The sequence below is a fragment of the Petrotoga mobilis SJ95 genome, from assembly GCF_000018605.1.
Taxonomy (GTDB): domain Bacteria; phylum Thermotogota; class Thermotogae; order Petrotogales; family Petrotogaceae; genus Petrotoga; species Petrotoga mobilis.
The window spans coordinates 587,843-818,528 of record NC_010003.1 but is presented as its reverse complement, the minus strand read 5'-3'; the positions used below and the strand labels follow the sequence as shown (position 1 = coordinate 818,528).

At 33.6% G+C, this 230,686-nt stretch carries 237 protein-coding genes, 9 tRNA genes, 1 other RNA gene and 2 pseudogenes (2 of these 249 cut by a window edge); 131 read left to right on the top strand and 118 right to left on the bottom strand.

Translation table 11 applies throughout. The features are described 5' to 3' along the window. The 8 genes from map to rplQ form a co-directional block, all read left to right on the top strand. Positions 1 to 432 carry the 3' portion of a type I methionyl aminopeptidase gene (map, locus tag PMOB_RS03965; protein ID WP_012208595.1) on the top strand. Its footprint begins 321 nt before the window's first position, so only the last 432 of its 753 coding nucleotides appear in the window; the start codon falls outside the window, past its left edge; the stop codon is at positions 430 to 432. Between the two features lie 463 nt (positions 433 to 895). Next, positions 896 to 1,126, top strand: a complete 231-nt coding sequence (infA, locus tag PMOB_RS03960; protein WP_041534284.1) for a translation initiation factor IF-1 — start codon at positions 896 to 898, stop codon at positions 1,124 to 1,126. 49 nt (positions 1,127 to 1,175) lie between these two features. Beyond that, on the top strand, positions 1,176 to 1,292 hold the full coding sequence (rpmJ, locus tag PMOB_RS03955) for a 50S ribosomal protein L36 (protein ID WP_012208593.1): 117 nt from the start codon (positions 1,176 to 1,178) through the stop codon (positions 1,290 to 1,292). 30 nt (positions 1,293 to 1,322) lie between these two features. Beyond that, a complete protein-coding gene (gene rpsM, locus PMOB_RS03950; RefSeq protein WP_012208592.1) occupies positions 1,323 to 1,688 on the top strand; it encodes a 30S ribosomal protein S13 in 366 nt (121 codons plus the stop codon). Between the two features lie 228 nt (positions 1,689 to 1,916). After that, the gene (gene rpsK, locus PMOB_RS03945) at positions 1,917 to 2,306 is read left to right on the top strand and encodes a 30S ribosomal protein S11 (RefSeq protein WP_012208591.1); all 390 of its coding nucleotides are present in this window, start codon (positions 1,917 to 1,919) and stop codon (positions 2,304 to 2,306) included. A gap of 19 nt (positions 2,307 to 2,325) precedes the next feature. Further along, on the top strand, positions 2,326 to 2,961 hold the full coding sequence (gene rpsD / locus PMOB_RS03940) for a 30S ribosomal protein S4 (RefSeq protein ID WP_012208590.1): 636 nt from the start codon (positions 2,326 to 2,328) through the stop codon (positions 2,959 to 2,961). Between the two features lie 95 nt (positions 2,962 to 3,056). Then, entirely contained in the window at positions 3,057 to 4,118 is a 1,062-nt protein-coding gene (locus PMOB_RS03935) for a DNA-directed RNA polymerase subunit alpha (protein WP_012208589.1), read from the top strand. Next, positions 4,108 to 4,494 carry a 50S ribosomal protein L17 gene (rplQ, locus tag PMOB_RS03930; RefSeq protein WP_012208588.1) on the top strand — a complete coding sequence of 129 codons (387 nt, stop codon included), beginning with the start codon at positions 4,108 to 4,110 and terminating at the stop codon, positions 4,492 to 4,494. The genes PMOB_RS03935 and rplQ overlap by 11 nt, the downstream gene beginning before the upstream one ends. Before the next feature lie 38 nt (positions 4,495 to 4,532). Here rplQ and rnpB read toward each other — a convergent pair. The 5 genes from rnpB to PMOB_RS03910 form a co-directional block, all read right to left on the bottom strand. Beyond that, positions 4,533 to 4,863, bottom strand: an RNA gene (gene rnpB / locus PMOB_RS10365) — RNase P RNA component class A. Continuing rightward, complete coding sequence (locus PMOB_RS03925) at positions 4,862 to 5,788, bottom strand: TIGR01212 family radical SAM protein (protein ID WP_041534049.1); 927 nt, start codon at positions 5,786 to 5,788, stop codon at positions 4,862 to 4,864. Before PMOB_RS03925 ends, rnpB begins: the two co-directional genes overlap by 2 nt. Further along, the gene (locus tag PMOB_RS03920; RefSeq protein ID WP_041534048.1) at positions 5,782 to 6,273 is read right to left on the bottom strand and encodes a hypothetical protein; all 492 of its coding nucleotides are present in this window, start codon (positions 6,271 to 6,273) and stop codon (positions 5,782 to 5,784) included. The genes PMOB_RS03925 and PMOB_RS03920 overlap by 7 nt, the downstream gene beginning before the upstream one ends. Then, a complete protein-coding gene (locus PMOB_RS03915; protein ID WP_012208585.1) occupies positions 6,182 to 7,510 on the bottom strand; it encodes an amidohydrolase in 1,329 nt (442 codons plus the stop codon). Before PMOB_RS03915 ends, PMOB_RS03920 begins: the two co-directional genes overlap by 92 nt. Positions 7,511 to 7,716: 206 nt before the next feature. Next, positions 7,717 to 8,865 carry an RNA-guided endonuclease TnpB family protein gene (locus tag PMOB_RS03910; RefSeq protein ID WP_012208584.1) on the bottom strand — a complete coding sequence of 383 codons (1,149 nt, stop codon included), beginning with the start codon at positions 8,863 to 8,865 and terminating at the stop codon, positions 7,717 to 7,719. 454 nt (positions 8,866 to 9,319) lie between these two features. Between PMOB_RS03910 and PMOB_RS03905 the strand changes: the two genes are divergently transcribed. From PMOB_RS03905 to atpC, 13 genes are all read left to right on the top strand, one after another. Further along, positions 9,320 to 10,375, top strand: coding sequence for a hypothetical protein (locus PMOB_RS03905; protein WP_012208583.1), 1,056 nt, complete (start codon positions 9,320 to 9,322; stop codon positions 10,373 to 10,375). Positions 10,376 to 10,394: 19 nt separating this feature from the next. Then, positions 10,395 to 12,434 (top strand): S8 family serine peptidase, encoded by a 2,040-nt coding sequence (locus PMOB_RS03900; RefSeq protein ID WP_012208582.1) that lies wholly within the window; start codon positions 10,395 to 10,397, stop codon positions 12,432 to 12,434. Between the two features lie 75 nt (positions 12,435 to 12,509). Continuing rightward, positions 12,510 to 13,079, top strand: a complete 570-nt coding sequence (locus tag PMOB_RS03895; protein ID WP_012208581.1) for a protease complex subunit PrcB family protein — start codon at positions 12,510 to 12,512, stop codon at positions 13,077 to 13,079. A gap of 359 nt (positions 13,080 to 13,438) precedes the next feature. After that, on the top strand, positions 13,439 to 13,717 hold the full coding sequence (locus tag PMOB_RS03890) for an AtpZ/AtpI family protein (RefSeq protein ID WP_012208580.1): 279 nt from the start codon (positions 13,439 to 13,441) through the stop codon (positions 13,715 to 13,717). Then, on the top strand, positions 13,653 to 13,991 hold the full coding sequence (locus PMOB_RS03885; RefSeq protein WP_196793049.1) for a hypothetical protein: 339 nt from the start codon (positions 13,653 to 13,655) through the stop codon (positions 13,989 to 13,991). The genes PMOB_RS03890 and PMOB_RS03885 overlap by 65 nt, the downstream gene beginning before the upstream one ends. A gap of 30 nt (positions 13,992 to 14,021) precedes the next feature. After that, positions 14,022 to 14,840 (top strand): F0F1 ATP synthase subunit A, encoded by an 819-nt coding sequence (atpB, locus tag PMOB_RS03880; protein ID WP_012208578.1) that lies wholly within the window; start codon positions 14,022 to 14,024, stop codon positions 14,838 to 14,840. 45 nt (positions 14,841 to 14,885) lie between these two features. Beyond that, on the top strand, positions 14,886 to 15,176 hold the full coding sequence (locus PMOB_RS03875; protein ID WP_012208577.1) for a F0F1 ATP synthase subunit C: 291 nt from the start codon (positions 14,886 to 14,888) through the stop codon (positions 15,174 to 15,176). 49 nt (positions 15,177 to 15,225) lie between these two features. Beyond that, a complete protein-coding gene (atpF, locus tag PMOB_RS03870) occupies positions 15,226 to 15,717 on the top strand; it encodes a F0F1 ATP synthase subunit B (RefSeq protein ID WP_012208576.1) in 492 nt (163 codons plus the stop codon). Next, complete coding sequence (gene atpH / locus PMOB_RS03865; RefSeq protein ID WP_012208575.1) at positions 15,717 to 16,289, top strand: ATP synthase F1 subunit delta; 573 nt, start codon at positions 15,717 to 15,719, stop codon at positions 16,287 to 16,289. Before atpF ends, atpH begins: the two co-directional genes overlap by 1 nt. Next, positions 16,279 to 17,793, top strand: coding sequence for a F0F1 ATP synthase subunit alpha (gene atpA, locus PMOB_RS03860; protein WP_012208574.1), 1,515 nt, complete (start codon positions 16,279 to 16,281; stop codon positions 17,791 to 17,793). Before atpH ends, atpA begins: the two co-directional genes overlap by 11 nt. Positions 17,794 to 17,808: 15 nt before the next feature. Further along, positions 17,809 to 18,636: an ATP synthase F1 subunit gamma gene (gene atpG, locus PMOB_RS03855; RefSeq protein ID WP_012208573.1), complete on the top strand. Its 828-nt coding sequence runs from the start codon at positions 17,809 to 17,811 to the stop codon at positions 18,634 to 18,636. 11 nt (positions 18,637 to 18,647) lie between these two features. Beyond that, positions 18,648 to 20,051, top strand: coding sequence for a F0F1 ATP synthase subunit beta (gene atpD / locus PMOB_RS03850; protein WP_012208572.1), 1,404 nt, complete (start codon positions 18,648 to 18,650; stop codon positions 20,049 to 20,051). Between the two features lie 25 nt (positions 20,052 to 20,076). Continuing rightward, the gene (gene atpC / locus PMOB_RS03845) at positions 20,077 to 20,475 is read left to right on the top strand and encodes an ATP synthase F1 subunit epsilon (RefSeq protein ID WP_012208571.1); all 399 of its coding nucleotides are present in this window, start codon (positions 20,077 to 20,079) and stop codon (positions 20,473 to 20,475) included. A gap of 12 nt (positions 20,476 to 20,487) precedes the next feature. On the opposite strand, the gene PMOB_RS03840 is transcribed toward atpC, so the two are convergent. From PMOB_RS03840 to PMOB_RS03830, 3 genes are read right to left on the bottom strand one after another with little or no spacing between them, the layout of a single operon-like run. Further along, positions 20,488 to 21,192 (bottom strand): hypothetical protein, encoded by a 705-nt coding sequence (locus PMOB_RS03840; protein WP_012208570.1) that lies wholly within the window; start codon positions 21,190 to 21,192, stop codon positions 20,488 to 20,490. A 3-nt stretch (positions 21,193 to 21,195) separates the two neighbouring features. Further along, the gene (locus PMOB_RS03835) at positions 21,196 to 21,759 is read right to left on the bottom strand and encodes a hypothetical protein (RefSeq protein ID WP_012208569.1); all 564 of its coding nucleotides are present in this window, start codon (positions 21,757 to 21,759) and stop codon (positions 21,196 to 21,198) included. After that, complete coding sequence (locus tag PMOB_RS03830; RefSeq protein WP_012208568.1) at positions 21,756 to 23,174, bottom strand: aminopeptidase; 1,419 nt, start codon at positions 23,172 to 23,174, stop codon at positions 21,756 to 21,758. Before PMOB_RS03830 ends, PMOB_RS03835 begins: the two co-directional genes overlap by 4 nt. A gap of 274 nt (positions 23,175 to 23,448) precedes the next feature. On the opposite strand from PMOB_RS03830, the gene glpX reads away from it, so the two are divergent. Further along, complete coding sequence (glpX, locus tag PMOB_RS03825; protein WP_012208567.1) at positions 23,449 to 24,477, top strand: class II fructose-bisphosphatase; 1,029 nt, start codon at positions 23,449 to 23,451, stop codon at positions 24,475 to 24,477. Here glpX and PMOB_RS03820 read toward each other — a convergent pair whose 3' ends face one another. From PMOB_RS03820 to lspA, 5 genes are read right to left on the bottom strand one after another with little or no spacing between them, the layout of a single operon-like run. Next, positions 24,478 to 25,533, bottom strand: a complete 1,056-nt coding sequence (locus tag PMOB_RS03820; protein ID WP_012208566.1) for a lysylphosphatidylglycerol synthase transmembrane domain-containing protein — start codon at positions 25,531 to 25,533, stop codon at positions 24,478 to 24,480. It lies immediately after the preceding gene. Next, entirely contained in the window at positions 25,505 to 26,581 is a 1,077-nt protein-coding gene (locus PMOB_RS03815) for a glycosyltransferase family 4 protein (protein WP_012208565.1), read from the bottom strand. Before PMOB_RS03815 ends, PMOB_RS03820 begins: the two co-directional genes overlap by 29 nt. A gap of 24 nt (positions 26,582 to 26,605) precedes the next feature. Further along, a complete protein-coding gene (gene dnaE, locus PMOB_RS03810) occupies positions 26,606 to 29,014 on the bottom strand; it encodes a DNA polymerase III subunit alpha (RefSeq protein WP_012208564.1) in 2,409 nt (802 codons plus the stop codon). Positions 29,015 to 29,027: 13 nt separating this feature from the next. Next, positions 29,028 to 29,975: an RluA family pseudouridine synthase gene (locus tag PMOB_RS03805; RefSeq protein ID WP_155811046.1), complete on the bottom strand. Its 948-nt coding sequence runs from the start codon at positions 29,973 to 29,975 to the stop codon at positions 29,028 to 29,030. Continuing rightward, positions 29,968 to 30,417, bottom strand: coding sequence for a signal peptidase II (gene lspA, locus PMOB_RS03800; protein ID WP_012208562.1), 450 nt, complete (start codon positions 30,415 to 30,417; stop codon positions 29,968 to 29,970). The genes PMOB_RS03805 and lspA overlap by 8 nt, the downstream gene beginning before the upstream one ends. Positions 30,418 to 30,769: 352 nt before the next feature. Between lspA and PMOB_RS03795 the strand changes: the two genes are divergently transcribed. Together PMOB_RS03795 and metA are read left to right on the top strand one after the other, a co-directional pair. Further along, entirely contained in the window at positions 30,770 to 32,059 is a 1,290-nt protein-coding gene (locus PMOB_RS03795; protein ID WP_012208561.1) for an O-acetylhomoserine aminocarboxypropyltransferase/cysteine synthase family protein, read from the top strand. 48 nt (positions 32,060 to 32,107) lie between these two features. Then, positions 32,108 to 33,037, top strand: a complete 930-nt coding sequence (metA, locus tag PMOB_RS03790) for a homoserine O-acetyltransferase MetA (protein WP_012208560.1) — start codon at positions 32,108 to 32,110, stop codon at positions 33,035 to 33,037. A gap of 84 nt (positions 33,038 to 33,121) precedes the next feature. On the opposite strand, the gene ackA is transcribed toward metA, so the two are convergent. Next, complete coding sequence (ackA, locus tag PMOB_RS03785; RefSeq protein ID WP_012208559.1) at positions 33,122 to 34,327, bottom strand: acetate kinase; 1,206 nt, start codon at positions 34,325 to 34,327, stop codon at positions 33,122 to 33,124. A gap of 296 nt (positions 34,328 to 34,623) precedes the next feature. On the opposite strand from ackA, the gene PMOB_RS03780 reads away from it, so the two are divergent. Both PMOB_RS03780 and PMOB_RS03775 read left to right on the top strand, forming a co-directional pair. After that, the gene (locus PMOB_RS03780) at positions 34,624 to 35,637 is read left to right on the top strand and encodes a permease (protein WP_012208558.1); all 1,014 of its coding nucleotides are present in this window, start codon (positions 34,624 to 34,626) and stop codon (positions 35,635 to 35,637) included. 198 nt (positions 35,638 to 35,835) lie between these two features. Continuing rightward, positions 35,836 to 36,180 carry a thioredoxin family protein gene (locus PMOB_RS03775; protein ID WP_012208557.1) on the top strand — a complete coding sequence of 115 codons (345 nt, stop codon included), beginning with the start codon at positions 35,836 to 35,838 and terminating at the stop codon, positions 36,178 to 36,180. A gap of 266 nt (positions 36,181 to 36,446) precedes the next feature. Here PMOB_RS03775 and PMOB_RS03770 read toward each other — a convergent pair whose 3' ends face one another. Further along, positions 36,447 to 37,202, bottom strand: a complete 756-nt coding sequence (locus PMOB_RS03770) for an SDR family NAD(P)-dependent oxidoreductase (protein WP_012208556.1) — start codon at positions 37,200 to 37,202, stop codon at positions 36,447 to 36,449. Between the two features lie 153 nt (positions 37,203 to 37,355). Here PMOB_RS03770 and PMOB_RS03765 point away from each other — a divergent pair, with 153 nt between their 5' ends. The 5 genes and pseudogenes from PMOB_RS03765 to PMOB_RS03740 all read left to right on the top strand — a co-directional run bounded on the left by PMOB_RS03765 (position 37,356) and on the right by PMOB_RS03740 (position 43,999). Further along, a complete protein-coding gene (locus tag PMOB_RS03765; protein WP_012208555.1) occupies positions 37,356 to 38,450 on the top strand; it encodes a Gfo/Idh/MocA family protein in 1,095 nt (364 codons plus the stop codon). Positions 38,451 to 38,481: 31 nt separating this feature from the next. Then, complete coding sequence (locus PMOB_RS03760; protein WP_012208554.1) at positions 38,482 to 39,627, top strand: Gfo/Idh/MocA family protein; 1,146 nt, start codon at positions 38,482 to 38,484, stop codon at positions 39,625 to 39,627. Positions 39,628 to 39,784: 157 nt separating this feature from the next. Next, the gene (locus tag PMOB_RS03755; protein ID WP_012208553.1) at positions 39,785 to 40,294 is read left to right on the top strand and encodes an NADH-quinone oxidoreductase subunit NuoE family protein; all 510 of its coding nucleotides are present in this window, start codon (positions 39,785 to 39,787) and stop codon (positions 40,292 to 40,294) included. Positions 40,295 to 40,308: 14 nt separating this feature from the next. Further along, positions 40,309 to 42,154, top strand: a pseudogene (locus PMOB_RS03745) (NADH-ubiquinone oxidoreductase-F iron-sulfur binding region domain-containing protein). Between the two features lie 108 nt (positions 42,155 to 42,262). Beyond that, entirely contained in the window at positions 42,263 to 43,999 is a 1,737-nt protein-coding gene (locus tag PMOB_RS03740) for an NADH-dependent [FeFe] hydrogenase, group A6 (protein WP_012208550.1), read from the top strand. 37 nt (positions 44,000 to 44,036) lie between these two features. On the opposite strand, the gene PMOB_RS03735 is transcribed toward PMOB_RS03740, so the two are convergent. Further along, positions 44,037 to 47,105 carry an alpha-mannosidase gene (locus tag PMOB_RS03735; protein ID WP_012208549.1) on the bottom strand — a complete coding sequence of 1,023 codons (3,069 nt, stop codon included), beginning with the start codon at positions 47,103 to 47,105 and terminating at the stop codon, positions 44,037 to 44,039. A gap of 218 nt (positions 47,106 to 47,323) precedes the next feature. Between PMOB_RS03735 and PMOB_RS03730 the strand changes: the two genes are divergently transcribed. The 6 genes from PMOB_RS03730 (at position 47,324) to PMOB_RS03705 (ending at position 52,361) form a co-directional block, all read left to right on the top strand. Next, entirely contained in the window at positions 47,324 to 48,637 is a 1,314-nt protein-coding gene (locus tag PMOB_RS03730; RefSeq protein WP_012208548.1) for an ABC transporter substrate-binding protein, read from the top strand. 95 nt (positions 48,638 to 48,732) lie between these two features. Then, complete coding sequence (locus tag PMOB_RS03725) at positions 48,733 to 49,605, top strand: carbohydrate ABC transporter permease (RefSeq protein ID WP_012208547.1); 873 nt, start codon at positions 48,733 to 48,735, stop codon at positions 49,603 to 49,605. Positions 49,606 to 49,621: 16 nt separating this feature from the next. Continuing rightward, positions 49,622 to 50,461 (top strand): carbohydrate ABC transporter permease, encoded by an 840-nt coding sequence (locus tag PMOB_RS03720; RefSeq protein WP_012208546.1) that lies wholly within the window; start codon positions 49,622 to 49,624, stop codon positions 50,459 to 50,461. Positions 50,462 to 50,610: 149 nt separating this feature from the next. Continuing rightward, positions 50,611 to 50,814: a hypothetical protein gene (locus tag PMOB_RS10800; RefSeq protein WP_041534047.1), complete on the top strand. Its 204-nt coding sequence runs from the start codon at positions 50,611 to 50,613 to the stop codon at positions 50,812 to 50,814. Between the two features lie 224 nt (positions 50,815 to 51,038). Further along, on the top strand, positions 51,039 to 51,374 hold the full coding sequence (locus PMOB_RS10795) for a hypothetical protein (RefSeq protein ID WP_041534046.1): 336 nt from the start codon (positions 51,039 to 51,041) through the stop codon (positions 51,372 to 51,374). Between the two features lie 42 nt (positions 51,375 to 51,416). Continuing rightward, positions 51,417 to 52,361, top strand: a complete 945-nt coding sequence (locus PMOB_RS03705; RefSeq protein ID WP_012208545.1) for a diacylglycerol/lipid kinase family protein — start codon at positions 51,417 to 51,419, stop codon at positions 52,359 to 52,361. A gap of 99 nt (positions 52,362 to 52,460) precedes the next feature. Here PMOB_RS03705 and PMOB_RS03700 read toward each other — a convergent pair whose 3' ends face one another. From PMOB_RS03700 to PMOB_RS03645, 12 genes are all read right to left on the bottom strand, one after another. Beyond that, positions 52,461 to 52,670, bottom strand: a complete 210-nt coding sequence (locus PMOB_RS03700; protein ID WP_012208544.1) for a heavy-metal-associated domain-containing protein — start codon at positions 52,668 to 52,670, stop codon at positions 52,461 to 52,463. A gap of 11 nt (positions 52,671 to 52,681) precedes the next feature. Then, entirely contained in the window at positions 52,682 to 54,901 is a 2,220-nt protein-coding gene (locus PMOB_RS03695; RefSeq protein ID WP_012208543.1) for a heavy metal translocating P-type ATPase, read from the bottom strand. A 17-nt stretch (positions 54,902 to 54,918) separates the two neighbouring features. Further along, positions 54,919 to 55,188 carry a metal-sensing transcriptional repressor gene (locus tag PMOB_RS03690; protein WP_012208542.1) on the bottom strand — a complete coding sequence of 90 codons (270 nt, stop codon included), beginning with the start codon at positions 55,186 to 55,188 and terminating at the stop codon, positions 54,919 to 54,921. 283 nt (positions 55,189 to 55,471) lie between these two features. Continuing rightward, a complete protein-coding gene (sat, locus tag PMOB_RS03685) occupies positions 55,472 to 56,626 on the bottom strand; it encodes a sulfate adenylyltransferase (RefSeq protein ID WP_012208541.1) in 1,155 nt (384 codons plus the stop codon). 107 nt (positions 56,627 to 56,733) lie between these two features. Next, positions 56,734 to 57,339 carry an adenylyl-sulfate kinase gene (gene cysC / locus PMOB_RS03680; protein WP_012208540.1) on the bottom strand — a complete coding sequence of 202 codons (606 nt, stop codon included), beginning with the start codon at positions 57,337 to 57,339 and terminating at the stop codon, positions 56,734 to 56,736. 190 nt (positions 57,340 to 57,529) lie between these two features. Then, positions 57,530 to 57,895 (bottom strand): 50S ribosomal protein L20, encoded by a 366-nt coding sequence (rplT, locus tag PMOB_RS03675; protein ID WP_012208539.1) that lies wholly within the window; start codon positions 57,893 to 57,895, stop codon positions 57,530 to 57,532. Positions 57,896 to 57,940: 45 nt separating this feature from the next. After that, positions 57,941 to 58,138 (bottom strand): 50S ribosomal protein L35, encoded by a 198-nt coding sequence (gene rpmI, locus PMOB_RS03670; RefSeq protein ID WP_041534045.1) that lies wholly within the window; start codon positions 58,136 to 58,138, stop codon positions 57,941 to 57,943. Between the two features lie 38 nt (positions 58,139 to 58,176). Further along, positions 58,177 to 58,704, bottom strand: a complete 528-nt coding sequence (gene infC, locus PMOB_RS03665; RefSeq protein ID WP_012208537.1) for a translation initiation factor IF-3 — start codon at positions 58,702 to 58,704, stop codon at positions 58,177 to 58,179. A gap of 196 nt (positions 58,705 to 58,900) precedes the next feature. Then, positions 58,901 to 58,976: transfer RNA gene (locus PMOB_RS03660), tRNA-Lys, on the bottom strand. 39 nt (positions 58,977 to 59,015) lie between these two features. Further along, positions 59,016 to 59,252, bottom strand: a complete 237-nt coding sequence (locus tag PMOB_RS03655; RefSeq protein ID WP_041534044.1) for an FmdB family zinc ribbon protein — start codon at positions 59,250 to 59,252, stop codon at positions 59,016 to 59,018. Between the two features lie 108 nt (positions 59,253 to 59,360). Next, positions 59,361 to 60,017 carry an N-glycosylase/DNA lyase gene (locus tag PMOB_RS03650; protein ID WP_012208535.1) on the bottom strand — a complete coding sequence of 219 codons (657 nt, stop codon included), beginning with the start codon at positions 60,015 to 60,017 and terminating at the stop codon, positions 59,361 to 59,363. Between the two features lie 20 nt (positions 60,018 to 60,037). Next, a complete protein-coding gene (locus PMOB_RS03645) occupies positions 60,038 to 60,745 on the bottom strand; it encodes a hypothetical protein (RefSeq protein ID WP_012208534.1) in 708 nt (235 codons plus the stop codon). 194 nt (positions 60,746 to 60,939) lie between these two features. Here PMOB_RS03645 and PMOB_RS03640 point away from each other — a divergent pair, with 194 nt between their 5' ends. From PMOB_RS03640 to PMOB_RS03625, 4 genes are read left to right on the top strand one after another with little or no spacing between them, the layout of a single operon-like run. Then, complete coding sequence (locus PMOB_RS03640) at positions 60,940 to 61,392, top strand: hypothetical protein (RefSeq protein WP_012208533.1); 453 nt, start codon at positions 60,940 to 60,942, stop codon at positions 61,390 to 61,392. 10 nt (positions 61,393 to 61,402) lie between these two features. Then, on the top strand, positions 61,403 to 61,792 hold the full coding sequence (locus tag PMOB_RS03635) for a hypothetical protein (RefSeq protein ID WP_012208532.1): 390 nt from the start codon (positions 61,403 to 61,405) through the stop codon (positions 61,790 to 61,792). 17 nt (positions 61,793 to 61,809) lie between these two features. Further along, entirely contained in the window at positions 61,810 to 62,112 is a 303-nt protein-coding gene (gene gatC / locus PMOB_RS03630; protein ID WP_012208531.1) for an Asp-tRNA(Asn)/Glu-tRNA(Gln) amidotransferase subunit GatC, read from the top strand. 1 nt (position 62,113) lies between these two features. Further along, positions 62,114 to 62,452 (top strand): YraN family protein, encoded by a 339-nt coding sequence (locus PMOB_RS03625; protein ID WP_012208530.1) that lies wholly within the window; start codon positions 62,114 to 62,116, stop codon positions 62,450 to 62,452. Between the two features lie 5 nt (positions 62,453 to 62,457). Here PMOB_RS03625 and PMOB_RS03620 read toward each other — a convergent pair. After that, positions 62,458 to 62,529, bottom strand: a tRNA-Arg gene (locus tag PMOB_RS03620). A gap of 145 nt (positions 62,530 to 62,674) precedes the next feature. On the opposite strand from PMOB_RS03620, the gene PMOB_RS03615 reads away from it, so the two are divergent. From PMOB_RS03615 to PMOB_RS03570, 10 genes are all read left to right on the top strand, one after another. Next, entirely contained in the window at positions 62,675 to 63,769 is a 1,095-nt protein-coding gene (locus PMOB_RS03615) for a BMP family lipoprotein (protein ID WP_012208529.1), read from the top strand. A gap of 103 nt (positions 63,770 to 63,872) precedes the next feature. After that, complete coding sequence (locus PMOB_RS03610) at positions 63,873 to 64,646, top strand: oxygen-binding di-iron domain-containing protein (protein WP_012208528.1); 774 nt, start codon at positions 63,873 to 63,875, stop codon at positions 64,644 to 64,646. Next, a complete protein-coding gene (locus PMOB_RS03605) occupies positions 64,643 to 65,491 on the top strand; it encodes a methyl-accepting chemotaxis protein (protein WP_012208527.1) in 849 nt (282 codons plus the stop codon). The genes PMOB_RS03610 and PMOB_RS03605 overlap by 4 nt, the downstream gene beginning before the upstream one ends. 36 nt (positions 65,492 to 65,527) lie before the next feature. Next, positions 65,528 to 66,757 carry a BaiN/RdsA family NAD(P)/FAD-dependent oxidoreductase gene (locus tag PMOB_RS03600; protein ID WP_012208526.1) on the top strand — a complete coding sequence of 410 codons (1,230 nt, stop codon included), beginning with the start codon at positions 65,528 to 65,530 and terminating at the stop codon, positions 66,755 to 66,757. Between the two features lie 28 nt (positions 66,758 to 66,785). Next, positions 66,786 to 68,078, top strand: a complete 1,293-nt coding sequence (locus tag PMOB_RS03595) for a glycosyltransferase family 4 protein (protein ID WP_012208525.1) — start codon at positions 66,786 to 66,788, stop codon at positions 68,076 to 68,078. Between the two features lie 95 nt (positions 68,079 to 68,173). Next, positions 68,174 to 70,153, top strand: a complete 1,980-nt coding sequence (locus PMOB_RS03590; protein ID WP_012208524.1) for a methyl-accepting chemotaxis protein — start codon at positions 68,174 to 68,176, stop codon at positions 70,151 to 70,153. 11 nt (positions 70,154 to 70,164) lie between these two features. Continuing rightward, entirely contained in the window at positions 70,165 to 70,749 is a 585-nt protein-coding gene (locus tag PMOB_RS03585; protein ID WP_012208523.1) for a hypothetical protein, read from the top strand. 191 nt (positions 70,750 to 70,940) lie between these two features. Further along, positions 70,941 to 72,659 carry an ABC transporter ATP-binding protein gene (locus PMOB_RS03580; protein ID WP_012208522.1) on the top strand — a complete coding sequence of 573 codons (1,719 nt, stop codon included), beginning with the start codon at positions 70,941 to 70,943 and terminating at the stop codon, positions 72,657 to 72,659. Positions 72,660 to 72,724: 65 nt separating this feature from the next. Then, positions 72,725 to 73,954 (top strand): MFS transporter, encoded by a 1,230-nt coding sequence (locus PMOB_RS03575; RefSeq protein ID WP_012208521.1) that lies wholly within the window; start codon positions 72,725 to 72,727, stop codon positions 73,952 to 73,954. 48 nt (positions 73,955 to 74,002) lie between these two features. Next, a complete protein-coding gene (locus PMOB_RS03570; RefSeq protein WP_012208520.1) occupies positions 74,003 to 75,322 on the top strand; it encodes an MFS transporter in 1,320 nt (439 codons plus the stop codon). Between the two features lie 162 nt (positions 75,323 to 75,484). Here PMOB_RS03570 and PMOB_RS03565 read toward each other — a convergent pair whose 3' ends face one another. Further along, positions 75,485 to 77,203 (bottom strand): hypothetical protein, encoded by a 1,719-nt coding sequence (locus PMOB_RS03565; RefSeq protein ID WP_012208519.1) that lies wholly within the window; start codon positions 77,201 to 77,203, stop codon positions 75,485 to 75,487. A 347-nt stretch (positions 77,204 to 77,550) separates the two neighbouring features. Here PMOB_RS03565 and PMOB_RS10550 point away from each other — a divergent pair, with 347 nt between their 5' ends. Both PMOB_RS10550 and PMOB_RS10790 read left to right on the top strand, forming a co-directional pair. Continuing rightward, positions 77,551 to 77,694, top strand: a complete 144-nt coding sequence (locus tag PMOB_RS10550) for a hypothetical protein (RefSeq protein ID WP_155811045.1) — start codon at positions 77,551 to 77,553, stop codon at positions 77,692 to 77,694. 356 nt (positions 77,695 to 78,050) lie between these two features. Next, positions 78,051 to 78,215, top strand: coding sequence for a huazacin family RiPP peptide (locus PMOB_RS10790; protein WP_158245403.1), 165 nt, complete (start codon positions 78,051 to 78,053; stop codon positions 78,213 to 78,215). A gap of 8 nt (positions 78,216 to 78,223) precedes the next feature. Here PMOB_RS10790 and PMOB_RS10410 read toward each other — a convergent pair whose 3' ends face one another. Continuing rightward, a complete protein-coding gene (locus PMOB_RS10410; RefSeq protein WP_121959183.1) occupies positions 78,224 to 78,583 on the bottom strand; it encodes a transposase in 360 nt (119 codons plus the stop codon). After that, positions 78,561 to 78,731 (bottom strand): IS110 family transposase, encoded by a 171-nt coding sequence (locus tag PMOB_RS10905; protein ID WP_231282479.1) that lies wholly within the window; start codon positions 78,729 to 78,731, stop codon positions 78,561 to 78,563. Before PMOB_RS10905 ends, PMOB_RS10410 begins: the two co-directional genes overlap by 23 nt. Before the next feature lie 423 nt (positions 78,732 to 79,154). On the opposite strand from PMOB_RS10905, the gene PMOB_RS10785 reads away from it, so the two are divergent. From PMOB_RS10785 to istB, 8 genes and pseudogenes are all read left to right on the top strand, one after another. Then, the gene (locus PMOB_RS10785; protein WP_158245402.1) at positions 79,155 to 79,319 is read left to right on the top strand and encodes a huazacin family RiPP peptide; all 165 of its coding nucleotides are present in this window, start codon (positions 79,155 to 79,157) and stop codon (positions 79,317 to 79,319) included. A 135-nt stretch (positions 79,320 to 79,454) separates the two neighbouring features. Further along, positions 79,455 to 81,134: an ABC transporter ATP-binding protein gene (locus tag PMOB_RS03555; protein WP_012208517.1), complete on the top strand. Its 1,680-nt coding sequence runs from the start codon at positions 79,455 to 79,457 to the stop codon at positions 81,132 to 81,134. Then, positions 81,127 to 82,572 carry a radical SAM/SPASM domain-containing protein gene (locus PMOB_RS03550; RefSeq protein ID WP_012208516.1) on the top strand — a complete coding sequence of 482 codons (1,446 nt, stop codon included), beginning with the start codon at positions 81,127 to 81,129 and terminating at the stop codon, positions 82,570 to 82,572. The genes PMOB_RS03555 and PMOB_RS03550 overlap by 8 nt, the downstream gene beginning before the upstream one ends. Positions 82,573 to 82,688: 116 nt before the next feature. Then, the gene (locus tag PMOB_RS11010) at positions 82,689 to 82,823 is read left to right on the top strand and encodes a hypothetical protein (protein ID WP_269207890.1); all 135 of its coding nucleotides are present in this window, start codon (positions 82,689 to 82,691) and stop codon (positions 82,821 to 82,823) included. 20 nt (positions 82,824 to 82,843) lie between these two features. Then, on the top strand, positions 82,844 to 83,854 hold the full coding sequence (locus PMOB_RS03545; RefSeq protein ID WP_155811044.1) for a radical SAM/SPASM domain-containing protein: 1,011 nt from the start codon (positions 82,844 to 82,846) through the stop codon (positions 83,852 to 83,854). Positions 83,855 to 84,181: 327 nt separating this feature from the next. Further along, positions 84,182 to 84,292 (top strand): annotated as a pseudogene (locus tag PMOB_RS11150) (ABC transporter ATP-binding protein); the annotation flags it as partial. Positions 84,293 to 84,417: 125 nt separating this feature from the next. Next, positions 84,418 to 85,932, top strand: a complete 1,515-nt coding sequence (istA, locus tag PMOB_RS03535) for an IS21 family transposase (RefSeq protein ID WP_012208514.1) — start codon at positions 84,418 to 84,420, stop codon at positions 85,930 to 85,932. Beyond that, a complete protein-coding gene (gene istB / locus PMOB_RS03530) occupies positions 85,922 to 86,668 on the top strand; it encodes an IS21-like element helper ATPase IstB (protein WP_012208513.1) in 747 nt (248 codons plus the stop codon). The genes istA and istB overlap by 11 nt, the downstream gene beginning before the upstream one ends. Before the next feature lie 370 nt (positions 86,669 to 87,038). On the opposite strand, the gene PMOB_RS03525 is transcribed toward istB, so the two are convergent. Both PMOB_RS03525 and PMOB_RS03520 read right to left on the bottom strand, forming a co-directional pair. Next, positions 87,039 to 87,476, bottom strand: coding sequence for a nucleotidyltransferase domain-containing protein (locus tag PMOB_RS03525; RefSeq protein ID WP_012208512.1), 438 nt, complete (start codon positions 87,474 to 87,476; stop codon positions 87,039 to 87,041). A gap of 105 nt (positions 87,477 to 87,581) precedes the next feature. Continuing rightward, positions 87,582 to 89,285 carry a hypothetical protein gene (locus PMOB_RS03520; RefSeq protein ID WP_012208511.1) on the bottom strand — a complete coding sequence of 568 codons (1,704 nt, stop codon included), beginning with the start codon at positions 89,283 to 89,285 and terminating at the stop codon, positions 87,582 to 87,584. A 379-nt stretch (positions 89,286 to 89,664) separates the two neighbouring features. On the opposite strand from PMOB_RS03520, the gene PMOB_RS10540 reads away from it, so the two are divergent. The 7 genes from PMOB_RS10540 to PMOB_RS03490 all read left to right on the top strand — a co-directional run bounded on the left by PMOB_RS10540 (position 89,665) and on the right by PMOB_RS03490 (position 94,983). Beyond that, the gene (locus PMOB_RS10540; RefSeq protein WP_155811043.1) at positions 89,665 to 89,808 is read left to right on the top strand and encodes a hypothetical protein; all 144 of its coding nucleotides are present in this window, start codon (positions 89,665 to 89,667) and stop codon (positions 89,806 to 89,808) included. A 104-nt stretch (positions 89,809 to 89,912) separates the two neighbouring features. Next, on the top strand, positions 89,913 to 91,307 hold the full coding sequence (locus PMOB_RS03515) for a radical SAM protein (protein ID WP_012208510.1): 1,395 nt from the start codon (positions 89,913 to 89,915) through the stop codon (positions 91,305 to 91,307). 161 nt (positions 91,308 to 91,468) lie between these two features. Then, a complete protein-coding gene (locus tag PMOB_RS03510) occupies positions 91,469 to 92,599 on the top strand; it encodes an SPASM domain-containing protein (protein ID WP_169926304.1) in 1,131 nt (376 codons plus the stop codon). Beyond that, positions 92,577 to 93,473 carry an ABC transporter ATP-binding protein gene (locus tag PMOB_RS03505; RefSeq protein WP_012208508.1) on the top strand — a complete coding sequence of 299 codons (897 nt, stop codon included), beginning with the start codon at positions 92,577 to 92,579 and terminating at the stop codon, positions 93,471 to 93,473. Before PMOB_RS03510 ends, PMOB_RS03505 begins: the two co-directional genes overlap by 23 nt. Next, entirely contained in the window at positions 93,466 to 94,143 is a 678-nt protein-coding gene (locus PMOB_RS03500) for a hypothetical protein (RefSeq protein WP_012208507.1), read from the top strand. The genes PMOB_RS03505 and PMOB_RS03500 overlap by 8 nt, the downstream gene beginning before the upstream one ends. Then, the gene (locus PMOB_RS03495; RefSeq protein WP_012208506.1) at positions 94,140 to 94,733 is read left to right on the top strand and encodes a hypothetical protein; all 594 of its coding nucleotides are present in this window, start codon (positions 94,140 to 94,142) and stop codon (positions 94,731 to 94,733) included. Before PMOB_RS03500 ends, PMOB_RS03495 begins: the two co-directional genes overlap by 4 nt. A gap of 64 nt (positions 94,734 to 94,797) precedes the next feature. Further along, entirely contained in the window at positions 94,798 to 94,983 is a 186-nt protein-coding gene (locus PMOB_RS03490) for a hypothetical protein (RefSeq protein WP_041534040.1), read from the top strand. Between the two features lie 300 nt (positions 94,984 to 95,283). On the opposite strand, the gene PMOB_RS11145 is transcribed toward PMOB_RS03490, so the two are convergent. Then, positions 95,284 to 95,430, bottom strand: coding sequence for a group II intron maturase-specific domain-containing protein (locus PMOB_RS11145; RefSeq protein WP_342749739.1), 147 nt, complete (start codon positions 95,428 to 95,430; stop codon positions 95,284 to 95,286). 1,426 nt (positions 95,431 to 96,856) lie between these two features. On the opposite strand from PMOB_RS11145, the gene PMOB_RS03485 reads away from it, so the two are divergent. Together PMOB_RS03485 and PMOB_RS03480 are read left to right on the top strand one after the other, a co-directional pair. Then, positions 96,857 to 97,522 (top strand): hypothetical protein, encoded by a 666-nt coding sequence (locus tag PMOB_RS03485; protein ID WP_012208505.1) that lies wholly within the window; start codon positions 96,857 to 96,859, stop codon positions 97,520 to 97,522. 15 nt (positions 97,523 to 97,537) lie between these two features. Further along, positions 97,538 to 98,470, top strand: coding sequence for an ABC transporter ATP-binding protein (locus PMOB_RS03480; RefSeq protein ID WP_012208504.1), 933 nt, complete (start codon positions 97,538 to 97,540; stop codon positions 98,468 to 98,470). Between the two features lie 321 nt (positions 98,471 to 98,791). Here the strand turns inward: PMOB_RS03480 and PMOB_RS10535 are convergent, their stop codons facing one another. Continuing rightward, positions 98,792 to 98,998 (bottom strand): hypothetical protein, encoded by a 207-nt coding sequence (locus PMOB_RS10535; protein ID WP_231282478.1) that lies wholly within the window; start codon positions 98,996 to 98,998, stop codon positions 98,792 to 98,794. 300 nt (positions 98,999 to 99,298) lie between these two features. Between PMOB_RS10535 and PMOB_RS03475 the strand changes: the two genes are divergently transcribed. From PMOB_RS03475 to PMOB_RS03375, 20 genes are all read left to right on the top strand, one after another. Beyond that, complete coding sequence (locus tag PMOB_RS03475) at positions 99,299 to 100,651, top strand: radical SAM/SPASM domain-containing protein (RefSeq protein WP_012208503.1); 1,353 nt, start codon at positions 99,299 to 99,301, stop codon at positions 100,649 to 100,651. Next, the gene (locus tag PMOB_RS03470; protein ID WP_012208502.1) at positions 100,632 to 101,981 is read left to right on the top strand and encodes a radical SAM/SPASM domain-containing protein; all 1,350 of its coding nucleotides are present in this window, start codon (positions 100,632 to 100,634) and stop codon (positions 101,979 to 101,981) included. Before PMOB_RS03475 ends, PMOB_RS03470 begins: the two co-directional genes overlap by 20 nt. A gap of 16 nt (positions 101,982 to 101,997) precedes the next feature. Continuing rightward, positions 101,998 to 102,180, top strand: coding sequence for a hypothetical protein (locus PMOB_RS03465; protein WP_041534039.1), 183 nt, complete (start codon positions 101,998 to 102,000; stop codon positions 102,178 to 102,180). 221 nt (positions 102,181 to 102,401) lie between these two features. After that, the gene (locus PMOB_RS03460) at positions 102,402 to 103,355 is read left to right on the top strand and encodes an ABC transporter ATP-binding protein (RefSeq protein WP_012208501.1); all 954 of its coding nucleotides are present in this window, start codon (positions 102,402 to 102,404) and stop codon (positions 103,353 to 103,355) included. Next, complete coding sequence (locus tag PMOB_RS03455; RefSeq protein WP_012208500.1) at positions 103,352 to 104,164, top strand: ABC transporter permease; 813 nt, start codon at positions 103,352 to 103,354, stop codon at positions 104,162 to 104,164. The genes PMOB_RS03460 and PMOB_RS03455 overlap by 4 nt, the downstream gene beginning before the upstream one ends. Before the next feature lie 85 nt (positions 104,165 to 104,249). Further along, a complete protein-coding gene (locus PMOB_RS03450; RefSeq protein ID WP_012208499.1) occupies positions 104,250 to 105,221 on the top strand; it encodes a hypothetical protein in 972 nt (323 codons plus the stop codon). 13 nt (positions 105,222 to 105,234) lie between these two features. Further along, entirely contained in the window at positions 105,235 to 105,603 is a 369-nt protein-coding gene (locus PMOB_RS03445) for a GntR family transcriptional regulator (RefSeq protein WP_012208498.1), read from the top strand. Further along, on the top strand, positions 105,584 to 106,183 hold the full coding sequence (locus PMOB_RS03440) for an ABC-2 transporter permease (RefSeq protein ID WP_041534038.1): 600 nt from the start codon (positions 105,584 to 105,586) through the stop codon (positions 106,181 to 106,183). Before PMOB_RS03445 ends, PMOB_RS03440 begins: the two co-directional genes overlap by 20 nt. Beyond that, the gene (locus PMOB_RS03435) at positions 106,180 to 107,004 is read left to right on the top strand and encodes an ABC transporter ATP-binding protein (RefSeq protein WP_012208496.1); all 825 of its coding nucleotides are present in this window, start codon (positions 106,180 to 106,182) and stop codon (positions 107,002 to 107,004) included. The genes PMOB_RS03440 and PMOB_RS03435 overlap by 4 nt, the downstream gene beginning before the upstream one ends. A 118-nt stretch (positions 107,005 to 107,122) precedes the next feature. Further along, the gene (locus PMOB_RS03430; RefSeq protein ID WP_012208495.1) at positions 107,123 to 107,356 is read left to right on the top strand and encodes a 2-oxoisovalerate dehydrogenase E1 subunit beta; all 234 of its coding nucleotides are present in this window, start codon (positions 107,123 to 107,125) and stop codon (positions 107,354 to 107,356) included. A 398-nt stretch (positions 107,357 to 107,754) separates the two neighbouring features. Beyond that, positions 107,755 to 108,960: a dihydroorotase gene (locus PMOB_RS03420; protein WP_041534037.1), complete on the top strand. Its 1,206-nt coding sequence runs from the start codon at positions 107,755 to 107,757 to the stop codon at positions 108,958 to 108,960. Then, a complete protein-coding gene (pyrF, locus tag PMOB_RS03415) occupies positions 108,947 to 109,816 on the top strand; it encodes an orotidine-5'-phosphate decarboxylase (protein ID WP_012208493.1) in 870 nt (289 codons plus the stop codon). Before PMOB_RS03420 ends, pyrF begins: the two co-directional genes overlap by 14 nt. Beyond that, positions 109,800 to 110,540: a dihydroorotate dehydrogenase electron transfer subunit gene (locus PMOB_RS03410; protein WP_012208492.1), complete on the top strand. Its 741-nt coding sequence runs from the start codon at positions 109,800 to 109,802 to the stop codon at positions 110,538 to 110,540. Before pyrF ends, PMOB_RS03410 begins: the two co-directional genes overlap by 17 nt. Further along, positions 110,533 to 111,435 (top strand): dihydroorotate dehydrogenase, encoded by a 903-nt coding sequence (locus tag PMOB_RS03405; RefSeq protein ID WP_012208491.1) that lies wholly within the window; start codon positions 110,533 to 110,535, stop codon positions 111,433 to 111,435. The genes PMOB_RS03410 and PMOB_RS03405 overlap by 8 nt, the downstream gene beginning before the upstream one ends. 174 nt (positions 111,436 to 111,609) lie before the next feature. Then, positions 111,610 to 112,383: a Fe-S cluster assembly ATPase SufC gene (gene sufC, locus PMOB_RS03400; RefSeq protein WP_012208490.1), complete on the top strand. Its 774-nt coding sequence runs from the start codon at positions 111,610 to 111,612 to the stop codon at positions 112,381 to 112,383. A gap of 4 nt (positions 112,384 to 112,387) precedes the next feature. Beyond that, positions 112,388 to 113,803, top strand: coding sequence for a Fe-S cluster assembly protein SufB (gene sufB / locus PMOB_RS03395; protein ID WP_012208489.1), 1,416 nt, complete (start codon positions 112,388 to 112,390; stop codon positions 113,801 to 113,803). A gap of 40 nt (positions 113,804 to 113,843) precedes the next feature. Beyond that, complete coding sequence (locus PMOB_RS03390) at positions 113,844 to 115,061, top strand: SufD family Fe-S cluster assembly protein (protein ID WP_012208488.1); 1,218 nt, start codon at positions 113,844 to 113,846, stop codon at positions 115,059 to 115,061. Next, positions 115,039 to 116,265, top strand: a complete 1,227-nt coding sequence (locus PMOB_RS03385) for a cysteine desulfurase (RefSeq protein ID WP_012208487.1) — start codon at positions 115,039 to 115,041, stop codon at positions 116,263 to 116,265. Before PMOB_RS03390 ends, PMOB_RS03385 begins: the two co-directional genes overlap by 23 nt. After that, a complete protein-coding gene (sufU, locus tag PMOB_RS03380; protein ID WP_231282477.1) occupies positions 116,253 to 116,684 on the top strand; it encodes a Fe-S cluster assembly sulfur transfer protein SufU in 432 nt (143 codons plus the stop codon). Before PMOB_RS03385 ends, sufU begins: the two co-directional genes overlap by 13 nt. A gap of 28 nt (positions 116,685 to 116,712) precedes the next feature. Further along, a complete protein-coding gene (locus PMOB_RS03375; RefSeq protein WP_041534273.1) occupies positions 116,713 to 117,093 on the top strand; it encodes a CoA-binding protein in 381 nt (126 codons plus the stop codon). Positions 117,094 to 117,122: 29 nt separating this feature from the next. On the opposite strand, the gene rpoD is transcribed toward PMOB_RS03375, so the two are convergent. After that, positions 117,123 to 118,379, bottom strand: a complete 1,257-nt coding sequence (gene rpoD / locus PMOB_RS03370; protein WP_012208484.1) for an RNA polymerase sigma factor RpoD — start codon at positions 118,377 to 118,379, stop codon at positions 117,123 to 117,125. A gap of 221 nt (positions 118,380 to 118,600) precedes the next feature. Next, positions 118,601 to 119,254: a histidinol phosphate phosphatase domain-containing protein gene (locus tag PMOB_RS03365; RefSeq protein ID WP_012208483.1), complete on the bottom strand. Its 654-nt coding sequence runs from the start codon at positions 119,252 to 119,254 to the stop codon at positions 118,601 to 118,603. A 255-nt stretch (positions 119,255 to 119,509) separates the two neighbouring features. On the opposite strand from PMOB_RS03365, the gene PMOB_RS03360 reads away from it, so the two are divergent. After that, on the top strand, positions 119,510 to 120,016 hold the full coding sequence (locus tag PMOB_RS03360; RefSeq protein WP_012208482.1) for a gamma carbonic anhydrase family protein: 507 nt from the start codon (positions 119,510 to 119,512) through the stop codon (positions 120,014 to 120,016). A 23-nt stretch (positions 120,017 to 120,039) separates the two neighbouring features. On the opposite strand, the gene PMOB_RS03355 is transcribed toward PMOB_RS03360, so the two are convergent. The 3 genes from PMOB_RS03355 to PMOB_RS03345 all read right to left on the bottom strand — a co-directional run bounded on the left by PMOB_RS03355 (position 120,040) and on the right by PMOB_RS03345 (position 122,556). Continuing rightward, positions 120,040 to 121,245, bottom strand: a complete 1,206-nt coding sequence (locus tag PMOB_RS03355; protein ID WP_012208481.1) for an acetate kinase — start codon at positions 121,243 to 121,245, stop codon at positions 120,040 to 120,042. 73 nt (positions 121,246 to 121,318) lie between these two features. Beyond that, positions 121,319 to 122,257 carry a class II fructose-1,6-bisphosphate aldolase gene (gene fba, locus PMOB_RS03350; RefSeq protein WP_012208480.1) on the bottom strand — a complete coding sequence of 313 codons (939 nt, stop codon included), beginning with the start codon at positions 122,255 to 122,257 and terminating at the stop codon, positions 121,319 to 121,321. A gap of 71 nt (positions 122,258 to 122,328) precedes the next feature. Next, positions 122,329 to 122,556 (bottom strand): hypothetical protein, encoded by a 228-nt coding sequence (locus tag PMOB_RS03345; RefSeq protein ID WP_012208479.1) that lies wholly within the window; start codon positions 122,554 to 122,556, stop codon positions 122,329 to 122,331. A 93-nt stretch (positions 122,557 to 122,649) separates the two neighbouring features. Here PMOB_RS03345 and PMOB_RS03340 point away from each other — a divergent pair, with 93 nt between their 5' ends. Continuing rightward, the gene (locus tag PMOB_RS03340; protein ID WP_012208365.1) at positions 122,650 to 123,912 is read left to right on the top strand and encodes an IS110 family RNA-guided transposase; all 1,263 of its coding nucleotides are present in this window, start codon (positions 122,650 to 122,652) and stop codon (positions 123,910 to 123,912) included. Between the two features lie 78 nt (positions 123,913 to 123,990). Here the strand turns inward: PMOB_RS03340 and PMOB_RS03335 are convergent, their stop codons facing one another. From PMOB_RS03335 to PMOB_RS03295, 9 genes are all read right to left on the bottom strand, one after another. Continuing rightward, positions 123,991 to 124,734, bottom strand: coding sequence for an Rpn family recombination-promoting nuclease/putative transposase (locus PMOB_RS03335; protein ID WP_012208478.1), 744 nt, complete (start codon positions 124,732 to 124,734; stop codon positions 123,991 to 123,993). Between the two features lie 286 nt (positions 124,735 to 125,020). Beyond that, a complete protein-coding gene (locus tag PMOB_RS03330) occupies positions 125,021 to 125,668 on the bottom strand; it encodes an L-fuculose-phosphate aldolase (protein ID WP_012208477.1) in 648 nt (215 codons plus the stop codon). Between the two features lie 17 nt (positions 125,669 to 125,685). Continuing rightward, complete coding sequence (gene mtnK, locus PMOB_RS03325) at positions 125,686 to 126,903, bottom strand: S-methyl-5-thioribose kinase (RefSeq protein WP_012208476.1); 1,218 nt, start codon at positions 126,901 to 126,903, stop codon at positions 125,686 to 125,688. Continuing rightward, on the bottom strand, positions 126,904 to 128,031 hold the full coding sequence (locus PMOB_RS03320) for an extracellular solute-binding protein (protein WP_012208475.1): 1,128 nt from the start codon (positions 128,029 to 128,031) through the stop codon (positions 126,904 to 126,906). It lies immediately after the preceding gene. Positions 128,032 to 128,072: 41 nt separating this feature from the next. Further along, positions 128,073 to 129,116 carry an S-methyl-5-thioribose-1-phosphate isomerase gene (mtnA, locus tag PMOB_RS03315; RefSeq protein WP_041534034.1) on the bottom strand — a complete coding sequence of 348 codons (1,044 nt, stop codon included), beginning with the start codon at positions 129,114 to 129,116 and terminating at the stop codon, positions 128,073 to 128,075. 198 nt (positions 129,117 to 129,314) lie between these two features. Next, positions 129,315 to 130,313: an ABC transporter permease gene (locus PMOB_RS03310; RefSeq protein ID WP_012208473.1), complete on the bottom strand. Its 999-nt coding sequence runs from the start codon at positions 130,311 to 130,313 to the stop codon at positions 129,315 to 129,317. Further along, complete coding sequence (locus tag PMOB_RS03305; RefSeq protein WP_012208472.1) at positions 130,306 to 131,802, bottom strand: sugar ABC transporter ATP-binding protein; 1,497 nt, start codon at positions 131,800 to 131,802, stop codon at positions 130,306 to 130,308. The genes PMOB_RS03310 and PMOB_RS03305 overlap by 8 nt, the downstream gene beginning before the upstream one ends. Before the next feature lie 100 nt (positions 131,803 to 131,902). Continuing rightward, positions 131,903 to 132,967: a sugar ABC transporter substrate-binding protein gene (locus tag PMOB_RS03300; protein ID WP_012208471.1), complete on the bottom strand. Its 1,065-nt coding sequence runs from the start codon at positions 132,965 to 132,967 to the stop codon at positions 131,903 to 131,905. Between the two features lie 339 nt (positions 132,968 to 133,306). Beyond that, positions 133,307 to 134,050, bottom strand: a complete 744-nt coding sequence (locus PMOB_RS03295; protein ID WP_012208470.1) for a DeoR/GlpR family DNA-binding transcription regulator — start codon at positions 134,048 to 134,050, stop codon at positions 133,307 to 133,309. Between the two features lie 749 nt (positions 134,051 to 134,799). On the opposite strand from PMOB_RS03295, the gene PMOB_RS10530 reads away from it, so the two are divergent. From PMOB_RS10530 to PMOB_RS03285, 3 genes are all read left to right on the top strand, one after another. After that, the gene (locus PMOB_RS10530) at positions 134,800 to 134,985 is read left to right on the top strand and encodes an IS110 family transposase (protein ID WP_146050343.1); all 186 of its coding nucleotides are present in this window, start codon (positions 134,800 to 134,802) and stop codon (positions 134,983 to 134,985) included. A 376-nt stretch (positions 134,986 to 135,361) separates the two neighbouring features. Next, positions 135,362 to 135,835, top strand: coding sequence for an ISL3 family transposase (locus tag PMOB_RS03290; protein WP_012208469.1), 474 nt, complete (start codon positions 135,362 to 135,364; stop codon positions 135,833 to 135,835). After that, positions 135,795 to 136,931 (top strand): ISL3 family transposase, encoded by a 1,137-nt coding sequence (locus tag PMOB_RS03285; RefSeq protein WP_012208468.1) that lies wholly within the window; start codon positions 135,795 to 135,797, stop codon positions 136,929 to 136,931. Before PMOB_RS03290 ends, PMOB_RS03285 begins: the two co-directional genes overlap by 41 nt. A gap of 125 nt (positions 136,932 to 137,056) precedes the next feature. Here PMOB_RS03285 and PMOB_RS03280 read toward each other — a convergent pair whose 3' ends face one another. Then, positions 137,057 to 137,374: an ATP-binding protein gene (locus PMOB_RS03280; protein WP_231282476.1), complete on the bottom strand. Its 318-nt coding sequence runs from the start codon at positions 137,372 to 137,374 to the stop codon at positions 137,057 to 137,059. 391 nt (positions 137,375 to 137,765) lie between these two features. Here PMOB_RS03280 and PMOB_RS03275 point away from each other — a divergent pair, with 391 nt between their 5' ends. Next, positions 137,766 to 138,548, top strand: a complete 783-nt coding sequence (locus tag PMOB_RS03275; RefSeq protein ID WP_146050342.1) for a hypothetical protein — start codon at positions 137,766 to 137,768, stop codon at positions 138,546 to 138,548. Between the two features lie 182 nt (positions 138,549 to 138,730). On the opposite strand, the gene PMOB_RS03270 is transcribed toward PMOB_RS03275, so the two are convergent. The 13 genes from PMOB_RS03270 to frr form a co-directional block, all read right to left on the bottom strand. Further along, the gene (locus PMOB_RS03270; protein WP_012208466.1) at positions 138,731 to 139,714 is read right to left on the bottom strand and encodes an Rpn family recombination-promoting nuclease/putative transposase; all 984 of its coding nucleotides are present in this window, start codon (positions 139,712 to 139,714) and stop codon (positions 138,731 to 138,733) included. A 230-nt stretch (positions 139,715 to 139,944) separates the two neighbouring features. Beyond that, a complete protein-coding gene (locus PMOB_RS03265; protein ID WP_012208465.1) occupies positions 139,945 to 140,529 on the bottom strand; it encodes a hypothetical protein in 585 nt (194 codons plus the stop codon). Further along, on the bottom strand, positions 140,526 to 140,936 hold the full coding sequence (locus tag PMOB_RS03260; protein WP_012208464.1) for a hypothetical protein: 411 nt from the start codon (positions 140,934 to 140,936) through the stop codon (positions 140,526 to 140,528). Before PMOB_RS03260 ends, PMOB_RS03265 begins: the two co-directional genes overlap by 4 nt. Next, entirely contained in the window at positions 140,917 to 141,366 is a 450-nt protein-coding gene (locus PMOB_RS03255; protein WP_012208463.1) for a hypothetical protein, read from the bottom strand. The genes PMOB_RS03260 and PMOB_RS03255 overlap by 20 nt, the downstream gene beginning before the upstream one ends. Positions 141,367 to 141,394: 28 nt before the next feature. Next, positions 141,395 to 141,820, bottom strand: coding sequence for a hypothetical protein (locus PMOB_RS03250; RefSeq protein ID WP_041534031.1), 426 nt, complete (start codon positions 141,818 to 141,820; stop codon positions 141,395 to 141,397). Beyond that, complete coding sequence (locus tag PMOB_RS03245; RefSeq protein ID WP_012208461.1) at positions 141,798 to 142,946, bottom strand: type II secretion system F family protein; 1,149 nt, start codon at positions 142,944 to 142,946, stop codon at positions 141,798 to 141,800. The genes PMOB_RS03250 and PMOB_RS03245 overlap by 23 nt, the downstream gene beginning before the upstream one ends. 13 nt (positions 142,947 to 142,959) lie before the next feature. Then, positions 142,960 to 143,598, bottom strand: coding sequence for a hypothetical protein (locus tag PMOB_RS03240; protein WP_012208460.1), 639 nt, complete (start codon positions 143,596 to 143,598; stop codon positions 142,960 to 142,962). Beyond that, positions 143,595 to 144,398, bottom strand: coding sequence for a patatin-like phospholipase family protein (locus PMOB_RS03235; protein ID WP_012208459.1), 804 nt, complete (start codon positions 144,396 to 144,398; stop codon positions 143,595 to 143,597). The genes PMOB_RS03240 and PMOB_RS03235 overlap by 4 nt, the downstream gene beginning before the upstream one ends. A gap of 2 nt (positions 144,399 to 144,400) precedes the next feature. After that, the gene (alaS, locus tag PMOB_RS03230; protein ID WP_012208458.1) at positions 144,401 to 147,031 is read right to left on the bottom strand and encodes an alanine--tRNA ligase; all 2,631 of its coding nucleotides are present in this window, start codon (positions 147,029 to 147,031) and stop codon (positions 144,401 to 144,403) included. A 115-nt stretch (positions 147,032 to 147,146) separates the two neighbouring features. Then, a complete protein-coding gene (locus tag PMOB_RS10205; RefSeq protein ID WP_012208457.1) occupies positions 147,147 to 147,542 on the bottom strand; it encodes a prepilin-type N-terminal cleavage/methylation domain-containing protein in 396 nt (131 codons plus the stop codon). Positions 147,543 to 147,551: 9 nt separating this feature from the next. Continuing rightward, positions 147,552 to 148,397, bottom strand: a complete 846-nt coding sequence (locus PMOB_RS03220; RefSeq protein ID WP_012208456.1) for a phosphatidate cytidylyltransferase — start codon at positions 148,395 to 148,397, stop codon at positions 147,552 to 147,554. After that, complete coding sequence (uppS, locus tag PMOB_RS03215) at positions 148,394 to 149,116, bottom strand: polyprenyl diphosphate synthase (protein ID WP_041534266.1); 723 nt, start codon at positions 149,114 to 149,116, stop codon at positions 148,394 to 148,396. The genes PMOB_RS03220 and uppS overlap by 4 nt, the downstream gene beginning before the upstream one ends. A gap of 17 nt (positions 149,117 to 149,133) precedes the next feature. Then, on the bottom strand, positions 149,134 to 149,697 hold the full coding sequence (gene frr, locus PMOB_RS03210; RefSeq protein WP_012208454.1) for a ribosome recycling factor: 564 nt from the start codon (positions 149,695 to 149,697) through the stop codon (positions 149,134 to 149,136). 112 nt (positions 149,698 to 149,809) lie between these two features. On the opposite strand from frr, the gene PMOB_RS03205 reads away from it, so the two are divergent. Then, on the top strand, positions 149,810 to 151,852 hold the full coding sequence (locus PMOB_RS03205) for a metallophosphoesterase family protein (protein ID WP_012208453.1): 2,043 nt from the start codon (positions 149,810 to 149,812) through the stop codon (positions 151,850 to 151,852). 21 nt (positions 151,853 to 151,873) lie between these two features. On the opposite strand, the gene rsxA is transcribed toward PMOB_RS03205, so the two are convergent. From rsxA to rsxC, 5 genes are read right to left on the bottom strand one after another with little or no spacing between them, the layout of a single operon-like run. After that, entirely contained in the window at positions 151,874 to 152,449 is a 576-nt protein-coding gene (rsxA, locus tag PMOB_RS03200) for an electron transport complex subunit RsxA (protein WP_012208452.1), read from the bottom strand. Continuing rightward, positions 152,446 to 153,066, bottom strand: a complete 621-nt coding sequence (gene rsxE / locus PMOB_RS03195) for an electron transport complex subunit RsxE (RefSeq protein ID WP_012208451.1) — start codon at positions 153,064 to 153,066, stop codon at positions 152,446 to 152,448. The genes rsxA and rsxE overlap by 4 nt, the downstream gene beginning before the upstream one ends. A 4-nt stretch (positions 153,067 to 153,070) precedes the next feature. After that, positions 153,071 to 153,769: an RnfABCDGE type electron transport complex subunit G gene (locus tag PMOB_RS03190; RefSeq protein WP_012208450.1), complete on the bottom strand. Its 699-nt coding sequence runs from the start codon at positions 153,767 to 153,769 to the stop codon at positions 153,071 to 153,073. Further along, positions 153,762 to 154,742, bottom strand: a complete 981-nt coding sequence (locus PMOB_RS03185; protein WP_012208449.1) for an RnfABCDGE type electron transport complex subunit D — start codon at positions 154,740 to 154,742, stop codon at positions 153,762 to 153,764. Before PMOB_RS03185 ends, PMOB_RS03190 begins: the two co-directional genes overlap by 8 nt. A 1-nt stretch (position 154,743) precedes the next feature. Next, a complete protein-coding gene (gene rsxC / locus PMOB_RS03180; RefSeq protein WP_012208448.1) occupies positions 154,744 to 156,066 on the bottom strand; it encodes an electron transport complex subunit RsxC in 1,323 nt (440 codons plus the stop codon). Positions 156,067 to 156,412: 346 nt separating this feature from the next. Here rsxC and PMOB_RS03175 point away from each other — a divergent pair, with 346 nt between their 5' ends. Both PMOB_RS03175 and PMOB_RS03170 read left to right on the top strand, forming a co-directional pair. After that, positions 156,413 to 157,687 (top strand): sigma-70 family RNA polymerase sigma factor, encoded by a 1,275-nt coding sequence (locus PMOB_RS03175; protein ID WP_012208447.1) that lies wholly within the window; start codon positions 156,413 to 156,415, stop codon positions 157,685 to 157,687. An 87-nt stretch (positions 157,688 to 157,774) separates the two neighbouring features. After that, a tRNA-Glu gene (locus tag PMOB_RS03170) sits at positions 157,775 to 157,849 on the top strand. A gap of 108 nt (positions 157,850 to 157,957) precedes the next feature. Here PMOB_RS03170 and PMOB_RS03165 read toward each other — a convergent pair. From PMOB_RS03165 to rpmH, 6 genes are read right to left on the bottom strand one after another with little or no spacing between them, the layout of a single operon-like run. Then, entirely contained in the window at positions 157,958 to 158,785 is an 828-nt protein-coding gene (locus PMOB_RS03165) for a hypothetical protein (RefSeq protein WP_012208446.1), read from the bottom strand. A 58-nt stretch (positions 158,786 to 158,843) separates the two neighbouring features. Beyond that, a complete protein-coding gene (gene jag / locus PMOB_RS03160) occupies positions 158,844 to 159,497 on the bottom strand; it encodes an RNA-binding cell elongation regulator Jag/EloR (protein ID WP_012208445.1) in 654 nt (217 codons plus the stop codon). A gap of 8 nt (positions 159,498 to 159,505) precedes the next feature. Further along, positions 159,506 to 160,894 (bottom strand): membrane protein insertase YidC, encoded by a 1,389-nt coding sequence (yidC, locus tag PMOB_RS03155; RefSeq protein ID WP_049755240.1) that lies wholly within the window; start codon positions 160,892 to 160,894, stop codon positions 159,506 to 159,508. A gap of 1 nt (position 160,895) precedes the next feature. Further along, positions 160,896 to 161,165, bottom strand: coding sequence for a membrane protein insertion efficiency factor YidD (gene yidD / locus PMOB_RS03150; protein WP_012208443.1), 270 nt, complete (start codon positions 161,163 to 161,165; stop codon positions 160,896 to 160,898). Next, complete coding sequence (gene rnpA / locus PMOB_RS03145; RefSeq protein WP_012208442.1) at positions 161,162 to 161,518, bottom strand: ribonuclease P protein component; 357 nt, start codon at positions 161,516 to 161,518, stop codon at positions 161,162 to 161,164. The genes yidD and rnpA overlap by 4 nt, the downstream gene beginning before the upstream one ends. Then, positions 161,518 to 161,652, bottom strand: a complete 135-nt coding sequence (gene rpmH, locus PMOB_RS03140) for a 50S ribosomal protein L34 (RefSeq protein ID WP_012208441.1) — start codon at positions 161,650 to 161,652, stop codon at positions 161,518 to 161,520. Before rpmH ends, rnpA begins: the two co-directional genes overlap by 1 nt. A 291-nt stretch (positions 161,653 to 161,943) precedes the next feature. Here rpmH and PMOB_RS03135 point away from each other — a divergent pair, with 291 nt between their 5' ends. The 3 genes from PMOB_RS03135 (at position 161,944) to PMOB_RS03125 (ending at position 166,420) form a co-directional block, all read left to right on the top strand. Then, positions 161,944 to 162,843 (top strand): damage-control phosphatase ARMT1 family protein, encoded by a 900-nt coding sequence (locus PMOB_RS03135; protein ID WP_012208440.1) that lies wholly within the window; start codon positions 161,944 to 161,946, stop codon positions 162,841 to 162,843. A 37-nt stretch (positions 162,844 to 162,880) separates the two neighbouring features. Then, positions 162,881 to 164,392 carry a bifunctional UDP-sugar hydrolase/5'-nucleotidase gene (locus PMOB_RS03130; protein ID WP_012208439.1) on the top strand — a complete coding sequence of 504 codons (1,512 nt, stop codon included), beginning with the start codon at positions 162,881 to 162,883 and terminating at the stop codon, positions 164,390 to 164,392. 135 nt (positions 164,393 to 164,527) lie between these two features. Continuing rightward, complete coding sequence (locus tag PMOB_RS03125) at positions 164,528 to 166,420, top strand: 5'-nucleotidase C-terminal domain-containing protein (protein WP_012208438.1); 1,893 nt, start codon at positions 164,528 to 164,530, stop codon at positions 166,418 to 166,420. A gap of 160 nt (positions 166,421 to 166,580) precedes the next feature. On the opposite strand, the gene mutL is transcribed toward PMOB_RS03125, so the two are convergent. After that, a complete protein-coding gene (mutL, locus tag PMOB_RS03120; RefSeq protein WP_012208437.1) occupies positions 166,581 to 168,446 on the bottom strand; it encodes a DNA mismatch repair endonuclease MutL in 1,866 nt (621 codons plus the stop codon). A 128-nt stretch (positions 168,447 to 168,574) separates the two neighbouring features. On the opposite strand from mutL, the gene PMOB_RS03115 reads away from it, so the two are divergent. The 9 genes from PMOB_RS03115 to PMOB_RS10200 are packed head-to-tail and all read left to right on the top strand — an operon-like array spanning position 168,575 to position 176,361. After that, the gene (locus PMOB_RS03115) at positions 168,575 to 169,732 is read left to right on the top strand and encodes a glycosyltransferase family 4 protein (protein WP_012208436.1); all 1,158 of its coding nucleotides are present in this window, start codon (positions 168,575 to 168,577) and stop codon (positions 169,730 to 169,732) included. Continuing rightward, positions 169,729 to 170,148, top strand: a complete 420-nt coding sequence (locus tag PMOB_RS03110; RefSeq protein ID WP_012208435.1) for a Mini-ribonuclease 3 — start codon at positions 169,729 to 169,731, stop codon at positions 170,146 to 170,148. The genes PMOB_RS03115 and PMOB_RS03110 overlap by 4 nt, the downstream gene beginning before the upstream one ends. Then, positions 170,121 to 170,843 (top strand): 23S rRNA (guanosine(2251)-2'-O)-methyltransferase RlmB, encoded by a 723-nt coding sequence (rlmB, locus tag PMOB_RS03105; RefSeq protein WP_012208434.1) that lies wholly within the window; start codon positions 170,121 to 170,123, stop codon positions 170,841 to 170,843. Before PMOB_RS03110 ends, rlmB begins: the two co-directional genes overlap by 28 nt. Before the next feature lie 32 nt (positions 170,844 to 170,875). Next, positions 170,876 to 171,358: an OmpH family outer membrane protein gene (locus tag PMOB_RS03100; protein ID WP_012208433.1), complete on the top strand. Its 483-nt coding sequence runs from the start codon at positions 170,876 to 170,878 to the stop codon at positions 171,356 to 171,358. Between the two features lie 11 nt (positions 171,359 to 171,369). Next, on the top strand, positions 171,370 to 172,080 hold the full coding sequence (gene lptB / locus PMOB_RS03095; protein ID WP_012208432.1) for an LPS export ABC transporter ATP-binding protein: 711 nt from the start codon (positions 171,370 to 171,372) through the stop codon (positions 172,078 to 172,080). Positions 172,081 to 172,085: 5 nt separating this feature from the next. Further along, entirely contained in the window at positions 172,086 to 172,610 is a 525-nt protein-coding gene (locus PMOB_RS03090; protein WP_012208431.1) for a TIGR00725 family protein, read from the top strand. Beyond that, entirely contained in the window at positions 172,610 to 174,013 is a 1,404-nt protein-coding gene (gltX, locus tag PMOB_RS03085) for a glutamate--tRNA ligase (protein ID WP_012208430.1), read from the top strand. Before PMOB_RS03090 ends, gltX begins: the two co-directional genes overlap by 1 nt. A gap of 7 nt (positions 174,014 to 174,020) precedes the next feature. Further along, complete coding sequence (gene coaBC, locus PMOB_RS03080; RefSeq protein WP_012208429.1) at positions 174,021 to 175,220, top strand: bifunctional phosphopantothenoylcysteine decarboxylase/phosphopantothenate--cysteine ligase CoaBC; 1,200 nt, start codon at positions 174,021 to 174,023, stop codon at positions 175,218 to 175,220. Continuing rightward, positions 175,153 to 176,361, top strand: a complete 1,209-nt coding sequence (locus PMOB_RS10200; RefSeq protein ID WP_049755234.1) for a L,D-transpeptidase family protein — start codon at positions 175,153 to 175,155, stop codon at positions 176,359 to 176,361. Before coaBC ends, PMOB_RS10200 begins: the two co-directional genes overlap by 68 nt. A 16-nt stretch (positions 176,362 to 176,377) precedes the next feature. On the opposite strand, the gene PMOB_RS03070 is transcribed toward PMOB_RS10200, so the two are convergent. From PMOB_RS03070 to PMOB_RS03055, 4 genes are all read right to left on the bottom strand, one after another. Next, a tRNA-His gene (locus PMOB_RS03070) sits at positions 176,378 to 176,452 on the bottom strand. A gap of 8 nt (positions 176,453 to 176,460) precedes the next feature. Further along, a tRNA-Arg gene (locus tag PMOB_RS03065) sits at positions 176,461 to 176,536 on the bottom strand. Continuing rightward, positions 176,537 to 176,612, bottom strand: a tRNA-Gly gene (locus PMOB_RS03060). 13 nt (positions 176,613 to 176,625) lie between these two features. Then, a tRNA-Pro gene (locus tag PMOB_RS03055) sits at positions 176,626 to 176,701 on the bottom strand. Positions 176,702 to 176,877: 176 nt separating this feature from the next. On the opposite strand from PMOB_RS03055, the gene PMOB_RS03050 reads away from it, so the two are divergent. The 7 genes from PMOB_RS03050 to PMOB_RS03020 all read left to right on the top strand — a co-directional run bounded on the left by PMOB_RS03050 (position 176,878) and on the right by PMOB_RS03020 (position 184,522). Continuing rightward, the gene (locus tag PMOB_RS03050; protein WP_012208427.1) at positions 176,878 to 177,648 is read left to right on the top strand and encodes a DUF4912 domain-containing protein; all 771 of its coding nucleotides are present in this window, start codon (positions 176,878 to 176,880) and stop codon (positions 177,646 to 177,648) included. 4 nt (positions 177,649 to 177,652) lie between these two features. Further along, positions 177,653 to 179,269 (top strand): glycoside hydrolase family 57 protein, encoded by a 1,617-nt coding sequence (locus tag PMOB_RS03045; protein WP_012208426.1) that lies wholly within the window; start codon positions 177,653 to 177,655, stop codon positions 179,267 to 179,269. A gap of 38 nt (positions 179,270 to 179,307) precedes the next feature. Then, positions 179,308 to 179,883 (top strand): 2-oxoacid:acceptor oxidoreductase family protein, encoded by a 576-nt coding sequence (locus PMOB_RS03040; protein ID WP_012208425.1) that lies wholly within the window; start codon positions 179,308 to 179,310, stop codon positions 179,881 to 179,883. Next, positions 179,876 to 180,178, top strand: coding sequence for a 4Fe-4S binding protein (locus tag PMOB_RS03035; protein WP_012208424.1), 303 nt, complete (start codon positions 179,876 to 179,878; stop codon positions 180,176 to 180,178). The genes PMOB_RS03040 and PMOB_RS03035 overlap by 8 nt, the downstream gene beginning before the upstream one ends. A gap of 26 nt (positions 180,179 to 180,204) precedes the next feature. Further along, positions 180,205 to 181,374 carry a 2-ketoisovalerate ferredoxin oxidoreductase subunit alpha gene (porA, locus tag PMOB_RS03030; RefSeq protein WP_012208423.1) on the top strand — a complete coding sequence of 390 codons (1,170 nt, stop codon included), beginning with the start codon at positions 180,205 to 180,207 and terminating at the stop codon, positions 181,372 to 181,374. Between the two features lie 13 nt (positions 181,375 to 181,387). Then, positions 181,388 to 182,368 carry a thiamine pyrophosphate-dependent enzyme gene (locus PMOB_RS03025; protein WP_049755229.1) on the top strand — a complete coding sequence of 327 codons (981 nt, stop codon included), beginning with the start codon at positions 181,388 to 181,390 and terminating at the stop codon, positions 182,366 to 182,368. A 150-nt stretch (positions 182,369 to 182,518) separates the two neighbouring features. After that, positions 182,519 to 184,522 (top strand): peptidylprolyl isomerase, encoded by a 2,004-nt coding sequence (locus PMOB_RS03020; RefSeq protein WP_012208421.1) that lies wholly within the window; start codon positions 182,519 to 182,521, stop codon positions 184,520 to 184,522. Positions 184,523 to 184,559: 37 nt separating this feature from the next. Here the strand turns inward: PMOB_RS03020 and PMOB_RS03015 are convergent. Next, a tRNA-Gln gene (locus PMOB_RS03015) sits at positions 184,560 to 184,634 on the bottom strand. A gap of 59 nt (positions 184,635 to 184,693) precedes the next feature. After that, positions 184,694 to 185,995 (bottom strand): NAD(P)/FAD-dependent oxidoreductase, encoded by a 1,302-nt coding sequence (locus tag PMOB_RS03010; RefSeq protein ID WP_012208420.1) that lies wholly within the window; start codon positions 185,993 to 185,995, stop codon positions 184,694 to 184,696. Between the two features lie 91 nt (positions 185,996 to 186,086). Between PMOB_RS03010 and PMOB_RS03005 the strand changes: the two genes are divergently transcribed. Continuing rightward, positions 186,087 to 186,176 (top strand) — tRNA-Leu (locus PMOB_RS03005). A gap of 69 nt (positions 186,177 to 186,245) precedes the next feature. Here PMOB_RS03005 and PMOB_RS03000 read toward each other — a convergent pair. The 34 genes from PMOB_RS03000 to PMOB_RS02835 form a co-directional block, all read right to left on the bottom strand. Next, the gene (locus PMOB_RS03000) at positions 186,246 to 187,547 is read right to left on the bottom strand and encodes a hypothetical protein (protein ID WP_012208419.1); all 1,302 of its coding nucleotides are present in this window, start codon (positions 187,545 to 187,547) and stop codon (positions 186,246 to 186,248) included. Between the two features lie 104 nt (positions 187,548 to 187,651). Continuing rightward, positions 187,652 to 189,082, bottom strand: coding sequence for a complex I subunit 5 family protein (locus PMOB_RS02995; protein ID WP_012208418.1), 1,431 nt, complete (start codon positions 189,080 to 189,082; stop codon positions 187,652 to 187,654). Positions 189,083 to 189,109: 27 nt separating this feature from the next. After that, a complete protein-coding gene (locus tag PMOB_RS02990) occupies positions 189,110 to 189,445 on the bottom strand; it encodes a cation:proton antiporter subunit C (RefSeq protein WP_012208417.1) in 336 nt (111 codons plus the stop codon). After that, positions 189,442 to 190,131, bottom strand: a complete 690-nt coding sequence (locus PMOB_RS02985) for an MnhB domain-containing protein (RefSeq protein ID WP_012208416.1) — start codon at positions 190,129 to 190,131, stop codon at positions 189,442 to 189,444. Before PMOB_RS02985 ends, PMOB_RS02990 begins: the two co-directional genes overlap by 4 nt. Next, positions 190,128 to 190,904 carry a Na(+)/H(+) antiporter subunit B gene (locus PMOB_RS10195; RefSeq protein ID WP_012208415.1) on the bottom strand — a complete coding sequence of 259 codons (777 nt, stop codon included), beginning with the start codon at positions 190,902 to 190,904 and terminating at the stop codon, positions 190,128 to 190,130. Before PMOB_RS10195 ends, PMOB_RS02985 begins: the two co-directional genes overlap by 4 nt. Next, the gene (locus tag PMOB_RS02975) at positions 190,901 to 191,185 is read right to left on the bottom strand and encodes a cation:proton antiporter (RefSeq protein ID WP_012208414.1); all 285 of its coding nucleotides are present in this window, start codon (positions 191,183 to 191,185) and stop codon (positions 190,901 to 190,903) included. The genes PMOB_RS10195 and PMOB_RS02975 overlap by 4 nt, the downstream gene beginning before the upstream one ends. Next, complete coding sequence (locus PMOB_RS11140; protein ID WP_121959715.1) at positions 191,182 to 191,397, bottom strand: monovalent cation/H+ antiporter complex subunit F; 216 nt, start codon at positions 191,395 to 191,397, stop codon at positions 191,182 to 191,184. Before PMOB_RS11140 ends, PMOB_RS02975 begins: the two co-directional genes overlap by 4 nt. A 38-nt stretch (positions 191,398 to 191,435) precedes the next feature. Then, entirely contained in the window at positions 191,436 to 191,858 is a 423-nt protein-coding gene (locus tag PMOB_RS02965; RefSeq protein WP_012208413.1) for a Na+/H+ antiporter subunit E, read from the bottom strand. A 15-nt stretch (positions 191,859 to 191,873) separates the two neighbouring features. Beyond that, positions 191,874 to 192,881, bottom strand: a complete 1,008-nt coding sequence (locus PMOB_RS02960; protein WP_012208412.1) for a DHH family phosphoesterase — start codon at positions 192,879 to 192,881, stop codon at positions 191,874 to 191,876. Positions 192,882 to 192,913: 32 nt separating this feature from the next. Then, on the bottom strand, positions 192,914 to 193,726 hold the full coding sequence (locus PMOB_RS02955) for a purine-nucleoside phosphorylase (RefSeq protein WP_012208411.1): 813 nt from the start codon (positions 193,724 to 193,726) through the stop codon (positions 192,914 to 192,916). Positions 193,727 to 193,777: 51 nt separating this feature from the next. Next, on the bottom strand, positions 193,778 to 194,449 hold the full coding sequence (locus tag PMOB_RS10190) for a metal-dependent transcriptional regulator (protein ID WP_012208410.1): 672 nt from the start codon (positions 194,447 to 194,449) through the stop codon (positions 193,778 to 193,780). 3 nt (positions 194,450 to 194,452) lie between these two features. Beyond that, positions 194,453 to 195,493: an HD-GYP domain-containing protein gene (locus tag PMOB_RS10185; RefSeq protein WP_012208409.1), complete on the bottom strand. Its 1,041-nt coding sequence runs from the start codon at positions 195,491 to 195,493 to the stop codon at positions 194,453 to 194,455. 23 nt (positions 195,494 to 195,516) lie between these two features. Beyond that, on the bottom strand, positions 195,517 to 196,746 hold the full coding sequence (locus tag PMOB_RS02940) for a M16 family metallopeptidase (RefSeq protein ID WP_012208408.1): 1,230 nt from the start codon (positions 196,744 to 196,746) through the stop codon (positions 195,517 to 195,519). A 402-nt stretch (positions 196,747 to 197,148) separates the two neighbouring features. Beyond that, positions 197,149 to 199,236, bottom strand: a complete 2,088-nt coding sequence (locus PMOB_RS02935; RefSeq protein ID WP_012208407.1) for a polyribonucleotide nucleotidyltransferase — start codon at positions 199,234 to 199,236, stop codon at positions 197,149 to 197,151. 60 nt (positions 199,237 to 199,296) lie between these two features. Beyond that, positions 199,297 to 199,572, bottom strand: coding sequence for a 30S ribosomal protein S15 (gene rpsO / locus PMOB_RS02930; RefSeq protein ID WP_012208406.1), 276 nt, complete (start codon positions 199,570 to 199,572; stop codon positions 199,297 to 199,299). Positions 199,573 to 199,670: 98 nt separating this feature from the next. Beyond that, positions 199,671 to 200,693, bottom strand: a complete 1,023-nt coding sequence (trxB, locus tag PMOB_RS02925) for a thioredoxin-disulfide reductase (RefSeq protein WP_012208405.1) — start codon at positions 200,691 to 200,693, stop codon at positions 199,671 to 199,673. Positions 200,694 to 200,715: 22 nt separating this feature from the next. Continuing rightward, positions 200,716 to 201,387, bottom strand: coding sequence for a protein disulfide oxidoreductase (gene pdo / locus PMOB_RS02920; RefSeq protein WP_012208404.1), 672 nt, complete (start codon positions 201,385 to 201,387; stop codon positions 200,716 to 200,718). Positions 201,388 to 201,458: 71 nt separating this feature from the next. Then, positions 201,459 to 201,980 (bottom strand): hypothetical protein, encoded by a 522-nt coding sequence (locus PMOB_RS02915; RefSeq protein WP_012208403.1) that lies wholly within the window; start codon positions 201,978 to 201,980, stop codon positions 201,459 to 201,461. An 18-nt stretch (positions 201,981 to 201,998) separates the two neighbouring features. After that, on the bottom strand, positions 201,999 to 202,928 hold the full coding sequence (locus tag PMOB_RS02910; protein ID WP_012208402.1) for an SPFH domain-containing protein: 930 nt from the start codon (positions 202,926 to 202,928) through the stop codon (positions 201,999 to 202,001). Between the two features lie 48 nt (positions 202,929 to 202,976). Beyond that, the gene (locus PMOB_RS02905; protein WP_012208401.1) at positions 202,977 to 203,447 is read right to left on the bottom strand and encodes an NfeD family protein; all 471 of its coding nucleotides are present in this window, start codon (positions 203,445 to 203,447) and stop codon (positions 202,977 to 202,979) included. Positions 203,448 to 203,542: 95 nt separating this feature from the next. Further along, positions 203,543 to 204,370: an MBL fold metallo-hydrolase gene (locus tag PMOB_RS02900; RefSeq protein ID WP_012208400.1), complete on the bottom strand. Its 828-nt coding sequence runs from the start codon at positions 204,368 to 204,370 to the stop codon at positions 203,543 to 203,545. Between the two features lie 25 nt (positions 204,371 to 204,395). Further along, positions 204,396 to 204,845, bottom strand: a complete 450-nt coding sequence (gene rplI / locus PMOB_RS02895) for a 50S ribosomal protein L9 (RefSeq protein ID WP_012208399.1) — start codon at positions 204,843 to 204,845, stop codon at positions 204,396 to 204,398. 114 nt (positions 204,846 to 204,959) lie between these two features. Next, the gene (rpsR, locus tag PMOB_RS02890) at positions 204,960 to 205,190 is read right to left on the bottom strand and encodes a 30S ribosomal protein S18 (protein ID WP_012208398.1); all 231 of its coding nucleotides are present in this window, start codon (positions 205,188 to 205,190) and stop codon (positions 204,960 to 204,962) included. Positions 205,191 to 205,277: 87 nt separating this feature from the next. Then, the gene (locus tag PMOB_RS02885; RefSeq protein WP_012208397.1) at positions 205,278 to 205,793 is read right to left on the bottom strand and encodes a single-stranded DNA-binding protein; all 516 of its coding nucleotides are present in this window, start codon (positions 205,791 to 205,793) and stop codon (positions 205,278 to 205,280) included. Between the two features lie 22 nt (positions 205,794 to 205,815). Next, the gene (gene rpsF, locus PMOB_RS02880; protein ID WP_012208396.1) at positions 205,816 to 206,193 is read right to left on the bottom strand and encodes a 30S ribosomal protein S6; all 378 of its coding nucleotides are present in this window, start codon (positions 206,191 to 206,193) and stop codon (positions 205,816 to 205,818) included. A gap of 114 nt (positions 206,194 to 206,307) precedes the next feature. Continuing rightward, a complete protein-coding gene (locus tag PMOB_RS02875; RefSeq protein ID WP_012208395.1) occupies positions 206,308 to 207,624 on the bottom strand; it encodes a hypothetical protein in 1,317 nt (438 codons plus the stop codon). Positions 207,625 to 207,635: 11 nt separating this feature from the next. After that, positions 207,636 to 208,676 carry a potassium channel family protein gene (locus tag PMOB_RS02870; RefSeq protein WP_012208394.1) on the bottom strand — a complete coding sequence of 347 codons (1,041 nt, stop codon included), beginning with the start codon at positions 208,674 to 208,676 and terminating at the stop codon, positions 207,636 to 207,638. A gap of 46 nt (positions 208,677 to 208,722) precedes the next feature. Then, positions 208,723 to 209,193: a biotin/lipoyl-containing protein gene (locus PMOB_RS02865; protein WP_012208393.1), complete on the bottom strand. Its 471-nt coding sequence runs from the start codon at positions 209,191 to 209,193 to the stop codon at positions 208,723 to 208,725. 6 nt (positions 209,194 to 209,199) lie between these two features. After that, positions 209,200 to 209,592, bottom strand: a complete 393-nt coding sequence (locus PMOB_RS02860) for an OadG family transporter subunit (RefSeq protein ID WP_012208392.1) — start codon at positions 209,590 to 209,592, stop codon at positions 209,200 to 209,202. Positions 209,593 to 209,605: 13 nt separating this feature from the next. Next, entirely contained in the window at positions 209,606 to 211,162 is a 1,557-nt protein-coding gene (locus PMOB_RS02855) for an acyl-CoA carboxylase subunit beta (RefSeq protein WP_012208391.1), read from the bottom strand. Positions 211,163 to 211,247: 85 nt separating this feature from the next. Further along, positions 211,248 to 211,652, bottom strand: coding sequence for a methylmalonyl-CoA epimerase (mce, locus tag PMOB_RS02850; RefSeq protein WP_012208390.1), 405 nt, complete (start codon positions 211,650 to 211,652; stop codon positions 211,248 to 211,250). Next, positions 211,636 to 212,568 (bottom strand): methylmalonyl Co-A mutase-associated GTPase MeaB, encoded by a 933-nt coding sequence (meaB, locus tag PMOB_RS02845; RefSeq protein WP_012208389.1) that lies wholly within the window; start codon positions 212,566 to 212,568, stop codon positions 211,636 to 211,638. The genes mce and meaB overlap by 17 nt, the downstream gene beginning before the upstream one ends. Continuing rightward, complete coding sequence (locus PMOB_RS02840; protein ID WP_012208388.1) at positions 212,546 to 212,947, bottom strand: cobalamin B12-binding domain-containing protein; 402 nt, start codon at positions 212,945 to 212,947, stop codon at positions 212,546 to 212,548. Before PMOB_RS02840 ends, meaB begins: the two co-directional genes overlap by 23 nt. A gap of 141 nt (positions 212,948 to 213,088) precedes the next feature. Further along, on the bottom strand, positions 213,089 to 214,768 hold the full coding sequence (locus tag PMOB_RS02835) for an acyl-CoA mutase large subunit family protein (RefSeq protein WP_012208387.1): 1,680 nt from the start codon (positions 214,766 to 214,768) through the stop codon (positions 213,089 to 213,091). 297 nt (positions 214,769 to 215,065) lie between these two features. Between PMOB_RS02835 and PMOB_RS02830 the strand changes: the two genes are divergently transcribed. From PMOB_RS02830 to PMOB_RS02795, 8 genes are read left to right on the top strand one after another with little or no spacing between them, the layout of a single operon-like run. Next, positions 215,066 to 215,545, top strand: a complete 480-nt coding sequence (locus PMOB_RS02830) for a hypothetical protein (RefSeq protein WP_012208386.1) — start codon at positions 215,066 to 215,068, stop codon at positions 215,543 to 215,545. Next, a complete protein-coding gene (locus tag PMOB_RS02825; protein ID WP_012208385.1) occupies positions 215,532 to 216,086 on the top strand; it encodes a DUF4416 family protein in 555 nt (184 codons plus the stop codon). Before PMOB_RS02830 ends, PMOB_RS02825 begins: the two co-directional genes overlap by 14 nt. Positions 216,087 to 216,123: 37 nt before the next feature. Beyond that, positions 216,124 to 217,101 carry an AI-2E family transporter gene (locus PMOB_RS02820; RefSeq protein ID WP_196793044.1) on the top strand — a complete coding sequence of 326 codons (978 nt, stop codon included), beginning with the start codon at positions 216,124 to 216,126 and terminating at the stop codon, positions 217,099 to 217,101. Positions 217,102 to 217,107: 6 nt separating this feature from the next. Next, complete coding sequence (locus PMOB_RS02815; protein ID WP_012208383.1) at positions 217,108 to 218,460, top strand: hypothetical protein; 1,353 nt, start codon at positions 217,108 to 217,110, stop codon at positions 218,458 to 218,460. Continuing rightward, a complete protein-coding gene (locus PMOB_RS02810; protein WP_012208382.1) occupies positions 218,457 to 219,695 on the top strand; it encodes a peptidase U32 family protein in 1,239 nt (412 codons plus the stop codon). The genes PMOB_RS02815 and PMOB_RS02810 overlap by 4 nt, the downstream gene beginning before the upstream one ends. Beyond that, positions 219,688 to 220,440, top strand: a complete 753-nt coding sequence (locus PMOB_RS02805) for an ABC transporter ATP-binding protein (protein WP_012208381.1) — start codon at positions 219,688 to 219,690, stop codon at positions 220,438 to 220,440. The genes PMOB_RS02810 and PMOB_RS02805 overlap by 8 nt, the downstream gene beginning before the upstream one ends. Further along, positions 220,403 to 222,082, top strand: coding sequence for a putative ABC transporter permease subunit (locus tag PMOB_RS02800; protein ID WP_041534028.1), 1,680 nt, complete (start codon positions 220,403 to 220,405; stop codon positions 222,080 to 222,082). The genes PMOB_RS02805 and PMOB_RS02800 overlap by 38 nt, the downstream gene beginning before the upstream one ends. Before the next feature lie 39 nt (positions 222,083 to 222,121). Next, entirely contained in the window at positions 222,122 to 223,678 is a 1,557-nt protein-coding gene (locus tag PMOB_RS02795; RefSeq protein ID WP_012208379.1) for an alpha/beta hydrolase family protein, read from the top strand. Here the strand turns inward: PMOB_RS02795 and PMOB_RS02790 are convergent, their stop codons facing one another. Both PMOB_RS02790 and PMOB_RS02785 read right to left on the bottom strand, forming a co-directional pair. After that, the gene (locus PMOB_RS02790) at positions 223,679 to 224,557 is read right to left on the bottom strand and encodes an AEC family transporter (protein WP_012208378.1); all 879 of its coding nucleotides are present in this window, start codon (positions 224,555 to 224,557) and stop codon (positions 223,679 to 223,681) included. A 31-nt stretch (positions 224,558 to 224,588) separates the two neighbouring features. Then, complete coding sequence (locus PMOB_RS02785) at positions 224,589 to 225,467, bottom strand: acetamidase/formamidase family protein (protein WP_041534027.1); 879 nt, start codon at positions 225,465 to 225,467, stop codon at positions 224,589 to 224,591. Between the two features lie 181 nt (positions 225,468 to 225,648). Between PMOB_RS02785 and PMOB_RS02780 the strand changes: the two genes are divergently transcribed. From PMOB_RS02780 to PMOB_RS02765, 4 genes are all read left to right on the top strand, one after another. Then, a complete protein-coding gene (locus PMOB_RS02780; RefSeq protein ID WP_012208376.1) occupies positions 225,649 to 227,703 on the top strand; it encodes a GGDEF domain-containing phosphodiesterase in 2,055 nt (684 codons plus the stop codon). 13 nt (positions 227,704 to 227,716) lie between these two features. Then, complete coding sequence (locus tag PMOB_RS02775; protein WP_012208375.1) at positions 227,717 to 228,685, top strand: phosphoadenosine phosphosulfate reductase domain-containing protein; 969 nt, start codon at positions 227,717 to 227,719, stop codon at positions 228,683 to 228,685. Between the two features lie 96 nt (positions 228,686 to 228,781). Then, positions 228,782 to 229,891, top strand: coding sequence for a sensor domain-containing diguanylate cyclase (locus PMOB_RS02770; protein ID WP_012208374.1), 1,110 nt, complete (start codon positions 228,782 to 228,784; stop codon positions 229,889 to 229,891). 23 nt (positions 229,892 to 229,914) lie between these two features. Beyond that, positions 229,915 to 230,686, top strand: the 5' portion of a protein-coding gene (locus PMOB_RS02765) for a GntP family permease (protein WP_012208373.1). It continues 572 nt past the right edge of the window; 772 of the gene's 1,344 nt are visible here — the first part of the coding sequence; it begins with the start codon at positions 229,915 to 229,917; its stop codon lies off the right edge, out of view.

Genomic DNA, 230,686 nt, shown 5'->3' with positions numbered 1-230,686 from the left:
TCCGCCAGAACTTACATAATAGGACAAGTTTCTGAAAGGGAAAAAGAACTGGTTGAATCGACCAAAGAATCTTTGTACATGGGTATAAAAAAAGCTGTTGTTGGTAATACCATTGGTGACATTGGTCACGAAATTCAAACTTACATTGAAAGTAAGGGTTTTTCCGTAATAAGGGAGTACGTAGGTCACGGGGTAGGAAGAAAATTGCACGAAGATCCCCAAATTCCAAATTATGGAAGGCAAGGTAGAGGTCCAAAAATAAGAAAAAACATGACATTAGCAATAGAACCAATGGTATCTATGGGAAGCTACGAAGTAGATATTTTAGAAGACGGCTGGACAGCGGTAACCAGAGATAGATCAAAAGCAGCACATTTTGAACACACAATTGCCGTGACTGAAAATGGCCCAGAAATACTAACGCAACTATGATTTAAGGGTTTATTTTTGTGGTCAACATGGAGAATCCTTACTTTATCCCTTTTATCCTTGTGAGTGGGCTGCGGTTTGCAAATGGATAAAAAGCCTTTTATCCTTATGGGTGGGGAGCGGGGGAAGGGCGCTAATAAAGGCTAAGCGCAGCTTACGAGAAAACGATGCTAACTATTAACTCACAAAAAACATTCTACTTTTAAAAGGGTCACAGGGTGAAGCCCTTTTGCGGTCTTGTGCAAAATGGTTCTTTATAATGCTTTAGAAGTAACATCCTAATTTTCATTTGCGAAGCAAATGATGATACACGAATTTGGGGTTTTTAAGGGGCTTGCCCCTTAACGAATGGGTCTAAGGGACCGCAGGTCTCCCTTCCACATGGGTGGGGAGCGGGGGTAGGGCGCTAAATCGTACTTTACAGTTTCTAATGACAGTAAAAATCCCTGAAGAAGGAGGGATTGTATTGGCTAAAAAAGACGTCGTTGTTATGCAAGGATACATCATTGAAGCTTTACCTAATGCAAATTTTAAAGTTAAATTAGATAATGGGCATGAAATATTAGCCCATATTTCTGGGCGAATGAGAAAGAATTTTATCAAAATACTTCCAGGAGACAGAGTCACTGTGGAAGTTTCCGTTTATGATTTAAACAAAGGAAGAATTGTTAAAAGGGAAAAAGTCAATAAAGATTGAAAAAATGTATTAATATAGATGATGAGAATCAAGAAGGAGGAAATAAATTATGAAGGTCAGGGCTTCTGTAAAAAAACGATGTGAGCACTGTAAAATAGTAAAAAGAGGCGGAAAGGTTTGGGTTGTATGTTCAAAAAATCCAAAGCACAAGCAAAGACAAGGATAATATGAATTTCTTTAAGAGGAGGACAAAAGGATGGCGCGTATTTTAGGTGTTGAAGTACCAGATAATAAAGCGTTATTTGTAGGATTAACATATATTTATGGAATAGGTAGAAAAACAGCACTTGATATATTAAATAACTTAGAAATAGACCCTAACAAAAGAGCAAAAGAATTAACCGATGATGAAATTTCAAGGCTAAGTCACCACATCAACGAAAATTATAAAGTTGAAGGTGAACTAAGGCAAGAGATTAACAAAAATATCAAGCGTTTGATAGATATCGGCAGTTACAGGGGGAAAAGGCATAAAGCGGGGTTACCCGTTAGAGGGCAGAAAACCCACTCCAACGCAAGAACCAGAAAGGGACCAAGACTAACCAAGATCAAAAAGAGATAACAAAAATGGAACCTCACATCATCCTTAAAGGTGAATAGTAGGGTTTAAAGGATCGCAGGTCCCTCTTCCACATGGGTGGGAAGCTATGTAAATGGATAAAAATTAATTTAACCTTATGAGGGAGTAGCAGGGTTTAAAGGACCGCAGGTCCCTCTTCCACATGGGTGGGGAGCGGGGCGAAGGGGCGCTAACACAATAAACAAAATTTTTAAGGAGGCTTTTAAATAAATGGCAAAAGGTGGAGCAAAGCAAAGAACCAAAAAAAAGAAAGCTGCTCCTGAAAAAGCAGCAATACACATTCATTCAACCTTCAACAACACAATTGTTACATTAACAGATACTGAAGGTAGGCCAATAATATGGTCCAGTGGCGGAAATGTTGGATTCAAAGGAGCCAAAAAGGGGACTCCATTCTCAGCTCAGATGGCCTCAGATAAGGTAGCAAAAGAAGCTCTAAATCTGGGAGTAAAAAGAGTTGATGTATATGTTAAAGGACCTGGTTCCGGAAGAGAATCCGCAATTAGAGCTTTACAAGCTGCCGGTCTAAATGTAGAAAGCATAAAAGATGTTACCCCTATACCTCACAACGGTTGTAGGCCAAAAAAGAAAAGATTCTAATTAAGGAGGGAAAAAATTAATGGCGAGGTACATAGGACCGCTAGAAAAATTATCTCGACGCGAAGGAATAAACCTTTATTTGAAAGGGAAAAGAAGCTACACTGAAAAATCTGCCCTTAGAAAAAGGAATTATGTTCCGGGGCAACATGGAAGACAAAAGCAAAAGTTGACTCAATATGCTATGCAATTAAGATCTAAACAAGCCTTAAAAAGAATGTACGGCTTAATGGAAAGACAATTCAGAAACACTTTTGAAGAAGCAGAAAGATCTAGAAGTGGAGAAACCGGCGAAGTTTTGATGCAGCTCTTAGAAAGAAGGCTAGATTCAGTAGTTTATCAAATGGGTTTCGCACCAAACAGAAGAACCGCAAGGCAGATAGTAACTCACGGACACATATTAGTTAACGGGAAGAAAGTGAACATTCCTTCTTACAGAGTTAAAGTAGGGGATGTAATAGAAGTCAAAGAAAAAAGCCGTAACATACAACAAGTACGCGAAGGATTAGAATTAGTGCAAGAAGGGTATAGAAATATTCCCAATTGGTTAAACGTTGAAATTGAAAATTTTAGAGGAACTTTCCAAAGACTACCAAAGATTGATGAAATGGATGTTCCTGTACCTTTGACTAACATCATAGAGCTTTACTCTAAGTAATAAAGTATTATTTATTTGGACCACAAAATATCACCTCGCTCATAAGGGCAGGAAAGGAGGTGTGCTCTGATTCCCTAATAAGGATCAGAGATAGTATGGAGATATTAATTAAACCAGAAAAATTTAGGATAGTACAAAAAGAAGAGCAAGATGAATATAACTACTCAAAATACGAATTATTTCCTCTGGAAAAGGGGTACGCTATAACTCTAGGTAATGCTTTAAGGAGGGTGCTTTTGTCGTCCATTCCATCTTTGGCTATAACCGGGCTACGTATCCCAGGAAAATTACATGAATACGACACAGTTGAGGGTATAAAAGAAGACATCATAGAAATAACTTTAAACTTGAAAAAGGTTCAATTAAAGGTCGACGACATTGAAAAAATTAATGAGATTGATTATCCAATTTTATTAAGTTTAAGAAAGAAGTACAAAGCAGGCCAAGTCATAAAAAGTGGAGACATAAAAACTCCGGCAGAATTAGAGGTTGCTAACCCAGATTTCGTCATAGCCCATGTGAACAAAGATATGGAAGTAGACTTTGAACTGTACGCTCAAGCAGGAAAAGGTTTCATCCCTGCCCAAGAATTGACATTTCAAAGTGACATCGAATACATATTCATAGATGGAGTGTTCAGCCCCGTTCTTAAAGTTAACTATTTAACCGAAAATATCCGTGTTGGAAGAAGAACCGACTACGATAAACTAATACTTGAAATTTGGACGAAAAAAAACATCACCCCCACTGAAGCATTGAAAGAAGCAACAAAAATTTTGATGGAACATTTTGACTTCATTTCCAGACTTTGGGAAAGAGAAGGACAAGTCGGCGCTATAGAACAAACGGAAGTTTCGGTTGAAAAAGAAGAGGAAGAGGAAGAAGAGGAAGAAAATATTTTTGGATTGCCAAAGGATTTAATGGAAACGCAGCTTGATTCTTTGGATTTAACGAAAAGAGCCAAAAACTGTTTAAAAAGAGAAAAAATAGACACCATTGGAGAGCTATTAAAAAGAAAACCCGCCGACCTTCTCAAAATCAAAAACTTTGGTAGAAAATCTTTAGATGAGATAAAAAATGAGCTAAAAGAGAAATTTGATATAGATTACGAAAAATTATACCAAGAAGAAAGGGGGAACACCTTCGATGAGGCATAGAGTCAAAACTAAAAAATTAAATAGATATGCTTCCCATAGAAAAGCTTTGTTGAACAATTTGGCAAGAAGTGTATTTGAATCTGAAAGTATAATTACTACTACCGCCAAAGCAAAAGCCGTAAGGCCCCTTGTTGAAAGAATAATCACCAAGGCAAAGGAAGCTAATTCAACAGATCTCCCAGAAAGAAGAGTAGCTTTAAACAGGGACATAAACAAACACTTCAACGACAGAAAACTAGTCTACAAAATAGTACATGAGATCGCACCCCGATACGAAAATAGAAACGGTGGTTACACAAGAATATTAAAAATCGGTTATAGAAAAGGTGACGCTTCGGAATTATCTATACTCCAATTACTCCCAAAAGAAGAATAACTTAAAAAATGACGCCCAGCAAGGGCGTCATTGTTAAATATATCAGTAGGACTATAAGCCGGATTCTGTAAAGTTAACCATTAATCTACGCGGTCTACCCAGAAGGCGGACACTAAAGTCTCTCGGCGGGCAACCTCTGGCCTTCTTGTTTGACCTTGCTCAAGATAGAGGTTACCAAGCTGCCAGATCGCTCTGACACTGGTGAGCTCTTACCTCACCGTTCCACCCTTGCCTTTCGGCGGTTTTCTTTTCTATGGCCCTATTCAGGGATCACTCCCTCTGGTTGTTAACCAGTATCTTGCCCTTAGAGTCCGGACTTTCCTCAAAATAGGCCCAAGTATGCCTACTCGCGATCAACCGTCCTACTTCAATTATTCAAATAGTTAAAATATTTACCCTGATAGGAACCTCTCTCTCTCATCGTATTTTCAATTAAGTTTAAAATTTTTATTTTAGAAATCCCCCAATTTCCATGTAACGTCCCAATTTTTGGAGGATCGGCAACGAGCCTATGAATTACAATCTTTGGATCCAAATATTCCAAGAAAGTAATTGCCCTTTCTACAAAATCATCCAACGTCAAGGGCACAAACTCCCCACTTTTATACAAATCCGCAAGCTTTGTATTTTCAACGATATACAAAGAATGCAATTTTACACCGTCAACCTTCAACGCTGAACTAACTTTAGCCATCTCTTTCACATCTTCTAATGTATCACAAGGAAAATCTATTATGTAATGCAGAATAACCTCTAGTTCAGCTTTTTTTAACCTGTTAACAGAATCTATAACCTCTGCCAAAGAATGCCCTCTGTTCATATACTTTAACGTGTTAGGGTTAGTGCTCTCAACACCAAGCTCAACGTAAACATCAACCCTATCTTTAAAAGTTTTTAAAAGTGTTATCACTTCATCTGGGACACAATCAGGTCGGGTCGATACATCCAAACCTACTATTCTATCGTCTATCAAAGCACTTTCATACTTCTCTTTCAATTCATCAACAGGGGCGTAAGTATTGGTGTTTGCCTGAAAATAGGCGAGGAACTTATTAGCTTTTTTCTCGTATCTATTAATCATTTCCTTAACCTGTTCTTCGATACTCACCTTAGGCTTAAAAGCTGCAAACCCACTCCCCGTTAAATCGCAGTAAATGCACCCGCCTTTTCCTCTCTCACCTGTTTTATTTGGGCAAGTAAATCCCGCGTTGATTGGTAACCTTTGCACCCTTTCACCGTATCTATTCTTAAAATACTCACTCAACCTATTATACAAATCCAACAAAATCACCATCTATTCAATTGAAGTTTCAAGTCGTTTATAACGCTTCTTTTTGGACCATAAATGACAAAAAATAAGTTGTTTACTCCCCTATACCATGCACTGATTTGCATCTTCATATACTCATCGTTGTACTCGCCATATATAAAAGGAATAGCCGAAAAAGCAGCGGCTAAGCCATCAGAATAATCACTAACAAAGGTATACCAAAAATTCAACAAAGCGAATGGATTCTCGAAATGAACAATGTGAACTTCGTACAAACCTCCATTCTTTTTGAAGTTCATCTCCAAATGTTCGCCAGTATCTGGGACCGTTGTGTTTATTATCGTCCCATTTCTGGTGACTATCCTACTTATCTCTTCATAGCCTGTAGGAGAAAACTCTATGTAATCATCGATAGGTTTAGATATCCCTATCGTCGTTATGGATATCAGAATAATCGCTATTATTATACTTATCTTCGATTCTTTGGTAAAATTTGTGGAATTTCTCATAAATTTGCTCCTTTTCCTCTTTTAAAGTTAGAAATTTTCCATCGTAGTACAAAAAGTTACCCGCTACCATCGTTGCGAAAACGTTCTTAGGATTTGCAGAATAAACGATATGAGACTTTAACCTTGATAAATCATTAGGTAAAAACTCAAAGGAATCCATATCTAAAATAACCAAATCCGCTTTAAACTCAGGTTCTAACCTTCCGATATTTGTTTCTAAGGCAAAACCTCCGTTCTCCCAGCTCATCCGCAAAATCTGTTCGACTGAAAATCTATCAGGTCCGTACTTGTATTTCTGCAATATGCCTCCAAACTTCATCTCGTTGAAAAAATTCAAAGAGTTGTTGCTAGCACAACCATCCGTACCAAAAGTTATGTTTATATTCTTATCGAGCATATCGACTATGGGGGCTATCCCATTGCCCAACTTCATATTACTAATTGGGTTATAAGCTACATTCACTTCGTTTCTCGAAAGAACCTCTATATCTTTTTCATCCACATGTACACAGTGCGCCGCAATCGTGGGAAGATCGAATAAACCTGTATTCTCAACATCTAAAAGATTGTACTGCTTTCTTTCATTTGCAGATTCTAACAAATGAATTTGAATGTGGGTGTTGTATTTTTTTGCAATTTTCGCTACTTCTTTCAATTTATCCATTGGAACGGTGTAAGGGGCATGAGGTCCAAAGCCTATGTAAATCCTATTGTCTAAGCCATTGTATTTTTCATACGTTTCGATATTTTCTTTTATCCTTCTATTCCAACCCTCATCTGTATCAAAAGAGAGCCCTCTTGATATGTATGCCCTAATTCCTAAATCGTATGAAGCTTTAGCTATCTCATCAGTAAACATATACATATCAACAAAAGTTGTTATTCCGTTGGAAATCATTTCTAACATAGAAACTAAGGCACCGTAGTAAGCCATTTCACTTTCCAAAAAATCCTCTCTTGGCAGCATCTCTTTGAACAACCAATCGTTAAGCGATAAATCATCGGCTATACCTCTAAAATAAGACATTACTGAATGGCTATGGGTGTTAATAAATCCAGGGACGATCAGCTTACCAGTTAGATCGTACTCGTCCACATCTCCCAAATCCATCTCGGTTGAATCACCTGGTGCAAGTAAATCTTCGATCTCATCACCGTCTATTAATATATCAAATTTTTCTACATCATCATCAGCACTTATCAAAACATACGCATTCTTCAAAAGCTTTTTAGACATATCTACAACTCCTTTGGTTGTTTTCAATGAATATTATACTGTGAACTACCATTGAGCTAAAGATTCAATAGCTTCCTAATTCATCAACCATTGCGGAAAAACACCCTAGAAGGGATCTAAGGATGCCCGTCTTACACAGTCTCCAAAGGCTTTACTTCCCCCAGTTCCTGGGGTAGAGTCAGTTTATACAGTGACTAACTGTTTCCTTATGTGCCATAAGGCTGTGTGGAAAATGCCTGTTTTAATCCAAACTGCCTAATATTAACGGCAGCATTTACATCTCTATCATGTTTAGTTCCACATTCAGGACATACCCATTCCCTATCAGAGAGTTTTAAACCTTCGTTCTTATACCCACATACACTACAAACCTTAGACGAAGGTTCGAACATTCCTATCTCGATTACCTTTTTACCTAATCTCTCTGCTTTGTATTTTAGAAATGTTTTGAATTGGTACCATCCTGAATCTGAAATACTTTTAGCTAAGTGATGATTCTTTAACATGCCTCTTATATTGAGAGTTTCCACAACGAAGACATCAGCTTGGTTCTCACTGATTTCTTTCGTTAGTTTATGTAGAAAATCCTCTCGGGTATTTTTTATTTTCTCATGTATTCTAGCAACTTCTAATTTTGCCTTGTCCCAATTCTTAGAACCTTGTTCTTTGCTTGAAAACTTTTTATATGCGTGTTTTAATTTCCTTTCGTACTTAGACAAAACTTTAGGAGCTGGATACTTTGTTCCATCGGATAATACAACAGAATCTTTCAATCCCATATCCATACCAATTGAGTTCTCGTAGTCTATATCTCTATCGGGGAAAGAACCTTCAACTTCGAATGTTATAGATACAAAGTACTTACCTGTTGTAGTTTTAATGAAAGTACAATTTTTTATCTTTGCATTTGGATCGATTTTTCTATGTACTCTTACTTTGATACCTTCTTTAAACTTTGGTACGAAAAGAGTACCATATTTATCATTACCCTCATTTTCATACAGTTGTATATGTTGTGGAACTCTAAACGATTGCCTACTTGATTTCTTTTTAAATTTAGGGTGCTTAGCTTGTTTCTTGAAGAAACGTTTATACCCAGTCTCTAAATCTTTTATGGACTGTTGCAAAGATTGAGAGTTGACATCGTTTAGCCATTGATACTTCTCAGTTTTTTTAAGAACCGTAAGTACTTTAGCCCACATATAATAGTTAGTTGATGTTTTGGTATTCTTGTATGCATTACTGGAGAATTCTAGAAAAAGATTGTATACAAATCGAGTATGTCCAAAATGCTGATTAAGTTTCTCTATTTGTTCGTTTGATGGATATATACGAAACTTGTATGTTTTTAACATATTCAATCACCTTAATTCGAAAACTCTATGATATAATACAATTGTACCATACATACATATAATTAACAACATTTTTTTGATTCAAGCTCGTAAGGATTAATATTTTGAAAAGGACAATGGTGGAATTCATCCATTAAGCTAAAGACTCAATGGTTTTCTTCCACGAATTTTATAAAATATCGTTTATGAGTTGATTTTTAAAAGAAAAAAGTATAAAACCAAGTAAAACGAATAATTCAAGCTTCATTAAAAATTACAATAAAAAAACAATGAAAATGTAAAACTTTCGTGTTGGATTGTAGGTGATATAATGATATTATTAAAGAAAAAAGCCTATTTTTCTCCTAAATTAGCTGTACTAGATTTTGTAAGTTTTAAGAAAATAAATATTAAAAGATTGAGGTCAGTTTTAAAGATAATATAGATAACGTCGAAATTGGGGAGAGGCAATATTATGAAAAAATTTTATTATGTAGGATTAATATCCATTTTGTTATTTGTTTTGACTGGGTGTTTACCTAAAACAAATGAGCGTGTTCTTTTTAAACCAATAAATCCCTCGCTTTTAGGGGAGAAGCCAATTATTTCTTACACTATAAAAGAAGAAATTACTACGACTCAATCTGAAACATTTACCCAAAGGTTGAATGATGATTTTATGAACAACAACATTTTGGTTAAATACTTTGAATTAAAAGATTTAGTAAGTGGATTAGAATCAATCCCAGAAAACTCAAATTTGTGGATTGTGGTAAATTGGTATGATTACTATGAAGCTCTGCAAGAAGGGCTTATCGATTATAATAAATTTATAAAGCCAGATGGTTACAATATTTACAGATCTTTTGATGGAATTCATTACACAAAAATCGGTGATGCAGGATATGGCTATTTCTTGGATTCTTCGACAGAAAATGCACCTAATAAAGAAGTATGGTACGCAGTAAGTTCTTATACAGAAAACGGAGAAAGTACACTCGTTGAATTAGGTTCTGTTGTTCCACTTGAGACCTTTAATATTGAGTTAATATCTCCAACTGACGAAGAAAAAAATGTTTCAAGGCAACCTACTTTTGCTTGGGAACCGACAAAAGAACTAACTTCGCCTGAATCTGAGGTGGAATACCACTATACGATGTGGATATACGATTTAGTACAAAGTGAAAATTACATACTTCCAGGTATTTTAGAAGGAGAGGATGTTATCCTATACGATTTTATGATGCAAGGAGCTGAAGAAGTTTCTGTTACATTCCTTGGAAGCAAAGGAAGTTCTGAATATGATGACTTGAGTTGGTTCTTATACTTGCCAGATGGAATTTATTATTATGAAGACGATAAGTTAGAACCCGCCAAAACATACGATTGGGGAATAGAATACACCTATGCTGTTGCTTATGACATAGATAGTGTATCAGTTTCAGTAGCCGTCGATAATGGGTATAATGTTAATCCTAAAGGTGATATTATGCCAGAAAAGCAAAATGAATTCACTACTGCGAGCAACTGAAAAAAGGAAGGAAAACGTTATGAAAATGCGTAATTTTGTGTTCTTTTCTTTATTAATATTATCAATCTTTATCTTCAATAGCTGTGTTAATTTAAATTATTTAGAAGATGAAGATGAGAGTAATACTTTTATGGAACCTTCAGACATTTCACCCATAAATTCATATATTCCTGATTTGATAAAGCTTGCTGAACGCGAATACGACGAAGATGTGCTCGTTGTTGGTTATGAAAATTTATCGGATTTAGAAAATTTTACAGATAAACTTGATCAAGAGATAGAAGTAAAAAGTCTAATCCCTGAAATCAGAGTTGCGCTTCTAAGCTTAGAAGGCCAAAATGTTGAAAATGTATTAAAGGATTTAGATAGTGAGAAAAAAATAGAAGGTATAAGATATATTGAGCCAAACTATACGGATAGGGAAATACAGGTTATTAAAAATGACCCAAATGTTATCATAGAAGAAACAGGAAGTAACGCGTTGAATCAAGTAGAGGAAGGTTATCCGGATTACAGAGAATTTCAATACGCCTTAGATAAAGATAAGATCGATGCTGAGGCCGCATGGGCAACAGCTACTGGCGCAGGTGTAATAGTGGGGTTATTAGATACAGGGACAGATGGAACACACCCTGATTTAGTGAATCAATTGAAGGAAGGTTATGATCCTTACTGGAATAAAAAGATTGATCCGAGTGAGAATTCCGATACAGACGGGCACGGTACCCATACAGCGGGTATAATAGCTGCAAAAGATGACGGTCAGGGCGTAGTAGGATTAGCTCCTGATGCAAAGATAATGCCTATAAGAATCTTTAACCCTAATTACGTTGGTGATTATGCAGTTGCTGCCGGAATAGTTTGGGCTGTAGAAAATGGGGCAGATATTTTGTCAAACAGTTGGGGAGGAGGAGGATATTCAAATATCCTAAAGGATGCCTTTGATTACGCTCTTACACACAACGTAGTGGTTGTTGCCTCTTCTGGTAATTTCACCACAGACCAACATTGGTTCTATCCTTCAGGCTTTCCAGGTGTAATAGCTGTGGCTGCTAGTGATGACAAAGATAACATTGCCTATTTTTCATCCAGAGGGGATTATGTCTCTGTTTCAGCTCCAGGAGTGGATATTATTTCAACAATTCCTGTGGAATCATTGGATGAATACGAAGGGATTGATGGTAATCCTTATATTCGCTGGTCTGGTACTTCAATGTCAGCTCCTTATGTTTCTGCCTTAGCCGCTTTAATTAAAGAAAAATGTCCAGATGCCAACGTGTACCAGATAAGAAAGATGATCGAAGTAGGAGCAGAGGATATTGAACAAGATGGTTACGATACCGCTGCCGGATATGGAAGGATTAGTTCAGATAGTTTGGATCTTGATCCAACTAATTACACAGCTGGAGCTTTACGTGTTGAGGCTATATCTGAAAGAAGCTGCGATTATTTGCCTGGAGTTAATATAACGCTGGAAAATCAAGAAACTGGGAAAAGATATTACGGGAAGACCAATGATGAAGGATATGAATTGTTTGCTTACATTGAACCAGGGAATTATGAAATAATTATTGGGGGACCTGAGTATTTGTATGGTAGTGCACCAAATTACAGGATGGAAGAAGAGTTAAGTTATTCAGGTATAGTAGAAGTTGAACAAGTTGAATACGAATCAATAGAACTTCTGCCTGAAGCAACAGTTACCACCTATATACAAAAATTTGAAACAACTCAATTCAGAGCAAATTTAAAGGCAGATCTTCCATTTGAAGGAACACTGACAATATCTTTGTTAGATTATTACGAAACTCCAATAAAGACATTTGAACTTCCTAGTAACGAAGAAATTAGTATTGACCTATTACAACATATCATTGAAAGCGGCCATTATTATTTAGCTTATGAGTACGTGGGAGCAATTGCTGAAGAAGAATTTGGTATAAGTGGAGAAATTCAGATAAACAGTGAATCTATTCCAGTTGCAATACCAATTAACCAAGAAGGTAGGGGATTTATTGATGAATATGGAGGGAGCGGAATACCTTGGACTATTTTCTAAAATTAATTTGGGGTCTTCGGATCCCAATTTTATTTGCTGAAAGGATCTGATTTTCAAATGAGGAGGTTTTTAAAAATGACCACAACTCAGATAATTTTAGTAATTTCGTTAATTGTTGTGGCGGTTGGTTCTGTGTTTTTCTTATTATCCCCACCATTACAAAGTGAAACAAAGGTTGAACAAGAAGTTATGCAAGAACCTACCCAGGGAGTAGAAATAGGGGAAAAACCTGTAGAAGCTTACAACTTCGACAAAGGGGAAAGTATGGAGAATTATAAGGTTGTAGATTGCTATTACAAGAGTCAGACACCCGATGTAATAATCAAAAAAGATGACGTTGAAGTTAACAATGTGAGTGGCGTTCCTTTTGTTGTTTGTATTAGTGCAGGTGAAAGAAAAACAGGAGGGTACGATCTTTCTTTGAATGACATCAGGATAAACAAAGATAACTTTCAAATTTTTATAGATTTGTTTTTAAAGGTGCCAGTTAAAGGGGAGATGGTCACACAAGCATTTACGTATCCTTCAATAGCGGTAGAAATTAACGAAGTTTTGGATGTAGGAGAGTGGGAAGTGATTGTAACCATTGAACAGAAGAATGGTGAACCATTGTTGTTGAGGAAGAATTTTACATTTTCTAATTAATATTTTTTGCTGTTTCTTGCAAAAAATCTTTTTTAAGTTTGCCGCAGTGTGCAAACTATGTTTTTAAATGATTTTGACCTTGATTTGGGGTTTTTAAGGGGAACTCCCTTAACGTTCGGGGATCTTAAGGGGCGAAGCCCTTTAAAGGAACATTGACAGTTTATATTTGCGAAAATTGAGAGACGACCAAATTGGTTGTCTCTTCTTTAGTTGTTATAGCGCCCCTTCGCCCCGCAGCCCACCCAAAAAGAAAAAGAAGTTGAGTTTGCCCAGCACCCCCCAAAGGTATTTTAAAAATAATTGAAATTTTGGCAAATAAATAGTATAATTGTTTATGGTTGTTTTTTGGAGGCTTAATTGTGAAAAAACACGATCTACGTTCACTCGGTTATTTGAACATGATCATTTATTTTGCTGTAATAGTTCTGTCAAATATATTTGTTGGTCTTTTGATAGGATATTTAATATACAGGTTTACCGACCAGCAGATATGGATGGTCTTGTTGATGTTTTTAGGGATAATTTCCGGATTATATTCAGGTATAAGGGAGCTTTTGAAAGAGGTAGAGAAACATGAAAGAGCTGAAAAAAAAGCTGAAAGAGATAGAAATGAAAACAATAGCGATAATTCTGGTTGAGACCGTTATTCTTTCTTTGTTCTTTTCTTTAGAAGCTCTTTGGGTGTTGTGGGGAGGAATTGGAGCGGTTATAGGTTTTTATTCACTTGCAGAAGAGATTAAAAAAATGACAGTTGGTTCAAAGCCTAAAAAGATTTTACCCGGTTTTTTTATGAGGTACCTTTTGTATGGTGTGATATTGGGAATCGCTGCCTTTAATTCAGCGTATGCCCTTTTGTTGGCTTTTGTCGGTTTAATAAATTTGAAGATAGTTCCATTTTTATCGTATAAATAATTTTGGTAGGTAGTTGGAGGAGGTGTTCTTTTGACGAATGATAGATTGAAGAAATTTACCATCTTTCTTTTTGCCGCTTATATAGTTTTGGGGGTAATTAACTTTTTTGTTTTCGATATGAGTTTAGAGGGTGTTGGGGATAGATGGATTGTTTATTTTGGTGATGGTGGGTTCTTTGGTCAGTTGAACCCAATGACGTTGATAATGTCTTTTGCTGTTATGTTATTGTTGATTTTAGTTGCCCGGAGTATACATTTTGAGAGGATTCCTGGAAGGTTACAAGCTGCTGTAGAAACCTTTTTTGATTATTTTTGGGAGATGGTGGAAGATTCTGTGCCCAACCCTAAGTATCGGAGACAAACTTTTGTAATAGCTATGAGTTTTTTTCTGTATATAAGTGTTTCAAATGTCCTTGGTGGGATGCCTGGAATAAACGTGGTACCAGTTGAAAATGGATTGAATGTGCAGTTGTTCACGGATACCTGGTACACACCTACCTCTGATTTAAATGTAAATCTTACGTATGCCTTGATGGTTCTAGTGGTTAGCCACTTTTTTGCTGCAAGGTCTAAAGGCGTACTTAAATGGCTTAAATCTTTCTTTGAACCCAATCCATTGTTGTTTCCTATCAATATAATCAGTGAAATAGCTAAACCAATTTCTCATTCTTTGAGGTTATTTGGCAACGTCATGGGTGGTGGGATATTGGTGTTGATTATTAGTTATATGTTGAAATATTTCGTTTTACCTGTGTTCTTGTGGGGTTTTTTTGGTTGGTTTATTGGTCTAATTCAGGCTTTTGTTTTTTCTTTGTTAACTATTGCGTATATTGGATCATTGCTGGAATAAAAAAACTTATCAAATCAAAAAAACTAGTTTAAGGAGGAGAAAAAGATGGATTTAGCTACAATGCTTCAAAATTTAGTTACTGAAGGTGGTTCCATTGGATGGGGTTTATATTATTTAGGAAAGTTATTGGGAGCAGGAGTTGCAATGGGAATAGGAGCTATAGGTCCTGGTGTTGGAGAAGGTAACATTGGAGCTCATGCAATGGACGCTATGGCAAGACAACCAGAGATGAGCGGGAATTTAACAACGAGGATGTTATTGGCAATGGCGGTTACAGAGTCAACGGGGCTTTATTCTTTGGTTGTTGCCTTGATTTTGTTGTTTGTTCTTCCATGAGTATCTATTTTGTTGAGAATTATTAGTTTTTCCCCCAAGAGGTGATTGTATGATATCTTTTAACTTAACTTCCATAGTTAATTTAGTAGGTTTTTTGGCTTTCATGTTTCTTATGTACAGGTTGTTGTACAAGCCATATTTTGATATGACAGATAAAAGAAAAAAAGAAGTAGAGAAGAATTTGAATGAGGCTGAAAAATTAAGATTAGAAGCCCAATTAAAGAAAGAAGAATTGGATAAACAACTATCTGAAGCAGATGAAAAAAGGCGTGAAATTTTATCTGAAGCCGATGAGCAAGCTAAATCTATAATCAAGGCTGCTCAAGGAGAGGCTCAAGAGCAAAGGAAGTTTATTTTAGACAAAGCAGAAAAAGAGGCTGAAGAGATTAAAGAAAGTGCAGCAAGAGAACTGCAATCGAGAATTGTTTCTCTGGCTGTTACGATTTCTTCTATGATATTGAAGGAGCAGATCGATAAAAAGAAGAATGAAGAGTTGATAAGAAGGGCTATAAACAGTTTGAAAGACAAAGGGGAATTGTGATGAAAGCTTCTTATTTTTTGGCTTCAAAGTATGCCCAAGCCCTTTTGGGTACTTTGGAAGAGAAAGGTGAAATTTCAAGATTAGATGAATATGTAGAAGCGTTTCAAAGGTTAAAAAAAGCTCTCGAAAGTAGCGAATCTCTTAGAGACATGGTATATAGCCCGTTGATTCCGCCAAAACATATAGTTTCAAGAATGAAAGATGTATCAGAATTTGATGATACTATTTTTGTTCAATTTTTGGAAGTTCTGGCTGATAAAAGGCGTCAAAATTTGATTCCTTTTATGTCTCATATTTTATATCAAGAGAGTTTAGAGAGAGAAAAAGTTGTAGAAGTGAGGCTTGTGCTTCCTAATGAAGTAAGTAATACGATTATAAATCAGGTTAAACAAGCTATTCAAAATAAAACAGGAAGAAAAATAAAGTTAAGAACACAATTTAATGAAGATCTTATAGGTGGATTACAGTTGTACATCGGAGATAAGTTCTTTGATTACTCTGTAAAAGGATTTTTACAGGACATTCAATCTGCCTATGCCCCAATCGGTGGAGGTGAAATATTTGAGAGTTAATCCAGATGAGTTGACAAAAGTAATAGAAGAGCGTATTAAAAGTTATGAAAGTGGAGAGATAAAAGAAATAGGATGGGTAATGCAGGTAAGCGATGGTATCGTTAGGGCTTACGGTTTGAAGGATGTTATGACCAACGAATTGGTTGAAATAGAAACATCTGAAGGTGAAAAGATCTACGGTATAGCTATGAATTTAGAAGAAGATAACGTTGGTATTATTACCTTGGGAGATTATAAAGGAATAAAAGAAGGAGACAAATTAGTTAGAACCAACAGAATAATAGAAGTACCCGTTGGTGAAAAGTTGCTAGGTAGAGTTGTTAATCCTTTAGGTATGCCATTGGATGGAAAGGGTGAAATAAACACCGATGATTTTTATCCAATTGAAAGAAAGGCAATGGGTGTTGTAACTAGAAAACCCGTTGATACACCTCTTCAAACTGGGTTGAAAGTGTTGGATGCCTTGATCCCTATAGGAAGAGGTCAAAGAGAGCTTATAATCGGAGATAGACAAACTGGTAAAACCGCTATAGCTACTGATACAATTATAAACCAGAAAGGGAAAAATGTTTTTTGTATTTATGTTTCGATTGGGCAAAAGTCATCAGGTTTAGCAAGAACTATCGATAATTTAGAGAAGTATGGTGCAATGGACTACACTGTAGTAGTGGCAGCAGATGCTTCAGATCCTGCCTCTTTACAGTATATAGCTCCTTACGCTGGTGCAGCAATTGGAGAATATTTTATGTTTAATGGTAAGGATGCGTTGGTAATTTATGATGATCTAACCAAACATGCCGCTGCTTACAGGGAGATATCACTTTTACTTAGAAGGCCGCCAGGAAGGGAAGCTTATCCCGGAGATATTTTTTATTTGCATTCCAGATTGTTGGAAAGGGCGTCTAGGTTGAACGAAAACTATGGAAATGGATCTTTGACAGCTTTACCAATAATCGAGACACAGGCGAACGATATTTCTGCATATATTCCTACCAACGTTATTTCAATAACGGATGGCCAGATCTATTTAGAAACAGGGTTGTTTAACGCAGGGATAAGACCTGCTGTTAACATAGGTTTATCTGTTTCAAGGGTCGGTGGAGATGCCCAGACGAAGGCGATGAAAAGGGTAGCTGGATCTTTAAAATTAGACTTAGCACAGTACAGAGAGTTAGAATCCTTCACTCAGTTTGCTGCTGATCTTGATGAGGCAACAAAGAAACAGCTAACAAAAGGAGAAAAGCTCACTGAATTGATGAAGCAACCACAGTATTCACCAATGGAGATGGAAGAACAAGTTGCCGTTATTTACGCTGCCAATGAAGGTTATTTGGATCAGATCCCTACAGATAGAATAAGTGATTTTGAAAGACAATTTTTAGCTTATCTTAAAGAAAATTATAGGGATACCTTAAATAAGATAAGAGAGAGCAAAGACATAGCAGATGAGATAAAGAAAGAGCTGAATGAAGCAATCTCAAAATTTTTGAATGTGTTTAGATGATTGGGGTGATTTTAAATGAGTCGTGGTAATTTAAGAGCCATTAAAAGAAGGATCGCCTCTACAGAATCTACTATGCAAATAACAAGAGCCATGCAGATGGTTGCTACAGCTAGGCTCAACAAAATACAGAAGCGATGGAAAGACGTAAAAGATTATTCTAATTACGCAGAAAGAATTCTAAAAAAAGTTCCCTTTGTTGAAGAAAGCTTATACACTCAAAATAGTGAAGGTTCTTTAATCTTTGTGATCACCCCAGACATGGGTTTAGCTGGCTCTTTTCCATCTGATCTAGTTAAAGAAGCTTTAAGGGTGAAATCTAAGCTGGAAGATTTTAAAGGATACTTTGCATTGGGTGCAAAGGGCTATTCAGGTTTAAAGAGTGAAACAGTCTTGGAAAAAGAGATAAATTTATTCGACATTCCAAAGGTTGATCATGCGGAGTATTTGCTGGACATTATTTTTCAAATTATGGAAAATAAAGGCATTAGCAAGGTGAAGGTTGTGCATGGAGAGTTAAAAAATGCCTTGATACAGTTACCGAAAACTTATGATCTACTTCCAATAACAAAAGATAAATTTGAAATAGATGCCAGATACGAATACGAACCCGAGGAAGAGAAAGTGTTTGAAGATGCTGCATATCAGTATCTTCTCTCTAAAATGTATCTATTTTTATTTGAAACCAAGTTGAGTGAACTTCATGCTCGCCAGAACGCAATGAAAAACGCCACAGATAACGCGCATGATTTAATAGAAGAGTTGAACCTTGAATACAACAAGCAAAGACAAGCCTCTATTACCCAAGAATTGATAGAGATTGTTAATGGGGCGAATATGCAATAGGAGGTAATTCGATGCAAGATCAAAAGGGTAAAATAATATCTGTCATTGGACCTGTCGTCGATGTGAAATTTCCCGAAGGCCAGCTACCTAACGTTTACGATGCTTTAAAAGTAAAAAACGAGTACTCAGGTGAAGAATTAATACTTGAAGTTGAGCAATTAATCGGAGACGATACAGCTAGATGTGTTGCAATGGATTCTACGGATGGTATAAGAAGAGGTCAAGAGGTTATCAACACGCTAGAGCCAATAAAAGTTCCCGTTGGAGATACCACATTGGGAAGAATGGTCAACCTTTTGGGGAAACCTATCGATGAAAAAGGAGACGTTGAAGGGGAAGAATACTGGCCAATCCACAGGGACCCTCCATCGTTAAATGAACAAGATACATCGATTGAGATTTTAGAGACGGGTATTAAATGTATAGATCTTTTGGCTCCATTCCCCAGAGGCGGGAAAATAGGATTCTTCGGTGGAGCTGGAGTAGGTAAGACCGTTCTTGTTATGGAACTTATAAGAAATATAGCTAAAGAACACCAAGGGATCTCTGTATTTGCAGGTGTAGGTGAAAGAACCAGGGAAGGTAACGACCTTTGGCTGGAAATGCAAGAGACAGGGGTTATTGATAGCACGGCGTTGGTGTTTGGTCAGATGAATGAACCCCCCGGGGCGAGGTTCAGAGTTCCTCTAACCGCGTTAACTATCTCAGAATACTTTAGAGATAGGCAAAAAAAAGACGTCTTACTTTTCATAGATAATATATTTAGGTTTGTACAAGCAGGATCAGAGGTGTCGGCTTTATTAGGAAGAATGCCCTCTGCTGTAGGATACCAGCCAACATTGGCATCGGATATGGGACAGTTGCAAGAGAGAATAACATCCACAAAAGATGGATCTATTACCTCTGTTCAGGCTATTTATGTTCCTGCGGACGATTTCACGGATCCCGCACCTGCCACTACTTTTGCCCATTTGGACGCAAATATAAACCTTTCAAGGAGACAGTCAGAATTGGGACTTTATCCCGCAGTTGATCCATTAGATTCCACATCAAAGATGTTGGATCCCAATGTAGTTGGCCAAGATCATTACTCGGTTGCAAGAGAAGTCAAAGAAGTTTTGCAAAGGTATGAAGATTTACAAGATATAATAGCGATTTTGGGTATAGAAGAATTATCAGAAGAAGATAGACAGATAGTGAATAGAGCCAGAAGAATTCAAAGATTCTTAACTCAGCCTTTCTTTGTTGCAGAAAGGTTTACAAATTATTCGGGTAAGTATGTTAATGTAGAAGATACTATCAAAGGCTTTAAAGAAATACTTGAAGGGAAGCATGATGATTTACCTGAAAGCGCCTTTTACATGGTGGGTACGATAGAAGAAGCCGTAGAGAAAGCGAAAAAAATGAATGAATGAAGTGTTTGTAAGGCAGGTGGTATAAATATTTAAATTCAAAGTTGTTACCCCAGAAGGGGTAAAGTATGAAGAAGACGTTCAGTATGTAGAATTTAAAACAAAAGAGGGGTCTATGGGAACCTTAACTCAAAGGTTGCCAATAGTGACTTCTTTGAGAATCGCCCCTGTATCAATAAAAAAAGCAGATAACTCAGTTGAGAGTTTCGCCATCCATGGTGGTATTTTGGAGATGACGGGGGAGGAAATGACCATTGTTACCACCGCTGCTGAAAGATCGGAAGATATAGATGTTGAAGCCGCAAGGAAAGCTATGGAAAGTGCCCAAGAACAGATTAAAGCAACGGAAGATCAATTTAAAAAAATAAAATTACAAACAAGAATTGAGAAGAATCTTTTGAGGGTCAATATGTCAAAGAGAAAGTAAATGGCTTTTTAATTATCTTTGAATTAGGTCTATTTTTGTTTTTATCCTTTGCAAATCGTTGTAATTTTTTTCTAAATAATTATCTTTGATAGCCTTTAAATAACTTAAATTGAGCCAAACTTTTTCCCTTTCTTTCAATGAGGTTCTATCTTCCTCTAGAATAGAAGGGGAAAATATTTTTTGATCTGTTAGAACATATGCAAGCAAATTATTAGCTAAGTCTTGATTGTTGCCAGCCACAGGACTTTTGCTGAATACTAAGTCAACTTCTTGAATCTTCAAAGTTGTTATAACAGCGGGATTTATCATTTCTTCTGGAAGGATAAAAGAGATTTTATAAGAGTTTATTGAGAATAATCTATGAGTTAAACTTCTTTCCTGGTTTATGAAGATAACTTGATTGTTGAAAAGTTTGAGAATATCGTTTTTTAGAAATAGAATCAAATGAATTCCATAAATATTGACAATTTCAGAAATCAAGTGTAATTTGCGGTAGTGGATGTTTTTGTTAGAAGAGAAAAAAAAGATATAAAAACCTTGGTTAATACCTTCAGCAAGCTGTTTTATTATGCTTTTTGGTTTCAATTTTTTTATTACGTATATACCTAAGCTGTTCTTATTATAACTTTTGGGTTCTTCAATCATTTTTAAAGACTCAAATAATTCTTTTTTAAGAAAATTATAATGTAGCTTTAAGAACAGATGTTGTGATCTCATTTTTTACCTCAACACCTTGACATCATAGGTGTGAATTGTTTCTTTCAAATCCGATAAATACTTTCCAAAAGAGTACATATAATTTTTACTCTTTTTAAAATCAAGTGTGAAATAAATAGCGTTTTTGATCACGAATTCGTTTTTGTAATTGGGAACGATGTAGGACACCGTAGATTCGTTTTTCGACGTGTTGATAATTATCGCCGGTATTTTTACAATTCTCAAATTAGACTGAATATGCAGGAGTACTTTTCTTTCTAAATTTTCAGAGAAGTTCAAAGATAGAACGATTAAATCCACTTGATACAAAAGATTCAAGAAATAAAATTCAAAATTTAGAGCATCGTTGGTAAACCCAAAAGATAATAAAACATCTTTTTCTGTGATGAACCGATTATCCTTGTTTAAGTACGTTTTGTTCCTGTTTATATAACATTCTACATACTCTTTGTTATTGATAGCAATAACCTCAGATTGGTCGTTTAAAGACCAACCTGAGGTTGATAATATTAAATCAAAATCAAAAAATTCCATTGCATTTGCAGAGTTTCCTACAAAAATTCTCATTTTCCAAACTTTTCGTAAAAAGTTTTATATGCCAAATAAGTTTCGTATATATCCGCTTTTGATGCCACTTCATACGGAGAGTGCATCCCCAAAAGCGGCACGCCAGCATCCAAAACGTCTAAACCTTTTTCAGAAAAGAAAAGGGCTATGGTTCCTCCTCCGCCTCTGTCTACCTTTCCCAGTTCTCCTATTTGCCAAGATATGCCTTCTTTGTTGAAAAGGTTTCTAACTTTTCCTACTAATTCAGCATTTGCATCGTTTGTTCTTCCTTTGCCTCCTGAACCTGTGTATTTCATAAGAGTTATACCGTAACCCAATTTTGGAGCGTTGGATAGATCGTGAGCTTCTTTGTAATTTGGATCTACAGCAGCTGATACATCGGCTGAAAGCAAAGTAGAATTGGTGAGAATTTCTTCTATGTTTTGAAGTAGTTCTTCTTCTTTTGCTAAAGCGGCAATTTTCTTCAAAACGTAGATCCAGAAATGATTTTTTGCTCCTGTATTTCCATCGCTACCTATTTCTTCTTTGTCGACTAGTAAAACTGCCGGGTTTTTTACAGATGTTTGAGCATCGATTAAAGCGGTCAATCCTGTGTAGGCACAGACCCTATCGTCGTGTCCGTAGGAAGCTAAAAGGCTTTTATCCAATCCTACATCTCTAGCAGGAAGTGCAGGAACGATTTCCAATTCAGCACTAACTAAGTCTTCTTCTACGATTCCATATTTATCGTTCAAAATCTTCAAGATATTTAACTTAACTGGATTTTTAATCTTATCGGTTTCATCGTAGGAAATAGCAGTAGTACCAACTAATACATTCATTTTCTCGGCTTCAAATGCTTCCGAAACCTTTTTATTAGCCAAATCTCTATCGAGATGTGGCAGTAAATCTGATATTACAAATACGGGATCGTTTTCGTCTTGTCCTATGGAAACCTCTATTTTACTTCCATCGCTTTTTATTACTACGCCATGTAATTCAAGAGGTATGTTGAACCAGTGATACTTCTTCACTCCACCATAATAATGAGTCTTTGCCATTGCAATATTCTCATCTTCCACTATTGGCTCGGGTTTCAAATCAAACCTTGGCGAATCTATGTGGGCACCTACTATGTTGATACCATCCTTCAAAGGATTGTTGTACTTGAGAGCGAATACCGCTTTATCTCTGTTTACAAAGTAAACTTTATCCCCTTTCTCTATCTTTCCTAAGTTCACGTAATGAGAAAGAGGTTTGAAACCGTTTTTTTCAAGGAGCTCCACTGAGTATGTAGCTGCCTTTCTTTCAGTTTTAGAAAAGTTGATAAAATCCTTGTACTGTGAAGTATACCTATCGATATCTTCTTTGTTTCTTTTGCTCCATACACTTTTCTTTTGAAAAGTTAAACTTTTTTCTAACTCTGTTAGGTCCATTAGATCACCTCCAATAAAATTTTACCATATTTTTTTGAAAATAAGCACAGTTAAATAATTTTTCATACAGTTCTGATTTATGAATACTCAAATAATCCGTTTATAAATGATTAGGAAGAAATATTTCGAAATAGAATTGATTACGATGTTTAAACTTAAATTTTCTTCAATTTTATTATTTGTTTAAAGGGTATAAAAATATTATAATAGAAACGCTAACACAGAGTTAGACATTTTAAAGACAATTAAAAAAATTTTATAAGGGGGCGTTTTTATGGAAAAGAAGATTTATCCAGAGTTGACTATGGATTTTGTAAGGGTTACAGAAGCATCGGCTTTGATGAGTAGTTTATACTTGGGCTGTGGTAACCTAGAAATGATCAAGCATAGTTCCATCGATGCTATGAGAGGTATGTTTGATTACATAGACTTTAAAGGGAATATAGTAATGAGTAAATACGATAAAGAAAATTCAAATATGCTGTATGTAGGTGAAAAAGTTGGTAGTTGGCAAGATGACACTTCCGAAATGGATTTAGCTGTTGATGCTATAGACGGAGTGAAATTGGCTGCTTTCGGCTTGCCAAATGCCATAAGTGCGGTTGCCGCCACGGTGTCGGGAAGCATTAAATTACTGCCGACTTTTTATTCTTATAAGCTTGCTGTAGGTCGTGAATTAAAAGGTAAATTGGATTTGAGAAAACCTATGAAAGAGAATATAAAAATTGCAAGTGAGGTTTTGGGAATTGCACCTACGGAACTAACTTTTGTTATTTTGAATAGGCAAAGGCATGAAGAGATTATAGAAGAGATTAAAGAAGCTGGTTCAAGAATAAAATTAATAAGTGATGGAGATATTACAGCTGCCATAGCCACCGCGGTTCCCGATAGCGGGGTGGATATCTATGTTGGTATTGGAGGAACTCTTGAAGGGATACTTTCGGCTGCTGCTTTAAAAACGCTTGGTGGAGAAATTCAAATGAAATTGTGGGCAAGGGATAGAATTGAAGAGCAATCGATCAAGGAAGAAGGTTGGGACCTTGAAAAGATCTTTTATACCGATGAAATAGTTGGCGGAGAAGATGTAATATTTTCTGCTACGGGTATAACCGATGGAGATCTTTTAAAAGGGGTTAAATTTGTAAAAGGTTTTGCTTACACTCATACACTTACGATGAGAAGTAAGAGTGCAACCGTAAGAAAAATAGAGTCTATGCATAATTTAAAAAATAAAACTATAAGGTTGAAATCTTTGGAAGAGGATAAAAGATTAATCGATTTGAGGAATGAGTATATTAATTAATTATGTTGAGACTCCTTTTTCTTTTGTCCTTGTCATAAGTAAGATTACCCCTTCAAAGGCTATTTGTAAATAATAAGTTGCAAATCTCCACAACAGTACAGTAGTAGAAACGAATCTTCCAGGCATGAAACTGGCAAGAACGATACCATACAATGCTTCTACCCCACCTGAGGACCCTGGGGTAGGTATGTAATAGACGACAAAGTTCATTATTATAAAAAGTATGAATACTTCAAGAATGCTGTAACTTCCTGACGTAATTGATGATAGTGTAATGTGCAAACCTAAAGAATGAAAAAAAACGATGAAACCTCCAAGTATAAAGTCTATTGTAACTATATGTGCCTTTTCGATCCATAGCGTTTTGATACTTAACTTTAGCTCTTCCAACCAATTTTCTAATTTTTGTAATCTTTGTTCGAATTTCGATTTGTTTTTTAATGGAAATATCTTTAGTAAAAAATTAAACAACTTATATATCAATTTTGGGTTTAAAAATAGTAAAATTAACAAAGCAGAGAACCCTAAAGCGGCTATAATACCAATAATAAGTATATATTTCCCAGTTCCTATTCTGCTTAAAATACTCATTACTCTTCTTATGAAAATTAAGATAACGGCAGAAGAGAACAGTAGATTTTCTACAAGCCTTGACAACACTATATTTGTAGCTAAAGTGGATTCTATTCCTAATTTTGTAAGATGGTATATTTGATATGGTTGCCCACCACTAGCCATCGGGGTAATATTAGACATAAAATAGAATGAAACTGTATTATAAATGGCATCTTTAAACTTTATTTTTTTGTGAAAACTTAAGGTGACTATGTACAATCTTATTAAATCGATCAAATAAGCCATAGAAAAAACTACAAAAACCTTCACAATAAAGATTAGATTGATTGTTTTAAGGGTGGCGAAGGTTTCTTGGAAATCAGCAAAAAAAGAGATCACAATGTTGATAACTAAACCAATAATTAAAACAACGATTAGATTAATGATTATTTTTTTTCTACTAAGTGCGCTTTCATTGTCTTTGTCTTTTTCCTCTGACATTTTTTCCTCCTGTATGGATTTTTTGCTTTATACCTTCTTCATAGATATTTTTTAATTTTATAAAGGCTTTTTCATCACTATAATTTTCAAATAAGATGTAAGACTTTTTCTCGTATTCAGCATATAACTCTTTGTTAATATTAAGCTTTTTGATTGTCTCAACAAAATCTTCTACTGAATTACCAGATAAATAGTTAGGAGAAAATATTTGTTTGTAAACTGGTAAATCTCTCAGTACTAAAGGTAAACCACTTCCAGTTGCTTCTATTACTACTAAACCAAAGGTTTCATGAAATGAAGGAAAGAAGAAAATATCTGATAAAGAATAATAATCGATCATTTTTTCTCGGTTTATAGTCCCAGTAAAATTGACATTATTAGGAGCCCTTTTTGTAAGCTTGTTCATTTCATCATAGTGCTCGGTTAAATGTTTAAAGGGCATTCCACCAGCCCAAATGAACTTCATGTTCTTTAATCTTTTAGCGGTTTCCACGAAATCTGTTATACCTTTTCTAGGTTGAATCTGTCCGGCACCCAAAATTATGAAATCATCGTCATTATACCCGTATTTTTTTCTTAAATAAGATTTTTGTGAGTGTTTTTCCTCAGGTTTGGTGAAAAACAATTCTTTTATAACAAAATTTCTAAAGATCACAATTTTATTAGGATTTATCTTGAGATCCTTAATCAATTCATTTTTGGTCTCTTCACTGACGGCTAAAATACAGTCAGAAGAATTGTAAAAATGTCTTGAATACCTAATAAAAAAAGGTAACCATAGTTTATTGAATTTTATACTCCCTTTCAACGAATTAGGAACTACATGAGCAGAAATCACACAAAAAGAATTTTTCTTATTCTTTAACAACGATAAGAAGCTTTTTATGTTGAGAGTATGAATATGTAAAACATCGTAATTTCCTAAAATTTTGTTCTCATATATAGTGTAATCACTGTATTTTTTTAAGATGTATTTGTGATCCGATGTGGCAGAATACACCCCCTGACCAGGGTATTTCTCAGCTATTGATAGAATATCGATTTTCATATTTTCCCTTCTCAAAATTGGAATTTAAATGTATTTAATAAGTCTTTTTAGGTTTTTGTTATAAACTTTTGAATTGATCATAGCAGAGTTATCTACTATAAAATCTCTGTAGACATAACCATCAAGGTAAACCTTTTGCCTATAGAGATATTTGTCTATCAACGTGTTAGATAACCCTTTTTGGGACATTAAACTCAATGGAAATCCTATACTTTCTATTTCGTACTGGGCTAAATCTTGTAAGGTTGTTTCAACCTTTTTAGTTGATTTTTGTTCTCTCTCTCCAAATAACGTACTTTTTATATCTTCTAACTGTTGAACTTTTCCCTTCACTCGCTGAGTGGTTTCTCTTAGTAGATTTTTACGGTTGTTGTTAAAATAATCTAATGCGCCTGATTTGATTATTAATTCCACAATATTTCTGTTGATATTTTTGTTTATTATGAAATTAAAAAAATTTTCTAAGCTTAAGAGTTTCGCTTCTTCAAATATCTGAGAAACATTTCTACCTATTCCTTTAATTATATACAAAGGTAGTATTAGCTCTGTTTCACTTGCCAAACCAAATGGATATCTAATGTCTGGCAACTTTATTTTCACACCTAAAACTGATGCTTCATTTATTACATCGACATCAACGCCTTTTATTTTAACATATTCTAAGAAGAAATTGGAAGGATCTTTAAATTTTTTTTCTGAAAGCCAGTATGTAATGTGAGCGTATGCAACCGCATGAGATTTATTAAAGGCATACTGAGCAAAGTTTTCTATCTGAGAAAACAATAAAGTTGCTTCTTTTTCGTCTATCTTTTTTGAGGCGTTGGTAACAAATTTGTTTTTGAAGGTTGTAATTTTGTCTTTTTCTTTTTTAGATACTGCCTTTCTCAACAAATCTGATTCTTGTGGAGAAAATTCCCCTAAGATTTGAGCGATTTTCATTATCTGTTCTTGGTAAACTAAAACTCCCTTTGTCTCGGAGAAGATTTTTTTCAAATATTCTGGTGAGTCATCATTAACGTATTGATCTATCATCCCAGATTCAAGGGGTCCGGGTCTGTTGATGGCTAATAGTAAGATAAGCTCTTCAAAATTTTTGGGTTTTATTCTTTGGGCTAATTTTTGCCCTAATTTTGAGTCCAATTGGAAGATGCCTTTTGTCAAACCTTTAGATAGGTAATGGAAAGTTTTTGAATCGTTAAGCTCTCGGTACTTTTCTTTTATCTGTAATCTTTTTAAGAAGGTCAACGTGTCCAAAGCTAAAATGTCGAACTTTTCCACTCCTAAATATTTTAAATCAGACATTTCCCATTCTATTATAGGTACTTCCTTTTTTTCCAGGGGAGAAAAGGTTCTAAGGTCATTTTGGGAAATTATTAAACCCGCTGCATGTACTGACTCTGCAACTTCTATTCCTTCAAGATAATAAGCGGCATAAAAAAAGGTTTTCTCTTTTTGTGATAAAGATTTGAATTTATCGATGTTCTCTTTGCTTCTTATTGGGGTGTTTATTTTGGCTTCTAAATTGTATCCAAGTAATTCTTCTGCCTTTTTTAAAGCAGATTTAATTTTCATGGTTGAGTAGGTCCTGATTTGAGAGATCTTGTTTTCTCCAAATTCTTTTTGCAATGCCTTTATTAGATCAACCCTTTTCTCCGCGTCGATATCAAGGTCTATATCGGGTAATTCATGCCTGTATTCGTTTAGAAATCTTTCGAAGAGGAGATCGTATTCAATAGGATTCACCTTAGTTATTCCTAATTTATAAACTAAAAAGGAACCTACTGCTGAGCCTCTTCCAGGTCCGACCGAGATGCCATTTTTTTTAGCGGTGTCAACGATTTTTTTAACCGTTAAAATATAATTTTCTACTTTTAACTTTTTTATTATGTTCAGCTCGTAAGATAGCCGTCTTTTTTCTTCGAAAGTTAGGTCTTTTTGTGAAATAGTATCTGTTAGATTATAGTCGGTAACTTTGTATTCATCAAATCTATAGTTTCCTATATTGTAATAAGTTTCTATATTAGAGAAAATAGATAGTTCATTTTGATATTTTAAACCATCTTTGATACAAAGAGATTCTTCATCTTTAAATATATCTTTTAAAAAGTCAGTTGGATACTTCACATAGGGAAGATCCATATCGATTTTTTTTAATCTTAAGTTGTTTCCTAATCCGTTGTAGTGCATTATAGCTGATCTAATATCGTTGTTTGTTTGCAATAAGTACTTACCATTTGCAGTTTCATATAATATTATTGGCTTAATTCTATACTTTTGGGCATAAACGATAAAACTCACCCATGATCTTGGGTGCGGCTCTGATAGAACTATGCAATTGTACCCATACCTTTTTGCTATGGGGAAAAGGTCCCTTAGCTGAAGATAGGATTTACCAATACTTTTTGAAGTTACCACAGGTCCTAAGATCTTCAATAACAGCCCTCCGTTAAGAATTTTGTCCATCTAGGTTTGTTAGAGTGATCAATAGATTCTTAAAGTCATCGGGTAAAGGGGCCAAAAATTCCATCCATTCTTTAGTTTTTGGATGATAAAAGCCTAATTTCAAAGCGTGAAGCATCTGTCTGCCTACTGGTATTTGAAGATTTTTTTCGATTTTATTTTTCCCATACAAAGAATCTCCAATTAATGGGTTACCGATGTATTTGAAATGCACTCTTATTTGATGGGTTCTTCCTGTTCTCAGCCTTATCCAAACCAACGTGGCAAGATCTCCAAATTCTTTTAACGTTTTATATTCAGTTATCGCTTCTTTTCCATTGTACACAACAGCCCTTTTGTGTCTTAAAATAGGATGCCTCCCCAAGGGCAGATTTATTTCTCCTTCCTTTTCTTTTAGCGTTCCTTCAACTATGGCTAAATAGTATTTCATTGTCTTTCTTTCCTTGAACTCTTTTGAAAGCAAGTGATGTGAAAAAGCATTTTTTGCTACGACCAACACACCGGAGGTTTCTTTGTCCAACCTATGAACAATTCCTAATCTGTTTGGATCCTGCATAGTTTTGTCAAGATCCTTTACATGGTGCATCAGGGCGTTAACCAAAGTACCGGTTTTGATACTCGGTGTTGGATGTACTATCAAACCAGCAGGTTTGTTAATAACGATTAATTCCTCATCTTCATACAGTATATTTAATGGTATATTTTCTGGTAGGATATTTTCTTCTTTAGTTTCTTCTACCAATTCATGAAAATCTATTTGAATTTCGTCACCCTGCTTAACTTTGTAATGAGGTTTCTTTTGAGATCCGTTGACGGTAATTTGTCCTTTAGTTATTGCATTTTGGATGAGATTTCTAGAAATTTCAATGGGCATTTTTTGGGCAATGTATATATCAAGCCTTTTTTGTTCATCTTCCCTTTCAACTTTATACATTCTTTTCTCCATATTTGCTCCTTTTGAAAAAATGGTATAATAAAATCACACCACCAAAAGTCACGAATATATCAGCTACGTTGAATATAGAAAAGTTTGGCCAATATATCATATCTACAACGTATCCTAACCTGATTCTATCAATGATATTACCTAAAGCCCCTCCTATAATAAAAGCTATACCTAAGTCAAAAGACGTAGTAAAAAACTTATATTTTTCTTTGTATTTTTCTTTTAAGATAAAAAGAAAAATTACTATTAGTGTAGAGAAGATACCATGAAACAAAGCCATATCTTTAAAAAGTCCAAAAGCGATGCCTGTGTTTTCAACATAAGTCAACTGGAAAAATCCGATTTTAATATTTTTTTCTAAAAGAAACGTTTCAGAAAGTTTTTTAGTTAGTTGGTCAAAAAAGATAATGATAGGTATAACCCAATTCATTTGTTCAATCCTTCCTTTTCACTTTATTATAGCTGATATTGATTATAACACTTTAGAGGTAAAAATTGTCACTTTACCGTTAAAAATCTTATCAACCGGACTGTTAGACGAAGGTACTCAATCACTTTCATTCTTATAGGTGGGCTACGGGGTAAAGAGCACAAAAGTCTTTTCCACATGCGCGGGCTGCGGGGCCAAAGTGCTGAAACTCCTTCATCCTTAGAGGGCGGGTAGCAGGGCAAAGGTGCTGAAAGTTTTTCATCCTTCTGGGTGGGGAGCGGGGCGAAGGGGCGCTAACACAGGTTTTAGAGTTCCTAAAGGCTGTAATTTTAAACAAATGAGGAGGAAAAATATGGAAGAAAGAAATCACAACTTCGATACTTTAATGGTTCATGCGGGTTATGAAAAAGATCCAACTACAGGGGCTAACGTAGTACCAATTTACCAGACTTCATCTTATACCTTTGAAGATTCAGCTCATGCCCTTAGGCTTTTTAACATGGAAGAAACCGGGAACATATATACACGTATAATGAACCCAACGACTGATGTATTGGAGAAAAGAGTTGCTGCATTGGAAGGTGGTGTGGGTTCTTTAGCTACTTCCTCGGGGCAGGCTGCAGAAGCGATAGCGGTCTTAAACATTATGGAAGAAGGGGATGAAATACTTACAGCAAGCTCTTTGTATGGTGGAACATTCACATTATTTAAGAATTCTTTGAGTAGATTTGGCATAAAAACCCACTTCTTTGACATTGACGATGTGGATAGCTTGAAAAATAAGATAAATAATCGGACAAAGGCGGTTTATGTGGAAACCATTGGTAATCCCGAACTTTCTGTACCTGATTTTGAGCAGATTTCTAAGATAGCTCATGAGAATGGTATACCTTTGATCGTAGATAACACCTTTGCGACACCGTACTTGTGCAGACCTTTTGAATTTGGCGCTGATATCGTTGTTCACTCTTTAACCAAATATTTGAACGGGCACGGTAATTCAATTGGTGGAATTATTGTTGATAGTGGAAATTTCGACTGGAACAACGGTAAATTTAATATGTTAACTGAAGAAGATCCTGCTTTTCATGGGATAAGCTTTTATAAAAAATTTGGAAATGCTGCCTATATCTCAAAAGCCCGCTCCCAATGGTTAAGAGATCTAGGGGCTTCAATAAGTCCTTTCAATTCTTTTTTGATATTGCAGGGCATTGAAACATTGAGTTTAAGAATGGAAAGGCATTCCTCAAACGCAATGAAAATTGCAGAATTCCTATCCGAAGATTCGAGAGTGAGCTGGGTAAATTATCCAGGACTGAAAAATCATAAGGCTCATAAAAATGCGGTTAAATATCTAAAACATGGTTATGGAGGGATGCTTTCCTTCGGAGTAAAAGGTGGAGTAGAAGCTGGGAAAAGATTTATCGAAAGTTTAAGAATATTTTCCCATGTTGCAAATGTTGGCGATGTTCGATCACTCGCCGTTCATCCTGCTAGTACCACTCACGGGCAATTGAGTGAAGAAGAACAGTTGGCTTCTGGGGTAAGTCCTGATATGATTAGACTATCCGTTGGAATAGAAGATATTAATGATTTGATTGAGGATATAGATTCAGCTCTAACTAAAGCAACTAAGAACTAATAACCATTTTTTAAGTTCATCCGGGACAGAACGAAAGGAGTGTTAAAAGTGCCTATAAAAATTCCTGAAAACTTACCAGCTGCAGAAGTATTGAGAGAAGAAAACATATTTATAATGACTGAAGAGAGGGCGGCACACCAAGATATTAGGCCTTTAGAGATTGTTATTTTGAATCTAATGCCAAACAAGATAGTCACCGAAACTCAATTATTACGCTTGTTAGGAAACACCCCTTTGCAAATAAATGTAGTGCTTTTAAGGATGGTATCACATAGCCACAAAAACGTATCGCAAGAGTACTTAGACACCTTTTATAAATCTTTTGATCAGATAAGTCACAGAAAGTTCGACGGATTAATTATCACTGGGGCCCCTGTTGAAACTCTTGATTTTGAACAAGTGGATTATTGGGAAGAGCTTAAAGAAGTGATGGACTGGTCAAAGAAAAATGTATTTTCTACTCTTCATATTTGTTGGGGTGCACAAGCAGGATTGTACTATCACTATGGTATAAACAAATATCATGTATCAAAGAAGATATTCGGCGTATTTGAGCATTCGGTAAGTTGTGAAGACTCGCCATTGGTTAGAGGGTTTGATGATACGTTTTGGGTCCCTCATTCGAGACATACCCAAATCAAAAGAGAAGATATTGAACCAATAAAAGAACTGATGATCCTATCCGAATCGAAAAAAGCAGGCGTTTATTTAGTTGAGAGAAAAGATGGTAGGCAAGTGTTTGTTACAGGACATCCGGAATACGATCCAGAGGTTTTAAAAAAAGAATACTATAGGGATTTAAAGAAAGGTATGGACATTGATATCCCAGTAAACTACTTCCCACATGATGATCCAGAAAAACGGCCCGTCGTGAGATGGCGAAGTCATGCTTATATTTTATTCAACAATTGGTTAAATTACTATGTTTACCAACAAACCCCATACAATCTTGACAATATTGACCAAGCAATCCTTTAACAATCAATTCAAAAAAAACAAAACTGTAGGGCTAACTTATTAGTTGCTCTACAGTTTTAGTATCTTTATACAAAATTTTAGAATTTAATTTTTGGTTGAAACCAATTCTTTTGTTTCTCTTGCTATCATAAGTTCTTCGTTTGTTGGAACTACCAACACGGTTACCTTAGAATCGGGAGTACTTATGACCCTTTCTAAGCCTTTAAAATTGTTTTTCTCTTTATCTATCTTTACACCAAGGTAAGTTAAATACTTTTCACATATTTCTTCCCTTGTTACCGGAGAATTCTCTCCTACACCGGCGGTAAACACTATAACATCTACACCGTTCATCGCTGCAGCGTAAGCTCCAATATATTTGGCTATCCTGTACTCATAAATGTCAAGTGCAAGACGACAAACTTTATCTCCTTCTAATGCTTTATCTTCAATATCCCTCATATCACTTGAGAAACCTTTCGTTATTCCATAGACTCCACTTTTATTATTCAATATTCCTATAACTTCTTTTGCTGTTAATCCCTCTTCTTGAGCCAGAAATGAAACAATGGCAGGATCTATATCCCCACTTCTTGTTCCCATAACTAAACCCTCTAAAGGAGTGAATCCCATTGAAGTGTCGAAAGATTGACCATTTTTTACAGCGGCAATGGATGCCCCATTTCCAATGTGTGAGGTTATGATTTTAAGTGTTTTTATATCTTTTCCCAATATTTCGGCTGCCCTTCTTGAAACATATTTATGACTCGTACCATGGAACCCATAACGTCGAATCTTGTATTTTTCGTAGTACTCATACGGGATTGCATACAAGAAAGAAGTATTTGGCATAGTTTGGTGGAAAGAAGTATCAAATACCCCAACTTGTGGCACATTGGGTAAAAGGTCCATCGCTGCTTTTATTCCCATGACGTTTGCAGGATTGTGCAACGGCGCCAAAAAAGACATCATTTCAATTGCATCCAAAGACTCTTTGTCAATAATAACAGAAGAAGAAAATCTTTCACCCCCGTGCACCACTCTATGTCCAACTGCATCTATTTCCTTTAGAGATGAAATAACCTTGTAATCTTCAGAAGTCAAGAGATCTAAAACTTCTTTTAAACCTTCTTCATGATTTTTTATAACCTTCTCTATAACATATTTTTCTTCGTTTTTTCTGTGGATAATTCTGGACCCTTCTATACCTATTCTTTCGACCAATCCTTTGGCTAAAACTTTTTCTGTATCCATTTCAAGAAGTTGATATTTAATCGAAGAACTCCCTGAGTTGATCACTAAAACTTTCATGTTTTTCCTCCTCACGCAAACGATTTTTTAACCGTTAAATTATACAACAATATAGAAGAAATTTCAAATAAAAAGTATTCAAGAATAATAAGTAGCAATAATCTCTTTTGAAAGCAGTGACTTATAATCCCAGATGTAAAAAAAGTCTCTTTCGGGACATTGGGTAACAGCTGAGTTATGAGTGCCTAGTTGAAGATTATAATCACAACATATTGACAAATTTTGATTTTATTCATATAATAATATCATATCAAATATTTTTGATATGTTATTATCATATGTGAGGTTTTCCTAGAATGCAAATATTAAAAGAGATTTGGGATTTTACTCAATATCAGCTTCTTGGCATGAAATGGCTTGATACCTTGATTGGAAAGATCCTTTCAAGTCTAGGAGTGGATACATCTACCCGCATAGGTGGTAGCATCGAGTTTTTCGTCTATGATGTCATTAAGATAATCATACTGCTGTGTTTACTGATTTTCTTTATCAGTTACATTCAGAGCTTTTTTCCACCAGAACGCAGCAAGAAAATATTAGGCCGATTTCAAGGTCTCGGTGCTAACTCTGTCGCGGCTTTACTAGGCACGGTAACGCCTTTTTGTTCTTGTTCATCCATTCCTTTGTTTATTGGTTTTACATCTGCAGGCCTTCCAGTTGGAGTAACTTTCTCGTTCCTTATCTCTTCCCCTATGGTCGACCTAGGGTCGCTGTTTCTACTTATGAGTATTTTTGGAGCAAAAGTTGCAGTCGTGTATGTAATACTCGGATTGATTATCGCAGTAATAGGTGGTACGGTTATAGAAAAATTACGAATGGGGAAGTACGTTGAAAGCTTTATTATGATGGCTGGAAATGTAGATATAGAAGCACCCGACCTGACAAGAAAGGATAGACTGGTCTACTCTAGGGGCCAAATGCTGTCCACCTTTAAAAAGGTGTTTCCATATATCTTGATTGGTGTAGGCATTGGCGCCATTATTCACAACTGGATTCCCGGAGAATGGATTAACTCCGTTCTCGGTAGTAAAAATCCGTTTGGAGTTGTTTTAGCCACACTTGTCGGCATACCAATGTATGCCGATATCTTTGGTGTAATCCCAATTGCAGAAGCTCTATTATCTAAAGGAGCTGACCTAGGCACCGTTCTTTCGTTTATGATGGCGGTCACAACGCTGTCTATACCATCTATGATTATGTTGCGCAAAGCTATCAAACCGGAGCTCTTGGCATTATTTATCGCAATCTGCACCATGGGTATTATTATTGTAGGTTATTTTTTTAACGCTATTCAAGGATTGATCGTATAGTAGGAAAAAATATAAGTAAAAAACTTGGTGCCCAGCTATTGATTATGCTATCTGTATAGACTGTGGGATTTACATCACAAGGTGTTGTACCACACAAAGACTTAATTGTGTCTATAATCTAGTTATATGTCACAATAGATTCCAAACAGTTGGTATCAATTAAACAACAAAAAATGAATAAAAAGGGGTGTAATAAAAATGTCACTATTTGAAAAGAAAAAGAAAGAAACAACATCCTGCAACGGAGAAAACCATAATATAGGAGGGATGCCAAAGCCAGATCATTCTAAAGCTGGGAGTGCTAGCGTTAAAATACTTGGAAGCGGATGTCCGAAATGCAATCAACTTGAAGCAGCAACAAAAGAGGCTCTCCAGCAGCTTGGTATGGATATGGCGATTGATCATGTAACAGATTTTTCAGAAATTGCGGCTTATGGTGTTATGGCAACCCCTGCTCTCGTTGTGGACGGGAAGGTGGTTTCTTATGGTAAAGTTTTAAAAACTAAAGAGGTGGTGGAGATTCTTCAAAAAGTTAGGTCATGAAAGAGATGAATGAAACTGGCAAGCCCTGTCACAGATTTCGTTAGCATGGTTGTTGCACAAAAACCCGTCGTAGCACATGTTATTTAGCAGTTTTTGAATATTGAAAAAATTTTTAAGCTTTTTAGAGACTAGTCCAAGGTTCAGTTCGGTTTTCCACCCGAAGATAGAAAAGGTCTGCTATGAGCAGACTTATCTATGAGCATCTATGCCAGGCGTACATAAAAAACATCCGCATGAAGCGGATGTTTTGATAAAATGGTTCATTATTATAATGCTGTATATCCTCCATCAATAACCAATTCAGAACCGGTCATGAACGAGGATTCATCGGAAGCTAAGAATAATGCTCCATAAGCAACTTCTTCAGGTTCAGCAGGTCTACCGAGTACAGTAGTTCCAAGGATACCCTTAGCTGATTGTTCATCTTTTAACAGTTCATCAGTCATCGGTGTTCTTATTACACCAGGATGTACAGAATTTACTCTAATATTGTATTTAGCGAGTTCGGCTGCAACCGTTTTTGTTAACAATCTTGAGGCGCCCTTTGAAGCATGGTACGCCACAGCAGCACCACTACCTATGAGTCCATAAATAGAAGAAATATTAATTATAGAGCCCTTTGTTGCCTTCTTCATTGCTGGTAACACGTACTTTATACCTAAAAATTGGCTCTTTGCGTTTACGTTCATTACACGATCCCATTCTTCTTCAGATGCATCCTCAACACCACTTCTAGGGAAAATTCCCGCGTTGTTTACTAAAACATCAACCTTACCCCATTTCTCTGTTACCTGATCGACAACTTTTTTCCATTCGTCAGCTTTTGTAACATCAAGTTTTACAGCCATTGCTTCATATCCATCTTTGTTGATTTTATCTGCTACCTCTTTTGCTTCCTTCTCTAAAATATCTGCAACAACGACCTTCGCTCCCTCTTTTGCGAAGAGTTCAGCTTCAGCTCTTCCCATTCCTCTTGCGGCTCCTGTAATAATAGCAACTTTTCCTTCTAATCTTCCTGCCATAATATGAATCCCTCCTTTTGATGTGAATATTTTCACAATTTACGATAAATAAAAACGACTAAATTAATCGTATCTAAATTATACCATATTTTTTTAAAAGAAAAAGCATTTATGTTAAAATAATAAAAAGAAATCTTTTTATGGAGGTGTATTATGTCAAAAAAAATAACCTACGGAATGGTTGGTGGATCCATAGATTCTATGATAGGTGAGGCACATAGAAATGCAATATTATCAGATGGAAGGGCAAGCATAGTTAGTGGATGTTTTTCACGAGATTATAAAAAAACATTAAAAACAGGCAAAAAGTGGGACATAAAGAAAGATAGATTGTACGAAAACTACTTAGAAATGGCTGAAGAGGAGAGTAAAAAGAAAAATAAAATTGATTTTGTAGTTATTGCTACTCCGAATGTTTCCCATTATGAAATAGCTAAAACTTTCTTAGAAAAAGGTATAAATGTTGTCTGCGATAAACCGCTAACAACAACAGTAAAAGAAGCGCAAGAGCTAAAACAGTTAGCAGATGATAATGATCTTTTGTTGTGTGTGACGTATTCGTACGTGGGATATCCGGTTATCTCGTTAGCAAGAAACAAAATAGAAAAAGGTGAGTTGGGCGAAATAAGATTCATTAATGTACAATATATTCAAGGATGGCTTGCAAAAAAGATCGAAGATGAAAACAAGCAAGCCCAATGGAGATTGGATCCAAACCAAAGTGGTTTGGCTAATACTACAGCCGACATAGGTAGTCATGTGGAGAACATGGTTTCATATCTTACTAGAAAAGAGATCGATAATTTGTGTGCACGCCTTGATACTTTTGGTGAATCAAGAAAATTGGAAGATAATTCCACCGTGATGGTAAATTTCAAAGATAAAAGTAAAGGATTACTTTTCATGTCTCAAATTGCTGTGGGAGAGAACAACAATTTTAGCGTTTGCGTGTATGGTTCGGAAGGTACGTTGAAATGGAATTTTAATCAAGCAAACAAATTAACAATTTTGTATGAAGACCACAAAGAAGAGATAGTTCAAAATGTGGATGAAATTCCTGGAACAAATATAGGGTTCAAAAATACTTATTCCACATTTATTACCGATTTAATAAATAAAAAAAACGGAGAAATTATAACCAACGATAATGCCCATTTTCAAAGTGTAAACGCGGGATTAAGAGGGATGAGGTTTATTGAAAAATGTGTAGAAAGTTCGAAAAATGGAAGCGTTTGGGTAAAGTTTTAAAACCAAACTCAAATAAGAGGAGGGGTAAAATATGTTCAAAAGATTGACTTATGGAATGGTAGGTGGAAGTAAAGACTCTCAAATAGGCATAGTCCACAGAAAAGCTATAAATCTACACGGGAAGGCAGAATTAGTCTGTGGAAGTTTTTCAAGAAACTTCAAAAACACTTTGGCAACAGGCAAAGAGTTAAAAATAGATGAGAAAAGATTGTATAAAAATTATGAAGAAATGGCTGAGGAGGAAGCTAAAAGGCCCGATAAAATAGATTTTGTATCCATTGTCACACCCAACAGTTCACATTATGAAGTGGCAAAAAAATTTTTAGAATCTGGAATAAATGTGATGTGTGAAAAGCCGTTAACCATCACTCTAAAAGAAGCTGAAGAGCTAAAACAGTTAGCAAGAAAAAACAACCTACTTTTTGCGGTTGCTTACACCTTTACAGGTTATTCAATGTTAAGATACGCAAGAGAGTTAATTAAAAGAGGGGAAATAGGTGAGGTTAGGTTTATCAATGGTCGATACCTAAGTGAGTGGATGGCAAAGGTGCCGTTTGCCGGCAAAAATTCTCGCCACGAGTGGAGATCGGATCCAAAAGTTTCGGGTGTATCTAATTGCGTGGCTGATATAGGGGTACACGTGGAAAGCGTAGTTTCTTTCCTAACAGGTTTGAAGATAAAGTCCTTAAATGCCAGAATGGACAAGTTTGTTGAGCCAGATAGGCTAGACGATAATGCATCTATACTAATAAATTATGATAATGGGGCAGAAGGCATATACTGGACATCTCAAATTGCTATGGGCCACGAAAATACTTTGGATATTGGTATATATGGAACAAAAGGATCTATAGAATGGTCACAAGAACACGCAAATTACTTGAAGATCTCAAAAGTTAACCATCCTTTTATAACTTTATCGAGGGGAAGCGAAAGCGTTGATGATTTTATTAAAACTGATTATGTGACTCCTGGTGGGCATCAGGAAGGTTACGTTGAAGCCTTTGCAAGGGTATACGATAAGTTTATTAGCGCAATTACAAAAAAGAAAAAAGGAGAACTTTTAGAACAAAGAGACTTAGATTTCCCCACTGTAGAAGACGGAGTAGAGGGAATGCGATTTATAGAAAAATGTGTAGAAAGTACAAAAAGAGGTGCTAGTTGGGTAGAATTTTAAGATTATTTTGTTTCGAATTTTTGAAAAAAGTAATAACTGGTTTATATTTTATTAAATTACTAATCTATAAAAAATGGTATAATCAATCAGGTATATTATTAGTGAATTTTTTAACTTTTATTCCTCATAAAACCTAATTATACGAGGAGGAAAATGAATGGAAGAACTTCTTGAAAGCAAATTAAAAGACATTGAAACTTATCTTAATTCACTCGATTTGACGGACAAAACCGAAGAAGAAAGAAGGAGCTTGCTTATTGAAGTTTTGCATAAAGTTCAAGAAAATCTAGGATATATCCCAAATGAAGTGCAAAAATTAGTGGCAAAAAAACTGAAAATTCCTTCTTCTCAAGTTTATGGTGTTGTGACTTTCTACAATTTTTTCTCCACAAAACCTAAAGGTAAGTATCCTATAAGTGTATGCTTAGGAACAGCTTGTTACGTGGGAGGAGCGAACGAAATCTTAGACGAATTCAAAAAGATTTTAAATGTTGAAGAAGAAGAAGTAACCGAGGACGGATTATTTTCTATTCATCCGGTTAGGTGTTTAGGTGCTTGTGGTTTGGCACCTGTCGTAAAAATAGGGGAAAAAGTATATGGGAGACTTAAAATAAACGATGTAAGAAGAATAATTAGAGATTATAGAGCCAAAGAGAAAAATAGTTGATAGGAGGTTTTTCTATGCCTAAATTAAATAGTTTAGAGCAATTAGAATCGCTGATAAATGAACTCAAAGAAAAAGAAAATAAGAATAAAATTGTATTAAAAGTTGCTTTAGGTACCTGTGGAATCTCAGCTGGAGCTGATGAGACGTACGATGAGCTTCTAAAAGAGATAGAGGAAGAAAAAATAGAAAATATTGAAGTTATTAAAACAGGATGTTTAGGATATTGCTATGCCGAGCCAACAGTAGAAGTTAACGAACCAGGTAAAGAGCCAGTATTGTATGGCAACGTTACGAAATCGAAAGTAAAAGATCTTGTAAAAACACATTTTGTAGAAGGAAAAATCGCAGAAGCATTGTTGATAGAAGAAACCCACAAAAAAGCAATTTGAGGGAGGTAAAACGATGCCGGAACAAGTAAGAATCGTTTTAAGAAACGCTGGAAATATCGACCCCGAAAACATAGAAGATTATTTAAAAAATAACGGTTATTTAGCCCTAGCAAAAGCGCTTAACTCAAAAAGAGAAGAGGTAATTCAAACGGTTTTAGATTCAAATTTGAGAGGTAGAGGCGGTGGTGGGTTTCCAACCGGTTTGAAATGGAAATTCGCCATGCAAGCTAAAGGAGATGAAAAATACGTAATATGTAATGCTGATGAAGGCGATCCAGGGGCATTTATGGATAGATCAGTGCTAGAGGGTGATCCTCATTCTGTGTTAGAAGGTATGGCTATCGCTGGATACGCAATTGGTGCCCAAAAAGGGATTATTTACATAAGAGCAGAATATCCTTTGGCTGTTGCTAGGTTAAAAGTTGCTATTTCACAAGCTAAAGATTATGGATTGCTGGGAGAAAATATTTTAGGCAGTAATTTTTCTTTTGATATAGAGATCAGACTGGGAGCCGGAGCTTTTGTCTGTGGTGAAGAGACCGCTTTGATCCATTCGATAGAAGGTCTTCGTGGTGAGCCAACCAACAAACCGCCTTTTCCTGCCAATAGTGGTTTATGGAAAAAGCCTACAGTGATAAACAACGTTGAAACCCTTGCAAATATAGCACCTATAATACTCAATGGAGCCGACTGGTTCAAACAATTCGGAACAGAAAATTCTCCAGGTACGAAAGTATTTGCGCTTGCAGGAGACGTTAAAAAGGTTGGTCTCGTTGAAGTTCCAATGGGAACCACATTGAGAGAGATAATCTTCGATATAGGTGGAGGGATCAAGGGGGATAAAAAGTTCAAAGCTGTTCAAACTGGAGGCCCTTCGGGAGGATGTATTCCCGCTGAATACTTAGATACCCCTATAGATTACGATAGTCTTCAAGCACTAGGCTCGATGATGGGTTCTGGTGGAATGATTGTCATGGATGAAGATACTTGTATGGTGGATGTTGCGAAATTCTATCTTCAATTTACCGTCGATGAATCCTGCGGTAAGTGCACTACATGCCGTGTGGGAAACGTTAGACTTTTAGAGATATTGGAAAAAATAACTTCTGGGAATGCTCAATTGGAAGATCTCGATCATATGTTAACTTTGGCTAATGTCGTAAAGAACGGTTCTTTATGTGGGTTAGGACAAACTGCCCCAAATCCGATACTCTCTACTTATAGGTATTTTGAGGATGAATATAAAGAACATATATTGGACAGAAACTGTCGCGCTGGTGTATGTAAGAATTTAATAAGGTACGAAATAATTCCAGAAAATTGTACAGGTTGTACGGCCTGTGCAAGGGTATGTCCTACTGAAGCGATACAAGGTGAATTGAGAAAACCTCATACAATAGATCAAGAAAAGTGTATAAAATGTGGGTCTTGTTACACAACATGCAGGTTTAACGCTATAAAAATAGTATAAATAAAATATAAAACTCCTTCATTTTAATGAATGCGGAGCGGGTTGAAGCGGCGCTAAATTAGGTTTTCAAGAGGGAAAAAATTTTTGGTTAGGAGGGAAAAATTCTAAATGCCAAAAGTATATATAAATGACGGTGAATTTTTAGCTTCTGAAAAAGATACCGTTTTAACGGCTGTTCAAAAATTTGGCGGTTACATACCAACACTTTGTTATATGAACTTAAAGGATATAAATATAGAAAATAAGCCTTCTTCATGTAGAGTATGTATGGTTGAAATAGAAGGTAGAAGAACTTTAGCCCCGGCTTGTACAACGCCGGTATTTGAAGGAATGAGAATAAAGACACATTCCAGGATGGCGGTAGAAGCTCGAAGAACCGCTGTTCAGTTATTGTTATCAGATCATCCACAAGATTGTCTAAAATGTCCGAAAAATGGTGAGTGTGAACTACAAAAAATCGCCTCTGAACTAAACATTGTGAACAATCCTTATTTTGGCAAAACATCTAATTACGATCTTGATATATCTGCTGCAATAATTAGGGATCCGAACAAATGTATTATGTGTAGAAGATGCGAAACCATGTGTAACGAATTTCAAACCGTTGGGGTTCTTTCGGCTATAGACAGAGGTTTTGGTGCTGTCGTTAAGCCTTCTTTTGATATGCCTTTAGAAGAAACTGCCTGTACCTTCTGCGGTCAATGCGTGGCAGTCTGTCCTACGGGGGCTCTAGTTGAAAGATCTTACATAGACGAAGTATGGAAAGAGTTGGAAAATGAAGAGAAGCACGTTGTAGTTCAAACCGCTCCTGCGGTGAGGGTCGCTTTAGCGGAAGAATTTGGTTACGAGCCTGGAACTATCTCTACCGGGAAGTTGGTTGGAGCTTTAAAACTAATGGGTTTTGATAAGGTTTTCGATACCAATTTTGGAGCAGATTTAACCATAATGGAGGAAGCTACAGAGTTCAAAGAAAGGTTAGAAAATGGTGGTTTTTTACCTATGTTGACTTCTTGTTGTCCAGGATGGGTTAAATTTATCGAACATCAATTCCCTGACTTGCTTGAGATGCCTTCTTCTGCGAAGTCTCCTCAACAGATGTTTGGAGCGATTGCAAAGAGTTATTATGCACAAAAAAATGATATTGATCCCAAAAAGATAACCGTTGTATCCATAATGCCCTGTCTAGCCAAAAAGTACGAAGCAGCTAGAGAAGAAATAAATGCATCACCTGAATACAGGGATGTTGATTATGTATTGACCACCAGAGAACTGGCGAAAATGATCAAAGAAGCAGGAATTAATTTCAAAGCTGTCCCAGAAAGGGAGTATGATAGTCCTTTAGGAGAATCCACCGGTGCTGCAGCCATTTTTGGAAGAACGGGAGGAGTTGCAGAGGCAGCTTTAAGAACCGCTTATGAATGGATAACCGGGAATGAACTTAAAGAAGTAGAATTTGAGCAACTTCATGGATATGAGTCTATAAGAGTTGCAGAAGTTGAAATTAATGGGAAAAAATTAAGAGTTGGAGTTGCTTATGGCTTAGGTAACGCACGAAAACTCTTGGAAGACGTTCAATCGGGAAAAATAGACTTACATTTAATCGAAATTATGGCTTGTCCAGGGGGTTGTGTTGGAGGCGGTGGTCAACCGTACCATCATGGTGATTTCAACGTGATTAAAAAGAGAATCGAGGCATTAAATGTCGTTGACAAATCAAAGATAATTCGAAAGTCCCATGAAAATCCATCAATTGTTAGACTATACAACGAGTATTTGGAAAAGCCAGGAAGTGAAAAATCACATCAATTGTTGCATACTCATTATGTGCAAAGAGAATGGCTTTAAAAAACTAAAGGCGGAGAAAATCCGCCTTTAGCTTGAATTAAAACCACACTTTAAAGGTTTTTATTTCGTATGGTGTTATACTGAATACGATTTTATTATCTTTAAATGCAATTTCTTTTTCCTCTTCTTCAATTAAATTACATTCAACCACTTTTTTTAAACTTCTAAAAAATTCTATTTCCACTTCCTTTTTTCGACTGCCTTTATCTTCGAAAAGTCTAATTAGTATAGAGTCATCATCTTCCGCTTTTTTTATGGTTTCAATTACCACATCAAAATCGTTGACCTTGATAAAAGAGAAATTGTCAGGGAGGTTTCCTTCTTCGTTTTTTCTTATCTTTTTAACTATTACAGAATAATTCAATTTGTAGGCTTCTTGTATTACTTGTGAATCTCTCCATGTTCCAGCGTGTGGTAGAAGAGAATAAATGAATGTGTGATCCGTTCTATCAGCCGTTTCATCGGGTTCGATTGGGGATCTTAGAAGAGTGAGTCTCATAACGTTTTCTTTTATATCGTACCCATGTTTACAATCATTTAGTATGGAAACTCCATAGTTTGCTTCTGAAAGATCTGCCCATTTTTGTGCTGGGACTTCAAATTTTGCTATATCCCAACTTGTGTTGTTGGTTGTACTTCTTTCTATGTTTCCAAATTGTATGTTGTAGGTGGCTTTCGTGCTTCTTATATTAACAGGAAAAGCTGTTTTTAATAAAACTTGTTTCTCTTTCCAGTCAACATGTGTATCAAAATCGATTCTTCTTATGTGGTTGTACACAATGACTCTTTGTTCGATAGTTGAGTCATAAAACCTCCATGAGAATTTTAAAACACCTTTTAAAGGAGTCTCTTCCTCTACTTTTACTTCGATTAAATCAGTAACCTCTTTCATCTTTTCGTTGAAATAAGGAGAAATATCCCATGCGTCAAAAAAGTAAGGTTTATCTTCGAAGGTTTGTAGCACGTTTCCCAATTTCCCCTCTTCCAGTACTTCCCTTTTATTTTCTTTATCGTATAATCTTTTAAGCTGCCCTTTTTCATTGAATTCGATTATATAGTATCTGTTTTCAATGTAATCTTCTTTTACGATCATTTTTTCATCAATTTGCTTCTGCTCCAAATTTGATACCTTAATACTTTTATAGCCAAAAGGGGGGATTCCTCTAACCAACGTTTTTTTACCGTTTTCTAACTCTACAATCTCGTCCCTTTCAAAGGAGGTGGTGTTGAATAATACCAAACTGTCTTCTTCGCTTTTTATTTCCTTTGAAATCATAGAAATAGCCCTTTCGATCTCTTTGTTAGCTATCCCCTTTATCTTTTCAAAATCTCTTCTTGCATCTTCATAAACCTCTCTTATTGAGGAACCTGGTAAAATATCGTGGAATTGATTTAATAATAATAGTTCCCATCCTTCATTTAGAGAATTTTTAGGATATTCGAAATCTTCTAATAATTTCAAAGCCATAGAATTTAATAACTCTGCGTTATGGTACAATACTTCTGATTTTCTGTTTTCCCTTTTCACAAAAGCTTGTGAAGTATACGTACCTCGATGTAATTCGAAGTACAGCTCATCATCCCAAACTGGGACATTTTTATCTCTTATTCTTTCTCCCAATTTCTCAAAATAATCCTCTACTCTTCCCATATCCACTTGGGGTAAACCTGGGATTTCTTTTATTGCTTCATAATTTTCTAACATTTCATATGTTGGGCCTCCTCCCCCATCTCCCCAACCGAAGACAAGAAGTAATTCATCGTTTATATCTTTTTGTTTGTAGTTATCCCATATCCCCCTTATCGTGAAAGGTTCCACCATACCGTTGTAGGTATAAAAATAATTGTTCTTATCTGGAGTCGTAATAAAATGGGAAAGGATTTTTGTCCCATCGATGCCTTTCCACCAAAAAGTATCGTAAGGGAATTTGTTGATCTCATTCCAGCTTATTTTGGTTGTAGCGAAGTACTTCATTCCACTTTTCTTTATTATCTGAGGAAGGGCGTATGTGTAACCAAATGCATCTGGCAACCATACAACTTTAGAATCTATTCCAAACTCTTCTTTTAAGAACCTTTTCCCAAATAGTATCTGTCTTATCAAAAACTCACCTGGAGAAATATTAGAATCCGATTCTATCCACATACCACCAGTTGCTTCCCATCTGCCTTCTTTAATTTTTTGCTTTACTTTTTCATACAACTCAGGGTAATCGTTTTTTAAGAACTTGTACAATGCCGGAGAAGAGTGCATAAATATATATTCTGGATACTCTTGCATCAGATTGAGAACCGTCGAAAAGGTTCTTTGTGCTTTTTCTCTTGTGTGTAAAACTGTCCAAAGCCATGCCATATCTATATGAGAATGTCCTGTCAAAACAACTTTCGGAGAATCCAGCTTAAAATTTCTCATTTTTTTCAATTCTTCTTGCAAAAAACTATAACTGTCTTTTATTGATTCATAGTATTCTTTGGATCGAGGTTTTATAAAATTGATTCTTTTGTAAGACTCGTTTAAAATATTGAATAATTTTACTCTTACAATATCGTTTTGACTTAGTTGATCGATTGTGTCAAGAACATTCTTTGCTAAGAAATAGTACTTTTGTGAATATTTTTCTATTTTGTAAAGCTCCAAACCTGAAAATGTGTAATTTAATTCCCCTCTCAAGCCAGTCCATGACCTTAAGTATATCCTCAATACATTTCCTTGTACAATCTTTGGCGATATTATAGCCTCTTTATGGTATTTGTCTATTCCTTGAACGAACTGACCATTTACAAAAAGTAAAGATTCAGGATAATCGGGAATAACGTCCAAATCGCCATCTTTTTCCAAAGAAACCCTCAAAAATAGACTTTCTTCACCAATACTTTCAGGCACTTCGATATTTTTTCTAAACCAAAATACCTTATCGTACCCTCCCCACTTTTCCTCTTTTTCTATCTTTTTCCAGTTTGTTGAATTGTTGAATTCAGGCTTGAATCTTCTTTCTTTGTCTTCAAAGTAATCCATTTGCAAAATTTGGAGAATACTAAGTGTTTGTGATTTTTTAACTTCTCTTAATCCGTTCTCTAACTTTTTCTTGGTTATGTCTTCTAACATGTTTTATTTCGACCTCCTAGATAGCAATCCAATTAATGATAACACAACTTAATAGATAAGATAGTAAAAAACAAGAAAAGAACTTTGGAAATATTTAGTTTTAATAAAACTTTATATTTCCTTATATTTCACAAATAAAAATAAAGTACTATTGAAATACAAGAAGATGCTGAGTAAAGTCTTTAAATAGTTTCAAAAATTTATTGGAGGTGAGTTTTGTGAAAAGGACGGTTATGTTTTTATTTATGGTTTCTTTGTTAAGCGTTTTGTCTTTCCCTGTAACCATAGAGTTTTGGCATGCAATGAGTGGAGACAGGATAGCTTTGATTGAAGATATTGTGAGTGATTTTGAAGAAGCTTATCCGGATATAAAAGTAAATGCGCAATATTCAGGAAGTTATCCTGAGACGTTGAATAAGCTTATTGCAGGGGTACAATCCGGGAATGCACCTCACATAGTACAGATTTACGAAATAGGTACAAGATTGATGATAGACAGCGGTGTCATAGTTCCTGTCCAAGATTTACTTGATCAAGATGATTCTTATGATGTAGGGGTTTTGTTGGAACCGATATTAAATTATTACAAAGTTGATGGGAAGTTGTACTCCATGCCTTTCAATTCATCTACCGCTTTGTTGTATTACAACAAAACGCTCTTTGAAGAAGCAGGCTTAGATCCAAATAGACCTCCTCAAACTTACGAAGAACTACTGGAATACTCCAGAATTTTAACAAAGAAAGACTCAAGAGGAAATACAGTGCAATACGGATTAACTTGGCCTACCCATTCATGGATAATTGAACAACTTATGGCTGCCGCTGATGCGCCACTTGTTAACAACGATAACGGAAGAACCGCTAGAGCGACAGAGGCTGTTTTTAATAGTGAAGCAGGTTTAAAAATATTTGAACTGTTTGACCAATTGAACAAAGAAGGTTTAATTCTTAATACAGCTAGGGAAGATTGGAATGCTGCCGGACAAAATTTCGTTTCAGGCAGAGCAGCTATGAATTTCTTTTCTACATCTGATGTAAAGGTTTTTCAAGAAGGGTTAGAAAGTAACGGCTACGAGTTAGGTACAGCCTTTTTACCTGTTCCAGATATAAGTGTCAGTGGAGGACCAGTTATTGGAGGAGCAAGTTTATGGTTGATAGATGGCCATACAGACGAAGAAACCAAAGCTGCCTGGGAATTTTTGAAGTTTGTCAATCGTGAAGATCAACAGATAAGATGGCACCAAGGTACCGGATATTTCCCAGTTAGAAAAGATGCCATTCAAAGGCTGCACTATGAAGAGTTCTATGCTGAGAACCCAAATTACTTCACTTCCTTATTGCAACTATTGCTAGCTAAAAGAGATTTCAACTCCGCTGGAGCAGTTATTGGAGTGTTCCCTGAAACACGAGAGACTATAGAAATAGCGTATGAAAGAATGGTTGATGGACAAATGACACCTGAAGAGGCACTGAGCTGGGCTGAAAGTAGAGTAACAGAATTAATCCAAGAATATAACGAATTCTATCAATAATCTATTAAATGAATCTCTAATATAAGTCTAGAATTTCAAATGTTGTTAATCCAAGGAAGAATTTTCTTCCTTGGTTTTTTGGGAGGAAATAAAATATGAAGTGGGGAAAATATACACCTTATCTTTTGCTTGCACCGACACTAATAATTATTGCCCTTTTTATATATTGGCCTGCAATTAACTCCTTTCTAATGAGTTTTTACAAAATATCACCATTTGGCGATAAGAGAATATTTGCAGGTTTAGATAACTACATTAAGCTTTTTGAGAATGAGGCATATTGGGATGCATTAAAGATCACAATCATATATATAGTTACAACGGTAATAATAGTCATTATTTTAGGCTACCTGATCGCACAATTATTAGATAATAAGGTCTTTGGGATGAAAATTTATAGAACTTTAATTTTTGTTCCTTATGTTATTTCCTTTACTATTGGAGGTGCGCTGTGGACCTTTATGTTGAATCCGGTTGCAGGGCATGTGAATTATATTCTGTCAAGAATCACAGGAGAAAGTATTAATTGGTTAAATCAAGTGCCATATGCGTTAATTTCAGTTATAGTTGCCAGTGTTTGGAAGATGCTGCCTTTTTCAATTATTTTCTACCTTGCAGGGTTACAGTCCATATCGGAATCAATAATAGAGAGTTCTCTTATTGATGGAGCGAACGTATGGCAAAGGATGTGGAAAATAAAATTTCCTATACTTTCTCCCATTACATTTTACTTAGTTATTATGAACATCACCAATGGAATGTTTGAGTCGTTTGGGATCATTGACATTATGACAAGAGGTGGACCCTTAGGAAGCACAACAACCTTAATTTACAAACTATATCAAGACGCATTCTTTTTCCAAAAAACAAGTTTAGCAGCTGCTGAGAGTGTTATCTTATTTATTATTATGTCAATTATCACCTTTCTTTATTTTAGATTTGGTGAGAAAAGGGTTCATTATCAATGAAGGGAGTCAAGCAATAATGAGGAAATCGACCAGAGAAAAAGTTAATTATGTTTTTGTAGAGCTAGGTTTAATAATTGTATCTTTTTTCATGTTTTTACCTTTCATACTTGCAATTTCCATGAGTTTTATGGAACCAACGGAGGTTTTCTCTTATCCACCTAAGTTTTTTCCTTCAAGTATCAATTTTAAAAATTACATTACAGCTATACAACTTGTTCCAATGGGCAGAATGTTGTTCAATTCTTTGCTTGTTGCTTCATTTACAACATTAGGAAAGTTAATAACAGGAACATTGGCTGCTTATGCTTTTTCTTCTTTTCAATTTAAAGGAAAGAACATATTGTTTTCCACACTATTTGTAACTTTATTTTTGCCAGCAGAAACGGTTATGATTTTACCTTTGTTTATGCTGATGTCAAATCTGGGTTGGGTTAACACCTACTGGGCGTTGATAATACCTTTTACCGCTTCAGCAACCAATACATTCCTATTTAGGCAACATTTTATGACGATTCCTCGCTCTTTAGAGGATGCAGCAAAAATAGATGGTGCTTCAGCTATGCAATATTTTTTCAAGGTGCTTGTACCTTTGTCTGGGCCAATAATCGCTGGGGCGGCTATTATTAATTTTGTTTATGCATGGAATATGTATCTTTGGCCTTTGATAGTTACCATGCAAGATGACATGAGGACGGTACAGGTTGGCGTAAAGATGATGATCTCAGGAGAGTCCAGTAACAATTGGGGAGTGATAATGGCAGGGACACTGTTAGTTGCTTTACCTACCCTTATAATATTTTTTCTACTTCAAGATTTGTTTGTAAAAAGTTTGGTAAATAGTGGGCTTAAAGAATGAAGTAGGTTTTAACAAAATTAAATAATTATTTAACCAACAAAACCCCAAATGGGGTTTTTTTGATTTGCTTTCTTGTTAAGATCATTTTATGGTAAAATTTTAAAAGAATTAAAGGAATTGAAGGATTTTATAAAAAGGTGATTTTGTCCATGAAAAAATCCATATTGTATTTACTTTTTATTGTTTTTATGTCTACTACACTGTTCCCTTGGAGTGGGCATGAGGCGATGACTTATTATATAATTCAAGATTTACCGAATATTGATAAAAAGGTTTTTATTACAGAATATTCATACGAGGAAGAAAGGCAATACAATTTAGAATATCTTAGTTTAACCGAATTGGATTTTTAAAGGTTTTCGAAGGCGACAAATCATTTCTCTACTTTGTAGAATTATCCAAACAAGCTTTTGAAAAAAATGACGAATATTGGGGTTATAGATTTTTAGCTCGTGCGCTTCATTATATCGAAGATCTTTCACAACCTTATCACAATGCCCCCGGTTCATTTTTTGAAATCATAGGAGCAGCTTTTAACAAGGACATATCAAGGAAACTTAACAATGCACACTATTTTATGGACGATTATTTAGTATATCTTTTGTATTATTCTGATAATTCCGCGAAAGAAGTTATTTTGGGGGCAAAACCTGCCTTTTTTGATAATTACGAAGACTACGTTCAAGAAATGACGGGCTATTCTCTTAGTAAGTTTTCTATGATTCATTCAGAGATCAAATCTCAGTTTGGGGAAAGTTTAAATGATTATGTAACTATTGAACAAATTAGAAAGATGGATGAAGAAGGAAAATTGTCAAAACTTAAGGAAGAAACGTTGAGTGTATTGTCTTATTCTTCTTCCATAATAAAAGGATTTTTTATCGATTTTCTTGAATCAGTTGGTCAAATATAGTAAATTAGTTAGATATTAAAATGAAAAAGGAGATCTACCCTTGTGGAACCAGATAAAATACTGTTCATAGTCAATCCTGTAGCAGGTGGAGGTAGAGCCCTAAAAGTATGGACAAAAAATATCTATCCTATTTTGGAAAAGAAAAAGATATCCTTTGATTATTTATTTACCCAAAAGCCTTACGATGGTTTTAATTTGGCAATGGAAGGAATTAAAAAAGGGTATAAAAAATTAATTTCTGTGGGTGGAGATGGAACGGTCAACGAAATAGTTAACGCAATAATGTTGCAGGATATTATAGATCCAATCGAAATATCAATTGGTTCTATAGGTTCTGGCTCTGGTAACGATTGGGGAAAAAGCGTCGGTATACCTGCTAATTATGAAGAGGCGGTAAGCAATTTACGTAAAGACAATTTTATATTACAAGATGTTGGTAAGGTTAGTTATATTCAAACAGGTGTTGAAAAAACAAGATATTTTGTGAATGTTGCTGGGATGGGTTTTGATGCAGAAGTCACCTATAAGGCGAATAAAAGTAAAAAAAGATTGTTTGGCAAACTTTCTTATTCTTTAAATTTATTAAGCACTTTAATTTCCTTCAAGGATCCTTATGTTGAAATCAAAATTGATGGAGAAAAGGTGTATGCAAATCAAGCTTTAACCTTGAATGTTGGGATTTGTAGATACAGTGGAGGAGGAATGATGTTTACACCAAAGGCAAAATACGATGATGGACTTTTCGATGTAACCGTTGTTGATAAGATATCTGTTGGTACAATTTTAGCAAATCTAAGGAAAATATATGATGGCTCATTTATAAATCATGAAGCTGTGAAAACCTTTAGAGGAAAATCGATAGAAATTACATCCAAAGAAAAGCTGTATTTAGAAACGGATGGTGAATCTTTGGGCCATTCTCCTTTGTATTTTGAAACTCTCCCTCAAAGACTTAAGGTTTTAAGTGGGCTATCAATAGAACATTAATGGATCTGCTTGCTGCTAATAAATATGAAAGTAAAAGAAAAAAATTTAATCAATTAATAATATAAACAGGAGCAACAAGTGCTCCTGCTTTTTGAAAAATTATTCCTGGCTTACCAATTTTGGGGGATAACCTATTTCATCCAGTAAGTTTTCTATTTTTTCTGGTTCTTGCAATGTTTCAACTTCTACTTTTTTGTTTTCTAAATCAACGTTGAAATTTTGCACAATACCTGAAGATTTTAATTGCCTTTCAATATTCATCTTGCAATGTTCGCAAGACATATCTGGAACATCAAATACATATTTCATTGTTTAACCTCCTATAGTTTTTTTGTGATTCTGCTTGAATTGTAAATCACGTTTATGGAACTAAATAACATAGCGACCTCTGCTATTGCTGGGTGAAGGATGCCGATCATTGCCAAAGGTATCGCGATAATGTTGTAGAAGAAAGCCCAGAATAAGTTTTGTTTGATTTTTTTAAAGGTTATTTCTGATATATTTATTGCATCTATAACTTTTGAAATTTCGCCCTGACTTATTATTACATCCGCAGATTCTATTGCCAAATCTGTTCCGTTACCTATTGCAATACCCATATCAGATGATTTTAATGCTGCGGCATCGTTTATTCCATCGCCTATCATGCCTACCTTTTTCCCTTCTATCTGATATTTTCTGACTATTTCTACTTTATTTTGGGGTGATATATTTGCAAATACCTTATCAATCCCAACTTTTTTAGCAACGGCTCTGGCGGTGTTTTCGTTGTCGCCTGTTACCATTATGGGTTCCATTCCCATTTCTTTTAATTGTTTTATAGCTTCTACTGCATCACTTTTAATCTCGTCTGCGATTCTTATGTAGCCAACAATTTTTTCATTTTTACTTACCTCTATTACCGTCTCTGCGTTTTCCATAAATGCTTGATATGGTTTTGGATCACGTGGTTTACCTATATAGTATTCATTGTTTTTGTATGTCCCAACGATTCCTTTGCCTGTTATTTCCTCTATTTCTTCAATTTCAACGTTCTGATTTTTAATATGCTCATGTGCGTATTCGACTATGGCTTTAGCCAATGGGTGAGTAGAATTTTTCTCTATTTCTGAAATGATCAAAAATGTTTCATCATCTAAATTGTGTTCAATAACTGAAGGTTGCCCTTTAGTTAAGGTTCCAGTTTTGTCCATGAGAATTGTGTCTATATCTTTAGCTGTTTGGATGGCTTCTCCATTTTTTATGATCAATCCTTTTTTGGCAGATACAGAACTGGCAGCCACAAGAGCCATAGGTGTTGCTAAGCCAAGAGCACATGGGCACGCTATAACGAGAGTGGCAACAAACGAGAAAATTGCCGTAGATAGCGGACCAGCATCTGTAAAAACCCAAGGAATGACATTTGAAACGTTAATCAAAAAAGGTTGGAATGTTTCATATTGGAAAAACCAAATCATACCACTTAAGACAGCTAACAAAAAAACCGTCGGGATAAAATACAAAGTTATTCTGTCAGCCAGAGCTTGAATAGGTACTTTAGAGGATGAAGCTTCTTCTACAAGTTTGATCATTTGATTTAGGAATGTGTCTTCTCCGACTTTTTCTACTTTTATTTTTAAGAGACCTGATTCAACTATCGTTCCACTTACTACGGGATCCTTCTCGCTTTTTAATAGGGGTAATGGTTCACCGCTTATCATAGACTCGTTTATGGAAGCTTGCCCTTCTACGATAGTACCATCTAAAGGTATTTTTTCACCTTGTCTCACCAGTATTAAATCACCTATTTTGACGGTCTCTATGGGTAATTCAACCACTCCGTCATCAGTAATAACATTAGCTTTGTCGACTTTCATGGATAGAAGGAGTTTTATTTCTCTTGAAGCACTATGTTTCATCCTTGCTTCGATGTATCTACCCACCAGATTCAGGGTAATAAGCATAGATGCAATAGTACCAAAAGAAAGAATATTCAATCCTACAATTGCTAAAATTGTTGTTGCCCAAGCGGAGATAGCTCCAAGAGAAACTAATGTATCCATATTTGTGTGAAGATGAGATAAAGCGATCCAGGCACTTTTTAAAGTTTTTCTACCTGGTATGAAGATTGTGGCTGCACCGCCAATTAACTCAATCAATAGCATAAAAGGAACATGTACCCCGCTCATACTTAAAATCATAACAACCATAAGAGGTATAGTAATGGCTAATGAAATATACATATCTTTGCGTGATTCTTTGAATCTTTTTTCTATCAGATCCTCGGTGGGCATTTCCTCAGAGACCTTGTATCCAACATCTGCTACAGCCTTTTTGATTTCGTTCATCGGTATTGCTTCTTGTGATATTACTATAGCTTTTTCTGTGGCTAAATTGACTGAGACATATTTTACCCCATCTAATTTTTTAAGCGCCCGTTCTACGTTTTTTACACATGTAGCACATGTCATCCCTTGAACGCTAAAAGATACTTTATTATTTGCGGCAAATTTTTCTTGAGAATTTGTTGATTCTATCGGTTTTTCTTTGACTTCACTCATATAGTACACCCCCTTTTCTAAGTTTTTTTGAGATAATCAAAAACCTCTTCAAGTTCTTCTAATTTTACATTGATTTCTTCGGGATCTTTAGAAGACGTTGCGTCTTTCACGCATGTTTCTATATGTTTTTTCAATATTTCAGAGTGTGCATTTTTTAAAAGAGAAATTGTGGCTAACAGTTGCTTAGATATATCAATACAGTATCTTTCTTCTTCAATCATTTTTATAGCTGCATCAATCTGTCCACGCGCTGTTTTAAGTTTTCTAAGAGCCTTTTCATGTTTCATAAAATCGCCTCCTTTTATCCATCCCACCAGGGGAGGATAAAAAAATTATAAACTATTTTTGTTACGATCAAATTAATATGGATTGTCAAAACAGTAAACCTAGTTACTTACTCACGAGTTAGTAACTTGCGAGTAAGTAACTCTGAAGTTAGTCATATAATCCCACAAAATTGATTTTTTGGTAAAAAGCCTAAGTATTGTTTTGTAAAATAAAAAAGGCGCCTTATGCAGACGCCTTGTATATTTTCCAACAATCCAATGTTTTATCTAAAAATTAACTAAATCATTTGTTCATATAGTATTCCATTAGTATTTCTGCAACTTCGGCTCTTGTGAACTCTTTTGGTGGTTTTTCTCCTTTTGAAAGCATTTCCCTTACCTTTGTCCCACTGAGGAATACATGGTCTTCTTTTCCGTGTGGACATGTTTTTGCTGTAGCCATGCTTTCACATTTGGTGCAATAAAATGCATGTTCAAATTTTAGTGGTACTATCCCTATCTCTTCGGGTTTAAACTGGTCAAATATCTCTTGAGCTTCGTAAGTTCCGTAGTAATCTCCAACACCTGCATGGTCTCTTCCTACAATAAAATGTGTGCATCCATAGTTCTTTCTACATATAGCATGAAAGATCGCTTCTTTTGGTCCAGCGTATCTCATGTTAACAGGAAATACCCCTAAAAATACCCTTTCTTTTGGGTAGTACTTGTCCAGTATAACTTCGTAGGATTTCATCCTCACATCAGAAGGAATGTCTTCATCTTTTGTTTTTCCCACCAACGGGTTTAAGAACAAACCATCGACGATTTCAAGCGCTGTCTTCTGCAAATACTCGTGTGCCCTGTGTATGGGATTTCTCGTTTGAAAGGCTACTATCGTTTTCCAACCTTTTTCAGAGAATATCTTTCTTGTATCTTTTGGGTCGAATCTGAACTCTTGAAAGTTTTCGTGCTCTATCCTGTTGAGTAAGGTAATCTCCCCACCTAATGCTATTTCTCCTTGCTCGTATAAAAACTTCACCCCAGGATGAGCTTTGTCTTGCGTTTTGTAAACCTTCAACGCCTCTTCTTCTTTTCTTCTTTCGAACTTTTCTTGAAGATGTAGTATAGCGTACTCTTTTGAATCTTCTTGGTTCTTTATCAATACATCTTCTCCCACTTTTAATTCGTCTGCAATCTCTTTTTTTACCGATAGAATTATTGGAATAGACCATACCGTTCCGTTAGATAATCTCATGCTGTTTAAAACAGAATCGTAATCTTCTTTTGTCATAAACCCTTCTAAAGGGCTGAATAAACCAGTTGCAATGTTTTCTAACTCAGATAGATCAAAATAAGTAACACTTATACTTTTCAACTCTTTCGATTTATTTAACCATTCATTCTTTTCTTCTTCAGTAGCTATTTTGTTGACCAATTTTCCACCGTGTGGCTCAATCATTTTTTTAGACCTCCATAGGTTTTATTCATAAAACTGTTTTAGCGCCCTTTCACCCCGCTCCCCACCCTTAAGGATAAAAGGACTTTAATTTTTGCACAAGGCTGCAATCAGATAATATTGTTGTTTTTTAAATATTCAATGACTTTTTCAACCGATTCTTCTATGCTTTCTACATCGGTGTTCAAAATTAACTCAGGATTCTCAGGCTCTTCGTAGGGAGCTGAAACCCCTGTGAAATTTTTTATTTCTCCCTTTAGTGCCTTTTCGTACATACCCTTTGGGTCTCTGTTTTTCAATTCGTCAAGCGGACATTTCACGTATATCTCTATGAATTCCCCGTCTTTTACTAGCTCTCTTACCCTCTGCCTGTCTTTTTTGTATGGGGAAATGAAGGCTGTCATTGTAATTATCCCAAGATCAGAGAATAACTTTGCAACTTCTCCTATCCTTCTAATATTTTCCTCCCTATCTTCTGGGGAGAATCCTAAATCACCATTTAAACCGTGTCTAATGTTGTCTCCATCCAAAACATACGACAACTTTCCCATTTTTAACAATCTTTCTTCCAAATCATGTGCTATAGTCGATTTTCCAGATCCAGATAAGCCCGTAAACCAAAGGATTACTCCCTTTTGTCCTAAAAGTTTTTCTCTGTCTTCTTTTTTTACCTTTCCAGCATGCCATACTACATTCTCGCTCTTTTTTCTCTCCACTTTTATACCTCCCAAAAGCCTTATCCATAATATAAATCTTAACAAAAGTACTTTGCCAAGAAGATTATACTCTAATCAGAGGGCTCAGTCAAGTTAAGGTATTAGAACATATGCGGGGATTAGGTTAAAAAGGAAAGCAAAAGTGACTGTAGATAAAAAAATAAGGGCGAGTATATTCGCCCTTTTGTAGTTATTGTACGCTTTCAGCTAGAGATTGCTTAGCAATATTCACGTATTCGTTGAATCCATCTGGATCGTTTACGGCAAGTTCAGAAAGCATTTTTCTGTTTATGTCAACATTAGCCAATTTTAAACCATGAATTAACTCATTATACTTCAATCCTTGTGCTCTTGCAGCGGCGTTGATTCTTGTTATCCAAAGATTTCTGTAGTCTCTTTTTTTGTTTTTTCTACCTGCATAAGAATATTTTCCGGATTTGTAGTATTGTTGTTTTGCCAATGAATAACGTCTACCTACTGCTCCCGAGTAGCCTTTTGCCGCTTTTATATATTTTTTCTTTTTTTTGTGAGAAGTAACAGATCTTTTAATTCTCATCTTCTATACACTCCTTTAACTTAAATTAAGTTTGATTTCAAATCATCATTTTAGACCAAGTGATTTTTCAACTTTATCTACTATTTCCTTCGGTACTTCTACCTCTTTTTTAAGCCTTCTCATATGACTGCTATTTTTGAAACCCGTATTATGTCCTACGTTACTTCTATGTCGAAGAATTTTTCCGTTTTTTGTGACCTTGAACCTTTTTTTCGCAGAACCTTTTGTCTTTAATTTAGGCATCTTGATTCCTCCCAATTTTTAGAGTATATGTAGATTACTTATTTTTTCTCCTCATTGATTGGCTCTAAAATAATATCCATATCTTTACCCAATAATTTTGCCCCTCTGGAAACTTTTGCTATATCCGACGTTTGAGATACCACTTTGTCAAGTATTTCCTTACCTTTTTCTTTAAAAAGTATATCTCTACCTAAGAACATAATTACTGCTCTTACTTTATAGCCATCTTCTAAAAATTCCCTTATCTTTTTCAATTTGGTGTTGAAATCATGATCATCGATTCTGAGTCTAAATTTCATCTCTTTAAGAACTTGTTTTTTTTGCTTTTTCTTAGCTAATTTTTCCTTTTTCTCTTTTTCGTAGATATATTTACCATAATCCATCATTCTGGCAACTGGAGGTTTAGCTTCAGGGGCTACTAAAACCAAATCCACTCCTGATTGTTCGGCTAATTTTAACGCTTCTTTTGTCGGCATCTCTCCGAGTTTGTTCCCCTCTTGATCTATTACCAGAACTTTTCTAGCTTTGATCTCATTATTTTTAGCGACTTTATCGCTTATACACAATCACCTTCCTTATTTAACATATAAAAAATGGGTGACGGATCGTCACCCATTTCTTCTTAAACACAAATAACTCTCTTTTCCTAACCAAAGAGTCATTTTTTTCAAAATTCGTACCCCTGACGGTTTTGATTGTTCCCCGGGGTGGGAAGTTAACTACGGGCGACTTCCTCTTTACCTTTTATATATTATTAAATTCTGGTGGGCCATGCGGGGTTCGAACCCACGACCTACTGATTAAGAGTCAGTCGCTCTACCAGCTGAGCTAATGGCCCTATACCACTTTTTAATTATACCTTAACTCAATTTGTTTGTCAAGAAGCGACTTGATCTGATTCCTTACTTGACGTAGATGAAGAAGATTTTGATTTGGATTTTCTTGAGTCGGTAATATAGAAACCTTCACCTTTGAAAGAAATACCAACATTACCAATTATCTTTTCAGCTTTTGAACCACATAGTTCACATTTAACTTCAGGTGTTTCATTCATAGAATGCAAAATAGTGAACTCATAACCACAATTTTTGCACTTGTATCTATATAGAGGCAATTTTATCTTTCCCCCTTTTGTATTTTTTGATAAAAAATCACAAATAACCATAATGTAGGCTATCAAATTTATGTGAAATTTAATATGTTATATATGTTAATAGTTTTTTTATTTGTCAATTTGGCCCGTTTCCATGTACCATAGATAAAGATCTAATTTCCCTAATGGTTCTTCAACCATCTTTGATAAAACTCTCAGTTGATTTTCCAGATCAGTATACTTTTTCTCCGTCCAAGAAGGTTTGGGGACTTCTTTCACGAGATTATAATTCTTCATGATTTTCAGTATGTGCTTATCTAATATAGCGACGTCTTCTATTCCAACGTTTCTTAAAAAATGGCTGGCTTCTTTCCAGCCTATACCTTTTATATTTTCGACTAAAAACCTTCTGCTTTCTGAAATATCTTTTTGAAGTAAGTTTTTCAAACTTCCAATTATCCATCTATTTTCGACTATATATCGTGATCTGGTATTTGGGAATCTATGTCCAACTTCTCTTAATTTTGATATTAATTGCTCTTCGTTATAGTGAGCGAATCCCTCTTTTGTGATAAATTTCTGAGCTTTTATGCCACCCTTTGCCCTCCAATTTGCCGTTAATACACAAAAAGATAGTTCACTGAATAAGTCCAATTCATCGCCATTTTTTCCAATATCCTTAAACTCTTCAAACCTTCTTTCAACTTCATCCTTAATTGTAAGTTTCACATCTTCTATTTTATTGACCAAAATATCTAAAGAATTTGTTATGTTAGAATGGATCATCTTATTCCTCCAAGATTGTGTCAATTATTACCTTTTTTTCTGTTGGATCTTACAATTAAGAAAAAACCTAAGATCATATAAATTATAAGAGAAATAAAGATTCCAAAAAACTCAGGCTGGCTTAGTTGTTCCCATCCACTTAGCAAAGAATTATTTCCGATGGTAATGGATGTGTGTTTTTCCAATAAATAGATGGTGTAAAAAGATAGTATAAAACTTCCAAATATCACTGAAATGATTGAGATGATTGACTGATAATTCTTTGAAAAGATTATCGCAACGATCACACCTAAGATAGCAAAAATTATCCAAGGAATGTAAGAAATGGAAAAAGGTAGATTATTCAACCACTCTCCATTGGAAGAAATTATAAAAGTTCCTATTGAGTAACCAACCAGTCCGCCTAAAAGGAAACCACCAACCACAAAGGCTACATTAACTAGATGATAAAATACAAATCCAAAGATCAAACTGAATATCAAATAAATAAAAAAGCTGTAATCACCAAACGTTAGAACAAAATTATTAATTAAGGGGACTTTGAGAAGATAAGGTATCACTATGGAATAGGATGCATATACACCCAAAAGAAAAATAGTAACTTTGAAAGAAATCTTTGAAAAAAGTAAAAGTATTAGGGATAGAGGGAACAAAATATAGACTGAATTAACTAACAATAAATAGAGATTTGTAAAAGCCTCGGTATTGATAAAATCTGGAGTTACCATATCAAATTCACCCCTTTTATAATTAAATTAGTATTTTTAAAATCTTAAACCAACTAATTGTATCACATATTTTTGATTGGCAAAATCAATTTTATGGTATAATTTTAAAAAGGTTTTAACTCTCTTGAACGAAGTGAAGAGTGATAAAGATTTCTAGGGTACAAAAAAATTAAAAGTTAGAAGGAGGAATTAAATTGGGAAGTTTAAGAATCGAGGTTGATGAAGAATTTATAAACGGTTTAATAGACAAAGTTATCGAAGAAAATACCCAAGTGCAAGGCCTAAAAAATTTGAATGTAAAGCTGAGGGAAGATGGAATAAGTTTTCAAATGGAGGTCAATTTTTTGGGGAAAGATTCAAAAGTGGAATCTTTGATTAAGATTTTAGAAAAACCAGAAGATTTAGAAAACGGAAAGTTGCGCTTGTCCTTGAGTGGTGATGAAGGTGTCAGAAAGATTTTAGAAGGTGTATTTTATATACTTTCAGAATTCAGCGAAGCGGTTTCTTCCAAAGATTATGAGATTTTGATAGATTTTAATAAAGTAAAAATAAATCCTTTTGTTGATACCATGTTAAAATCTTTAAAAATTTCTAGATTCATTCTGCAAGACGGAAAGTTTGAATTACTTCTTGAATTCAAAAAATAGGCGGTGAGTAATGAAAGAAATATTGATAGAAATAGATGAAGAGGCAGCCAAAGAATTTTTGATAAAAATTTTAGAAAACAGTAAATTTCACTTTCTGAAAAGAATATTTGATCACGTATCAAATATAGAGTTCAGTGATAACGAAATTAGATTCAAGGTGTTGATGTTTAAATACTATTTAAAATTAAAGACATATCCAAAAGCGTTAACAGGAAGATATGAGTTTTTTCATAATCTCCCCACAAAAATGATTAAGGAAGAAGAACTTCCAAAATTTGTTAAATTAAACGACAAGACCATTATTATCAACATCCCCGAGAACCCTATTAGCAAAAATGTAAGTATAGAGAAACTTGAGATAGAAAGTGGGAAAGTAAAGCTCATTTTAGGTTTGAATTAAGAAAGGAGCATTAACTCATGGAAATAAATACCGAATTAATAAAGAAGTTAAAAAAACTGTCTAATATAGAACTTAGTCCAAGTGAAGAAGAAAGGATAAAGAAAGATCTAAACGCTTTACTAGAGTATCAAAAAATATTAGACAAAATAGACGTTGAAGGAATTGAAGAGATGGTATCTCCCATTGAATTCTCGACTTCCATTTTAAGAAAAGACGAAGTAGAAAGCTTTGAAAGCAGAAAAAAAATAATAAACAACTTTCCAGAAAATAAAGATGGTTTTCTCGCAGTTCCTGGTATACATGTTAACGAGGAAGAATAATTTGAATACAAAAGGAAAAGTGTACGAAGACAAAGCGGTTTCTTTTTTTTTGAATAGAGATTATCGAATAATTGCAAGGAATTTTTCTTACAGACACGGCGAAATAGACATTATAGCTTTAAAGAATAAAATATTGCATCTTATAGAAGTAAAAGGTGGGAAAGAAACTTTTGGAGACCCCGCTTTCAGGGTGAATTCTAGAAAATTAAAAAAAATAATGAAAGTTGGTAATTATTTCATAGCTACCCATCCAAAACTAGAATTTGATGAAATTCAAATTGATGTAATTTCTGTCACCAACGATGGAGTAATAAATTATTACCCAGCTCAAAGGCTATAAAAAAGTGCCCCTGGAAGGAGTCGAACCTTCATTTGCGGATTAGGAATCCACCGTTCTATCCGTTGAACTACAGGGGCTTACTAAAGACAAAAACTATTATAGCAGAAAATTCGACAGCTGTCAATTGATGAAGGATACTAAGGGTTGTAATTACTTGAAAGGAACAATAGCAAGTTTTAAAGTTGGTAGAAACAGTAAAATACTATATTGGGGGTTAAAAGCATGAAAAAACTTTTGGTTCTTATGTTAGCAGTTATCATGGTAGTGAACATGTTTGGATTAAAGGTTATAATGGTGACGGATGCAGGGGGACTAGGGGATAAATCTTTCAACGATGGTACCTGGGCTGGTGTCCAAATGGCTGTCGAACAACTTCCAGGTATTGAAGCAGAAATCCTCATATCAAAAGAACAGACTGATTACGTTCCGAATCTTACAAATGCTGCCCAGAATGGAGATGTAGTAATAGGGGTAGGATTTATGATGGCAGATGTTTTATTCAATTTCGCCATGCAGTATCCTGATACATTTTTCATAGGAATAGATATAGAACCATCTCCTAATCAGGTAATTCCTTCTAATTTAGCTCTTTATACTTTTAAAGAAGAAGAAGGTGGATTTTTACTTGGATATTTGGCGGCTTCCATGACAAAAACCAATGAAGTGGGTTTTATTGGCGGGTTAGAAATTCCTCCTGTTAAAAGGTACGAAATTGGGTATCGTGCAGGCGTTGAAGCCTTTAATCAAATTAAAGGGGAAAACGTAACGGTAATTACAGGTTACGTTGGTAGTTTTACGGATTCCTCCAAAACTAAACAAATTGCTCTTTCTCATTACAATCATGGAGCGGATATTGTCTTCACAGGGGTAACTACCGCAGCTGTTATAGACGCTGCCAAAGAAGTGGGTTCATCATTTTATGGCCTACCTGATAATGCCCCTTTAAATCAAATTATCGACAAATACTTTGAAAAAGGACGAGGATATTTCGTAATCGGATACGATATGGACCAAGATTATATGGCTCCAGGATATGTTTTAACTAGTTCAAGAAAAAAGGTTGATGTTGCTGCATTCGAAGGGATCAGGTCTGCATTGTACGATAGAAATTTCAATTCCGGTCATCACGTTCTAGGAATAGAAGAAGAAGGTATGGGTATCTCCCTCATGAAATATACGAAAGGAATGGTCCCAAATGAAGTCGTTGCAGAATTAGTCTTTTTGGAAAAATTGGTGAAAGACGGAGAAGTTAATATTCCCAAAAATGAGGCAGAATTAGGCTCTTTTGATGTTAGTAATATAAATTTTCCATTTTAATAAACTCATATAGATGGGGCTGGGAGCGAAGCAAAGGGGCGCTATATATATTCTTTTGAAATTTCAAAAGTCATTAAAATTGCTCTAGAAGGAGGACAATAATATGGATAACGAAAATATCATAACCCTGTTTGACAATGGGAAACACAAATTCGTTTTTTTAGGATCGGAAAGAAAAAGCGTTGAAGGTATTCCGACTAATCAGTATCTAATTGTTCACAATGACGAAGGTGTATTACTCGATCCAGGAGGAGTACATGTATTTCCACGCGTTCTTGCAAGCGTCGTTGAATTTCTTGACCTGGGTAAGATCAAACATGTGTTCTATTCCCATCAAGATCCCGACGTATCATCGGGAATAACTTTGTGGGACAGTATATTGGAAACTAAGTTTTATATATCTAAATTATGGGAGCGATTTTTACCTCACTTTGGAGTTTTTGAAAAATCCAGGATGGTTTTGATAGAAGATTCTGGAGGAAAGATAAAATTTAAAGATGGGGCTGAATTACAAATAATTCCCGCACATTTCTTACATTCAACGGGAAATTTCAACCTCTACGATCCGATTTCTAAAATACTTTTTTCAGGGGATATAGGTGTATCTGTTTTCCCTGAAGGGAAAGATAAGGTTTTTGTGGAAAATTTCTCAGAACATATAAAATACATAGAAGGATTTCACAAGAGGTATATGGCGTCGAACAAAGTCTGCAAAAAATGGGTTGACACAGTTAAAAAGTTGGATGTTGAACAGATGGTGCCACAGCATGGGGCAATATATAAAAAGCCTGAATTTAAAGAATTTTTAAATTGGTTTGAATCTTTAGAATGTGGAATAGATTTAATAGATACCATCTATAGGGTCGGGGCAAAATGAGTGAAAAGGAGAATTATACTGATACCATAAAAGGATTAGCAAAAAGTGTGTACCATGAAAATCTTCTCGTTTCTTTCATCGAAAAACTCCAGGAAGTATTGGGAGAGAGGTTTGAGAGAGTTAATGATTCAACTAATATAGTTGGAGAAACCCTTGTTGAACTCATAGAAAGTATAGAGAGCACTTCAAATGTAATTGAAAAAACAGTAGAAAATGGAGAAGAAGAGAAAAAAAGGATTTCTGCTAATAATGAAGAAATCATCTCCAAATTAAAGAAATTTGGGAAGGATTTTGATGAAGTAGGAAAAGATGTAGAAAAATCACTAGAAAGTGTATCGCATTTGATGGATAATTTTCAAGAAATAGAAGAACTCACAAACGTTATAAAAAACGTTGCCAAACAAACTAACATACTTTCGATAAACGCTTCGATAGAAGCCGCAAGAGCAAAAGAAGCCGGCAGAGGATTTGCAGTAGTAGCCGAAGAAATTAAAAAATTATCGTCAGAAACTAACATCGCATCAAATAAAATTTCTGAAAGAATCGTTAACCTATCAAATCAGGTACTAGAAGTCAAAGGAATAATAAACAACTTAGAAGCAATATTTTCAACCATAACCGATTCTATTGAAGCAGCTCTTGTTACGTTAAATGGAAATTTAGCCTTCATGGATGAATTAACTCAAAATTTGGTTTCGGGAAAAGAAGAACTTAAAGAAAACACCAACAACTTGCTCGCATCAAAAGAAAATATAGAAGAACTTGTGAACAATATACATACATTAGGAAAAGTCTTAGAAACTGTATTGCGAATGCAAAATAAATTGAAAGAAATTGAAATTTAAAAAGCAAGCTAATCTTCTAAAAGAGGGAAATGTGCTATGTTGATTACCGTGATCGGTGGAGGAGCTGCTGGATTAATGGCTGCAACAGTTGCAGCATGGAACGGCGCAAAAGTAAGAATAATTGAAAGAAAAGGCAAATTAGCTAAGAAACTCTTGGCAAGCAGTAACGGGAGAGGGAACTTCTCAAATTTGGACATGAATGAAACCCATTACTACAGCAACAATTCGCCTTTTGTGAAAAAAGTACTTGATATTTTTGGCGTCGTGCAAACACTTAGTGTTTTTGAAGAATTAGGGATAATGATAAAAGAAAAGGGTTCCAAACTTTTCCCCTACACAGAAAAATCAAAAGATATTGTTACTAATTTCATATATGAATTAGAAAAGCACAATGTTGAAGTTGTACTTAACTTCCAAGTCAACCAAATAATTAAAGATGGAGAAAAATTTCTCATAAAAGGGCAGCACAGGGTATTCCAATCGGATAAAGTAATAGTGGCAACAGGTGGAAACTCCTCTCCTCAATATGGTTCCAACGGAAGTATATTTCCCACTCTCCAAGATTTGGGACATTCTATTGTTGAATTACGTCCAGGTTTAGTTCCTTTGAAAGTAAGGCCACATATCATTGAGGATGTTGCAGGTTCAAAGTTAGAAGGGGATGTATTTCTAATAGATCGAAACGGTGAAATTGTTTCCAAAAATTACACAGGTGAAATACTTTTCAAAAAAGATGATGTCCTTTCTGGTATACCGATATTAGAACTCAGTAATTATGTCCATGAGTATTTAGAACAAAACACTCCTCTTTTTCTAAAAATTGTACCCTTTCCTCAATATTCGCTCAGAAGTTTAGTAGATTTTTTAATCAAAAAGATTAGATCAAAGCCTGAAAGACCTATAAAACTCCTACTGGTAAGTATTATCGATGAACGATTGATTCGATATTTTTTATCAAAGATAGGATTTAAAGATTTGGAAGCACCTGTTAGCAGTTTTAACGATAAAGATATAGAAATGCTAGCCGATAAGTTAAAAGACTGGAACTTTGAAGTTGTGGGAACGACAAGTTGGAAAGATTCTCAAGTTTCTTTAGGGGGAATTAATACAACTGAAATAGACCCTTATACTTTAGAGTCTACAATTATACCTGGTTTATTTTTTGCAGGTGAGGTTATGGATGTAGCTGGAGAAAGTGGCGGATACAATTTGCAATGGTCTTGGTCTACTGGATACTTAGCAGGAAGTTCCGCTTCTTCTAAATAGAAAGAGAAGTATGGAGGGTGTGAATCCAATGGAGATTGGTTTAGTACACTACAGAGTAGGAGAAACAGACGGTGTTTCCTTAGAAATGGTTAAATGGAAGCAAGCCCTTAGAAACATGCATTTAAAAACGTATTTAATCGCCGGAGATATGGGAACATCACCCGGATTTAAAATCCCATACATCGCATATACGGACAAAAGGAGTAACATACTGAAACAAAAATCTTTTGTAAATTTAGACGAGTGGGACGAGAATTATTTTAAAAAAGAGATGAATAAATACATAGAAGATATTTACAATCAACTATACGAAATGATGGATTTGGATGTAATGATTGTGAATAACATCTTTTCATTAGCCCACAATCCTGCAGCAGCTGTGGCTATTTACAGGTTTTGTAAAGACAACGGGATTAAAATGATAGGTCACCACCATGATTTTTACTGGGAAAGAGATTTTTACAAAAATCCGACCAACGATTACATCAAAGAGATCTTGGAAGAATATTTTCCTCCAAAAGATATAACTCACGTTGTCATAAATTCGCTAGCGCAAGAAGAGTTAAAAAATAAAAAAGGGTTGGATAGTATCGTCATACCTAACGTATTTGATTTTAATCAAAAGCGGTGGGAAATAGACGATTACAACATAAAGATATACGACAAGTTGAACATATCTCAAAAAGATCTGATATTTTTACAAGCAACTAGAATCGTCAGGAGAAAAGCTATAGAATTGGCGATCGACACAGTAGCAGAAGTAAAAAAGGATTTAAAAAAATACATTGGGAAAACGACCTTCAACGGTAAAAAGATAACTCAAGACACGAACGTATTTTTAGTACTACCTGGTTTATCGGAAGAATCTGACTATGTAGAAGTGTTGAAAGAATACGCCTCACAAAAAGATGTAGAACTAAAATTAGCTTTTTCCATTTCCGATGACATCAGACACGAAGAGGAAGAGATTTTCTCTCTATGGGATTTTTATGCAATAGCTGATTTTATAACCTATCCAAGCATTTTAGAGGGTTTTGGTAATCAATTTTTGGAAGCGATATTCGCAAAAACACCTGTGTTGATGTTCGAATATCCTGTTTACAAAAAAGACATAGCTCCCTTAGGCTTTGAGGTTGTCAGTCTTGGTAGTAAAGCTGAATATGAAAGGGGTATGTACAGAGTCAACCAAAACGAAATTATTAAAGCAAAGGAAGAAATTTTTCAAATTCTATTCGATCCCCAAGGGCTTCACAGATTGTCCAGAAGAATTTTGAACTTGGGAAAAAACATTTTTCCTATGAAACTTTGGAGAAAAAGTTAAAAAACTTGTTGGTGGAAAAAGTTGGGGTGCGGGGTGAAAGGGCGCTATAAAATTCTAAAGGCAAAATAAAAAAATAAATTCAGGGGGAAATAAATATGACTCTCAAGTGGAAAATGGCAGTTTTAATCATCTTGGTATCCGTTGTACCTATGGCGTTTTTTATCACATATTCATCATTGAATTATAGCAACATATTAAAAGATGACACTTCCCAATTAATTGAAGTAAACAATTTCCAAACAGCAAATTTTTTGGGTCAGTACATGAATGATCTCAAAAAAGTTACTTCTTCAATAGCTGTTGATCCCGATGTCATCAATTTGCTTGAGCAATCACAAGAAGAAAGAGAAAGAATGTATCAAAAGCTCCAAAATTTCAGTGATGAATACCCTGAATTCGCGTCTATTAATGTAGGTTCAAAAAATGGTGATGCTTTTGCAAGACCTATAGAATACGAAAACCAACTAGCAAGTGATTATGATCCAAGAGTAAGGCCATGGTACAAAGATGCTATTCAAAAGCCAGAAGAAGTTGTAGTATCAGATCCTTTTGAGCAATCAGTAACAGGTGACACCATAGTTACTCTTTCAAAGGCTATAAAAAACGCTGAAAATGAAATAGCCGGAGTAGTGAGGATAGAACTAAATATGTCCAAGGTTTATGAAATTATTGGTAATGAGTTAGGAACTGGAGAAACGATTTATGTAATAAACCAAAAAGGTCAGGTTATCTTTCATCCTGAAAGTGATACAATTGGTCAAGACATTTCACAAGAAGAATACTTTAAAAATTTAACTCAAAACAGTGGTTCCATGTATGTTCAAAATGGGTCGACATTCTTAGCGTATAATAAAATTAGTGATCCGAATTGGACCGTTATTACCCAAGTAGATACTAACAATTTATTCGGTGAAGTAAGATCTACCACGATGTTCACTCTTATACTCTTCATAATAATAGCCGTAGTTGCAGTAATAGTAGGTATTTTATTCGTTATTTACTACATTATAAAACCGATAAACAAACTGAAGACGTATCTTTCAGAGGTAGGAGAAGGCAATTTATCAACTTCCGTTGAAATAAACTCCAAGGACGAAATTGGGCAAATGGCAGGTTCACTAAATCAAGCAATAAGTGCTTGGAAAAACTCTATAATCTCAATAAGAGAAGGCTCTTTAAAGATCGACAGTTCTGCTATGGAATTACTCAATATTTCTAAAAACAGTTCTCAATCGGCACAAACCCTTTCGGAAAAGGCTGCTGAAATAAGTGAAAACGCTGAAGATACTTCCGCCTCCGTTGAAGAGGTTACATCAGGGATTCAGGAAATATCGGCAGCCGCTCAAAATGTTTCTAAATCAGCTCAAGAACTTAACACCGCTGCTTCAGAAACAGAAAATGCCGCCAACGAAGGACTTGAGTCTATAAAATCTATAGATAAAACGATAAAAGAGGCTGTGGATAAATCTAAAAAAACCCAGAATGTGGTTAAAGCCCTAATAGAAAGATCTGAAAACATTGGTAAGATCGTTAACACGATAAATTCTATAACAGAGCAAACTAACCTTCTAGCCTTGAACGCTGCTATAGAGGCAGCAAGGGCAGGGGAAGCAGGGAAAGGATTCGCAGTTGTAGCAGATGAAATAAGAAGTTTGGCGGAAGATTCCAAAAATTCAACTTCACAAATCGAAAGAATGATTGAAGGTATTAAAAACAGTACCAACGTCGTAAATGACAGCACAAACGAAACCGTTGGAATAATCCAAAGTATCAACGATCAAATGTACGGTATAAACGATAAATTCCAACAAATTTTAAACATGGTAAAAGATTTAAACAGCGGAATAGACAACTTAACAGCAACTTCGCAAGAACAAAGCGCAAGCACAGAAGAAATGAGTTCAGCCATGGATAGAGTCGCACAAGCGATAACCTCTATTAGCGAAAGTTTGAGTGAGATAACCAATTCAATTAACACCCAAAAAGAAGACGCAAAGAAGATTGAAAAGAACTCTCAAGAACTCTCTACTTTATCGGAAGAGCTTTCGGAACAGTTGAAAATATTCAGACTGTAGGAGAATTTATCTTGATTAAACTGTACTTAGGTTACTATTTAGAAGCACTCACTGACAACCAACTTGAAGTTTTAGACAAACTCAAATTTGAAACTTATGAAAGAGAAAACATCCTTAGATTCAGAAAAGAAGTGAAAGGCAAAAAGGAAATAGTAGAAGTACTAAAAATCTTAAAAACCTTTGAAATAGTACCTGGTTATGCACTTCAAAAAGGCGATGATTTTTATGATTTTGATGAAGAAACGTCTCAAAAAAATGAAATAATCATTAGTGAACTGGGAGAAGGATTCTTGTTATTCCTTCTCTCAATTTTAGAAAAAGAAAAAGAAGCCATACAAAAAGACAGAGAAACCCTAAAAGGAATCATAGAATCTTTATCTTATGATTACATGGTCCAGATAAATATATGGAACAGATATGGTTATGCAAGGTTGTATATAAAGCAAGAGGATGAAGATATCGGTTTTTTAGACTTAATACACAAATGGTACAAAAGCGAACCAGAATACGAAAAATTCTTCAAAGACCTAATGAAGGATAAAAGAATACTAAATTTATCACAGTATTTCTTAAAAAAAGAAGGATACCTAAAATAACAAGATTGGCGGGTTACAGAGTATAGTGTAGATATTGACAGATAAATTGAGGGGCGAAGGGGAGCTAAATTCATAAGAAGAGCTAAAAAAGTTGTTGAAATAGTTTTCAAAAGACGCCCTAAATGGGCGTTTTTTAATTAAAGATTGTGGCAAATTTTTATAAGCTCTTCTCATCAAATGGAGGGACTTTAATGAAGTATAAAAACGCCTTGTATTTTCTTTGGGAAGAGGTCTCTCGATTTAAAAAAGAATTATTTATAAATTTCATACTAATTTTCTCATCAATACCACTAGTAGCCGTGACTCCATTTTTAATTGAAAACTTGATGCAAGAAATTACAACAATAAACGATGGCCAAGGGATAAAAAGTGCCCTAATTACAGCTTTATTGATACTTGTTATTTATTCTTTCACACGTTTTATTTGGTTTTTAAGTGATTATCATGGAGACATTTTGAAACTGTTAGTGAAAGGGAGCTTGCGTGAGAAATTATACCTAAAAGTTCTAAAATTACCAGCTTCGTACCATAAAAGGAAGCCATCGGGTGAATTGATGGCGCGATTCACCTCTGATATTGACATAGTTGGAGAAGAAGCACCTTTTTTTACATCTGTTTTTCAGGCGTTAGCTGAATTTTCGGTAGGATGTTATGTCGCTTTTAAATTAAATACTTATTTAGCCATAATATTTGTTTGTTCCCTGCCCATATACTTATTATGCCAAAAGCAGTTCAAACCAAAGATGGAAAGTATGTCTTTGTTAGAACGAGAGGCAAACGATAACGTTGTGAAATCAATAGAAGAAGGGATAAATTCCTCAATTATCATAAGATTATTGGAAAAAACTACCTATTTTTACCATCTTTTTCAAAACAAGATCCGCAATTGGAATAACTCTATGAAAAACAAAAGTTTTTATGAAAAACTATATAATAGTATAACTATGTATATTGAAGAAGGTTTACCTATTATTATTTTGTGTATAGGTGCAATTTTATCAATGAGGGGTTTGGTAGATATTCCAACGCTGATCGCCTTTTTCACATTCGTTGGAAGGCTATATGTTCCAGTATGGAACTTAGCTTTTCTCTTTACTACCACACCAGCGGCTTTTCCATCAATAGATAGAATTGAAACTTTACTAAACCAAGAAGAGGAAAAAGTACGTAAAGGAATGCGCTTTCCAAAAGAATTTACAATTGATTTTCATAATGTTTTTTTCTCATACGAAGGAAATACTTATATATTAAAGAATATAAATTTACAAATCAGCAAAGGTGAAAAGATAGCCATTGTTGGATCAACCGGAGCCGGGAAAAGCACTTTACTTTTACTGTTAACTGAGCTATATAAACCGCAACGAGGAGAAATATTGTTAAATAAATTAAAACTTTCACAATATGATCTTTCAGATTTAAGAAGAAATATAAAATATGTAGAAAGTTCTCCTTTCATATTCAATGCAAGCATAGAAGAGAATATCTTATTAGGTGAAAAAGTTGAAAAAAGTACAATAAATAAGATTTTAGAAATCACACAACTAACAGAATTTTCAGAGTCTCTTAATAAAAACTGTTTGCTTTTATCCAGTGGGCAAAAGCAAAGAGTCAATTTAGCTCGAACATTATTACATCCGCCTAAGGTGCTTTTGTTGGATGAAGCTACTTCTGCAATGGATTCACAGACTGAAGAATTAATATTTGAAAGTCTAAAGGAAAAGGAAAAAGATATGGCAATAATCTTGGTTTCTCATCGTCTTTCAACAATAACAAAAGCAGATAAGATATATTTTATGGCAAACGGTACTATAGTGGATTCGGGCTCACACATAGAGTTATACCAAAAGAATGAAAGTTATAGAGAATTATTTAAGAAACAGTATGTCAAAGATGCTCAGAATGACAGATAAAAGCTTAAAAGGAATTATAGTTCATTCATCAGGCAGTAATCTCATAAAAACCGGGGGTAGGACTTATGAGGCGTTTTGGTAAATCAATCAAACTTGACTCTACAATAGTCAAATATTATTTTATAATTATACTTTACGAAAGTATTGATAAATTATTCGGGACTGTCTATGTTGCTCATATGGGGATAAGGGGATTAACTTCATTTCAAATTGGCCAGGTATTAGCGATTGCTTCAATAGCATTAAGTATATTTGACTATCCAACTGGAAACATTGCTGATAGATACGGTCGGAAAAGATCTTTAGTGTTAGGATTTTTTATATGGTCCATAGGTTTACTGGTATTCTTCCAAGCAAATAATCTATTTACTTTTATCTTGAGTATTTTACTATGGGCGGTCGGCGTTTCATTGATTAGTGGTACTCCAGGAGCTTGGTTTGTAGATGAAATTACTAAAGAGGGTCGAGCGCATTTAAAAGCGAAAGTGTTTCCGAATGCAAATGCAATTTCACTAATATTCGGTGCTATTGTGGCTTTATTGTCCTCTGCTCTTGCAATTGGTCGTCCGGATTTTCCCTTATTGGTTGCTGGTATAATGGCACTTGGGACATCGATCATACTTATTTTCATTTTAAATGAAAATTACGGAGATAGGGCAATTTCATTTAGAAAAGCCCTTGCTCGAAACACAATTGATATTTTTAAAAGTACGACAATGAGATTAATTTTGATTTACTCTATGTCAGGAAGAATTGCATTTCAGACCTTTGTAATGATATGGCAATTATATATGGTCAAAGAGCTTAAATTGCCTACTGCATACTTAGGTTTCACAATGGCCATTTTTCTTGTAGTTTTAGCCATCGGAAATAGTTTAGCAGGCATACTTCTAAAGCGTTTTGAAGGTGTGAAAGTATCAATAATGGGGCAAGGTTTAATTGCAATAGGTTCTATTACAATTGCTTCTCACACTTCAATTGTTGCTTTCTACATAGGAGCCTGTTTAATCGAATTGGGATTGGGCATAGATATGAGTGCTAGTTCAGTATGGGTTCATGATTTTATTCCAAGTGAGAGAAGAGCATCTTATATTTCAGCTATTTCTGCTGCTGGATCCTTGTTTGGTTTCACTATCCCTTTGGTAAGTGGTTATATTGCGGATCAAATAGGTTTTCGCTACAATTGGTTGTTAGCCTTTATAGGAAGCATTATTACTATTACTCTATTAATCAAAATTGGTACAAAAATAAGAACTGTGAGAGAAGTGATTGAGAATGTTGAGGAATCAAATTAGTGAAATTAATGCTTGTTTTCATAAGGTATTATCAGGAGGTTAAAAGGGATGAATCAAAAAAAGTTAGACCAAGAAAAATCCATGAAAAAATTTATGATAATTTGGATAGGGCAATTCGTCTCTATTTTAGGTTCTGGTTTGACAACTTTTGGGTTATCTGTCTGGGTTTTAGAAGCAACTGGAAGTGCAATGACTTTTACTATGACTGTTTTAATGCGGATTTTACCAGGGATAATCTTTGCACCGATCGCAGGAACAGTCGCTGATAGGAAAAACAGGAAAAATATAATTATATTCACAGACGCATTTGACGCACTTTTAAAAATGTTTATGATCATATTGCTTATATCGGAGCAAATGAAACTATGGATGATTTTTCCTATTAACTTCATATCTGCAATATTTGGGACGTTTCAAAGTCCTGCATTCACTGCCTCTATTCCAGAAATTGTTCCTAAGAAAAACCTTGGTAGGGCAAATGGAATGATGCAATTAATCCCATCCATTCAAAATATAATAGCACCTGTAGTAGCAGGAGCTCTATACCCTTTAATTGATTTATCAGGTTTATTAACAATCGATTTTATAACCTTTTTCGTAGCAATAGGAACGGTTGTATCACAAAAAATCCCACAGCCTGTTATCAAAGATAAAAGGGTAAATATGGGTAATATAATCAATGATTTTAAATATGCCCTTACATATTTAAAAGGGAAACAAGGTTTTTTCTCACTCATAGCAGTATTTGCCCTGTTAAACTTTATAGCTAATTTAAGTTTTGTACTTGTTGGACCAATAATAATGGGCAATTATAATTCAGTAATTTATGGGATGGTAAACTCCTTATCAGGAGTAGCATTAGTTTTAGGAGGGTTAGTTGCAAGTACTATACCAACTAGTAAAAATAGGGTAAAGGCGATATTTATCAGCCTCATACTATCAGGTATAGGTTTGTGTGTGATGGGTGTATCGCCTCTTTGGTATATAATTGGTGTGGGATTTTTCATATTTATGTTGCCTGTTCCATTCACAAATGCGACATTGGGTACGATAATGCAGGTCAAAATTGAAGGTAAAGTTTTGGGGAGAGTGGGTGCTGTGATAGATGGACTTTTGAAAATTATAACTCCAGTTGCAATTGTATTATCAGGTGTTTTGGCAGAAAAAGTATTCAATCCACTTCTTATCGATGGAGGTACATTATCGAATACTTGGATTGGCTCTTTAATAGGTGTTGGGAAAAACAGGGGGATAGGACTTATGTTCATTCTATCTGGTTTGATTTTAATTGTCGTTTGTGTTTTAATGCTATTTAATAAAGTAGTAATGAACCTAGAAGAAAATAATCCAGATGCAGTTTTAGATTAACAAAAAGTGAGCCCAATTTTTTACCGAAAATAGGGGTTAATGAATCTGGAGTGAAAGTTATATCTTAATTAATTGTCATTCAAATAAGGAATTGGTTTGAAGGTATTTATGTCTATGAGATAACCAATCTTTTTTACGGACATCTAATGTGAGTCTTTTCAATTAAAAATTATTGCAAATTTCCACAAACTCTTCTCTCTCTTCCCCTTCAAAAACATAAAAAGAAATAGCAGAAGGTTTCCTTTTCAACGTATACTTTTTCACGAATGGATCAATCTCTTTTGGTACTTTCGGTGTGAATTCTTTGGGGATATCCTTCAAATCATAGTACCTACCGTAATTCATTATGAACTTTTCTACTGTCTTTTTTTGTTTTGTATCAAGTCCAATGTAATTTTCAATGAACTCTTTTAAATTCTTTTTATTTAAGTCTTTCATGAATCTTTTTACAAGGATTTTCCTTGCTGAATAGTAAGGATGTTCTTTAAAAGTTATATCTTTGTTTGTGAATGTTTTTAGTCTTTGGTTGTTTGTAAGTAATGAATCAACATCTATCTTTGGAGTTTCTTCAAATATTGAGTTTATTAACTCTCTTGTGTAATAATCACATCTTTCTTTGATTAAACTTCCACTTTCTATCTCTTTAATCACCTTTTCTAATTTAACCTCTTGCTTATAATAATGAACAAGATACGAAGTAAAAAATTCAGAAAGTTGGTTTTCTACCTTTAACTTTATAAATTTGTAAAAGTTTTCTTCAAACTTTTTGTCTATATCTTTCTTTTTTAACTCTTTTACTATTGGAATAGCAAGAGAGGTGTTTATTTCAAACTCAAGGTTGTTTATTATCTTTCTCAATGTATTTGGCTTTATTTGCTTTGTTTTTCCAAACAAGAAATCATTCAACGTTCTTTTTGAGATATTTAGTTCTTTAATAGGAACTTGCCCTTTTTCTATTTCTTGCTTTATAAAATTTCTTAACGTCTTTGTGTTTAAGTAATAACTGTTATCTAAGTTAAAAACACAGTATTTTAACTGATTGATACTTTCTCCACATTGTCTTTTTAAAATGTTGCATCTTTCTTTATCAACCTTTGATAAACACTTTGAGAAAATAAACGCTGTTTCATATATCATTGGATCGTTGTTTTCTTTTTGTACTTGAAAGATAGTATCAAGTGAATTGAAAATTTTGCAATTATCATCGTCAAAGTAATAACCAAGGTAAAATCCTAATGGAATGCTAAAGTTTAAAGCGATACTTTTATCTACATCTTTTAACCACCAACTTATATTGTTTAAAGCTTGTACTATCCCAGATGGATGAGGAACATCTTTCAATATCTTAAATGCTTCAATGTTTAACTGAGTCGCTTCTTCATATTTTCCTTCATTCTTTTTCTCTCTTGCATCAGCCATGAGGATAAACCCTTTATCAAAAGGATTGTTTTCGTATTCTTCACTCCAATATCTAACCTTTTCCATACTTTCATTGGATTCATAATACATTTCTCGTATGTTTCTTAAAGTTTCTATAACGAGTCCTCTAAGATACCTTGGAAGTTTAGAGAACCCGTTTCTTAACTCATCGAAAGTTTCTTTAATTTCTTTCTCCTTTGAAAGTTTAACCAATACATCCATCTTTTCCGCTAAAAGTAAATAATTAATGCTTCTTTTTTTAGATAACGTTATTGCATTTTCTACCTTTTCAAGTGCTTCTTCATATTTTGCAGCCCATTTTAATTTTAATACATCAATGTAATTAATAACATCTTCATGTTGTTTTATTGATTCATTTTTCAAATACTCACCCATATAATTTAAAAACGGTTTTGAAAACTGACCAAAGTTGAGTATTTCTACAATATCTTTTATATTCATCTCTAATTCCCCCCCAACCGATATATAATCTTTTAGTTACTGAATCGGCACCTAAAAGTTACTTAGGATTGCTTTTCCTATAATGTTAACGTCTTGTAGAAACAGCGTATTTTTTATTACAAAGATTATTATATCATAACCTTTATTATTCTTGACATAAAGCAAAAGTAGGAGAAGATGAAATGTAAAAAACGAGAAGTTGTAACATTTATTTTTAAAAATTCAAAAATAACAATCCTTTGTTTATGCGCATTTTAGAAGTTGACAAAACACTTGAAAACCATATGGAAAAGAGTATTATAAATAGTGAAGGGAGGTTTATCTTAAATTATGTGGGGGGCTCAAAAATGAAAAAGGTGCTTGTTATAGTAATCATGATGGTGATGTTTTCATTAGGAATAATTACTTTTGGAGGAGATGATAAGGACGCTGTTAAAACAAATATGTTGGAAACTGGAGCTATGATGAATATTATTAAAGAAAGTTGGTAAGTATGTATTTTAAACTTTATGATTACCTGTTTTAATCATTCTATTATTCTTGGAAGTATAGTTACCAGATCTTAGTTTCTGATTGAACCCTTTTGATTAGCATTTACCTTTGAAAAATAGTCTTGCTTTTGACCTAATCAAAGATATATACTAGTTGAACTAGATAATATGTTAAATCAGAAAGCACATTTTTAATGTAACAACCCAAAGTTTTGTAGAAGGTAGAGGATTTTCATTCTCAAGATGAGTCATATCTTAAAAAATTAAAAAGGAATAAAAACAAAAGAAAAAACCATTTTAAAACCAAGAAAGAATGCGTTTCGCAATTTAATTATTATACAAGGGGGTGAATTAATATGGCAGAAATTGATGTTGATCCTGAAGGAATAGGTTGTTTAGCATGTGCGGGTTGCTTATTTCCATGTCTTATATGCGTCGCTGATGGCCCTATTCCAGTTGCTGATTCTGTAGGACTTACGGCCGGAGCTAAAGCTATTTTTGCCGCTGGAGTTGCTGCTTAATTTAGATTTTAGAGCATATATATTATGTAAGAGCTAATTGGTAAAAAGTCAAGGGGTAAAAAGGAAAAAGATTGCCAAGTCAAACCAGCGAACTTAGCCAAAGAATTGTTAGAATTGAAAAAAGTAACAGAACCTATCTCAGCTAAGATACCCGCAGCGATAACAGGACCGATACCAGGAATAGAAATAAGACAGATATACTCATTAGGATTAAGTCCTTTGATAGTTTTCTCAATAGCCTTATCAACTAATTTAATCTCGTTCTCCAAAGCTTTAATAACGTTAAGAGAAGAGGAAATAGCGATATTCAAAGGTTCATACAACACCTCATCCAAACGATAGGAGTTATTCGCTATAAACTTTCTCACGACTCATCAATTGAACCAAATGGAACCTATGGCGAGTAAGTCTTTTCAAAGCTAAGAACTGAGAACCACGCCAAGGAGAAGAAGAAATCTTGCCACATCTAGCGAAATCGGCGATAACGTAAGCATCCAAAGGATCGGTTTTATCCATATCGACAAAAGACTTTCTATGATTAGAAATAGTCTTAGGATTAAGACAATAAACAAAAGGGTAAAAGAAACAGTGAAAGAGGTATCCTAATCTTGGCAGCTGACTGAAACCTCGTGATTGGCATCCATCTTTGAAAAATAGTCTTGCTGTTGACCTAATCAAAGAGATGCAGTAATTGAAGTAGGCAGCAATGACAGCCAAGTCAGGAAGCACGCTTTTTCAGGCAACAACCCAAAGGGTTTTGCAAGGAGAATCTAGAATCTTCCTTCACTAGATGAGTCGTATCTTAATTCTAGCATTTGGATACCTCTTTTCAAAGAAGAATAAAAAAATTAAAAGAATAAAAAACAAAAGAAAAAGGCTATCTTAGAACCAAGGAAAAATGTGTTTCTCAATTTACTATTATACGAGGGGGTGAATAGTATGAAAGAAATGAATCCGGACGGTGTTGGATGCTGGATTGTTTGTGGGTCAGGATGTTTAGCTGTATGTCTTATATGTATTGCAGATGGCCCAGTACCTATTGCTGATGTTGCAGGCTCAACCTCTGGTAGTAAAACTAGTTTAGCTTCAGCTTCTTTTATTTAATAAAATTCTACTCTTATGATTAGTTAAATGAACAGTCAATTGAGTAAGTAAATAAATAAGAGAAGGTGAGTATAATCAAAATACTTTCCTTCTCTCTCTCCAAAGTCAGTTTATCTAAAAGGAGGCCCAAGAAACATGAATGTGAAAAATACTCAATTTGTGAAATTTGTTTTTAATTACATAAAACCAAAAATAAAATTATTTATTATATCATTTCTTTTTTTAATTGGCTTATCGTTAATTTCTCTTTTGCCTCCCTATGTTACCAAGTTAGCTTTTGATGAAGGAATAATGATGAAAAACTTGAGTATTCTGACAAAATACGTTTTAATGCTTGTTGTAATTTATATTTTAAAAAGCACATTTAATTATTTAAGTTCGGCACTTTTCACCATAGTTAGTCAGAACACTTTATTAGAAATAAAAAAAGATTTGACAAATCACATTATAAAATTACCATTAGAATTTTTTTCGAACAGTGAAAGTGGTTACATTGTTTCAAGATTTGGAGAAGTTGATTCTTTAAGTCCATTATTTTCTATGCAAAGTTTCAAGTTGATTCTGAGCATTTTTGAATTCATAGGAGCAATGATAATCATGTTTTTAATGAACGTTAAGTTAACTCTAATTTTAGTCTTAATAATACCTGTATTCTATTTAATCACAAAAACCTTTGAAAATGCTTTTGGTAAACTCACAAGTCAAACAATGGAAAAAGCAGCTACATTTCATGGTAAATTTCAGCAGTCAGTAAGTGGAGTTGAAGAAATCAAGAGAATGAATTTAGAAGATAAAGAAACTGAAAAGATAAACAAAATCAATAAAGATTATGTAAAATCTTCGATAAAATACAGTATCCTATTATCGGTTGGCTCCGAAGTTATTATTCTTCTTTCTTCAATTGTAAGTGTTCTTCTTCTCTATATAGGTGGAAAAGGTGTCCTCCAAGAAAGTTTATCAATAGGAACTTATATGGCATTTGTCGGATATTTTGGAAAATTATATGCCCCAGTAATCAATTGGAATTTAAGTATGTTTACTTTCAAACCAGCTTTTGTAGCTCTTGATAGAATCAAGAATTTCTTCTTAAAGTATCCTCAAGAGAGTGAAACATCCGATAAAATAAAAATAAACGAAATAAATATGATTGAAATGAAAAATGTGACATTTAGCTATCCTGATGGGAAAGAAACTGTTTTAAATAATTTTAATTTAAAAGCAAAAAGAGGGGATAAATTACTTTTGAAAGGACCCAATGGTAGTGGAAAGTCTACAATCATAAGATTGATATTAGGTTTATATGACAATTATGACGGTGAAATTTTAATAAATTCTATAGACTTGAAAAAACTTTCAAAAAGATCTTTAAGAAGTAGAATATCAATAGTTTCACAGAAGATATTCTTATTCAACGATACCATAGAGAACAATATAAAAATAGCAGGGGACGTAAGTGAGGAAAAATACGAGACAGCACTAAAAAAATCTGGGTTAAAGCAGTTTGTAGATAACCTTCCTTTAAAGGATAAGACCTTAGTAGGGGAAAATGGGATAAAGCTTTCTGGAGGAGAAATACAAAAAGTAGCAATAGCGCGAGCACTTATAAAATCAGATTCTTCCGATTTATTTATCTTTGATGAAGCGGCTGCACATTTAGATAAAGAAACAAAAGAGTTAATTAAATCGTTTATAGATACAGAATTATGTGAAAAAATATGCATAATAATAGACCACTCCGACTATTTTACTGATATATGCAATAGAACGATAAATTTGATGTTAAAGTCAAACAATTGGAGTGAACAAAATGTCTAATTTTCTAAGATTTCAGATTAATGAAAAAAACTTATATATCTATGATAATGATTCAGGTTTAATTTTTAATATTGATGAGTCTCTATTAAATATAATTAGTGGAGAAAGAAAAAGTGAATCTTTAGAAAGGGATATCTTCCATGATTATAATATGCAATACTATGATTCCTTTCTCAAAAAGTATGATAATACTTGCAAATCAATCAGCTACAAGGGTAAGAAAAAACTTACTATAGAAGATATTAAAAATCATATTGAAAATTTTGGAATGAAACAACTAATATTTGAGATAACCGAGCAATGTAATCTACGTTGCAAATATTGCATATATTCAGATAAATATCCATATCATCGTAATTATAGTAAGAAAATAATGACATTTGAGATTGCAAAGAAAGCGATAGACCTATATATGTACTATTTCATAAAAGTGTTTCAATATAATCCTAAAAAAAGGCCTACTTTTACTTTCTATGGTGGAGAACCATTGCTTGAATTTAAGTTAATTACAAAGATAGTAGAGTACGTAATAAAAAAATATAACTTCTATGATCCCATGTTTAATATAACGACTAATGGCACATTACTATCAAGTGAGGTGATTCGATATATAGCAAAAGTAAAGGATTTCTATGTGTCGATAAGTTTAGATGGTCCAAAAGAAGAACATGATAGAAATAGAGTTTTCAGTGAAAATAAAGGAAGTTTTGATCAGATATTTAACAATCTGATGAAGATTAGAGAATTATATCCCACGCTGTGGAAGAATCTTAATCTCCTTGCTTGTTATGACTTTGGCACCAATATTTATAAGGCGGAGGAATTTTTTGAAAATGTAGATCTCCCTTCGCTTATAAGAGTAAGCATGGTTGAGCCTTTATTCTCTTCTTATTATAAGCGTTTCAGTTTACAAGAAAAAAATAATTTTATAAAAACATATTTTTGTAAGAAGAAACAATACATTGAAAATATAAAATCTGGTGAAAAGACTTCCCGTTATTCTGATTTACTATTTGGAACTTCCCTTTTTTCACTCTACAATAGATTTAAATTTTATTGTAATAATACTTTTTTTACTTCATTTACAGGAACTTGTATACCTGGAGATAAAATATATGTAGACACTGAAGGGAGAATTCATATATGTGAAAAAATAAATAGTCATTTTTCTATAGGCAATATATATTCAGGATTAGATTTAAACAAAATATTGCGGCTGATGAAAAAATATGATGAAGAAATTTTAACAAAATGTGGGAACTGTCCTATAAGCAGAGTATGCGGAGGATGTTATGCAACCTTTGCCACAAAAAGACTCTTTGAGAGACCAGAAGTTTTTTGTGAAAGCAGGATAAAATCTACTACAGAAGATTTAAAAGACTTGACAGAAATTCTTATACATAATCCAACATATTTTAGAAATAAATATCAAAAATAACAATATAAATTTTATTAATTTTATTTTTAATAATACAAAGAATTATTTTTATTATTAAATATTTTATTATATAACTTCTTGAAATCAAAGTGATTTATTCATAGGAGGTTAATCATATGAAATGGTATATTAGTTTAGGATATGGTGTAAAATTTGTTCATAATAATGATAGAGGGGTAATTCAAGATTTTCCAAACTCTAAAATATTTATTGTAGAAAAAGAATATTTAGAAATGCTAAAAAAGCATTGAACGGGTTAGACCTTAATAATATGGAAACCATATATAAAGAAAAATGGAAGGAAACATTAAACTTTTTAATGCTTAACAAACTCATAAGATTTACAAGAGAGCCTTATATTAAATATTTTCACGACGAATGGACTGCAGGAACTTCTATACCAATTGAATCTGACAGTATATCAGAAATAAAAGCGATGTATATAAATTTAGTTTCTAGTTGCTCTCTTGATTGTAATGCATGCGAAAAAACAAGACTTTTTCCATGTATTAGTTGTGTAAAAACCCCAGATAGTTATAGACCTAATTATTTACTGAACGAAAATACAATTATTAAATTTATGATTGAATTAACTAATCATGGATGCAATCAGATTTTTCTCACTGGAGGAGATCCATTAACGGAATTTGATAAGTTAATTGGATTTATGGATATTGCAACAAAATTTGATCTTAACTTTTTTCTCATTACAAATGGAATGCTATTAGACAAAAATAAAATTTCTGTTTTAAAAAAATATAAATTACAAATTTTATTTCAAATAATTGAAGATAATGTTGAATATAATCGTGAAATTGAAAATAGAGTAATTCTTTTAAAGGAATATAACTTACCTTTTCGATTGGTTCTTAATGTTCCAAATAAATTTATATTAGACGAAAAAAATATAAGAAAGGAGAATATTATTCAAAATTATCCACACGAAGATCTCATAAATCCTTTTAAAAACAATCTTATGAGACCAACTATGAACATTTCTTTTATGAAACAGAATAAATGTCTCCAATTCAAAATGTATATGTCTCAAGAAGGAGATATATATCCTTGTATAGCTTTTTATAAACGATCTAAATACAATCTCGGATCACTTAAAAATAGAAAACTGTCTCACTTTATAGTTGAACTGGAAAAAATCTGGGAGGATAAATCATTACAAAATCAATTTTGTAATGATTGCATTCTTAATGAATATTGCATGTCTTGTATAGTTTTAAAAGAACAGTTTAACAATCTTGTTAAATGCAATATGAGAATACATTAAAAATAAAAAGGTAAGTTATGACGGACTTTATTTAACAAAGACAGTAGGAATTAATTGGAACCATGTTAGAAGAGATTGAGAATGCTTATTGGGATTTGTTAGTTTTAAAAAACTTATTTTATTTTGTAATAATATATAATTGTTATGATAAATCACCACTAAAACATAATCCAAAATTACTTAATCTATTTGGTTTATATGAAAAAAGAGTACTTCGAGAAATTACCAAGATGTCAACAAAAATAGCATTATTTGATATCCATATTAATATTTTAAAAAATTACCATTTTTTGTTAAAGATGTTTTAGCTGTTATACCATACTATCAGACTCACAAACAGAAGAAGAGATATTTGAAGAATTAAAAGAATACGATATGACGTTAATAATAATATCCCACAGGTTATCGACGATAAGAAAAGCAGATAAGGTTGCACTTACTAAATGAAAAGTGTACCAAAAATAAGAGTCGGCTAAACGAAAAGTGTACCACCCTATCACACAAATCCTGTATAATAAATTTGGTCAAAAAAGATTGTACAGGAGGAAAGAAAGGTGATAGAGATGGTACAATACAATTATATAAGATTTTTGTATTTTAACAAACACAAAAGTCAAAGAGCGATAGCAAAAGAAATGGGGATACACAGAGCGACGGTTAAAAGAGCTATTAAGAACCCAGAACAGAAGTATCATATGAACGTTGATAGAGATAAACCAGTAAACGGTGATTTTGAAAAACGTATCAAACATTTGTTGGAGTACAATTCAAAGCAACCCAAGAACCAAAAGTTAACCAAAAGACGTATATACGAACTCATCTGTGAAGAAGGATACAAAGGAAGTTATTCTTCCTTCACCTATCAAGTAAGGAAGATAGAAGAGAAACTTGATATCAATCAAAAAGAAGGTTTTTTGAAATTAGTGCCACTAAGAGGTAGTATGCAGGTAGACTTTGGTGAAGTTTACGTGATGCAAGATAAGATGCCAAGAAAGATACACGTATTCTGTGCGAAGTTATGCTACAGCAAGGTGGAGTTTGTTAAAGCTTATCCAGGAGAGTCTACAGAGTTTTTCTTTGATGGATTAACATCGGCGTTTGATTTTTTTGGTGGAATTCCAAAAAAGATAATCTTTGACAATTTAAAACCTGCGGTGAAGGAAGTACTAAAAGGGAAAGAAAGGGTACTACAAGAAGAGTTTGTCAAATTCCAATCCTTCTACTGTTTTGAATCTGAGTTCTGTGGTCCAGCTAAAGGCAATGAAAAAGGGATGGTAGAAAACCTTGTTAAATACGTTGAAAACAACTACTTCTTACCGAGAATTGAGTTCAAAAGTTTTGATATACTCAATTTGGAATTAAAGGAAAAATGTTATCAAAGGCTCAAAAAAGGAAGGTATGAAGGGGAAAGCTGGGAAAAGAGAATCCTTGATGAAGATTTTCTTCCTCTCAAAGAAAGATACGTATTTGCAAGGATAAAGGAAGCAAAGGTAGACACATACCAACTGATTCATTTGGAAAAGAACAGATACTCTGTACCAACAAATTACGTTGGTAAAAAGGTTGAAGTTCACATCTACCCGTTCAAGGTAAAGGTAATCTACAAAGGAGAAGTTATAGCAGAACACGAAAGGATGTTTGGTAAAAACAAAGAAAGTTTAAACCCATACCATTTTCTACCTTTACTAAGAAAAAAGGCAAGGGCATACGAACAAGCTAAAGTCATCCAAGATTGGGGATTACCTCAGATATATGAAAAGTACCATAAGATGCTGCAAGCTCATCTTCGTTCTGATTCAAAAGGAACAAGGGAATTCATAGACATACTAAAATTAACCCAACAATACACCGTTGAAGTTGTAGCAAAGGTACTAAATGAATTGGATGAAAAGAACCGTTACAGTTACCAAGAAGTGTTAAGCGTACTAAGGTATCAAACCCAACACAAACCCAAAACAGGACTGTTATCGAAAGAAAAGCTAAAATCCCTTGATGTAGACAAACACACCACCACTTACATGCCTCTAAGTACTTACAATGAACTACTTCGAAAAGTGGGGTGTGAAAATGAAAGATGAACTAAGAGAACAGCTAAAATATTGTCGACTAGCTGGTATATTAGAACGGTATGAGGATACACTACAAGAGGCAAAAAGAAATGATTGGGACAACGAAAAATTTTTTGAAACTTTGATTCAATGTGAAGTTCTATCAAGGGGAAACAACAGATTTCAAAGGTTGTTACGCCAAGCGAAGTTTCCTAATCTAAAGACGATAGACCAATTTGATTTCAGTCAAGCACCTTACCTATCAAAGAAGGAAATACTGGAACTCAGTCAATGTAAATTCATCGAAGAAAAGACAAATCTTTTGTTCTTAGGATCACCAGGTGCAGGAAAAACACACATAAGTATATCGATAGGAATACAAGCATGTAAGAAAGGGAAAACAGTAAGTTTTTTCACAGCAGCCAATCTTGGGAACATCTTAGTTGAAATGCAAGAAGAACGACAACTAACAAAGTTCCAAAAAAAGTTGAGCAAAGTAGATTTACTGATAATTGATGAACTAGGATACGTGCAGTTATCCGACCAAGTTACACAACTCATGTTCCAAATATTCTCTGAAAGGTATGAAAAAGGATCTATCTTGGTAAACAGTAACCTTGAATTTGCAGAATGGGCTAAAATATTTCACGATGAAAGGATGACAGCAGCGATTATCGACAGGTTAATCCACAACAGTAAGATAATACTATTCAACGGAGAAAGCTATCGTTACAGGAACCAAAGACGAGAAATTAAGGGAAACTGATAAATATTCGATTTTTCTCTTTTCATATGAAAAGAGAGAGAAAAGAACTTCTTCTTTCTATATGGTACATAATTAGGTTAGCAGGGTGGTACAGTATTCGGTTAGCCATAGCATAAGGTAGTAGTATTAAAAGATGGAGAAATAATAGGAGAAGGAACACACAACGAATTAATAGAAAGTTCTCCTGTTTACAAAGAGATCATCAAAAGGCAGTTGATTGTGTGAAAAGAAGATTATAAAAAATTTGAAAACTGAGATAGCATTTCTAACTGATATAGATATTTATTAATGAGCAATAGGCGATCTCTAACAAGACCTTTATTTATCATTCTAAATTTCATTCCTTTCAAGAATTATTTTTTTATTATTATTATTTTTCTAATGCTTCTTTTCTGTATAGATCCAAAATGTATTTGAAATCTGTAGCTCGTCTTAATATTACCATTTCATATTCATCTTTAAACTTTTCTGATACATAATATACACATATTCCTTTTACAGCTTCAACTTGAAATACAGAATGAGTTTCTTGCAAAAAAACAAGGTCTAACTTGTATGGCTTAAAAATCTCTTCAAAATCATTATATACAGCAGAATATAATTTGTACACATGTTTAACCTTTTCCAATTCAAATAAAAAAACTACTCCTACATCTATATCAGTAAGAGGATCACCTATTTTGACATCATCTGAATCGCTACTTAATAATTTAAAGGCTTTATCTTTTTGTGAGCCAAAAAGATAAACCAAGCCAATTTTATATTTTTTACAAAGAGACTCTAACAATTCATATTTATTAATATTCATATTTTCACCTGCCGTATCTTTTCCATATATATTTTAACATAAATTAGTCAACAAAAATTAAGACCTATTTTTCAAATCATCTCGAAATTAATTTTTCTCTTGCGCTCAAGCAAACACTTCCAAAGTTTCAACAATCTTCCCTCTTTCTTCACCTTCAAAAACATAGAAAGAAGTTGCTGATAGCCTTCTTTTTAAAGTGTACTTCTTCACAAATACATTAATTTCTTTTGGTACTTTTGGCCTTAATTCTTTTGGTATATTTCTTATTTCATAATACCTTCCATAGTTCATTATGAACTTTTCTATTATCTCTTTTTGATTTGAATCAAGTTTTATATATTTTTCAATGAACTCTTGTAAGTATGTTTTATTTAAATCTTTCATGAATCTTTTTACAAGGATTTTCCTTGCTGAATAAAAAGGATGCTCTTTGAAGGTTATATCTTTGTTTGTGAATGTTTTTAGTCTTTGGTTGTTTTTAAGTAATGAATCAACACCTATCTTTGGAGTTTTTTCAAATATTGAGTTTATTAACTCTCTTGTGTAGTAATCACATCTTTCTTTGATTAAACTTTCACTTTCTATCTCTTTAATCACCTTTTCTAATTTAACCTCTTGCCTGTGATAATGAACAAGATACGAAGTAAAAAATTCAGAAAGTTGGTTTTCTACCTTTAACTTTATAAATTTGTAAAAGTTTTCTTCAAACTTTTTGTCTATATCTTTCTTTTTTAACTCTTTTACTATTGGAATAGCAAGAGAGGTGTTTATTTCAAACTCAAGGTTGTTTATTATCTTTCTCAATGTATTTGGCTTTATTTGCTTTGTTTTTCCAAACAAGAAATCATTCAACGTTCTTTTTGAGATATTTAGTTCTTTAATAGGAACTTGCCCTTTTTCTATTTCTTGCTTTATAAAATTTCTTAACGTCTTTGTGTTTAAGTAATAACTGTTATCTAAGTTAAAAACACAGTATTTTAACTGATTGATACTTTCTCCACATTGTCTTTTTAAAATGTTGCATCTTTCTTTATCAACCTTTGATAAACACTTTGAGAAAATAAACGCTGTTTCATATATCATTGGATCGTTGTTTTCTTTTTGTACTTGAAAGATAGTATCAAGTGAATTGAAAATTTTGCAATTATCATCGTCAAAGTAATAACCAAGGTAAAATCCCAATCCTAAGCTAAAGTTTAAAGCGATACTTTTATCTACATCTTTTAACCACCAACTTATGTTATTTAATGATCCTACTATTCCAGATGGATGAGGAACATCTTTCAATGCCTTAAATGCTTCAATATTTAACTGAGTCGCTTCTTCATATCTTCCTTCATTCTTTTTCTCTCTTGCATCAGCCATGAGGATAAATCCTTTATCAACAGGATTGTTTTCGTATTCTTCACTCCAATATCTAATCTTTTTCATACTTTCATTGGATTCATAATACAATTCTCGTATGTTTCTTAAAGATTGTACAACAAGTCCTCTAACATATTGAGGAATATCACCGAAGTTGTCTCTTAATTCAACATAAATATCTTTAACTCCCTGCTCTCTTTTTAATCTATGCAAAGCTGACAGTTTAATAGATAAAAGTACATAATACAAGCTACCTTTTCGTAGTTTTGAAATGTCTTTTTCTATTTTTTCGATGACTTCATCATAATTGATATCCCAATATAATTTCAATATTTCTATGTACTCATTTGTTTCATCATTTAAAGAAGTTGATTCAAGATAATTCATCAATGGTCTTCCAAACTGTCCATAAGTTGACAACCTGGTAACTAATTCTAAAAGCATTTGAATTATCTCCTTATGAATATATATGCTTTTGTTTCACAATTGTCATTTAAAAATAACATAATATTTACTTTGTTTTCAATGTTAACGAGCCGATATTCATTCACTTTTCTCTTTTTAATCAATTATATCATAACTATCATCAAAAAAGAGAAAGCGAAAACAGAGTATAAAACATGATAAAAAAAATCTTAATTAAAGTTTACATAAGCTTTTTTAAGGCAATCTCTGAAAATACGTTTCAATCTATATTTGAGGCCAATAAAAAAATCGCTTGTTTATCATATGGATAAATGTATGATAAAAATAGTGAATGGTCTTTTGAGTTTGTAAGAGAAAAGTGTTTCTCAATTTACTATTATACGAGGGGTGATAAAAAATGAAAAAGTTCGTTGTTATTTTATTGACAGTGGTATTGCTATCAGGGGGAGTTTTTGTTTTTGGTGGGGATGATGAAGGAATCGCAAGTTTCGAATCATTAAATCCTGGAGAAATTGTAAGCTATATTGAAGAAAGTTGGTAAATGTGCATTTTAAACTTTTAAAGAGTATTGGAAAAGAAGAACAAAAAGTAGGGGAGAAAGAATAAAATAGAACTATAAAATAAAATTGGAGGGGGAGAAAAAAGATGATAAATTTTGAAACAAAATCAGGTAATGAATATGTTTATTGCAGTGAAAGTGGAGTTATATATCCAAAAAAAGTTTATAATCGCCGCTTTAACGCAATTAAGGAGTTCGAGAAAAATTTAATCAATGAAAGAAAAAAGAATTATACAGAAAAAAATACTTCAGAAGAGCTACGAACTAATGTTTTAAGATATGGGTTGCAGGAGCTTCTATTGGAAGTAACTCAAAACTGTAACCTTCAATGCAGATATTGTATTTACTCTGAAGTATATCCAATGTATCGCAACAACACACTAAGAGCTATGAATGAAGACATAGCTATTAAAGCAATTGATTTATATTTTTCTTTGTTAAGAGAAGGTATTTCTTACAATCCTTATCGAGAGCCAACAATAGGATTTTATGGAGGAGAGCCCCTATTAAATTTTGAGTTGATCAAAAAATGTATCAAGTATGTAAAGATTAAATATAAAGAATTTAATCCCCACTTTACTATAACAACAAATGGTACTTTGTTATCTTCAAAGATCGCTTCTTTTCTAGTTCAAAACAATTGTTCGTTAATTGTGAGTTTGGATGGCCCTAAAGAAGAACACGATCGAAATAGAATTTTTCCCAATGGGAAAGGCTCACATGATATTATTATGAAGAGATTGAATAATCTAAAAAAGTTTTATCCGGACTTACCTGTGTTCTCCATTGCTGTTTATGACTGGAAAACTGATTTTGATAAAGTTAATGAATTTTTTGCCCGGAAGGATGTTCCATCGCTAATCAAAGCAAATCTTGTTGACGCGAAGGGAACTTACTATGAACAATTTAATAAAGAGGATTTTGAGACTTTTAAGGAAAAAATTAAAAAGATGGAATATTATAATGCAGAAGTATTATCCACTAATGAGAAAAATAATCTCTCGTTGTATAGTCACTATTTTTCCGGGCAGGTTGTGGAAAGTTATGGTAGATATATTGGAAAATATAGAAACAATTATATCCCTTATACAGGTGCTTGCATGCCAGGATTTAAAATGTTTGTTGACTGTGACGGAATAATTCATGTTTGTGAAAAAGTGGCAGGAGAGTTATCTATTATAGGAGAAGTAAAAAATGGATTAGATTATAGCAAAATAGAAAAGATTATAAAAAGGTTTCGTGCAGCAACTTTTTTTTGTGAATCTTGTGATATCGAAAATCTATGCACAATGTGTTATGTTTTTTTCATTAAAGGTGATAAGATGGAGCATCCTCATCATATATGTGAAAATATGAAAAAGGAGATGTTGTCTTTATTCCCATATCTATGGACCATTGCAGAAAAGGATAACAAAGTTTTTTCTCACATAAGTGACAATTTTTTTAATTTAGAAAGCAAAATAGGGAGGGAGTTACTATAATGTTTTTTAGACTTAATCCTGAGGCACGAATGGTATTAGGTGTAAAGAAGGGCATAATTTACGATTTTTTTATTAATGATACCTATTCGATAAAAGGTGAAGAGGGAGCTGTGTTAAGGCTCGCAGAGGAAAATATCGATTCAAAAGGGATCTCTAAAAAATTGGATATTTCTGAAGAATTCATTATGGATATATTTAAAAAATTGAACAAGAGAGAATTAGGAGAATTTTATGAAAAACCCCCTTTTATCGAACCTTTGCATACTAATTATCCTTTTTCTAATAAAACTTTTTTTAAACAACCACCCATTTGTACTAAGCTTTTTGTAGAATTGAATAATAGTTGTGATAGTCAACAATGTGCTTACTGTGGCAACGAAAAATTAAATCGCCTTTTCTCATGTATGGGGTGTAATGTATGGAAAGAAAGTAAAATGGAAATATTGCCTGTAGAATCATATGTGAGTATATTGGATCAAGCAATTAAGCTTAATTTTCGGGAAATTATTTTGACAGGTGGTAATGTATTTAAAGATCTTGATAAATTGGCAACTCTTTTGAAGTATCTCGAAAAAGTGAATTTTTCTAATGTCATATTAATTTTGCATGAAAAGCACTTTAAAGAAGACTATATAGCTTTCTTAAATCAGTTCAAAACTATTAATATTGCACTAAATTTTGATATCCCAATAAATGAAAAAGCATCAGAGAAAATTTCAAAAATCATACATAATTTAAGCCAAAATATTTTTTTAATAGGTATTATTAATTTATCAAAATTTGGTAGCAAAGAAGAGTTAATGGAAAAGGTAAATTGTGAATATAAAAAAATAGCTGTTAAAAATAAAAAAAATAAGGTTGGATGGCAAGTTGATTTTTCTTCTTCTAATTTTTGCAAAGATTACCTCAAAGTGCCTATCTTTGGGAAAAGCAGGCTTTTAAGTCCGAATGTATTCCTTTATGAGTGGTGTCAAGAGTTTAACCCATGCTTAGGAGGAATGTTAAATGTTGCTAGCAATGGAGATGTCTATGTTTGCAGAGTAATTAAAGAAAAACCAGTAGGAAATATATTGCAAGAAGGGAGCCTTTCCCAGGTAATCCGATCTAAGAAGAATGAAATTGAAAATTTTTGGCATCTAACCAAGGATAATATCAAAAAGTGCAGGGATTGTGAATTCAGATATCTATGCAATGATTGTAGAGCTATAGAAAAAGATTTCCTTCAAACTTCCCTGTGTACTTATGATCCTTATAAAGGTAGGTGGTTTGATGATTTTTCTCAAAAACGTTGAAAAAAAGTTTGGAAAAACAAAGGTTTTAGATAACATCTCATTCAACATGCAAGAAGGGGATGTTATTGCTTATGTAGGACCAAACGGAGCTGGAAAAACGACAACTATAAAACTTATACTTGGACTTCTGAAACCTTCTACTGGTGAAGTAAAAGTTTTCAGTGAAAATCCTTATTCAAGTTTGAACGCTCGAAAGAAGATCGATTTTGTATTGGATCATCCAGGGGTAGATGACGATCTAACAGCTTATGAAAATCTTAAATTCTATTCAATGTTATATCATGCAAAAGTTAATAATATAGACAACATTCTTAAAAAGGTTGAGCTTTACGGAGTTAGAAATAAACTTGTTAAAACATTTTCAAGGGGTATGAAGCAAAGGTTAACTATTGCACGCTTATTCCTAAGAGAGCCAAAAGCCATAATAATGGATGAACCAACAAGTGGGTTAGATGTAGATGGAAAACTTCTGGTAAGGGACCTTATCAAAGAGCTTACTTTAACTAAAATCCCGATGTTGATAAGTTCTCATGACCTATACGAGCTTCAGCAAATATGTAATAAGGTTATTCTTATTTTCAATGGAAAGATTGTGAAAATGGATTCAATAGAAAATATTTTAAAAAGTGGGAGTGAAGATTACCAGATAATTATAAACGATGAAGCACCAAATTCATTATTAACATCCTTAGAGATGTATGGTTTTACTTCTTATGACTCTAAAGAAAAAAGGATTTTCATAAGACTTATGGCAGGGAAGATATCTGAAGTTATAAATGTTATTTCTAAAGAAAATATAGAAATAAAAAGTATAGACAAAGTACAAACATCTCTTGAAGATGTTTATAGAAAGGAGAAAAAAAGAGATGTTTAAAGCTATATTTTGGCGTGAATTTAAACGTTATATTAGAAAATTTAAACAGACTCCTAATTTAAATAAGATCTTTCGTGTTATTTATATAGTTATTTTTTTCCTCTTTTCTATATTATTGAGCTTATTAGATGATTCAACCCCGTGGAATGGATTATTCTTTTTTCTAATCAGTTCTACTCTATTTGTGGCAAGTTCTGCAACTAATTTCAAAGAAGATTGGAATAGAGAAATGTTTGATTACATTTTAGCTATGCCAATAAGTCCTAATGGTTATGTATTATCAGTTAGTCTTTTCGGAGCTTTAATGACAACTTTTTTTGTTATTCCAACTTCACTAGTACTTGCTTTAATCATGTTGTTTATTTTTAAAGGATCTTTTACTCTAATTGTTTTTTTCTACATTTTATTAATACCATTTGTGCTAGGTTTTCTCATTGCTTTGAGTAATTCTACTTACCTACTTTTCTCATTAAAAGTTCAATGGGTCTACGGGATAATATATTTGATATTCTTTTTTGTGTCTATTATCATACTTCCTTTTTTACAGCTTATCAGACAAATAGACATTTCGTGGATTCATTTTACTTCGGTTTCCATTTCAATTTTTTTTATGATAGACATCCTAATTGTAGTGTTTTTGGATAAAGAAAAAGCGGTGATTAAACAATGAAATATATATTTTGGTTAGAGATTAAATCATTAAATAAAACACTTTGGTTTGTTGTTATAACAATTTCTATTGTTATATATATATTACTTTTCATCTCAAAATATATCGGTTTGTCTTTTTTAAATTACCTTCCCATACTTTTAATTGTAACAGTACCCTTGTTTATTCAATCAGATAGATTTAGAAGAATAGACAAATCAAAAGGGTTAATAGACTATTTTTTAGTTATTTCAAGTGCAAGGGCAATTTTGTTGATCAGAGGATTAACGGGGGGATTAATTGGAACGATTATTCTTCTTCTTTCACTACCGGCGATAATCATAATAGGAGGATGGAGTTATCTTTTATTTGCTATTGCCGCTGTCGTATGGACTACTGCCTATATTTTAGTTGAAGGTTATAGTATCTGGTATAGATCTGATAAATTTTCTTCTATATTCACTATTGCTATCATGTTTGGAGTAATAATTGCAATAAATGTTCCTCAATTAGATTTTTTAGTTTTCACTGTTTTATTCATTAGTTTTGTAATTTCAGGAATATTAGCCTTATTTTATGCAGAAAAAGATAAGGAGAAGATTTTGAGTTAAAACAAGGTGCATTTTCAATGTGAAATGAGATAACACTAATTTTTTCTGAAAGGAGGTGAAAGAGATGGAACCTTTATGGAGTTGGTGTGCAGCACTCTGTTCAGCTGGTTGTGCAGGAGGGTGTTCGGCGGGGTGTATCGCATGTGGTTTTACTCCGTTACCCTTAGATGAAGTAATAGGCGCTAAAGGTGCCTCAATAGCTTCCGCTGTTTCATCTGGAGCTGCTGCTGGATCTGCTTCTGGAATCTAAGAATTTATTTTAGAAAAGCAATCGAGTAGGAGGCTACCCGTTAATTGAGTAGCCATCCTCTCGCCCTACCGTACGTACCGTTCGGTATACGGCGGTTCAATAGAATTAGTGGACTAATGAATATTGTAGGCTGATTGATGACAGTCCTAATTTCTTGGGATATTCATTGGTAAGGGCTTTCGCAAGGATAGGGGTAGCTACAATTCGCCTGTAGCTCCTCCTTGTGTTGGCATATTCCCAAGCTTTTAAGTTTGGTATGCCAAGGGATACAAGGTTATCGTGTTTCGTTTTGATTCTTTTTCACTGTTTCCAAAAGCACATCCGTATCCTCCTTCTTAGCCACATATCCAACGTTTTAGCAATCCTGACCATATCCGCAATACCAAAGTAGTTCACCCATCCTACAATGATTTGCTTTAACTTTTCCATTTTCTGGGTTATACTCATAGCATTGCTTCTACCGGTTATTTGCTTGAGTTTCTGCTTGAATTTGGCAACAGATTTAGGGTGGACTCTTACTCCAATTTCATCTTGTTTTTGGTAGAAAGAAAACCCAAGGAATTTTAGTTTCCATGGCCTGTCTACTGCATTTTTCTCTTTGTTGACTTTGAGTTTTAGCTAGCTTTCAATAAAGTGGGTGACACTGGTCATGACCCTATGAGCTGCCTTCCTACTTTTGACGTAGATGTTGCAGTCATCGGCATAGCGGCAGAATTTTTATCCCCTTCTTGTGAATTTCTTATCCAGTTCGTTGAGCACCTCCCCGGGTAAGTACGATAGCTTTCATTTCAGCTACCCGCCACATTTACTGTATGAAATTCGGGCAGTGTCGGACTTCGTTTTGTTCAGTAAACTCATCCACTTCAATTCAGCCTTGTATGCAGTTCTTGTTCATCAGGCCGGGATTTTGCCTCCAGCTTCCTTCAGATTCCACCTCACGGTGGGGCACCCTTGCCTTTGGCTAATGGTTCCCACTGCCAAGCCCATAGCGGACTTTCACCGCCAAGCTATCATACATGTCGGGCGCACAAGATGAAAATAGTGATCGTTTATGACATTCGCCTATTTTTTAAACAATTTCTTTAATCAAAGAGAAAAAGTATTTAATTCCTCACTTTAGAAATGAAGGGAAATTATAATTAGCTTAAAGTTAAGAAGATTGAATAAAAGATAAGAAAGGCTAAAATACAAAAAGTACTGCTTGAATTCTTAATTGATGAAAGTACAATCTTAACGGTAGTATCAGTTTTAATAGGGATAGTGTTGGGAGGATTTTTATCAAGCATCCATAGTTCATTATGAACTTTTCTATTATCTCTTTTTCTTTTGAATCAAGTTTTATATATTTTTCAAATATAAACTATCTTTTTGTAGTTTTGAAATGTCTTTTTCTATTCTTTCAAAGCATTTGAATTATCTCCTTCTACATATATCTGTTATTGTTTCATAATTGTCATATAAAAAAACATAATATTTACTTTAGTTACAATGTTAACGAGCCGATATTTATTCACTTTTCCCTTTTTAATCAATTATATCATAACTATCATCAATAAAGAGAAAGCGAAAACAGAGTATAAAACATGATAAAAAACATCTTAATTAAAGTTTACATAAGGTTTTTTGAGGCAATTTCTGAAAATACGTTTCAATCTATATTTAAGCCCAATAAAAAAATCGCTTGAAAATCATATAGAAAAGGGTATGATAAAAATAGTGAAAGGTCTTTTGAGTTTGTAAGTGAAAAGTGTTACTCATTACATATCAAAAGCTTAACGTAATCACCCCTCATGGAGATTGGAGAAAAATGAAAGAAATGGTAAAATAAAAAACCTGGAAATCACTGATTTTATTATGTAAAGGAGATGATTTGATGCTTAAGAAAGTTATGTCAATTGTGAAAACAGATTTGTTATCCTCGAAAATATTTGTTTTAATGTTTTTTTTAATGTTTGGTTTAGGCTTTGGTTTTTTATATGGACTTATTGTTCGTTTTACACAAGTTTCAGAATTGCTCTATTCATATTGGTTACAAGGAGCAGCTTTTTTATTGGGAGGGTTGTTTTCTTTAATGTTTCCTTTTAGTTTTCTTTTAACAGATAAACGAATTAAAGCTGGTGAAATGATATTAACATCAGGGATCAGACCATTTGAATACATCTTTTCTAAATGGATTAATGGTGTGTTTCTTGGAATTGTTACCGCTTATACCTACTTGATTGTATATACATTGTTAACCTTACCTTTGTATGAGCAATACGGTAATATTTCTGTGTGGTTATACGTATTGTTAATTGCTATAATTTTTGCGTCGTTGGGAGTTACCTTAGGTATAATTTTTACAAAAGTGAATCTGTTAAGAAAGATACTTTTAATTATATTTCTTTTTGTTCTTCCAATTTTGTCGTTTGTTTTATTGTTTATTATAAGCAATACGGGTATATTTCTTAAGTTTTTAATTCCAATTTTGTTAGTTTATTCACTATTATGTTTCTTTTTATCTGTAAGAAACGTAGAAATCAAAGATTTCGTAGCATAGAGGAGGTTATTAAAGGTGAATAAGCATATTGATGCAATTAATGTTGATTTTACTTATGATAATAAAAAACTTGTGTTGAATAACGTCTCTTTAAGTACATATCAAGGCGAAAGTGTTGGTTTGGTGGGACCAAATGGAGCTGGTAAGACAACTCTTGTTAGAGTACTGTTAGGAATTCTCTATCCCAAGAATGGAAATATACAAGTTTTTGGATACAATCCATTAAATAAGAAGGAAAGAGAAAAGATTTATGGACAGATGGGTTACCTTCCTGAAGGAGCTGATGTATATCCACAATTAACCTTGAAACAATATATTGAATTATTTAAAACACTCCATGAGGTTGAAGATAATTCAACTATAGAAGAGCTCTTAGATATGTTTGATTTACAAGATGTGTTTGAAAAAAGATTAGGTACATTTTCAAAAGGTATGAAACAGAAAGCGAAACTTTTGACTATTCTTATACATTCCCCAAAATTACTGATAATGGATGAACCAACAGATGGATTAGACATAGCTTCAAAGGAAGAAACAATAGAATACATGAGAAAATTAAAAAAGAAAGGAACATCAATGTTAATAGCAACTCATGATCCTTATCTTGTTGAAAACCTTTGTGATAGAATAATCATGATAAATAAAGGTGAAATCATATTTGAAGGGACAACACAACAGTTGCAAGAGGTTGCACAAAATGAACCTTGTTATGTAATCGAGTTGATGGAAAAGGTAAAAAAGGAAAAATTAGAAGAGATATTGAATAATATTGGCGAGCCACAAAAGATCATAGTTGAAGAGAATACAATAAAAATTTGGACTGATGATGAAAATATAGCTAAAAATGTTTACAAAAAAGTTGTAGATGAAGGGCTGATAGTAAAGAACTTTGATAGATATTTACCAACTTTTTCTCAAGCTTATAAGAATTTTTTGGAGGGGAAATAAAGTCAATTACTTTTATCCCTGCAATACAATAAGTCTCCTGTATAAATAACTCTTACTCACTTTAGAAATTATGAAACACAGATTCTATAAATGTTTTAAATTTATTCAGAAACACTTCCCCACTTCTAATTCTCACTAATTCTTAATTTCTTTAACTTTTTCGGTACTTGTAGCCAAGGAGGGGGAGAGGGCTCCGCCCTAGACCCATTTTAAATTCAAAATTCCATTTTTAGAAAATTCTCATTTCTAAAGTCCCTAAAATAACTCTGTGTTGCAGGGATAAAATAAAATTAGCAGATTTCAAACTCTCTTTCTTCACCTTCAAAAACATAGAAAGAAGTTGCAGATAGTCTTTTTTAAAGTATATTTATTCACAAATACATTAATTTCTTTTGGCACTTTTGGTCTTAATTCTTTTGGTATCTTTCTTATTTCATAATACCTTCCATAGTTCATTATGAACTTTTTTATTCTAATTCTAAAAGCATTTGAATTATCTCCTTCTACATATATATGCTTTTGTTTCATAATTGTCATTTAATAATAACATAATATTTACTTTGATTCCAATGTTAACAAGTCAATAGTTAATCGTTTTTCTCTTTTTAATCAACTATATTGTAACTATCATCAAAAAAGAGAAAGCGAAAACAGAGTATAAAACATGATAAAAAACATCGTAATTAAAGTTTACATAAGGTTTTTTGAGCTAATCTCTGAAAATACGTTTCTATCTATATTTGAGGCCAATAAAAAAATCGCTTGAAAATCATATAGAAAAGTGTATGATAAAAATAGAACACAGAATAAAAGTGGGAGGTTATTTGAATGCTAAGATATAAAAACTCGAATTATAATGTTATTTTTGAGGATGGAGACAAAGTTGTTTTTGTTAATCTTTTAACAGAAGCAATTGCGACTGTAAATAAAGAAAAATATAATAAAATAAAAGAAATAATGGAATCGCCAAATAAAGAATGGTCAAGAGAATATGCAGATTTAAAAAATGACCTTATATATGGCGGTTATTTAATAGAAGAGAATTTTGATGAAATACAACATTTAAAGGCAATGAACTATAGAAGCAGATATGATGCTAGTTTTATAAGTTTCACAATAATGCCTACAATGAGATGCAATTTGGATTGTATTTATTGCTATGAAACACATGAAGGACCAACTATGGATGAGAAAACAACTGAAACAGTTGCAAATTATATTTCAACTGTGGCAAAAAGTAAACGAAGAATACATATTGGCTGGTTTGGTGGTGAACCTCTTTTAAAATTTGATACTATGAAATATATTAATGAAAAAGTGATAAAAGCTTGTGAAGAATATAAAACTAATTTTTCTTCTTCCATTTCAACAAATGGATACTTACTTTCAGCTGAAAAAGCCAAGCTATTTGACGAATTAATGATACGCAACGTACAAATAACTCTTGATGGCCCAAAGGAATATCATGACAAGTATAGGCCCTTAAAGGGAGGAGGACCAACGTATGATATCATGTTTGAAAATATAAAAAATTTCTTCGAATTGACAAAAGAATCAAGAATTACTCTAAGAGTTAACGTTGGCCCAGATAATTATGACGCAATATATAAGTTGGTGGATGCGCTTGAAATTCTTCCAAAAGACCGTCTAAGAATTTATTTTAGATGGATATTTCAAGGTGGGGAAACGGAAAAAGAAATTCATCGTGAAGTTATGAATTTTAGAGGGGAAAATTCTTACGAAAAATTGGCTAAGTTCTATTACTATGCATCTCAAAAAGGATTTGAAACTTTTCTTCCTATTCTTTCTAATCCGATTTATTGTGAATATGACTGTGAATCTTCTATTTTAATAGGGCCTAAAGGCGAAGTTTTCCCTTGTACAGTTGCAGTAAATGAGGGGAACGAGTTTGGAAAAGTAACAAACAATGGCATCGAATATGATAAAACAAAGTACCTTTTATGGTATAAACACGATGCTTTTCAAGATGAAGAATGTAAAAAGTGTGAGTTACTCCCTCAATGTTTTGGAGGATGTAGAAATGCTATAGTGAATTCAGGAGTTAGAGGATGCCCAGAAGAAAAAACTGCTTTAGAATCTTTCGCAAGATTGTGGTATTTCACAAAAGACATGGAAAGAAAGCTGAAAGCGGTGAAAAAAGATGAAAATATCAAGGTATAATCAACTTATAGAAAAAGATAACTATCTCATTTTATTTAATAGCATTTCAAATGCCATTCTATATGTTGAACCAAACAAAGTAAAAGAAGTTAAAGAAGTTCTTGAAAGTGGAAATATAGAAGAAATAAAGCTATCTGATGAAGATATAGAAAAGTTGAAAAAAGGATTATACATTATCCCTGATGAATTTGACGAAATAACATATTTGAAGATGAGGTTAAACAATTACAAATACAGTGATAGATTTTTAAGATATACTATAAGTTTAACTGAAGAATGTAATTTTTCTTGTGTTTATTGCTATCAACAAATGTTGATAACTTTAATGGATAAGAAACCCGCAAAAATAGCAAAAAATATTGTAAACACAATTCTAAATATGACGGAAAAAAGATTTGAAGAAGAACATCCTAAAGTATTGAGCATAACTTTTTATGGAGGAGAGCCGCTTCTTGCACTCGATGAATTAGAAACGTTAAGTAAAGGTTTTGAAGAAATGTGTAAGAAGTTCGAAGTAAAGTATGAAGCGAATGTCGTAACGAACGGTTATTTGTTAACTCATGACATTGTCAATAGACTACTGAACTGTGGAGTAAACTCCGTAATAATAACAATTGATGGAGATAAGACTCTTCATGACAAATATAGAAAGACTAAAAGTGACAAGCCTACTTTTGATAAAATTATGGAAAATATAAACTATGCACAAGATAAGATGTATGTAACCATTAGAACAAATATCTCTAAAAATAGTATAGAAAATGTGAAAAAAATGATAAAGATACTTGCAGAAAAGGGATGGAGAGTTGATTTTGATTTTCAACCAGTTGAGGTAGTGGAAGAACTATCTACGGGATTTAATGATGAGATGCTTACATTGAGAGAATTTGCTAATGTGGAAGTAGAACTATACAAAGAAGTCATCACACTCATACCCGATTATCCATTCAATCCATTTAGAAGATTAAGAATGGCCAGATGTGATGCCTTATGTAAAAATAGTTGTGTAATAGATGTCGATGGGAGTATTTACAAGTGTTGGGGAGAGATAGGAAATAAATTTTCTTCTGTAGGTAAAATAACAAAAGAAGATATAGAATTAAACCATAAATTTGAAAAATGGATAACTTACGAACCGTTCGAAGATCAAAAATGTATGGAATGTTCTGTACTTCCAATGTGCATGGGAGGATGCGTTTTTAATGCAGTTGTTGTTGATAGGTTAAATAGCTCTCCATGGAGGAAACCATACACATGCATTCCTTTAAAATACAATCTAAAAGAAATGGTTTCTTTATTATCTGATAAAAAATTAGGAGTAAAAATTTAAAAGGGGTGGTGATATTATGGAATTCATAAATGAACCTGTGTTTGATAAAGACAGATATTTAGCTGCTTGTGGAGAAAATGGCGAGAAGGAAGGTTGCGAAACAGTTAAAAATTGTGATTATTGCCACAATCCACAGTGTAACAATCCATGTCAGGATAAAAAATTTCCTTGGCTATGTGCAAATGGAGAAAACAATTAAATTAGCCTCATTTGCAATTAGAAATGATGGCAGAGATTAATCAACCGAAAAGTGGGGTTCAATCGTAGTATCTTTAGGATGAGATTTACTGCATCCACGATATGAATAAAAATGTGATCTTAAAAATATCGAAAAGGTAATGATTATTGCATGATAATGATGTAAAATAATGTATGTTTGTTTAATTTTTATCTTTCGTAAGATATGAATGAAGGGACGATATTCTGGAAACGATAAAAACACAAAACCTAACGAAGATATTCAAAGTAAAAAAGAAAAAAATAAGAGCCATACAAGATATAAACCTATCCATTCAAAATGGAGAGATATTTGTTTTGCTTGGACCTAATGGTGCAGGGAAAACTACCTTTCTAAAAACCATCTCCACTCTCATACTACCGACATATGGAGATGCTTGGGTTAACGGATACAACATCAAAAAAGATGAGTACAAGGTAAGAAAATCGATAGGGTTATCAACAGGATTTGAAAGATCGTTTTATTACAGATTGAATGGTTATCAAAACCTCGAGTTCTTTGGTACTTTGTACGGTATAAAAAGTAAGGACTTAAAAGAAAGGATAAACTTTTTACTCAATCTGTTCAATTTAGAAGACGCCAAAGATTTAAAGTATATGAAATACTCAACTGGTATGAAGAAAAAACTTTCTTTAGCAAGAGCATTATTACATGATCCTGATGTATACATATTCGATGAGCCAACATCTTCTATCGACCCAATAAGTGCAAATGAGATAAGAGACATAATTCTATCTCTCAAGGATAAAAATAAAACTATTATACTTTCCACACACGATATGCATGAAGCAGAACTTCTTGCCGATAGGATAGGTATATTGAACAAAGGGAATATGCTCGCTGTTGATAAAAAAGAAAACTTAAAAAGAGTATTAAAAAAAGAAATAATAAAAGTGAAAATAGATAAAGGTATCAATGAAGATTTAATCGCACAAGACGGCATCAAAGAAAAGATAAACCTATTTAGAAAGATAAAAGATAACGAATTTGAAATAGAAGTCGAAAATTCTTCAGAAGTACTTGATCAACTGATAGAAAAACTGAAAAACCAAGACAGAAAGATACTTACAATAAATGTTGAAACACCTTCAATAGAAGAAGTATTCATAAACTTTGTAAGGAATGATAAAAAATGAGTTTTTTAAAAAAATTATGGATATTCATTAAAAGAGGATTCATAACAAACTTCAGTTATAGAACGTACGCAATACTTGGAATAGCAAGTATGCTGATAGGTGTTTTAAGGTTTGGATTCATGGCTAATTTTTTGCAAGAAGGGAACACCTTCCCCATGCTCGAACCATACGGTGGAGACTTAATGGCATTTCTAATAACAGGAACAATGTATATGAGCTATGTCTCAGTTGCATTAGATTCTTTTAGAAATTCTATAAGGTCAGAACAAACAATGGGAACACTTGAATATTTATTGATGAGTAACACACCATTGTGGCAACTGTTAATATTCAATGGAATAAATAGTTTCATATGGACTACAATAAATGTAGGAGTTATTTTTTTGTTTCTGGTTTTGATATTCGATATTCAAATGACAATAAATATAATTTTATCGTTATTCATTTTAATACTTTCAATAATATGTATAAGTGGGATAGGTCTTATGAGTGCAGGAGTAATAATGGTAACAAAGATGGGAGATCCAATAAGTTGGATTTTTAGTACACTGTCTGGCCTTGTTAGTGGGGTACTATACCCAATATCCATATTACCAGCATGGTTGAGGAGTTTTTCATATTTTTTGCCGCCCACATATGCTTTAAGTGCATTGAGAAAGTCCTTACTGACAGGGGCCACCTTTGCTGATGTGAAGAACGAGATAATAGTTTTGATCATCATGAGTTTACTGACGATTCCTTTGGGATTGTTGTTGTTCAGATTCGGTTTCAATAAAGCAAGAGAAACAGGTAGTTTGATAGAGTATTAGACATTATTTAACTCAAAAAGTTGACTTTTTTGTACAATATGTGTTATAGTTAAATATAACAACAAAACATTGGGGGTGAATGTAAATGTCCAGGTACAATTATTTGTTAAAACTTGTCTTTGCCACTGCTTTCGGTATTTCGGCTCTTTTTATACCTTCCTTCTTTTTGAAACTCATTTTTTCGACAGTTGCGATTGTTTTTCTGGCTCTTAACCTGAAAAGCTTTAAAATCTTGTTTGTTATTTTAGCGGTAGTTTTATTTGTGATACCAGCAAGCATATTTTCTAATTTTATAGGTTCACAGCTTGATTGGGATAATTTATGGAATAATATTTTCAACTGGGAAGAATTATATAACCAAAACGGTTATAGCTACAATTCTAATACTGAAGAAATCCAGCCTGATATCTACATAGAAAGGGGTGAAAACCTACAAATCGAAGGAATAAATTTAGAAATAATTTTTGATGAAACGTCTGACCAGATCTACATTCCTAGTCAAATTGATCATAGGAGAAATGAAGATACACTAACATTAATATCGAACATTCAAGATCAAAAATATGTCATAGTAATTGGCTCAAAAGTACCCTACAAGAACATAAGGATAAACTCAACAGGTTTAAATGTAGTGGGGAATTTAGAATTAGAAAATTTTGATTTAAATACCACTGGACTTAATTTCAATACGACGCTTGAAGCGAGTAATCTTTCGATAAATTCAACAGGTTTAAGTCTTGGTGGTAATATACACGTGGGCAACGCTGAAATCAATGCATCAGGGATTAGTTGGCATGGCTTGGTAGATGCCGAAGAGTTAACGCTAAACGGTGCTGGTGTAGAAATTGACCTCTCAGTAACTAACGCAGAACATATCTATATTAACGGCGCAGCATTGACAGGTACCATACAATACATAGATAAATGGGTAGGTACGAGGTATTTATCAATTGAAGGGGCTTATGGTGAAGTAGACATTCTGGAACCTTCGGATAATGAAGGAAGGTTGGACCTTGATACCCAAGGCAGAATTAAGATCAGAAGAAAAAAATTTTGAAAGGGTTGTAAATATGCTGTATGAAGTAGATAAACACAGTGGGATACCATCTTATTTACAAATAATGAATCAGATAAAAAAGGAAATAATTATGGGAAATCTAAAAGAAGGTGATCAATTACCACCTGTTAGGGAATTGAGTACAATTTTCAAAGTCAACATCAACACGATTTTAAAAGCTTTAGATAAGTTAGAAACATCAGGATACATAGAAGCCCAACATGGAATAGGTTTTTTTGTTTCAACGAATATAGACTTGAAAAAAGGCATTGTTGATGAGATTAGAAATTGTGTAGAAAAATTAAAAAAGGAAGACATAGACTTAGAAACTATAAAATTAATTTTGGAGGAGGTTTGGAAGGATGGTCAATTTTCTGAATAAGTTGGAAGTTTACTTTCAAAAGGAGTTTACTGAAAAGAGTGGAAGAATATTTATATTCTCTTTGATCTTTTTATTTTTCATAACCTTTGATATACCGTTTTTAACGTTATTTTTTATATTCCTTTTCCTTACTAACATGATCGGACATGATTTAAGAAACGGAAAGTTCTCCCTTATAATATCCCTTCCTTATTCATACAGAGAGGTATTTTTCTCATCTTATGTACTTTCCCTGCTCTTGATAGTTATACCGAGTTCTATTGGGCTAGCCTTTTTTAACTTTGGAAGTTTGTACTTGTCAATGGCACTGTTAAAGATTTTGAGTGTCATAATATTAGCAACCGCTTATTTTGCTATTATTATAATCTCTGTTACATTAGGTGGAGATACATTTGGGATACCATTTTTGATATTGATTGTTGATGGAATCCTTGGGGCAATTGGTTCCAGTTATGCTGTAAATCCCTATAAATATATTAGTCCATCACATCAAGGGAATGTTTGGGCAAGTTTGATATTTTCTGTGTTTCTTTTACTCTTATCTTTATATCTGTTTGAAAAAAGAGGTGTACAAAAATGATAGTAGAAGTGAAAGACTTAGTTAAAAGTTTCAATTCAAAACCGATATTGAACAAGATCAATTTTAACGTAAATGAGGGTGAAATCTTTTCTCTAATAGGTCCCAATGGTGCAGGTAAAACAACAACTTTGAGATGTCTATACGGGGAGTTGAAACCAAACAATGGTGAGATAAAGCTTTTTTCTGAAAAAATAACCCCTAAGATAAAAGCAAAAGTTTCGGTGATGACAGAAGATAGATTGACATTTTCTAATTTTAAAGGAAGTGATTACCTAAAAATTTGGAGTATGTTGTATCCTAACTTCAACGAGGAAACATTTTCTAATTTTGTTTTACATTACAACCTCGACATAAACCAAAAAGTGGAAAGATATTCCATGGGCATGAAAACATTGTTTTATTTGGCATTGACCATATCCAGTAATGCCGATCTTTTGCTCTTAGACGAACCGACTCAGAACCTTGATCCCGTTATAAGGTCGGAGGCTTTAAAAATTTTAAGAAATTATGCAAATGAAACGAACAAGACGATAATCATATCTTCTCACGAAATATACGAACTCGAGGAAATATCCTCATCTTTTGCGATTATAAAAGAAGGTAAAATATTATATACAGACGATATGGATTCTGCTAAAGAAAAGCACAGGATGATAAGAAAAGGTGAACCCATTCCAAGTGGTGAAGTTGTTGCTAACTTTGAAGAAGAGGTATTGGTAAAAACTGAAGAAGAGATTGGAAGATTTGCGACATTTAACGAAATTGTTCTGGGATATTTAAGGAGTATCCAGACTTTCACCCCTTTTGAAATTAAAAAATAACGGTTCTTTTTCTTCCTTTTCAAAAAGATAAAAAGAAAGGATGGATGCTTTTCTGACAAGGTATCCCCCATATAATATAATATTTTAGATACTAGTAAAATAAAAGGGGATGAATCTGATGAAAGTCAAAGAAATAATATTTATAGTAGAAGAAGATCCAGAAAGCGGATATAACGCAAGGGCTTTGGGAGAATCAATCTTTACAGAAGGATCTTCCTTGGATGAGCTTAAAGAAAATATTAAAGATGCTATAAAATGTCACTTTGATAAAGAAGAAGATATTCCTGATATTATAAGATTGCATATTTTGAAAGAAGAGACATTCAAATATGCCGAAAGTTCCAAATCATAAATTTCTAAAAATAGGTACGTTAAATAACATATTAAGAGATGTCTCAGAATACTTAAAAATCACGGAAGACCAGCTGGTAGAAGAAATTTTCAAAAAATAAAAAATTGGTTCTCTCCCACAAAGTGTGGATAGAGAAAAATTAAATATGAGCAAATGATTAAATAATCTGATATCATGTAGGAGAAAATAAAATACATAAGCGATATATTAAGCAATTACAAAAACATAGAAAAGTTATTCTTAGAAAAAGTGAGGGTCCATTATGTATTATCTAAAAAGTCAAAGGTAGTGTTAAACTTGAAGTCAAACAAAGTTAACACTACTTTTTTTCTATGTATTAACATTAGTAGTAAAATTGGTAGAATAAAAAAGAATCTATGTAGGGGGGGTGAATTAAAATAAATGTTTTGATTAAAAATTGTAGGATCGTGGATGAAGAGAAAGATTTATTCGGGGATTTGTACATTAAAGATGGGAAGATAGATAATTATGGGAGAAGTTTGAATTACGATACATATACTATAGATGCACAAGGTTTGATTGTTATGCCTGCTTTTGTAGATATGCATGCGCACTTCAGAGATCCTGGTTATACTTATAAAGAGGATTTACATTCTGGAAGTTTAGCTGCGTTGAAAGGCGGATACACATGTGTGAATCTAATGGGTAATACCAATCCTATATGCAGTGATATGGAAGTTGTTAAGTATGTGTTGAACAAAGCTAAGGAGTTAAATTTAATCGATATTCACCAAACGGTTTCTATCACAAAGAACTTTGATGGAAAATCTTTAGAACATTTGGATTATATAGATAATAATGTGAAATTCATATCCGATGATGGAAAAGGTGTTCAGTCAAATTTGACTATGTATTTAGCGATGATAAAGGCAAAAGAGAAAGGTTTAACTATCATAGCACATGAAGAAGACAATGAAATAGTAACGATAGATACGAGACTTTCCGAAAACCTGATGACTTTTAGAGATATATACCTTGCGAAATTGACAGGTGCTTGGCTTCATTTAGCCCACGTAAGCACGAAAGAGGCAATAGAAGGTATAAGAAAGGCAAAAAGAGAGATACAAAATCTTACCTGCGAAGTTACCCCCCACCATTTAGCCTTATACAATTACGATTACAAAGTTAATCCTCCAATAAGAGAAAAAGAAGATGTTTTGGAAATAATCAATGGAATAAAGGATGGAACTGTAGATATTATAGCAACTGATCATGCCCCTCATTCAACGCAAGACAAAGAAAAAGGAGCACCTGGTATCTCGGGGTTAGAAACTGCTTTCCCCGTTTGTTATACGAAGTTGGTAAAAAGTGAAGAAATTTCACTGAATCGCTTATCTCAACTTATGTCTTCAAAACCAGCACAAATGTTAGGGGTTAAAAAAGGAAAAATACAAACAGGATACGATGGAGATGTAGTTATTGTAGATTTAGAAAAAAAGGTTAAAATCAACAAAGACGAATTTTTATCCAAAGGCAAAAATACACCTTTTGATGGGATGGAATTTTATGGAGAAGTTATAGCAACAATTAGAAAGGGAGAGATCAAATATAAAAAGGGGAGTGTCAAATTTGATAATAGATAGATTATTCAACGAGGTTGAAAAAAAGGGGAATGTTTGTGTAGGATTGGATACCCATTTGGATTATATACCGGTTAACTTAAAAGAAAAGTATCAAGATATTGATGAAATTTTGTTTGAATTCAACAAAGAGATAATAGACAAAACATATGATTTGGTACCCGTCTATAAATTACAAATAGCATATTATGAAGCATATGGCATAAAAGGTCTTTTAGGGTATAAAAAAACGATAGAGTATTTGAGAAGTATAAAAAAGATAACAATCGGGGATATAAAAAGAGGAGATATTTCATCCACTGCTCAGATGTACGCTAAAGCTCATTTTGAAGGGGAGTTTGAGGTTGATTTTGTAACGCTGAATCCGTATCTTGGTTTTGATTCCTTAACCCCTTACCTTAAATACATTGAAAGTGGAGAAAAAGGAGTCTTCGTACTTCTAAGAACATCGAATCCAGGAGCCAAAGACATACAGTATTTGAAAGTATCTCCAAAAGATGAATATCTTTATTACATTGTGGGAGACAAACTCAATGAAATAGGGGTTAAGTACCGAGGGAGTTGTGGTTATAGTTCAATAGGTGCGGTTGTAGGTGGAACACATATTGAGGAAGCAAAAGAAATTAGAAATAGATACAAAAACATGTTCTTTTTGATTCCTGGATACGGTCATCAAGGGGCTACTGGGAAAGACGTTTCCCTTTATTTAAACAAAGGTAATGGCGGCGTTATCAACTCTTCAAGGGGAATAATTACCGCTTATAAAAATTACAAGGATGGGGACCAAAGGTTTGCAGATTATGCCAGAAAAGCCGTACTTGACATGAGGGAGGATATTCAAAGTGAAAGGGGGGTATAGGGAAGTAGATATTTCCTCTAATACTGAAATCACAAAAGATATATTCGAGTTGAAAGTTCAATTAGAATCCAACGACAGTTTGGGTGATCCTGGACAGTTTTATATGCTGCGTAGTTGGGATCTGGATCCTCTTTTGTCTAGACCTTTTAGTATATGCAATGTAGAAGAAAACGTTGTGACTTTCTTGTACAAAATTGTTGGACGAGGAACAAATTACCTATCCAAACTAAAACCAAAAGATAAGTTAAAGGTTTTAGGTCCCTTGGGAAACGGTTTTAATTTGAATGTGAATGGCAAGGTTGCTTTAATTTCCGGTGGTATCGGTATACCTCCAATGATTTATTTGGCAAAAAAGTTGAGTACAGAGATAGATTTTTATGCTGGATTTACAAATGAAGTTTATTATATGGATTACGTACACAAGTATGTGGATAAGATCCATATAACGACTGAAGATGGTTCTACAGGTCAAAAAGGTTTCATAACGGATATATTCAGACCAGAAAAATATGATGTTGTTTTCACTTGCGGTCCTTCTCCCATGATGAAAAAAGTAGTTGAAAAATGCGAAAATATGATTCCTGTTTTTGTCTCTATGGAAAGTGTCATGGCCTGTGGTATGGGAGCATGCTTGGGATGCAGTATAAAGGCAAAATCTGGGATGAAAAGGGTATGTAAAGAGGGACCCGTTTTTGAGGGAAGGGAGGTATTTTTTGATGATTGATACCAAAGTGAACATAGCTGGAGTAGAGTTTAAAAATCCTGTAATAGCTGCTTCTGGGACTTTTGGTTTTGGTAGGGAGTTTTTAGAATACTTCCCCATCTCCAAATTAGGTGGATTAGCCACCAAAGGGCTAACTTTAAGGGAAAGAGAAGGAAATAAAGGTGTACGGATTCATGAAACCATAGGTGGCATAATGAACAGTATTGGTTTACAAAATCCCGGTATAGACGCGTTTATTGAAGAAGAGCTTCCTTTCTTAAACAGCCAAGATACGGTGATAATTGCCAATGTAAGTGGAAATACGATCGATGAATACGTTATTTCTGTTGAAAAGCTAAACCAAACCGATATTGATATGATAGAGCTGAATATTTCCTGCCCCAACGTTAAAGAAGGAGGCATTTCTTTCGGTACAAAGGCAGAAATAGCTAGCAACGTTGTAACACAAGTTAGAAAAGTTTGCCAAAAGCCCCTAATAGTAAAATTATCTCCAAGTGCTGAAAATATCGTTGAAATGGCTGAAAGTTGCGTTGAAGCAGGAGCAGACGCACTATCACTTGTAAACACTTTTCCTGCCTTAGCGATAGATATAAGCAAGAAAAAAGCCATTTTTGATAATATAACTGCGGGTCTATCAGGGCCTTGTATAAAACCTATTGCTTTAAGAATGGTGTATGAAGTTTCAAAAGCTGTTGATGTTCCTATTATAGGTATTGGGGGAATTATGGATTATAGAGATGCGATTGAGTATATAATGGCAGGTGCGTGGGCTGTGCAAGTAGGCACTGCTAATTTTATAAATCCCAATGCTTGTGCTGAAATAATTGAAGGTATAGAAGAATATTTACAAAAAGAAGGGATTTCAACTTTAGAGGAAATAAGAGGGATCATTTAGTATTTTAAAATATGTTGAAACTTAACTAATTATGGAGATTCTGGTTTAAACTTTAAGTGTTGTTTAAGGTACTGTTTTTTGTAGAATTTTTCTTGACTTAAAGTTGACTAATATGGTAGAATTTAAAGTAAAGTATGCACAAAATAACATTGCTAATTAGAAGGAGGAAAAGGGATGTCAGCTCTTTTAGAAATACAGGATTTAAGGGCAAAAGTCAGAGATGAAGATGTTGAAATATTAAAAGGTGTTAACTTAACTATAAATAAGGGTGAGATACATGCATTAATGGGGCCAAATGGGTCTGGAAAATCTACATTAGCCCATGTTATCATGGGAAATCCAAAGTATCAAGTTACTTCAGGAGATATCTTATTCGAAGGGCAATCTATTATAGATCTTTCTACAGATGAAAGGGCTAAATTAGGTTTGTTTATGTCTTTTCAAACTCCTGAAGAGGTTGAAGGAATAAAGATGAGACAATTCTTGATTAATTCCTTCAGAAACATCCATAAAGAGGATAAAATTACACTATTGGAATTAAATAAAGTAATATCCCAGTTATCCCAAAATTTAGATCTCAACGGAGAATTTCTGGAGAGATATATTAATACTGGGTTTTCTGGTGGTGAAAAGAAAAAAAGTGAAATACTTCAAATGGGTTTTCTTAAACCAAAATTGAGTATATTGGATGAGATAGATTCCGGTTTAGATATTGATGCTCTGAGGATAGTTGCAGAAAACATCAACAGAGTAAAAACTGGTAATATGGGAGTATTACTCATTACACACTATCAAAGAATCTTGAACTTTGTTGTTCCTGATTACGTACATATATATATAGACGGGAAAATAGTTAAAACAGGATCAGAAGAATTAGCTAAAGAGATAGAGGAAAACGGTTACTCAACGTTGGAGCAAGAAATGGGAATAACTATTTCTGAGGAGTGAAATTATGGCTAAAAATGAAAATGTTAACATAGAAGATTTATTGGTAGACCAGAGCAAATTCGATTTTAAAAATCCCGAGACGTATGTTTACAAAACTATTCCGGGTTTAAACGAAAAGGTAGTTCAAGAAATATCCGAACAAAAAGAAGAACCTACCTGGATGAGAGATTTACGTTTAAAATCTTTACATATATTTAACACGTGGAGGGATCCTCGATTCGGGGTTGATGTTTCTGACTTAGATGTAAGTAAAATTGTTGCATACATTAGGCCAAGGGGAAAAACATCCGGATCGTGGGATGACGTCCCTGCGGAAATAAAGGATACTTTCGATAAACTAGGAATTCCAGAGGCAGAGAAAAAGGCATTGGCTGGTGTTGGAGCGCAGTACGACTCGGAAATCGTTTATCAAAACATAAAAAAAGAACTTGAAAATTTGGGAGTAATATTTTTAAATATGGAAAGTGCCGTTAAAGAATACCCGGATTTAGTTAAAGAGTATTTCATGAAGGCAGTAGCTCCTACAAACCACAAATATGCTGCTTTACATGGTGCCGTATGGAGTGGAGGAACATTTTTATACATTCCAAAAGGTGTAAAGGTTCCATTGCCACTTCAAGCCTATTTTAGGATGAATAACCCGGGAATGGGGCAAATGGAGCATACGATAATCGTTGCCGATGAAGGTAGCGAGGTGGCATTCATAGAAGGTTGTTCTGCTCCTTATTATGAAATAACAAACCTCCATGCAGGGATGGTAGAAATATATGTAAAAAAAGGCGCCAGGGTAAAATATGCAACGATTCAGAATTGGAGCAAAAATACATACAATTTGAATACAAAAAGAGCAATAGTTGATGAAGATGGTATAATGGAGTGGGTATCAGGCTCTTTGGGTAGTCATAAAACGATGATATACCCATCTTCAATACTCAAAGGCAAAGGAGCGAAAACGGAAACTAAGGCGATCACTTATGCCGGGCCAAACCAACACATGGATTCAGGATCAAAAGTTTTCATGTTCGCGCCATATACCAGTGCAAATGTCGATGCTCGAAGTATAAGTATCGGTGGTGGTTGGGCTTTTTACAGAGGATGGTTGAAAGTAGGAGAAAACGCCAAAGGTGCAAAAGCTTCAGTATCTTGTCAAGCATTGATGCTTGATAATGAATCTAAAAGTGATACGGTGCCTCTTATTGAGGTTTACACTGATGATGCAGATGTTGGACATGAAGCTCGCATAGGTAGAATCAAAGAAGAGCAGATTTACTATTTGATGAGTAGAGGGTTAAGTGAAGCTGAGGCTAAAGCCATGGTGGTTAGAGGTTTTGTAGAGCCTTTTGCAAAAGAGCTTCCATTAGAGTACGCTATTGAATTGAACAGATTAATTAATTTAGAAGTAGAATCAAGCATAGGATAACATTTTTGATCGAAATAGTTATAACAAGGAGTGAACAACCATGGAGACAATTTTTGAGAAACCTATAGATATGAGGCATAAAGATCTAAAAGCGGTTGAATGGCAAATTCCCCAAATTACACCAAAAAGAGATTACGGGGATTACGAATTTCAAGCATCCTTGGAACACATTTCTAATGAATTGTTAAAAACTTTCAAAAATTATAGATACGAAGCTTACAAAAATTGGGGTTTCCCTAAATGGAAAAGAACTAAATTAAATGGGTATGAGCCAGATAAATACGTTTCCTTTGTTCCTGTTAGCTCAAAAGGAAAGATATTAGGGTTGAATGGAATCGACCAGGATGGAATAGAAATCTTAGCCAAATACGATTTTGAAGGTGCTCATAGAAAATTTTTGTTGATGGCTGAAGCTTTTTCTAATACAGGTTTTTATCTAAAAACCAACGAAGGAGAAGAAAGAGAACCGATTATTTTAACGTATGATTGGAAGTTCCCAATATACGAGACCTCAGTTTATAACATAAGTCCATTCTCTAAAGCCACAGTAATTAGGTATTTAATGCCCAGCAAAAATGAAAAGTTATTTAGAACGACTTCAAATAGAATAGTAGTAAAGGAAAATGCTTCTTTAGAACTGATAAATATAAATTTATGTAACGATGACAGTTTAAGCATTGATAACACCCTTATTGAAGTGCAAAAAAATGGAAATGTTGAAGTCGTTGATATAAATATTGGTGGAAGAATTACCTCCCCACATATTGTGTTCAGACTTGCCGGCGAAGGCGCACAGGCTCATTTATATCCTTATTTTTTGGGAGATAAGGATAACGTTATTGATATGCTTTATTTAATGAGGTTCTATTCACCTGAGACAACTGGAGCAATCGATGCCAAAGGCGTTATAAAAGATGAATCAAAGGCGATATTCAGGGGTTTTCTTGACTTGAAAAAAGGTGCAAAGGAAGCTAATGCGTCCGAATCAGAGTACACTTTAACCCTTTCTGAAAAAGCCAAAGCAGAAGCGTTCCCCAGTTTGTTGGTAGATGAAAATGAGGTAAATGCAGCACATGCTGCTACGGTGGGCACTATTGAAAAGGAAAAATTATACTATCTGATGACTCGTGGATTCTCTTTGGAAGAAGCAAAAAAATTAATCTCTTCAGGTTTGTTTGAATCCGCTATAGACAGAATTAAAGTTTTTGATGAAGGGATGAGTCAGGTGGTAAAAGATGTTATCTTCCAAAGAATATGAGGAGATATTTCCAGCTTTAAAAAGAAAAATAAATGGGCATAAATTGGTCTATCTTGACAATGCTGCCACCACGTTAAGGCCAAAAGAAGTTATGGATGCTGTAAATGAATACAGCCTCAACCATCATTCCAACGTCCATAGATCAACACATACCTTAGCAGCTGAAGCGACTCAGTATTATGAAGATGCAAGAAGTGAAGTTGCAAATTTCATAAACGCTGAAGCCGAAGAAGTTATTTTTACAAAAGGTGCGACTGAATCTCTTAATCTTATAGCTTATTCCGTTGCAGTTTCAAATATTTTGCAATCTGATGACGAAATTTTGATATCTACAATAGAACATCATGCAAACTTTGTTCCCTGGCAGCAAATAGCCAAAATTTTTAATTTAAAGATAAAATACTATCCCGCTAAAAGTGGGATTTTTGATTTATCTGATTTTCTCAAGCATATTACAAATAAAACGAGGTTAGTAAGTATTACCGCTTTGTCAAACGTTACCGGTCAACTTATTCCAGTTAATACTTTAATAAAACAAATTAGAAATATCAGACAAGATGTAATTATTGTTGTGGATGGGGCTCAAGCTGTACCTCACCTTCCTATCGATGTAAAAAAAATGGATTGTGATTTTATAGCCTTTTCTGGCCATAAGATGCTTGGACCCACGGGAATAGGTGTGTTGTATGGTAAAAGAAAGTATTTAAACATGATGACCCCTTTTTTGTTTGGGGGAGAAATGATCGATAAAGTTTCTACCGATGGAACTACTTTTAACGTGTTGCCTTACAAATTTGAGGCGGGAACTCCAAACGTTGACGGAGCCGTAGGATTAGCTAAAGCCATAGAAATACTTGAAAGTATTGGCATGGATAATATTCAAGAACATGATAAACAACTCACCTCTTATGCATTGAAAAAATTAAAAGAGTTAGATTTTTTAGAAATATTCGGCCCTCAAGACGAAACGCAGCAGTCAATAATATCCTTCAATATGAAAGGTGTTCATCCACACGATGTAGCGCATATGTTGAACGATTTGACTGGAATAGCCATTAGAAGCGGTCATCATTGTGCACAGCCATTGATGAAAGAGTTTGGTACAACCGCCACTTGTAGGGTAAGCTTCTATTTGTATAACGAAGAAGAAGATGTTGATAAATTATGTGAAGGATTAAAAAAGGTTTGGGAGTGGTTAAAATAGGTTTAGAAGAACTTTACTCTGATATAATATTAGATTATGCAAAAAATGAGAGGTACAAAAAAGAGATACAAAACGCTAAGAAAGCTGAAGGGAAAAATTTATCTTGTGGAGACGAGATAACCCTTTATTTAAAAGTAGAAGATAATATAATAAAGGAAATTACTTTCACAGGTCATGGCTGTATTATAAGTCAGGCAAGTGCATCGATGATGTGTGAATACCTTGAAGGAAAAACAGTAGACGAGGCAAATAAAATTTTTCAAGAAATTATAAAGATGTCACAAGGCAAGGAGTTTGATAAAGAATTAGTAGATGGAATAGAAATTTTTTCTGATATCTCCAAATTTCCTATGAGAACTAAATGCTTCACCCTTGCTTGGCATACATTGGATGACGCCCTCAATGGGAAAAATATCTGAACTTAAACAACAAGGAGGACTTGTTTTGATAGATCTAAAAAATATAAAAAATATTGCTATAATTGGAGCAACCACCAATAAAGAAAAATATGGATATAAAGTGTTGAAAAATTTAAAAGATAAAGGTTATACACTTTATCCAATTAATCCAAAGTATAACAAAATTGAAGGAATAGAAACATATGCTTCTGTAAAAGATCTGCCTAAAGAAGGAATAGATTTAATTGTTTTTGTCGTTCCCGCTAAAATTGGAATAACAGCTGTTAAGGAAGCATACGAAGAAGGATTTAGAAGATTTTGGTTTCAACCTGGTGCAGAATCAGACGAAATCGAAGAATATTTGGAAAAATTGCCAAACGTAGAGTATTCTTTTATCAAATGTATAATGGTGGAAACAAGTAAAAATTAAAAAACCGCCTCAGCGAGGCGGCTTTTTTCTTAACTTTCTACAATATCTTTTAGTTGTGCTACTCTGTTTGGATGTCTCAATTTCCTCAACGCCTTAGTTTCTATCTGCCTTATTCTTTCTCTTGTGACGTTAAAGAACTGTCCAACTTCTTCTAGTGTCTTTTGTTTGCCATCTAAAAATCCATATCTCATTTTCAAAACCAACGCTTCTTTAGAGTTTAAGGTGTCAAGAACTTCCTCCAGTCTTTCTTTCATAATCATTTTTTGAGCTTCTTCTTCCGGGGTTGTTTCTTCGGTACTAATAAAATCTCCTGTTTCAGATTCTTCATCATCACCATTACCGCTAGATATAGGTGAGTTTAAAGAAAGTACATCTTTTGCACTCATTAGGATTTCATTAATCTTATCTTCTGGTTTATCTAGAATTTCTGCAAGTTCTTGTGCTGAAGGATAATCTCCGTTTTCTTGTAAATACTCTCTGATAACTTTGTTCATTCTGTTTATAGTCTCAACTAAATGAACAGGGATTCTAATCGTTCTTGCTTGATCAGCTATGGCTCTGGTAATTGCCTGTCTAATCCACCATGTTGCATAGGTTGAGAATTTGAAACCTTTTCTCCAGTCAAATTTGTCTACAGCCTTTATCAATCCGATATTTCCCTCTTGGATCAAATCCAAAAAAGTCAACCCTCTACCCGTGTACCTTTTGGCTATACTGATAACTAACCTTAAATTTGCCTTTATCAGTTCGTCTCTGGCTTTCTGATCACCTTTTTGAGCTCGTCTTGCTAGTTGCCTTTCTCTGGAAGGACTTAAAAGCTCAACTTTGCTTATTTCTTTGAGGTATATTTTTATAGGATCACCTAAAGAAATATTGTCATACATTTTAAGCTCTGTATCCGAAAATAACTCTTCAACCTCTTCATTTTCATATTCCGTTTCATTTAAGGCATCTTTCTCTTCTTCTTCAACTTCTTCTTCTAAAATTTCTATACCTTCTGCTTCCAAAGCCTCGTAAATCTTTTCTATGTAATCACTGTCAATTTCTTCCGATAAATCTGTAGGGATCGCATGATCAATATCGGAATAAGATAATTTATTGCCTTTGTTCTTTGCTTTATTTATTAATAATGAAATGAAAGTATCTACTGATTTTGCTTCTTCGTGGGACTTTTTCACTTTTACTTTAACGGTATCTCCGTCTTTTTCGGCATCTTCAAAATCGATATTCTCTATGCTTTTCATAATTTTTTTCTCTTCTTTCTCACTTATTCTTTTGTTTTTCACTTAATTCCCTCCTTTCATTAAAAAACCAGACTCGCTTTAAAAGCTCTAAAACTTTACAGAGCGCTTCTTAACACCTTGGCACACCCGGAACCGGAACAAGCCCCTTCAATTTAGAAAGTCTAGCAATGAAACTATTTATTTAGACACCTATAATATGATTTGGTTCTAAAAGTACATAAAGAAATAAAAATTTTTGGTAAATCTTCTATTAAAAATATTATTTACAATAATTCTAAAGGGTTTCTTTCCACAATCTTTTTTGCCTCTTCTATGTTCAAACCAGCAGACATAGCTACTTTTAAACTAAAATCATAGTCTAAAAAGTCATCTGGCCCGTGCGCGTCACTATTTACGAGTAATTTTGCATCATATTTTTGAGCCAATTTTGCTACATGCCCATTGGATAAACTATGACCCTTTCTGGCACTTAATTCTAAGAAAACTCCATTGCTAGCAGCCAGGGCAACTTCTTCCTCGGTAATTAAACCAGGGTGAGCTAATATATCTACATATTTTGAATTTACAGCGTAATAGTCAGTTTTTTGAAAAACCGGTTCAACTATAGTTTCTCCGTGAACCAATACAACATCTGCACCGTTTTCTTTTGCATATTTTGCAAGTTCATCTATTAAAGAGGGAGGAACGTGAGTAATTTCAACCCCTTTTAAAATCTTGATCCCTTCAAAGAAACTGCTTTCGTTATCAACAAATTTGTTCAAACTACTTAAAACAAAATCAATGTTGGATTCATCCACATGATCGGATATTGCAATGGCTGCATAACCGTGGGTTTGTGCACGTCTTATCTGTTCGCTGCAGATTAATTCTCCATCACTCAAAATTGTGTGTGTGTGAAAATCATAGACTTTATTCAAAAAAAGACCTCCTCATTTTTGTCTTAATAATAGTATACAAATCTTTAATTCTTTTAAATCTAATAGTAACTCATTTACCTTGAAGTTTAACACATTCTATATTATAATAGTAGTGAAAAAAGAAAGATCCCCCTATCCCCCTGAGATAAACCCAGACATTCTTGCCGGATCCCTCGTGGATCCGGTTTTTTTTAATCTTTTTTTGATGTATAATTATATCACAAAAACTTTTAGCTAAATTAAAGAGGTGAAATTATGCTTCATGAGTACAAAGGCAAATATCCTGTTGTTCAAGAAGATGTTTTTTTAGCTCCTGGTTGTCAAATTATTGGAGATGTAAAGATTGCTAAAGGATCTAGTATTTGGTACAATGCCACATTGAGGGCAGATATTGGTTCTATAACCATTGGAGAATTCTCAAACATACAAGATAACTCAGTGGTTCATATCGACACCGAATATCCAACTATAATTGGTAATTACGTTACTATTGGGCACAACGCTATTATACACGGCTGTGAAATCTCCGATAACTGTCTCATAGGTATGGGAGCAATTATATTAAACGGTGCAAAGATAGGTGAAGGGTGTCTTATTGGGGCAGGAGCTTTGGTAACAGAAAACAAAATAATTCCTCCCAAGAGTTTAGTTTTAGGGGTTCCAGCAAAGGTCATAAGAAATCTTACTGATGAAGAGTTCGAACAAATTAAAGAACACGCTAAAGAATACTTTAATTTGGCAAAAAGTTATAGCAAAAAATAGTAATGCCCTTTAAACAGGCATTACTATTTCTCGTTCACTTCTTCCACTATTCTTTTAGTATCTTGAGCTATCATTAATTCCTCATCAGTTTTTACTATTAAAATGTCAACATCAGAATCCGAAGCTGAGATAATTCCGTTTTTTCTATTCAACAAAGTATTTTTTTCTTTATCAATTTTAACTCCAAAGAAGTCTAAGTAATCACAGACGTCCATTCTTACATGTTCGTCATTTTCTCCCACACCCGCTGTGAATACCAGCACATCTAACCCTTTTAGTGCGGTTATATAACTTCCTATGTATTTTGCTAAACGATATACATACACATCGTATGCCAACTTTGCCTTTTTATCCCCATTTTCTATTCCTTTTCTGATGTCTCTCATGTCGTTGCTCATTTTACTCAAACCGTAGACACCACTTCTTTTGTTCAACAAATCGTCCACTTCGTCTACGCTGTAGCCTTTTCTTATAAGGAAAAAAACTATTCCTGGATCTATATCTCCACTTCTTGTTCCCATTATCAATCCTTCCAAAGGTGTGAAGCCCATCGATGTATCAATCACTTTTCCTCTGTCGATTGCAGCTAAAGATGCACCGTTACCTAAATGTGCCGTTATCATCTTTAATTCTTTCATATCTTTTTTTAATATCTCAGAGGCTTTTTGAGATACGTACCTGTGACTGGTCCCATGAAATCCATAACGTCTTATCTTGTATTTTTGATAAACTTCGTAAGGTAAACCATACATGTACGCTTTCTCTGGCATCGAATGGTGAAATGATGTATCAAATACCGCTACTTGAGGTACGTTGGGTAATAATTTTTTAGCTGCTCTTATGCCCATCAAATTGGGAGGGTTATGTAAAGGAGCAAGATCAGAGTTCTCTTCTATAGCTTTAATAACTTCTTCATCTATCAGTACGGAAGAGAAAAACTCTTCTCCTCCATGTACTACCCTGTGCCCAACCGCATCTATCTCATTTAATTCTTTTAAACATCCATATTCAGGATCAGTGATCAATTCCATAGCTTTTTTCAACGCTTCTTCATGGTCTTTTATCTTGGTTATGTTTTTGTACTCTTTTCCTTCGTTTTCTTGTTCAATATCTGATTCTTGTTCCCCTATTCTTTCAACCAACCCTTTAACCAGACAACTTTCGTTTTCCATTTCTAATATTTGATATTTTAAGGATGAACTTCCGGAGTTGATCACTAGTATTTTCATTCGAAATCCTCCTGTTAATATTTTTGGTTAAAATAAAAAAGTACAACCATGGAAGCCATGGCTGTACTTTGAATTAAGCTTTATTAGCAGAACCTAAAAGCTCCAATCTATCTGAAACAACCTTTTTCACATAAGACTTTGCCGTTTCCATGTATTTTCTAGGATCAAACTCTTTGGGATTGTTCTGCAAGAATTCTCTTAATCCTGCAATAAAAGCCATCCTAAGGTCAGTATCTGTATTTACTTTATTTATACCTAATCGAACGGTTTCTTTCAATATATCTGAGGGTACACCTTTTGATCCTCCGAAATCAGCTCCATAATTTTCAGCTATTTCGACCATTTCTTGCACAACACTTGAAGCACCGTGTAGTACCAAAGGCATTTTTGTCAATTCTTTAACTTTTTTCAATCTATCAAAGTCTAATTTAGCTTCTCCTTTAAACTTAAATGCTCCATGGGAAGTGCCAATAGCCGGAGCTAGAAAATCAACTTGGGTTTCCTCTACAAAATATTTCGCCTCATCGGGATTAACTAGAACAGATTCAGCTGAAGCAACGTTGTCTTCTATTCCAGCTAACTTTCCTAATTCTGCTTCCACTGAAACACCTGCTGCATGGGCTATTCTTACAATATCTTTCGTAGCTTTTAGATTTTCTTCCAATGGTTTATCAGATGCATCTATCATTACAGATGAATAACCAGCTTTAATTGCGGATATTATATATTTAAAATTCTTCCCGTGGTCTAAATGCAGAGCGATTGGTATATCTAAAGAATCTGCAAACTCTCTAACCATTTTTACAAACAGGCTTGCTCCTCTCAAAGGATCACCCATGCCAGCATACTTCATTGCCCCTTCACTTGTTTCGATTATCAGAGGAGATTTTTTCTCTATCCCTCCTTCAACTATAGCCTGGAGAAACTCAAGATTGTTAATGTTGAAAGCTGCAACCGCATAGTATTCCTTATTCGCCTTTTCTAAAATATCCTTTGTATTTACGTAAGGCATAATTTGTTTCCTCCTTTTATTGAATTTTTGTTATTATTTTTAGAGTCTCTAAAACTTTAGTAGCGCCCTTTTTAAGTTACTTCTTTATCTTTTAATTGTCTTTCTAGTACCGCCTTTTCTAGTAGTTCTACAAGCTCTTTTGCTTCGCTATCAACTTCTTTTTCTTCTATGATATTTGATGATACAATATAAGCATAAACAACTATTTTCTTTAAAAAATGAGTGGGTAGTAGAACGCTTATTCTTTCTGAACTTTTAAGTTCGTTTAAAAGTTTGTTCGCTACCCACTTTCCGCCCATAAATCCGATACTTGATTGACCTTTCAAGGCCGTATTAGAAGGATGATTGCAAAAGGCGGATCCTCAAACAATACTAAAGCGAGGTGAAAAAATATGTATTTTGTAGGTATTGATATTTCTAAAAACTCTTTTCATTACTACATCTCCGATTCAGGTAGGACCAAAATCGATAGTGGTAAATTCAAACAGAATATGAGTGGTTTCACCACTTTCGACAAAATTCTTAAAAAGTTCAACAAAAGAGAGATTATAATTGGTATGGAATCCACTTCTATTTACCATCAACATTTGTTTTCTTATTTACTTAAACACGATTATGATGTCCATATCATTAATCCCCTTTTGTTGAAAGAATTCAGAAAAAGTGAAACTCTTCGCCATTCTAAAAACGACAACATTGATTCCAAGCTGATCTCCATTTGGCTGAAAGAAAAGTATCCAGACAACATCCCTTCTTCTAAGGAGATAGATAATTTCACTCAATACTCTCGCGAGATCATTAACCTTTCTGAGGAGATTTCAAGGGTTAAGAATGAAATCAAACGTTATGTCTACCTTTTGTTCCCTGAATTGGAATCTTTTCAATCTAATATCTTTATCAAGAGTTTAATGAATTTATTGTATAACTTCCCTTCTGCAAGGAAGATCGCTACAACCAACAAAAAACAGCTTATTGATGCGATGAAGATAGATAATCAATTGTATTTCGATGAAAATAAGTTGGACCAAATCATTGAACTTTCTAAAAATTCAATAGCAAGTGGCAACGATGCGCATGAGTTAGCTCTTCAAAAAAGAATAGAATTGTTGTTCAAACTTGAATCAGATCAAAAGCTCTTCAAAGAAAAATTGAAAGAAACTTTGAACAATTCATCAAACGATGTAATTAAAAACCAGGTAGAATTAATACAATCTCTTGATGGTTTCAATGAAACAGCTTTAAATATTGTAGCAGAAACAGGAGATATTAACCGATTCTATTCTGCTTCTGCCCTGGTGGCTTTCGTTGGCATCGATCCTCGTACAGAGGAATCAGGTCAAATGAAAAAAGGCTGGTTCATCAATAGAAAAGGTAACAGATACCTAAGAAAAGCTGTTTACATCGCTGCCATCGTTGCTATTCAAAACAATGAATACTTCAAGAATTATTACATGAAACTACGTACTCGAGGTAAATCACATACTGTTGCTGTGTTAGCCGTAGCGGGAAAATTGTTGAGAATAATATATTCACTGGTAAAGAGTGGGAAAAAATATGATTCTGACTATCATTACAAATTACAAAATCAAGAACTGAGAGCTCATGGCAATTATACAGCAAAAAAATTAAAAAGGAAAAGAGAAATAGTAACCTGAATAAACAACAACTGCTACTTTCAACCTAGAAGTATGACTGAATGAGGATTTTTTAAATAGAAAATATTTAAAATTTTTTTAATTAAATAGGGGACTATCATACTTGACTTTTATCTCTTCAGTTAGTTGGTTACCAAATCTTTTGCTTAATATTCTAATTGCGAACTCTCTTTCGCCTTCAAGTTTGCCTTCAACTTTACCTTCCAATTTACCTTCTAATTTACCTTCGTTTCTTAACTTTTCAGCTATTGTCATAACTATTTCACCCCTTCCAGGCATTATTTCTTTTTGTACTTTTAATATCTCCTCTATCGTTACATCTTCCCTTACGTTTAGTAAGTAGATCATACACTCTTCAAACCATTCATGTACCTCTTCTTCTGGTAGTTGTTTTATGTATTCAAATACCCTTCTTAATCTTTCTTTAAATTCTTCTTTGGTCATTGCCGTTCCTGCTCTCATTGCTTCTATTGCAACTTTCATCGCTGTTAATCCTATTATCCTTTTTTTCCTTTTGATCGAGAAATCACATATTTCATATCGGTATGTAGGTAAGTATGTTTTTAGTTCATTTGGTAAATCTTCTATCCCTTGTACCATATTTAATAAATTCGTTTCTACGTTCCAGATTTCTCTTCCATGGTATATTACCATCGGTATTATTATTGGTACCTTTTTTGTTTTGGGATCGTATTTTTCTTCCCAGATGCTCGTAATATATCTCAACAGTTGAAAGATTACTTTCCCTTCAATGTAGCTTTTGTGTTCCATCAGAATGTATATGTAGCCATCTTGTCCTTTTATCTTTGTTTTGTACGACATAATTATACCATATGTTTTTAAAGGTGTGTTATTTTATTATCCAACTCCTGTTTAATAAGCTTTAAGGCGCCCCTTCTCCACGCTGCCCGCCCATTTAAGGAATTGTTTTTGCCAATATAATAATTTTGGTAATGTATATGTTTTGTAAGGTTTGTAAGAAGATTTATCTAAGGCATGAATAAAACGCTATCTATTTTTTAGATAGCGTTTAGGCTTACTAAACGAAACAAAGTAAACATTAAAATATAAAATGTTGACAGGTTATTTAGGGTTTTAAAATCTTTAGCTATTTTTGTATCTGACCGTAGCTATCAAATTTTTCCATGATTTTTTTCATTTCTTCAGAAGATAAAATAACGGGTTCACCAATAGTTTTAGTCTGATAATAAATCTGACAAGTAAATTCTATTTCCTCTGCAGTATTAAAAGCCCAATCTATATCCTTTCCTACTGCTAAAAGCCCATGATTTGCTAATAAAACGGCATTATAATTTCCCATAGCTTGATAAGCGTTTTTTGCTAACTCTTTTGTTCCAAAGGTGGCATATTTTGCTAACGGAACCTTACTCCCAGCATAACCAATGAGATAATGAACAGCTGGTAATTCCCAATTCAAGCAAGCAATAGTAGTTGCATAAACCGAATGAGTATGTACAACTGCAGTAACATTTTTCCTCTTTTCATAAAATATTTTGTGCATTTCGTATTCACTAGAAGGTTTTTTGTTGCTATCTAGAATGTTATTATTTAAATCCAGAACTGCCACATCTTCTGGTGAAATATTATGATAGGGAACACCTGAAGGAGTTATAGCCATTAATTGTTGATCACGATTAAAAATACTTATATTGCCACCAGTTCCAGTAGTCAAGCCTGAATCAATAAGTTTCTTACCATATTCTGCTATCATTTTCCTTTCTTCAGCTAGTAACATTTTTGTCTCCTCCTACATTAAGCATCTTCCTGATTTGTTATTTTTTGGACTATTTTAATAAAATCTTCAATGCTATTAAGTTTTTTCCTTCGAATTACCATTGCTTCGCCTATCTTAAGAGCAAAGATTTGGGCTTCAGCCCTTTTCTTTAAATCTTCAATACCATCAAGATCTTCAACGTGAGCTAATCCAATACACCTTCTCATTGTTTTACAGCCGCCCATTCCAATACTGTCCTGTAATAATTGTGTTAAATAAGCATCCTGGTAGCCATCCACTGCTTTAATTACTTCATGAGCATCTTTATCCCAAAAACTTCTAAATTTCATTTCGAATTCATTCCAGATATTTTTAATTGTTTCCAGTAAATAATTCCTATAATCATTTTTAAATTCTCTTGATACCTTTTTGCCTGTCCAGGAGGCATAGTTTAAAATTAAATTACCAATCACTGCGCCAATGTCAAACCCACTTGGACCATAGAACGCAAATTCAGCATCAAAAACCTTTATAGCTTCCTGGTTAATAAAAATAGAACCAGTATGTAAGTCACCATGAATTAAAGATTGAGCTTTGGTCATAAACTTCTCTTTTAAGATTGTTACTTCCTTACGCAACTCATTCTTTTTCCAAAATTCGTTTTCCAAATAGGGGCGTAATTCTGGATTAATATTATTAGTCTCTGCATCATAATAAGGATCAGTAAAAACCAAATCCTCAGTTATTTTACATAACTCTGGGTTAATAAATTCTTTTACTTTTTCCTTTTTCTCCTTAGGATCCAGATATAAATCGGAGGTGTAAAAGATAGTTTTACTTAAAAAGGTGGATATTTGATCAGCAAAATGTGGGTACTTTTCCCCTGCTATTAACCCCTTGCGCATTACAGTCATATCACTTAAATCTTCCATTACAATTAAAGCCAGTTCTTCATCAAATTTATATACCTTTGGAACCATTCCATTAGTAAGCTTATCCTGAATATCCATGGCTTTATATTCGAACCTGACCCGTTCTTTTGTTAATGGCCAACTTTCAACAATTCTAACATGATCCAGTGCTTGTTTTATAATTATACTCTGATCTGAGTTCTTGTCACAAATATGAAAAACCAAATTAAGATTACCATCTCCAATTTCTTCACATTCTAAATCAGCATTATCAGAAAATATTCCTTGCACCTGTTTAACGTATTCGATAGCTTCCCGTTTTGTTAATGGTTTATAGTTCCCCATTTAAACAACCTCCCTGATTATATTGGCAGCATTTCTCAAAGCTTCCTGAGGACTAATTATATGTCTAAAAGCCTTAACAATTTCTTTAGTGGTAATACTTATTAATTGTCCTGTAACTGTCAAATGAGGTAGAGGTTTTGACCTTTCAAGCATATTTTGTAGTACTGGATACCATCTGTATTTTTCTTTCTCCTCTTCAAAACTTGAATTGCGCGTAGGATTACCACAATAAGCACCTACTGCTTTGTCTACCTCTTTAGATGTTATAAACTGCAAAAATCTTTCAGCTAAAAACTGATCTTGACATAAATGGTTTATTCCAAAAGACCAAGTTGTATTCCAGGAAGTTTCTAATGAAATAAAACCTATATCCTCTGGATTAATACACTGGTCATTCATAATTTGTCCAAGCTGACCACTCCAGGAAACACCCAATTTGCATTTATCTTTTTGAATTGCGTTTAATACTTCTTCATTACCAAATTCATCTACATTCTTCGGAGAATATTGTTTCATATAAATATACTTTTGGAGAGCAGAATACCCTTTTTGATTATCAAAAAGGGGGTTACCATCATTATCAAAGGCATCTATTCCTTCATTACGTAAGTATGGTAACAAATCTAAAAATATTTCTGAGGGATGAGCTTTTAAAACAAAAGTGTTTTTCTGATTATCAGTATTGTTCTCAACAATCTTGATTAACTCATCAATTGTTATTCTCTCAGCCAGGTTTTCCTTAATCTCTGATTTTCTGTAAAATAAGAGATGGCCATCACAAAAAGATGGAAGCAAATACTTTTTTTTATTGTACTCTATTTCCTCGCGAATAGAAGGTATGATATCCTCATAATCATAATCTAATCCAAAATTCCTACTTAACTCTAGTAGATTACCTTTCTCTACAAGTTCACTAACCCATAAATGTCCAGCAACCATAACTATGTCATACTTATACTCACGAAAAGAATTAATTAAGGTAGGATAGTAATCTACCCATTTTACTATATCAAAATAAATCTTAACACCCGTCTCTTTAGTAAACTCCTTTAGAAAGTTGTATTTATCATCCACATAGACATAGACAGCCGGATCACCAACAGCTAATACTTTTAGTTGTTTCTCCATTAATTTTCTTACACTCCCCGTTGTTTCTCTTTTTTATTGTATTATTCAAATAACTTTTTCAAACTTTCTTTATATGGTTGCATAACAATACCCTTTTCAGTAATGATTGCTGTAATATATTTAGCATCAGTAACATCAAAAGCAGGATTGTAAGCTTTTACCCCTTTAAGGGCAGTTCGTCTACCAAATCCGTTAACAACTTCTTCTTCATCACGGAGTTCAATTTTAATATCCTCACCTGTAGAAGCATCTAAGTCAATCGTAGAAGTAGGTCCAAGAATGTACATTGGTATACCATATTCTTTAGCCAATACGGCTAGTCCAGAAGTTCCTATTTTATTGGCTGTGTCTCCATTAGCTGCTACTCGATCACAACCAACAAGTACTGCGTCAATCTTACCTTCTTTCATAACCAAAGAAGCCATATCATCACAGATTAAAGTTACATCTATTCCAGCTTTGTATAATTCATATGTAGTAAGTCTGGCCCCTTGTAATAAGGGTCTTGTTTCATCAGCATATACTTTAAAATTATAACCCTTTTCATGGCCTAAATATATTGGAGCTAAAGCAGTTCCATAACCTGATGAAGCCAAACCCCCAGCATTACAGTGCGTTAAAAGCCCCATACCTGGTTTCAATAACGACAAGCCGTGTTTACCAATGGCTTTGCTCATTTCCTGATCTTCTGCAAATATTTTTTCACTTTCATCAAGCAATGCTTGTTTAATTTTATCAACAGTCTTATCTTCTTCTTGTTCAAACCTTCGGGTCATTCTTTTTAAGGCCCAAAACAAGTTCACAGCGGTAGGTCTTGAGGTCGCAAAATAATCCCTGACTTCTTCAAATTCTTTTTTAAATTGAGCTACATTTGCAGCTTTGGACTTTAAAGTAGAGACGTAAAGGCCAAAGGCAGCAGCAATACCAATGGCGGGAGCCCCTCTGACTCTTAGCTTCTTAATTGCTTCCCAAATTTCTTCAGGATTATCTAATTCTAAAAATTTTTCCTCATTGGGCAACAAAGTTTGATCAATGATAACTAATTTGTTTTTTAGTTCGTTAAGTTTAACAGGAACAACGGTCATAACTATTATTCTAACCTCCTCAATTATTATGATTTTACAATCTTTAGCAACTTTGAAACCTTCTTTAAACCACACTTCTAGAATCTAAAAAATTTTAAAATACCTACATCATTCTAAGTTACATAGAATCTTTTTTATAGCCCCTTCACCCAGCAGCCAGTTTGTATTGGTTGCGGAGGGCTCCGCCCGGTTATAATTTTACTTCTTTTGCCTATAATAAGTAAGAGTCAAGGCAAGAATTAAAACAATACCTTTTACAATATCCTGAGAATAATAAGGGAAATCCATCATAATTAGCCCATTTAAAAGAGTTCCCATTAATAATGCTCCCAATAATGTTCCAAAAGCATTAGGTTTTCCGGCACCAAATACTGAAAACCCAATGTAGGCAGCAGCTACTGCGTCCATTAAATACGGACTTCCTGCGTCAACCTCTCCAGATCCTAATCTAGCACCTAATACAAGTCCACCTAAAGCTGCAATTAAACCAGACAACATATAGGCGATTAATTTATATTTGTTAGTATTAATCCCCGATAATCTGGCAGCCTCTTCATTTCCACCTATCATATATAAGAATCTGCCATATTTAGTTAGATTCAAGAATATATGTACCAGGATAACCACAGAAAGCATAATAATAACAGGAACTGGAATGTGAAATAATTCCCCTCGGCCGATAAACAAGTAAGCTTCGCTCATAATTCCTGGCGCTATACCAGCGTTATTAGGTAAAGGCATATAATTATAGATTGCTGATCCACTTTGAAAGGTTATGGATATTCCTGTTAAAAGAAACATCATGGAAAGGGTTGTAAGCAAATCTGGGATTTTCATTTTTATTATCAAAAAGGCATTAATTGCACCTATTAATGCACCGACAATCAAGGGAACAATAATAGCTGGCACAGGACCCATTCCCCAAATTACCATAATTTTTGCTGCTATAACAGAAGCGAAACCAGCAATAGCTCCTACAGATAAATCAAATCCATTGATGGTAAGAGATATAGTAACAGCTAATGCGATTAAAGCAACAATAGATATAGATCTTAAAATGTTTGTTACGTTAGTAAAGTTCAGGAAATTATCAAGAGTAATTGAAAAAAAAAGTATTGTTGCTACTATAACAATAATTGTTCCATATTTGTATAAAAATAAAAATAAGTCAAATTTTTTTTCTTTTGTATTATTCATCTAGTCCACCTCCAGCAGCGTAGTAAAGTAATTCTTCTTCTGTAGTATCTTTTGTTACTAATTCTTTTACTACTGTACCGTTATACATTACATAAATTCTATCAGTTAATCCTAATATCTCACCAAATTCGCAAGATGCATAAATAACACCTTTACCATCTTGAACAAGGTCCCCAATTAACTCATAAATTTCTACCTTAGATCCTACGTCAACACCTTTAGTAAGTTCATCAAAGATAAATACTTCAGCATCAGATAAAAACCACTTACCAGTAGCAACCTTTTGTTGGTTACCCCCACTTAAATTGGCTACCAATTGTTTTTCACTAGGTGTTTTGATTCCAACCTGTTTGATAATTTCTCTTGAAACTTGCTTAATTTTGTTTTTTTGCATAAAAATGCCTCGACAATATTTCTCCAGAGTTGGCAAGGTAATATTGGTTTCTATAGACTCATATACTAAAACTCCTTCTTTCCTTCTTTCTTCAGGAACTAATACTAAACCCTCTCTAACGGCTTCAGCAGGAGCTTTCGGGTTTATTCTTTTACCCTTTAATCTTATTTCACCTTCTTTTATTTTCCCTTCACCAAATATTAGTTTGCATAACTCTGTTTTTCCAGCTCCTACTAGGCCTGCCAGACCAATTATTTCTCCCTCTCTTACAGTTAAACTTACGTTGTTAATTCCACCAGTACCTGATAAATTCTTAACTTCCAATAGTGTGTCACCAATTTTAGTTTCTGTTTTTGGGTAATTATTTTCTAATTTCTTACCTAACATTTTTTCAACAGCTTTATCAATAGTCATATCATCTATATCGAATGTTCCCACAATCTTCCCATCCCTTAGCACTGTAATTTTTTCGGCCATTTGAAACACTTCGTTTAATCTATGAGATATAAAAATAACACTCATACCATCATTTTTTAACTTTCTTAGGATATCAAATAATTTATTTGTTTCCTCAACACTTAAAGGGGCAGTCGGCTCATCTAAAATTAGATACCTAGCTTCATGGAAAATAGCTCGCGCAATTAAAACCATTTGTTTTTCAGAAAGAGATAGTTCATTAATTTTTTGGTTCACATTTATATCTAAACCAAGTTCAGAAATGACTCTCTTTGCACGTTTTTTAATATCATTCCAGTTAATTAAAACGCCATTTTTCCCCTCAATAATGTAATCCATCATGATATTTTCAGCAACAGTTAAATGTGGGATTAGAGCTGTATCTACTTCCTGATATACAATAACAATTCCGTTGCGTTTTGCATCAATAGGATTCTTAATTTCTACCTTATTATTATTAATCAGTATTTCGCCTCCATAATCCTCGTAAGTACCTGCTAATATTTTCATTAACGTACTTTTACCAGCACCATTGGCCCCTATCAGTGCGTGTACTTCACCTGATTCTACATTAAAATCCACATTTTCCAGTGCTTTTACACCAGGGAAAGACTTTGTTATATTTTTCATTGCCAGCATCATTAATCACCCCCTTATGTTAAATAAACTTTTAGTATTATTATATTAATAATAATTAAAGTTTGTTGGTTTAAACCAACAAACTTTAATTTTGCCTTACTTAAAAACTCTTTTCTAAAGCTATCATCCAGTCTTCCAGAAAAGCTTCAGTATAGCCCCAATTATCGTAATAATCAGCTAAATCTGCCATTGTCACCCGTTTTTCTTCTTTTGGTGGTAAATCATTAACATGAATCAGTACAGGTTCTAAGGAGTAATACCTAGGAATCTTTTCACCTGCTATTGCTTTTAAAGCCAAGCGAATTTGGACTTGACCAACAACTGTGGGGTCAACGGCAGCAGATGATCTCCAAATTTCAGGGTGTTCCTGCATCATGGCTAAATCCTGATCAGAAATATCAACAGAATATAATGGAATCTTTTTTCCCGAGGCAAGTATTGCGTTATAAAATCCTTTAGCATATTCATCCCAAACTGCATAGACAGCATCAATGTCATTTCTTGTTGTTAAAATTGTTTCAAGAGCCGCCTGTGCTTTAGGCATTGGATTATTTGTACCTTGATCAATTGTCGCGACAACCTTTATACCTGGATATGTGGGTAAAATGGCTCCCTGCCAGATTCTATGTCTTTTTTCTGTTGGAGGTACATTAGCAACTCTATTATAAACAACATTTCCACTACCATCTAATTCTTGAACCAAAGACATCTGTGAAAGCAAACCCATCATTAAGTCATACTGATCAATAGAAACCAATTTTCCTTGGTGAATTTCATAAGGAATATCAAAGTCATTATCAAAAACAATCACAGGTATACCAGCTTTTAAAGCCCTTACAACTGCATCATGCAAAGCAGGCGCTTTACCATGTGAAATTAAAATTGCATCCATCTTATTTACTACAGCATTGTCTATGCCTTCTGCCATTTTTGCAAGATTATTGTTAGCATCAATCACACTAAGGTCTATACCATATCTTTCAGCTTCTGCTCTAGTTCCATTGATATGCATAATCATATGTGTTCCTGTTCCCCACTCTTTTACTAAGGCCATTCTTAACTTTTTCCCTTCAATTGCTTCAGGAATCTTTACATCTTCTGCTATAACGACAGACGCTAAAAACACCAATACAACTGATAAAAAAACCCCAAGCCATCTTTTCATCTTTCTCTCTCCTTTTCATCATTTTATGACAATGTTTGATCATTTATTGTCATATATTATCATATATTATCATATATTTTTATTTTTGTCAACGTTTTTCCCATAATTAGATCTATTTTTTTCATAAAAAATTATAAATAATCATGCCAGATAAAAAAGTGAAATTTGACTATTATTGTAGCATATTCTGACATGTTATAAATTGAACAAAGTTTACTAAAAAATATTTGGCTATAAAATTAATTTAAAAGCCACATTTCTTAAGACCTAATATTAGAATTGAACAATGTTCAATCCGTAAAATAAAACCCGCTAAATAGCGGGCTTATAGTTCTAATGTTAATCAATCAAAATAACTTCTTTGGCATATGATGCTTTCACATGTGCTTTTTTAGTAGTGATTAACTTTTGCTCCTCATTTATTTGAGCAAATGTATATCTTGAGTTTTTACCAAGTTTCGTAGAATCTCCAATAAAATACACTTCTTCTGATCTCTCAATTACCAGTCTATTTATCTCAGCTACTTCGATATTTGAAGTTGATACACCACGGTCAAAGGTAATACCTGAGGCACCGATAAAGCACTTATCAAAATTCATGTTTGCAACTTGATTCATTGCAGTAGGTCCTACAAGAACTGCAATGTCTGTCAACAAATTACCCCCTAATAATATAGAATTTATTTTATATTTTATAAACTCAGTGATATGAAAAGCTCCGTTTGTAACAACTGTTACATTTTTACCTTTTAAATGTTTGATGATGTGATTTTCAGTCGTACCTGGACCTATAAAAATAAACTGTCCATCACCAACTAAGGTAGCTACATATCTACCTATAATTTCTTTTTCCTCTTTATTAAGATTTATCTTTTCTTCTAATGATTTCTCTGCAATATTAATAACTAATTTGACTGCCCCACCAGATAAGATTTCAACCTGCCCCTCTGTAGCTAAAGTCTTTACATCTCTACGAACAGTAGCTATTGACACATTGGTTTTATTCTTAATCTCATCCAGATACACAATTTCTTTCGAATGTAATAATTCTAAAATGATTTTTCTTCTAGTATAAGGAATCATTTGCATCACCACATTTCATAATTAATCATTATTTATTAAATTTTATCCATATTATTGGTAACTCTACAAATTTGCTTTCTCTGTTGGGTACAGAATATTTAAGGAATGATTATCATCTTCTTCCGTATATCAAAACTTTGTCTGTCTTTTTACTTAAGTTCTTTTATCTCTCTGTCTACAATTTCACCTAATTTACAAATTTTATTCTTTATATTCAGTGATTTAATTTGTCTTAACTTTTATATCAGCTCTTTTTTGATATGAAATGTAATTAGCCAAATCTACTATCTTTGAACTTAACCTTTATAAATCTTTTTGCGACTTTCTATCCCGAAAAGTTATCTAAAAGATAGGTGTCGAATTTACTTACTTTTTCTTTGTAGTAGGTTTTTTATATCTAACCTTTTCAGACTAAGTATCTAATATTTTTTCTGCATCCTTTGTATGAACTATCCAATGTTTCTCTTTTTATTTTTAATTGTTTCACAACTTTATTCTAGTAGGTGTTTTATAAAATTTTGTCATAATTATTATGTCAACTAATTTGATTAACTAACTAATATCAATTTCCTTTGATTCGATAGCCAGTGCTTATATTCTCGATGCTTAGAAACGTTCCTTTTTTATGATCTTTTTACAGCACTCAAATAGCCAATTTCCTGTCAACCAATAAGAAACTTTGCCCTTTTAAACCTCTTGTGTACCAGCTTAATGCAAAAGCTAAATCCAATTGGCGTGGTTCTCAGTTTTTGGCTTTACAAAGACTTACACGCCATAGGTTCCATTTAGTTCATACACTCGTCTCTGAAAAGAATTGGATGCTTTCCAACATTTATCTGAAATTCAGTGAATTGGCTGTGAATAATAGGGATAAGCCCTTTTCCGATATATATGGTGCTACATCTTGCCCCGCTTTGACTGAGTTCTACTCTTAACTTCCTTTTAATCTCATGATAGTTTGGCTAAATTCACAGGACTGACTTGGAGAAAACGTCAATCAGGAAATTATTTCATTTTTTATCTTTCGAATTTATTACGCATTTTTTTGAAAGTATAGGGAATGTCAGTTACGCTAATTTTTTTACAATTTTTTGATTTTTACTAATTGGCATATCGTTAATTGGCTTTTGATAATTTTATTATCATTCATATATTATCATATATTATCATACATTATCAAAAATTTTTATTATTCTTAACATTTTCCTTTTGGCTATGGCTAACCGAATACTGGTTCTTTCCATCAACGGTTGACTTGATTAGCCTCTGGTGATATAATTGATGAAAATCACTTAAAAGAGGATGAGGGGAATGGAAGAAATAGTTAAGTTGTTGGATGAGAACTTAGAATACGTTAAACATGAAGTAACAGGAGATAGAATAACAATTTGGGTGAAATCAGCTAAAAAAGAAGTAATCTGTCCATATTGTGGGAAACCATCCAAAAAAGTACATTCAAGGTATGAAAGAAGCTTTCAAGATTTACCGATACAAGGTAAAAAAACAACGATAGTTGTAATAAGAAGAAAGATGTTCTGTGAAAACAAAGAGTGTAAGAAAAAGACGTTTGCTGAACCTCTTGACTTTGTGGAACCAAAATTCAAAAGAACGAAAAGGCTGGAAAAGGAAATAACGAATATAAGCATGAATATGAGTTCTGTACAAGCAGCTAAGTTGATAAGTAAAGATATAGCGGATATAGGAAAAAGTTCGATATGCAACTTATTAAAAAAAAATAATCCACATGATAGACAAAAGGAAAGTAAAAAAGGTAAGTATCGATGATTTTGCAATAAAAAGAGGGCAAAGATATGGAAGTATCATGATCGATTTGGAAACTCACAAAGTGGTGGATATGTTGAACTCAAGGGAACCAGAAAAGGTAGAAAAATGGCTAAAGGGATACGAGAATATCCAAATGGTATCAAGAGACGGTTCGATATCATATAAAAAGGCGATAGAGAAAGCCCATCCAGATGCCATTCAGATATCGGATGGGTTCCATTTAATAAAAAATCTAACGGATTCTTGCAAAGAGTACATCTATCAAAAGTTCAGTACCTCTTTAGTTGTTGGAGAAACAAAAGATCAGGACTTTGAACAGATGGTTGATGATAACAAAAACGTGGTTCATTCTGAAAAAGAAAAGGCAAAACTTAAGTTAGTCAAAGAAGTTAGGGAATTATACAGCAAAGGTTACTCAAAAAGGAAAATATCAAAATTACTGAACATACATAGAAATACTGTGGATAAATATTTAGATAATGATTTTTCTCCCACAAACATGAACAAAGGAAAAAGGCTCCCAGGTATGCTGGATCCATATAAAGAGGAAATGCAAGTATTGAAAAGAAGCGGAAAATCAAACAAAGAGATATTTGAAATAATAAGAGGTGAAGGTTATACAGGTAGTTATTCGAACATTGGAATATATTTGGCAAAAAGAAATTTAAAAATTGAAGATCCAAAAGAAATAAGGGTAAAAAGAAAAGATTTAATAAAATTACTGTACAAACCCGTTGAAGAAGTAGAAGCTCTTTCAAAAGAATTGTATGAAAAGATCATTCAAAGATACCCCGTTATTGAAAGTATAATAAACTTAGTAAATGAATTCAAACAGATGTTGAAATCAAAGAACGTTGAAAAACTTGAAGAATGGATAGAAAAAGCTAATAATCTAAAGATCAGAAAGATAGATAAATTTGTAAATGGGTTAAAAAGAGATATGCAAGCGGTTAGAAATGCCATCATATATGAATACAACAATGGACTAGCAGAAGGTTCTGTGAATAAACTGAAAGTTGTTAAAAGGATAATGTATGGAAGAAACAAATTTGAGATGTTGAGACAAAAAGTTCTTTTTCTAGAAAATAATGGATAGGATTCAACAATCAGCGGAAAGAACCTGAATACTGTATCATCCTGCTAACCTAATTATGTACCATATGCAAAGAAGAAGTTCTTTTCTTTCTCTTTTCATATGAAAAGAGAAAAATCGAATATTTATCAATTTTGCTGAATTTCTCGCCTTTGGTTCCTGTAACGGTAGCTTTCTCCATTGAATAGTATTATCTTACTGTTGTGGATTAACCTGTCGATAATCGCTGCTGTCATCCTTTCATCGTGAAATATTTTAGCCCATTCTGCAAATTCAAGGTTGCTGTTTACCAAGATAGATCCTTTTTCATACCTTTCAGAGAATATTTGGAACATGAGTTGTGTAACTTGGTCGGATAACTGCACGTATCCTAGTTCATCAATTATTAGTAAGTCTACTTTGATCAGCTTTTTTTGGAATTTCGTTAGTTGTCGTTCTTCCTGCATTTCAACTAAGAGGTTCCCTTTGAATTATGTTCTAGCAAATGTTTGATATGTTTTCTAAAATCACTATTTACTGGTTTATCTCTATTAACGTTCATATGATACTTCTGTTCTGGGTTCTTGATAGCTCTTTTAACCGTCGCTCTGTGTATCCCCATTTCTTTTGCTATCACTCTTTGACTTTTGTGTTTGTTAAAATACAAAAATCTTATATAATTGTATTGTACCTTAGCCTCACCTTTTCCTGTACAATGTTTTTGACCAAATTCATTATACAGGATTTGTCTGAGAGGGAGGTATAGTTTTCGTTTAGTAAGTGCACCAGCTGTTGGACCAATTGTCGAAATGCTCTCTAAAACACTTAAAAGTATCGAAAATGCTACAAAAGGTAGGAGTGATAAAAATAAACGATAAGAAAAAGGAAGAATTTAAGCTATTAGAAGATTTTTTCAGCGATTATTATAAAAGTTTTCATGAACATCTTTTTCCTGAAAATTATCAATTAGACTGTAGTGAATCTCCTGATTTTATAATTAAGTTTGATAATCAAAAAATTGGGATAGAGATAACGGAAGCTATTAAGGAAGAAATGATGAAAAGTCTAGATTCAAAAATTGAGATTTATAAGATTGTACGAAAATATATGGAGGAAGAAAATATTAAAAGTGTAATATGGTTTTCTTTCTCTAATAAATTGGATTCTGATATAAACAAAATAAACAAAAACAAATTTATTAAAGCTTTTATTGAAGAATTCAAAAAATATATAATGGCAAGAAGAAATAAGGAATATTCTTCGTTTGAAGAATTCTGTGAATCAAATAAAAGTTCTTTAATATGCAAATATTTAGAAGTTGAACCAATACAAGAGGATTATAAGAAACCATTAGTAATTCCAACAAGCATCAATTGTATAGGATTTAATTATGAAGAGAAATTAAGACTCGCAATAAATAAAAAGATTGAAAAAATCCCCCTTTACAGAGAGAAAGTTGATAAAATATATTTATTAATAAAAATCTCATCTTTTCCACCCAACTTAGTATTTTTTGTAGATGTTGATATCCAATATATTAAAGAAATACTTAATTCATATACTAAAGGAGAAAATAATTTCGATAAAATATTTTTATATTATCATAGCGACATAGAGCCACAAATAATAATATCTGATTAATAATTAAGTCAGTTGCGTTTAATAAGCGAAAAGTGTACCCGATTATGCAAAGTGGGTCCGCCCACCCATGAGGGAAAAAAGCCTTTTACCCTTTCCCTCCGCAACTCACCTATGAGGAAATGGGAAAGGGTGTTGCCCTGTTACCTATCCAAAAATATCAGATAGTGTTTCACCTACTACCATTACTTCAATATTTCTTTTAGCTCTTCTATGGTTATTTCAAATATGTTGTCAATTATTTGGTTTATTCTTCTTTCTTCAGCTTCTTTTATCTTTTCTTTCATCTCTTGTGTAAATTCTTTTCCAAATCGTTTATTTAATAACTTTATAGCTACTTCCCTTCTTTCTTCAAGTTTCCCTTCTCTTTCTCCTTCTAATTTACCTTCGTTTCTCAACTTTTCAGCTATCGTCATAACTATCTCACCCCTTCCAGGCATTATTTCTTTTTGTACTTTTAATATCTCCTCTATCGTTACATCTTCCCTTACGTTTAGTAAGTAGATCATACACTCTTCAAACCATTCATGTACCTCTTCTTCTGGTAGTTGTTTTATGTATTCAAATACCCTTCTTAATCTTTCTTTAAATTCTTCTTTGGTCATTGCCGTTCCTGCTCTCATTGCTTCTATTGCAACTTTCATCGCTGTTAATCCTATTATCCTTTTTTTCCTTTTGATCGAGAAATCACATATTTCATATCGGTATGTAGGTAAGTATGTTTTTAGTTCATTTGGTAAATCTTCTATCCCTTGTACCATATTTAATAAATTCGTTTCTACGTTCCAGATTTCTCTTCCATGGTATATTACCATCGGTATTATTATTGGTACCTTTTTTGTTTTGGGATCGTATTTTTCTTCCCAGATGCTCGTAATATATCTCAACAGTTGAAAGATTACTTTCCCTTCAATGTAGCTTTTGTGTTCCATCAGAATGTATATGTAGCCATCTTGTCCTTTTATCTTTGTTTTGTACAACATATCCGAGAGGCTTTCTCTTAGGTTTTCATCAACATGACTGTTGTTTTCAGGAATTAAATAATCTAGGTCTACTATTTCTACAGCTTCTTGAGGGAGATAGTTCCATAAGAAATCTCGAGCTATCCTTATGTCACTGAAAATTCGTTTGAAGAATAGATCATGAGGATTGTGCACTAATTCATTCATGTCTGGCCTCTCTTTTTTTAGATTTTGTTTGTCAATTTAATTATACCATATTTTGAAAAATCTATAAAACATGCATTAGGCCATATTATACGTAAGCGAGAGATTGAAGAAATTCGAATATTCTTAGAGGGATAAAAAATAACGAAAGAGTAAATAAAAATTCACATGAAGTTAATTTTTCTTGCAGATACTATTAGTGGAGATGGGAAAATTAAAGAAATTTGAATTGACTAGAGAACACATAGTTTTTTATCTTCAGTTAGAATTAAAATTCCATCATTGAAAATTGCCAATACTAAATCTTCCCCCAATGTATCGCCTGCGGAAAGCTTTATAAGTTCATCGAAGAAATAAACAAACCCTGTATTTCTTCCTTCTGAATCTATGAAAAAACCTGAGAATTCTACCCCTTCTTTTTGATATTTAGGCAAGTTATCTTTTTGTGACCATAGATCTAATAAGTCAATTTTTAAAGGCTTGAAAATGTTTGAGCTTTTTATGTATAATTTTTTATTATTAATAACATCCGTTGGAGTGTACTCAAAATTAGGATATGAAAAGGATACGGCGATGTCAAAATTATCCCCAAGTTCAAGAAAAGAATCGTTATTTCTTTTTATAATCATACTTTCCAACAAAAGATCAGAAGATAAAATATTTTCTAACTCTTTTTGTAGAGGCTCTGATAAGAAGTTGCTTTCTACTTCTGATATGGTATGGAGAGAGAATTTTAGGTTCGGTGATTCAATTTCATAATTTTTTATATACACTAAAGTTATAATCAACAAAAGAATAATAAATAGATAGCGTTTCATTGGTTGACTCCTTGTTCTTTAATTTCAAGAACCACGTAATAATTGGATCCCATGTTTATTTTAGAGACTTCTGATATGGAGTACTTGCTCTTTATTTTCTGAGTTGGTTCCATAAAGGTTGCAACTTTTGCTGTTAGTCCATCGGTCAAGGAGTAGTTGAATTCTATTAGAAAGAAGTTGTTATCTGTTAGGAAATCAAAAAATTCTTCTACGACCATCCTTTGGTTGGCAACTTTGTAAAGGTAGTTGTTGTAAGTATAATTTAAGTTGTTTTGTATCCTTTTGATATTCAGATATTCTTGATATTTCTCATAACTTTCAAAAACTAGAAGAACGAAAAGTATAATTATTATTGTTATTAGTGTGTATTTCAGAAATTTTCTAACGTTAGATTCTAACAGGAACAATTCTTTTATCCTCCAAATATTTTATTGCTAATTCCTTCAATTCTTGATTATTAAAAAAGTATGTTGGTTTTTCGTCAACTATTAATCCTGAAAATGCGAATTCTTTGTTTCTAATAAATTCATAATTGAAAAAATCTGTACCTAAAACGTATCTACCCTCTTTGAATTCTAAGACTTTTCTCAAAAGAATGGATTGAATCGGTAGAATAGTGTCAAAGAATAAAGATCTTTTTGATTTTTTGTAGTCGATAGCATCGATTACCAAGAAATATTCTTTATCAGAAGAATGAATCTTTTTAAAAGCGATTTTTTTATCCGTTATTTCTTGGAAGTATATTTTTCTCAGTTGAAATTCATTTTCAAATGGTTTAATAAAACAATCAATATGATTTATACATACTTTTTTCCCTTTGTATTTGAACTTAATCATAATTTTCCTCCAAAGGCTTGAAGATAGATCATGGATTGGTGAGCGCTCCCGTGACTGGGACGACGTTGAATATGGTTTTTCCTTCGCTGTTTACAATTCTGCCTCCCATTCCTGCTATTTTTCCAAAGCTCCATAATAGATCTTGGCTACTTTGATCTTCTATTCTGTATCTTATATCATAAGTCACGATTTTTAATTTTCCCTGTACTATTTGAGAGCGTAGGATTCCGTTTAAGTTGTTATCCTCTCCGTAATGGGTAGAGGCGCTTCGTGTTTTATACACCACCTCTGAAGCTATGAATCTTTCCGTAAGAGATGAAAAGTATTTTTGAAGTGGATATACAGTGAAAAAAACTATCGACGAGAACAAGATTAATTCGATACCTAAAGAAACTAGCACTTCCATAAGTAGAAAACCTTCCTTATGAGATTTAGAATGTACCCCCCATTTCAAATTTTATCCCTCCTAAGTAGACATTGGAATAAATTTCAAATGCTAAACTCAAAATTATTACAGATAAAAATATTATAAGTACAGGTTCGATCATTTTCATAATCTTATCTGAAGCGGTTTTAAAAGATGAATAATAATAGTTTTCTAAAAAGTCAAACACCTCTTTATAATTTCCTTTCCTTTTTGAGACGCTCATTGTTAAAGAAAATTCTTTAACGTCTTTTATTTTTGAAAAAACTTCGGTAAGATCTTTCCCTTTTTCTATATCCAAATAGGCAGTTAAGAAAGTAGATGAAATATACTGTGAATTCGTGTTAGAAAGGACTATTTCTAAAGCGTTGTATATTGTGAGACCACTTTTTAAAAGTAAGTTAACGTTCCTTGTGAATTCGTGAAGTATGTAATTCTTGTACAAGGACTTTAAAAACGGAATCTTTGTCCAAAAAATATCGTTTCCCTTGCCTATCCAGAAAGTTATCAACCCAAAGAAGAAAAATATCAACATACTTATCAACATGTAAGTTGATAAGTTAAGATTAATATCGTATCCTAAAAGAGTAGAAAACTGTGGAATAACCCAAAAATTTAGAAGAAAAAGCAAAACCAAAATTGATGAAAGAATTAGTAGTGGATAAATTAATGATTTTTCGGCGGTAGACCTGGAAAGTTTGACGTTGTTATAGTAATCTTTTAAATTGGATAAGTTTTCTCTTAAAATTAGCGTTGTCTTTGAGATATTTATTGTATACCTAAAGTAGTTATCTATTTCAGGAAAGTCAAATGCGGTTTTGTAGTCTAATCCTTTTTTTACTAAAAAGTAACCTTTAAAAACAACACCTCTTATGAACTTATCAACCTGTTCGTTGAAAACTAAAAATTCCATAGCTTCAAAGAGGGTCAGTCCCGAGTTTACAAGGAGGTACAGATTATCAACAAGGCTGATCATTTGATCCATATTGAATTTTTTACTGTTGAAATAAAAGTTATCAACATTGATGTTGATAACTCTGATATTGAGGTTAGACAGAATATCATAAATTTCTTCTTTATCTTTTACAAGTAATAGACATTCGTATCTTTTATTTGATGATCTTTCCTCAACTTCCACCTTGTAAAGTTTTTTCACCTTTTCCCTTCTTTTATCCTTTGAAATGTACCTTATTTTTTGTTTTTATTTCATCCATGACCAATTCGTAAAAGTGTCTGCTTCTCATAACCTGAATGGATTTGTATAATCTTTGTATGGTTGAAGATTTGTGATAATTATATGGTGAATCATAGATTTCTATTTCTTCACCTTCGTATTTTAATAATGAGTAGCAAGGTGTTCTTGAAAATGAAGCGGTATTGTACCATCCTTGAAATGGTGGTCTGATACCAGGTAAGAGGGTAGAATAGAAAAAACTTTCTTGAATGGTGGTGATCTTTTTAGCTGTTATTTCTTCAGTCTTTAAATTTATCAGTTCGATTTCTAAGGGAATGTTTAATTCATCATCTTCTTCTAATTGATATTCATACTTGCCTAAATTTGAAGAAAGTTTGAGACAATTTTTTATGTTTCCAAAAAAGATGTAATCTTTGTCTATTGTGTTCAAGTAGGGTTTTAAGCTTTTTATACTTTGATGAAGAATCTTTTCTTTTTTGAGTTGGAAACAGGCGATACAAAATCCTGTGATGCCGTTGGTGATGATTTTATCATAACTGGATAGATCCAAATCTTTTAAGTTTTCAGCTGCTTTAATTCCTTGCCATCCAAATCCTCCACTTACTAAAATCATGATATTTTCTCCAAGATTTCTTCTTTTCTTTCTAAAACAGCCCTTCTCCCAGTATCTATTAAAGCTTCTGTTTGTGTGAAATCTAAAGTATTAAAGTCTTCTGTGGGCAATTCGATAAGTACGTTAGCAAATTTTTCTGTTAAATTATCATATATATTTTCTCTTATTGTATCCATCCTATCAAAAGCTTGGGAGGCATTTTTTATTTCCTCATATTTTATCTTTTTTGATAAAAGTTTTAGGGCGATAATTTTATCAGCTCCAACTTTTTTAGCCGTTAAAATAGGTAGCTTTTCCAAAGTTCCACCATCTATGTATTTGCTACCGTTTATTTTAAAGGGCCTGAATGCACCAGGCATCGCCATGCTAGCCTTTAAAGCTGGGAATAAAGGTCCTTCACGAAAAATTACCAAATCTCCACTATCCATTTTTACCGCTGTACAATAGAATTTAATTTTCAAATCTTCAAAGGTGACGTCTTTAAATATCCTTTTTAATATATAAAAATAAAGAAAAGAAGGTAAAGCCGATGGTAGCAAGTTTGCACCTATACACGTCAAAATAGATGGTATTTTACGAGATGAGGGTGCTTTTTTTATAAAAGGAGCTTTTTGTAACCTTAAAGCGTATTCATACAATAAGTTGGAATTACCTAAAATGGCATACCCAGCACCTACGAGTGCGCCAATACTTGTGCCAACAACGATATCAAATTTAATTCCCATTTTTTCAAGTTCTAAAAGTGCTCCAACGTGGGCAGCGCCTTTGGCCCCACCTCCAGATAAAGCAACCCCAAGCAATATTAAACCTCCATAAAATCATTTATGTGTTCTATCACTTCTTTCACCTTATTAGCATATTTTCCGCCGGCTTGTGCAAAAGTTGGTCCACCGCCTCCACCGCCACCTAAATAGGAGGCTATTTTTCTTGCAATGTTTCCGGCGTGGAACTTTTTAGAAGTGTCTTTTGATACTTTTACTACCAAACTTACTTGCTCATTGTTACTCTTGTTGAAAAGGATCACAACGCCTCTACCTAACTTTTGAAGTAGGATATCGGCCGTGTTAGCATGAACGTCTTTTTCTAAGTTTTCTAACTGAGCTACTACCACCTTTTCGCCTTCTATGATTTGTGGAGTTTCAGCTAATCTTTCTATATTTTTTGTGGCCAACTGAAATTGAAGTTGTTTAATTTCTTTTTCCTGATTTTTGATAGTTTTTAGAATACCTTCGATTTTATCAGGTATCTGGTCCCTTGATGAATCCAACATTTTAGATAAATTAGTCATAATACTTTCCAATTCTGTAGCATAATTAAGACTTTCAAAACCTGTAATAGCTTCTATTCTTCTAACTCCTGATGAAATAGAGGATTCTTCCAAAATTTTGAAGAGACCTATTTCTCCTGTGTTGGAAACATGCGTGCCTCCACAGAGCTCTCTTGAGAAGTCGTCTATTTCCACAATTCTTACCACTTCTCCGTATTTTTCTTCAAATAAGGCTATAACATCCATACTTTTTGCTTCTTCTAAGCTTTTTAGGTATATGTTAACAGGGATAGCTTTTTGTATTTGTTCGTTTATAAGGTATTCGATTTGCTTTATTTGATCTTGGGTCAAAGGTTCATAATGTGTGAAATCAAATCTTAATCTTTCTGGGGCTACATATGAACCAGCCTGCCTTATATGCTCTCCAATTACTTTTCTTAATGCAGAATGCAAAAGATGTGTCGCTGTATGGTTTTTCTCTGTAGCTTTTCGCTTTTTTTCATCAACTTTTAGAAATACTCTTTCTCCGTTTTTTATACTACCTTTTTTTATTTTTACGAGGTGAGATATTATCTCATTTCTTATAGGTTTGACATGTATAACTTCAGCTTCGAATGTTTCATTGTAGATAACACCCTTATCTGAGACTTGTCCTCCTCTTTCGGCATAAAAGGGCGTTTTAGGGAAGAAGAGTTCGATTTCGTCACCTTCTTGAGCTTGTGGGACAATACTATTACCTTTTATTATAAGCTGAACTTCTTCTGTCGAACTTAGTTTATCATAACCAATAAATTCAGTTGGAGTCAAAAATTTATCGATTTCTTTGTAAATTTGTTTTTCTGTATCATATTCTACTTTACCCGAAGCTGATCTTGCCATCTCTCTTTGCTTGTTCATCAGTTCTGTGAATTCTTTTTCATCAACTTCTATCCCTTTTTCGGATAATATCTCTTTTGTGAGGTCCAAAGGAAATCCGTATGTATCGTAAAGTTCGAAGGCTATTTTCCCCGGTAATGTAGTTTCGTTGTTTAAGTTTTGAATTATATTGTTTAACCTTTCCATTCCTTTTTCCATAGTTTCAAAAAACTTTTCTTCTTCCATAAAGGAAATATCTTTGATTAAAGCTTCTTTTTCGATAAGTTCAGGATAGATTTTTCCCATTTTTTTAATCACTGTTTCAAGGATACTGCTTAAAAATGGGCCTTTTGCTTCCAACAAAGCTCCATGTCTTACAGCCCTTCTTATTAATCTCCTTAAAACATAGCCTCTTCCTTCATTTGATGGTATAATCCCTTCAGATATTAGAAAGGCAATCGCCCTTGAGTGATCTGCTATTACTTTTATTGATACATCTTTACTTTTATTTACTCTGAATTTTACACCAAAGATTCGTTGTATTTCTTCTATTATTTCTTTGAATAGATCGGAGTCAAAATTATCATATTTACCTTGAGTAACTGCGCAGATTCTTTCAAAACCCGCCCCGGTATCAATGTTTTTTCTTGGTAAAGGGGATAGGTTTCCGTTTTCGTCGGAATAATATTCAGTGAAAACTATGTTCCAAATCTCGACAAAACGACCACAATCGCATGCAGGAGTGCAATTTTCTTGGTCTGGACAGTTTTCGGTGTACCCTGTATCAAAGTATATTTCTGAGCATGGGCCACATGGACCGGTTTGACCTGCAGGTCCCCACCAGTTTTCTTCTTTACCGAATCTTAGTATTTTATTTTCAGGTATTTTGATATCATCTTTCCAGATATTAAAAGCCTCGTCATCGGTTTCATACACGGAAGCCCATAATTTTTCTGCTGGAAGTCCTAATTCTTCTGTTAAAAATTCCCAAGCCCATTTTATAGCCTCTTTTTTGAAATAATCCCCAAAAGAAAAATTCCCCAACATCTCAAAAAAAGTATGATGCCTGGGGGTCCTTCCAACATTTTCTATATCGTTCGTTCTTAAACATTTTTGACATGTAGTGATTCTCGTATAAGTGGGTTCAACTTTTCCCCAAAATATTGGTTTAAAAGGGACCATTCCAGCCACCGTAAACAACAATTGAGGATCGTTGGGAATTAATGAGGAACTAGGTAACTTTTTATGCCCTTTTTTCTCGAAAAAATACAAAAAATTTTCTCTGATTTCTTCAGAGGTAAAATATTTCATATAGAAATCCTCCTAATTTTTTTCAAATTATTCTTTCTTTGAAAACTCTAAAACTTCTGTCAGTAACCCTTTGCCCTGTTTCCCACCCTCACTAAAGTGTCTGCTTTCTATTCTTTTAATATTTAACTACTAAATAGGCAGTATCATTATCGATAAGTATGTTGTTGTTAATCTTTTTTAGCTCTGTTGCGGTAGGTGAGTCACCGTCATATACGATTCTGATTTCTAATGGGGTAGAGGAATCTATGTCTATATTTTCTGGTTGAGATGTTAAATAGCCATCTGACAAGAGAGCATCAAACGTCAACCCACTTAAGGTTGAATTATAAATACCATAGTTCATTACAGCGACTTGAACATTTTGCATTTCAGTTACTATTTTAGTTGCTTTAGCTTGATTGATAAGTCCTGTAATCGATGGGATGGCGATGCTAGCGAGAATCGAAATGATCCCCAATACTATTAGAACCTCAACCACTGTGAAACCTTCGTTAAATTTTGTCTTTTTCATTTTCGCCCCCTATATCCACAGTATTCTCAACAAAAAATACCACATTGGGGTTACGATCAACAAACCATCAATTCTGTCGAGCATTCCCCCATGACCTGGTAAAATTTCTCCAGAATCTTTTACATTATAATATCTTTTAATAATTGATTCTGTTAAATCTCCAATGGTATCAAAAAAGCCCACCATCAATGCAAAGATAAGGGTTTGCAAGAGAGTTATTTTTTGAATGCTTCCAAAAAAAACCCCAATGGAATCAAATATAAATATATAAGCAAAAGTGAAAAAGATGCCACCTAATAATCCCTCCCAACTTTTTTTTGGTGAAAAATGTGGAGAAAGTTTATGTTTACCGAAACTCAATCCAAAAAAATATGCACCGGCGTCATAAGCCCATACTGCAGTTAATGCTAAAATCGCCATCCCTGGTCCGTAGTTCAAATGAATCAAATAAAAGTTTGAAAGGAAAAAAGATACGTAGATAATACTTAATGCAGAAGATTCTATGAACCTTTTTGTGTGCGTTATTTCTTTAACTAAGAGCATGATCGAAAATACAGACGCTACGAAAGCTAAGAAAAATATTCCTTCACTTTCAAAAGGTAAAATTCCTCTATATTCAGCCTCCAAGGAGAATCCATATATAAGACTGGATGTTCCTACAATAAAAGTAAGCAAAAGCTTGATGAAACTATTTTTGACATCACTTGTAAATAGTTCAATCAATTCAAAGGAAGCTAACATCACTATAGTTGTAACCAATCCTAAAAGAGTGGGATACGTTAAATAAGAAAAAACAACTATAGGTCCAATAATTACCCCTGATATTACTCTTGTCCAGAGTTCTTTTTTATTCAAAGGTTTTCCTCCATATCTTTAGACTTACTGCTTATACCCCCGAATCGTCTCTCTCTTTTAGAATAATCTAAAAGGGCGTTGAAGTAATCATCATAGGAAAAATCAGGCCATAGAGTTTCTGTAAAATACAGTTCAGAATAAGCAGATTGCCAAAGTAAGAAGTTACTTAGTCTTTCTTCACCTGCTGTTCTTATTATTAAATCAGGATAAGGAACATCTGGTAAATAAAGGTTGCTGTCAATATCTTCTTTTGTTATTGTTGTCTTCTTTTCTTTCAAGATTTTATTTACTGCATCTACAATCTCTTGTCTTCCACTGTAATTCAAGGCGAAGATCAAATTGAAATCTTTGTTATTTTTACTTATGTCCTCGATTTCTTTACAAGTCTTTATGAGACTTTCTGGCAGTTTATTGATCCTTCCCAAAAATCTAACATTTACCCCATTTTCTATGATACGTTTAAGGTTATCTTCAAAGTATCTTATGAGTAAATCAAATAAAAATTCTATTTCATTTTGTGGTCTCTTCCAATTTTCTTCTGAAAAGGTGTATAAGGTAAGATAATTAATTCCAAATTCTTTAGACCACTCAATAACTTTGAGGGCAGTTTCAGCACCCCTTTGATGTCCATAGTTTCTGTCATAGCCACTTTTAGTTGCCCATCTTCCGTTTCCATCCATAATTATACCAACATGGGCAGGTACTTTTGAAAGTTTCATACTTATATTTTCCACATTTATGACTCCATGATCTCTTTTTCTTTTCTTTGGAATATTTTTTCTGCTTCATCTTCATTTTCTTTTAAAATCTCTTGGATTTCTTCTTCGAATTTTTTTGCCTCGTCTTCACTTATTGAACCCTCGTTCTTTATTTCTTTAACCTTTTTTATATCATCTCTTCTAATATTTCTTAAAGCCACTTTTGTTTCTTCTAGCATCTCTTTTATAGCTTTTACCAGTTTTCTTCTTTCTTCAATAGTGGGATTTGGGAAAGATACCCTCACTACGTTACCATCATTTATAGCGTGAAAACCAAAATTAGAAGAATTTATCGCTTTTTCTATGGGTTCCAGCATCTTTTTATCCCATGGGGTTATGACAACGGTTCTTTCTTCTCCAACACTTAAGGTTGCAACCTGATTAATGGGAGTAGGCATACCATAATAATCGACTTTTATATCCTCAAAAATAGCGGTAGTAGGTCGTCCGGTTCTTACTTTTTTTAATTCGTCCTCAAAATGTTCAAGAGTTTTTTTCATTTTTTCTTCTGCTTCTTTCGCATAAGAACTTCTCTTTGCCATGACTTCACCTCCGCATAAAATTTAATTCAGCAAATATTATACCACACCAAAGGGTTTTTCTTATATGATATAATATTGAAAGAGCGAAAAAACACGAAAAGGGGGCATTAATGTGAAAAAGTATCTTATCGTAACATTTTTTGCTATTTTGTCTGTACTCTTTTTTTCAGCAGATCTAATTTCATCTTATCAGGATAATTATATATTATCCAACAACTATTTGACAATAGGAATTTCTAAAGAAAATGGATATATAACCCTTTTTAAAAGTAATGAAGTTAATAAAAGTCTTTTCACAAATCATAAAATTCTAATTTCAGGTGTAGAGCTCCAAAACAGCATTGTAGAAACTTCGGAAGATTCGATTTTTTTCATTTATGATGAAAACGACTTCAAAGTGTTGAATACTTACACCCTACAAGAACAAAACCTCTTATTGAGTACTATGATAACTAACAAAACGGAAACAAAAAAACGAGTCCAAATGAATGAAATAATAGATTACTCCGACACATTTCCTTTTTTTATAAAGTCAAAGATCTTAAATAACTATGTATTAGTTCTTCAGCAAGATTTTGGAAGCTTTGGCTATTTCCCGGTTGATGATCAAACATTTCAGAGGGTTATAGCAAACGACGAGATGACCACAAGTATCTCATTTTTTACCCTTGAACCTGAGGATGTTCTTGAATTTACGAGAGTTATAACCGTTGGTGAGAGCGTTAGCGAAATAGAAAAAAGATATTACGATAAATTCGGTATAGGTTATACAACTATCGAAAAAAATATAATATTGAACAATGAAAAGTCTGCTGAGGGCATGAGAGTTGTTGTAGAAGATGAATTGGGAACGATTCAAGATGTTCAACTAGTTGATGAAAAAGGAAAAGCAGAATTTTATCTTCCCAATGATGAAGATTATGGGAATTTCCAAGTTAAAGTAGATTTTGGAAATTTGAAGAGTGAATCTGTCTCTATTGTAGAGTCTGAAGACCTTTTTGTTGAAGTTGGAGAAAATTACTTTTTTTACCAACCTTTCCTCACTAACAAAGAGGAAGATGGTGTGACTATCAATTTCAGGATGGCTGTCCCTGCCAGGGCAACTGTAGAAGTTTATGATTCAAGTAGCGAAGCTAAGGTGTTAGAAATACAAAACGAGTTTCCTTTGGAATATCACTATATAGAACTTTCTGGCTTGCAACCTGATTCTTCCTATGAATACGTGATAAATGTTGAAGATACTTATACTCTGAATGATGTTAAGACAGAAAAAAAGGCTTTTAAAACCAAGCCTTTAGATGAAAATATTGATTCTTTTCGATTTATAGTTTATGGAGATACTCAAATCTATGACGAAAGACACGCTTACGTTGTTAATAGAATTGTAGGAGATTCGGATCTAAATACAGCATTCATTCTAAAGCCTGGAGATCACACGGAAGAAGGCACATCAGAGAAGAGCTGGAGTAAATTTTTTGAGTCTGCAAACCCTTTAAGTTCTCAAATCCCCTATTACATGGCTTTAGGTAATCACGAAAGAAACAGTTTACTTTATTATAGGGCATTCGAGCTTCCAAGTGGTGGTGGAGATTATTCCAAGAGATGGTACTCTTTTGATTATGGAAACTCTCATTTTGTTATCTTAGATTCTAATATTTTGGAATCTTCGGATCTTTATGAAAAACAAATGAAGTGGCTGGAAGAAGATCTTAAAAACAATAATGATAAAAAATTTATCTTCGTGGCTTTCCATCATCCTTTTTGGACGACAGCCACGGAGTATGGTAATATGGAAGAAAATCTTCCCGAAGGTCATTTCAACACAAAGAATTGGTTGCCCATTTTCGAAAAGTACGGTGTTGATGTTGTGATAAACGGACATATACACGCTTACGAAAGGTATTTTAAGGATGGAATCATGTTTATAACCAGTGGTGGAGGGGGTGCTAAGCTAAATACAAATCATGGAGCGGATCCACTGCCTTGGCATGTAAAGCACGTGCTTGGAAAGCTCCATTACATTATTTTTGATGTTTACGAAGATTCGATCAAAGTTACTGTAAAAGCAGTGGCGAGGGTTGATAATCCTCTTTTCCCAAATAAATATACTCCAATTGACGAAATAATTGATGAATTCTACATATACAAAAAGTGAAAGGGAGATTATTCTCCCTTTTCATAATTTCACCAAACCTGAAAACCCCATAAAAGCCATTGAAAGAAGTCCAGCCGTTATTAGCGCTAAAGCGGTACCTTGGAAGGGTTTTGGGACATTGTTTAGTTGCATTTTTTCTCTTATTGAAGAAAATATTATTAATGCCAGCGAAAATCCCAATCCAGAAGCAAAAGAGTTTACCAAACTTTCGATAAAGGTGTAATTAGTTTGTATGTTTAACAATGCGATCCCCAATATTGCACAATTGGTTGTTATGAGTGGTAAGTATATCCCCAAGGCTTCGTAAAGGGCTGGACTTGATTTCTTAATAAAGAACTCAACAAATTGAACAAGTACAGCAATTACCAAAATAAACACGATCGTTCTTAAAAATTCTACTCCAAGCATTATTAGTATCTGATTTAAGAGCCAAGTTATTACTCCTGCTATCGTCATGACAAAAATTACTGCGATAGACATTCCAACAGCGGAACTTTTGCTTCTAGAAACTCCTAAAAAAGGGCAAATACCTAAAAATCTAGTTAAAATAATATTGTTTACCAAAGCGGCTGAAATAAAGAGAAGGATAAGATTCATTTTTTAGCACCTGCCTTCTTCTTTTTGTTTTCTCTACTTATACCTATCGAATTGAACATTCCAAGTAAAAGTCCTAAAGTAATGAATGCGCCAGGTGGTAGTATGAAAAGGTATAAGTTGAGGGCGTCTCCCCACACCGTAAAACCAAAGATCGTTCCGTTACCCAATAATTCTCTTACTGATCCCAATAATACGAGTGCTCCTGTAAAACCTAAACCGATTCCCAAGGCATCAAATATTGAATCTAATACCCCGTTTTTTGATGCGAAAGATTCTGCCCTTCCCATTATGATACAGTTCACAACTATCAAAGGTATAAATATTCCCAAAGTCTGCCATAATTCGTATGTTAGTCCGTGCATTATGAGATCTATCATTGTTACAAAAGAAGCTATAATAACGATATAAATGGGAATTCTTATCTTTTTGGGAACTATTTTCCTGATCAAAGAGATTACAATGTTTGACATTGTTAAAACAGCTAGAGTGGCTATTCCCATTCCTAAACCATTTTCTGCGCTTGTAGTTGTAGCTAAAGTAGGACACATTCCTAACACTTGAACAAAAGTAGGGTTGTTTTTTATCAAACCATTGGTAAAATTTTTTAGATCAGCCATCTTTTCACATCACCCCTTCCTCTTTTAAAAATTCTACAGCTGCATTAATAGAATCAGCAACGGCTCTTGGAGTTATTGTTGCTCCTGTCATTACATCGCTAGTTTTCACTACACCTTGTTCTTTGTAAGTATTTATTGAATTAGTTGGGACAGTTACGCCGGCGTCTTTATCGACCTTAATGCCCACATTTAAACCTGATTCTGGGATCATACTAAATCTTCTTTTCACGGGTTCTTCAGAGATTTTGGCACCTAGTCCGGGGGTTTCTTGTGAATAATTTATTACTTCTATTTTATTCAAAGTAATTTGGCCATCATCTTTTTTGATGAATGAAATAACGCTAACCACATCTCCTCCATAACCTACTCCTGAAACTGTCATGACATAAATTTCGGTGTTGTTTTCCGTGAACTTATAAACGGGGGAATAGACTTTTGCATTTTTTTGACTTACGTATAAAACCCCATCTTGACCTTCTTTCCACATATTTTTTTCTAACTGTTCTTCATTGGTAGGAATATTAGAAACTAAATACTCACCGGTATTTGCATCTTTTAATACTTCTTCTATAGCTGACAATGTATTATTAAATTCGGATTGTACTATCATCGGATTGACAAAATTGTAAACAACAGATACTAAAAAACCGGCAGCGACCATAAAAGCGGTTAAGATTAAACCTGTTTTTATATATTCACGCATGTTTTATCTCCCCTTTGGTTGTTCCATAAATTTTTGGTTTTAGCCAATCATCAATCAAAGGGACAAAGGCGTTCATGATAAGTATTGAAAAGGAGACACCTTCGGGGTAACTACCAAAAAATCTTATGATCATGGTTAAAATTCCAGCTCCCACACCAAAAACGAGCTGGCCCATTTTGGTCATTGGAGAAGTAACCATATCCGTTGCCATGAACAAAGCACCTAATATTAAGCCACCTGCTAAAAGATGGAACAAGGGAGTTCCAAATTTGGTAGGATCAACCATGTAAAAAACAGAGCTAAAAATTAAAACCGTTCCTATATAGGATACAGGGATCATCAATTTTATTCTACCTTTAATGACTAAGTATATGAAACCAATAATTAAAGCTAAAGCGCTAACTTCTCCGATAGAACCGGGAATTGTTCCGATGAACATATCCCAGTAAGTATAATTTTGGAGTACTGTGCTCATTCCTTCTTCAGAAATTATTCCCAGTACGGAGGCAGAAGTAACAATATCAGGATTCTGGTAATAAAAAGGTACATACCAGGTGGTCATAGCTGTAGGGAAAGATATCAACATAAAAGCCCTTCCAACTAAAGCAGGGTTAAAAAAGTTTTGACCTAACCCCCCAAATACTTGTTTCGCTAAAATTATCGCAATGACCACTCCTAACATAATTTGCCACCAGTTAACAGCTAAAGAAAGGTTCATACCTAAGAGTAACCCTGTAACAGAAGCGGAAAAATCAGGGATGTGATCTTTTTGCTTTCTTATGAAACGAACGATCGAAAAATCCAACATTTCTGCAAAAACCATAGAAAATAACATAATAAAAAGTGCTCGAAAACCAAAGATCCACGTTGAAGCAATAACCGCAGGTATCAATGATATCAAAACATCGATCATAATTTTTCTAGTAGTATTGGTAGTTCTAAAATGGGGAGCCGCTTCAGTGCTAAGATTCAACTCAAACCCTCCTTTTTTGAATGGCTTTTATAACCTTTTTTGTTGTCTTGAACGTTTTAACTAGATCTATATTTGATGGACAAATGTAAGAACAAGCACCACATTCTATACAATCCATAATTCCATTTTCTTGTGCGATGTCGTTTTTCCTAGCATCAGCAAGTTTTTTTAGGTAGTAAGGTTGAAGTCCTATGGGGCATGCTTTAACACAAGAAGCACATCTAATACATGGATATTCATGCTTTTGTGGTATCTCTTCTTTTGTTAATACGGTGATCGCATTGTTTCCCTTGAAAGTCGGTAAATCAATATTTGGTAAAGGTAATCCTGTCATTGGTCCACCATAGATTATTCTGTCGATTTTTTCCTCTTCAACGAGTCCTACTTGATTTAAAAGGTCTGAAACCTTAGTTCCAATTCGGAACCAATAGTTACCAGGTTTTTTTACACCCCCACTCAAAGTGATACCACGTTCAACTAAGGGTTTCCCATTGATTACTGCATCATAAATTGCATAGGTAGTGGAAATGTTAAAAACTAAAGCCCCAGCGTCAATAGGTAATCCTCCTGAAGGGACTTCCCTTTTTGTGATAGATTTTATTAATTGTTTTTCTGCACCTTGAGGATATTTTGTTTTTAGAATTGCAACTTCGATATTTTCATTTTTTAAAGCGTTTTTCATGGCTTTTATTGCTTCAGGTTTGTTTTCTTCGATGCCCACATAAATTTTTCCCGGATTAACTATATATTCTATTATTTTTATTCCTTTAATGATTTCTTCTGTGTATGTTCTCATCATCATATCATCGACAGTTATGTAAGGTTCACATTCTGCTCCATTGATTATTAAGTAATCGACTTTTTTGCCAGCGGGTATACTTAATTTTACATGAGATGGGAACATAGCACCACCTAATCCCACTATACCGGCTTTTTTAACAATGTTAATTAATTCTTCCTTTGAAAACTTCTTAAAGTTTTCATCGTGTTCAATATACTCCCAAATATCTTCTGAAGTTCTTTTTATTACAATTGCGTTATCCTTTCTTCCTGTGGAGGTATTTATAAATGATTCTATACCAACAACTTCCCCTGTAACAGAAGCATGTATGTTTGCTGAAATATTGCCTGCAGCCTCTGCTATTAATTGACCTGTTTTTACCTGATCGCCTTCTTTTACGATTGGCTTTGCAGGAGCTCCTATATGGTTAGTTGTGAATAGGTATACAAAATCGGGCAAAGGTAACTTTTCAAAAGGTTTGTCCTTTGTAAAATGCTTCTTCTGAGGCGGATGTACACCACCTTTAAAAGTTAATGTTGGCACAAAGAAACCTCCTTTTTGTTTTTTAAGAAACTAAGAATTGAAAGCCTATATAAAATTTAAATAATCTTCTATAACTTTTTTAAAGGGTTCAAAAGCGGTTCGAAAATTATTATAGCACGAAAGAATGTTCTAATTTCAACAACTTCTAAAGTTTTTAAGAAAAATTATTACATTTATGTATATTAATTGTTTTTTCATATTTATTTAATATTGTCACGCTATAATACTTAACAGAGATATAACTGTTTGTTTTAAATTAGTCTACTTTTTTTAAAAGCTTCTCTATGATTTTATCATATAATATCTTCTTTTTTTATTCTAATTTTTTAATAGAAGGTGAGTTTTCATGATAGAAAAAGACAAAATCGAGGACTTCGAATCGGAGAGCACAGATTGCACTCAAGCTGATAAAAGCTCAAAAGTCAAAAAATATTCCTTGTCTTTAACTATTAAAAATAATCCTAATGCAATCACCGATGAAATTTTAAGAAAAATCAAAAAAAAGCTAGCTAAAGATAAGAGCACAGTAACCTTTGAAGAAATTGATGAATCTATACCTAGCCAAATGCGTGAGGATTTTACGTTAGAATTTTTAATAACGTTTTACAATGAATTAAAAAAATCTAATATTTCAGTAGTAGACGGCTCTTCAGGTAATTTCTGTGAAGAGGATGAAGAAAAAGAGTTAGAAGTCAACGAAGAGTTTAAAGATTCTGAAGAATACGAAGAGATTTTCGAAGATTTTTCCGATGTTGAAGTCGAGATGTGTGATAATATTTCGTTGCAGGATCCGATTAAAATATATTTGAAAGAGATTAGTAAGAGCAAATTATTAACTCCTTCAAGAGAAAGAAAGCTAGCAAGAAGGGCGCAGATGGGGGATAAAAGAGCCAGAGAGGAACTTATAAAAGCTAATCTTAGATTAGTCATTAGTATTGCAAAAAGGTATGTTGGCCATGGATTAGGCTTTTTGGATCTCATACAAGAAGGAAATATTGGTTTAATGAAAGCTGTTGCTAAATTTGATTGGAAAAAAGGTTACAAATTCTCTACTTATTCTTATTGGTGGATACGCCAGGCTATAACAAGAGCGATTGCTGATCAAGGAAGGACTGTAAGAATTCCAGTACATTTGGTAGAAACGATTAATAGAATGAATAGGGTCGTAAATAAGTATATTCAAGAAAATGGAGAAGTACCTGATTTAGAAGAACTCTCTGTTTTGATGGACAAGCCGGTAGATAAGATGAAAGAGGTATTAATTAGTGCCAAAAATATATTCTCCTTAAATGCCCCGATTTCTAATGATGTAGATGCTGAAGGAGAAAGTGAGGTACTCGATTTTATTGATTCTGATTCACCTACCCCTGATGAAGAGGGAAGGAAGATGATTATTCGTCAAAAAATGGAAATGATCATTGATACACTTTCACCTAAGGAAGCTATGATACTAAAAATGAGATACGGTTTCGTAGATGGGAAACAGAAAACTCTCGAAGAGGTCGGAGAATTTTTTAACGTAACAAGGGAAAGAATCAGGCAGATAGAGTCCAAATCTATCAGGAAGTTAAAACATCCGGCTAGAAAAAAGATGATAGAAAATATTATCCAGGAATACTAAAGGGAAAATTTTAAGTCTCAAGCCTATTGACAAAGTAATTTATGGTTGATATAATAACTAAGGATTTGAAAATGAAACGATACAAATGGCCCCATAGGATAACGGCTAGTCCATTGGATTCTCAGTCCAAGAGTCAGGGTTCGATTCCCTGTGGGGCTGCCAGAATTAATAATCGGGTAGAAGATAGATAAGAATTATTATCAACCTTCTACCCGATAAATTTTTATTGTTTTTTAAAGGCTAGCTAGTTTGATTTAAAGAAAAATTTAGTCACAATTTTTCTGTGGGAATGCTTCCACATTCAAAAACGTGATTGAAAAGATTAAAAGAACTTTCAAAAGCAGATTTCAACGTGTAACCTTTTATGATACTACTGATAAAATTAGCCTCAAAAGCTGATACTGCCTCTTCGAAATACTTTTTTTCTTTAACTTTTACTTCATATATTTTTTTATCAAAAGAGATTGCATCTTTTGCTATAATTAGCTTATTATCAGCTTTCAAATTATTGCTTTTTTCTGCTAATTCTCTATATGCCGTTTTAGAAATTAAAAAAAGATAATCACATGTAAATTTATCAATTTCATCTGTATAAGGTTCCCGTAAATCTACAAATAATCTTCTTTTTGCCTTAGTCAGATCGATTATCTTTTTGTTCCAGGAGTTATACACTATAAAAAGATTTTTTATATTATAGAGATATTCGGTAATAAATTCAGGTTCTACTTTTAAGTTTGTTTCACGATAATCAAGGTATTCAGTACTTTCTTCTATATTCCTAACTTTCCTCGTAGTTCCTCCAGGTTTTTCAATCCAAATAATAGGAATTTCTTTTGTTTGAAAAGTTTTAAGTAAGAATTCAATATACTCATCAGGACTTAAAAAATCAAATATCGATGGTTTAAGATGAAAATAATCGTTCAAATAAATAACAACTCTTCCACCAGGTCCCGCTACCTCAGTTGTTATTTTGATATTATCTTTTATTTTTTTTATAATATGTTCGATTTCTATGCCACCTAAAACACCAATATCAGGAAGATTTTCTCTACTAATTATGGAAAGAACTTGCTCTTGATATTGGTAAACAGTTTTCAATTATGTTTCCTCCCACGATTTTTTGAATACTGTGTTTAGTGCTAATGTAATTTTTAAATTAATTGTGACCATTTTTTGAGGGATAAATCACAACTTTTCTATAAGGTTCTAACCCCATGGAAACGGTATGTAATTTGGGATAATTATAATTTATATACTTGTGAATTATTTTTCTTTCAAAGGGAAACATAGGGGCTAATTCCACCTTTTCGTTAGTAGATATTGCTTTTTTAGCAGCATTGTCAGCGATTAGTTCTAGGTTTTTTTTCCTATTTCTTCTGTAATCCCCAACATCCAATTTGACATCAAATTTAGTGTCAGTCATTCTATTGACATAAATCATGGTTAAATGCTGTAGTGATCCAAGGTTTCGCCCTTGTTTGCCAATTACTTTACCCAAGTTTTCTCCTTCTAAAAAAACTTTCAAGGTCTTATTGTAATAATTAATATTGATATCAACATCTTCTTCAAAATACGAAAGGATATTTTTCAAGAATTTTTTTACCTTATTGATAAGGTATTTCTCGTTGGGATAAGCTTCTATGATGAGGGGCTTTTTACCTATTCCAAAAAGGAATCCCTTAGAAGGCTCTTGAATAATCTTATAAGAAATCTCATCGATACATGATGCGTTAAAATTTGATTTTGCTTTTTCTAAAACCGATTCCAAATCAGTTCCTTCAAATTTTGTCTCACCTTGTAATTTAAGCACTTATCATTTCACCTCCTGACAGGCTTTGGACCCAAACCAACGAGTTGTCTAAACGTAATACCTTTGACATTGTAAATCCTGTTGTACACAAAAGTTAATAGGGTTTGTATTACAGTGTTCAGTGAATAATAAATGAATACTCCGACGGGTAATCCAATCAAAATGAAAGGAAACACCACAGACATAATTACCGACGTCCATGCGCTCCTGGCATCTTGCGACATTAAAAGGGCATTGATTAAAGAAGCAATTATGGCAAGTAATAGTAGGAAAAAATTGGCTTGGAAACCGCCTAGAGAAAGATCTGTCCATAAAAGGAATCTGGGATTGTATGCATAACTACCTTCAAAATAGTAGATTACTTGCCACAGTATGATCATAATGGGGAGAGGAATCAAAGAAGTCAAACATCCTCCGGCAGGGTTCACTCCTTTTTCCTTGTACAATTTCAGAGTTTCTTCTTGCTGTTTTTGAGGGTTTTTATATTTTTTTCTTATTTTCTCAAGTTCTGGTTGTAACTGTTTCATTTCGATCATGGATTTCTTTTGCCTGCCATATACGGGGAATAATATTGCATTTACAATGAGGGTAAAGAGTATTATAGCCCAACCAAAATTCCCTGTTACTTTAAATAGCCACCAGAAAAAGTTAACGAACCAATAAAAAATATTATTGAAAGGTCCAAACTTTCCTAAATCCTGCATTAAATCGATTACTGTAGAGTAAACGATCCCTTCTTCTATACCATCAAACGTTTCTTTTATAAAAATTTTTTTGGTTGGACCTAAATAAGAAATTATTTTTTGATCCGAATAATTTAATGGGAATAAGTATTGGTTTTGAGAGAATTCTATCTCTTCAGGCGTATAGATGGCTAGTGTAGAATCTAAAGCTTCTCCTGTTGAAACGGATTTATCAATGTATGAAACAAAAACATTACCACTGTATCTTATTCCCGAAGAAAAGGATATACTAGGTAAAACAACGTATCCATATAAATTTTTAAATTGAACATCAAAATGATAGTTTGGATCGTTGTAAAACTTATAAATCTTTTGCCCTCCGTTGGGGAAAAAGTAATTTACTTCAATATAACTTTGATCTTCCGCCAATCTGATATTATAGTTGCTTGGTAATATTTCTGTCATATTTTGGGTATCTAAAATATCGTAACTATCACCTGTATATTCATAGACTAAGTTGTATTTTTTCGTTCTGCTATCGTAGAGTTCGAAATTTAAAATGTGCCCATTTTGGTCTAACTTCAATCTATACAATTTCATTTCAATGTTAATTTCTTGATTCAATGAACTCTCTGATACTGTTATCTCAGGAATTGCAAAGGCGATAACATTTAAAAACATTAGTAACGTCAAAAAAAACAATCCTTTTTTCAAGTCATACACTCCTTCTGTGTTGTTTATTTTTTCCTTGCTTATGAACAAAAAAAGAAAACTTTTCAGGGACAGGATCGTAGCCCCCTTTGTGTAATGGATTGCATCTGATAAAACGTCTAAATCCCAAGTACAAACCTTTAAATACCCCGAACTTTTCCACCGCTTCATAGGTGTAAGATGAGCAGGTCGGTAGGTAGATACATTTGGGAGGAGTTGCAGGCGATATATGTTTTCTATAAAAATCAATAGACTTGAGAACAAGCTTTTTCATGCTTCTAGCTTCCTCACCAATTTTAAAATTTGGTTTTTAATTTGAGAATAATCTATTCCTTTAAAATTTTTCGATAACTCTTTTCTTGGAATGAATACGAAATCATATCCTAAAGGAAAAAAAGTTTTGTTTGTTCTATATATTTCTCTGATGTATCTTTTAATTAAATTTCTAACAACTGCGTTGCCAAATTTTCTGTTCACAATTACAGCGATCCTGTTATAATCCATAGTATTCGGAACATATATTATAACAAAATTATTATCGATTAAACGCCCGCCCTTTTCAAAAACATTTTTGAAATTCCTTTTTAATCGTAAGCGTTCTTTTTTCTTGAAAGTTTGCCCTTCCATTATACTGTTAAACGTTCTCTGCCTTTTGCTCTTCTTCTTCTTAAAACATTTCTTCCAGTTGATGTTCTTTTTCTAGCTAAAAAGCCATGAGTTCTTTTTCTCTTTATCCTAGATGGTTGATATGTTCTTTTCATCTCTACACCTCCAAATCCTTTTAAATTAAATTGTTTTATTGAAAATAAGGTTGCTCCTTATTTAGTTCATCTTTAAAGGCAAACTCAACCAATAGAAGCTGAATAATTGGTTTTAAAACTATCGAATATATTATAATGATTTAATGTTTTAATGTCAAGAAATAGAAGTAACAATTTTTTGGGATATTTTTCTTAACAAAATACTAAATAAAGCTAATACTAAATTAATTAAACAGTGATAAAATTAAAAGTAGTTTTGTAGGATTTTAGAAGTTCGTGGGGTGAACAAAGATGAATATAGATTATGAATGTATTAATTGTCTTCTAAAACACTCTTCTGAGTTAATGTCTAAAGTTAATACTAACTCTTCAGATTCTTCTCATAACATTTTTGATAATTACAAAGAGGTAATTCTAAAAACATTCGGGGATACGACTTCAACCCACACACCTTATTATTTAGTAAAAACATTTTATGATTCTTTTTATGATGTTTTTGGTGAAAATGATTACTTTCATACAGAAAAAGCTGACCTAAACCAACTATTTTTAGAAGTTTACGATGATCTATTAGATTTTTGTTTGTCTAGCAAAGATCCTCTTTATACTGCTTTCAAATTATCACTGATGGGGGAGCTTTTTTGCCACAATTCGGGAAATTCCTTTGGTGAGTTAGAGATAGAAATCCAAAATTTTTTTAACACAAAGGGAGAAGCAATAAACGATTTAGAAAAATTTAAAAAAGAGCTAGAAAATGCCCGGCTCCTGCTTTTTATTCATAATTATGCTGGTGAAATAGTTTTTGATAAATTGTTTATAAAAGTATTAAAAGAATTATACCCCAACTTGATCGTTCACTCTGCTTTGAAATCTCGTCCGGTTTACAAATGTGCGACTAAAAAAGATGCCGATCAAATTTTTTTAAAAGAAGTTTCCATTCCTGTTGAAAGTGGAGCCAAATATTTGGGCACCGATTTAAGCTTCCTTAGTCCATCTTTCAAAAATATCTACAATGAAGCAGATATTGTAATAGCCAAAGGACAATCTAACTTTGAAAGTTTGGTTGATGAAAATCCCAAAAAATCAATCTATTATTCTTTTGTAGTTAAGTGTTCAAAAATGGCGAAGCATCTTGATGTGAACAAAGAAGATTTAATATTTAAGCAAGGTTGGGATAGGAGTAGCAAATGATGTGTAGTTGAAACCAACTCAAAAGGAGGGGAACAAGATGAAAAGATTCTTAGGTATTTTAGTTTTTGTCGTTATGGTTTTATCGGTTTTTGCAGGGCCTAATCACTTAGTAATTTTCCACATGAACGATACTCACGGACATGTGTGGGGAACGGAAGATGGTGGAGGATTCGCTAGGGCAGCTACCCTGATAAATCAAGCAAGAGAAGAAGTGGCAAAGGAAGGCGGAGCAGTACTTTTTCTACATGCTGGAGATGTAAACACAGGGATTCCAGAATCCGATCAGTTGGATGCAGTTCCTGACTTTTTAGCTTTACATTACATGGGTTTGGATGCAATGTCTTTGGGGAACCATGAATTTGATAAGCCATTCGAGGTGCTTGAGAAGCAGTACGAAGTAGCACAATTCCCATTCTTAGGGGCAAATTTTGTCAATGAAAAACGTGGAGGACCAGTTTTTGAACCATATATTATAAAAGACTATGGTGATTTCTCCGTTGGAATTATAGGTCTTGTTACTGAACAAACGAAAGTTTTAGAACCAATTTATTTAGGTGAAAATACAATTGTGGATGCAGAAGAAACTTTAAACATGTATCTTCCAATTGTCCAAGAAAAAGCTGATGTAGTTATAGTCCTTGCGCACTTAGGTTATCATGCGGATGGTGGAAGACCTAACTTGTCTGTTGAGTTCACTACCTCAGATGAGCTGGCTGAAAATGTATCAGGAGTAGATATTATAATAGACGGACATTCTCACACATTGTTAGAAACACCTGTAGTAATTAATAATGTTATAGTAGCACAAGCTGGTGATAACGCAGAGAACATTGGGAGAATAGATTTATGGATTGATGATGGTAGGATAGTAGATTGGAGAGGAGAAGTAATTCCACTAACATCTGATATCCCTGAAGATCCTTTCATAAAAATGTTTACAGATGCTTTTTATCAACTTGGATCGGAGGCTTTGAATGAGGTTGTTGGAGTGACAAAAGTATATCTCGATGGGGAACGAGCCCACGTTAGAAGTGACGAAACGAATCTAAGCAACCTTATAGCGGATGGTATGATTTGGAAAACAGGTGCAGATGTTGCTTTAATGAACGGTGGCGGGATAAGAGCCTCTATTGAAGCAGGAGAGATAACCTACAGAGACATTTTGACTGTTTTGCCTTTTGGAAACACATTGTACGTTTTAGAGTTGACTGGGAAAGACATAATGGATGTTTTAAATTATGCTGCTACAATTCCTGATGGTCAGGGAGCTAAGTTACATGTTGCGGGGTTAACTGCAGAAATAAAAGGTGGAAAAGCTACAAACGTAAAAATAAACGGTAAACCCATTGATTTGAACAAAACTTATAAAGTTGTTACCAACAACTATGTAGCTGCAGGTGGAGACGGATACACAATGCTTGCAGGTAAACCTGGTTACGATACATACTTTAGAGATGCGGATTCTTTACGTGAATATATTGCTCATTTGGGAACTATAGAAGATTATACTTCCCAAGAGAGATTGATAGAATTAGATCAAGTTAAGTAAACAATCTAAAAGGGGTGTAAGTAAAATCTACACCCCTTTTAGATTCATGTTAAGTAACACTTTTACTTCTTGTTTGGTATTTCTTTTTTTTTAACTTCTTTTTTGACGAAAAACTTAAAGCAAAGGGGTGATTTTATGTTAAAAAGAGGCATTTTATCGTTTGTTTTGTTTTTGAGTGTGTTCTCGTTGTTTTTTGCTGAGACGATAGAAGTCCAAATTTTAGCAACTTCAGATTTGCACGGACGCTTTTTACCTTATGATTATGCCTTAAACCAACCTAATTATAGTGGAAGTATTGCACAAGTCTATTCGATCATAAATGAGTTGAGAAGTGAAAATCCTGACGGAACTATATTGATTGACAATGGAGATACAATCCAAGAAAACCTTTCAAACATTTTTTTAGAAGATGCCATACATCCCATGATTTTTGCTATGAATGAAATGGGTTATGATGCATGGATTTTAGGTAATCATGAGTTTAACTATGGGGTCCCAACACTTAAAAAGATTATGAGACAATTCATGCCAGTGGATGATAATCCTAACAGTGTTTTGTGTGGCAATGTTTATAATCCCGATGGAACAAGGTTAGCTGCCCCTTATAAAATAGTTACCACAGGGAATGGAGTAAAAGTTGGAATAATAGGTATGGTTACTCCTAACATAGTAAAATGGGACGCTGCAAATTTGCAGGATTACATTGTTGTTGATCCTGTGGATGAGGTAAGAGTAGCAGTTGCACAACTAAAAGGACAAGTTGACGTGATTGTGGGAGCTTTTCATATGGGAATCGAAGAAGAATATGGGACCTATGGTTCTGGAATCATAGATATTCTAGAAAAGACACCTGATTTAGATGTTGTTATTGCGGGTCATTTCCATGAAAAAATTGCTGAAACTTACTATTATAATGGAAAGTTGTATAAAGCTGTTAATGGTAAGATTATCGATGATCAAAAAAATGACATTACGCAAGAAGTGAAGCTCAAAGGAACTTTAATTGTGGAACCCGGAAAATGGGGGCAGACGTTATCACAAGTGGTATTGGAACTACAGAAGGAAGGGGATAAGTACGTAATAGTTGATAAAAGTTCCGCCAATTACGATGTAAAAACTGCTACTGGAACAGTACCACCAGACAGTGAATTGGAGAAAAAGCTTCAACCTTTTCACTATAAGGCTTTAGACTATGCTAACGAGGTAATAGGAGAATTAAAAGGTGGATCTTTAGTTCCTCCAGATGAAATAAAAGGTATCCCACAAGTATACATACAGCCCACCGCTATGATAGATTTGATAAATTCCGTTCAAATGTATTATGGAGAACAAGTAATAGGTGAAAAAATAGATGTATCAGCTTCTGCAGCCTTTAGATCAGATGCAAATATAAAAGAAGGTCCTATTAAAAGATCAGATATTTCTTTAATTTATAGATACGACAATACTTTGTATGTACTAGAAATAACAGGAAAGCAGTTGAAGAAATATATGGAATGGTCGGCTTCTTATTACAATCAATACCAACCTGGAGATTTAACTATTTCCTTCAACCAAAAAATTCCGGGTTATAATTATGATATGTTTAAAGGGGTTTATTACGAGATCGATGTTTCAAAACCAGTAGGTCAGAGGATAGTAAATTTAAGAAAAATCGATGGTACACCTATTCAAGATAATGATGTATTAACGTTGGCAGTCAACAATTATAGAGCAAATACCCAACTTTTGACCTATGGTCCAATATTTGAAAAAGGAGAACCGCTGCCAAAGCTTCTTGGTAGAACCGAAGATCATCCTGACTTTTCAGCTATAAGCGGAGGAGATCTTAGAAAACTCATAGAAAAGTATATAATAGAAGTAAAAAATGGTATGCTTACCCCAGAATATGAAGAAAATTGGAAAATTGTAGGTACCGATTGGGATGAAGAATTGCACGATAAGCTTAAGGAATTATCCCATGAAGGAACCGTGGAAGTAAGCTCATACAAACCTGTTAGGATAGAGGATATTGAAGTATTTTTATAACTCCTAACTTCATAATATAATTACAAAAGAGACTCATGAAATAATTTTTGTTTTCTTTATGAGTCGTCCAGATAAACGGAAATAATGTTTCAGAGTGGTAATGTAACTAAATAAATAAATAAACAAACAAAAAGGGGTGTGAGTAAAATCTACACCCCTTTTAGATTCTTCCAAAGTATTTATCTAAAGTTTTAAAGGTGATTTGGATCATTATTGGCCTACCATGTGGACAGGTTAGTAATTTTTTCTCGAAAATGGTGTTTAAAAGTGTTTCCATACCGGTAGGATTATCTCTAGTTTTTACAGCCGCTCTACATGCCATAGTGGCTAAGTTCTTATCAAGTATGTTTGGTTGCTGATCAAAATTTGATATTCTTAGATCATCCGCTATTTCAAATATCAATCTTTCGGCATCATCAATTTTCACAAGGGAAGGGAGCCCTTTCACAATAATTTCTTTTTCATCTTCTTCTAATTTTATACCCAATTTTTCTAAGTGATCTTTATTTTCTAAAATTATTCCTTTTCTTACTTCATCTAAAGCTATTATAACAGGGGTAAGTAGAAGATCGGAAGTAAGTCCGCCTTTTTCGTATACGTTTTCCCTTAAAATTTCGTATATATAACGTTCATGTGCGGCATGAAAATCTACTAAAAGTAGTTTGTCTTCTCCTTCAACGACGAGATATCTTTCAGCAACTATTCCCAAAATTCTTAATTTTTCTAAAGAATTTATTTTTTCAACAGGAGTAAACGTCTGATTCTTTTGATATTCAAAACCTTTAAAATCAAAGGTTTTTGATGGTTCATAAAGTTTATAACTATTATCAAAATGATTTTGTTCTTCTTGAAGATCTTCTATTTCAGAGTTATTGAAAAATTCGTCTGTGTTTTCAAAATAATCTGTATTTGTAGGGTTTTGTGAAAAATCAACTTTTTGTGAACTTTCGTTCTTGTTGTATAAATTTTGAACAGAAAATGAAGAAGTTTTTTTATTTAAATCAATTGTATCGTTACTATTTATGAATTCCATGGTAAAATGAGTATTCTTCTTTAGGGACTCTCTTACAACTTTTTTCAGTAAAGAAGCTACCATCTGTTCGTCAGTGAATTTTACTTCCAGTTTTTGAGGATGGACATTTACATCTACCATATCTGGTGGTATTTCTATGAATATTATTCCATAAGGATGAATTGATTTTTCAAGTATCTCGCCGTAACCCGTCTCTAAGACGGAGTAGAGTGAAGCTACCTTAATATACCTGTTGTTTACAAAAAAGTGTTGGGCGGTTCTGTTATTTCTTCCAACTTTTGGTTGCGAAATAACTCCAGATATTTTGCACAATGAATCGTTGTGTTCAATTTCTATAAGATCATCTCTTTTTAATTCAGGATATATTTTTAAACATTTTGTAATGAGATCCATATCTGAAGAGAATTTGTAGATTTCTTTGTGGTCTCTGATGTATGTTAAGTTAATGTTGTTCGTAAAAGCAAACTTTTCTATAATCTCTGTAACGTATCTCCCTTCTGCAGAATCACTTTTAAGAAATTTTCGGCGTGCAGGAATGTTGAAAAAAAGATCCATAATCTCTATTTTCGTTCCATTTGATGAATTAACTCTCTTTTTTTCTATTATTTTTCCACCTAATATTTCCAACATTGTTCCAACTTCTTTTTCGGGTGGTTTGGAGGTCATTTTCATTCTAGAAACCCTTGAAATTGAAGAAAGGGCCTCACCTCTAAAACCAAATGTTTTTAGTTTATAAAGATCCTCAATGGAGAAAATTTTGCTTGTGGTATGAGGAAGTATAGATAATTCTAATTCTTCTTCTTCCATCCCAATTCCGTTATCATCGACTTTTATTAACGATTTGCCACCATCAAGTATTTCAACGGTGATACTATCTGCTTGGGCATCTAAAGAATTTTCTACCAATTCTTTAACTACGGAGCTTGGGCCGGATACAACTTCTCCAGCCGCTATTTTCATTACCACTTCAGGGTTAAGCACTTTTATTCTCATAAAGAACACCTCTTCAAAGTATAACAGTTCATATATTATTATATCATCTTTAAAAAACTCAACCTCAAAAAATAGCGAATTTTTGTTATAATAAATACATATAGGAATTTTATAAGGGGGAAATGCAATTGAATATAGGAATGTTTTCCGATACTTATTTACCACAGAAAAATGGAGTTGCAACCGCTATAAAACTCTATAAGGATGAAATGGAAAAAAGGGGGCACAATGTATATCTATTTGTTCCAAAATATAAATTTGATTATAAAAGGAACGATGATAAAATTTTTGAATTTCCTGCTGTTAAGTTCCTCTTTGAGAAAGAGCAAAGGATTGCACTACCTTTTTCTCCAGAAATTTTTAAACTTAAAGAGTTAAACTTGGATATAATACATTCTCATGATCCTTTTTCTATGGGAATTCTTGCAAGGGTTGTGTCACGCATGCTGAAGTTAAAACACGTAGCAACACACCATACCATGTATGATTATTATTTGCACTATCTACCATTGATAGTTAGACCCCAACCAGAATTTGTTCAAAGACTTATAAAAAATTGGTGTTTAAAAACAGATAAAATAATTGCTCCTACAGACAATATAAAAGAGACGCTCGTCGAATATGGTGTACCTTCCGAACATATAGTAACTATTCCAACCGGGATAGACTTAGCTTCTTTTGATAAACCTATTAACTGGGATTTGAAAAAAGAATATCCACAAATAAAAGAAGACGACAGAATTCTTTTATTTGTAGGTAGGCTGGGAAAGGAAAAGAATATAAGTTTTCTTTTGAAGGTGTTTAAAAAAGTACTTATGGATGAAACAAAGGTAAAATTCGTTATTGTTGGTGGAGGGCCTGAAAAAGAAGAGTTAGAAAAGTTAGCTATGGACTTAAATATCGCTGAAAATGTTATTTTTACAGGCCCACAACCAAGAGAAAAGGTTATAGATGCCTACAAACAAGCTTATTTATTTATTTTTGCTTCTTACACGGAAACACAGGGATTAGTTATTCTTGAATCTATGGCTGCTGGTACGCCGGTAGTCGCTTTGGGGAAATTGGGTGTTTATGATATACTTTCTCAAGAAGATGCAGGTGGAATTATGATCAAAGAGTTAAATGAAGATGATTTTTCTCATGAAATACTCAAAGTGTTAAAAGAGTCATCAACATACGAAGAATTAAAAAAGAAAGCTGAAATTTTTGTTAAAAATAATTATTCCATCGAAAAGTGTGTAGATATGATTTTGGAACTATACCAAAAGGAGATAGTAAGTGTATGAAAAAATTCGAGGAAATTATAAATCCCCAACTTGCGGATCTGCGTGAAATACCAATAGAGAACTTTTCTTATATTGGAGACGCTGTTATAGGTTTGATTTACAAGGTGAAATTGTTGAAGGATGGAAGGATTAAGACAAGAGACCTTTATGAAAAGACGAAAGATTTTTTAAGCGCAAAAGCTCATTCAAAGTTTGTTGATATTGTGTTAGATCATTTAACTCCAATAGAGATGCAGTATTACAAACGGGCTGAAAATTCAAACGGTGCCAAGAAAAGAGGCAACGATAATGATTATAGGAAATCTACAGGATTTGAAGCGGTCATTGGATATCTTTTTTTGACTAAAAGTTACTCAAGAATCGAGGAATTATTGGGAGTGATCGATAATTGTATATATACGGAAAAAACATATTAAAAGAGATTATTGAAGCTCGTTACCCTGTAAAGCATATTTTTTTCAGTAGTTCTAAAACAGAAAGAGGATCTTTAAAAGAAATCGTCGAAGATGTTGCAAATTTAGGATATTCTTACAGTTTTTCCCCCAATGAAGTTTTGGAAAAGATGGCTTTAACAAACAAACATCAGGGAATCGTTATTGATATCGGGAACGATTTTAAATATGAAAATTTGGATATTATAGAAGGAAAAGAAAAACTGTTTTTAGTAATCTTGGATCAGATTCAAGATCCGCATAATTTTGGAGCTATTGTAAGGACTTCGGTGGCCGCGGGGGTTGACGCCATTATAATACCAAAAGATAATGCTGTTGAAGTCACTCCTGTTGTTATAAAAGTATCTTCTGGTCAAATATTTAAGATACCGATAATTAAAGTAACCAATCTTTCAAATACAATAGAGACATTAAAGAAGGAAAATGTTTGGGTTTATGGAGCAGATGTTGAGGGTAAACCTTATTATGAAATCGATTGGCAAGGAAAAATATGCTTGGTTTTTGGAAATGAAGGAAACGGCATTCGAAAAAACGTTAAAAACCATTGTGATGAATTAGTAAGCATTCCGATGTTTAACAACGTTGAGTCTTTAAATGTATCGGTTAGTTCAGGAATTATACTTTTTGAAGCGAAGAAACAAAGAATTTTTAATATGTAATTATAATTCAAAATTTTATGGAGGTGTATGTTGTGAGTAATACAACAAGAAAAGTTTTTACTGTGATGGTATTTAGCATACTGTTTGCTGTTATTTCATTTTCTCAAACGGATTCAACTCTCAAAATTGGTTATGTGAATTTTGAAAAGACAGTAGAAAGTTATTACAAATGGAAGGATTTGGAATCCATGTATCAAATCGATCTACAATATTATCAAGGAAAAATCAATGAAATGGAACAACAGTTCAAGGATTTACAGAGTTCGGGGGCAACTGAGGAAGTCCTGCAACAAAATCTTCAACAATTACAAACTCGTGTAAATCAATATCAACAGGAATTGCAAAATGAGTATCAACAGAAAATGGCAAATATCACTTCGGAAGTAACAGTGAAGATAGCTCAGTATGCAAAAGAAAATGGGTACGATTTAATTTTAAATGAAATTGGTGTAGTTTATTACAATCCAGAATTAGATTTAACGGAAAAAATTATTCAATATTTGAATGAGAATTAAAAATAAATAATATGGAAAGGGTTATTATTGATTGTAGAAACATTAGCAAAACATATGGAAAAAAGATGGTATTGAATAATGTTCAATTTCAATCAAAAGCCGGTTTAATTACAGGATTACTTGGGCCAAATGGTGCAGGGGAAACAACTCTTTTTAAGATAATTTTAGGGTTAGTTGTTCCCAATTCTGGGGATGTTTTCCTCGATGGTAGAAATATAACCCATCTTCCTATACACAAAAGAGCGTTGAATGGATTGGCTTATCTACCTCAAGAACCGTCTGTTTTTAGGAACTTATCTGTAAGAGATAATCTTGAAATGATCGCCGATCTTCTTAAAATTGAAGATGCGAATCAAAAAATTAAGAGTATAATGGAAGATTTTGGATTAGATACTTTAATTCATCAAAAGTCTTATTCTCTATCCGGTGGAGAAAAAAGAAAATTAGAGTTTGCTAGAACGTTGATAACGAATCCAAAAGTAATCCTTTTGGACGAGCCTTTTGTTGGTATAGATCCCATAACAGTTAAGGATATACAACAAATAATTAGAAAACTTGCAAAAAGTGGGATTTCAATAATTGTTACGGATCACAGTGTCGATGAAATTGCTCAGGTAGTTGATGAACTTTATGTTTTACACAAAGGTGAAGTTATAGCTAATGGTGTTCCAAAAGATGTTTTGAATAACGCAAAGGTCAAAGAAAGTTATTTGGGTTGGTGATCGGTTTGAATGTAGGGGTTATCGGGTATTCTGGGAATATCTTTAAAGATCCAATTAAATCGTTAGCTTCACTTTGTTATGATGTCGGTAGAATTATAGCAGAGAATAATTGGATTCTAGTGAACGGCGGACGTGATGGAATAATGCAACTAGTTTCAAAGGCCGTAAAAAATAATGGTGGGCATGTTATTGGTTTTTTACCGTGGGAACAAGAAGGGAACGGTTATTTGGACTTTCCTATAAAAACAGGGCTTGATCTTAATATGCGTTCTTTTGTTTTGTTAAAAAATGTCGATGTGGTCGTAAGTATAGGAGGGGAAATCGGCACGGCTATAGAAATTTTGGGGGCTTATTCGTACAAAAAACCGATATTGTTAATGAAAAATTCAGGCGGATGGACAGATAGGATAACTGAAGTTTTGATAGAAGGTAAGTTTCTTGATAATAGAAAATTAGTAGAGGTAAAACAAGTATCTTCTATTGATGAACTTGAAAGAATTTTGAAAGGTATTGAAGAGGTGAACAACTAATGATAAGAGTAAGATTTGCTCCAAGTCCCACGGGTCATCTACACGTTGGGGGTTTAAGAACAGCCTTGTTTAATTGGTACTTTGCCAAGAAAAATAATGGGAAGTTTATTCTAAGAATTGAAGATACCGATATGGAACGTTCCAAAAAAGAGTACGAGGATGCCATTTTAGAAGAAATGAAATGGGTAGGCTTAGATTACGATGAAGGTGTAGATAAACCTGGTGAATATGGGCCATACAGACAAAGTGAAAGACTAGACATATACAAACATTATATAGATCAACTTTTAAATGAAGAAAAGGCTTATTTTTCAGTTACTAAAAACGATGAAATAATTTTTGAAGGTAATAATCTTCTAGACAAATATAAAAAAAACAATGATTATTCTGTGGTTGTAAAGTTTAAGGTTAATAATGATCAAAAAATATCTTTTTTGGACGATGTTAGAGGAACCATACAATTTGATACATCCAATATAAATGATTTTGTTATTCTAAGATCAAACGGAATTCCTGTTTACAATTTCACAGTTGTGATAGATGATTATCTGATGAAAATAAGTCATGTTATAAGGGGAGAAGACCACATCTCTAATACACCCAAACAAATTTTAATATATAATGCTTTATCTTTTGAACTTCCAAAATTTGCCCATTTGCCTTTGATTTTGGGTGAAGACAAGTCTCCTTTGTCTAAAAGGCACGGAGAGGTTTCTATAACTTATTTTAGAGAAGAAGGGTATCTTCCTAAAGCTATATTGAATTACTTGAGTTTGTTAGGGTGGAATGCCAACGAACAGATATTTGATTATACGGAAAAATATCAGGAATTTGATCTGAAAAAAGTTTCAAGAAATCCTTCCATTTTTGATTACACCAAACTTCTATGGACAAATGAAGTACATTTGAGAAACGATCCAATTGAAGAAGTACACAAAAGTTTTACTGAATGGGCTAAATATACAACCGTCAAGATAGACAATGAAGATTCTTTTGTGAAAAAAATTATAGAAGCTTCCAGAGCTAAAGTTCAAACATTAAAACAACTTTATGAATTTTCCAAAAATTTCTTTGTTGAAGAATTCGAATACGAAGAGGAATTTATCGAAAAATACATGAAAAAACCTTGGTTTAAGCAAGTCATCGAGGCAACGATAAGAAAACTCTCAGAAATTGATGAGTACAACCTTGCAAATGTAGAAAATACTTTAAAAGAAATAGCGGATCTAAATATAACTAGTAGAAAAAATGTTTTTCAGACAATAAGAGGCTCTCTTTTAGGAAGATTAGTAACTCCTGGTTTGTACGAATCTATAATTATTTTAGGAAAAAATGAGAGCATTAAAAGGTTAAAAAGAGCTTTGGAATTCTCAAATACTTTGGATATTAATCCAAGAAGGTGAATTCTCTGTGTATCCTTACTTAAAAGGAAAAAATATTTTACTCGGTGTAACAAGTGGAATCGCCATCTATAAAGCGGTAGATCTAATTTCTAAGATGAGACAGATTGAATGTAATCCAAAAGTTATCATGACAAAAAATGCCCAAAGGTGGATATCCGACCAGATTTTTTCTGCAGTAGGTAACTGTGAGGTTTACTATGAAACTTTCGATGTTAAAAGCGGTTGGATACCCCATACAGAGCTTTCTAGATGGGCAGAACTGTTTATCGTCGCCCCTGCGACCGCAAATATAATAGCCAAAATATCACATGGAATTGCCGATGATCTACTTTCTTGTACCGCTTTAGCTTATTCGAAAGCTCCTAAACTAATTGTCCCTGCAATGAACGTTAGGATGTATGAAAATCCCGTTAATAAAAAGAATTTAGAAATATTGAAACAAAATGGTTGGTCTATAATAGAACCAGAAGAAGGTCACTTAGCAGATGGAGAATTTGGTAAAGGAAGGTATCCGGATAATAGTGAAATATTAGAATACAGTGAATACCTACTTTCCAAAAAGGATTTCATGAATAAGAAAGTTTTAGTAACAGCCGGTCCCACGGTCGAAAATATTGATCCTGTAAGGTTTTTGTCAAACAGGTCCAGCGGAAGAATGGGTTACGAATTGGCAAGAGAATTTGCAAACAGAGGAGCTGAGGTTACGTTAATATCTGGGCCCACAAACTTGAGACCACCATCTATTGTAAAAAAAATCATAAGAATAGAAAGTGCGGAAGAATTAAGAGAAAAGGTATTAGAGGATTTTGAAGATAATGATATAATAGTTATGACAGCTGCAGTAAGTGATTTAAGAATAAAAAATTATTCTGAACAAAAGTTAAAAAAAGATACAATAGTTAATCTAGAGATTGAGAAAAACCCTGATATAATAAAAGAATTAGGAAGGAAAAAAAGAGTTGGTCAAATACTTGTTGGATTTGCTGCAGAAACAGAGAACTTAAAAGAGAATGCCATAAAGAAATTAAAAGAAAAAAAGATGGACATGATAATTTTGAACGACGTTTCAAGAAAAGATATAGGGTTTGAAAAAGAAGAAAACGAGGTGACCATTTTTACTAGTAAGGAGGAGCTTCGACTTGAGAAAAATCACAAAAGGATTATCGCTAATAATATTTGTGACTTTATTTTCAGTACTTTTTTCTGAAGATTATTTTCATTTGTATCCTGCTGAATATGATCAAACTCAAAATACTGTGAAAATTAATTTAGAAAGTTATATAAATATCACGCAAAAACCAAATGTATACATATATGATGGGGGAGATAGAAAGAAATTAACTTTGTATGAAAAAGAAGACCGTGAATTCTTCTTTTATGTTAATTTAAATGCTTTTAAAGGCAATTATTATTCATTCTTAGTAACTTCTACAGATAAAGAAGGGCGTTATGTGTCACAGTTTTTTGCAAATTTTTTGGAAAAAGCCTTATTTGCTCCAAATATAGAAGTTGAAATAACTACCTCTGTTGTGGAAAATGGGTATCAATATTATTTGGATTATTATCCAGAAGAAAATTTGGAATTAGTGAAAGTACAGGTAGAAAATACCGTTTTTGAAGATCCGAATGAGTTCTTAAGGTTGCTGGGTAACTTTGAAGAGGGGTTTCATGATTCTGTTTTTACTTTTAGAAATAGATATGGAATACATTTTGAGCGAAAAGTTACCTTTTTGAAAGTGGCGAATGTTGTTGCCACTGAGAACGTTTTAAAACCAAAGCAAAGATATGAAGTATATGGTTACCATATCGTACAAAAAGGTGAGAGTTTGTACAAAATCGCTGAAAAATACAAAGTTCTTCCTGGAGATTTAGTTAATATGAACGATCTAAAAGATCCTTCTTTGATATATCCTGGACAAGCTTTAAAAATAGGAAAAGTAAAATACGAAGAAAGTCCTTTACGCTTAGAAATAAACCTTTCACAAAATAAGATGTACTTATATTTTCATGATCAGTTGTTAAAAACTTATATAGTTGCGGTTGGTATGAGTGATTACACACCACCGGGTTACTATCGAATTTCATACAAAGAGAAAGATCCTGCGTTGTATTGGTACGATGAATATATACCTCCTGGATCTCTAATGAATGGAATGGGAACAAGATGGTTACAACTTTCAAATCCTCAATATGGGATTCATGGCACAACAAAGCCATGGGAAATAGGTAAAAGGATATCTCATGGATGTATAAGGATGTTCAACTTTGATGTGGAAGTTATAGACTTTTTGGCATCTTTAGGGACCGAGGTTTATGTGTACAATGGAGAAAATAAAAAAGAATCCTGAATAGGATTCTTATGGCTGGGGTGGCTGGTGGGATTTGAACCCACGACATCCTGAGTCACAGTCAGGCGTTCTTCCACTGAACTACAGCCACCAAAAATTTGGTGCGCCTGGGGGGAATCGAACCCTCAACCCTTGGATTAGAAATCCAATGCTCTATCCGTTGAGCTACAGGCGCTGGAGCGGCCGACGGGAGTCGAACCCGCAACCCTTGGCTTGGAAGGCCAATACTCTACCAATTGAGCTACGGCCGCATTAATACATTAATGGTCGGAGCGACTGGGCTTGAACCAGCGACCTCCGGTGCCCAAGACCGGCGCGCTCCCAACTGCGCTACGCTCCGCTGCCTTACTTTTCAAAATATATAATATCACAAGGAATCTATTTTGTCAATATTTAATTTCTTTTTAATTCTTCTAAAAATCAAATCTCTACTATTCAATTTTTTTTATGATAAAATTATATCAAGGGGAATGGGACGTTCTTAAACGTTGCAGCAATTAGGATGGGAGGTGTTTTATGAAAGTAAAGAAATTGGATAAAAAATTGTTAGATACATTTAGGGCAGATGAACCTACAATACAGGAATTGAGAAATATTGCAAAAAATTTAGGAGTTAAACTAAAACGAAATATGAATAAAAAAGAGATTTTAAAAGTGGTTAGAAAAGAGATTAAAAGGTTAGAGGAATCTTCAGATAACAAAGTTGAAGAGATTTCAGATTATACAAAATTACCAAAGAATCCACAAAAGCTTCCAAAATCAAATGAATCAAAAGATCTTCCTCAAAAGTACGAAAGGGAAAAACTAAAAATAATGCCGGTCAATCCCAACTGGGTATATGTTTACTGGAACATTTCTGAAAAAAGCAGAAAAAAACTAAAAAAATTATCAAAAAACTCTAATATTACAATCAGGGTCATAAAAAAATCAAAAGAGGATCAAGAAGTAGAAAAAAAAGTTATTGAAACAGATTTAAAATTAGACCAAAACAGCAATACTTATTTTCATCTCCCACAAGATAATTCCGCCTATGTTGCTTTCCTTGGGGTAAAAAATGAAAATGGCGAATTTACTCCTTTAATAGAATCAAATGAAATTACAACACCTTCTTCATCCATTAAAAGTTCAGATAAAGAAGAATGGTTTTTGATAGAAGATGGAAAAATTATCAAAGAAGATAAAAAAAAAGAACCTGGACTTTGGAAGGTAGAAAAACATCAGAGCAGTAGTGAAACAATGTTTACAAACAAAAGAAAATTCAACGATACCAATTTTGGAAGTGATTGAAGTTATGAAGAGTAGAAAAGGGAAAATTTTGTTCTTATTACATGCTCATCTGCCTTATATTCATCATCCGGACTTTGAAAATTTTATGGAAGAAAGATGGTTTTTTGAGGCATTAACTGAGACATATATTCCTTTAATAAAAGTTTTTAAATCTTTAGAAAAAGATAAAATTCCATTTAAGCTTACAATAAGTCTTTCTCCAACGTTGATGGAGATGTTTAATTTAAAGGATTTAAGAGAAAAATATCACAAGTATTTATTAAATTTGATAGAATTAACCGAAAAAGAAATAATTAGGACAAAAGATGAAGACCCTAGGATACACCAACTCGCCCAACATTATAGGCGAGAATTGATAGAAGATTTAGATATTTTTTGTGAAGAATATAATCAAAATATATTAAAAGCTTTCAAGGAATTTAAAGATAAAGGTTACATTGAAGTGATAACATCTAATGGCACTCATGGGTATCTACCTTTTTATCGGGATTATCCAGAGGCTATTAGAGCTCAAATAAAATCAGCCGTGTTAACCTTCAAAAAAAACTTTGGTGAGCATCCTATGGGTATATGGTTGGCGGAATGTGCTTATTTTAAAAGTCTTGACAAATATTTATCAGACGAAGGTATACGATACTTTTTTGTGGGTACACATGGTTTTACTTATGCAGACAGTCAGCCAAGGTATGGTGTGTATAGACCCATAATCACCCCGAATAAAGTTTTTGTGTTTGCCAGAGATCCTGAATCAAGCGAGCAGATATGGAGTTCTGAAGTTGGTTATCCAGGCGATTCAAGATATCGTGAATTTTACAGAGATATTGGTTATGACAGAGAAGATGACTACATTAAGCCATATATAGATCCAAGTGGAACAAGGTGTAATACCGGAATAAAATATCACCGTATCACCGATAAATCATTATCTTTAGACAAAAAAGAAATATACGATCTTAGAGAAGCAAGAAACGCTGTAAAAGAACACGTCAAAGATTTTATATTTAAGAAGACTTCGCAAATTAGGAAGTTAGCGGCAATTTTAGATGAAGAAGAACCAATAATTGTGGCTCCTTTTGATGCTGAACTTTTTGGTCATTGGTGGTATGAAGGTCCGAAATTTTTGGAAGAGCTTTTTAGGCAATCATCTGAAAACGAATATTTAGATTTTTCTGTACCTACTGAGATTTTACAAACAGTTAAAAAAGTTCAAATCACTTATCCCGCAGAATCCTCTTGGGGTGCCGGTGGATACCATGATGTATGGCTCAATGAGAAAAATGATTGGGTTTATAAGCATATTCACGAAATAACTGAAAGAATGATAGAAAAAGCCAATACTTTTAAGAACCCTTCAAATTTACAAAAAAGGGCTTTAAATCAGATGATGAGAGAGGTTCTCCTTGCACAAGCGAGTGATTGGCCTTTTATAATGACCACAGGAACCACTATAGAATATGCAAAGAATCGAGTTAAATGTCATATTAACAGATTTTTGGATCTTGACAAAATGTTAGAAAAGCAACAAGTTAATGAAGAAAGGCTCTCATTTTATGAATGGATAGATGATATCTTTAGAAATATTGATTACACAATATTTTCGAGTGATTATAGAACAAACTAATTTATTGAAAATTACTACATGAAGGGAGGATAAAAACGTTGCCAGAAAAATATTTTGAGATAAGATGGCATGCAAGAGCAGGGCAAGGAGCAAAAAGTGCTTCTCAATTTTTAACGGAAGCTGCAGAAGAAGCTGGAAAGTATTCCAGTTCATTTCCAGAATATGGAGCGGAAAGATCCGGTGCTCCGATGAAAGCTTTTAACAGGGTTGCGGATGTCCCTATAAGACTTAAAAGTAACATAGAGACCCCCGATGTGGTGGTTGTCATAGATGACACACTTTTAAAAAATTCGGAAGTAACATCTGGATTAGCTGAGGATAAATTGTTGTTGGTCAACACATCTAGAAGCATTGAAGAAGTAAGAAAATTATCAGGGTATAAAGGAAGAATTGGTGTAATACCTGCTACGGAGATAGCATTGGAAGAAATAAAAAGAGGTATACCTAATACAGTTATGATAGGAGCTTTGATAAGAGCCACTGATGTAGTACCTTTAGATGCCGTTAAAGAAAAAATCAAGGCTGCTTTCTCCAAAAAGTTCTCCGATGAAGTAGTGAGAGCTAATATTAGAGCACTTGAGAGAGGTTACCAGGAGGTGAAACTCAGTGAGTGAGTTGAAAGGATGGAAAGAAATCCCCATTGGTGGCGTAATTGATAAACCTGCCACCGCAAGGGAATACAAAACCGGTGAATGGAGGATTCAAAGACCAATAATAGATAGAGAAAAGTGTACTAACTGTATGCAATGTTGGCTTTATTGTCCAGATATGGCTATAAGTGGTGGGCTTGACGGTAAAAAAATGAAATTGGGAGAAGTGAATCTAGATTATTGTAAGGGCTGCGGTGTTTGTGCAGCTGTCTGCCCAGTTAACGCCATAGAAATGAAACCTGAATCAGAATTTATTTAGAGAAAATGTGAAGGAGGTTAAAATATATGCCCGTAAAACTAACGGTTACTGGAGCTGCTGCTGTTGCACATGCTATGAGACAAATCAATCCAGATGTAGTAGCAGCTTACCCAATAACACCACAAACACCAATTGTTGAATATTATGCAGGATTTGTATCCGATGGTATTGTAGATACCATATTGGTTCCTGTGGAGTCAGAACACTCCGCGATGAGTGCGGTAATAGGTTCGGCGGCCTCTGGGGCTAGAACTATGACAGCCACTGCTGCAAATGGGTTGGCATTGATGCTAGAAATAGTTTATATAGCTGCTTCTTACAGGCTCCCTATAATAATGCCTGTAGTCAATAGGGCATTATCAGGGCCCATTAATATTCACTGTGATCATTCCGATGCAATGATGGCAAGAGATTCTGGATGGATTCAATTCTTCACTGAAAACCATCAAGAAGCCTATGATTTTACAATAATGGCAACTAAATTGGCGGAAAAAGAGAATGTATTGTTGCCTGCAATGGTGAATTTAGATGGTTTCATTACCTCTCATGGAGTGGAAAGCTTCGAGATGTTAGATGATGAAGTGGTAAGGGAGTTTGTTGGAAGTTGGAACCCTAAATACTCTCTTTTAGATACTAAAAATCCTGTTTCCTTTGGTCCATTGGACCTTTTTGATTATTACTTCGAACATCATCGTCAACAAGAAGAAGCTATGACAAATGCTTACAAAGAGCTTCCCAGAGTATTTGAGGAATTTGAAAAGATATCTGGAAGAAGATACGATTTTCTGGATTTGTACAAAGTGAATGATGCTGATTATATAATGGTTGTTATGAATTCTACTGCATCTACAGCAAAGTATGTTGTAGACCAGCTTAGAGAAGAAGGACATAAGGTTGGATTGGTGAAGCCTCAAGTCTTTACTCCTTTCCCTAAGAAGGAGTTTCAGCAAGCTTTAAATGGAAGAAAGGGAGTAGTTGTTTTAGACAGAGCAATGTCTTTTGGGAAAGAAGCTCCCCTATATTCTTTAGTAAAATCTTCTTTGTACGAAGTTGCTTCTCGACCTTCTTTAGGTTCTTATATTTATGGTTTAGGAGGAAGAGACACAACCCCTGAAATGATAAGAGAAGCATTTGAAGATGCCCTTCAGGGTAATCTAATAGCTGATGAACAAAGATACTTGGGATTAAGAGAATAACCGGAGGTGAATAATTGTGCCTAATATTAGAGATATAGTAGGATACGTTGAAACACATGATTGGTCTTTTACACAAGGACATAGATTATGCCCAGGGTGTAATGCTCCGATGGTTGCAAATTGGGCTACTTTGGCCGCAAAAAGTTTGGGTTATGAACCTGTAGTGGCAGCTGCCACAGGTTGTTTGGAAGTTTCTTCCACAATATACCCATTTACTTCTTGGAATGTACCTTATATACACAATGCCTTTGAAAATGTTGCTGCAACAATCTCTGGGGCAGAAGCCGCTTACAGATCTCTATTAAACAGAGGGAAAATTAACAACGATAAGATAAAATTTATCGCATTTGCTGGTGATGGCGGCACTTACGATATAGGTTTACAATCTTTATCTGGAGCTATAGAAAGAGGACACGATTTTGTTTACATTTTGTATGATAACGAAGGTTACATGAACACAGGTAACCAAAGATCTGGGTCCACTCCTGTGGGTGCCGATTCAACAACTGCTCCAGTAGGTAAATCTATATCAGGGAAGTTACAATTGAAAAAGAGTATAGTTGATATAGTAGCCGGTCATGAAGGTGTTTATGCCGCAACCGCAGTAACGGCTGAACCTTGGGATTTTATGAGAAAGATGCAAACAGCATTAGAGTTCAAAGGACCTTCTTTCATTGCTATGCTGGCACCATGTGTAAGATTTTGGAGAATTCCTGACGATTCAGGTCCAGAAGTAACTAAATTAGCTGTCGAAACAAAGTATTGGCCATTATGGGAATACAATATGGGTGTTTATAGGGTTACTAAGAAGCCAAAAACATTCAAACCAGTAAAAGATTACATAACTAAATTGGGAAGATACAGTAAACTTATGAAAAGACCAGATGCAAACGAAATACTGGAAGAACTACAAAATTATGTAGATGCTAAATGGGATAGGTTGTTGGCTTTAGAAGAAATGACTAAAGATAAACCTCTTAGAACAAAAATATAGAAATTTTAAAGGGGATATTAATTTATCCCCTTTTTTCAATAATAAAAGATTAAACATTGGGGAAATTCAAAAAAATGTGGTAAAATTAAAATCAAAGTCAGTTCGTTTCGAAAGATAATGAAATTTCAAGAGTTTAGGAGGCATTACTGCATGAATAATTGGTTTAAAAAACACGAAAGGCTGATCACTATAATAGTTATAGCAGGATTTTTGGCAGGTATAGTTTGGTGGTCCGTGGCAACTTATGTTTCATCTCGAAACCCTGTGATTAATTCACAAAGTGGAAATACACTGAGAAAAGAAGACTCTGTTTTGGTGATCACTAAAGACGGCGAAGATTTGGATTACCCATATTGGATAATGAAGAGTGAAGTAGATAACATAACTCAGCAGCAAGCACAGATCTATCAACAGTATTACGGTCAACAGTTGGATCCTGTTTTTGATTATTTATCACTTGATAATCAGGTGGTAGATCTACTCTTTGACGAAAAAATTGTACGATATTACGCCGAGCAAAGCGACCTTTTACCCTCCAATGAGGAAGTGAATAATCAGATAAATACACAAGTTGATCAATATATAACTCAATACAAATTTGATGAAACAAATTGGAATAATATGCTTCAGTACTACGGTAGTGAACAAAATATACGAAACATATTAATTTCGGGTTTACAACAAACAGTGGAGACAGATTTAATAAATAATGCGGTTAAAGACGCAGTCGCTTCAGTTTCCAGGGAAGATGCTCTAGCCTATATAGAACAAAACTTTGAAAGTATAAAGAATGATTATGAAGAAGTTAGAGTACAGCATATACTACTTTCAGATGAAGCAACCGCCAATAGCATCAAGGAAATGATTGCAACAGGTGAGATAACTTTTGAAGATGCTGCTTCCTTGTATTCATTGGATACTTCTAATGCTACTAATTCTGGAGAAATTGGATGGATAAAACATGGGAATTATGAACAAAGTTTTGAAGATGCAGTTTTTAATGGACAAGTTGGTGAAATTATTGGGCCTGTACAAACTTCTGAAGGCTTCCATTTGATAAGAGTGCTTGATAAGAAAATATTTGAAAAGCCTGAAGATATATTTTTGTACGTTGATGTATATGCTGAAGTAGAAAGTACAGTTCAAGGTCAAAAGTATGATAATTGGTTGTCTAATTACAAAGAAAGTGAGAACTTTGGAAGGAATTATTACGATGCAAAATTGATGTATATGTACGAATTAACGAAGGCGGGTACAGATGTAGAAAGATTAGAAGAATTAGCGAAAGAACTAGAAGGTATTGTGTTCGAGGGTACTGAAATTTCAATGGAAGTTGATTCTGATTATTTGGCTGTATATACGATGGTTGTAACCCAATTATTGGGTTTATACAGTGATAGAACTACTTCTATAAATCAATATCTTAGCTTATCTGAATTTGTTGATCCAGATATTGTTTCGCTGGGTTTGGATGCCATAAATATTAGGCTCGAAGAATTGAACGCTCAATCATATACGGACGAAAGTACCTCATTATTAGCCGAGATATCGAAATATCAGGATGCTCAAAGTTATCTGAGTTCCAAAGAAGCCCTTGAGAATTTTGGAGTAAATACTACAGAAGATGCAAGTGTTGTTAGATCAGAATTACAAACTAAATCACAAGATTACACTGAAAAGTTAAAAAAGGTTTTAGCAGATCTATATGCACAGTACCCTTCTTCTAACTCAGTAGTTCAACTTTATTATCAGTTGAACCCCCAAGATCCAAAAGTAAAGGTTAGCTATTCGAAGTTACAGTTGGATCAGTTGAAACAATATTCCTATTATTTAGGATCTCAATATTTATTTACTCTATTTCAACAACAAATCACTGAGATTTTGGTGAATGTTCAAACAGTTGTTGATTCTACGCAAGCAGCAACCGATACTAAATTAGAAGCATTAGATGTTGGACTAGATTTAACTGATTTGTTAGGGCTAAAGGAAATTAAATTGTCTTATTTGGAAACAATAAAAGAGATCGATCCAAACTATTATACTAATATTGATAGTATGATAGAAAGTTTGCAAAGAGAAATACAAGAAGCAAACAATACTTCTGATACTTCTACAGACACATCTCAAATTGCAACTCAGTCGAATATTCAATAATCGGAATGAAGAAAGGGAGGTATAACCTCCCTTTTTTTGGCTGGGACGGTAGGATTCGAACCTACGAATAACGGAGTCAAAGTCCGTCGCCTTGCCGCTTGGCTACGTCCCATTCATTAAGTCTACAAAAATCATTATAACATATCAATATTATTTTGTCAATACAACCGTTTAAAACTCCTTTGCGATTAGGTATCCATGACTTGTAGCATAGGTTATCGACCGAGTCCATCCGCTACAGTCTCCAATTATTTTTACATTTCCAAAGAAATCGTTGTTTATCTTATTTGCATAAAATTTAACTTCTGCTCCATATAAGAGATTATCTGGGTAAGTAACGCCTTTTACAACTGTTTCTAATCGTTCCAAAAAATCGATTATTGATTCTATAGTACGTCTGGGAAGAGCCAGATTCAAATCTCCCAAAATGAAGTTTTTGGGATCTAACGTAGGTTCAACTCGCCCTAATTTTTTTGTCCTTTTTGAAGCTTTAAAATCTTCATAGCATTGAAGTATAACCTTGTCTCCACCAGCAAGGATATTGGAAAGCTTTGCGATATAAGAACCGTAACCTACAGGGTCGTTGAAAGGCTGAGTGAACGAATGAGTAACCAAGATTGCAAAATTAGTGTTGGCAGTCTTTTTAGTAGTATTTGCATGACCATTAACCGTTAAAAAGTCGTCGTAACTTTCCAAAGTAACCTCTCCACCAGGATTGTTGCAAAAAGTTCTCACAATATACCCTGTTTTAGTTTTTAATCTAATTTTGAATTCGTACATCTCTTTGTTTAAGTCGTCCACTATATGATTAGGAAGTTCAAATCTGACACCAAGATCAACCTTGTCATTTGATAAGACTAAATCCGGATGATCTTTGACCATATCCGATACTAATTTATGACCTCTTCTCCCAACGGCAACAACAACCTTGTCATAGGTTTTTTCACTTCCACTACTTGTTACTACGGCAACCTCTGGGCCAGGAATAACTTTGATAACTTCCTCACCAAATATAAAATTTATGTTATTGAATTTTGAGAATTCTTCGAAAATGTTTTTTACGGTTTCTATTAGTAGTTCTGTACCCAGATGAAAAAAGTGAGATCTTACGGGTTCAAAATCCGCATCGTAGAACTTTTTATATAGCTCTTCGTTTTCAAAAGAATCGCCTTTTTCTAATTTATTGGAAAGCTCTAATTTTTTATCCTCATCCAGCTTTGCTAATCCAGATTTTGTGAGATAATATTCTACTACTTTCTTTTGAATATTCAACGGGATAACTAAATCTCCCCCCATTTCTTTTGAAATAAATAATTTTCCATCGTATTTCAAACCACCGAATCCTGCACCTTCTAAATTCTCACCTTTTTCATAAATATCTATCTTGTAGTTATCAATCTTTTGCTCTTCTTGTAGCCCTTTTAAGAAACCTATAGAAGCTGCGCCGAAACCTATGATAGCTATCTTTTTCATAAAACTCCCTCCCATTAAATCATTTGCTATCCTACAAAGGTTCAATTTCTATTGACAAGAGTTTATAAATATAGTATAATAATTTAGAATTGCCGAGGTGGCGGAATTGGCAGACGCGGCGGACTCAAAATCCGTTGGGGTGGAGAACCCCGTGCGGGTTCAACTCCCGCCCTCGGCACCAATAAAGGGCATGCGTAAGCATGCCCTTTAATCTTTTATTGAAGTCTTACCTAACTTTAATCGATATTTCTTATTGCACAATAAAATCAATTTTTAATTTATTTTCTTCTATTGAACTCACATTTAGTAATAAACCATACTGGCCTTTCAAATTTGGCACATAATTCTGAAAAATAGGAGTTAAATCTACAAAGGCGTAAGTAACATCCCCTGTTCCAATTCGTTCACTTAATTTTTGGAACAATTCATTCTCTGAAAGCTTTGGTTTATCATTAAGAAGTTTTTGAAGCTCATCGGATTTGATTTGTGATACCATCAAGTATTCGTCTTTCCAAACATAAAAAGTATTGGTTAAAATTTCTGTTTGATTATTTTGACTTGTAATTTCAGATTCTATATAAAATTCCATCATGTTTTCACTAGTTTTTTTGTATTTTATGTTATTTTCATTCAAAATAGGTATAATTTCGTCTATTTTAGCGTCAGTTTTCAATTTTAAATAGCTCGCATTAGAAATTGTCGGCATTGCATTGTTACTCGTAGTTAAATCAACGTTAGCTTCCACTCCTTGTGAAAGGGATATTAAATTTTCTACAATTTTGTAATCTACTATTATATTTATGAAATCCGCAAAATTTGTTAAATCTTTTGGGATTAAACCAGAGGTAAAAAATATACTACCCAGGAAGGGATATTCTTGAGCCCCTTTTACAAAGTTTTTATCGATGAATTCAGTTTCTGCAGTTCCATTGCCTCCACCTATTAAGAAGCCATCTTTAACGTAAAAATAGCCGTCTCCTTGATAGTCAGAGGTGTTTATTCTGTAATATAATCCTTTTTTTGTTGGAAGGATTTCTTCAAAATCGGTAACTCCTTTTTCAGAAGAAGAATATACATCTTTATTTTGAACCATTACAAGGTAATTTTGATTTCCGACACTTTGATAGATAGGAGTAAATGAAATCCCGTAATCTTTCAAAGGTTCTAATAGTTTATCTAAATCTGTAGCAAAAGTTTGGGGGTTTTCTAAAGGACCAACGGAGAAGCCAAAAATATAATTATTTTCTTTAGGTTCTTGAACAAAAATCGAGAGATCAACGCTGAGATTATTTAGAAAACTTTCGTAATCTATCTTTAAAGCATTAAAATACATTTGAGCAAGGTTAGAAAGCATTAGTTCGGCGTTAAAAGGTTCTAACAATAAAGTTTTCATAGTTGGCACAGTTTTTAAATCCGTATATGTGCCTTCTAAATCATTTATTAAGACTACCCCTTTGGAATCTGAAGGAACTAATTTTAAAACGTCTTGTGGAAAGATTGTGATACTAAAAACGAAGATTAGTAATAAAAAAGAAAATAAGAATTTTTTCATAATTCGTATAGTGCGATGCTACGCACATTACCTCCTTCTATTTGTTTTTTGATATTGTCTTTATTATTTTACCATAAATTTCCAAAATATTTGAAAACTTTTGTCTACATTTCCATTAGCAAAGCAAACAATAAAAATGATATTTGATAGATAAAACTATTTTCAAAACTGTATATCTCTATTGAAGGCAAGGATACCTTTTTTCTTAAAAATAAGAATGATAGAATACCTGCAGCAAACAGTAAATATTCAGTCAAAATTTTTAAGATAGGTAAGTCAAAAGGGGTAATCTTGAAATAATAAGTTATATATACAACATTTAAAATTACGAAAATGAACATATACCAGTATTGGTATTCAAATTTTTTCTTATTTACATTAAAAGTGTTTAATAATTTATAAAAGTACATCCCGAAGATGAAAATGTTTACCTCGAGAAAATAGGGTAAAGATAAATTGTCTTTGAGGATATAAAGGCTAAAGGGGAACAATCCTCCCAGGTTCATGAGCAAGAACAAAAGTAAAAAAAATGTATCTAAGGATATTTGTGACCCTTGTAGCTCTTTTAGATTTTTTGTGCCGTTTTTTTCGTATATATCTTCGGCTATCATGAATAAGAATCCTTTGGTGAACAAGTGAAAAACTATAAAATATGGGAAAAGAGAAGGTTGGAGTAGAATAACCATCAGCCCATAACTCATCTGAGTCATTGTGGAATAAGCCATAAATTTTTTGATATCGTTTTGTAGCAGTGTAAAGATGGAGGCACAAATAGCAGTTATACCTGCAAAATAGTATAGAAAATTTTTAAGTTCAATGGGCAAAGAGGGTGTGAGTAAAAAAATTATAAATAAAGGAAGTTTAACGATCATACCTGACAATATAGGAGAGATTCCTTTTACAGCCTCTGTATGGGCATCGGGTAACCAACCAGAAAGGAAAAATAGTCCACCTTTAGTTAACAACCCTGTAAGAATAAAACTGAATGCAAAGGTATTAATCCCATTTGAAAGGTTGTAATTGAGGTTCAAAGTGCCTGAGTTTGAATAAAGAATCCCTACCCCTATCAAATAGAAATTTAAGGATACTAAGCTCATCATCATGTACTTCAAAGCTGCCCATATTCTTATTTCATTCTTATCGTATGATAATAAAAGAAAGGTTAATATAGAAGCAAGCTCTAAATGAACGTATATGTTGAAAAAATCTCTACTCATAAAGAAACCATTTATACTTCCTGTCAATAGAAGCCAAAGTGTGAAAAATATATGATCATAATTTTTGTAGATTCTAAAAAAGGTTATTAAAGAGAAAAGATTGAATAAAATTAGTAAGAATTTAATAGTAAAGTTAAAGGTGAATTCGATACCTTTAAGTGCGGAATAATTCCCTACTACAAATGAGCCTTCTTGCAAAATAGTAAGAAACAAGAAAGTGAGTATATATGAGATTGTTACCAATAGAGATGTTTTCTTTTTAAAAAAATAGGTCAGTATGCCAAAAGATATGGGTATTAAGGATACAAGTAGAATCATGCTTTGCTCCTATTTTTATGAGATTTTTTATTGTTTCTTGACTTTCTTTTCAATTTCATCAACTTCAAGGGTCTTGAATTTGGAAGATAAAATCATTGCAAAAACTAACATTAGAGCCAAATTTGCAAATCCAATTACTATAACGGTAAGTAGAAAAGAATGTATGAGGGGGTCAGCGTAACCTTGTAAATGTGTGATGATAATAGGTGAATTTTCATCGTAAGCCAAAAGAACAAAGAAGAGAACAATTCCTTCTTGGAAAACTCCAAGGTTAATAAATATTAAGATAAGATCTTTTTTTACAATAATTCCAAATAAACCAATAAGTATTACTGATAAGGTGAGAATATAGAAAATATTCATAATAACCCCTTATGTTTTAAAAATCTATACAGAATAGTCCATGATCCACCAAAAACTTCGAAATAAATTAAAAAGTTTAGTAAAATGGCGGATCCTCCGCTAGCAAGTTCCCCGGGATATCCGTTTAGATGGAAATTAGAAAAAATAGAATCTCCCCAAGTATATCCTAATAAACCATATATAATTATGAATAAAGGAACCAACATTTTTAACTTCTCGATTTTAGATTTTATAAACAAGTTTTCTATTTCATCTGTTGGTCTTACCAAGGAAACAGCTAGAAAACCTGTTCCTAAAATAGTCCCTGCAGCAAATCCGCCACCAGGGGCTATATGTCCGGTTATCGCAATATAAAGAGAGATTAAAACTATTATTTGAAAAATTATTGGAGTTATAACCTTTATGATTGGTGTATCGTATATTATCTGTTGGTCGTCGGAAGCAACCGTTGGAATTTTCCCTATAAATTCGGAAATACCAATGATTACCACCGTAAAAACTAATATTTCAAAAAAGGTGTCATATATCCTGTAATCAAGAACAATAGCAGAAACCATATTAGTTGATCCATTTTCGGCAAGGATTTCAGAAGGTTCATAGGAACTTTTCATATCTCCAACTTTTAAATTTAATGCAAGAACTAAGAAAATAATGATTGTCAAGGTTAAAACAAGGTATTTTTTCATCCTATATACTTCCTAACAAGGTTTTCATAGTATGCGGTGTCACTTTTTATTTCTTCCAAAAATTTGTCGAAGTCCCTTGCTAAAGATTTATCTCTTCTATAAAAGAGTATCTTGTAACTAGTATCTTTAATAATTTCTATCTTTTTGGATAGTAACGTTTCTTCTTCCATAACCATTTTTCTGAATCTTACGGCGTCAATTATGAAATCATCATCCAAATTTTCAAAGTTTTTTGAGTTTAAGTTTGAAATAAAAATTCCTAAACAAGTTTTGTTAGGTTGGCCAACAGCGTATAATTTTGATAATAAAATACCTTTGGAAGGTATTATGTTTTCAAAATTATTATCTTCTAAAATTATTCCTCCAGCCAGAATTTCTCCGTGGTCATTTATGTTTTCCATAGGATCTTTAGCATCAACTTTTATGAAATCAGCATCCAAACCTTTTCTTTCTAAAAATTCCTTGATCAATTCGTATTCAAATCCGTATAAATTTCCTTCTTTTTCCTCTATCATATAAGGTGTTTCGATGTAATAGACCTTTACCTCAGCGGCCTTTTTTATGGCAATTAGATATATAAAAATAACAAAAGCAGCACCAATGGTTATTTCAACAAAAGCCACATCCGGCGCATTCAGAAGAAAAAATAGTACAGAAGTAGCTACAGAAAAAACTCCGTAGCCTATGATCACGTTAACATAGCTTTTTTGTGATAATATGTATAATGAAAGAACGATTAAACTTAAAAACAAAAAAATTATAGAATAACTCACTTGATTTTTCTGCCCACCTTTTCACCTGATTTTGCAGCGTGATAAGCGATTATTGAGGAGATTGCTGGATTTAAAACTAGAATGAAGATAGATAACATGAGTAATCTTGCCATGTTTTCTGGATATTTGAGCATCAGTGAGATTATAACTGAGATTATTCCTACTGTGTCTGATATCCCGATAGCTTGAATTTTAGAATAGAAATCCTCCATAGTAAACAACCCTAAAGTTCCTGAAAAAAGAAATATAATTCCTATTCCCATTAAAAGGTTGGCAATCATCTTTTATTACCACCTCTCTCCAGGTAAGCTGAAGCTATCAAAACACCCCAGATGTTGAGAATTAAGAATATAATTATAACGTCTAACAGAAAAAGTTGATCAGAGATAAGGGAAAAAACTAACATCAGAATCACCGCTTTTGAAGAAAATGAAGAATAGGAAAGTACCTTTTCCCATTTTGATTTTGACAATATTAATTTAATCAAAATCATAAAAAGAGATATAAAGATGAAAATTTCTAATATATGTATCAGATTATATCGTCCTTCCAAATATTATCTGCCCTATGAGCTTCTTCAGGGTTTGAAGAAACTTTGTGAACTATTAATTTATCATCTTCTTCAAATAAAACAAGTGTTTTAGGAGTTAATGAGATTGAATTTGCTATTGCGGCTTTTTCAAAATCTGATTTTCCTTTAACGTCTATATGAGATAAACCAGAGTACCTTTTTAAGATGATCAAGGGCAAAAAAGCAAATGCATTTTTATACATTTTTAAAAGGCTTCCTAAACTGTACACCAATATTTGTATCGTCCCATAAGTGGTATTTTTAAAAAACAAGTTGGTTATTCTAATTGTACTTATAACAACAAAAACTCCTAATACTAGAGAAAGATCAGAAAAATCATTAATTAGAACGCTCCAAATTGTAAATAAAAAAATGTATGCCATATAAAAACACTACCCTTATTGAAAGGCTGGGTTAGGATTGTGATTTGGAATTGTTTTAGCAATGTAATCTACAATTTCTTCCATTGTTTGTTTTATATCGTTTGTTTCAATTGAAAATCCTGCTGCGCGCGGATGACCTCCCCCACCAAAATTGAGAGCAATCTTTGATACATCTGCCCATTTTTTGGATCTCAACGAAACATGATAAGAACCTTTTTCATATTCTTGAAATACGATGGCGATCTCCACGCCTCTGATGGATCGAAGGTTTTCCACAAATGAAGGGGAATCTTTTGGTAAAACGTTGTATTTAGAGAACATATCCAAGGATAATAAAGAATAAGCAATTTGGCCATTTAAGGCTAGTTTAAGATTGGAAATGACGTCTTTATACAAGTAGATTTGTTCTAATGGTATGTTATCTAATATAGTATTTGAAATATCGCTAATATTTGCTCCTTTTTCAATCAACCCAGTAACATCTTTAAAAACTAAAACGTTGGCATTTTGATATTTAAAGAAGCCGGTATCGGTTGCTACTCCCAATAAATTCATTGTTGCTAGTTCTTTGTCGTATTCAACATTTAAAGAAGTCAAAATTCTGTAAACCATTTGAGCTGTTGAAGCCATCGAAGGGTCTACCCAATTTAAATTTCCAAAATATGTATTTGTTACGTGATGATCGATTAAAAGAACGTGAAAAGCATTTAAATATTTTTCAAATCTTCCTATTCTGTCCGGTGATGAGCAGTCTAAAATTACCATAATATCGTAATTTTTATAAATTATTTTTTCAACATCTTCAAATTTTTTGATCTTCGATTTAACCAAAGGAAATTGTAAAAGATATTCCGGGATTTCATCGTCGATCGCCGCCGTCACTTTTTTTCCTAATTTTTCTAATCCTAAGGTCATCGATACTAAACTACTTACATCATCTCCATCTGGGAGTATGTGGCCTACTATCAAAATATTATCATTTTTACTTATCTCTTCTACAATCTCTTTTAGATTTTCAGACAACTTTTGTCCTCCGTTCTTTTTGATGTTTTATATTAAAATAATTTAATAGCGTTGTATACGACCTTTTCAAACTTTCCCTTTATTTTTTCAGTTATTCTAAGAACATCTTCATGTTTTAGAGGTTGTGGGAGAATACCAGCAGCCATATTGGTAACTGCAGAAAATGAGATAACTTTTAAGCCTACATGATTCGCCGCCATCACTTCTGGTAAGGTTGACATTCCTACTAGGTCTGCTTCATATTTGTCGAACATTCTAATTTCAGAAGGGGTTTCATAAGATGGACCCAAAGTCCATAAATAAGTCCCCTCTTTGAGCTCTATATTATCTTTTTTACATTTCTCGATAACGCTTTTTACCCAATTTTTATCGACAGGCTCAACTAAAGAAGGGAATCTGGGGCCAAACTCATCTAAATTAGGGCCTCTTAAAGGATTTTTGAATGTAAAATTTATGAAATCGACGTCTACCACTATATCACCTGGAGAAAATGTTTTGTTAATTCCACCAGCTGCATTCGTTATTATCAGACCTTTAACTCCTAAATCCTTCATCACATAAATAGGAAAAACAATATCTTTTAGTTCAATTCCTTCATAAGCATGAAATCGTCCTTTTAATATCATGACAGGGATACCTTCTATAGTACCTATGACTAAAGACCCTTCATGTCCTACTACAGTTGATTGTGGAAAAAAAGGAATGTCCTTGTATTCAATCACCTTTGGATTTTCTACCTGGTCCGCTATGTATCCAAGGCCAGAGCCTAATATTAATCCTAAAATTGGTTTTATTTCTGTACTTTCTTTAATATATTGAGAAGCTTTTTCGATTTTAGTGGTCATATGTAAATATGTACCTCCTTAGGGCAAAAAATAAATTTAAAGAGTTAAACTTTAATTTAGATTTCCTATTATTATATGCTTTGATTCATGTGACGTAAGATTGATTACTTTTTCATTAACCAAAATTTCGATCATGTCATCGGTTTTTTTTATTACTTTTAGAGTTAAACCAGGATATATACCTTTGTCCATTATGTTTTTCCGTAATATAGAATCTCCTGAAATATCGTATATTTTTGCAGATTCTGATATATTCAAATCCCAGAGAGAAGTTTTGAAGTCATGAGGCATTTTTTTCTTATAATTTGAAATAAACTTCTTTGCTTCCGTTAATTCTATGGGGTTTCTTTTAAGGAATAACATTAATCCATCTAAAGAAATATAAAAATTATCATTCATGTGGTGCTCAATACCGCAAGACAGGGTATATGCCTCTTCTTTTGAAAGTCCTAATACGTTGACAAAAAAATCTATAAGAATTATGTATCTTCTATAAACCTTTTCGGCATTAAGCAACCCTTTTTCCGTAAGTTTTACATAACCATACCGTTCATGTTTAACGTATCCATGCTTTTCTAGTTTTCTAATAGCTTCAACTGAGGAAGCATCTTTTACGGATAATATTCTTGAAATATCTCTTACTCTTGGTATTTTTCCATCGATATGTAAAATATAAATCGCTCTCAAATAATTTTCCAAACTTTCTGAGATATTTTCAGCCAATATTTACTCTCCTTTTTTCAGTACTTCTCTGATGAACAAGCCAGTTTCCATTCCTGTTTCAATAGTTTTTCCATCACATTCGACTATTGGAAAAGATGAAGTTTTTCCCTTTTTGACTACGGTAGCCTTCTTGCCGTTGTTTAGAATTACCTGGGTTCCTGTTGGGTACAACCCAACTATTGAAAAGAAAACACTTACATAATACGGATCAAAAATTAATCCCGAATATCTTAAGAGAAAACTCATCGCTTCGTATGGGGAGTTCCCTATTTCTATGTAGGAGTCGTAAGCGTCTCCTATTTGTAATATTCTTACCAAAGGACTTATAGCGTTCTCTTTTAATCTCATAAAAATACCAGTTCCGTCGTATCGTTCGTGGTGGGTAGAAATAGCATCTACAATTTCTTTCCCTATATTTTTTTGAATATTTTTTAAGGTTTCATAAGCGGATACAATATGAGATCTGACCGTTACATCTTCTAGGTCTATATAATCAAATATTACTCTTTTTCCTATCAAGCTGTATCCAATGTCATGGAGTAGACACGTTTTTACAAGAGAGTCGAAGAATACATCTGGCATATTCAATTTTGAAGCGATTATTGAGGCAATGATTGATGTATTTATAGAATGAGAATTTAAAGCTTCGCTTCCTATGGCATGAAATAAATTTAATACGACGTCTTCAGTTTTTAAAAATTTCTTATAAATATCTTCTGCAAGAGAATCTAATTCTGAAGGATCGTCTTTTAAATACGTAATATCTTTTACAAATTCAAAATGTTGATGCCATTCATTATATGTTTCCTCTTCTACAATAGGGGGAATATTTTCAAATTCTATGGAAATATTTTCTTCGATCTTTTTTTCAATAAAATCATTTTCATCGTAAACATTTACGGTCTTTATACCGTGACTTCTTAACCTGTTAATGTCAGTTGATTTTAAGACAGTTCCTTTTGGAATTAACAAAAGAGATTCTTTAAAAACATCTTCTGCGACTATTTGACCGGGTTTTAATTCATAAAAAGGGATTTTTTTCATAAAGAACACCCGCCTTCAAGATTTTATTGATTGTTCGGTGAAAGTATCGAAACATATTTATTGTTAGAAAAAATATTGCTTGCCGCTTCAATAACGTTATAAAGTTCAACCTTTTCTATATTTTTTATAAATTCTTCTATCGTCATGATTTTACCATAATTTACATACAAATCTAAAATATTTAAAGCCATAGATAAATTGTTTTCTACCTCTAACGTTAATTTACCGATTAATCTATTTTTCCCGTAATTGAACCATTTTTCGATTTCTTTATTATTCTTAAGATCATCTACAACTTCCTGTATTTTTCTGAGTAGATTTTCCAGGTTTTTATCAGTTGTTGCTGCATAAAATAATAACAATCCAGCTTTCGGATAAGTTTCATAATCTGATGTGACTTCGTAAGCTAAACCTTCTTCTTCTCTAATTCTTGAAAATAGCAGGGAACTCATTCCACTTCCCAGAAAGGTATTGAGTACTAGTGTAGAGTAATAGTATTCATCTAATTTAGAAGGTGCTTTAAATCCTTGAACTAAATAATTGCTAGCTAAATCATTTTTGTATTTTTTGATGAAGATTTCTTTGTCAACTATCGAAGGACTGGTGATGTTATTTTTAAAAGAGTTCAAAGTTTCAATGCTCTTTATTTTGTTGAGTTGTTTCAATACCGAATCCTCATCGAATTTTCCTGATATTATGACCACAGTGTTTTCCGGTTGATAGTATTTGTAGTGGAATTCTTCTATTGTTGATTTTTTTATATTCATAACGGTATCTTTGTATCCCATTATAGGTCTTGAAAAGTTGTCATCATATACATTAGTGTATAAGTTTTCAAATACTATGTTTATGGGGTCATCTTCATATGAAGAGATTTCTTCTAATATTATACCTTTTTCTTTTTCTATATCTTCTTCTTTAAATAAAGGTTCATAAAGAATCTCAGACATGATTTCTAGTGTTTCATTCACTTTTAGAGAAGGTATCTTTGCAAAAAAAACTGTGAAATTCTTTGAAGTGAAGGCATTTAAGACACCACCTACTTCTTCTATTGGTTGTTTTATTTCGAAGGTGTTTTTTCTTTTAGTTGCTCGAAAAGAAACGTGTTCAATGAGATGAGATAATCCTGCATTTTCTTTTGCTTCTTTTGAGGAACCTGCTTTCACACAAAAAAGTACAGAAGCACTCATCATAGAATCCCTGTTGATAAGAATTACATCTAAACCATTGTCTAATATTTCATGAGTATACAAAGTTAGTTTTCCCTCCATGTGCTAAAGAGTTTAAAATCATTTTTCTTAAATATTTTGTTTGGAAAAACAGCAAATTTACGATATTTAATTATACCATAACAATATCAATTATATCTAACATGTAATACAAACAATTGGATGGATAATTGTCCTAAGTAAGAACTTCGAAATTGGCTGTAAATTTTTCTCTGATTGTGTTTTATAAAGCAAGTATTGAAATCGTAAGATATTTTAGGAATAAAATTGGGGAAGGGACGAGGTAAAAAACTCAAGAACTTTTTAATCCTTAGGGGTATGGGGCGGGGAAAGGGTTGCTTTATATAAATTTTAGAACTTCTAAAAACAATATCTATTACTAATATTAATAAAAACATGCGGTTAAAAAGCCGCACGTTTGATTTTTTAATTTTCTTCTTTTAATTGTTTTAATTGGAATTTTCCTTGGTCTTCAACCTTCATTACTTCGACTTTAACCTTATCACCAATTTTAAAGGATTCAAGTTTGTCTTTCAAATTGGATACATGTAACATTCCAACCTTACCGGGTAACACTTCTACAAATATACCGTATTTTTCGACTCTTTTCACTGTACCTTCAAAAATTCCACCTTTTTCTACTTGTGCGATTAAATTTTGAATGTGATTAATAGCTTCATCAACCTTGTTTGCATTATGGCCAGTTACCTTGACTTTTCCATCATCTTCTATATAAACTTCAACATTGTATAATTCGCTGATCTCTTTAATATTTTTTCCACCGGGTCCGATTACTTCTCCTATTTTTGAGACGGGTATTTTAAATACTTTCATTATTGGAACGTATGGAGACAATTCTTTGCGTGGTTGAGGGATAGTTTCATACATCTTATCTAAAATTTTCAACCGTGCTATTTTTGCTTTTTCTAAAGCCTTTTGAAGAACTTCTTTATTAACCTGACTGGTTTTAACATCCATTTGAAAAGCAGTTATTCCATCTCTTGTTCCTGCTACTTTAAAATCCATGTCTCCTAGGTGGTCCTCCATTCCTAAAATATCTGTTAAAACTACGAAATTATCGTTTTCAAAGATCAAACCCATGGCAATACCCGCAACATGTTTTTGGATTGGTACACCTGCATCCATTAAAGCCAAGGAGGCAGAGCATACGCTAGCCATAGATGAGGAACCATTTGATTCTAAAATATCAGAAACGACTCTAATAGTATAAGGGAACTCTTCATCGCTTGGGATAAGGTTTTTATGTGCTCTTTCTGCTAAATGCCCATGGCCAATTTCTCTTCTGCTGACTCCTCTGAGCCTTTTTACTTCACCGGTTGAGAAAGGAGGAAAATTATAATGGAGCATAAACCTCTTTTCTTCGTCGCTGAATATAGTATCAAGAACTTGAACATCCAAAGGAGCACCTAAAGTAACAGTTCCTAGAGATTGAGTTTCCCCTCTGGTAAAAAGTGCAGAACCGTGCACTCTAGGTATCAGCCCTACTTCACAGGTGATATCTCTAATTTCATCACAAGTTCTTCCATCAACTCTTTTGTTCTCGTTAATAATCATTTTTCTCATCGAATCTTGAAGTTTTTCTTCAAAAGCATTTTCTAAGAAACGTTTTTTATCTTCAAAAAAAGCCACACTCCATTTTTCCAAGAAGATTTCTTCAAATTTTTTCATTACGTTCTTTTTATACTCTGATATAACTTTATCCCTGTTTTTTTTACCTTTTGTGAGTAGTACCTTTTTTAACTCTTCTTCGTCTATGAGAGATAGGTAATCTTCAATAAATTCCTCTGGAACTATTTCTTTTTGAACTTCCCATTTTTCAATGTTTAATTCTGAAAGAAACTCTTCTTCAATTGCTATAATTTCTTTTATCTTTTCCTGTGCGAACATCAGAGCCTCTACCATTTCTTCTTCAGAAACTTCCAGTGATTCACCTTCTACCATTGTAACTGCATCTTTGGTTCCTGCAACGACCATGTCAATTTTAGAATTCTTTAGTTGTTCTTGGGTTGGGAAGGCAATGAATTGTCCATCCACGTATCCTATCCTTACTCCCGCAACAATACCATTAAATGGTATAGGTGAAAGATTCAGGGCTAACGAAGCACCTGTTATACCCCATGTTTCTATACTATCGCCATTCAACATTGAAAATACCGTAGTTATTACTTGGACCTCATTGAAAAAATTCTCTGGAAACAAAGGTCTAATAGGTCTATCGATAAGCCTTGCAGCTAATATGGCTTCATCGCTTGGTTTCCCTTCCCTTTTTATAAAACCTCCTGGAATTTTACCAACTGCATAGAATTTTTCTTGAAATTCTACGGTTAATGGAAAGAAGTCCTGACCTTTTACTGTTTCTTCCGAAGCGTCTGCTGTAACTAGTATAGTTGACTCGTTAAAAGTCAGCATCACAGAACCAAGAGACTGTTTGGCAACTTTACCATGTTCAATACGTAATTTTCTGCCAAAAAGTTCTTTTTCCAATACTTTCATTCTCACACCTCCTATAAAAACAAAACGGAGCTTATGCCCCGCTTTTTAAAAAATTTGTTATCAACCTCTTATACCTAATTTATTGATGATTTCTTGATAAACTAAGGGTTTACTTTTTCTCAAATATTTGAGCATCTTTCGTCTTTTTCCTACCATCATCATCAATCCACGTCTACTATGGTAATCCTTTGGGTGTTGTTTCAAATGTTCCGTTAAATGTTTGATTCTAGCAGAAAGAAGAGCTACTTGCACTTCTACAGAACCAGTATCTTTGTCGTTGATTTTAAATTCTTCGATAAGCTCTTCTTTCTTCTCGGGGTCCAATCCTCTAGACATCTTTTCTATAACCTCCTGCAGAATATTCCTTTAACCAAGAAAAGGGGTTACACCCTAAACTGAGTTAAAGGTACTAAACATATTATACAATTATATCTTCATTTTGTCAAATTTATCGATTGAGTTGATGATATTTGGTCTTCATTAACGTACTCGCGAATTGCATGTGAAGCAGCTATAGCTCCATCGGACACCGCAGTTACAATTTGTCTGAGCTCCTTTTTTCTTACATCTCCTACTGCATAAATACCCTTAACTTTTGTTTCCATATTCTCGTCTGTAATTAAGAAACCATATTCGTCAAAATCGAAAAGATCTTTATTTAAAAAGCTTGTTTCTGGCACTAATCCAACGAAAACAAAAACTCCATCGAAAGGTTCTTCATAAACTTCATCGTTTTTTAGATTTTTAATGACCAAACTTTCGACCTTATCTTTGCCTTTAATTTCTTCAATGACCGAATTCCATTTAAACTTTATGTTATTACGAGAAAAGGCTCTATCTTGATAAAGTTTATCAGCTCTAAGTTTTTCTCTTCTGTGAATTATATAAACTTCTTTAGCTATGTTCGATAAATAAACCGCTTCCTCTACGGCTGTATTTCCTCCTCCCACGACAGCAATTTTTTTATTCTTAAAAAAATGACCATCGCACGATGCACAGTAAGAAACACCTCTGGAAGAAAATTCCTCTTCACCTTTAACCCCTAATTTTCGAGGGTAAGATCCGCTTGCTATTATTATTGCCTTTGATTTGATTGTTTTTCCATTTTCCATAACAACCATTTTGTGGAAATCTTCATCCTTATCTGCCGTAAGGCTGTCTATCAATTCTATAACTTTCCCATCATAGAAGTCGGCTCCGAACTGCTCTGCGTGCTCTTTCATCAAAGAAGATAGCTCTTCACCCTTTATCGTTTTAAACCCTGGGTAATTTTCTATAATATCTGTTAAATTCATTTGTCCGCCTTCAATTGCTTTTTCAATTACCAGGGTAGAAGCTCCGCCTTGTAAGGCATATATAGCAGCTGAAATCCCGGCAGGACCGCCACCGATTATTACAACGTCATATTGTTGTTTTATTTCGGATTTTTTGTTAGCCCCTTCAACGTTAAAAAACATCTGAGAACCTCCTTCAACTACTTTATTCAACTGCTTTTAAAACTTCTTCCACAAAACTATTTTCAGGGTAGGCTCCCACAAACTCACCTTTTTTTACCCATTCTTCGCTTTCTTTTACTTCTATCACGGTATGTGGAACGGAACTTACACCATATTCAAAAGATATTCGATCGAATTCGTTAGCTTCTATCATTTCTCCTGTTATATTAGGGTTTAACATAGCGGCTTGATGAGCTGCAAAAACAGCCCTAGGGCAGTATGGACAAGTTGGAGTCACGAAAACTCTGATCCTCATCTTTTTGTCTATTTTAGATAATTTTTCTTTGTTTTCATCGCTGAAAGAGGTCACACTATTATTAGATACAGCGATGAGATTTTGAAGCAGAGTAGTGAACTCATATCCCGAAGGGATCCCATAATATCTAATTCCGTAATCGTTTCCTTCGCTATCTAATATTACCATAGCTGGAAATAAATCTCTTTCAATATCGTAGTTGTTAATTTCTTCAGAATCAGAATGGTAGGTATCAACTTTTATTCTATCATCTAATTCCTTGAGCTCTCCAAGTAACTGTTCAACAATTTCTGAATATTCTCCATCATTTTTGAATAAAAATATTTGAACAGGCTCTGTCAATTCCTCTAAAATTTCTCTTACCTTGTTTTGTGTTTCTTTGTCCATCAATTTTTCCATATTTAAAAACCTCCATCTAATTTAGTGTTGTATATACCCTATATAGGTATATTAACATATTTTGATTTAATCTACTTTAAAATTCTATATGTTTTGTTAATTTTTGATGATTTAACAATCGTTGTAAAAAATAAAAGGATCGACGGTATTATTATTATCATCGGATTTAATATTATGGGGATTGACAAAAATAGTTTATCCATGAAATAATAAAAAGATACGGCGAAAAGAAAAGCTTCAACCCCTCTCATTAGGATTTTTTTTGAGAGAAAATTATTAAAATATGTTTTTTTTGAATAACCGAAAGAGAGAATAGTTATTTTGAATCTTTCATGATATTTTTTTGTAGCCGCGTCAAAAGACCTTAGATAAAATAAGAACAAAATAAAGAATGCAATAATTTCCATTAATATCGTTAAATCGTTTAAATACTTCAAATAAAAACATACCAGCAAAAAAGATGTTAAACCGTACAGGTTAAAATAATCTACGAAATGATAGGGTTCTTTATTTTTCATGATCAAAAGTCTAATAACAGCAAATGCTATTAAAAAACTGATTGCATTGATAAACAAAGACTTTAATAATACCATAAAAATTACCTCAGAATTTTATTCTTTATTTTCTGGATTGCTATCAGAGATTATATCGTTTTTCGAAATGTCTGCCATAGCAGCTACAGAGCTCAATATTCCCGAAATTTCATAAGGCATAAAGACCTTTGTTGATTTCCCGTCTGAGATTGCTTTTAATGCCTCAAAGTACCTTATTGTTATCAAATCTTTTGTAGGATTGCCTTTATGGATTGAGTCGAAAACTTTAAGAATTGCCTCAGCTTCTCCGTCTGCTTCGATACTTAATTTATACTTTTGAGCATCTGCTTTTTTCTTAACGGCTTCCGCTTCACCTTCTGCTTTTAATATTGCAGCATTTCTGTCTCCTTCTGCTCTGGTAATTTGTGATTGTTTGTACCCTTCAGCCTCTAAAATAACAGCTCTTTTCATTCTTTCGGCTTTCATTTGCTTGCTCATTGCATCCATAATATCTTGAGGAGGATCGATCTTTTTGATCTCCACTCTGGTGATTCTTACTCCCCATTTATCGGTGGCTTCATCTAATACTTCTCTGAGTTTTGTGTTGATTCTTTCTCTAGAGGTTAATGTTTGGTCTAATTCTAATTCTCCGATAACGTTTCTTAAATTTGTTTGAGCCAATTTAACAGCCGCCGAAGTAAAATCTCCAACGTTGTAGACTACTCTATAAGCATCAGTTATCTCGTAATATATAACAGCATCAACGGTAACTATAACGTTATCCCTAGTGATAACCTCTTGAGGTGGAACATCTATCAACATTTCTCTTAAATCTACTTTGGTTATTCTTTCTATGAAAGGCATGATGAAATTTAATCCAGAATCAACCTGTCTATGAAATTTTCCTAATCTTTCTACCAAACCTTTTTCGTAAGGGCGGATAATTCTTAAACTCATTGCAGCAATAAAGATCAAAAACAAAACTGCTATTATCAATATTACCAACATTGTTTTTCCCCACCTTTCTTTTTCAAATTGTGGTCACTAAAAAACATTTTATTCCCCCGTCTCTTTTTTTTGATTATTTTCAGATGCATTGATTTTTTTTATATATACAAAATTAGCGGTTTTTCTTGTGATTATAACATCATCGCCCACATTAATAAGATAGTTTTCTTCATCTTCTGGAAATGCTCTCCATTCGTCTCCCTTTATTTTAACTATGATTCTTCCTTCATCGCCAATCTTATCCACCTTAGCTTTCATGCCAACAAATTGATCTTGATAAGGTTTTATAGTAGAAGAGCCTTTGTACATATTTTGTACAATTTTTCTTGTTGAGATCCACAACAAAAAAGAAACGATTAAGAATATTAGCAAATTTAAAACGACCGATGAAATAAATAAAGATGTAATAGCTGCTACTCCAGCTCCTATGGCGAACCATAAAAAGAAAAAAGATGGAAGTATAGCTTCAGCAATCGCAAAAATTATTGCAAAAATAACCCACACACCCCATTGACCCATAATTATCACCTCACGTCATTTGCGTAGCAAATGAGGATTAAGGAATCACCTCAAAAGCATTACGAATAAAGCTTTTTTGCAAAAAAACAGCAAAATTAGATCTTGAAAACTTTTTCAGGGTGGACGATATTTATTTGTATATCTGGGAATTCTTTATTCAATTCTTCTTTGGCTGACTTAATTTTGCTGTTGTACCTACTTGAGACATGGTATATAATAACTCTCTTAGGCTTGGAAATGTTAATTAAATTTTTTAATTCTGCTAGAGAGGTATGGTTTCTAATTTTTCTATCCTTTTCATCAAAAAAGGTACATTCATGAAGTAGCGTTCCACAATCTTTTGCGAAATTGGGGGGAATAGGTAGCGAATCCCCGCTTATGGTTAATATGTTAGCAGTATAGTTTTCTAGGATGTCTTCTTTTTTATTGATTATTAAATCTTTTATTTCTGACTCTTTTAGTTCTCTGTACTCTTCTTTTAATCTTTTTCTTTGTTCTAAAATTTGGTAACCAAAAGAGGTTTCCCCAGGGGTATGTCTTGTTTTAAATGGTTTTATAAACCTTTTGTTGTTAAGAGGGATCGTGTCAGATAACGTTATTTCCCTAAAATCTATTTCGTATCTCAATCTTTTATTCATTTTACCTATAAATTTTAAATATTCATTAATATTTTCCGATCCCTGTGGATAGTAAATTTCTAGTTTTTTATTTCTGTTCCCCATAGCGTTATTGCGAGTATTAACGATTCCCCACAATCCTGCTATATGATCTACGTGAGAGTGTGTTAAAATGATCTTTTCAATTCCATATATTTTGTTTCCTAACTCTGCACTAACCCCTTCTCCAGCATCGAAAAGTATTCTATCTGGTTTGTAAAAAACCCAAGTCGTATACAATGCCTTTGATCTTATTAAAAACTCCAACTATCACAACTCCCATTGAAATTTGTTAGTTTTCTGGTTTTATTTCAACCTTTATTTCCCCTCTCACGCCTTGAGGAAGTTTGACTTTTAAAGTGTGAGTTCCTAATTCTTTTATGTTTACCTTTTCATCAAACCAAGTTCTGTCAAACTTTTCATCAAGTAATTCCTCTATTTTTTCAGAAATATCTTGAGCTGTTACCGCACCAAAAAGTTTGCCTTTTTCTCCTGCTTTTGCTTTTATTTCTATTTTTGTACCCTTTAATTTTTCTAAAATTTCTTCGCTTCTTTTTCTTAGATTTTCCTTCTTTTTGTCTTCTATTTTTTTGCTTTCTTCAATGTGCTTTATATAACCTCCGGTTGCTTCAGCAGCCAAATTCTTTGGAATCAAATAATTCCTTGCGTATCCATCAGAAACTTCTTTTATTTCACCCTTTTTCCCTAATTTAGCTACATCTTCCAGCAACAATACTTTCATCTGTCAAAACACCCCTTTGTACAATTTTATCATAATTAGGTAAAAAACATATCTTCAAAAAAAATAGATAGAGGAATCCCTCTATCTATTGTATTTATAACATGAATTGTAGCCTCACTCGTTCACGTAAGGGACTAACATCATTTTTCTTGCACGTTGTATCGCTGTTCGAACCATTCTTTGATGTTTGGCACAATTTCCATTTATTCTTTTTGGAAGGATTTTTCCTTTATCGTTCATAAACTCTTTTAATTTTCTGACATCTTTGTAATCAATATATTCAACATTATCCCTGCATAATTTGCATTTTTTTATCCTTTTTCTTTCTTTTTTAACGTAAGCCATTTTATTTAAAACCTCCGTTTTTCTCATTTTTTATTTTCGTTCTAGTTACCCCTTTACCTAAAAAACTTATTTCTAAAATTTTTCAGATCAGATAGGTTTATTATCTGAAGAAAGATCATTTTCAAGGTCATCAAGGTCTCCTTCTAAAAAAGTGTCGTCTCCGAGAAAAGCTTCATCACCTATTTCTTCGATCGGATCGGTGTCTGAAATATTGTCTATATCAGAGAAACCTTCTTCTACCGCAATGGGCATACCAGAAAATTCATTAGCTTCTTGAGCCTTTTTTGTTTCCATGAAATTCATTCTATTGGCCCAGATTTCAGCTGTTTCTCTTTTTATATTATCTCTATCTGTCCATTGATTAATATGAAGCGATCCTTCAACTAGGATCAATTTCCCTTTTTTTAAATAGTTTGATGCAAAATCCGCTTGTTTACCAAAAGCCACAATTTTTATGAAATCTGTGCCATCTTGATTGTTTGAAGTACCTCCGTCAACAGCTAAATGAAAGTTTGCAACGTTATTTCCATTCATAGTAGAACGTATCTCTGGATCTCTGGTCAATCTCCCAACCAAAATAACTTTGTTATAAGAAATAGACATAAAAAACACTTCCTATTTTTCGTTAAATTTCTTCAGAAATTTCTGGTTCTTCTACCTTTATTTTTGCTTCTTTTTGGGTTTTTCTTACTTTTTTCTCAAGATCTTCTCTTCTAATCGTTTGAAACCTAAAAATCTCTTGGTTCACTTTAAAAAGATCATCCAGTTGGTTAATCTTTTCTGGATCAGCTTTGTATATGATGTAGGTGTAATCACCTTCTGTAAATTTACCTTTTTGAGTCCTATAGGCTAATTTCCTTACACCCCATCTCGTGAACTCTTCTACTTCACCTTCCAGTTGGCCTTCTATCCAACCCCTCACCTTTTCTGCCAAAGCATTTCTTTCCTCTTCAGGAATGTCTGTTCTAACGACAAACATTGTTTCGTAGTATCTTTTTCCCACTATATACCTCCTCCTATGGTCTTAGGCCTCTGAACTTATCAGAAGCAGGATTTTTTCATGTGCAATTATAACAGAAAATCTAAATAAGGTTATTGTTTTTATTTAAAAATTATATTAAAATTCTATACCAAATCCAAAGTTTATTTTTAAAATATTTTCATCTTCAGTTGAAGGTTCGAAAGTATCTGCAACTTCATTGAATTCTAATTTATTTTGTATTACTCCCATATCAGCTGATAGGTTAAACTCTAGATTGTTAAAATAGAAGTTTGTTGCTATGGTATACACATATCTTTTTTCCAAAAGTGGATCATCCAAAAGATAGGTACCTTCATCTGGAGCCGTATTCTCCGTTGGGGATTTACTTCCGGAAAACACCGTTTCAAAAGAAGAATAAAGGTTGAACCACTTATTGTACGTGTAATTATAGTCAACTAGGAAAGAAACCGTGTTTTCACCGTATTTGTATCCGATGTAATTATCTGTGAAATCTATAATCCTCTTCTCACCTTTATAATAATAAATACTGTCCGGATAGATAGTGTAACTACTGTTACCACATCCAGGTTGAAAAGTGTATTGTGTTGCAAAGGCACCGTAAACACCTAAAGTTCCTAGGCTGCTTGCTAGGTTTAATCCAGAAGAAAAGGCTACTTTGTCAGGAGTTTGTGTGTCCTCTGGATTGAAGAATCTGTTGGCGTTGAAATCGTCTACTAATAATTGAGAGTAAATATAGTAATTAGAGTCCTTGTAATCAAAGAAGAATCCCATTATTGAGTTATCGTTTATTTCTTCGGACCAAGGCATACCATTTCCTACTGCTCTAATCTCTTGAGCAAAATATGCGGGCATTGGATTTAAAAAATAAAAAAGGTCAAAAGTCCTGTTGTAAACAAGCACATCTTGATAGCCCACCCTGAAATTGCCAAATTTCAATCCATACGTTTTGTAATTCATTGCTTTAGGATCAAAATTCCAGTTATTTTCACTTACCAATTGAACCCACATGGTTTCAAAAAAGAAATGTTCATCTTCATATCCTACATCTAAATTAACAAGAGGAATATTATTGGAAGATAAAAACAATGAGTAGGGAGAATTCACTTCATCTTTTAGTTGTTTTATACCACCACTCAATTCAAGTGTTTGATCATCGTTTCTAAGGGTAATATAACTGTTTTCTATCAGAAAGTAGTGATCCCAATAGTAATCTGACTCATAAAAATAATACTTATCATCGTTGTAAAAGGCTAACTCACTTGTGATATCGAAGTTTGAAGTGTAATTGTATAACTTTATACCTATCCTGTCAGTGAAGGTTTCTTCATAATTATCATATGTCCCTTGAAAGTCAAGTTCTAAATTTATTGAAAATCCAAACGAAAAAAGTAAAAGAATCATTAAAGTGGGAACCAAAGTTTTTTTGTACATTTTATACCCCCTCATCTTAGCTGGTAACTATCTTGCTCAACTATCTCTCTCAATCTTTTAATTTTAGAGTCTTCCCCCAGTACTATTATCACGTCTCCCTCTTCTATTATGGTATTTGCCTTAGGATTGAATATGCTGTTATTATCCTTTTTTCTTACGGCTATCACAATCATATCTACCTTGTCGGGTAGGGCTATTTCCTTAAGGGATTTACCAATTACCCAAGAGTTTTTGGGTATATCAACCTCTTCCAGCTGTAAATCTTTTTCTGGCGTATGAATGATCGTTTCAAGAAATGATACAATATTAGGCCGAGTTGCCATATAGGCTAATCTATTACCAGAGATTTCAGATTCAAGAACAATCTTGTTGATTCCAGCATAAGATAGTTTCTTCACCGATTCGGGATCGTTGACTTTTGAGATGATGTTGATTTTAGGTACTATACTTTTCACCGTTAAAGCAACAAACAAGTTATCCACATCGGACGGTAGGGTTAATATGATGCTATCAGCTCTTTTGACTCCAACTTCTTCCAGCACCGTTTCATTTTTTGCGTCACCAATAAAATATGGAATTTCCTCATTTATTTCTTTTAGAAATTGTTGTGCTCTTTCTTCTGATTTATCCAACAAGACAAAATCTTTTTTCTCTTTTAACAGATTTTGACAGACAAAAAATCCCGTTTTACCGGCTCCTACAACAATATAATGATTATTCATACCATCTATTTTTTTCATTCTTTTTCTTACCTCCAAAACGTTTCTCATCTCACCCTCAACAATGAAGGAGGTTAGGGTTGAAAGAGAGTATAAAACTACCGTTATTCCAGAGAGGATCAATGCCATTGTAAATATATGTGAAACTCCCGATAGATCGGCAGGTATATCGTATCCAACGGTACTCAAGGTGATTATAGTAAAAAATAGAGAGTCTAAAAAAGCCCAATCTTCCAGTATCATATAACCTACCGTTCCTGTAAAGACTATTAGAACAAAAATTATAATCGATATCACAAATCGTCTTATTTTCAAAGTTAGAGTTTCATTCATTTGATCGAGACATGTGCCCCCTTTCCACTTTGGAGATTAGTGATTTTTACCTTATAATCATTAATGTTTGATCACCTTCGACGTTGTCCCCTCTTTTTACCAAAATTTTTTCAACTATACCGTCGTTTTCGGCTGGTATTTCATTTTCCATCTTCATTGCTTCGATTATGACAAGCTTATCTCCAGCTTTGACGCTCTGACCTTCTTTCACATTTATTTCGTTGATTACTCCTGGAAGGGGAGCTTTGACCTCATAACCTGAGTCTGTTTCCCTTTTATTTGGCTCCTCAGGGACCTTTTCCTCTTCATCTTTTTGTTTTTTCTCAACTTTTTTCTTGCCCCTTTTTTCAGCTTTTTTCTCGACAACAGCTTTGGGGATCTCATTAAATTGCTCTTTTTCAGAGACTCTTTCTTCTGTTTCTTTTGTTTTTTCTTCGTTAGCAATTTCAGAGCCTATTTCCTCAACTTCAACCTCATAGGTTTTATTGTTTATAGTAACTTTGAATTTTCTTTTCAATTTACTTTACCTCCACTTTTTGTTGTAATAAGGTCTCCAAGAAATAGAAGGTTGGTGTTTCATCCACCTTGTTTTAATTTTCTTTTCCAATTTCAACTCTTTATTTGGAACTTCTTTAATGCTTTCAATTTTGAATTCTTTGTCAGCAAGATAACTGGTTATAGCCGAAACGATAGCAAACAGTTCTTCTTCATCACTTTTCTCGTCATTTTCAATTCTTTTGACCTGTGGTGGTTTTATGTACTCTTTTTGAGGTTTTTCTAAACTTGATTTACCTGACGAATTATTAGTATTACTTTTAAAGAAAAAACGGAAAAGCCAAATGATCACCATTAAAATTATTAGCAATAGAAAGACTATAGATATTCCCATTAATGAAATAATCCATACATTTTTCATAATTATTCCTCCATCATAACGGAATATTTCCATGCTTTTTAGATGGAGTCGGTTTTACTTTTGAGTAAGCTATGGAAAGAGAAGTAGCTAACCTTCTTCTTGTTTCGATGGGTTCTATAACATCTTCTATATAGCCCCTAGAAGCTGCTTCATAGGGATTTGCAAACCGCTCTTTGTATTCTTCAACGCGTCTTTTTCTCCTTTCTTCGGGATTTTCAGAACTTTCAATCTCTTTAGCGAAGATAATGTTTGCGGCACCCTCTGATCCCATAACAGCTATTTCCGCTGTTGGGTATGCAAACACAAAATCAGCGCCCAAATGTTGTGAAGCCATTGCAATATAAGCCCCACCATAGGCTTTTCTTAAAATTACTGTGATCATAGGAACGGTGGATTCAGAATAAGCATACAATAGCTTTGCTCCATGTCTAATTATTCCACCGTGTTCTTGAGATACTCCTGGTAAGTATCCAGGTGTGTCAACAAAGGTGATAATAGGTATATTAAAAGAGTCACAAAATCTTATAAATCTGGCTGCTTTATCGGAAGCATCGATATCGAGAGAACCTGCCAAGATTTTTGGTTGATTGGCTATTATCCCCACAGATTTTCCTTCCAATCTTGCAAAGCCTACGACAATATTTTTGGCAAAATGAGGATGAATTTCAAAAAAAGACCCTGGATCAAATACTAAATTGATTAAATCTTTTACATCATAACTTTTTTTCGGGTTAGGTGAGACTATTTCGTTTATTTCTTCGGGTAATTCATAATTTTTATCGTAATCAATTGGTTCTACAGGATCAACATTGTTTGAAGGTATGTAAGAAAGTAACTTTCTGACAAGTTCCATGGCTTGCCCATCGTCTTTTGCCAAAAGGTGGGCGACACCGCTTTTTGAGTTATGAATCTTACCCCCTCCCAAATTCTCTTTATCAATGTCCTCGCCAGTCACAGTTTTTATAACCTGAGGGCCTGTGATAAACATTTGTGAAGTTTGATCCACCATAATTACAAAATCAGTTATCGCTGGGGAGTAAACCGCCCCTCCTGCACACGGGCCGGCTATAACGGTTATTTGAGGAATTACACCAGAAGCCTGGGTATTTCTATAAAAGATTCCACCGTAACCATATAGGGCATCAACAGCTTCCTGTATTCTAGCTCCGCCAGAGTCATTTATTCCGATTAAAGGTATACCGTATTTCATAGCCAAATCTTGTAATTTCATTATTTTCTTTGCATGCATTTCTCCAAGGGATCCACCTTGAATGGTGAAATCTTGGGAAAAAATTGCAACTTTTTTGCCGTTGATCTCTCCAAATCCTGTGACAACTCCATCGTATGGAAACTCTTTTTTATCTAAATCAAAGTATGTACATCTATGTTTAACTAACATATCGATTTCTTCGAAAGTACCTTCATCTACAAGAGCGTCTATTCTCTCACGGGCGGTTAATTTACCCATTTTATGTTGTTTCTCTATTCTCTCTTCCCCTCCACCAAGAAGAAGGGAGTCTTTCTTTTTTCTCAACTCTTCTATTTTTTGAATTAGTTCTTCATCTGGCATATATAAGACCTCCTCATTTGCGATATTTATACTATAATTGAAAACTCTAAAACGTCGTGTCAGCGCCCCTTCGTTCCATAAATTGCTATTTTTGATATTCAACAAACTCGGTTAAAATACCGTTAGCAGATTTTGGATGTAAAAAGAAAACTAAACTTCCACCTGCTCCTCGATTAGGCTCATCAGATAAGGTTTTGTAACCCATTTTTTTTGCGTTTTCTAAGACCATTTTAATGTTATCTACTTGAAATGCGATGTGGTGGAATCCCTCGCCTCGTTTTTTTAAAAAATTTGATATTTCAGAGTCTTCTCTCATAGGCTCCATAAGTTCTATTCTAACATCTTTTATGTACAAAAAGGTAACTTTTATACCCCTATCTTCAAGGATCTCTTCAGTGCTCTTTTCAATGTGAAGTAGGTCCCTATACAACTTGAATGCTTCTTCTATGGAATTGACAGCAATTCCGATGTGGTCAATTTTTGGCTCCATCGTTTCCCTCCTCTTCACAGATGAATGCTATAACGTCTTTTTTAAGGGAATCGGCATCTTGATTTTCTAAAGAATAACCTTCCAAGTAATTTTCTATCAGATGGAAAAGATAGTTTTTAACTCGACTTTTTTTTCTTAAATTTTCTTTTAAATTAAGGTTTTGAAAGTATTCTCTGTTTGATTCTAACCATTCGTAAACTTTTTCAAATCCTTTGTTTTCAATTGAGCTAACGCCAAAAACCTTTTTATGATCTTCGTTCCGTGAATCTAAATAATTTTCCAAGTACATTAAAAATCTTTTGGAATTAGGAAGATCTATCTTGTTGACAATATAACAATCGGCTATTTCCATTATTCCTGCCTTATAAATTTGAATTTCATCACCAGAATCAGGAGATAATATTAAAAGAGTTGTGTCACAAGCATAGAATATATCGATCTCTGATTGACCGGTTCCCACCGTTTCTATGATTATTGTATCGAAGCCAAATGCCTTCATTACATCAATGATATCATAAATCGAATTGCAAACTCCCCCCATTGCTCCTCTACTTGCTATACTTCTAATGTAAACGTTAGAAGCATTGGTTAAATCAAACATTCTTACCCTATCTCCCAAAAAAGCCCCACCACTGAAAGGGCTGCTAGGATCTATCAGTATTATTCCGATATTCTGACCTTTGTTGGAATAAAATGAGACCAATCTTGAAATAAAAGAGCTTTTTCCAACGCCAGGACTACCTGTAACACCTATTACATATGAATTTTTTGGTTGAATATCCGAATGTAATCTAGAAATAATTTCCCAGGTTTGTGAATAATTGTCTTCTAATAGAGAAATCATCTTTGCTAAAGCGGTGTTATTATGGGCTTTAAATTTTGGAAGTAATTGTTCATACTTTTCTGCCCATTGCAATATCTTTCACCTTCTCTATTATATCTTTTAATGAAGTACCTGGGGTGAAAATTTCGATTATTCCCATTTCCTTTAGTTGCGGGATATCTTCTTCCGGAATGATTCCACCAAGGGTAACGGGAATATCAGCTTCCTTTTCTTTTAGTAAATTTAGTATTTTTTGACATAACTTCTTGTGTGCACCTGAAAGTATAGATAAGCCAATTAAATCAACATCTTCTTGAATTGCTGCTTCAACGATTTCTTCCGGAGTTCTTCTTATGCCTGTGTAGATTACTTCCATTCCGGCGTCTCTTAGTGCTCTTGCTAAAACTTTAGCTCCTCGGTCATGACCATCGAGCCCTGGTTTAGCTATTAAGACACGAATTCTTGTACTCATTTCAAAGCTGCCTCCTCTCCAAATGGTAAATGCTGACTTTAAAAACTCTAAAATTTCTGTCAGCGCCCCTTTGCCCCGCTCCCCACCCTCATTGTATAAAGTTTCTAAAATGGCAAAGGTTCGGTTAATATAAAAAAATAATTAGATTGTAGTACTTTCACGATACTCCCCATAAACTTCTTTTAAAATTTTTGTTATTTCTCCTATTGTTGAATAGTTTTCTACACATTCAATTACATAAGGGAATAAATTCTCCTCGTTTATTGCAGCCTTTTTCAATCTATTCAAAGATTGTTCTACTTTTGTGGTATCTCTTTGCCTTTTTAAATTCTTTAACTTTTCTATTTGCTTTTCTTCTTGTTCTTCATCAACTTTTAGGATATCTATCTTTTCTTTTTTGTCAGAATTGTATTCATTAATCCCCACTATGATCTGTTCTTTATTTTCTATCCTTTTTTGTGTTTTATAAGCACTATTTAATATTTCTTTTTGAGGGTATCCGTCCTCTATGGCTTTTACCATTCCGCCTATCTCATCTATTTTTTCTAAATATTTTTGAGCTTCTTTTTCTATGTCTAAAGTTAATTTTTCTATAGCGAACGATCCCGCTAGAGGATCTACGGTTTCGCTTACTCCGATTTCGTGGGCTATGATTTGTTGTGTTCTTAAAGCGACGGTGACGGATTGTTCTGTAGGCAGTCCTAAAGCCTCATCATAAGAATTAGTGTGAAGTGATTGGGTACCACCTAAAACTGCAGCCAAAGCTTGAATTGTTACCCTTATTATGTTATTCAAAGGTTGTTGTGCGGTTAATGTGGAACCGGCAGTCTGGGTATGAAATTTCAATTTCATTGCGTCTTCATCCGTCACACCGAAGCGTTCTTTCATAATTTTCGCCCATAATTTTCTGGCTGCCCTAAATTTCGCCACTTCTTCTAAAAAGTTGTTATGGGCATTAAAAAAGAATGAAAGGTTCCTTCCAAATTCATTTGGATCTAATCCGGCTTTAATTGCTGCCTCGACATAGGCTATTCCATCTGCCAATGTGAAAGCTACTTCTTGAACAGCATTGGCTCCTGCTTCCCTAATATGATAGCCACTGATACTTATTAAGTTAAATTTTGGAAGGTTTTTGCTTCCATAATCAAAAATATCTACTATCAACTTCATAGATTCTTTTGGTGGAAAGATATAAGTGCCCCTTGCTATGTATTCTTTTAAAATATCGTTCTGAATAGTGCCTCTAAGTTTTTCATAAGGAACACCTTGTTTTTTTGCAATAGTCATTAACATTGCCAATAAAATCATCGCAGTTGAGTTGATAGTCATTGAAACACTCACCTTATCAAGAGGGATGCCGTCGAAAAGAATCTCCATATCTTTTAGTGAATCTATTGCTACTCCAACCTTTCCTACTTCCCCCTCGGACATGGGATCGTCTGAGTCAAAACCTATTTGTGTTGGCAGGTCAAAGGCTATAGATAAACCTGTTTGGCCTTGTTCTAATAAGTATTTATATCTTTTGTTGGATTCTTCTGCGGACCCGAATCCTGCATATTGACGCATGGTCCACAACTTACCTCGGTACATGGTTGGTTGTACACCTCTGGTGAAAGGGTATTCACCAGGAAAGCCTAAATCTTTAAGGTAATCTAAATTTTCTATATCTAAAGGTGTATAAAGCCTTTCAATCTCATCTTCATATGAGGTAACAAATTCCTTTTTTCTCTCTGGGAAACGTCTTAAGGTAGGTTCTAATTTTTTCCCTTCCCATTCTTTTTTTGACTTTTCTATTTCATGAATTTTTTCTCTTTCAAACATAGGAATTTCCTCCCACAATAAATTTTTATACGAACTATGAAAAAAATTTCATTACCCGGGGTCATTATTATTTTACCCTATTATTTTAAAATTTACAAATTTTTATTTTCAAAAAATAATTTCGCTGACTAACGAAGGCAATATTGTGTTATAATTTAAAAAGTCAGTTTGAGGAGGTAAAAAACGATAAAAGCACATTTTGACAAAGACCTTAGGTCATTAATTGAGAAATCCAATTATACCCCAAAACAAATAGCCGATAATTTAAAAATACCTGTATCCACCCTAGAAAATCTTATGGATGGAGACTTTGAGTACTTCTCCAAAGTCTCTTTGACAGATGTAGCAAAGAGATTGAGTACTATATTAGATGAAGAGATAAATGTAGTCTTTGAAGATGAAGAGTTAAAGGGAGAAGTTCAGCTAGAAAGGAAAGATACGGCGTATAACAAACTTAAGATATTTCAATTTTTGATGGTAGCGTTCTTAGTCATTAACTTAATTTTTCTTTATTTTCTAATTCAAGATTTGAGGTTTTACAACAGTATACTGCGAAGAAATATATACACCCTAAATGTTATCAATAGAGGACCTTCTGAGATATATATAAACGAAACTGTGGTTCCACCAGATCAAGATGTTCAAATCCAATTGGGTTTTGGAGAAAATTTAGAGATACACGGTAATCAAGGTGAAACGGTTATTGAAACACCACTTGTCAAATACACTGTAAAACTAGAAAATTTTGAGGTGAGTTTGTCATATGGGAATGACTAAAGCACCGGATCTTGTAAATTATTTGGCGCATATATTTACTGCTGGAGATTCTGATTTATGGTTTTATAAGATGGGTTTGAAAGAGCTGCTTGAAGAACATTTTGGGCCTATTGACTATATTTCTTCTTCATTGGATTTTCAGCGCTTTACAGATTATTATAACGAAGAAATGGGTAAAAATATCCGAATTGAATCAAGATTGGTGAGCTTTAAATATCTAAGTTCTCCCGGTTTTTTGCCGGATGCGAAATTGATAACGAATGAAATTGAGAAAAACTTTTCTGTTGATGGTAAAAGAAAAGTAAATGTAGATATTGGCTATCTACACCACACTCAATTCGTTTTAGCGAGCACAAAACACTGGGGAAACAGGATTTATATTGGTAAAGGTATATATGCGGAAATTACCTTAATGTACAATTTCGGACAATGGGAACCTCTCAAATACACTTACCCTAATTTTAAAGATCCTGAATATTTAAATGAGTTAGATTCTATCAGAGATATTTATCTGAAGAAAAGAAAAAATTATATATCGTAATGTGCTTATAAATTTCTATAAACGGATGGTGAAAATATTGTTGTCACAAGGTGGCTGGTTGTCATTAATATATTTAGTTGTATTTCTGCTTTTGGCTCATTTTTCTCCTTTTATTATCGCAGCGTTGATTTTGGGCGTTTTTTTGTCCATGCTCATAGAAGCACCACAAAAGTTATTTTCAAAGGTTATGAACTCTAAGATATCTGCCGTTTTATCACATATACTTGTCTTAGGTTTAGTATTGTATGCAGCGATCACATTTTTCCCCGTTGTGATTAGTGAAGGCAATAAACTATTTTCTATGCTTTCCTCTTTAACAATTCCACAAGAAGAAGCATTGGCTCAACTACCAGAATGGTTGGTTACTTTTATCAACGATTTGAACAAAAATCTTTCTGATTTTGCCTTAGGTTTGATGAACCAACTTTTATCATCCATTCCAAATTTGATAACTTCCGCAATTGTTTTGGTGGTAACAACTGCGGCAATAGGTTCATTAAAAACGATCACGAAGAATAATTTATGGAAACTCTACCCTGTCAACGACAGAGAAAAGGGTTTGAAATTTATGAAGGATACATACTCACAGTTTGAAAGATTTGTACATGGACAATTTTTGACAGCTATAATGGTAGGAACTTTCATTGGGTTAATGTCCTTCATCTTTGGTATACCAAGTGCACTTTTTTTAGGTATCTTGGCTTGGATCACTGATTTTATACCCTATTTGGGAGTAGTTATTTCGGCGGTTCCTTTGTTGATGTTAGCTTTTACCGAAAATGGGCTAATCGGTCTAATAATAGGTTTAGTAATTTTAACCGCTGCCAATCAGTTAGAAATGTGGTTCTTCAGTCCGAGAATCCAAAGTAATGCTCTAAATTTGCATTGGTTTGTAATAATAATATCTATACTTTTATTCGGTGAGTTATTCAGCTTTTTAGGCATTCTTATCGCCCTTCCGATAGTTGTTTATATTAGAAACTTTTGGGAATATTTTGTGATAAAAATCAAGTGATACTAAATGAAAAAACTTTATCTTTTTTTAATAACCATTTTGTTGGCAATATTTAGTTTCTCATCTGCCAATCTGTTAACAGAAAATGATCCCGAATACTATTTTAAAAAACTAGGGGAAGTCTATTTAAAATATCCTATTTATGGAGATTTAAAAAGCTCTCCAGAAAGTTTTGAAAATTATATCCACTTTTCGATGGATTTAAAATACGAGGACAGAATTATTGATAATTTTAATCTATCTACAGGCTGGTATAGAAGTACAGAAATAAATGAAGTCCTGTTTAGGGATTTTGTTTTAGAAAACGGAAATTTATTCACGTTCGGAATCAAAAACTATTATAGCGATTATTTTTATGCACAGTTCATCGCTGATTTCAGGTTAGGTGATACTTCTTACTTTACTTACGAAAATTATAATCTTTTTAACCTGCCAACTTTGGTTTATATCTCTCTAGATTTTCCCACTTATTCTTATTTATCTTACAATAAAGAAGATCTTAGTTTTTTGCTGGGAAGAGTCCCTCTTTCATACGGCCCTATGAAATACAACCTCGTTTTATCAAATAACTCTCCTTATTATGATACGTTGGCTATTTCTTATTCTTTTAATGAGAAACTAGATTACGAATTTTCTGTTTTATCCATGGTGCCTTTGCTTTCAAAAGAAGAGTACGCTGCGATGGCTGACGAGTTTATCGCCTTTAGAAATGTTTTTTATAATGGTTTAAATTATAATCCAAACGAAAAACTTTATTTGGGATTAAGCTCATTGAATCAGGTGGCGGGAGAGTTACCCAATCCTGTAAATATGTTTGTAAAATCAGATGTGGGTGTATATGGTGGGTACATGAAAATTATCCCTTTTTGGGATATAAATATAGATACTGAATATGCGTTTAATTATGACACAAATAGCACTGGTTATGGTTTAGGACTTTCAAAGACCTTTGATTTTGAAGGTGCCAAATTTAAACTTGGTGCTGAGAGATATGAAATAGAAGATAACTTTTTTTCAAGTGATTATCCGTACGATAATTTATACTACAGAACCATTGCTTTATCTTCCGCACCTGGTGCCAGAATTTTTTTTGACTATCCTTTTGGTTTCAAGTATGGAGAGAATTCCAAGATTAATAGTGTTGATTTAACCTTAGCCTTTGAAAAAGGTTATTTCAATTACATCTGGGATTATGGAACGAACTCAAAAGGTATGATCAACAGCAATATTTTCAGTTTCTTGTTCAATACAAAGGTGGGAGATTTTGAGATGAAGTGGAAATCCTTGGAGAATGGTGAGGAAGAATTTGAGACATTTATAATATCTTATTTATTCGAGGTGAACTTTTTATTGCCATGAAAAAAGTCGAGTTGTTATCCCCTGCGGGGAACTACGAAAAATTGGAAACTGTGTATCACTATGGTGCCGATGTCGCATACATTGGTGGAAAAATTCTAAATTTAAGGGCATTTTCCAAAAATTTTGAAGACGAAGAATTGGAAAAGGCGGTAAAATTGGCCAGAAAATTACAAAAGAAGCTTTTTGTAACACTCAATGCAATACCTCACAATTCTGAATTAGAACTCTTACCTGATTATGTAAATTATTTGGAAAGTTTAAATGTTGATGGGGTAATAGTTGCGGATTTGGGTGTATTTAATATTGTGAAAAGAAACTCAAACTTACCTTTGATCGTAAGCACTCAGGCAAGTAACACCAATTGGGCCAGCGTTTCCATGTGGAGAGATTTAGGAGCGAAGAGGGTCATATTGGCAAGAGAACTTTCATTAAAAGAAATATCAGAAATCAGAGAAAAAGTCCCAGATATAGACATTGAAGTATTTATTCATGGAGCGATGTGTGTATCTATTTCAGGCAGATGTCTATTAAGTAATTACTTAACGGGACGAGATGCCAACAGAGGTCAATGTACACAGCCTTGCAGATGGAAGTACTATCTAATGGAAGAAAAAAGACCCGGGGAATATTTTCCTGTGTTTGAAGATGAAAGAGGAACTTACATTATGAATTCTAAAGACCTTTGTACTGTTGATTTTCTCGACAAAATAATCGAAACCGGGGTTGATAGTTTAAAGATAGAAGGAAGGATGAAAAGTAGTTATTATGCAGGAATGACGACTAAAGTATACAGGCAAGCAATAGATAGTTATTACAACAAAGAATACACTAAAGAACTTATCGATAGTTTAAAAAAAGAACTCGAAAGTGTTAGTCACAGAGAGTACACATCAGGTTTTTATTTTCATAAACCGGGTGAAAACTCCCAAAATTATAAGACTTCGTCCTACATTAGAAACTACAAATTTGTGGGAAAAATTATAGAAAAGATATCTGAAGATCAATATGTTGTTGATATCAGGAATAAGATAGAAAAGGGTGAAGAATTAGAGATTGTAACCAAAAAAGGTGAAAATACCAAAATATTATTAGATCAAATAGTAAATCTGGAAGATGGTAGTTTAATCGACAGTGCGAATCCCAATCAAAAGATAATTTTGAGAGGGGATAATTCCTTGGACCTCGGTGATTTAATCCGAGTTCCTGAAAAAGGAGGCAGTAATCAAATTGATTGAGTTGATCAATCTTACAAAACGTTTTGCTGAAAACGTAGTAGCGGTGGATCATGTAAACTTGGAAATAGAAGATGGGAAAATTTTCGGGTTTTTAGGGCCTAACGGTGCAGGAAAAACAACCACTATAAACATGATTACTGGTTTGTACAAACCAACTTCTGGAAGAATTATTTATGATGGTATGGAATTTCAAAAAGAACCAATAAAGATAAAAAAGTTGATAGGTTTTGTTCCGGATGAACCATTTCTATTTGAAAAGATAACAGGAATATCTTATCTAAATTTTATAAGCGATGTGTTTGAGGTTCCGCTTGATGAACGCAAAAAAAGAGGGGAGTGGCTGATAAAAACCTTTAAGCTCGAAAACTCTATTAGTAATCCTATTTCTACTTACTCCCATGGAATGAAACAAAAATTAACTCTGATTGCTGCGTTGATTCACAACCCAAAGTTCTGGATTCTCGACGAGCCGATTGTTGGACTTGATCCTGAGTCAGCTTTTATTCTGAAAAATCTTATGAAAAAACATGTGGAAGCAGGAAATATAGTATTTTTTTCCACACATATTATGGAAATTGCAGAAAAAATTTGTGATGAAATAGCAATAATTGATAAAGGGAAAATCATCTTTGATGGTTCTATAAACGAACTAAGAAAGCTCAAAGGGGATAAAAGTTTGGAGCAAATATTCCTAGAGGTGACAAATAGTGAAAGTGAAAAGATTGATTTCTCTTATCTTGATTAAATTAGATCAGCACTATGGAATTTCCAAAACTAAATACTCTATAAAAAGGAATAAAAGTGATTTAATTACTTTTATAGTTATTTTTTGCGCACTTGTACCAACGGTTGTTGCCTATTCATTTCCCTACCTCAACATGCTTAAAACTACTTTGGAAACTTATACAATCTTGAATATTCAGCCATTATTTCTGGCAAATTTTTTTGTCTTAGCTGGTTTTTTTGGCTTCTTCTTAGGTGCTTTTCTGCTGATTGGAGAATTATTTATCAATGAAGACATGAAGCTTTTGTTAACCTTACCTTTGAAACCTTATGAAGTTATTTTAGGGAAATTATCTGTAATTTTATCAGATCAAATGTTTATTTCATTGATATTATTGCTGCCTCCTTTGATTTATTTTGGGGTTTATACTAAACAAAATTTTTTATATTATTTAATATTCATAATTGTTTTTCTTTTTTCGCAAGTATTTCCAATGACTTTGGTTTTACTCTATACTTTGTTCACTTCAAGATTATTAAAAAAATCTAATAGGCTAGAGCTTCTATTGTATTTATCAACAATTTTTCTTATAGTTATCTTTGGTTTATATTTGTTTTTATCAGGGTCAACTTTCTCAATAAATATGCAAAATAGCAACGAAATACCTAATATTTCTATCAATCCCGATAGCATCATTACTAAGTTAGCAAGGATTTATCCCCCTGCTTTTTTAGCCGTAAAATCTTTAACTAGTAGCATTTTTTTAAATTTAGCATGGCTTTTATTGTTCCTGGGCTTTCATTTATCCCTATTAATTTTAACGTTGTATGTTGGTGAAAAATTATATTATTCTAATTATTCTTCTCTGATAGAATCAAAGCCTTTACTTAGAAAATCTAAAACTCAAGGAACTTATAACTTCTTCACGAAAGAATCTACGGTAGACAAAGCTCTATTGAAAAGAGAGTGGCTGTATTTTTTGAAAACACCTTCATTTTCAGTCAATGGATTTAGTAATGTTTTGGCCTTTCCAATAATATTGATAGTCTTTGGTATTATATTCAATAATGTGGAATTAGGGTTAAGTAATGAAATAATAAGTACGATATTACAATACAAATTATTTATTGTTGGTTTTGTTGCAACTTTAGCCTCGTCTATAAATGGTCTTTCTTACTCATGTTTTTCAAGGGAAGGAGGGTTGATAAAAGAACTGAAAATACTACCTGTGAATGTGGATCAAATTTTAAGGGCCAAAATTAAACATATTGTACAAATAAGCTCATTAGGTTTTGTTTCTGGTTTAATTATTGGGACATTGCTTTTTAAACTAAATCTTTATGAATTTTGCGGAGCCATGATCTTAGCGATTATTTTTAATTTGTTTCTAAATATAATTCAAATGATTATTGATGCTTCAAAACCATACTTAAACTGGGATAATCCACAGAAGGCGATGAAACAAAATATAAATGGTTTGCTTGCTATATTGTTGGTTTTTGGAGTTGTAGGAATCGTAGGGTTCTTGATATATAAATTGGTTCCTCTGTTCGATCAATATATTATTTTAATCTCTCTAAACTTCATATTCTTGATTTTTAGCTTAATACTATGGAGATATTTAAAAAGAAAAACCGTTCAGCTTCTAAGTAGAGAATTATAATAGTAATTGTTTTTAAAAAAACTGCAAGAGGTGATGTATGTGAAGAAGTTTTTTGTTTTAATTTTACCGGTTATGTTTAGCTTTATGCTGGCTTTTTCAGAAAGTTATCAGTATTATATTTATCAAAACGATGCAGAGATTGGAAATATTATCGTGGAGTTTGATGTAGCTAATTGTTTGGGAAAAACTACCTCTATTTTAAATATAGGGGAAAACACCCTAAAATTTGTTTCAGAAACAAAATATGATGATTCTTGGACATTTCAAGAATATTCACTAGAGATTTTTGTTGACAATCAAAAGCAAGGAACTTTGGTAAGTACTTACAACGGGAAAAAGGTCACAAATCAATTCAACGGTATAAATTTAAAAAATTATAACGTAGAAAACGTAATTATTTTAGATAATAACTTCATTTTAGACCATATATTCGCCCTTTATTATAAAAATTTGCCCGAAGGTAAATATTCAGCATTTGTTCCTCAATTGTCTCTAAACCAGACAACCTGGAACAATGCAATTTTAGACGTGGAAATTGAGTATAAAGATCCTCAAAATTTGGTAATTTTGTTTTCGGGTTTAGCACAGAATGTAGCCTTTCAAGACGGTAAAATCACTAAGGTTGAGATACCTTCTCAATCAATTGAAGTAACAATGCACAAGAAAGAGCAAAAAGCGAAAAATTACGTTGAAAAAGAAATTATTTTTGACAGTTTCGATGGCTTTAAATTGGAAGGTTCTCTGATGATTCCAAAAGAAGTTGATAAAAATAAGAAGTCATTCGGTATTGTCTTGGTACATGGTTCAGGCCCACTTGACAGAAATGAAACTATTGGAACGCTTACACCTTTTTTGCACCTTTCAGAAGGCCTAGTTGAAGAAGGATATATAGTTTTAAAATATGACAAAAGAAATTTCACCATGGCAAAAAACGGACAAAATTTTTCAAAGGTTATGCCGGAGGCGTTTATCAAAGACGCACAAGCAGCTATAAGATACTTAAAAACCCTACCAGAAGTTGATAAAGAAAAAATAATCGTTATTGGTCACAGTCAAGGAGCTTCTTTCTTACCTTATATAATTGAAGGAGAAGAAGTATTTGCTGCTGTTACTCTTTCTCCAGCTTTGCTAGAGATTACAGATCAAATAGTTTACCAAGTAGAATATCAAATAAATTATTATAAAAAGCATAATACTGACAATTCATTAGATAGTGTTATAAAAAAGTTAGAAGACGTTTTAACAGAGGCAAAAAAAGTAAATGAAAGTATGAAAAAAGGAGAAATAGACCCAAACGAGCTATATTTAGATTATTATAGTGGAGAATTTTTAATTCGATGGAGTGAGCTTAGTCGAAGTATGGTAGAAAAGTTTGTGAATATGAATGTTCCGTTATTAATAATCAATGGCACACAAGATTTGAAGACGCCCTACGAGCTCTTAAAAGAATATGAAAAAGAATTGAAAAAGAAAAATGATTTAGAAATAGTTTACATAGAGAATATGGCTCATGAGCTTGTCAACTTCCAAACATTAAAATTTGAAGATAAAGTAGTCGATCAAATCGCACTTTGGTTGGAAAGCCAGGGACTTTGATCAAAACCCCATTATCGCTGTTACAACAAATACAATTATGAAAGAAATAAGAGTTGTCAGACTCACGAAACTGCTAGCGAGTTCGGAGTCATAGTTGTTTTTTACCGAATAAACGATCGCCATCATTGCACTTGGTAGCAATGGGGAAAGAAAAAGAGAAATTCTTTGCAGTTCTGTACTTACAGGGATTAGTAAAGTGAATAACGAAACTATAAGCCCCAATAAATACTTTGTGGTTACAGAAATCGTTAAGATCCTTCTGTGAGCTTTTAGAGATACTATATTGAAATAAAAACCTACTAAAAACATTATCAAAAAATTATTGGCATCTTTTATGACCATCATAGGAGAAAGTATTAATTCAGGTAAATTAACGCCGTTTAGTAGAAAAGCTATAATTAAAGCTATAAAGGGAGGAAATTCAAACAGGTCTACAATATGAAACTTTCCACCTTTTCCTTCAGCAACAGACTTGCCAACTCCAAATACTATAAAACTGTTTCCTAAGTCGTAAAGTGCAAAGTAAGTTATGGATTCAATCCCCCATAACATCTCTGCCAAAGGGTACATGAAAAGTCCTATATTCAATCCACAAAAAGCTAATAGTATTACGGTACTTATTTTTACATCTTCGATTTTTAAAGTTCTTATTAAAAATTTTCCGCCCCAAAAGATCAGTAAACCACCTAAAAAGCCTATCAGAACAAAAAATAATTTGGATAAATCTATTTGAGATGAAGTTACTCCTATAAATACAGTCATGGGAAGTGTAAAATTGATTATCAAAGTTGTTAGAATCTCACCTGTGTTTTTAGGTAAAAATCTTTTAGATATATTTCCTATGGTTGCTATTATTACGAAGTTTATAAGTGCTGTCACTGAATTACTCTCCTTTTATTGCTAAAAATATCTATTTTAGGAATTCTAACGGTAGTTCCATTCTCACGGTTTTTAAAGGATCAACCACTTGGCAAATTTGAAGATTTCCGATAGCGCTGAGCAAGAACATAGCCTTTTCTTTACTCAATTTGTATTCTTGACTCAAAAAATGCACCATTTTTTTTGTGGCTGTAATCGAAGCTTCATCTAAAGATGGTTTTGAAGCTAAGGTATAAATATTTTTTTCAGTTTTCACCATAGGCAATTTCCAATTTTTATCTTTTATTATATTGAATGAAACGGATACTTCAGCCGGAATTTCGACACCTGTTACGCAAACTTCTCCATCGCCCATAGTGGCATGTAAATCGCCTAAAGCAAATAAAGCTCCTTCAACATGTACAGGTAGGTACACGGTAGTTCCTTCTCCAATGATATTACAATCCATGTTTCCACCATGCTCTCCAGGTGTACCACAAGGGATACTTCCTTCTTTAGGAGCGGTACCAATAACCCCTATCATAGGGCTTAAAGGGATTTCATAGTCATACAAAAAAGCTTTGTTTTCTTTTATTGGCACTATTTTTATAAAACTTCGTTCAAAAGCATCCCCTAAAACTCCCATATCTTTGCCCGTTAACATTACGCCATACTCTCGAGTTATTTTTATATTTTCTATCTTGACTTCTAAAATGTCTCCCTCTTTTGCTCCTTCAATGAAAAGAGGACCTGTAGCTGGATTAACTTTTTCCCAGTTTATTGAATCGAAAGGCTGGTTCTCGGATCTTATTTCATCACTTAAAGCGTCTTTGGTCTCTATACAGATTTTCTCTTTAGGTTTAACTTTAGCTACGGGAGTATTTGCTTTAGAAAAACTAAATATAGAGTTTTCTTTTTCTATTTTCACCAACACAATCACCTCTTTTGGTATCTTTTGTAAAAAAAGAAACAATTTTTAAACATTTTGATTTATCTTTATTTATAATTAAAAAGAGTATAATATAATCAATGTATATTTTATCATACAGATTTTAATTATATATAACTATAAAGGATTTACAGCGAATACTTTTTAAACAGGAGAGGTCATAGTGGAAAATGATGAAAAGGCAATAGAAGAACTGTTGGATATGTATGAATCCGCCTCCGAGATGTATACTGGAGCTGTAATGCGAATAGATCTGTCTAATGGTAAGATATTGTATTCAGAAAATTTAAAACAAATCACCGGTATTGGGAAAAACGAGCTTCCCCAAAATCTAAATGAGTTATTAGGTTTGATAAAAGAAGAAGATGTCCAAAAAATTATCGATAAAGTTAATAGCAGTGAATACGAAGCCGAGTGGACGTTGAAAGTTTCTTTGAAAAGCAACAGAGAAGGTTTTAATACTTTTGATTTAATAGGAAAGAAAAAAAGAAGGGACGGAAAAGATGTTTTATACGTTTTGGTTCGCAATCCCCAGAAGAATTTTGGTTTGATGAGTCCTGATACATTTTTCCCAAAAGAGGTAATTGACAATTCTCCTCAGGCCATAGTGATAACTGATAAAAACAATAAAGTAGTGAGGGTAAACAAAGCATTTTTAAAAATGACCGGCTATACTCTTGATGAGGTTATCGGGAAGGACCCTCACTTTTGGGCTTCAAATATGCACGATAAAAGTTTTTATGAGCAGATGTGGCAAGAACTTAAATCAAAAGGATTTTGGAGCGGTAGAATAATAGATAGAAAAAAGAACGGTGAAGTCATATTCCTTTATTCAAATTTCTTCGAAATTAAAGGATACAACAACGAAGTAATAGGGTATATGGCTATAAATACGGATATTACTAATAGGGTTAAAAAAGAAGAAGAAATAACAAGAGTACTCAAACATGATTCTTTAACAGGTTTGCCAAACTCGAAAAATTTATTGGAAAGGATTGAAGAGATTCTACAAAAAAACACACAAGAAAATAAACTTGCTCTTTTGATAGTGGAAATCGAAGAATTACACGAATTAATTGATTTTTATGGTTTAGAAACGATGAATCACGTTATAAAAGATGTGGCAAAGAAAATTATCGAAATTGTTGATAAAAAATACTTTGTCTCCGTGATCTCTAAACACGAGTTTGCTTTGCTTGGTAGTTTTGAAGATGTAGATGAGTTAGAAAAATTCGCAGCCAACCTTTTAAATAACTTATCAAAACCTTTTCAAATATTTGGAGAAAGAATTTTTTTAAAAATGAAGATAGGTGTAAGCAACTACCCAGTAGATTCAACCAATCCAGAAGATTTAATAAATCAGGCGAAAATAGCTTTAAAAGATTCAGAGAAAAAAACTATCAATTTTTATTCACCCGAATTATCGAAAATTTTTGGATTTGAAAAGAAAGTGGAAGATGAGATAAATTTGGCTTTGGAAAATAAGGGATTATTGATGTATTTTCAACCCCAAATAGATACAAATTCGATGAATATTATAGGTGCTGAAGCATTAATTAGGCTACAAAAAGAGAACGGTTCTATTTTATCACCAAATGAATTTTTGGGTATTGCTAAAAAGAATGCGCTTATGGATAGGATCGATCAGTTTGTTTTGGAGGAAACAATAAAGAGTTCAGGCGTTATAAACGAATCATTAAATAAAAACGTAAGAATTTTTTTCAATGTCTCAAAATCATTTTTTGAAAGAGAGAATTTTTTATATAACATTGAAAGTATGTTGCATAAGTATAATTTAAATCCTTCTTACTTAGGAATTGAGCTTACGGAAGATCTATTCATTGAAGATTTTTATTCAGCTCAGAAAAAAATAAAGGCTTTAAAAGAAATTGGATTAAAGATTGCCCTTGATGATTTTGGAACAGGGTTTTCTTCTCTTTCCTATTTAAATAAATTGGATATTGATAAGATAAAAATAGATAAAAGTTTTATTGATAATATTTTACATGATGAGACGTCTCAAAGATTAGTATCAAGTATCATTTCAATGTCGAAAAGCTTAGGATTTGAAGTTATTGCAGAAGGTGTAGAAAGTGAAGAACAGTTATTATTTCTTCAAGAGGAAGGGTGCTATGAGGTACAAGGTTATTATTTTAGTAAGCCTTTACCCTTTGATCAGTTCAAACTTTTTTTGAAAAAAGAAAGAATTAGGATATAAAAGGGAGAGAGAAATGACAACAACGATTGAAGAAAAAATAGATTCCATAAAAAAGGAAATGAAAGAGATAATAGGTAATGAACATTTGTATATTGCTTTTTCAGGAGGCATGGACAGTACCGTCGTAGCCCTACTTGCAAAAGATATTTTCCCTAAAAGTAAGATTACTTTAGTGAATGTTTGTTTTGGTGGTTATTCTTACTCAAAAGGATTAGAAGCTGTTTTAACCTTATCCAAACAGTTGGGTTTAAAATTATTTTTTTCACGAGGCGAAGAAGAACAAGAAGGGATAATGTACCATGGCCCAAATTGTAATCAATGTACAAGGATTGTGAAAATCGGAAAGGTAAAGCAGTTTTCTTATAAAGGGATAGTTGCTTCAGGTGCCAACTTATCTGATTCATGGGGCAATACGGGGATTAAGTTTTTTGATGGGATATACTCTCCTATTTTAAATTTGAACAAAGAAGAGATAAGGGAGATTTTGCAATACTATAATGTAAAGATACCAAAAATTGGGGAGAATAGTATAAGAGAGGGTTGTAAGTACAAACATTTATTAAAAATGTCTGTTAATAGAGATTATCATTCAAGAGCCGATATTATTGCCAATGAAGTGATTCACGATGTGCTTGATTTTTACAATGTTCAAAGAGAGATTGCAAACGTTAAGATTATCGGTCCTCTTTCAAAGAATATTGCTTTAATTAATGTTAAACCCTTACCATCTAAAAAAATTTTAGAAGAGATAAAACATCTCCTTCAGAATGAAGATACCATAGATTTTGTTGATATAGTAGACAGCGCTTTAAAACTCAAAATTTTGGTAAATCCAGGTATATATAACAACGAAGAGTCAAAATACTGGATATTAAATGGGCGATTGGCTCCGGAATTTGCGATGCCCATAAGCGCCGAATGGGTAAAAAGCTCAAACTACAAATTATGGACTTTTGCTGTGGTGGATTATAAAAAGTTATAAAAAAATCACAATTCTATCCAAAGGGTTAGAATCGTGATATAATGTTTAGGAAAAAAAGATTAATATACGATAATTGTAATATTTGAAGGAGTTAGTATGGTATATATAATCATTTCTATTGTAATTTTGTTAATATTGGTCTATGTTTTTTATATAGGGATAAAAACTGCAATCTATGTTAGAAGAATCGCTAATGAAAAAGATAAACCACCTGCTTTCGCTCCTCCCAGTCCGAAAAAGGTTATAAGACATAGATTTAAAGGTTCTCTTTTTGAAACGGCTATTACTTGTTTAGAAAATGAGGTCGAAAAGGATTATGCACTTAAATCTATTATAGAAAAGTTACCTCTCTTTTTAAAAGCCGATTCTTGGAGTTTTTTATTGACTCCCAATAATGACGAATGGAGATTTTTATTTTGGTCAAAGAATTTAGACTTTCTTCCCTTAGAAGAAGTAGCCAAAGAAATACAGATTAGCGGAGAACATATAAAAAGGGTATTCAATACAAAAAAAATACTTTTTATAAAAGATACTAAAAATAATACTCTTTGGAATCAAAAACATAGCTTGTCTAAGTCTTGGCTGGGCATGCCGATTATGGTAAAAAATGAGATAATAGGTGTTTTGAATGTGGATTGGTTTAAGGAAGTAAAAGTATCCAAATTTGAAAAAGAATTGATAAATTATTTTCTAGAAGATATAGATAGGATTTTAAAAACGATTTTTTCTTTGAATGAACTGTTTCTAAGTTCAGATTTAGATATCTTAACTCAGGTGTACAATAGGAAAGCCCTTGAAAAATATATTTCTCAACATAAATCTGATAGTTCAAAAAAGGCCGTTATTTTTTTGGACTTTGACAATTTTAAACAGATTAACGATAATTTTGGTCACACCGTAGGGGATCAAGCTTTAAAACTCCTTACAAAGAGAATTCAAAATTCTATTAAATCTGATGATTTAATCTTTAGGTACGGAGGAGACGAATTTGTTATAATAATAAATGAAATAAGAGAGAACAATAGTATTGACATAATAATACAAAGGATCAAATCAACTGTTAAAACCCCAATAACAATCAACGATATCTTGATAATATCTTCTATCAGTGTTGGTTACTGTCTTGTTCCTCAAGAAGCTCCTGATATTGAGAAAGCCATTGAAATAGCCGATAAAAAAATGTATTTGCAAAAAGAAATACATTAATTAATATTAAGGGGGTATTACTAATGGGTATATGGTTGATCTTTTTATTGGTTTTATCTGTTATTTTTATAATTTTTGCAACTGCAAGGTTAACGCTACACCCTTTCTTAGTTTTGCTTTTCACTGCGATTTTGTTCGGTATTTTTTCTGGAATGGGTTTGACAGAAATAGTCGATTCAATTACCGGTGGTTTTGGAGGAACGCTTGGAAGTATCGGAATAGTGATCGCTGCTGGTACGATAATCGGTACTTTCCTTGAAAAGTCTGGTGGCGCATTTAAGATGGCAGAAGCTACTTTAAAATTAACTGGAGAAAAAAGAGTTCCGTTGGCTATGGCTATAATAGGTTATATAGTTTCCATCCCTGTTTTTTGTGACTCTGGATATGTAATTCTTTCTCCATTAAACAGGGCTGTTACGAAGAGGGCAAAGTTCTCCCTTGCAGCAACCGGTCTTGCCCTGAGTCTTGGATTATATGCCACCCATACGATGGTTCCTCCTACCCCAGGACCTATAGCTGCTGCTGGTATCTTAGGTGCAGATTTGGGGATGGTTATATTGATTGGGTTGATAGTTTCTGTTCCCGCTATGCTCATAGGTGTACTATACGCCAATATAATGGGCAAAAGAATATATATTGAACCAGAACCCGAATTAAGTGATGCCGAGATCGAGGAAAGAACCAAGAAAGCCCCTTCAACTTTTAATTCTTTCATGCCGATAGTTGTTCCTATCATATTGATACTTTTAAAATCAATTTCTGATTTCCCAACCAGACCTTTTGGAGACGGAGCTA

What these genes read in the sequence shown, in the direction of transcription:
- rpmJ (WP_012208593.1), top strand. Translation starts at nt 1,176, where the DNA reads ATGAAGGTCAGGGCTTCTGTAAAAAAACGATGTGAGCACTGTAAAATA.
- rpsM (WP_012208592.1), top strand. Translation starts at nt 1,323, where the DNA reads ATGGCGCGTATTTTAGGTGTTGAAGTACCAGATAATAAAGCGTTATTT.
- rpsK (WP_012208591.1), top strand. Translation starts at nt 1,917, where the DNA reads ATGGCAAAAGGTGGAGCAAAGCAAAGAACCAAAAAAAAGAAAGCTGCT.
- rpsD (WP_012208590.1), top strand. Translation starts at nt 2,326, where the DNA reads ATGGCGAGGTACATAGGACCGCTAGAAAAATTATCTCGACGCGAAGGA.
- PMOB_RS03935 (WP_012208589.1), top strand. Translation starts at nt 3,057, where the DNA reads ATGGAGATATTAATTAAACCAGAAAAATTTAGGATAGTACAAAAAGAA.
- rplQ (WP_012208588.1), top strand. Translation starts at nt 4,108, where the DNA reads ATGAGGCATAGAGTCAAAACTAAAAAATTAAATAGATATGCTTCCCAT.
- PMOB_RS03925 (WP_041534049.1), bottom strand. Translation starts at nt 5,788, where the DNA reads ATGGTGATTTTGTTGGATTTGTATAATAGGTTGAGTGAGTATTTTAAG.
- PMOB_RS03920 (WP_041534048.1), bottom strand. Translation starts at nt 6,273, where the DNA reads ATGAGAAATTCCACAAATTTTACCAAAGAATCGAAGATAAGTATAATA.
- PMOB_RS03915 (WP_012208585.1), bottom strand. Translation starts at nt 7,510, where the DNA reads ATGTCTAAAAAGCTTTTGAAGAATGCGTATGTTTTGATAAGTGCTGAT.
- PMOB_RS03910 (WP_012208584.1), bottom strand. Translation starts at nt 8,865, where the DNA reads ATGTTAAAAACATACAAGTTTCGTATATATCCATCAAACGAACAAATA.
- PMOB_RS03905 (WP_012208583.1), top strand. Translation starts at nt 9,320, where the DNA reads ATGAAAAAATTTTATTATGTAGGATTAATATCCATTTTGTTATTTGTT.
- PMOB_RS03900 (WP_012208582.1), top strand. Translation starts at nt 10,395, where the DNA reads ATGAAAATGCGTAATTTTGTGTTCTTTTCTTTATTAATATTATCAATC.
- PMOB_RS03895 (WP_012208581.1), top strand. Translation starts at nt 12,510, where the DNA reads ATGACCACAACTCAGATAATTTTAGTAATTTCGTTAATTGTTGTGGCG.
- PMOB_RS03885 (WP_196793049.1), top strand. Translation starts at nt 13,653, where the DNA reads ATGAAAGAGCTGAAAAAAAAGCTGAAAGAGATAGAAATGAAAACAATA.
- PMOB_RS03875 (WP_012208577.1), top strand. Translation starts at nt 14,886, where the DNA reads ATGGATTTAGCTACAATGCTTCAAAATTTAGTTACTGAAGGTGGTTCC.
- atpF (WP_012208576.1), top strand. Translation starts at nt 15,226, where the DNA reads ATGATATCTTTTAACTTAACTTCCATAGTTAATTTAGTAGGTTTTTTG.
- atpH (WP_012208575.1), top strand. Translation starts at nt 15,717, where the DNA reads ATGAAAGCTTCTTATTTTTTGGCTTCAAAGTATGCCCAAGCCCTTTTG.
- atpG (WP_012208573.1), top strand. Translation starts at nt 17,809, where the DNA reads ATGAGTCGTGGTAATTTAAGAGCCATTAAAAGAAGGATCGCCTCTACA.
- atpD (WP_012208572.1), top strand. Translation starts at nt 18,648, where the DNA reads ATGCAAGATCAAAAGGGTAAAATAATATCTGTCATTGGACCTGTCGTC.
- PMOB_RS03840 (WP_012208570.1), bottom strand. Translation starts at nt 21,192, where the DNA reads ATGAGATCACAACATCTGTTCTTAAAGCTACATTATAATTTTCTTAAA.
- PMOB_RS03835 (WP_012208569.1), bottom strand. Translation starts at nt 21,759, where the DNA reads ATGAGAATTTTTGTAGGAAACTCTGCAAATGCAATGGAATTTTTTGAT.
- PMOB_RS03830 (WP_012208568.1), bottom strand. Translation starts at nt 23,174, where the DNA reads ATGGACCTAACAGAGTTAGAAAAAAGTTTAACTTTTCAAAAGAAAAGT.
- glpX (WP_012208567.1), top strand. Translation starts at nt 23,449, where the DNA reads ATGGAAAAGAAGATTTATCCAGAGTTGACTATGGATTTTGTAAGGGTT.
- PMOB_RS03820 (WP_012208566.1), bottom strand. Translation starts at nt 25,533, where the DNA reads ATGTCAGAGGAAAAAGACAAAGACAATGAAAGCGCACTTAGTAGAAAA.
- PMOB_RS03815 (WP_012208565.1), bottom strand. Translation starts at nt 26,581, where the DNA reads ATGAAAATCGATATTCTATCAATAGCTGAGAAATACCCTGGTCAGGGG.
- PMOB_RS03805 (WP_155811046.1), bottom strand. Translation starts at nt 29,975, where the DNA reads ATGTATAAAGTTGAAAGGGAAGATGAACAAAAAAGGCTTGATATATAC.
- lspA (WP_012208562.1), bottom strand. Translation starts at nt 30,417, where the DNA reads ATGAATTGGGTTATACCTATCATTATCTTTTTTGACCAACTAACTAAA.
- PMOB_RS03795 (WP_012208561.1), top strand. Translation starts at nt 30,770, where the DNA reads ATGGAAGAAAGAAATCACAACTTCGATACTTTAATGGTTCATGCGGGT.
- ackA (WP_012208559.1), bottom strand. Translation starts at nt 34,327, where the DNA reads ATGAAAGTTTTAGTGATCAACTCAGGGAGTTCTTCGATTAAATATCAA.
- PMOB_RS03780 (WP_012208558.1), top strand. Translation starts at nt 34,624, where the DNA reads ATGCAAATATTAAAAGAGATTTGGGATTTTACTCAATATCAGCTTCTT.
- PMOB_RS03775 (WP_012208557.1), top strand. Translation starts at nt 35,836, where the DNA reads ATGTCACTATTTGAAAAGAAAAAGAAAGAAACAACATCCTGCAACGGA.
- PMOB_RS03770 (WP_012208556.1), bottom strand. Translation starts at nt 37,202, where the DNA reads ATGGCAGGAAGATTAGAAGGAAAAGTTGCTATTATTACAGGAGCCGCA.
- PMOB_RS03765 (WP_012208555.1), top strand. Translation starts at nt 37,356, where the DNA reads ATGTCAAAAAAAATAACCTACGGAATGGTTGGTGGATCCATAGATTCT.
- PMOB_RS03760 (WP_012208554.1), top strand. Translation starts at nt 38,482, where the DNA reads ATGTTCAAAAGATTGACTTATGGAATGGTAGGTGGAAGTAAAGACTCT.
- PMOB_RS03755 (WP_012208553.1), top strand. Translation starts at nt 39,785, where the DNA reads ATGGAAGAACTTCTTGAAAGCAAATTAAAAGACATTGAAACTTATCTT.
- PMOB_RS03740 (WP_012208550.1), top strand. Translation starts at nt 42,263, where the DNA reads ATGCCAAAAGTATATATAAATGACGGTGAATTTTTAGCTTCTGAAAAA.
- PMOB_RS03735 (WP_012208549.1), bottom strand. Translation starts at nt 47,105, where the DNA reads ATGTTAGAAGACATAACCAAGAAAAAGTTAGAGAACGGATTAAGAGAA.
- PMOB_RS03725 (WP_012208547.1), top strand. Translation starts at nt 48,733, where the DNA reads ATGAAGTGGGGAAAATATACACCTTATCTTTTGCTTGCACCGACACTA.
- PMOB_RS03720 (WP_012208546.1), top strand. Translation starts at nt 49,622, where the DNA reads ATGAGGAAATCGACCAGAGAAAAAGTTAATTATGTTTTTGTAGAGCTA.
- PMOB_RS10800 (WP_041534047.1), top strand. Translation starts at nt 50,611, where the DNA reads ATGAAAAAATCCATATTGTATTTACTTTTTATTGTTTTTATGTCTACT.
- PMOB_RS10795 (WP_041534046.1), top strand. Translation starts at nt 51,039, where the DNA reads ATGGACGATTATTTAGTATATCTTTTGTATTATTCTGATAATTCCGCG.
- PMOB_RS03700 (WP_012208544.1), bottom strand. Translation starts at nt 52,670, where the DNA reads ATGAAATATGTATTTGATGTTCCAGATATGTCTTGCGAACATTGCAAG.
- PMOB_RS03695 (WP_012208543.1), bottom strand. Translation starts at nt 54,901, where the DNA reads ATGAGTGAAGTCAAAGAAAAACCGATAGAATCAACAAATTCTCAAGAA.
- PMOB_RS03690 (WP_012208542.1), bottom strand. Translation starts at nt 55,188, where the DNA reads ATGAAACATGAAAAGGCTCTTAGAAAACTTAAAACAGCGCGTGGACAG.
- sat (WP_012208541.1), bottom strand. Translation starts at nt 56,626, where the DNA reads ATGATTGAGCCACACGGTGGAAAATTGGTCAACAAAATAGCTACTGAA.
- rplT (WP_012208539.1), bottom strand. Translation starts at nt 57,895, where the DNA reads ATGAGAATTAAAAGATCTGTTACTTCTCACAAAAAAAAGAAAAAATAT.
- rpmI (WP_041534045.1), bottom strand. Translation starts at nt 58,138, where the DNA reads ATGCCTAAATTAAAGACAAAAGGTTCTGCGAAAAAAAGGTTCAAGGTC.
- PMOB_RS03650 (WP_012208535.1), bottom strand. Translation starts at nt 60,017, where the DNA reads ATGATCCATTCTAACATAACAAATTCTTTAGATATTTTGGTCAATAAA.
- PMOB_RS03645 (WP_012208534.1), bottom strand. Translation starts at nt 60,745, where the DNA reads ATGGTAACTCCAGATTTTATCAATACCGAGGCTTTTACAAATCTCTAT.
- PMOB_RS03635 (WP_012208532.1), top strand. Translation starts at nt 61,403, where the DNA reads ATGAAAGAAATATTGATAGAAATAGATGAAGAGGCAGCCAAAGAATTT.
- gatC (WP_012208531.1), top strand. Translation starts at nt 61,810, where the DNA reads ATGGAAATAAATACCGAATTAATAAAGAAGTTAAAAAAACTGTCTAAT.
- PMOB_RS03615 (WP_012208529.1), top strand. Translation starts at nt 62,675, where the DNA reads ATGAAAAAACTTTTGGTTCTTATGTTAGCAGTTATCATGGTAGTGAAC.
- PMOB_RS03610 (WP_012208528.1), top strand. Translation starts at nt 63,873, where the DNA reads ATGGATAACGAAAATATCATAACCCTGTTTGACAATGGGAAACACAAA.
- PMOB_RS03605 (WP_012208527.1), top strand. Translation starts at nt 64,643, where the DNA reads ATGAGTGAAAAGGAGAATTATACTGATACCATAAAAGGATTAGCAAAA.
- PMOB_RS03600 (WP_012208526.1), top strand. Translation starts at nt 65,528, where the DNA reads ATGTTGATTACCGTGATCGGTGGAGGAGCTGCTGGATTAATGGCTGCA.
- PMOB_RS03595 (WP_012208525.1), top strand. Translation starts at nt 66,786, where the DNA reads ATGGAGATTGGTTTAGTACACTACAGAGTAGGAGAAACAGACGGTGTT.
- PMOB_RS03590 (WP_012208524.1), top strand. Translation starts at nt 68,174, where the DNA reads ATGACTCTCAAGTGGAAAATGGCAGTTTTAATCATCTTGGTATCCGTT.
- PMOB_RS03580 (WP_012208522.1), top strand. Translation starts at nt 70,941, where the DNA reads ATGAAGTATAAAAACGCCTTGTATTTTCTTTGGGAAGAGGTCTCTCGA.
- PMOB_RS03575 (WP_012208521.1), top strand. Translation starts at nt 72,725, where the DNA reads ATGAGGCGTTTTGGTAAATCAATCAAACTTGACTCTACAATAGTCAAA.
- PMOB_RS03570 (WP_012208520.1), top strand. Translation starts at nt 74,003, where the DNA reads ATGAATCAAAAAAAGTTAGACCAAGAAAAATCCATGAAAAAATTTATG.
- PMOB_RS03565 (WP_012208519.1), bottom strand. Translation starts at nt 77,203, where the DNA reads ATGAATATAAAAGATATTGTAGAAATACTCAACTTTGGTCAGTTTTCA.
- PMOB_RS10550 (WP_155811045.1), top strand. Translation starts at nt 77,551, where the DNA reads ATGAAAAAGGTGCTTGTTATAGTAATCATGATGGTGATGTTTTCATTA.
- PMOB_RS10790 (WP_158245403.1), top strand. Translation starts at nt 78,051, where the DNA reads ATGGCAGAAATTGATGTTGATCCTGAAGGAATAGGTTGTTTAGCATGT.
- PMOB_RS10905 (WP_231282479.1), bottom strand. Translation starts at nt 78,731, where the DNA reads ATGGATAAAACCGATCCTTTGGATGCTTACGTTATCGCCGATTTCGCT.
- PMOB_RS10785 (WP_158245402.1), top strand. Translation starts at nt 79,155, where the DNA reads ATGAAAGAAATGAATCCGGACGGTGTTGGATGCTGGATTGTTTGTGGG.
- PMOB_RS03555 (WP_012208517.1), top strand. Translation starts at nt 79,455, where the DNA reads ATGAATGTGAAAAATACTCAATTTGTGAAATTTGTTTTTAATTACATA.
- PMOB_RS03550 (WP_012208516.1), top strand. Translation starts at nt 81,127, where the DNA reads ATGTCTAATTTTCTAAGATTTCAGATTAATGAAAAAAACTTATATATC.
- PMOB_RS11010 (WP_269207890.1), top strand. Translation starts at nt 82,689, where the DNA reads ATGAAATGGTATATTAGTTTAGGATATGGTGTAAAATTTGTTCATAAT.
- PMOB_RS03545 (WP_155811044.1), top strand. Translation starts at nt 82,844, where the DNA reads ATGGAAACCATATATAAAGAAAAATGGAAGGAAACATTAAACTTTTTA.
- istA (WP_012208514.1), top strand. Translation starts at nt 84,418, where the DNA reads ATGGTACAATACAATTATATAAGATTTTTGTATTTTAACAAACACAAA.
- istB (WP_012208513.1), top strand. Translation starts at nt 85,922, where the DNA reads ATGAAAGATGAACTAAGAGAACAGCTAAAATATTGTCGACTAGCTGGT.
- PMOB_RS03525 (WP_012208512.1), bottom strand. Translation starts at nt 87,476, where the DNA reads ATGAATATTAATAAATATGAATTGTTAGAGTCTCTTTGTAAAAAATAT.
- PMOB_RS03520 (WP_012208511.1), bottom strand. Translation starts at nt 89,285, where the DNA reads ATGCTTTTAGAATTAGTTACCAGGTTGTCAACTTATGGACAGTTTGGA.
- PMOB_RS10540 (WP_155811043.1), top strand. Translation starts at nt 89,665, where the DNA reads ATGAAAAAGTTCGTTGTTATTTTATTGACAGTGGTATTGCTATCAGGG.
- PMOB_RS03515 (WP_012208510.1), top strand. Translation starts at nt 89,913, where the DNA reads ATGATAAATTTTGAAACAAAATCAGGTAATGAATATGTTTATTGCAGT.
- PMOB_RS03505 (WP_012208508.1), top strand. Translation starts at nt 92,577, where the DNA reads ATGATTTTTCTCAAAAACGTTGAAAAAAAGTTTGGAAAAACAAAGGTT.
- PMOB_RS03500 (WP_012208507.1), top strand. Translation starts at nt 93,466, where the DNA reads ATGTTTAAAGCTATATTTTGGCGTGAATTTAAACGTTATATTAGAAAA.
- PMOB_RS03495 (WP_012208506.1), top strand. Translation starts at nt 94,140, where the DNA reads ATGAAATATATATTTTGGTTAGAGATTAAATCATTAAATAAAACACTT.
- PMOB_RS03490 (WP_041534040.1), top strand. Translation starts at nt 94,798, where the DNA reads ATGGAACCTTTATGGAGTTGGTGTGCAGCACTCTGTTCAGCTGGTTGT.
- PMOB_RS11145 (WP_342749739.1), bottom strand. Translation starts at nt 95,430, where the DNA reads ATGAGTATAACCCAGAAAATGGAAAAGTTAAAGCAAATCATTGTAGGA.
- PMOB_RS03485 (WP_012208505.1), top strand. Translation starts at nt 96,857, where the DNA reads ATGCTTAAGAAAGTTATGTCAATTGTGAAAACAGATTTGTTATCCTCG.
- PMOB_RS10535 (WP_231282478.1), bottom strand. Translation starts at nt 98,998, where the DNA reads ATGAAACAAAAGCATATATATGTAGAAGGAGATAATTCAAATGCTTTT.
- PMOB_RS03475 (WP_012208503.1), top strand. Translation starts at nt 99,299, where the DNA reads ATGCTAAGATATAAAAACTCGAATTATAATGTTATTTTTGAGGATGGA.
- PMOB_RS03470 (WP_012208502.1), top strand. Translation starts at nt 100,632, where the DNA reads ATGAAAATATCAAGGTATAATCAACTTATAGAAAAAGATAACTATCTC.
- PMOB_RS03465 (WP_041534039.1), top strand. Translation starts at nt 101,998, where the DNA reads ATGGAATTCATAAATGAACCTGTGTTTGATAAAGACAGATATTTAGCT.
- PMOB_RS03455 (WP_012208500.1), top strand. Translation starts at nt 103,352, where the DNA reads ATGAGTTTTTTAAAAAAATTATGGATATTCATTAAAAGAGGATTCATA.
- PMOB_RS03450 (WP_012208499.1), top strand. Translation starts at nt 104,250, where the DNA reads ATGTCCAGGTACAATTATTTGTTAAAACTTGTCTTTGCCACTGCTTTC.
- PMOB_RS03445 (WP_012208498.1), top strand. Translation starts at nt 105,235, where the DNA reads ATGCTGTATGAAGTAGATAAACACAGTGGGATACCATCTTATTTACAA.
- PMOB_RS03440 (WP_041534038.1), top strand. Translation starts at nt 105,584, where the DNA reads ATGGTCAATTTTCTGAATAAGTTGGAAGTTTACTTTCAAAAGGAGTTT.
- PMOB_RS03435 (WP_012208496.1), top strand. Translation starts at nt 106,180, where the DNA reads ATGATAGTAGAAGTGAAAGACTTAGTTAAAAGTTTCAATTCAAAACCG.
- PMOB_RS03430 (WP_012208495.1), top strand. Translation starts at nt 107,123, where the DNA reads ATGAAAGTCAAAGAAATAATATTTATAGTAGAAGAAGATCCAGAAAGC.
- PMOB_RS03405 (WP_012208491.1), top strand. Translation starts at nt 110,533, where the DNA reads ATGATTGATACCAAAGTGAACATAGCTGGAGTAGAGTTTAAAAATCCT.
- sufC (WP_012208490.1), top strand. Translation starts at nt 111,610, where the DNA reads ATGTCAGCTCTTTTAGAAATACAGGATTTAAGGGCAAAAGTCAGAGAT.
- sufB (WP_012208489.1), top strand. Translation starts at nt 112,388, where the DNA reads ATGGCTAAAAATGAAAATGTTAACATAGAAGATTTATTGGTAGACCAG.
- PMOB_RS03390 (WP_012208488.1), top strand. Translation starts at nt 113,844, where the DNA reads ATGGAGACAATTTTTGAGAAACCTATAGATATGAGGCATAAAGATCTA.
- PMOB_RS03385 (WP_012208487.1), top strand. Translation starts at nt 115,039, where the DNA reads ATGTTATCTTCCAAAGAATATGAGGAGATATTTCCAGCTTTAAAAAGA.
- PMOB_RS03360 (WP_012208482.1), top strand. Translation starts at nt 119,510, where the DNA reads ATGCTTCATGAGTACAAAGGCAAATATCCTGTTGTTCAAGAAGATGTT.
- PMOB_RS03355 (WP_012208481.1), bottom strand. Translation starts at nt 121,245, where the DNA reads ATGAAAATACTAGTGATCAACTCCGGAAGTTCATCCTTAAAATATCAA.
- fba (WP_012208480.1), bottom strand. Translation starts at nt 122,257, where the DNA reads ATGCCTTACGTAAATACAAAGGATATTTTAGAAAAGGCGAATAAGGAA.
- PMOB_RS03345 (WP_012208479.1), bottom strand. Translation starts at nt 122,556, where the DNA reads ATGGGCGGAAAGTGGGTAGCGAACAAACTTTTAAACGAACTTAAAAGT.
- PMOB_RS03340 (WP_012208365.1), top strand. Translation starts at nt 122,650, where the DNA reads ATGTATTTTGTAGGTATTGATATTTCTAAAAACTCTTTTCATTACTAC.
- PMOB_RS03335 (WP_012208478.1), bottom strand. Translation starts at nt 124,734, where the DNA reads ATGTCGTACAAAACAAAGATAAAAGGACAAGATGGCTACATATACATT.
- PMOB_RS03330 (WP_012208477.1), bottom strand. Translation starts at nt 125,668, where the DNA reads ATGTTACTAGCTGAAGAAAGGAAAATGATAGCAGAATATGGTAAGAAA.
- mtnK (WP_012208476.1), bottom strand. Translation starts at nt 126,903, where the DNA reads ATGGGGAACTATAAACCATTAACAAAACGGGAAGCTATCGAATACGTT.
- PMOB_RS03320 (WP_012208475.1), bottom strand. Translation starts at nt 128,031, where the DNA reads ATGGAGAAACAACTAAAAGTATTAGCTGTTGGTGATCCGGCTGTCTAT.
- mtnA (WP_041534034.1), bottom strand. Translation starts at nt 129,116, where the DNA reads ATGACCGTTGTTCCTGTTAAACTTAACGAACTAAAAAACAAATTAGTT.
- PMOB_RS03310 (WP_012208473.1), bottom strand. Translation starts at nt 130,313, where the DNA reads ATGAATAATACAAAAGAAAAAAAATTTGACTTATTTTTATTTTTATAC.
- PMOB_RS03305 (WP_012208472.1), bottom strand. Translation starts at nt 131,802, where the DNA reads ATGCTGGCAATGAAAAATATAACAAAGTCTTTCCCTGGTGTAAAAGCA.
- PMOB_RS03300 (WP_012208471.1), bottom strand. Translation starts at nt 132,967, where the DNA reads ATGAAAAGATGGCTTGGGGTTTTTTTATCAGTTGTATTGGTGTTTTTA.
- PMOB_RS03295 (WP_012208470.1), bottom strand. Translation starts at nt 134,050, where the DNA reads ATGATTCCTTATACTAGAAGAAAAATCATTTTAGAATTATTACATTCG.
- PMOB_RS03290 (WP_012208469.1), top strand. Translation starts at nt 135,362, where the DNA reads ATGGAAGAAATAGTTAAGTTGTTGGATGAGAACTTAGAATACGTTAAA.
- PMOB_RS03285 (WP_012208468.1), top strand. Translation starts at nt 135,795, where the DNA reads ATGATAGACAAAAGGAAAGTAAAAAAGGTAAGTATCGATGATTTTGCA.
- PMOB_RS03280 (WP_231282476.1), bottom strand. Translation starts at nt 137,374, where the DNA reads ATGCAGGAAGAACGACAACTAACGAAATTCCAAAAAAAGCTGATCAAA.
- PMOB_RS03270 (WP_012208466.1), bottom strand. Translation starts at nt 139,714, where the DNA reads ATGAATGAATTAGTGCACAATCCTCATGATCTATTCTTCAAACGAATT.
- PMOB_RS03265 (WP_012208465.1), bottom strand. Translation starts at nt 140,529, where the DNA reads ATGAAACGCTATCTATTTATTATTCTTTTGTTGATTATAACTTTAGTG.
- PMOB_RS03255 (WP_012208463.1), bottom strand. Translation starts at nt 141,366, where the DNA reads ATGATTAAGTTCAAATACAAAGGGAAAAAAGTATGTATAAATCATATT.
- PMOB_RS03240 (WP_012208460.1), bottom strand. Translation starts at nt 143,598, where the DNA reads ATGATTTTAGTAAGTGGAGGATTTGGATGGCAAGGAATTAAAGCAGCT.
- alaS (WP_012208458.1), bottom strand. Translation starts at nt 147,031, where the DNA reads ATGAAATATTTTACCTCTGAAGAAATCAGAGAAAATTTTTTGTATTTT.
- PMOB_RS10205 (WP_012208457.1), bottom strand. Translation starts at nt 147,542, where the DNA reads ATGAAAAAGACAAAATTTAACGAAGGTTTCACAGTGGTTGAGGTTCTA.
- uppS (WP_041534266.1), bottom strand. Translation starts at nt 149,116, where the DNA reads ATGAAACTTTCAAAAGTACCTGCCCATGTTGGTATAATTATGGATGGA.
- frr (WP_012208454.1), bottom strand. Translation starts at nt 149,697, where the DNA reads ATGGCAAAGAGAAGTTCTTATGCGAAAGAAGCAGAAGAAAAAATGAAA.
- rsxA (WP_012208452.1), bottom strand. Translation starts at nt 152,449, where the DNA reads ATGAATCTTATCCTTCTCTTTATTTCAGCCGCTTTGGTAAACAATATT.
- rsxE (WP_012208451.1), bottom strand. Translation starts at nt 153,066, where the DNA reads ATGGCTGATCTAAAAAATTTTACCAATGGTTTGATAAAAAACAACCCT.
- PMOB_RS03190 (WP_012208450.1), bottom strand. Translation starts at nt 153,769, where the DNA reads ATGCGTGAATATATAAAAACAGGTTTAATCTTAACCGCTTTTATGGTC.
- PMOB_RS03175 (WP_012208447.1), top strand. Translation starts at nt 156,413, where the DNA reads ATGATAGAAAAAGACAAAATCGAGGACTTCGAATCGGAGAGCACAGAT.
- yidD (WP_012208443.1), bottom strand. Translation starts at nt 161,165, where the DNA reads ATGAAAAAGCTTGTTCTCAAGTCTATTGATTTTTATAGAAAACATATA.
- rnpA (WP_012208442.1), bottom strand. Translation starts at nt 161,518, where the DNA reads ATGGAAGGGCAAACTTTCAAGAAAAAAGAACGCTTACGATTAAAAAGG.
- rpmH (WP_012208441.1), bottom strand. Translation starts at nt 161,652, where the DNA reads ATGAAAAGAACATATCAACCATCTAGGATAAAGAGAAAAAGAACTCAT.
- PMOB_RS03135 (WP_012208440.1), top strand. Translation starts at nt 161,944, where the DNA reads ATGAATATAGATTATGAATGTATTAATTGTCTTCTAAAACACTCTTCT.
- PMOB_RS03130 (WP_012208439.1), top strand. Translation starts at nt 162,881, where the DNA reads ATGAAAAGATTCTTAGGTATTTTAGTTTTTGTCGTTATGGTTTTATCG.
- PMOB_RS03125 (WP_012208438.1), top strand. Translation starts at nt 164,528, where the DNA reads ATGTTAAAAAGAGGCATTTTATCGTTTGTTTTGTTTTTGAGTGTGTTC.
- mutL (WP_012208437.1), bottom strand. Translation starts at nt 168,446, where the DNA reads ATGAGAATAAAAGTGCTTAACCCTGAAGTGGTAATGAAAATAGCGGCT.
- PMOB_RS03110 (WP_012208435.1), top strand. Translation starts at nt 169,729, where the DNA reads ATGAAAAAATTCGAGGAAATTATAAATCCCCAACTTGCGGATCTGCGT.
- lptB (WP_012208432.1), top strand. Translation starts at nt 171,370, where the DNA reads ATGGAAAGGGTTATTATTGATTGTAGAAACATTAGCAAAACATATGGA.
- gltX (WP_012208430.1), top strand. Translation starts at nt 172,610, where the DNA reads ATGATAAGAGTAAGATTTGCTCCAAGTCCCACGGGTCATCTACACGTT.
- PMOB_RS03050 (WP_012208427.1), top strand. Translation starts at nt 176,878, where the DNA reads ATGAAAGTAAAGAAATTGGATAAAAAATTGTTAGATACATTTAGGGCA.
- PMOB_RS03045 (WP_012208426.1), top strand. Translation starts at nt 177,653, where the DNA reads ATGAAGAGTAGAAAAGGGAAAATTTTGTTCTTATTACATGCTCATCTG.
- porA (WP_012208423.1), top strand. Translation starts at nt 180,205, where the DNA reads ATGCCCGTAAAACTAACGGTTACTGGAGCTGCTGCTGTTGCACATGCT.
- PMOB_RS03020 (WP_012208421.1), top strand. Translation starts at nt 182,519, where the DNA reads ATGAATAATTGGTTTAAAAAACACGAAAGGCTGATCACTATAATAGTT.
- PMOB_RS03010 (WP_012208420.1), bottom strand. Translation starts at nt 185,995, where the DNA reads ATGAAAAAGATAGCTATCATAGGTTTCGGCGCAGCTTCTATAGGTTTC.
- PMOB_RS03000 (WP_012208419.1), bottom strand. Translation starts at nt 187,547, where the DNA reads ATGAAAAAATTCTTATTTTCTTTTTTATTACTAATCTTCGTTTTTAGT.
- PMOB_RS02995 (WP_012208418.1), bottom strand. Translation starts at nt 189,082, where the DNA reads ATGATTCTACTTGTATCCTTAATACCCATATCTTTTGGCATACTGACC.
- PMOB_RS02990 (WP_012208417.1), bottom strand. Translation starts at nt 189,445, where the DNA reads ATGAATATTTTCTATATTCTCACCTTATCAGTAATACTTATTGGTTTA.
- PMOB_RS02985 (WP_012208416.1), bottom strand. Translation starts at nt 190,131, where the DNA reads ATGAAAAAATACCTTGTTTTAACCTTGACAATCATTATTTTCTTAGTT.
- PMOB_RS02975 (WP_012208414.1), bottom strand. Translation starts at nt 191,185, where the DNA reads ATGATTGCCAACCTTTTAATGGGAATAGGAATTATATTTCTTTTTTCA.
- PMOB_RS11140 (WP_121959715.1), bottom strand. Translation starts at nt 191,397, where the DNA reads ATGATTTTGATTAAATTAATATTGTCAAAATCAAAATGGGAAAAGGTA.
- PMOB_RS02965 (WP_012208413.1), bottom strand. Translation starts at nt 191,858, where the DNA reads ATGGCATACATTTTTTTATTTACAATTTGGAGCGTTCTAATTAATGAT.
- PMOB_RS02955 (WP_012208411.1), bottom strand. Translation starts at nt 193,726, where the DNA reads ATGACCACTAAAATCGAAAAAGCTTCTCAATATATTAAAGAAAGTACA.
- PMOB_RS10185 (WP_012208409.1), bottom strand. Translation starts at nt 195,493, where the DNA reads ATGAAAAAAATCCCTTTTTATGAATTAAAACCCGGTCAAATAGTCGCA.
- PMOB_RS02935 (WP_012208407.1), bottom strand. Translation starts at nt 199,236, where the DNA reads ATGAAAGTATTGGAAAAAGAACTTTTTGGCAGAAAATTACGTATTGAA.
- rpsO (WP_012208406.1), bottom strand. Translation starts at nt 199,572, where the DNA reads ATGTCTAGAGGATTGGACCCCGAGAAGAAAGAAGAGCTTATCGAAGAA.
- trxB (WP_012208405.1), bottom strand. Translation starts at nt 200,693, where the DNA reads ATGTTTTTTAACGTTGAAGGGGCTAACAAAAAATCCGAAATAAAACAA.
- pdo (WP_012208404.1), bottom strand. Translation starts at nt 201,387, where the DNA reads ATGGAAAAATTGATGGACAAAGAAACACAAAACAAGGTAAGAGAAATT.
- PMOB_RS02915 (WP_012208403.1), bottom strand. Translation starts at nt 201,980, where the DNA reads ATGGTATTATTAAAGTCTTTGTTTATCAATGCAATCAGTTTTTTAATA.
- PMOB_RS02910 (WP_012208402.1), bottom strand. Translation starts at nt 202,928, where the DNA reads ATGTTGGTAATATTGATAATAGCAGTTTTGTTTTTGATCTTTATTGCT.
- PMOB_RS02905 (WP_012208401.1), bottom strand. Translation starts at nt 203,447, where the DNA reads ATGGGTCAATGGGGTGTGTGGGTTATTTTTGCAATAATTTTTGCGATT.
- rplI (WP_012208399.1), bottom strand. Translation starts at nt 204,845, where the DNA reads ATGAAAGTATTGTTGCTGGAAGATGTAGCTAAATTAGGGAAAAAGGGT.
- rpsR (WP_012208398.1), bottom strand. Translation starts at nt 205,190, where the DNA reads ATGGCTTACGTTAAAAAAGAAAGAAAAAGGATAAAAAAATGCAAATTA.
- PMOB_RS02885 (WP_012208397.1), bottom strand. Translation starts at nt 205,793, where the DNA reads ATGTCTATTTCTTATAACAAAGTTATTTTGGTTGGGAGATTGACCAGA.
- PMOB_RS02875 (WP_012208395.1), bottom strand. Translation starts at nt 207,624, where the DNA reads ATGTACAAAAAAACTTTGGTTCCCACTTTAATGATTCTTTTACTTTTT.
- PMOB_RS02870 (WP_012208394.1), bottom strand. Translation starts at nt 208,676, where the DNA reads ATGAATGAAACTCTAACTTTGAAAATAAGACGATTTGTGATATCGATT.
- PMOB_RS02860 (WP_012208392.1), bottom strand. Translation starts at nt 209,592, where the DNA reads ATGAAAAATGTATGGATTATTTCATTAATGGGAATATCTATAGTCTTT.
- PMOB_RS02855 (WP_012208391.1), bottom strand. Translation starts at nt 211,162, where the DNA reads ATGCCAGATGAAGAACTAATTCAAAAAATAGAAGAGTTGAGAAAAAAG.
- mce (WP_012208390.1), bottom strand. Translation starts at nt 211,652, where the DNA reads ATGGAGCCAAAAATTGACCACATCGGAATTGCTGTCAATTCCATAGAA.
- PMOB_RS02840 (WP_012208388.1), bottom strand. Translation starts at nt 212,947, where the DNA reads ATGAGTACAAGAATTCGTGTCTTAATAGCTAAACCAGGGCTCGATGGT.
- PMOB_RS02835 (WP_012208387.1), bottom strand. Translation starts at nt 214,768, where the DNA reads ATGTTTGAAAGAGAAAAAATTCATGAAATAGAAAAGTCAAAAAAAGAA.
- PMOB_RS02830 (WP_012208386.1), top strand. Translation starts at nt 215,066, where the DNA reads ATGGATGGAGACTTTGAGTACTTCTCCAAAGTCTCTTTGACAGATGTA.
- PMOB_RS02825 (WP_012208385.1), top strand. Translation starts at nt 215,532, where the DNA reads ATGGGAATGACTAAAGCACCGGATCTTGTAAATTATTTGGCGCATATA.
- PMOB_RS02815 (WP_012208383.1), top strand. Translation starts at nt 217,108, where the DNA reads ATGAAAAAACTTTATCTTTTTTTAATAACCATTTTGTTGGCAATATTT.
- PMOB_RS02810 (WP_012208382.1), top strand. Translation starts at nt 218,457, where the DNA reads ATGAAAAAAGTCGAGTTGTTATCCCCTGCGGGGAACTACGAAAAATTG.
- PMOB_RS02775 (WP_012208375.1), top strand. Translation starts at nt 227,717, where the DNA reads ATGACAACAACGATTGAAGAAAAAATAGATTCCATAAAAAAGGAAATG.
- PMOB_RS02770 (WP_012208374.1), top strand. Translation starts at nt 228,782, where the DNA reads ATGGTATATATAATCATTTCTATTGTAATTTTGTTAATATTGGTCTAT.